Source organism: Streptomyces sp. KL109B (assembly GCF_030766935.1).
Taxonomy (GTDB): Bacteria; Actinomycetota; Actinomycetes; order Streptomycetales; family Streptomycetaceae; genus Streptomyces.
Genome location: NZ_JASERL010000006.1, coordinates 114,327 through 345,012 on the forward strand (window position 1 = coordinate 114,327; position 230,686 = coordinate 345,012).

180 protein-coding genes (2 of these 180 only partly in view) are annotated in these 230,686 nt (G+C 71.7%); 87 read left to right on the plus strand and 93 right to left on the minus strand.

The genetic code is table 11. The features are described 5' to 3' along the window. From RBJ65_RS21445 to RBJ65_RS21480, 8 genes are all read left to right on the plus strand, one after another. Nucleotides 1-205, plus strand: the 3' portion of a protein-coding gene (locus RBJ65_RS21445) for a GPW/gp25 family protein (RefSeq protein ID WP_306316875.1). 167 nt of this gene lie to the left of the window's left edge; the window shows 205 of its 372 coding nt (coding positions 168-372); the start codon falls outside the window, past its left edge; it ends in the stop codon at nucleotides 203-205. After that, the gene (locus RBJ65_RS21450; protein WP_306316874.1) at nucleotides 202-1,719 is read left to right on the plus strand and encodes a baseplate J/gp47 family protein; all 1,518 of its coding nucleotides are present in this window, start codon (nucleotides 202-204) and stop codon (nucleotides 1,717-1,719) included. The genes RBJ65_RS21445 and RBJ65_RS21450 overlap by 4 nt, the downstream gene beginning before the upstream one ends. Next, on the plus strand, nucleotides 1,716-4,802 hold the full coding sequence (locus RBJ65_RS21455) for a phage tail protein (protein ID WP_306316873.1): 3,087 nt from the start codon (nucleotides 1,716-1,718) through the stop codon (nucleotides 4,800-4,802). Before RBJ65_RS21450 ends, RBJ65_RS21455 begins: the two co-directional genes overlap by 4 nt. 20 nt (nucleotides 4,803-4,822) lie before the next feature. Next, complete coding sequence (locus RBJ65_RS21460) at nucleotides 4,823-5,395, plus strand: hypothetical protein (RefSeq protein ID WP_306316871.1); 573 nt, start codon at nucleotides 4,823-4,825, stop codon at nucleotides 5,393-5,395. An 18-nt stretch (nucleotides 5,396-5,413) separates the two neighbouring features. Further along, on the plus strand, nucleotides 5,414-7,321 hold the full coding sequence (locus RBJ65_RS21465; RefSeq protein ID WP_306316870.1) for a DUF6519 domain-containing protein: 1,908 nt from the start codon (nucleotides 5,414-5,416) through the stop codon (nucleotides 7,319-7,321). Between the two features lie 52 nt (nucleotides 7,322-7,373). Then, nucleotides 7,374-10,019 (plus strand): hypothetical protein, encoded by a 2,646-nt coding sequence (locus RBJ65_RS21470; RefSeq protein WP_306316869.1) that lies wholly within the window; start codon nucleotides 7,374-7,376, stop codon nucleotides 10,017-10,019. Nucleotides 10,020-10,054: 35 nt separating this feature from the next. Continuing rightward, nucleotides 10,055-10,492 carry a VOC family protein gene (locus RBJ65_RS21475; RefSeq protein WP_306316868.1) on the plus strand — a complete coding sequence of 146 codons (438 nt, stop codon included), beginning with the start codon at nucleotides 10,055-10,057 and terminating at the stop codon, nucleotides 10,490-10,492. 230 nt (nucleotides 10,493-10,722) lie between these two features. Then, nucleotides 10,723-11,793: an LCP family protein gene (locus tag RBJ65_RS21480; RefSeq protein WP_306316867.1), complete on the plus strand. Its 1,071-nt coding sequence runs from the start codon at nucleotides 10,723-10,725 to the stop codon at nucleotides 11,791-11,793. A gap of 25 nt (nucleotides 11,794-11,818) precedes the next feature. Here the strand turns inward: RBJ65_RS21480 and RBJ65_RS21485 are convergent, their stop codons facing one another. Continuing rightward, nucleotides 11,819-13,306 (minus strand): glycoside hydrolase family 43 protein, encoded by a 1,488-nt coding sequence (locus RBJ65_RS21485; protein ID WP_306316866.1) that lies wholly within the window; start codon nucleotides 13,304-13,306, stop codon nucleotides 11,819-11,821. A gap of 668 nt (nucleotides 13,307-13,974) precedes the next feature. Here RBJ65_RS21485 and RBJ65_RS21490 point away from each other — a divergent pair. Both RBJ65_RS21490 and RBJ65_RS21495 read left to right on the plus strand, forming a co-directional pair. Beyond that, nucleotides 13,975-14,211, plus strand: coding sequence for a DUF397 domain-containing protein (locus tag RBJ65_RS21490; RefSeq protein WP_306316865.1), 237 nt, complete (start codon nucleotides 13,975-13,977; stop codon nucleotides 14,209-14,211). Between the two features lie 85 nt (nucleotides 14,212-14,296). After that, nucleotides 14,297-15,211: a helix-turn-helix transcriptional regulator gene (locus RBJ65_RS21495; protein ID WP_306316864.1), complete on the plus strand. Its 915-nt coding sequence runs from the start codon at nucleotides 14,297-14,299 to the stop codon at nucleotides 15,209-15,211. Here RBJ65_RS21495 and RBJ65_RS21500 read toward each other — a convergent pair. The 4 genes from RBJ65_RS21500 to RBJ65_RS21515 all read right to left on the minus strand — a co-directional run bounded on the left by RBJ65_RS21500 (nucleotide 15,132) and on the right by RBJ65_RS21515 (nucleotide 18,786). Then, complete coding sequence (locus RBJ65_RS21500; RefSeq protein WP_306316863.1) at nucleotides 15,132-16,070, minus strand: SAM-dependent methyltransferase; 939 nt, start codon at nucleotides 16,068-16,070, stop codon at nucleotides 15,132-15,134. The genes RBJ65_RS21495 and RBJ65_RS21500 overlap by 80 nt on opposite strands. An 87-nt stretch (nucleotides 16,071-16,157) precedes the next feature. Then, on the minus strand, nucleotides 16,158-17,282 hold the full coding sequence (locus RBJ65_RS21505; RefSeq protein WP_306316862.1) for a helix-turn-helix domain-containing protein: 1,125 nt from the start codon (nucleotides 17,280-17,282) through the stop codon (nucleotides 16,158-16,160). Between the two features lie 79 nt (nucleotides 17,283-17,361). Beyond that, entirely contained in the window at nucleotides 17,362-17,535 is a 174-nt protein-coding gene (locus RBJ65_RS21510; protein WP_306316861.1) for a hypothetical protein, read from the minus strand. A 378-nt stretch (nucleotides 17,536-17,913) separates the two neighbouring features. Further along, a complete protein-coding gene (locus RBJ65_RS21515) occupies nucleotides 17,914-18,786 on the minus strand; it encodes a GntR family transcriptional regulator (protein WP_306316860.1) in 873 nt (290 codons plus the stop codon). 200 nt (nucleotides 18,787-18,986) lie between these two features. Here RBJ65_RS21515 and RBJ65_RS21520 point away from each other — a divergent pair, with 200 nt between their 5' ends. The 5 genes from RBJ65_RS21520 (at nucleotide 18,987) to RBJ65_RS21540 (ending at nucleotide 25,185) form a co-directional block, all read left to right on the plus strand. Then, complete coding sequence (locus RBJ65_RS21520; protein WP_306316859.1) at nucleotides 18,987-20,261, plus strand: extracellular solute-binding protein; 1,275 nt, start codon at nucleotides 18,987-18,989, stop codon at nucleotides 20,259-20,261. A 129-nt stretch (nucleotides 20,262-20,390) separates the two neighbouring features. Further along, entirely contained in the window at nucleotides 20,391-21,275 is an 885-nt protein-coding gene (locus RBJ65_RS21525; RefSeq protein ID WP_306317152.1) for a carbohydrate ABC transporter permease, read from the plus strand. Next, nucleotides 21,272-22,108 (plus strand): carbohydrate ABC transporter permease, encoded by an 837-nt coding sequence (locus tag RBJ65_RS21530; protein WP_306316858.1) that lies wholly within the window; start codon nucleotides 21,272-21,274, stop codon nucleotides 22,106-22,108. The genes RBJ65_RS21525 and RBJ65_RS21530 overlap by 4 nt, the downstream gene beginning before the upstream one ends. A gap of 51 nt (nucleotides 22,109-22,159) precedes the next feature. After that, nucleotides 22,160-23,734, plus strand: a complete 1,575-nt coding sequence (locus tag RBJ65_RS21535; protein WP_306316857.1) for a beta-N-acetylhexosaminidase — start codon at nucleotides 22,160-22,162, stop codon at nucleotides 23,732-23,734. A 77-nt stretch (nucleotides 23,735-23,811) separates the two neighbouring features. Then, nucleotides 23,812-25,185, plus strand: coding sequence for a cellulose binding domain-containing protein (locus RBJ65_RS21540; RefSeq protein WP_306317151.1), 1,374 nt, complete (start codon nucleotides 23,812-23,814; stop codon nucleotides 25,183-25,185). Nucleotides 25,186-25,236: 51 nt separating this feature from the next. Here RBJ65_RS21540 and RBJ65_RS21545 read toward each other — a convergent pair whose 3' ends face one another. Next, the gene (locus RBJ65_RS21545; RefSeq protein ID WP_372341196.1) at nucleotides 25,237-26,733 is read right to left on the minus strand and encodes a methyltransferase domain-containing protein; all 1,497 of its coding nucleotides are present in this window, start codon (nucleotides 26,731-26,733) and stop codon (nucleotides 25,237-25,239) included. 392 nt (nucleotides 26,734-27,125) lie between these two features. Here RBJ65_RS21545 and RBJ65_RS21550 point away from each other — a divergent pair, with 392 nt between their 5' ends. The 5 genes from RBJ65_RS21550 (at nucleotide 27,126) to RBJ65_RS21570 (ending at nucleotide 35,560) form a co-directional block, all read left to right on the plus strand. Further along, a complete protein-coding gene (locus tag RBJ65_RS21550) occupies nucleotides 27,126-31,406 on the plus strand; it encodes an FtsK/SpoIIIE domain-containing protein (protein ID WP_306316855.1) in 4,281 nt (1,426 codons plus the stop codon). Between the two features lie 123 nt (nucleotides 31,407-31,529). Further along, nucleotides 31,530-31,811, plus strand: coding sequence for a hypothetical protein (locus RBJ65_RS21555; RefSeq protein WP_306316854.1), 282 nt, complete (start codon nucleotides 31,530-31,532; stop codon nucleotides 31,809-31,811). Nucleotides 31,812-31,825: 14 nt separating this feature from the next. Further along, nucleotides 31,826-33,457: a hypothetical protein gene (locus RBJ65_RS21560; protein WP_306316853.1), complete on the plus strand. Its 1,632-nt coding sequence runs from the start codon at nucleotides 31,826-31,828 to the stop codon at nucleotides 33,455-33,457. A gap of 53 nt (nucleotides 33,458-33,510) precedes the next feature. After that, nucleotides 33,511-33,792 carry a hypothetical protein gene (locus RBJ65_RS21565; RefSeq protein ID WP_306316852.1) on the plus strand — a complete coding sequence of 94 codons (282 nt, stop codon included), beginning with the start codon at nucleotides 33,511-33,513 and terminating at the stop codon, nucleotides 33,790-33,792. 16 nt (nucleotides 33,793-33,808) lie between these two features. Next, nucleotides 33,809-35,560, plus strand: coding sequence for a serine/threonine-protein kinase (locus RBJ65_RS21570; protein WP_306316851.1), 1,752 nt, complete (start codon nucleotides 33,809-33,811; stop codon nucleotides 35,558-35,560). A gap of 22 nt (nucleotides 35,561-35,582) precedes the next feature. Here RBJ65_RS21570 and RBJ65_RS21575 read toward each other — a convergent pair whose 3' ends face one another. Further along, nucleotides 35,583-36,521: a helix-turn-helix domain-containing protein gene (locus tag RBJ65_RS21575; RefSeq protein ID WP_306316850.1), complete on the minus strand. Its 939-nt coding sequence runs from the start codon at nucleotides 36,519-36,521 to the stop codon at nucleotides 35,583-35,585. A 219-nt stretch (nucleotides 36,522-36,740) separates the two neighbouring features. Between RBJ65_RS21575 and RBJ65_RS21580 the strand changes: the two genes are divergently transcribed. The 8 genes from RBJ65_RS21580 to RBJ65_RS21615 all read left to right on the plus strand — a co-directional run bounded on the left by RBJ65_RS21580 (nucleotide 36,741) and on the right by RBJ65_RS21615 (nucleotide 48,038). After that, entirely contained in the window at nucleotides 36,741-37,943 is a 1,203-nt protein-coding gene (locus RBJ65_RS21580) for a cytochrome P450 (RefSeq protein WP_306316849.1), read from the plus strand. A gap of 59 nt (nucleotides 37,944-38,002) precedes the next feature. Next, entirely contained in the window at nucleotides 38,003-39,235 is a 1,233-nt protein-coding gene (locus RBJ65_RS21585) for a cytochrome P450 (RefSeq protein ID WP_306316848.1), read from the plus strand. Nucleotides 39,236-39,367: 132 nt separating this feature from the next. After that, a complete protein-coding gene (locus tag RBJ65_RS21590; protein ID WP_306316847.1) occupies nucleotides 39,368-40,717 on the plus strand; it encodes a hypothetical protein in 1,350 nt (449 codons plus the stop codon). A 23-nt stretch (nucleotides 40,718-40,740) separates the two neighbouring features. Then, nucleotides 40,741-44,130, plus strand: coding sequence for a protein kinase (locus RBJ65_RS21595; protein ID WP_306316846.1), 3,390 nt, complete (start codon nucleotides 40,741-40,743; stop codon nucleotides 44,128-44,130). A gap of 14 nt (nucleotides 44,131-44,144) precedes the next feature. Beyond that, nucleotides 44,145-45,335 (plus strand): hypothetical protein, encoded by a 1,191-nt coding sequence (locus tag RBJ65_RS21600; protein WP_306316845.1) that lies wholly within the window; start codon nucleotides 44,145-44,147, stop codon nucleotides 45,333-45,335. A gap of 196 nt (nucleotides 45,336-45,531) precedes the next feature. Next, a complete protein-coding gene (locus tag RBJ65_RS21605) occupies nucleotides 45,532-45,669 on the plus strand; it encodes a hypothetical protein (protein ID WP_306316844.1) in 138 nt (45 codons plus the stop codon). Further along, nucleotides 45,662-46,723 carry a glycosyltransferase family 2 protein gene (locus RBJ65_RS21610; protein WP_306316843.1) on the plus strand — a complete coding sequence of 354 codons (1,062 nt, stop codon included), beginning with the start codon at nucleotides 45,662-45,664 and terminating at the stop codon, nucleotides 46,721-46,723. Before RBJ65_RS21605 ends, RBJ65_RS21610 begins: the two co-directional genes overlap by 8 nt. A 49-nt stretch (nucleotides 46,724-46,772) precedes the next feature. Further along, the gene (locus RBJ65_RS21615) at nucleotides 46,773-48,038 is read left to right on the plus strand and encodes a cytochrome P450 (protein ID WP_306316842.1); all 1,266 of its coding nucleotides are present in this window, start codon (nucleotides 46,773-46,775) and stop codon (nucleotides 48,036-48,038) included. Between the two features lie 59 nt (nucleotides 48,039-48,097). On the opposite strand, the gene RBJ65_RS21620 is transcribed toward RBJ65_RS21615, so the two are convergent. Both RBJ65_RS21620 and RBJ65_RS21625 read right to left on the minus strand, forming a co-directional pair. After that, nucleotides 48,098-49,429: a M1 family metallopeptidase gene (locus tag RBJ65_RS21620; RefSeq protein WP_306316841.1), complete on the minus strand. Its 1,332-nt coding sequence runs from the start codon at nucleotides 49,427-49,429 to the stop codon at nucleotides 48,098-48,100. Nucleotides 49,430-49,464: 35 nt separating this feature from the next. Continuing rightward, nucleotides 49,465-53,448, minus strand: coding sequence for a Pls/PosA family non-ribosomal peptide synthetase (locus RBJ65_RS21625; protein ID WP_306316840.1), 3,984 nt, complete (start codon nucleotides 53,446-53,448; stop codon nucleotides 49,465-49,467). Nucleotides 53,449-53,668: 220 nt separating this feature from the next. On the opposite strand from RBJ65_RS21625, the gene RBJ65_RS21630 reads away from it, so the two are divergent. The 3 genes from RBJ65_RS21630 (at nucleotide 53,669) to RBJ65_RS21640 (ending at nucleotide 57,303) form a co-directional block, all read left to right on the plus strand. Beyond that, entirely contained in the window at nucleotides 53,669-54,613 is a 945-nt protein-coding gene (locus RBJ65_RS21630) for an alpha/beta hydrolase (RefSeq protein ID WP_306316839.1), read from the plus strand. Between the two features lie 3 nt (nucleotides 54,614-54,616). After that, nucleotides 54,617-56,209 (plus strand): NAD(P)/FAD-dependent oxidoreductase, encoded by a 1,593-nt coding sequence (locus RBJ65_RS21635; RefSeq protein WP_306316838.1) that lies wholly within the window; start codon nucleotides 54,617-54,619, stop codon nucleotides 56,207-56,209. Nucleotides 56,210-56,277: 68 nt separating this feature from the next. Continuing rightward, nucleotides 56,278-57,303: a LacI family DNA-binding transcriptional regulator gene (locus RBJ65_RS21640; protein WP_306316837.1), complete on the plus strand. Its 1,026-nt coding sequence runs from the start codon at nucleotides 56,278-56,280 to the stop codon at nucleotides 57,301-57,303. 46 nt (nucleotides 57,304-57,349) lie between these two features. On the opposite strand, the gene RBJ65_RS21645 is transcribed toward RBJ65_RS21640, so the two are convergent. From RBJ65_RS21645 to RBJ65_RS21655, 3 genes are all read right to left on the minus strand, one after another. Next, nucleotides 57,350-60,139 (minus strand): glycosyl hydrolase, encoded by a 2,790-nt coding sequence (locus tag RBJ65_RS21645; protein WP_372341185.1) that lies wholly within the window; start codon nucleotides 60,137-60,139, stop codon nucleotides 57,350-57,352. Between the two features lie 139 nt (nucleotides 60,140-60,278). Continuing rightward, complete coding sequence (locus tag RBJ65_RS21650) at nucleotides 60,279-61,193, minus strand: endonuclease/exonuclease/phosphatase family protein (RefSeq protein WP_306316836.1); 915 nt, start codon at nucleotides 61,191-61,193, stop codon at nucleotides 60,279-60,281. Nucleotides 61,194-61,230: 37 nt separating this feature from the next. Then, nucleotides 61,231-62,127 (minus strand): LLM class F420-dependent oxidoreductase, encoded by an 897-nt coding sequence (locus tag RBJ65_RS21655; protein WP_306316835.1) that lies wholly within the window; start codon nucleotides 62,125-62,127, stop codon nucleotides 61,231-61,233. Between the two features lie 330 nt (nucleotides 62,128-62,457). On the opposite strand from RBJ65_RS21655, the gene RBJ65_RS21660 reads away from it, so the two are divergent. Continuing rightward, nucleotides 62,458-63,921 (plus strand): sodium:alanine symporter family protein, encoded by a 1,464-nt coding sequence (locus RBJ65_RS21660; protein ID WP_306316834.1) that lies wholly within the window; start codon nucleotides 62,458-62,460, stop codon nucleotides 63,919-63,921. Here RBJ65_RS21660 and RBJ65_RS21665 read toward each other — a convergent pair. After that, nucleotides 63,890-64,570 carry a GntR family transcriptional regulator gene (locus tag RBJ65_RS21665; protein ID WP_306316833.1) on the minus strand — a complete coding sequence of 227 codons (681 nt, stop codon included), beginning with the start codon at nucleotides 64,568-64,570 and terminating at the stop codon, nucleotides 63,890-63,892. The two genes, RBJ65_RS21660 and RBJ65_RS21665, sit on opposite strands and share 32 nt — an antisense overlap. Nucleotides 64,571-64,749: 179 nt before the next feature. Between RBJ65_RS21665 and RBJ65_RS21670 the strand changes: the two genes are divergently transcribed. The 4 genes from RBJ65_RS21670 (at nucleotide 64,750) to RBJ65_RS21685 (ending at nucleotide 72,515) form a co-directional block, all read left to right on the plus strand. Further along, nucleotides 64,750-66,138 carry an FAD-dependent oxidoreductase gene (locus RBJ65_RS21670; protein WP_306316832.1) on the plus strand — a complete coding sequence of 463 codons (1,389 nt, stop codon included), beginning with the start codon at nucleotides 64,750-64,752 and terminating at the stop codon, nucleotides 66,136-66,138. 37 nt (nucleotides 66,139-66,175) lie between these two features. Further along, nucleotides 66,176-67,075, plus strand: coding sequence for a dihydrodipicolinate synthase family protein (locus RBJ65_RS21675; protein WP_306316831.1), 900 nt, complete (start codon nucleotides 66,176-66,178; stop codon nucleotides 67,073-67,075). 79 nt (nucleotides 67,076-67,154) lie between these two features. Continuing rightward, the gene (locus RBJ65_RS21680) at nucleotides 67,155-68,672 is read left to right on the plus strand and encodes an aldehyde dehydrogenase family protein (protein ID WP_306316830.1); all 1,518 of its coding nucleotides are present in this window, start codon (nucleotides 67,155-67,157) and stop codon (nucleotides 68,670-68,672) included. Nucleotides 68,673-68,840: 168 nt separating this feature from the next. Further along, nucleotides 68,841-72,515, plus strand: a complete 3,675-nt coding sequence (locus RBJ65_RS21685) for a S8 family serine peptidase (RefSeq protein ID WP_306316829.1) — start codon at nucleotides 68,841-68,843, stop codon at nucleotides 72,513-72,515. 24 nt (nucleotides 72,516-72,539) lie between these two features. Here the strand turns inward: RBJ65_RS21685 and RBJ65_RS21690 are convergent, their stop codons facing one another. After that, entirely contained in the window at nucleotides 72,540-73,313 is a 774-nt protein-coding gene (locus tag RBJ65_RS21690) for a DUF1963 domain-containing protein (protein ID WP_306316828.1), read from the minus strand. 58 nt (nucleotides 73,314-73,371) lie between these two features. Between RBJ65_RS21690 and RBJ65_RS21695 the strand changes: the two genes are divergently transcribed. After that, on the plus strand, nucleotides 73,372-74,589 hold the full coding sequence (locus tag RBJ65_RS21695; protein ID WP_306316827.1) for an alpha-hydroxy acid oxidase: 1,218 nt from the start codon (nucleotides 73,372-73,374) through the stop codon (nucleotides 74,587-74,589). 37 nt (nucleotides 74,590-74,626) lie between these two features. On the opposite strand, the gene RBJ65_RS21700 is transcribed toward RBJ65_RS21695, so the two are convergent. From RBJ65_RS21700 to RBJ65_RS21735, 8 genes are all read right to left on the minus strand, one after another. After that, nucleotides 74,627-76,150, minus strand: a complete 1,524-nt coding sequence (locus RBJ65_RS21700; RefSeq protein WP_306316826.1) for an FMN-binding glutamate synthase family protein — start codon at nucleotides 76,148-76,150, stop codon at nucleotides 74,627-74,629. An 87-nt stretch (nucleotides 76,151-76,237) separates the two neighbouring features. Further along, complete coding sequence (locus RBJ65_RS21705; RefSeq protein ID WP_306316825.1) at nucleotides 76,238-76,786, minus strand: DUF4232 domain-containing protein; 549 nt, start codon at nucleotides 76,784-76,786, stop codon at nucleotides 76,238-76,240. A 60-nt stretch (nucleotides 76,787-76,846) separates the two neighbouring features. Continuing rightward, the gene (locus RBJ65_RS21710; RefSeq protein ID WP_306316824.1) at nucleotides 76,847-78,067 is read right to left on the minus strand and encodes an FAD-dependent monooxygenase; all 1,221 of its coding nucleotides are present in this window, start codon (nucleotides 78,065-78,067) and stop codon (nucleotides 76,847-76,849) included. Between the two features lie 121 nt (nucleotides 78,068-78,188). Beyond that, complete coding sequence (locus RBJ65_RS21715; RefSeq protein WP_306316823.1) at nucleotides 78,189-79,304, minus strand: Gfo/Idh/MocA family protein; 1,116 nt, start codon at nucleotides 79,302-79,304, stop codon at nucleotides 78,189-78,191. After that, nucleotides 79,289-79,987, minus strand: coding sequence for a ThuA domain-containing protein (locus RBJ65_RS21720; RefSeq protein ID WP_306316822.1), 699 nt, complete (start codon nucleotides 79,985-79,987; stop codon nucleotides 79,289-79,291). Before RBJ65_RS21720 ends, RBJ65_RS21715 begins: the two co-directional genes overlap by 16 nt. 44 nt (nucleotides 79,988-80,031) lie before the next feature. After that, the gene (locus tag RBJ65_RS21725; protein ID WP_306316821.1) at nucleotides 80,032-80,931 is read right to left on the minus strand and encodes a carbohydrate ABC transporter permease; all 900 of its coding nucleotides are present in this window, start codon (nucleotides 80,929-80,931) and stop codon (nucleotides 80,032-80,034) included. Continuing rightward, a complete protein-coding gene (locus RBJ65_RS21730; protein WP_306316820.1) occupies nucleotides 80,931-81,833 on the minus strand; it encodes a carbohydrate ABC transporter permease in 903 nt (300 codons plus the stop codon). Before RBJ65_RS21730 ends, RBJ65_RS21725 begins: the two co-directional genes overlap by 1 nt. A 2-nt stretch (nucleotides 81,834-81,835) precedes the next feature. Next, nucleotides 81,836-83,191: an extracellular solute-binding protein gene (locus RBJ65_RS21735; protein ID WP_306316819.1), complete on the minus strand. Its 1,356-nt coding sequence runs from the start codon at nucleotides 83,189-83,191 to the stop codon at nucleotides 81,836-81,838. Between the two features lie 236 nt (nucleotides 83,192-83,427). On the opposite strand from RBJ65_RS21735, the gene RBJ65_RS21740 reads away from it, so the two are divergent. Together RBJ65_RS21740 and RBJ65_RS21745 are read left to right on the plus strand one after the other, a co-directional pair. Then, nucleotides 83,428-84,459, plus strand: a complete 1,032-nt coding sequence (locus RBJ65_RS21740; protein WP_306316818.1) for a LacI family DNA-binding transcriptional regulator — start codon at nucleotides 83,428-83,430, stop codon at nucleotides 84,457-84,459. Between the two features lie 346 nt (nucleotides 84,460-84,805). Continuing rightward, nucleotides 84,806-86,062 carry an MFS transporter gene (locus tag RBJ65_RS21745; RefSeq protein ID WP_306316817.1) on the plus strand — a complete coding sequence of 419 codons (1,257 nt, stop codon included), beginning with the start codon at nucleotides 84,806-84,808 and terminating at the stop codon, nucleotides 86,060-86,062. Here the strand turns inward: RBJ65_RS21745 and RBJ65_RS21750 are convergent. Beyond that, nucleotides 86,059-86,991, minus strand: a complete 933-nt coding sequence (locus tag RBJ65_RS21750) for a LysR family transcriptional regulator (RefSeq protein WP_306316816.1) — start codon at nucleotides 86,989-86,991, stop codon at nucleotides 86,059-86,061. The two genes, RBJ65_RS21745 and RBJ65_RS21750, sit on opposite strands and share 4 nt — an antisense overlap. Nucleotides 86,992-87,188: 197 nt before the next feature. On the opposite strand from RBJ65_RS21750, the gene phnA reads away from it, so the two are divergent. Then, nucleotides 87,189-88,469: a phosphonoacetate hydrolase gene (gene phnA / locus RBJ65_RS21755; protein ID WP_306316815.1), complete on the plus strand. Its 1,281-nt coding sequence runs from the start codon at nucleotides 87,189-87,191 to the stop codon at nucleotides 88,467-88,469. Nucleotides 88,470-88,606: 137 nt separating this feature from the next. Beyond that, nucleotides 88,607-89,956 (plus strand): MFS transporter, encoded by a 1,350-nt coding sequence (locus tag RBJ65_RS21760; protein WP_306316814.1) that lies wholly within the window; start codon nucleotides 88,607-88,609, stop codon nucleotides 89,954-89,956. Nucleotides 89,957-90,036: 80 nt separating this feature from the next. On the opposite strand, the gene RBJ65_RS21765 is transcribed toward RBJ65_RS21760, so the two are convergent. From RBJ65_RS21765 to RBJ65_RS21775, 3 genes are all read right to left on the minus strand, one after another. After that, the gene (locus RBJ65_RS21765; RefSeq protein ID WP_306316813.1) at nucleotides 90,037-91,506 is read right to left on the minus strand and encodes an aldehyde dehydrogenase; all 1,470 of its coding nucleotides are present in this window, start codon (nucleotides 91,504-91,506) and stop codon (nucleotides 90,037-90,039) included. Between the two features lie 156 nt (nucleotides 91,507-91,662). Continuing rightward, nucleotides 91,663-92,763 (minus strand): sulfite oxidase, encoded by a 1,101-nt coding sequence (locus RBJ65_RS21770; protein WP_306316812.1) that lies wholly within the window; start codon nucleotides 92,761-92,763, stop codon nucleotides 91,663-91,665. Nucleotides 92,764-92,855: 92 nt separating this feature from the next. Then, nucleotides 92,856-93,638 carry a GntR family transcriptional regulator gene (locus RBJ65_RS21775; protein ID WP_306316811.1) on the minus strand — a complete coding sequence of 261 codons (783 nt, stop codon included), beginning with the start codon at nucleotides 93,636-93,638 and terminating at the stop codon, nucleotides 92,856-92,858. 237 nt (nucleotides 93,639-93,875) lie between these two features. On the opposite strand from RBJ65_RS21775, the gene RBJ65_RS21780 reads away from it, so the two are divergent. The 7 genes from RBJ65_RS21780 to RBJ65_RS21810 all read left to right on the plus strand — a co-directional run bounded on the left by RBJ65_RS21780 (nucleotide 93,876) and on the right by RBJ65_RS21810 (nucleotide 104,138). Beyond that, nucleotides 93,876-94,874 carry a nucleoside hydrolase gene (locus tag RBJ65_RS21780; RefSeq protein ID WP_306316810.1) on the plus strand — a complete coding sequence of 333 codons (999 nt, stop codon included), beginning with the start codon at nucleotides 93,876-93,878 and terminating at the stop codon, nucleotides 94,872-94,874. Further along, nucleotides 94,871-96,280 carry an MFS transporter gene (locus RBJ65_RS21785; protein WP_306316809.1) on the plus strand — a complete coding sequence of 470 codons (1,410 nt, stop codon included), beginning with the start codon at nucleotides 94,871-94,873 and terminating at the stop codon, nucleotides 96,278-96,280. Before RBJ65_RS21780 ends, RBJ65_RS21785 begins: the two co-directional genes overlap by 4 nt. A gap of 8 nt (nucleotides 96,281-96,288) precedes the next feature. Further along, complete coding sequence (locus RBJ65_RS21790; RefSeq protein ID WP_306316808.1) at nucleotides 96,289-96,900, plus strand: bifunctional 2-polyprenyl-6-hydroxyphenol methylase/3-demethylubiquinol 3-O-methyltransferase UbiG; 612 nt, start codon at nucleotides 96,289-96,291, stop codon at nucleotides 96,898-96,900. Nucleotides 96,901-97,114: 214 nt separating this feature from the next. Next, nucleotides 97,115-100,381 (plus strand): NACHT domain-containing NTPase, encoded by a 3,267-nt coding sequence (locus tag RBJ65_RS21795; protein WP_306316807.1) that lies wholly within the window; start codon nucleotides 97,115-97,117, stop codon nucleotides 100,379-100,381. Between the two features lie 34 nt (nucleotides 100,382-100,415). Further along, nucleotides 100,416-101,726: a CHAT domain-containing protein gene (locus RBJ65_RS21800; RefSeq protein ID WP_306316806.1), complete on the plus strand. Its 1,311-nt coding sequence runs from the start codon at nucleotides 100,416-100,418 to the stop codon at nucleotides 101,724-101,726. Then, on the plus strand, nucleotides 101,723-103,039 hold the full coding sequence (locus tag RBJ65_RS21805; protein ID WP_306316805.1) for a hypothetical protein: 1,317 nt from the start codon (nucleotides 101,723-101,725) through the stop codon (nucleotides 103,037-103,039). The genes RBJ65_RS21800 and RBJ65_RS21805 overlap by 4 nt, the downstream gene beginning before the upstream one ends. A gap of 130 nt (nucleotides 103,040-103,169) precedes the next feature. After that, nucleotides 103,170-104,138, plus strand: coding sequence for a D-alanyl-D-alanine carboxypeptidase family protein (locus RBJ65_RS21810; RefSeq protein ID WP_306316804.1), 969 nt, complete (start codon nucleotides 103,170-103,172; stop codon nucleotides 104,136-104,138). A 25-nt stretch (nucleotides 104,139-104,163) separates the two neighbouring features. Here RBJ65_RS21810 and RBJ65_RS21815 read toward each other — a convergent pair whose 3' ends face one another. The 9 genes from RBJ65_RS21815 to RBJ65_RS21850 form a co-directional block, all read right to left on the minus strand. Then, entirely contained in the window at nucleotides 104,164-105,783 is a 1,620-nt protein-coding gene (locus RBJ65_RS21815; RefSeq protein WP_306316803.1) for a serine/threonine-protein kinase, read from the minus strand. Nucleotides 105,784-105,935: 152 nt separating this feature from the next. Beyond that, nucleotides 105,936-107,510 (minus strand): PTS ascorbate transporter subunit IIC, encoded by a 1,575-nt coding sequence (locus tag RBJ65_RS21820; protein ID WP_306316802.1) that lies wholly within the window; start codon nucleotides 107,508-107,510, stop codon nucleotides 105,936-105,938. Between the two features lie 46 nt (nucleotides 107,511-107,556). Then, entirely contained in the window at nucleotides 107,557-108,375 is an 819-nt protein-coding gene (locus RBJ65_RS21825) for a PTS sugar transporter subunit IIA (protein WP_306316801.1), read from the minus strand. A 93-nt stretch (nucleotides 108,376-108,468) separates the two neighbouring features. Then, nucleotides 108,469-109,389, minus strand: a complete 921-nt coding sequence (locus RBJ65_RS21830) for an ABC transporter permease (protein WP_306316800.1) — start codon at nucleotides 109,387-109,389, stop codon at nucleotides 108,469-108,471. Then, nucleotides 109,376-110,236, minus strand: a complete 861-nt coding sequence (locus tag RBJ65_RS21835) for an ABC transporter ATP-binding protein (RefSeq protein ID WP_372341195.1) — start codon at nucleotides 110,234-110,236, stop codon at nucleotides 109,376-109,378. The genes RBJ65_RS21830 and RBJ65_RS21835 overlap by 14 nt, the downstream gene beginning before the upstream one ends. Before the next feature lie 39 nt (nucleotides 110,237-110,275). Further along, entirely contained in the window at nucleotides 110,276-111,385 is a 1,110-nt protein-coding gene (locus RBJ65_RS21840) for an ABC transporter substrate-binding protein (protein ID WP_306316798.1), read from the minus strand. Next, nucleotides 111,334-111,564: a putative leader peptide gene (locus RBJ65_RS42145; protein WP_372341184.1), complete on the minus strand. Its 231-nt coding sequence runs from the start codon at nucleotides 111,562-111,564 to the stop codon at nucleotides 111,334-111,336. Before RBJ65_RS42145 ends, RBJ65_RS21840 begins: the two co-directional genes overlap by 52 nt. Nucleotides 111,565-111,686: 122 nt before the next feature. After that, nucleotides 111,687-112,961: an acyl-CoA dehydrogenase family protein gene (locus tag RBJ65_RS21845; RefSeq protein WP_306317149.1), complete on the minus strand. Its 1,275-nt coding sequence runs from the start codon at nucleotides 112,959-112,961 to the stop codon at nucleotides 111,687-111,689. Nucleotides 112,962-112,973: 12 nt separating this feature from the next. Further along, nucleotides 112,974-113,510: a winged helix-turn-helix domain-containing protein gene (locus tag RBJ65_RS21850; protein WP_306316797.1), complete on the minus strand. Its 537-nt coding sequence runs from the start codon at nucleotides 113,508-113,510 to the stop codon at nucleotides 112,974-112,976. A gap of 447 nt (nucleotides 113,511-113,957) precedes the next feature. On the opposite strand from RBJ65_RS21850, the gene RBJ65_RS21855 reads away from it, so the two are divergent. Next, a complete protein-coding gene (locus RBJ65_RS21855) occupies nucleotides 113,958-114,107 on the plus strand; it encodes a hypothetical protein (RefSeq protein ID WP_306316796.1) in 150 nt (49 codons plus the stop codon). 20 nt (nucleotides 114,108-114,127) lie between these two features. Beyond that, nucleotides 114,128-115,270, plus strand: a complete 1,143-nt coding sequence (locus tag RBJ65_RS21860) for an LLM class flavin-dependent oxidoreductase (RefSeq protein WP_306316795.1) — start codon at nucleotides 114,128-114,130, stop codon at nucleotides 115,268-115,270. 48 nt (nucleotides 115,271-115,318) lie between these two features. Here RBJ65_RS21860 and RBJ65_RS21865 read toward each other — a convergent pair whose 3' ends face one another. The 3 genes from RBJ65_RS21865 to RBJ65_RS21875 all read right to left on the minus strand — a co-directional run bounded on the left by RBJ65_RS21865 (nucleotide 115,319) and on the right by RBJ65_RS21875 (nucleotide 120,840). Then, complete coding sequence (locus RBJ65_RS21865; RefSeq protein ID WP_306316794.1) at nucleotides 115,319-118,099, minus strand: beta-N-acetylglucosaminidase domain-containing protein; 2,781 nt, start codon at nucleotides 118,097-118,099, stop codon at nucleotides 115,319-115,321. Nucleotides 118,100-118,174: 75 nt separating this feature from the next. Further along, complete coding sequence (locus RBJ65_RS21870; protein WP_306316793.1) at nucleotides 118,175-120,058, minus strand: glycosyltransferase; 1,884 nt, start codon at nucleotides 120,056-120,058, stop codon at nucleotides 118,175-118,177. A 44-nt stretch (nucleotides 120,059-120,102) separates the two neighbouring features. Further along, on the minus strand, nucleotides 120,103-120,840 hold the full coding sequence (locus RBJ65_RS21875) for a FadR/GntR family transcriptional regulator (protein WP_306316792.1): 738 nt from the start codon (nucleotides 120,838-120,840) through the stop codon (nucleotides 120,103-120,105). A gap of 241 nt (nucleotides 120,841-121,081) precedes the next feature. Between RBJ65_RS21875 and RBJ65_RS21880 the strand changes: the two genes are divergently transcribed. The 6 genes from RBJ65_RS21880 to RBJ65_RS21905 are packed head-to-tail and all read left to right on the plus strand — an operon-like array spanning nucleotide 121,082 to nucleotide 127,152. After that, a complete protein-coding gene (locus RBJ65_RS21880) occupies nucleotides 121,082-122,470 on the plus strand; it encodes an MFS transporter (protein WP_306316791.1) in 1,389 nt (462 codons plus the stop codon). After that, nucleotides 122,467-124,197: a dihydroxyacetone kinase family protein gene (locus tag RBJ65_RS21885; protein ID WP_306316790.1), complete on the plus strand. Its 1,731-nt coding sequence runs from the start codon at nucleotides 122,467-122,469 to the stop codon at nucleotides 124,195-124,197. The genes RBJ65_RS21880 and RBJ65_RS21885 overlap by 4 nt, the downstream gene beginning before the upstream one ends. Before the next feature lie 51 nt (nucleotides 124,198-124,248). Beyond that, the gene (locus RBJ65_RS21890; RefSeq protein WP_306316789.1) at nucleotides 124,249-124,710 is read left to right on the plus strand and encodes a ribose-5-phosphate isomerase; all 462 of its coding nucleotides are present in this window, start codon (nucleotides 124,249-124,251) and stop codon (nucleotides 124,708-124,710) included. Continuing rightward, nucleotides 124,710-125,471: a triose-phosphate isomerase family protein gene (locus RBJ65_RS21895; protein WP_306316788.1), complete on the plus strand. Its 762-nt coding sequence runs from the start codon at nucleotides 124,710-124,712 to the stop codon at nucleotides 125,469-125,471. The genes RBJ65_RS21890 and RBJ65_RS21895 overlap by 1 nt, the downstream gene beginning before the upstream one ends. Further along, nucleotides 125,471-126,289, plus strand: a complete 819-nt coding sequence (locus tag RBJ65_RS21900) for a sugar phosphate isomerase/epimerase (RefSeq protein ID WP_306316787.1) — start codon at nucleotides 125,471-125,473, stop codon at nucleotides 126,287-126,289. The genes RBJ65_RS21895 and RBJ65_RS21900 overlap by 1 nt, the downstream gene beginning before the upstream one ends. A 2-nt stretch (nucleotides 126,290-126,291) precedes the next feature. Beyond that, nucleotides 126,292-127,152, plus strand: a complete 861-nt coding sequence (locus RBJ65_RS21905; protein WP_306316786.1) for a phosphogluconate dehydrogenase C-terminal domain-containing protein — start codon at nucleotides 126,292-126,294, stop codon at nucleotides 127,150-127,152. A 77-nt stretch (nucleotides 127,153-127,229) separates the two neighbouring features. Here the strand turns inward: RBJ65_RS21905 and RBJ65_RS21910 are convergent, their stop codons facing one another. The 7 genes from RBJ65_RS21910 to RBJ65_RS21940 form a co-directional block, all read right to left on the minus strand. After that, nucleotides 127,230-128,228, minus strand: coding sequence for an ester cyclase (locus RBJ65_RS21910; RefSeq protein WP_306316785.1), 999 nt, complete (start codon nucleotides 128,226-128,228; stop codon nucleotides 127,230-127,232). Nucleotides 128,229-128,319: 91 nt separating this feature from the next. Beyond that, nucleotides 128,320-129,687 carry an MFS transporter gene (locus RBJ65_RS21915; protein ID WP_306316784.1) on the minus strand — a complete coding sequence of 456 codons (1,368 nt, stop codon included), beginning with the start codon at nucleotides 129,685-129,687 and terminating at the stop codon, nucleotides 128,320-128,322. A 100-nt stretch (nucleotides 129,688-129,787) separates the two neighbouring features. Continuing rightward, nucleotides 129,788-130,555: an HpcH/HpaI aldolase/citrate lyase family protein gene (locus RBJ65_RS21920; protein WP_306316783.1), complete on the minus strand. Its 768-nt coding sequence runs from the start codon at nucleotides 130,553-130,555 to the stop codon at nucleotides 129,788-129,790. After that, nucleotides 130,552-131,358 (minus strand): SDR family NAD(P)-dependent oxidoreductase, encoded by an 807-nt coding sequence (locus RBJ65_RS21925; protein WP_306316782.1) that lies wholly within the window; start codon nucleotides 131,356-131,358, stop codon nucleotides 130,552-130,554. The genes RBJ65_RS21920 and RBJ65_RS21925 overlap by 4 nt, the downstream gene beginning before the upstream one ends. After that, on the minus strand, nucleotides 131,355-132,665 hold the full coding sequence (hisD, locus tag RBJ65_RS21930; RefSeq protein ID WP_306316781.1) for a histidinol dehydrogenase: 1,311 nt from the start codon (nucleotides 132,663-132,665) through the stop codon (nucleotides 131,355-131,357). Before hisD (RBJ65_RS21930) ends, RBJ65_RS21925 begins: the two co-directional genes overlap by 4 nt. Nucleotides 132,666-132,746: 81 nt before the next feature. Further along, nucleotides 132,747-133,448, minus strand: a complete 702-nt coding sequence (locus RBJ65_RS21935; RefSeq protein WP_306316780.1) for an alpha/beta fold hydrolase — start codon at nucleotides 133,446-133,448, stop codon at nucleotides 132,747-132,749. Between the two features lie 5 nt (nucleotides 133,449-133,453). Beyond that, a complete protein-coding gene (locus tag RBJ65_RS21940; protein WP_306316779.1) occupies nucleotides 133,454-134,593 on the minus strand; it encodes a cupin domain-containing protein in 1,140 nt (379 codons plus the stop codon). Between the two features lie 160 nt (nucleotides 134,594-134,753). Here RBJ65_RS21940 and RBJ65_RS21945 point away from each other — a divergent pair, with 160 nt between their 5' ends. After that, the gene (locus RBJ65_RS21945) at nucleotides 134,754-135,752 is read left to right on the plus strand and encodes a LacI family DNA-binding transcriptional regulator (protein WP_306316778.1); all 999 of its coding nucleotides are present in this window, start codon (nucleotides 134,754-134,756) and stop codon (nucleotides 135,750-135,752) included. A gap of 97 nt (nucleotides 135,753-135,849) precedes the next feature. Here RBJ65_RS21945 and hisD (RBJ65_RS21950) read toward each other — a convergent pair whose 3' ends face one another. Beyond that, nucleotides 135,850-137,211: a histidinol dehydrogenase gene (gene hisD / locus RBJ65_RS21950; protein WP_306316777.1), complete on the minus strand. Its 1,362-nt coding sequence runs from the start codon at nucleotides 137,209-137,211 to the stop codon at nucleotides 135,850-135,852. Nucleotides 137,212-137,304: 93 nt separating this feature from the next. Beyond that, nucleotides 137,305-138,216: a LysR family transcriptional regulator gene (locus tag RBJ65_RS21955; RefSeq protein WP_306316776.1), complete on the minus strand. Its 912-nt coding sequence runs from the start codon at nucleotides 138,214-138,216 to the stop codon at nucleotides 137,305-137,307. Nucleotides 138,217-138,332: 116 nt separating this feature from the next. Here RBJ65_RS21955 and RBJ65_RS21960 point away from each other — a divergent pair, with 116 nt between their 5' ends. Continuing rightward, nucleotides 138,333-139,220 carry a carbon-nitrogen hydrolase family protein gene (locus RBJ65_RS21960; RefSeq protein ID WP_306316775.1) on the plus strand — a complete coding sequence of 296 codons (888 nt, stop codon included), beginning with the start codon at nucleotides 138,333-138,335 and terminating at the stop codon, nucleotides 139,218-139,220. On the opposite strand, the gene RBJ65_RS21965 is transcribed toward RBJ65_RS21960, so the two are convergent. From RBJ65_RS21965 to RBJ65_RS21980, 4 genes are read right to left on the minus strand one after another with little or no spacing between them, the layout of a single operon-like run. Beyond that, nucleotides 139,212-140,888 (minus strand): glycoside hydrolase family 13 protein, encoded by a 1,677-nt coding sequence (locus RBJ65_RS21965; protein WP_306316774.1) that lies wholly within the window; start codon nucleotides 140,886-140,888, stop codon nucleotides 139,212-139,214. The genes RBJ65_RS21960 and RBJ65_RS21965 overlap by 9 nt on opposite strands. 53 nt (nucleotides 140,889-140,941) lie before the next feature. Continuing rightward, nucleotides 140,942-141,790 (minus strand): carbohydrate ABC transporter permease, encoded by an 849-nt coding sequence (locus RBJ65_RS21970; protein ID WP_306316773.1) that lies wholly within the window; start codon nucleotides 141,788-141,790, stop codon nucleotides 140,942-140,944. Then, nucleotides 141,787-142,776 carry a carbohydrate ABC transporter permease gene (locus RBJ65_RS21975; protein ID WP_306316772.1) on the minus strand — a complete coding sequence of 330 codons (990 nt, stop codon included), beginning with the start codon at nucleotides 142,774-142,776 and terminating at the stop codon, nucleotides 141,787-141,789. The genes RBJ65_RS21970 and RBJ65_RS21975 overlap by 4 nt, the downstream gene beginning before the upstream one ends. After that, entirely contained in the window at nucleotides 142,773-144,101 is a 1,329-nt protein-coding gene (locus tag RBJ65_RS21980; RefSeq protein ID WP_306316771.1) for an extracellular solute-binding protein, read from the minus strand. Before RBJ65_RS21980 ends, RBJ65_RS21975 begins: the two co-directional genes overlap by 4 nt. A gap of 168 nt (nucleotides 144,102-144,269) precedes the next feature. On the opposite strand from RBJ65_RS21980, the gene RBJ65_RS21985 reads away from it, so the two are divergent. After that, a complete protein-coding gene (locus RBJ65_RS21985; protein WP_372341183.1) occupies nucleotides 144,270-145,295 on the plus strand; it encodes a LacI family DNA-binding transcriptional regulator in 1,026 nt (341 codons plus the stop codon). Nucleotides 145,296-145,319: 24 nt separating this feature from the next. Here the strand turns inward: RBJ65_RS21985 and RBJ65_RS21990 are convergent, their stop codons facing one another. Beyond that, entirely contained in the window at nucleotides 145,320-146,195 is an 876-nt protein-coding gene (locus tag RBJ65_RS21990) for an AraC family transcriptional regulator (protein ID WP_306316769.1), read from the minus strand. Nucleotides 146,196-146,278: 83 nt separating this feature from the next. On the opposite strand from RBJ65_RS21990, the gene RBJ65_RS21995 reads away from it, so the two are divergent. Genes RBJ65_RS21995 through RBJ65_RS22005 form a run of 3 tightly spaced genes read left to right on the plus strand, consistent with a single transcriptional unit; the run spans nucleotide 146,279 to nucleotide 148,655 of the window. Continuing rightward, the gene (locus RBJ65_RS21995; protein WP_306316768.1) at nucleotides 146,279-146,926 is read left to right on the plus strand and encodes a non-oxidative hydroxyarylic acid decarboxylases subunit B; all 648 of its coding nucleotides are present in this window, start codon (nucleotides 146,279-146,281) and stop codon (nucleotides 146,924-146,926) included. Next, entirely contained in the window at nucleotides 146,916-148,343 is a 1,428-nt protein-coding gene (gene vdcC, locus RBJ65_RS22000; RefSeq protein WP_306316767.1) for a non-oxidative vanillic acid decarboxylases subunit C, read from the plus strand. Before RBJ65_RS21995 ends, vdcC begins: the two co-directional genes overlap by 11 nt. Nucleotides 148,344-148,391: 48 nt before the next feature. Further along, entirely contained in the window at nucleotides 148,392-148,655 is a 264-nt protein-coding gene (locus RBJ65_RS22005) for a non-oxidative hydroxyarylic acid decarboxylases subunit D (RefSeq protein ID WP_306316766.1), read from the plus strand. Here RBJ65_RS22005 and RBJ65_RS22010 read toward each other — a convergent pair. Next, on the minus strand, nucleotides 148,642-149,256 hold the full coding sequence (locus tag RBJ65_RS22010) for a hypothetical protein (RefSeq protein WP_306316765.1): 615 nt from the start codon (nucleotides 149,254-149,256) through the stop codon (nucleotides 148,642-148,644). The two genes, RBJ65_RS22005 and RBJ65_RS22010, sit on opposite strands and share 14 nt — an antisense overlap. 269 nt (nucleotides 149,257-149,525) lie before the next feature. On the opposite strand from RBJ65_RS22010, the gene RBJ65_RS22015 reads away from it, so the two are divergent. Next, nucleotides 149,526-150,236: a HEAT repeat domain-containing protein gene (locus RBJ65_RS22015; RefSeq protein ID WP_372341194.1), complete on the plus strand. Its 711-nt coding sequence runs from the start codon at nucleotides 149,526-149,528 to the stop codon at nucleotides 150,234-150,236. Beyond that, a complete protein-coding gene (locus RBJ65_RS22020) occupies nucleotides 150,230-151,243 on the plus strand; it encodes a HEAT repeat domain-containing protein (protein WP_306316763.1) in 1,014 nt (337 codons plus the stop codon). The genes RBJ65_RS22015 and RBJ65_RS22020 overlap by 7 nt, the downstream gene beginning before the upstream one ends. Nucleotides 151,244-151,265: 22 nt before the next feature. On the opposite strand, the gene RBJ65_RS22025 is transcribed toward RBJ65_RS22020, so the two are convergent. The 3 genes from RBJ65_RS22025 to RBJ65_RS22035 are packed head-to-tail and all read right to left on the minus strand — an operon-like array spanning nucleotide 151,266 to nucleotide 154,328. Continuing rightward, on the minus strand, nucleotides 151,266-152,192 hold the full coding sequence (locus tag RBJ65_RS22025; protein ID WP_306316762.1) for a glycine betaine ABC transporter substrate-binding protein: 927 nt from the start codon (nucleotides 152,190-152,192) through the stop codon (nucleotides 151,266-151,268). A 17-nt stretch (nucleotides 152,193-152,209) separates the two neighbouring features. Next, entirely contained in the window at nucleotides 152,210-153,130 is a 921-nt protein-coding gene (locus RBJ65_RS22030) for a proline/glycine betaine ABC transporter permease (RefSeq protein WP_306316761.1), read from the minus strand. Then, nucleotides 153,114-154,328 (minus strand): glycine betaine/L-proline ABC transporter ATP-binding protein, encoded by a 1,215-nt coding sequence (locus tag RBJ65_RS22035; RefSeq protein ID WP_306316760.1) that lies wholly within the window; start codon nucleotides 154,326-154,328, stop codon nucleotides 153,114-153,116. The genes RBJ65_RS22030 and RBJ65_RS22035 overlap by 17 nt, the downstream gene beginning before the upstream one ends. A 203-nt stretch (nucleotides 154,329-154,531) precedes the next feature. Here RBJ65_RS22035 and RBJ65_RS22040 point away from each other — a divergent pair, with 203 nt between their 5' ends. From RBJ65_RS22040 to RBJ65_RS22060, 5 genes are all read left to right on the plus strand, one after another. Then, complete coding sequence (locus RBJ65_RS22040) at nucleotides 154,532-155,338, plus strand: IclR family transcriptional regulator (RefSeq protein ID WP_306332162.1); 807 nt, start codon at nucleotides 154,532-154,534, stop codon at nucleotides 155,336-155,338. Between the two features lie 46 nt (nucleotides 155,339-155,384). Continuing rightward, nucleotides 155,385-156,167, plus strand: a complete 783-nt coding sequence (locus tag RBJ65_RS22045) for an IclR family transcriptional regulator (RefSeq protein WP_306316758.1) — start codon at nucleotides 155,385-155,387, stop codon at nucleotides 156,165-156,167. Nucleotides 156,168-156,320: 153 nt separating this feature from the next. After that, entirely contained in the window at nucleotides 156,321-158,405 is a 2,085-nt protein-coding gene (locus RBJ65_RS22050) for an NADH:flavin oxidoreductase (RefSeq protein ID WP_306316757.1), read from the plus strand. Between the two features lie 26 nt (nucleotides 158,406-158,431). Next, a complete protein-coding gene (locus RBJ65_RS22055; RefSeq protein WP_306316756.1) occupies nucleotides 158,432-159,706 on the plus strand; it encodes an aromatic ring-hydroxylating dioxygenase subunit alpha in 1,275 nt (424 codons plus the stop codon). Continuing rightward, nucleotides 159,703-160,749: a hybrid-cluster NAD(P)-dependent oxidoreductase gene (locus RBJ65_RS22060; protein ID WP_306316755.1), complete on the plus strand. Its 1,047-nt coding sequence runs from the start codon at nucleotides 159,703-159,705 to the stop codon at nucleotides 160,747-160,749. Before RBJ65_RS22055 ends, RBJ65_RS22060 begins: the two co-directional genes overlap by 4 nt. A gap of 28 nt (nucleotides 160,750-160,777) precedes the next feature. Here the strand turns inward: RBJ65_RS22060 and RBJ65_RS22065 are convergent, their stop codons facing one another. Next, the gene (locus tag RBJ65_RS22065) at nucleotides 160,778-161,173 is read right to left on the minus strand and encodes a cupin domain-containing protein (protein ID WP_306316754.1); all 396 of its coding nucleotides are present in this window, start codon (nucleotides 161,171-161,173) and stop codon (nucleotides 160,778-160,780) included. Nucleotides 161,174-161,236: 63 nt separating this feature from the next. On the opposite strand from RBJ65_RS22065, the gene RBJ65_RS22070 reads away from it, so the two are divergent. After that, entirely contained in the window at nucleotides 161,237-161,710 is a 474-nt protein-coding gene (locus RBJ65_RS22070) for a MarR family winged helix-turn-helix transcriptional regulator (protein WP_306316753.1), read from the plus strand. A 13-nt stretch (nucleotides 161,711-161,723) separates the two neighbouring features. Here RBJ65_RS22070 and RBJ65_RS22075 read toward each other — a convergent pair whose 3' ends face one another. The 6 genes from RBJ65_RS22075 to RBJ65_RS22100 all read right to left on the minus strand — a co-directional run bounded on the left by RBJ65_RS22075 (nucleotide 161,724) and on the right by RBJ65_RS22100 (nucleotide 169,234). After that, nucleotides 161,724-163,055, minus strand: a complete 1,332-nt coding sequence (locus RBJ65_RS22075) for an MFS transporter (RefSeq protein WP_306316752.1) — start codon at nucleotides 163,053-163,055, stop codon at nucleotides 161,724-161,726. A 271-nt stretch (nucleotides 163,056-163,326) separates the two neighbouring features. After that, nucleotides 163,327-164,913 (minus strand): arylsulfatase, encoded by a 1,587-nt coding sequence (locus tag RBJ65_RS22080; RefSeq protein ID WP_306316751.1) that lies wholly within the window; start codon nucleotides 164,911-164,913, stop codon nucleotides 163,327-163,329. Nucleotides 164,914-164,929: 16 nt separating this feature from the next. Beyond that, nucleotides 164,930-165,757 (minus strand): carbohydrate ABC transporter permease, encoded by an 828-nt coding sequence (locus RBJ65_RS22085; RefSeq protein WP_306316750.1) that lies wholly within the window; start codon nucleotides 165,755-165,757, stop codon nucleotides 164,930-164,932. Further along, nucleotides 165,757-166,716: a carbohydrate ABC transporter permease gene (locus RBJ65_RS22090; RefSeq protein ID WP_306316749.1), complete on the minus strand. Its 960-nt coding sequence runs from the start codon at nucleotides 166,714-166,716 to the stop codon at nucleotides 165,757-165,759. The genes RBJ65_RS22085 and RBJ65_RS22090 overlap by 1 nt, the downstream gene beginning before the upstream one ends. Next, a complete protein-coding gene (locus RBJ65_RS22095; protein ID WP_306316748.1) occupies nucleotides 166,713-167,987 on the minus strand; it encodes an ABC transporter substrate-binding protein in 1,275 nt (424 codons plus the stop codon). Before RBJ65_RS22095 ends, RBJ65_RS22090 begins: the two co-directional genes overlap by 4 nt. A 206-nt stretch (nucleotides 167,988-168,193) precedes the next feature. Next, on the minus strand, nucleotides 168,194-169,234 hold the full coding sequence (locus RBJ65_RS22100; protein WP_306316747.1) for a LacI family DNA-binding transcriptional regulator: 1,041 nt from the start codon (nucleotides 169,232-169,234) through the stop codon (nucleotides 168,194-168,196). Nucleotides 169,235-169,378: 144 nt separating this feature from the next. Between RBJ65_RS22100 and RBJ65_RS22105 the strand changes: the two genes are divergently transcribed. Then, entirely contained in the window at nucleotides 169,379-170,887 is a 1,509-nt protein-coding gene (locus tag RBJ65_RS22105) for an alpha-N-arabinofuranosidase (RefSeq protein ID WP_306316746.1), read from the plus strand. Here RBJ65_RS22105 and RBJ65_RS22110 read toward each other — a convergent pair. Genes RBJ65_RS22110 through RBJ65_RS22125 form a run of 4 tightly spaced genes read right to left on the minus strand, consistent with a single transcriptional unit; the run spans nucleotide 170,884 to nucleotide 175,009 of the window. Further along, entirely contained in the window at nucleotides 170,884-172,344 is a 1,461-nt protein-coding gene (locus RBJ65_RS22110) for a sialate:H+ symport family MFS transporter (RefSeq protein ID WP_306316745.1), read from the minus strand. The genes RBJ65_RS22105 and RBJ65_RS22110 overlap by 4 nt on opposite strands. A gap of 35 nt (nucleotides 172,345-172,379) precedes the next feature. After that, nucleotides 172,380-173,060, minus strand: coding sequence for an N-acetylmannosamine-6-phosphate 2-epimerase (locus RBJ65_RS22115; RefSeq protein ID WP_306316744.1), 681 nt, complete (start codon nucleotides 173,058-173,060; stop codon nucleotides 172,380-172,382). Nucleotides 173,061-173,114: 54 nt separating this feature from the next. Beyond that, nucleotides 173,115-174,053: an ROK family protein gene (locus RBJ65_RS22120; RefSeq protein ID WP_306316743.1), complete on the minus strand. Its 939-nt coding sequence runs from the start codon at nucleotides 174,051-174,053 to the stop codon at nucleotides 173,115-173,117. Continuing rightward, nucleotides 174,050-175,009, minus strand: a complete 960-nt coding sequence (locus RBJ65_RS22125; protein WP_306316742.1) for a dihydrodipicolinate synthase family protein — start codon at nucleotides 175,007-175,009, stop codon at nucleotides 174,050-174,052. The genes RBJ65_RS22120 and RBJ65_RS22125 overlap by 4 nt, the downstream gene beginning before the upstream one ends. Before the next feature lie 180 nt (nucleotides 175,010-175,189). Between RBJ65_RS22125 and RBJ65_RS22130 the strand changes: the two genes are divergently transcribed. Next, nucleotides 175,190-175,894 carry a FadR/GntR family transcriptional regulator gene (locus RBJ65_RS22130; RefSeq protein ID WP_306316741.1) on the plus strand — a complete coding sequence of 235 codons (705 nt, stop codon included), beginning with the start codon at nucleotides 175,190-175,192 and terminating at the stop codon, nucleotides 175,892-175,894. A 117-nt stretch (nucleotides 175,895-176,011) separates the two neighbouring features. Next, complete coding sequence (locus tag RBJ65_RS22135; RefSeq protein ID WP_306316740.1) at nucleotides 176,012-176,623, plus strand: gamma carbonic anhydrase family protein; 612 nt, start codon at nucleotides 176,012-176,014, stop codon at nucleotides 176,621-176,623. Here the strand turns inward: RBJ65_RS22135 and RBJ65_RS22140 are convergent. The 11 genes from RBJ65_RS22140 to RBJ65_RS22190 all read right to left on the minus strand — a co-directional run bounded on the left by RBJ65_RS22140 (nucleotide 176,578) and on the right by RBJ65_RS22190 (nucleotide 194,744). Next, entirely contained in the window at nucleotides 176,578-177,132 is a 555-nt protein-coding gene (locus tag RBJ65_RS22140; RefSeq protein ID WP_306316739.1) for a MaoC family dehydratase, read from the minus strand. The two genes, RBJ65_RS22135 and RBJ65_RS22140, sit on opposite strands and share 46 nt — an antisense overlap. 55 nt (nucleotides 177,133-177,187) lie before the next feature. Beyond that, nucleotides 177,188-177,622 (minus strand): hypothetical protein, encoded by a 435-nt coding sequence (locus tag RBJ65_RS22145; protein ID WP_306316738.1) that lies wholly within the window; start codon nucleotides 177,620-177,622, stop codon nucleotides 177,188-177,190. Beyond that, a complete protein-coding gene (locus tag RBJ65_RS22150; protein WP_306332163.1) occupies nucleotides 177,619-179,913 on the minus strand; it encodes a hypothetical protein in 2,295 nt (764 codons plus the stop codon). Before RBJ65_RS22150 ends, RBJ65_RS22145 begins: the two co-directional genes overlap by 4 nt. A 145-nt stretch (nucleotides 179,914-180,058) precedes the next feature. Continuing rightward, nucleotides 180,059-180,640 (minus strand): TIGR00730 family Rossman fold protein, encoded by a 582-nt coding sequence (locus RBJ65_RS22155; protein ID WP_306323878.1) that lies wholly within the window; start codon nucleotides 180,638-180,640, stop codon nucleotides 180,059-180,061. A 58-nt stretch (nucleotides 180,641-180,698) separates the two neighbouring features. Further along, nucleotides 180,699-181,550 carry an arylamine N-acetyltransferase gene (locus RBJ65_RS22160; protein ID WP_306323879.1) on the minus strand — a complete coding sequence of 284 codons (852 nt, stop codon included), beginning with the start codon at nucleotides 181,548-181,550 and terminating at the stop codon, nucleotides 180,699-180,701. Nucleotides 181,551-181,579: 29 nt separating this feature from the next. After that, nucleotides 181,580-182,914, minus strand: coding sequence for a hypothetical protein (locus tag RBJ65_RS22165; RefSeq protein ID WP_306323880.1), 1,335 nt, complete (start codon nucleotides 182,912-182,914; stop codon nucleotides 181,580-181,582). After that, the gene (locus RBJ65_RS22170) at nucleotides 182,911-188,205 is read right to left on the minus strand and encodes a hypothetical protein (protein WP_306323881.1); all 5,295 of its coding nucleotides are present in this window, start codon (nucleotides 188,203-188,205) and stop codon (nucleotides 182,911-182,913) included. Before RBJ65_RS22170 ends, RBJ65_RS22165 begins: the two co-directional genes overlap by 4 nt. Beyond that, nucleotides 188,205-190,310, minus strand: a complete 2,106-nt coding sequence (locus RBJ65_RS22175) for a CHAT domain-containing protein (protein ID WP_306323882.1) — start codon at nucleotides 190,308-190,310, stop codon at nucleotides 188,205-188,207. The genes RBJ65_RS22170 and RBJ65_RS22175 overlap by 1 nt, the downstream gene beginning before the upstream one ends. 28 nt (nucleotides 190,311-190,338) lie before the next feature. Beyond that, on the minus strand, nucleotides 190,339-191,250 hold the full coding sequence (locus RBJ65_RS22180) for a hypothetical protein (RefSeq protein WP_306323883.1): 912 nt from the start codon (nucleotides 191,248-191,250) through the stop codon (nucleotides 190,339-190,341). Between the two features lie 265 nt (nucleotides 191,251-191,515). Beyond that, complete coding sequence (locus RBJ65_RS22185; protein WP_306323884.1) at nucleotides 191,516-193,255, minus strand: DapH/DapD/GlmU-related protein; 1,740 nt, start codon at nucleotides 193,253-193,255, stop codon at nucleotides 191,516-191,518. A 502-nt stretch (nucleotides 193,256-193,757) separates the two neighbouring features. Continuing rightward, nucleotides 193,758-194,744 carry a phosphotransferase family protein gene (locus RBJ65_RS22190; RefSeq protein ID WP_306323885.1) on the minus strand — a complete coding sequence of 329 codons (987 nt, stop codon included), beginning with the start codon at nucleotides 194,742-194,744 and terminating at the stop codon, nucleotides 193,758-193,760. A 230-nt stretch (nucleotides 194,745-194,974) separates the two neighbouring features. On the opposite strand from RBJ65_RS22190, the gene RBJ65_RS22195 reads away from it, so the two are divergent. Next, on the plus strand, nucleotides 194,975-195,196 hold the full coding sequence (locus tag RBJ65_RS22195) for a hypothetical protein (protein WP_306323910.1): 222 nt from the start codon (nucleotides 194,975-194,977) through the stop codon (nucleotides 195,194-195,196). Between the two features lie 58 nt (nucleotides 195,197-195,254). Here the strand turns inward: RBJ65_RS22195 and thpR are convergent, their stop codons facing one another. The 3 genes from thpR to RBJ65_RS22210 are packed head-to-tail and all read right to left on the minus strand — an operon-like array spanning nucleotide 195,255 to nucleotide 199,392. Next, the gene (gene thpR / locus RBJ65_RS22200; RefSeq protein ID WP_306323886.1) at nucleotides 195,255-195,881 is read right to left on the minus strand and encodes an RNA 2',3'-cyclic phosphodiesterase; all 627 of its coding nucleotides are present in this window, start codon (nucleotides 195,879-195,881) and stop codon (nucleotides 195,255-195,257) included. Further along, on the minus strand, nucleotides 195,878-198,460 hold the full coding sequence (rph, locus tag RBJ65_RS22205; RefSeq protein WP_306323887.1) for a rifamycin-inactivating phosphotransferase: 2,583 nt from the start codon (nucleotides 198,458-198,460) through the stop codon (nucleotides 195,878-195,880). The genes thpR and rph overlap by 4 nt, the downstream gene beginning before the upstream one ends. Before the next feature lie 38 nt (nucleotides 198,461-198,498). Beyond that, the gene (locus RBJ65_RS22210; protein WP_306323888.1) at nucleotides 198,499-199,392 is read right to left on the minus strand and encodes a LysR family transcriptional regulator; all 894 of its coding nucleotides are present in this window, start codon (nucleotides 199,390-199,392) and stop codon (nucleotides 198,499-198,501) included. A gap of 86 nt (nucleotides 199,393-199,478) precedes the next feature. Between RBJ65_RS22210 and RBJ65_RS22215 the strand changes: the two genes are divergently transcribed. Beyond that, entirely contained in the window at nucleotides 199,479-200,240 is a 762-nt protein-coding gene (locus tag RBJ65_RS22215) for a sulfite exporter TauE/SafE family protein (protein WP_306323911.1), read from the plus strand. 37 nt (nucleotides 200,241-200,277) lie between these two features. Here the strand turns inward: RBJ65_RS22215 and RBJ65_RS22220 are convergent, their stop codons facing one another. Next, entirely contained in the window at nucleotides 200,278-200,724 is a 447-nt protein-coding gene (locus RBJ65_RS22220) for a DUF1772 domain-containing protein (RefSeq protein WP_306323889.1), read from the minus strand. 94 nt (nucleotides 200,725-200,818) lie between these two features. Here RBJ65_RS22220 and RBJ65_RS22225 point away from each other — a divergent pair, with 94 nt between their 5' ends. Next, a complete protein-coding gene (locus RBJ65_RS22225; protein ID WP_306323890.1) occupies nucleotides 200,819-201,400 on the plus strand; it encodes a TetR/AcrR family transcriptional regulator in 582 nt (193 codons plus the stop codon). A 93-nt stretch (nucleotides 201,401-201,493) separates the two neighbouring features. Here the strand turns inward: RBJ65_RS22225 and RBJ65_RS22230 are convergent, their stop codons facing one another. Next, nucleotides 201,494-202,225: a hypothetical protein gene (locus RBJ65_RS22230; RefSeq protein WP_306323891.1), complete on the minus strand. Its 732-nt coding sequence runs from the start codon at nucleotides 202,223-202,225 to the stop codon at nucleotides 201,494-201,496. Between the two features lie 151 nt (nucleotides 202,226-202,376). Beyond that, on the minus strand, nucleotides 202,377-202,820 hold the full coding sequence (locus RBJ65_RS22235) for a hypothetical protein (protein WP_306323892.1): 444 nt from the start codon (nucleotides 202,818-202,820) through the stop codon (nucleotides 202,377-202,379). 313 nt (nucleotides 202,821-203,133) lie between these two features. Between RBJ65_RS22235 and gdhA the strand changes: the two genes are divergently transcribed. Further along, nucleotides 203,134-204,489: an NADP-specific glutamate dehydrogenase gene (gdhA, locus tag RBJ65_RS22240; protein WP_306323893.1), complete on the plus strand. Its 1,356-nt coding sequence runs from the start codon at nucleotides 203,134-203,136 to the stop codon at nucleotides 204,487-204,489. A gap of 34 nt (nucleotides 204,490-204,523) precedes the next feature. On the opposite strand, the gene RBJ65_RS22245 is transcribed toward gdhA, so the two are convergent. Beyond that, nucleotides 204,524-205,777 carry a CdaR family transcriptional regulator gene (locus RBJ65_RS22245; protein WP_306323894.1) on the minus strand — a complete coding sequence of 418 codons (1,254 nt, stop codon included), beginning with the start codon at nucleotides 205,775-205,777 and terminating at the stop codon, nucleotides 204,524-204,526. A 208-nt stretch (nucleotides 205,778-205,985) separates the two neighbouring features. Between RBJ65_RS22245 and RBJ65_RS22250 the strand changes: the two genes are divergently transcribed. Together RBJ65_RS22250 and RBJ65_RS22255 are read left to right on the plus strand one after the other, a co-directional pair. Continuing rightward, complete coding sequence (locus tag RBJ65_RS22250; protein WP_306323895.1) at nucleotides 205,986-206,966, plus strand: alpha/beta fold hydrolase; 981 nt, start codon at nucleotides 205,986-205,988, stop codon at nucleotides 206,964-206,966. A gap of 107 nt (nucleotides 206,967-207,073) precedes the next feature. Next, nucleotides 207,074-207,511 (plus strand): spore germination protein GerW family protein, encoded by a 438-nt coding sequence (locus tag RBJ65_RS22255; protein WP_306323896.1) that lies wholly within the window; start codon nucleotides 207,074-207,076, stop codon nucleotides 207,509-207,511. Here the strand turns inward: RBJ65_RS22255 and RBJ65_RS22260 are convergent. Continuing rightward, complete coding sequence (locus tag RBJ65_RS22260) at nucleotides 207,508-208,617, minus strand: epoxide hydrolase family protein (RefSeq protein WP_306323897.1); 1,110 nt, start codon at nucleotides 208,615-208,617, stop codon at nucleotides 207,508-207,510. The two genes, RBJ65_RS22255 and RBJ65_RS22260, sit on opposite strands and share 4 nt — an antisense overlap. Nucleotides 208,618-208,699: 82 nt before the next feature. Here RBJ65_RS22260 and RBJ65_RS22265 point away from each other — a divergent pair, with 82 nt between their 5' ends. Further along, nucleotides 208,700-209,167: a MarR family winged helix-turn-helix transcriptional regulator gene (locus RBJ65_RS22265; protein WP_306323898.1), complete on the plus strand. Its 468-nt coding sequence runs from the start codon at nucleotides 208,700-208,702 to the stop codon at nucleotides 209,165-209,167. A gap of 122 nt (nucleotides 209,168-209,289) precedes the next feature. Next, a complete protein-coding gene (locus RBJ65_RS22270; RefSeq protein ID WP_306323899.1) occupies nucleotides 209,290-211,602 on the plus strand; it encodes an MFS transporter in 2,313 nt (770 codons plus the stop codon). Nucleotides 211,603-211,663: 61 nt separating this feature from the next. Here the strand turns inward: RBJ65_RS22270 and RBJ65_RS22275 are convergent, their stop codons facing one another. The 7 genes from RBJ65_RS22275 to RBJ65_RS22305 all read right to left on the minus strand — a co-directional run bounded on the left by RBJ65_RS22275 (nucleotide 211,664) and on the right by RBJ65_RS22305 (nucleotide 219,917). Continuing rightward, complete coding sequence (locus RBJ65_RS22275; protein WP_306323900.1) at nucleotides 211,664-213,604, minus strand: hypothetical protein; 1,941 nt, start codon at nucleotides 213,602-213,604, stop codon at nucleotides 211,664-211,666. A gap of 204 nt (nucleotides 213,605-213,808) precedes the next feature. Further along, nucleotides 213,809-214,315 carry a DUF6624 domain-containing protein gene (locus RBJ65_RS22280; protein WP_306323901.1) on the minus strand — a complete coding sequence of 169 codons (507 nt, stop codon included), beginning with the start codon at nucleotides 214,313-214,315 and terminating at the stop codon, nucleotides 213,809-213,811. Nucleotides 214,316-214,395: 80 nt separating this feature from the next. After that, nucleotides 214,396-215,217, minus strand: a complete 822-nt coding sequence (locus RBJ65_RS22285) for a carbohydrate ABC transporter permease (protein ID WP_306323902.1) — start codon at nucleotides 215,215-215,217, stop codon at nucleotides 214,396-214,398. Beyond that, complete coding sequence (locus tag RBJ65_RS22290; RefSeq protein WP_306323903.1) at nucleotides 215,214-216,131, minus strand: carbohydrate ABC transporter permease; 918 nt, start codon at nucleotides 216,129-216,131, stop codon at nucleotides 215,214-215,216. Before RBJ65_RS22290 ends, RBJ65_RS22285 begins: the two co-directional genes overlap by 4 nt. Then, nucleotides 216,128-217,531, minus strand: coding sequence for an extracellular solute-binding protein (locus RBJ65_RS22295; RefSeq protein WP_306323904.1), 1,404 nt, complete (start codon nucleotides 217,529-217,531; stop codon nucleotides 216,128-216,130). The genes RBJ65_RS22290 and RBJ65_RS22295 overlap by 4 nt, the downstream gene beginning before the upstream one ends. A 9-nt stretch (nucleotides 217,532-217,540) precedes the next feature. Next, nucleotides 217,541-218,638 (minus strand): carbohydrate kinase family protein, encoded by a 1,098-nt coding sequence (locus tag RBJ65_RS22300; RefSeq protein ID WP_306323905.1) that lies wholly within the window; start codon nucleotides 218,636-218,638, stop codon nucleotides 217,541-217,543. Nucleotides 218,639-218,780: 142 nt separating this feature from the next. Then, a complete protein-coding gene (locus RBJ65_RS22305) occupies nucleotides 218,781-219,917 on the minus strand; it encodes an NADH:flavin oxidoreductase (RefSeq protein ID WP_306323906.1) in 1,137 nt (378 codons plus the stop codon). A 264-nt stretch (nucleotides 219,918-220,181) separates the two neighbouring features. Between RBJ65_RS22305 and RBJ65_RS22310 the strand changes: the two genes are divergently transcribed. From RBJ65_RS22310 to RBJ65_RS22335, 6 genes are all read left to right on the plus strand, one after another. Beyond that, a complete protein-coding gene (locus RBJ65_RS22310; protein ID WP_306323907.1) occupies nucleotides 220,182-221,354 on the plus strand; it encodes a 4-hydroxybenzoate 3-monooxygenase in 1,173 nt (390 codons plus the stop codon). A gap of 82 nt (nucleotides 221,355-221,436) precedes the next feature. After that, nucleotides 221,437-223,806 (plus strand): tetratricopeptide repeat protein, encoded by a 2,370-nt coding sequence (locus RBJ65_RS22315; RefSeq protein ID WP_306323908.1) that lies wholly within the window; start codon nucleotides 221,437-221,439, stop codon nucleotides 223,804-223,806. Nucleotides 223,807-224,067: 261 nt separating this feature from the next. Continuing rightward, on the plus strand, nucleotides 224,068-227,574 hold the full coding sequence (locus RBJ65_RS22320; RefSeq protein WP_306332164.1) for an ALF repeat-containing protein: 3,507 nt from the start codon (nucleotides 224,068-224,070) through the stop codon (nucleotides 227,572-227,574). After that, nucleotides 227,574-227,969 (plus strand): hypothetical protein, encoded by a 396-nt coding sequence (locus tag RBJ65_RS22325; protein WP_306324344.1) that lies wholly within the window; start codon nucleotides 227,574-227,576, stop codon nucleotides 227,967-227,969. Before RBJ65_RS22320 ends, RBJ65_RS22325 begins: the two co-directional genes overlap by 1 nt. 53 nt (nucleotides 227,970-228,022) lie before the next feature. Continuing rightward, a complete protein-coding gene (locus RBJ65_RS22330) occupies nucleotides 228,023-228,529 on the plus strand; it encodes a hypothetical protein (RefSeq protein WP_306324345.1) in 507 nt (168 codons plus the stop codon). 39 nt (nucleotides 228,530-228,568) lie between these two features. Beyond that, on the plus strand, nucleotides 228,569-230,686 hold the 5' portion of the coding sequence (locus tag RBJ65_RS22335) for a trypsin-like serine protease (RefSeq protein ID WP_306324346.1). Its footprint extends 93 nt past the window's final position; the window shows 2,118 of its 2,211 coding nt (coding positions 1-2,118); its start codon is at nucleotides 228,569-228,571; the stop codon falls past the right edge of the window.

Sequence of the window (230,686 nt, forward strand, 5' to 3'; positions counted from 1 at the left end):
CCAGCAACCCAACGACCACACCCTGCGCACCCTCGTCCGGCACGAGATCGAGCAGGCTCTGCGCGCCCACCTGCCGCTCGCCCGCCTGACGAGCCCCGTCCGGCTGACCCACGACGCGTCCGAACTCACCGTCACCTTCGACTACGTCATCGACTCCGAGGCCCTGGCGCAGCACGTGGCACTCACCCTGCCGAGGCCGACATGACCGAGGTGCGCGGACTCCCCATCGACTACACCAACCTCGGCTACGACGCGCTGCGCGAGTCGATGCTCGCCATCGCCCGCCAGACCCTGCCCGAGTGGACCGACCAGACCGAGAACGACCTCGGCGTGCTGCTCATCGAACTCTTCGCGTACGCCAGCGACATCACGCTCTACTACCAGTCCCGGATCGCCTCGCAGCTGTTCCCCGCCACCAGCGACGAACCCGAGTCCCTCGTCCAACTGCTGCGCCTGCTCGGCTACGAGCTGCGCCCCGCGCCGCCCGCCACGGTCGACCTCGCCGTCGCCGTGGACGCCGCGCAGGCGCTGCCGCTGACGATCCCGGCCGGCACGGTGTTCCTCGCCGAGACCGTCACCGCTACCGCCACCGCCACCGGCACCGACGACCGCGTACGGTTCGAGTCCGTCCGCGACACCACGCTCACCAGCGACGTCCTCGGCCCCACGATCGAGGAGAACCTGCGCTGGTTCCTGCCGGTCAGCGCCGTCGAGGGCAGCACCGTGACCAGCGAGTTGATCGGCACCTCCGACGGCGGCCCCCACCAGCTCCACCCCCTCGGACAGCACCCCGTCATCGCCGGCTCGATCACCACCACCGTCACAGGCCCCGGCGGCCCCACCCTCTGGCACGAGGTACGCACCCTCGCCACCGCAGGACCCGCCGAGCGGTGCTTCATGGTCCAGCGCGGCGCCGACGGAACCGTGACGCTGCTGTTCGGCGACGGCGTCAACGGCGCGATCCCGCCCAAGGGCAGCGGACTCGACCAGGTCGAGGTGCACGCCACCTACCGCGTCGGCGGCGGCCCGCAGGGCAACGTCCCGCCCGGCACCGCCTTCACCTCGTCGATCAGCGCCCTCCGCAAGATCACCGCACCCGCGGGCGGCAGCGGCGGAGCCGTCGGCGAGAGCGTCGTCGGCGCCCGCGACCTCGCGCCACGCCTCTACCGCGCCCAGAACCGCGCCGTCACCGCCGACGACTACGTCGAACTCGCGCTGCGCACACCGGGCGTCGGCAAGGCCCGCGCCGTCGCCCTCAACTGGAACGACGTCCTGCTGTACGTGGCACCGAGCGGGCGGGTCGAGCAGCCCTCGGAACTGCTGCGCCGCGACCTGCTGACCGCGTTCGAGTCCTCCCGGATGGCCGGCAGCGTGCTGCGCGTGCTCGGCCCCGAACCCGCGGACATCTTCCTCCAAGCCGTCATCCGCGCCGAGCCGTTCTACCTCCAGGACGACGTGCGGGCCGCCGTCACCGCGGCCACCGCCGGGCTCATCGCGTTCGACGCCATCGACTTCGGCCAGTCCCTCTTCCTCAGCCGCGTCTACGACGTGCTGCAGAGCCTGCCGCAGGTCGCGTCGCTGACCGTCACCCAGTTCAGCCGCACCGCCGACGGCGGCGTGGACGCCGACGGCGTCATCGAACTCGAACCCTTCGAACTGGCCAGGCCCGGTTACCCGGAGACGATCCGCCTGGTGATCCAGGGCGGTGTCGCCCGATGACCCCGGCCGCCGCCGAACCACGCGCGCCCACCGGCGCGCGAGCCGTGCCGAGCCTGCTCGGCCGGAGCGTGGAGCTGCGCTGGACCAATCCACCGGTCGCCGCGTTCGACGGCGGCTTCCTCGTCGGCGTCCGCGTGGTCAGGCGCGAGCGCACGTTCCCGCTCGACCCCGACGACGGCGACCTCGTACACGACGAGACCGCCCCCATCGTCCAAGCGCTCGTCGACACCGGCCTGACCCCCCAAACCCGCCTCTACTACACGGTGTTCACCTTCGACGGCACGGCGTTCCACACCGGCGAAGGCGCCCGCGCCAGCGCGCTCGCCACCGACGACTACGGACTCGTCGAACGCCTCTACCGCATGCTCCCCGCCGTCCACCAGCGCGACGACCGCCCACTGCGACCCGACGAGATACACGCCCTCGACCCGACCGTCCAGGACCGGCTGCGCGCGCTGCCCCCGGAGCTGCGCGGCGCCGGACAACTGCGCCGCTACCTGGCCGCCGCGGCCGCACCACTGGCCCTGACCCGCGGCACCGCCGAAGGCCTGCGGCAACTGCGCGACATCGACCGGACACCGCCCGATTACCTGGAACCGATGGCCGCCTTCCTCGACTGGCGCACTGACCACACCCTGCCCGTCTTCCTCCAACGCGGCGAGATCCGGGCCGCGCCCACCCTCTACCGGAGCGTCGGCACCGTCCCGAACCTCCGGTCCATCGTCACCCGGTACACGGGCTGGCAGGTGCGGGTCGCCGAGTACGCGCAGCACCTCGCCCGCTCCCACCACGCGCCCCAGCAGAACGTGTTCGCGCTGCGGGAGACGGGCGCCGGCTGGTCGGCCGCCCAGGACGCCGCCGACCTCCTCGGCCTCACCCCGCCGACCACCGCGTCCGCCGTGACCGGCACCGTCGCGGGCCCCTTCGCCCTCCGCCCCGGCATGGAACTCACCGTCAGCACGGACGCCACCGGCCCCGTCACCGCCCGGTTCGCCGCCACCGACCTCACCACGGCGAGCGCGGCCGAGGTCGCCGCCGCCCTCGACCGGCAGTTCCGCGACCTCACCGTGACGGCGCTCGCGAACGGCCGCCTCAGGCTCGAAGCCCACACCGGCACCCTCCGCGTAGAACCCGCCGAGTCCAGCCTCGTCACCCTCGACGGCGCCCCGCGCGGCCGCCTTTCCGTCGTCCCGACCGGTCCGGCCTCGTTCCACGTCTTCCACGCCGTCTGCGACCCCCTCGGCCCGCCCACCGACGCCGCCGCCCGCCGCGCCGTGTCCGGCCGGCCGTTCCCGCGGCCTCCGGTACCGGGCGAAGTGGGCCTGCCCGAAGGCGAGTTGGGAGCGTCCGGCGGCTCGCCCTCCCCGCCCGCCGCACCCGTGAGCCGCGTGCACGTCAAGGCGTACCGGGGCGGCCAGTGGGGCGACTCGGTGCCGCTGTTCACCGGCGGCGAGCCGGCCGCCGCCGCGCTGCCCGCGGCCGGGGCGGGGCAGCCGGGCCGGATGCTGCTGGCCTGGGTGGAACAACCCGGCACGCCCGAAGCGCAGGTGCGGTTCGCCGTCGGCACCACCGGCGAGCCAGGACCGGCCGTGCTCACCGGGGACCGGGGCACGCCGTTCGCCATCCCGCACGGTTCGTACCTCGTGCTGCGCGACGCCCAAGGCCGGTCCTACGGCGCCCAGTTCGCCCGCACCGACTTCGCCGACCCGGACGCCCCGGGCATCACCGACGTCCTGGCCGTGATCAACGCCCGGCTCGCCGCGGTCGTCACCGCCTCGGCGGCACCCGGCGGAGCGCTGCGCCTCAGCTCCCTCGGCAGCGGCGGCGACGCCCGGCTCACCGTGGACCTGCGCGCCTCGACGGCGGCGACCGCACTCGGCTTCGGCCCGGACAACTCCACGGCCACCGGCGACTGGGGCGACCACATCGACTGGGGGCCCGTCCAGCCCCTGACCGCGATCACCCCCGGCCGGATCGCCGACCTCGCCGCGACCGCCGACGCCGCCGCCGTCCAACTCGCGTACGCGCGCCACGACGGGCAGGCCTGGCAGATCCGCACCGTCCGCTTCGACGGCAGCGCCTGGTCCGGCGACGAGGCGCTCACCAGCGGCGTGCTCTCCAGCCGCGAACCGAGCCTCGGCCGGGAACCCGACGGCCGGATCCGCGCCGTGTGGGCCAGGCAGGGCTCCGTCGGCGGCGCCGCCTGGTCACTGCGCGGGCGCGACAAGCCGTCCGGCGGCGGATGGAGCGCCGAGGCCGAACTCACCCCCGTACCACCCGACTCCACCACCGGAGACCGCGAACCCGCGCTCACCGTACGACCCGGCCTGCCGCCCCGGGTGTTCTTCCGCTCCGACCGCGGCGGCGGCCCCCACCTGTGGGCGATCCCGGTCGGCGGCGCCGCCACCGAGATCACCACCGGTGCGCCCACCGAGACCTGGCCCGCGCCCGTCACCGTCGACGGCGTCCAGTGGCTGCTGTACCGAGGCGACCGCTCCGTCGGCCACGCGGGAGTCGGCTCCGGGCCCTTCCAGGACGCCGGAACCCTGCACCGCTACGCCGGGTCGACGACCGTCGTGCTCTCCCACCTCGACCGGCTGCGGCGGCTCGGCGCCTTCGACGACCTCGTCTCCTACACCCCGCACCGGCCGGCCGGCGAGACCGCCGCCGACCCGCTGCGCGACGACGAGGTCTACACCCGCACCACCGTCGGCCTCCACCTCACCCAGGCCGTCTCCGGCCTCCTCGACGAGAGCATGGCCGACCGGCTGCGCGCGGTGCTGCGCCGGTTCGTCCCGCTCAACGTCCGCACCGTCGTCCGCCTCGCGCCGCGCGCCGAGGTCGAGTTCGTGTACCCCGCCGCGGCCGACCTCGCCGACACCTACGCCGACGAGCACCCCGACATCGACCACCTCGGCGTACCGGGCGAGAGCACCGCCGTGCTGCTGCCCGGCTGGGGAGTCATCGGCAGCGCCCTCCTGTCCGCCCCGCCGCCCGCCGACCCGGAGGCCACCGGCACCACCGCCGACCCCACCGACCTCGGCAGCCTGCGCCGGCGCACCCACCAACCACCCCTGCAATGACGTGATGCGGAGCGAAGCCGATGACCACGAAGGACACGGGCGCCGGGCCCCGGAGCGAATACGCCACCGAAGGACTCCACGGCCAGTTCCACGACGTGCTGTACGCCGCCGACAACAGCCCCGTGTGGGACCGCGGTTGGGTGCGCAACACGATCGTCGCCGACTGCCGCCGGCTGCTCGCCGGGTTCGTCCGCGGCACACCCACCACGTCGGAGGCGACCATCGGCCTCGCGGTCGGCGCGGGCCTCGCCGCCTGGGACGGCAGCGGACCGCCGAACCCCGCACCGACGCAGACGGCGCTCGTCGACCCCCACCCGCACCTCGTGCCCCGCGCCCAGCTCCAGATGGACTTCATCAACCCGGCCAACGGCACCATCTCCGCGCAGCCGACCGGAACCCTGCAACTCAAGGCGACCCTCGGCCCCGGCGTCCCCGCCTGGCCCGACACCTTCCACGCCACCAGCACACTCCGCGAATTCGGCCTGATGGCCCGGCTCAACGGCACCGACGTCCTCATCAACTACCGCACCCACATCGCCATCGCCAAGGACCCCGCCAGCACCCTCGAACGCACCATCTGGCTGGTCTTCTGACCGCAAGGAGTCGACCCCATGGCCACCATCACGCCGAGCACCTTCGACCCGCTGCTCGCGCACGTCAACGTCCGGCTCCAGCAGGGTGTGCCCATCGTGGACGCGGACTGGAACCTGCTGGACGACATCCGCAAGTTCGAGCTGCGCGCCTTCCTGAAGTGGTACGTCGGCGACGGTGTCCCGGACGGCAACGACGGCTACCGGATCACCGGCGGCCTGGCCAACGACTTCACGGTCCGGGCCGGAACGCAGGGGCCGACGGGGACGCTCTCCAACGCCGAGACCGCGCTGCGCAAGGTCGGCCGCTTCCTCGTCGACGGCCTGGACGTCCTGCTCAAGGCGGACTTGACGTTCACCGCGCAACCGCTGCACCAGAGCCAGCCGGGCTCGGCGACGCTGGCCGCCAAGCTCGGCGTACCGGTGATCGCGCCGCTCACCACACCCGGCGCCGACCAGCAGGTGCTCGTCGAACTCGACGTGTGGGAACGCCTGTTGACCCCCGACGAGGAGCCCGCCCTGGTGCACGCCGGGCTCGGCGTCGAGACCTGCGCGCGCACCCGCCGCGAGTGGGTGGTCCGCGCCTACCCCGTGTCCGCGCCGGGCCCGCACCTCGCCGGACACTCGTACGCGACGCTGGCGCTGCTCAACCGCCCCGGCGGGCAGGCGGTCATCTCCGACACCCAGATCGTCGACCGGCGCCAGCGCCGCCTTCTGCTGCCACCGGCGAGCCTGATCACGGACGTCCTCGGCGTCGACCCGTACGAGTACCGGGCGGGCGTGGGACGGCCGCCGATCAGCGTGCGCGACGCCGTGAACGCCCTGCTGGCCGGGCAGTTGCCCACCACGGCCGACCTGCCGGTCTCGCCGGGGCCCGGCTCGGACACCATCCGGCGCGCGTTCGTGCTCGACTCCCTGAACGGCCTCGCCGCGTTCTGGTTCTCACCACGCGTGGGCAGCGTCAACCAGATCTTCGCCGCCCGCCTCGACCTCGCCGCGCCCGAGGCCGGATTCCAGACCGCGGTCGCCGTCACCAGCGGCTCGACCCACGTCGAACCGACGGTGGTGCCGCTGCCGGGCGGCGAGTTCGTGGTCGCCTATCAGAACGGCCTCCAGTTGAACGCCACCACCGACGTGGTCTTCAAACGCGCCACCCTCGCCGGACTGCCCGGCGCCCCGGAACAGACCCTGTCGGCGACCGCGGGCACCGCGGACGAGATCCCGTTCGGGGTCCTGACCGGAGACATCATCACGTTCTTCGTGCGGCAGGCGGCGGGCAACGGCTGGTTCTTCCGCCGCTACCGGCACACCGACAGCACGTTCGTGGACGCGACCCCGGTGGCCCTTCCGGCCCCCGCCGTGTCCGGCACCGGCGGTGGCCTGCACGCCGCGGCGGCCGGGGGAGTGGTGTGGTTCGCCTACGTCACCACCGCGGGCAACACCATGACGCTCGGCAGGCTGACCCCCACCGCGGCGGCGGGCTCGGCCGTCGACCACATCATTCCGACCCCGCTGGCCGGCGCCGAGCCCTTCGTGGTCGGCGTCAGCGCCACCGAGGCGATGGTGTTCTACAAGGACACCCAGCTGAAGGTCGTGAACGCCGCGAGCGGGAGCTGGCAGACCGGCTCGATCGGCACCGTCCCCGGCAGCGACACCGACATCCAGCCCGCCGCGGCCCGGGACGCCAACGGGACCGTGTACCTGCTGGCGGCCCGGAACGTCGTCGGAGCGGGCAACGAGATCTTCCTGCGCCGCCGCGATCCGGCCACCTCCGTGTGGGGCTCGGCCCAGCAGGTGATCTCCAACCCCGCGAACGACCAGAACCCGCACCCGGTGCTCGTGCCGGGCCAGGGGATCTGGGTCCTGTGGCGAAGCGACCGGAGCGGCGACTTCGACCTCTTCGCCAAGCGCATCGTCACCGCCATCTAGGCGCCCGCCAGACCCTGTCGCGCACCGTCCCGCACCCGCGAAGGAGCACACCGTGCCCGCCATCTCACCCAACACCCCGGCCGCCGACTCGTACACCATCTCGCTGTCGAAGGCGTTCGTCGTCAACTCCCAACTCGACTTCAACAACGTCCCGCGCGCCTTCACCCTCACCTACCCCGACCCGGCGCCGACCGGGCTCACCCTCCAACTCGTGCGGGTCACCGCGCCCGGCGGATCCGTGAACCTCGACGCCCTCGCCACCGCAGGGACCGTGGACAGCACCAGCGTCCCCGGCCGCGACGTCAGCGCCAGCCGCAGCACCAACGGCGGCGTCACCTCCCTCACCTGCAACATCCAGGACCCGTCCGAGACGGGTGTGCTCGACGAGCACTACGAGGTGCGGGCCTCGGCCGCCGCGCCCATCGGCTGGACGTACGGCGTCGACAACCACTTCAACTCCAACGTGATCATGGTGGTGTGCGACCCGGTGGCCGCGTACAACGGGCTGCCGACGACGCTCGTCGAGAAGCAGTTCCTGACGGTCACCGCGGCGGGCGCCGCGGGCGACGTGGCGACACCGACCGTCGTGCGCAACACGAATCCGGCGGACGGGCTCGTGCTCGCCGCGCCGGAGCCGCGCTACCAGTTCGGGCACCAGGGCTCGATCGCGATCCAGGGCCTGCCCTCGACGGCACAGACGAGCCAGACCTACCAACTGGTCGACGCGTTCGCCGCCCCCGTCCCGCTGCCGGGCGTCTACGGCGACACACCGGTCACGTTCACCGTCGACGTCGTGTATCCCGGCATCGGCGGCCCGGCGTTCCTGACCGGCCACGGCACCGCCGCCACGTCGATCAACTCCCGGCCACAGCGCGTACAGCTGATCCTCGACCGCTCCGGCAGCATGGGCGCCGAACACCGCTGGGACAACGCGAAGACCGCCGCCCGGATCTTCATCAACTTCTTCGGGGAGTTCCGGGCGGGCGTCAACGCCCTCGACCGGATCGGGGTGACCGTCTTCGAGGACCCCAACTGCCAGTTCCGCAGCTCGAATCCGGCGGGCCCGCCGTTCATCACCGACGTCATCCCGCTGGACACCCCGGACAACGTGGCGGGCGGGGATCTCGGACCCGCGGTCTTCGGCGTGCCCGGCAGCTGCACACCGATCGGCGACGGACTCTTCTTCGGCCTGCGCAAGCTCCAGGAGCAGGGCTTCCCGCCGAACGTCCGCTTCACCGCCGGGCTCGCCACCGACGGCGACGAGAACGCCGGAATGATCAAGATCGGTCCCGGTGCGGCCCCCGGCAACCCGATCACGTTCGAGCAGGCCAAGCTCGACCCGGCCATCAGCCAGATCACCGGACCGACGACCGACCTGAACCTGTTCACCATCGCCCTCGGCTCGGCGCCGAACTTCACGGTCCTCAACAACCTGGTCGCGGCCGGGCACTTCGTGGCAGCCCTCAACGTCGGCAACCTGATCAACGCGTACGCGACGATGTTCAACCTGTCGCAGGAGGCCAGCAAACTGCTGACCCGGTTCACGCAGGCGGTGGGCGGCACCCCGCCGCCGTCCCCGACGGAGGTCTTCTTCGACACCACCCAGGCCCAGCGGTTCGGCGTCGCGATCCTCAAGCTCCTCGACCCGCCGACGCCCGCAGACGCGATCGACCGGGTCGAGATCGCCCGGTTCGACGGCACGAAGTTCCAGGTCGAGACCATCGCGCCGAAGGAGTTCGAGGGGCACTTCTACCTCGGCGTACCGAACGCGGGCGCCTTCGGCGGCGGCACCGCGACCTGGCGGGTCCGGCGGTTCAGCGGCCCGACGGTCCGGCCGATCGCCCTGGAGGACGTCTTCGCCTTCGAGGACCTGCACATCAAGTCGACCCTGTCCCTCGACGAGAAGGACTACGTGACCGGCGACGAGATGCGCCTCGCCGTCGAGATCCGCCACGACTTCGATCCGGTGCGCGGCGCCACCGTACGAGCCGTCCTCGACGCCCCCGCCGAAGGCGCCGGGACCCTGACGGCGGCCCTCGACCCCGACGACATGCAGCGCCAGCAGCGCAGGAACCGCGACCGCAAGGACCAGCCGAAGGGCCGGGGCGTGCTGATCGACGCCGTCCTCGCCAAGTACGACTGGGACGGGCTGCCCCGCTGCAACCCCGACCCCGGCGGCCTCTTCGTCGACGGCACGGACCTGCTGCACGACGAGAACGGCGACGGGATCTACACCAACACCTTCGCCAAGGTGCACACCGAGGGCGTCTACAACTGGACCGTGTTCGTCAGCGGCACCGACTCCGACGGCAACCCGTTCAGCCACCGCCTCGACCAGTCGACCCTGGTGTCCATCGGCATCAGCCGCAGGGCCACCACGATCCGCAAGGAGATCCTCAAGGACCAGCCGCCCTCCTTCACCGCGGTCAAGGTGACGATCACCCCGCAGGACGACTTCAAGGGACTGCTCGGCCCCGGCTTCGACGACACCGTCATCTGGGCCATCAGCGGCGACGCCGTGTTCGACCACGTCCAGAAACACGAGCCGCCGCCGGTGAACACCGACGGCACGTACACCCGCACCGTCGTCTTCCGCCGCGGCCGCAAGCCGGAACTGAACGTGTCGGTCCTCGGCGTCCGCCTCCCGAAGATCGAACTGGCCGGCCCGCCCCACACGCTCTCGGACGACGGCTCGTAGGCCGGGCGCATGCCCGCCTCGGTAGCATGCGCCGCATGGCCATCAAGCTTGAGAACGTCGGCATCGCCGTCCGGGACATCGAAGCGGCTGTCTCCTTCTTCACCGACCTCGGCCTCACGGTCCTCGGCCGTGACACGGTCAGCGGTGAGTGGACCGACACCGCTGTCGGGCTCGATGGCAATCACGCCAGGATCGCCATGCTCCAGACCCCGGACGGCCACGGCCGGCTCGAGCTCTTCGAGTACATCCACCCGGACGCGATCGAGACGGAGCCCACCCGCCCCAACGAGATCGGCATGCACCGCGTCGCCTTCTCCGTCGACGACATCGACGACGCCCTGGAGAAGGCGGCACGGCACGGATGCCGCCCGCTGCGCGGGGTGGCGACGTACCAGGACATCTACAAGCTCGCCTACGTCCGCGGCCCGAGCGGCATCATCGTGATGCTCGCCGAGGAACTGAGGAAGAGCTGACGCAGCGCTCAAGCAGGGCTTACGGAGACCACAAGTGTGACCCCACCCATATGAGCCACGGCACATGCTAAGGACGGTAGTAACCCCGAGAGCCACTGGCGGGCCGGTCACAAGGCCCGGGCCGTCGGTCCTTCGTACCCGGGTAGTACGTCACTTCTTTGCGTCCCGCCACCGCACGCCGCTAACCCTGACTGAGTTCACGAGCCGAGAGAATTCAGGAAGGCCCCCACATGCCGCACGAGAGCCGCGCCAAGCACCGCAAGAAGGGGCGCGCCCTGCGTTGGATCGCGGGCGGCGCCCTCGGGCTGACCCTCATCGGGGGCGGCGGCGTCGCCTACGCCTGGCAGCACCTCAACGGCAACATCAAGGGCACCGACGTGAACGCCGCCCTCGGCAAGAACCGGCCGAGCGAGCAGCGCGACGGCGCGATGAACATCCTCCTGCTCGGCTCGGACTCCCGGGCCGGCACCCACGGCCAGTACGGCAGCGGCGTCATGGGCGCCCGCGCCGACACGGCGATGGTCCTGCACGTCGACAAGACCCACAAGAAGGCCTCCGTCGTCAGCATCCCGCGCGACACCGAGGTCGACCGCCCCACCTGCAAGACCTCCCACGGCGACGTACCGGCCGAGCACAACGCCGTGTTCAACTCCTCGTACGCGCAGGGCGGCCCCGCCTGCACCGTGAAGACGGTCGAGAAGATGTCGGGCGTCCGCATGGACCACTACCTGGAAGTCGACTTCAAGGGCTTCCAGAAGCTGATCGACGAGCTCGGCGGCGTGGACATCACCACCCGCACCGCGATCCACGACAGCAACAGCGGCCTGAACCTGGAGGCCGGAAAGCACCGCCTGAAGGGCAAGGACGCGCTGGCCCTCGTACGCACCCGGCACGGCGTCGGCGACGGCAGTGACCTGGGCCGCATCCAGCTCCAGCAGGCGTTCATCAAGGCCCTGATCCACCGGGCGAAGACGGTCGACCCGCTCGGCAGCCCGAGCAAGTCCTACGCGCTGGCGGACACGGCGACCAAGAGCATCAGCGCGGACTCCGAGCTGGCGTCCGCCGACAAACTCCTCGGCCTGGCCAAGGAGTTGAAGGACATCAGCCCCGACCGCACCACCATGGTCACGCTGCCCGTCACCTACGACGCGCAGGACCAGGGCCGCGTCCTGCCCCTCGAAAAGGCCTCGCAGCACGTGTGGCAGGCCCTGCGCCACGACAAGGCAGTACCGAAGAAGGCGACGCAGGGCTCGGTCGGCGACCGCACCGACTCGCCGGTGGTGTCCGGCTCGGGGTCCTGACGACCGACGGCCGGTCCGGTCGGCCTCAGTCCGTATAGACCTCGGCCCGGTCCACGCTCACGAACGCGCCCGAGGATCCGGCGCCCCGGTCCCCGGTCACCCGGACCCGCAGCGTGTGCGGACCGTTCGTGAGGCGCGGGCTGAGGTACTGGAGGGTCTCGCCGGTGCGGATCGCGCCGTAGAAGTCGACGCGCTTCTCGGGGCCGCCGTCGACGCTGATCGCGGCGATGCCGTTGCCGGTGTCCTTGACGGACAGCAGGGCGATGCGGGTGCCGGTGAAGGAGTACGTCGCCGTGTTCCCGGCCTTGTCGCTCCAGTGGTCGTCGCCCCAGAAGCACTGCGCCGCGCAGCCCGTGCCGGAGTTCCACGTGCCGGTGTACTTGACGGTTTCGGAGCCGGAGCCGCTGGTGCGGCCGTCGTCGTTGATCCAGTGGTTGCCGGAGCCCGGGTCGCCTGAGGGCAGGTTCTGGGTCGCGCCCAGGGCGAGCGGGGTGCCCAGGTTCGGGCTGCCGTCGGCGTTCCAGCCGATCTTCTGCGCGCGGGTCGTGCGGTTGCCGTAGGTGTTCACCGAGGTGGTCTTGGCGTGATAGATCAGCCAGTCCTCCTTCCCGTCCGGGGACGTGAAGAAGGCGTGGTGCCCGGGACCGAACACCCCCCGTTCATCCGCGCGCTTGAACACCGGCCCGTCGTGCTGCTTCCAGTTGCCGGGCACCAGCGGGTCGGCGCCGTCCGCGAGCGACATCATCCACACCTGGTAGTCGGGCTTGCCCGTGTCGCAGGTCGAATACGTCATCCACGTACGCCCGTTACGGTTCAGGAACTCCGGACCCTCACGGACCTCGGGGCAGCCACCGGCGCCGTCGATCGCGACCGCGTCGCCCGACACGGTGTACGGGTTCGACAGCGGCGCGATGTTGAGCCCGTTGTGCTGGTACTGGTTGCGCCCGCTGTACGCGAGATACAGCTTGCCGTCGTGCCTGAGGATCCCCGGGTCGATCGCGAAGTCGTTCGCGTGGTTCGGCGGCGCGAGCTTCGCCTTGAAGTGGTACGGGCCTGTGGGATCGTCGCCCGCCGACTCCAGGACGTAGAGCCGGTGGTGCTCGTCCGTGCCGTCGTCCGCCGTGTAGTACATGTACCAGCGCTCGCCGAACCGGTAGAACTCCGGCGCCCAGATGTGCTGATTGCGCGAGGCGTCGCCGTCCGTCCACACCGTCTTCGGATCGGCGTCGAACAGCGTGGCCAGGGACGGCGAGCTCCACATCTTGATGCTGTCGCCCTGCGTGGTGGTGAGGTGGTAGGCCCCGTTCGCGTAGGACAGGAACGGGTCCGGGCCCGTGTTCAGCGGATTGCGAAAGGTGCTCGACGCGGCGGCCGCGGTCGATACGTGCCGCTCCGCGTCGGCCGGCGCCGGCTTCTCCGCGGTGGCCTGCGAGGCACCGACGAGCCCCGCGGACAGGGCGAGCAACGCGGCGGACAGGGCGGCGACCGTAGCGCCACGGGGCCGTGCGCGCATGAGCGACTCCTTGCGTCGATGTGGGCCTCAAGGCCTCTGGACGCTATGGAAGGGGCACGGGGGTGTCAACGCGGCGCCAGGGGCGGCGAGTCGGCGGGCCGGGGCGGGGGACCGGGCTCCCGACGTCAGCAGGAGACCGTGGTCCAGGAGGTCCGGCCGGCCTCCGCTGGTTCGCATGGACGGAGTTCCGTCACTGCGCATATGACGGATCGATTTTTTCGAAGAAGCCCCAACCAGGTTTGCGATACGCTCTGTTGCCGTTCGGAGTTGACGCTTCCGGGAATTTCCGTCGCCGCGGTCAGAGTGTCGACCGCGCGCAGGACGGCGGCAGTGCGTTCGGGAAATCCCCATTCGTCCAGGGCATTTGCCACAAACCGCCGCAGATTCGCGGGGCGGCGCGATCCGGGTTCCAGAATGAGCGCGGCGAATCCGGATGTGGCGATTCCGAGGGATAGGCCCCAGTCATGAGCGTTTGGTGACGAGATGAGACCGTCCCATGCCGTTTTCTGTTCGACTTGTTCCGGTCCACCGCCGGGACGCCGGGCGTGACACGCTGTAGTCACTGCATGTGTCCGCAATGCCCCTCCCCCACACGGCGGCCGGCCGGCCGCACGGCACCGGCCCTGGTCCGCCCAGTATTCCGCCCGAGACATAGGAGGAAGGCCCGAATGGACTCTGCTTTCAACGGTGTTCCCGCCGCGTCACTGAAAGAGGCACGGTGGATGAAGAGCCGGCACAGCGCTGCCGTGGGCAACTGTGTGGAGATGGCGTTACTGGTGGACGGATCGGTGGCGGTGCGCAATTCCCGGGATCCGGAAGGCCCCGCTCTGATCTATACACGGGACGAGATGATCGCGTTCCTGGCGGGCGCGAAGGAAGGAGAGTTCGACGTACTGGTCGGGTAAGTCCCCGGGTAAATAGGGGATTTCGTCCCACAGTGGGCTCCTGAGTGGAATGCTCGTGCGCAAAAGCAGACCCACAGGAGTCCGCATGTCCGTCGCCCGTCCGCTCCACCTCCCGGACCTCGAGGTCTTTCGTGAGCCAGGCCGGCACAACCCCACCGTGCTCCGCAGGGTGCTCGGTGCGCTGCTGCGGCAGCGCCGCGAGGCGGCCGGCATGGAGGCGCAGCGGGCGGCGGGCATCCTCCAGTGCAGCCCGGCGACGATCAGCCGACTCGAGACGCAGGGCCTGGGGCTGACCGAGCGCAAGGTCGCCGCGCTGCTGAGCGCGTACGGAGAGAGCGAGAGCGACATCGCGGCGTGCGTCCTGCTGGTGCGTGACGCGGACAGGCCCGGGTGGTGGCAGCGCTACGACGACGTGCTGCCGAAATGGCTCGATGCGCTCATCGCGCTCCAGGACGCCTGCTCGGTGATCCGCACCTACGAGGTGCAACTCGTCCCCGGGCTCCTTCAGACCAAGGAGTACGCGACCTGTGTGACGCGCGGCCGGCCCTACCTGACGCCCGAACAAGTGGAGCGCCTCGTACGGCTGCGGATGGAGCGACAGGACCTGCTGTGGCGCTCGGACGCCCCGAACCTCTGGGTGCTGTTGCACGAGTGGGTGCTGGAGACGCCGGGCGGTGGGCCGCGTGTGATGCGCGAGCAGCTGGAGCACCTGATCAAGATGGCCGAACAGCCGCACATCACCCTGCAGTTGACGCAGGTCCGTGATCAGTACGGCCCGGTGGTCGCCAACCCGATCACCTATCTGCGCTTCGATCAACTGAGCCTGCCCGACACCGTCTATCTGGAGGACCTGGAGGACGCGCGGTTCCTGGACCGGCGCTCCGAGTGCGACCGGTACCGGTCGATGCTGGACACGCTCCTCAACTACGCGGCCAGTCCGGAGGACACGGTCCGGCTGCTGAAGGCGAAGGCCCGCTCGTTGCAGGCGCGCTCCCTGTAGCTCCTGTTGTCCCTGTAGCCCCTCGGTCGTGGGTCGTGGGCGGCCGGGGGACCTTGCCGATGCCGCCGTACTCGATCCACTCATGACTGGCCGCCCGCGGGCCGAGCGTGGTGCCGGTGGGCCAGGTCGAGATGTCGACAAGGCCCGGCTCCAGGAGCCTGAGATCGCGGAAGTAGTGCTGCACGTCCTGTCGTTGGCGCACCTTGCCCCACTGGCCGGGCAGTGTGTCGAGCATGAGGTCGGTGATGGTCTTGCGGACGGCGGCGTCGTCGCTGACCAGGTGGCTCACCACCAGCACACTGCCGGCGGGCAGTAGATTCGCCATGTCGTGCAGCACCCGGTCGGGATTGTCCGCGTCCGGGATGCAGTGCAGCACCGACACATAGAGCGCGGCCACGGGCTGGTCGAAGTCGATGAGGTCCACGACTCCCGGATGGTCGACGATGGAGCGCGGTGAGCGCACATCGGCCTGAATGACCGCGGTGCCCTCCGCCCCGGCGAGCAGGGCCCGGCCGTGCGCGAACACCATCGGGTCGATGTCCACGTAGACGACGCGGGCCCCGGAGTCGACGCTCTGGGCGATGTCGTGCACGTTGTTCCGGGCGGGCAACCCCGATCCGAGGTCGAGGAATTGCCGAATTCCGTGCTCGACGATGAGGTAGGGGACAAGGCGTTGCAGGAAGTGGCGATTGTTCACTGCCACGGTGGGGGTGCTCGGGGCGCAGGCGCGCAATTCCTCGCAGGCCCGGCGGTCGGCGGGATAGTTGTCCCTGCCGCCGAGATAGTAGTCGTGCATCCGGGCGAGATTGGGCCGGGTGATATCGATGGAGCGTACTGGCGACCCGTCGCTGATGTTCATCTCGCAACCCCCGAATACAGCGAACCGCCATAGTAGACAGAACACCGGGTTGTGAGCCAGAACTCCGCGGCGGCAACGCTTATTTGGCTACGATGAACGGTTGCGCCCGGTCCCGTCGCCGGGGCCGTCGTCCGGAAGGTTCAGCGGAAGCCGGGGCGCGCCCTCGGCGCCCTGCGGATCGAGGCGGACCAGGAAGCCGTACTCGACGGCCTCCCACAGCGGCCTCATGTCGGCGGGCATGCCGCCCAGCGCCTTGACGAGGGCCCCGGTCTGCGGCCACGTCGGCACCATGCGTCCTTGGAGGACCGCCGTCACGTCGTCCGGAGTGAGCGGGGTGCCGCCGGCCTCGCAGACGCGTTCGCTGGTGGGGCACGCGGCGGCCAAGTGCAGTCCGCGCAGCGCCGCGTGCAGCCGGTGCACGGCGTCGGGCAGGGGGTGGCGCACCGGCGGAGCCATGCCCTGAGCGTGTTCCCACAGCATGGTCACCTCGCGCGGGTCGCCCCCGCACACGGTGACCAGCGCCTCGGTCACGCGCCATGAGGGCAACCGCTCCCCGGACAGAATGCGCGACACATAGGGAGCCGACAGGCCGCGGCCGGTCTGCGCCGCCGCGTCCTTGACGGTCAGTCCGCTCCGGCGGTGCAGATAGGACAGGGCGGCCGCGAGCAGCATGCCCGCCCTGGCGGCGTCCGCGGCACGGGCCTGTTCGTCCCTCGGTGCCCCGTTCGCCGGCGGGATCGCGTCGTACTGCCGCGCCGCAGAGCGGTCCGTGGCCCGGCGCGAGAGCCGACGTTCGACCTTCTTGTGCGCCCACCGCTTGCGGGCCGTGGCCGTGCTGACCGCCGCCGCCGCGGCCACTTGTTCCCAACTCGCCCCCCGGGCGTGCGCCTCGTGCACCGTCGCCGAGAGGTAGTACTCCACCTCCCGGCTCACCTCGTCGGCCAGGCGCAGCCGGGCGGCCAGGTTCCACCCCTCGTACTCGGCGGACAGCAGCCGGGCGGCCAGGAGTTGGAGGTCCTCGGCGATGCTCTGCCCCAGCGGCAGGGTGCCGGCCGCGGCGGGCTGTGCCTGGCGGGCCAGCCCGCGCGCACGCTGGGCGCGGCGTCGGCACCGCTGGGAGCAGTACTCCTGTCGCCGGCCCACCGGGTTGCTCCGCTGGAACGGGCGCTTGCAGTGCAGGCAGTTGCCGTCTTGCGGCTCGCGGTTCGTCACGTCGACTCCCTGTGCGTGCAGAGACGTGGTGCGGACCTGTCGGCGCCGGCCCGGCCGGCGCCGACAGGCGGCGCCTCCGTCAGCTCTTGTGGATCCGCAGGTAGCGAACGAAGGAGTGTCGGGTCAGCGCGAACGCCGAGGCGAGGGCGCAGACGCCGACGGGTGCCTGCCATGCGCCGGTGATGAGCACGAGGGGCAGCACGACGAGCGCGACGAAGACACTCAGCTGCAGCGTGCCAGCCCAGGCACTCAATTCCTGGGTTTCACGACCATGAAGCCGCGGAAGAGTAGCTTCGTAACCCACTGGACGTCGAATTCGGCGGACAGCTGAAAAGGGATCTAACACGGAATTCCTTCCTCTGGGTAGGACTGCTTGTTGGATCAACTTGCCTGAGCGGCCCCGGTCTTGGTGTGCAGCCGGTCCGGGGCCGTCTCGGATTCTGCGTCATCGGACGCTACCGCTTCACCCTCCCGAGCCGCCACCATTCGGTTCAGTAAGGCAAATCTCGCGCGCGCAGGGTGAATATCGCCGAAACGCGCCCAAGGGGTGCGGTGTTGTCGAAATTGCAGCGTCGTCAAAAAAGGGCAAGTTATGGCATGGGCGATCGCCACGCGGTAAATTCCCGGACACTTACGGCGCCTGAACGTCCCCCCTCGTGGACGACAGCACCGTGTCGCGGTGGGCGAAGTCGCCCGGCGGGATGCCGGGGTGGTGGCCCGGGAGGGGGGCTGGTGCGGGGGCGGTCGGGTCGAGGGTGAGGCGGGAGACGATGCGGTAGCGGTCGCCGCGGTACAGGGAGTGGACGTACTCGACGGGGCGGCCGTCGGTGTCGGAGGTCAGGCGCTCGACCAGGAGGGCGGGGGAGAGTTCGGGCACGTCCAGGACCTCCGCCTCGGCCCGGGTCACCACCGTGGGCTCGATGGTCTGGATCGCCTCGCGGACGCGCACGTCGTGGTGCTCGCGAAGGTGCTCGTACAGGTCCCCGTTCTCCAGCTCCTGGGCGGACAGTTCGGGGGCGAGGTCGGCGCGGATGTGGAGGTGCTCGATGGCCATCGGGGCGCCGTCGACCAGGCGCAGCCGGGCCACGTAGATGATCCGGGCCGCGGGGGAGAGGCGCAGCTTGCGGCCGACGCGGGCGCCAGCCTGGATCGTCGTGAACTCCAGCAGCCGGCTGGACCAGGCGCCGCCCGCCCGCGGCACCTCAAGACCCTGTGCGGGCGAGACCAGCTCCTGGGTGATCTTCTCCGGGGCGACGAACATGCCGCGCCCGTGTTCGCGGACCAGAAGGCCCGCCGCGACCAGTTCGTCCACGGCCGCGCGCAGCGTGGGACGCGAGACACCGAGGTCCGCGCAGAGCGTGCGCTCGGAGGGGATCGGGTCGCCGGGGCGCTGTGACTCGATGAGTTGCAGGAGGTGGTCGCGGACCCGCTCCCGTTTCAGTACCGCTCCCGTCGTCCCGCCCGCGTTGTTCGCGTGGTGCGGGTTGTTCGCGCCGGTGGTCATGGTCCGCCCCCTCGTGTTCGTGCGACCAGCTCTCTGACCAGTTGACCACGGGAGTGTGGTGATCGACGAGGGGGGGTCCCCAACTAGGCAGCAATAACAAAGGGGTTGACGGTCGCAATGGTCTATGCCAGCTTACTTCCTCACTAGAGGTCACCTGACCAGTTGGATACTGGTTAGGTCCGGCACCCCAGAGGTGAACCGTGAAGCTCCGTTTGCTCGCCGGTGTGTCCGCGCTCGTCGCGCTCACCGGGCTCAGTGCGTGCAGTTCGTCGGATTCCGGTGACGCGAAGGCGGCCGGCGACGGGAAGACCGCGATCGATGTGTGGCTGATGCGGGACAGCGTCTCCGCCGCCTTCCAGAAGGACTTCGAGGCGGGGTTCGAGGCCGACCATCCGGAAATCGACGTACGCGTCCAGATCCAGGAGTGGGACGGCATCGGCGAGAAGGTCACCGCGGCGCTGGCCAGCAATGACGCGCCCGATGTCATCGAGACGGGGAACACGCAGGTCGCCCAGTTCGCGCAGAGCGGCGGCCTGAAGGACCTGAGCGACAAGGTCGACGAACTCGACGGTGACACCTGGCTCAAAGGGCTCGCCGAGCCGGGATCCTGGCGGGGCAGGCAGTACGGCATCCCGTACTACGCGGCCAACCGCGTCGTCATCTACCGCAAGGACCTCTTCGAGAAGGCCGGAGTCGACGCCGCGCGCATCAAGACCCGCGACCAGTGGATCACCGCGACGAAGAAGCTCAACAAGGGCGCACGGCAAGGAATTTACCTCCCCGGGCAGAACTGGTACGCCTACGCGGGCTTCGTCTGGGACGAAGGCGGAGACCTCGCCGTCGAGTCGGGCGGAACGTGGAAGGGCGCGATCGACAGCCAACCGGCCCTGCGCGCCCTGGCGTTCTACGAGAAGCTTCAGGCCCTCGGCAAGGGGCCGAAGGACTCCGACGAGGCACAGCCCCCGCAGGCCGAGATGATGGCCAAGGGGCAGGTGGCGCAGATCATCAGCACGCCGGGCGGCGCCAACGTCGTGACCCAGAACAACCCCGCACTCAAGGGCAAGTTGGGCTTCTTCCCGATCCCCGGGAAGACGGCCGACACCCCCGGCGCGGTCTTCACCGGCGGCTCCGACCTGGTGATTCCGACGGTGTCACAACACCACGACGCCGCGTTCACCTTCGTCAAAGAGCTGACCGGCGACACATGGCAGCGGAAGCTCGCCGTCGCGATGAGCTACGTACCGAACAGGACGAGCCTCGCCGGTGCGGTCGCCAAGGACCCGGGCGCCTCCGCGATGGCGGTCGGCGCCGCCGTCGGGCACGCGACACCGAACACACCCGGCTGGGCCGCCGTCGAGGCCAAGAACCCGATCAAGGACTGTCTGACGGCCGTCCTGACCGGTGGGGATCCGGCCCGCGAGACCGCGAAGGCCGCGGACGCGATCACGGCGGCGATGAAGTCCTCCGGCTCCTGACCCCGCCGCCCCGCCCCCTACGGAGAGGAGTGCGCCGTGACCATCGACGTCCGTGACCCCAAAGAGGCCCGAACGGTGTCCCGGCCGCCGACCCGGCGCACCCCGGGCGACACCACCCGCCGCGCCACCATGTCCGGAGTCTGGCCCTACCTGCTCGTGGCGCCCGCGGTGCTCGGCATGCTGTACCTGCTCCTCTACCCGCTGGCGCGCGCCGTACTGATCTCCTTCCAGGACTTCGGGCTGCGCCAACTCATCCTGGGAGACGCCCACTTCACCGGTATCGACAATTACACGAACCTGCTGTCCGACCCCAGGTTCTGGACGGTCGTGCGCCGCACCTTCCTCTTCATGGCCGTGAACGTCGCCCTCATCATGGTCCTCGCCACCCTGGTGGCGCTGATGGTGGAGCGGCTCGGACGGTTCGGCAGGGCGGCGGTGCTCAGCGCGCTCGTACTGACCTGGGCGATGCCCGTCGTCGCGGCCACCACGGTGTTCCAATGGCTGTTCCACTCCGAGTACGGGATCGTCAACCACGCCCTCACCGGCCTCGGCCTCAGCGGCTTCGAGGGATATCCGTGGCTGGCGCACGGCGGCGCCGCGTTCGCCATCCTCGTAGCGCTTGTGGTGTGGCAGTCCGTGCCGTTCGCCGCCATCACCCTCTACTCGGCGCTCACCACCGTGCCCGCCGAACTGTACGAGGCGGCACGCCTCGACGGCGCCTCCGGACCCCGGATCTTCCGCTCCATCACCCTGCCGATGGTGCGGCCGATCTTCATGCTCGTGCTCTCCCTCGAAGTCATCTGGACGTTCAAGGCGTTCGTACAGATCTGGGTGATGACCCGCGGCGGCCCCGGCGACGCCACCACGATCCTCCCCGTCTACGCCGTGCAGACCGCCCTGGCCCAGCAGCGCTACGACCTCGGCTCGGCCGCGTCGATGGTGACGGTGCTGCTCATGTCCGGAGTGCTCGTCGTCTACTTCCGCCAGATGTTCCGTCAGGAGAACGAGCTGTGACGACTCCGCGCGCGCTGCGCCGACTCCCGCTGCACACCGCCGCCACCGTGACGGTCGTCGGATGTCTCTTCCCCGTCTACTGGATGGTGACCACGGCCTTCACACCGAACCGGGACATCCAGTCCGAGCACCCCCGACTCCTCCCGCGGAGCTGGACGTTCGACCACTTCCGGCGGGCCGTCGAAGCGGACGGCTTCGGTCTCTTCTGGCGCAACAGTGTGCTGGTGACACTCGCCGCCGTCGCCCTCGCCCTGCTCGTCGCGCTCGGCGCCTCGTTCGCCGTGGCCCGGATGCGCTGGCGGGGCCGCCGACAGTTCATGCTCATGGTGTTCATCGCGCAGATGGCACCCTGGGAGTCACTGATCATCCCCGTGTACATCATCTCCCGGGACACCGGCATGCTCGACCGGCTGCCGACGCTGACCCTCGTCTACTTCATGATGACGCTGCCCTTCACCGTCGTCGTCCTGCGCGGGTTCATCGCGACGATCCCGGCGGAGCTGGAGGAGTCGGCGCAGGTCGACGGCTGCACGCGGCTCGGCGCCTTCCGGCACGTGGCGTTCCCGCTGCTGGCGCCCGGCCTGATGGCGACTTCGCTGTTCGGCTACATCACGGCGTGGAACGAGTTCGCCTACGCCAACTTCCTCATCATCAAGCAGCAGGACCACCGGACCCTGCCGGTGTGGCTGTCCTCGTTCCACAACACCTTCGGCACCGACTGGGGCGCCACCATGGCCGCCTCCACCCTGTTCGCGCTGCCCGCCCTGGCCGTCTTCCTGCTGTTGCGGCGACACGTGACATCGGGGTTCGCCGCCGGCGCGGTCAAGGGCTGAACCCCGCCGCGCCCGTCCCGTCCTCCCCACGGCCCGCACCGGAGGTCCGCCGTGCCCGCGTCCCGCCCCGCGCTCGTGCCCGCACCCACCCAACTCGCCCACCGACCAGGCCACTTCACCCTCACCCCGGACACCACGCTCCGGGTCGCCCCGGGCGCCGAAGCCGCCGCCGCCCTGCTGCGCACCCTCCTCGCACCCGCCACCGGCCTCCCGCTCCGCCCCGCCCCCGACGGGCCCTTCGTCCTCGCACTCGACCCCATGCTCGGAGGACTCGGCACGGAGGGCTACGGCCTGACGGTCTCGCCCGACGCCGTGCTGCTGCGCGCCGCCCACCTCACCGGCCTGCTGCGCGGCATCCAGACGATCCGTCAACTCCTGCCCGTAGAAGCGCTGTCGCACCGCCCACGGCCCGGCGTGCCCTGGACGCTCCCGTGCGTCGAGATCACCGACACACCACGGCGCGCCTGGCGCGGCTTCATGCTCGACGTGGCACGGCACTTCCAGCCCGTGTCGTTCCTGCGCCGCTACGTCGACCTGCTCGCCCTGCACAAACTGAACGTGCTGCACCTGCACCTCACCGACGACCAGGGCTGGCGGCTGCCGGTCGCCGAATATCCGCTGCTCACCGAGGTGGGCGGCCGGCGCGCACAGTCGATGGTCGGGCCCGCCGGATCCGGTGTCTTCGACGGGACACCGCACCACGGCGCGTACACGGACAGGGAACTCCGCGGGCTGGTCGCCCACGCCGCCGCCCGTGGTGTCACCGTCGTGCCCGAGGTGGAGATGCCCGGACACACCCGCGCCGCCCTCGCCGCCTACCCGGAGCTCGGCACCGTACCGGGCCGCCGTCTCGACGTGTGGACCCACTGGGGTGTGTGCGACACGGTGCTCGGTGTCCACGAACCCGTACTCGAGTTCTGCCGCACCGTCCTGGACACCGTCACCGACCTCTTCCCCTCCCGGCACGTGCACATCGGCGGCGACGAGTGCCCCACCACCGAGTGGGCCTCAAGTCCCCACGCGCGTCGGCGCGTCGAGGCCGAAGGGCTCGCGGGTCCGGGCGAACTCAGAGGCTGGTTCCTCGGCCGAATCGGCGCCCATCTCCTGGAGCGCGGCCGCACTCCGACCGTGTGGGCCGAGGGCCTGGAGAGCCTGCCGCCCGAGTTCACCGTCATGACCTGGCGCGACCCCGAGCACACCCGCATCGCCCTCAAGCGCGGCCACAACGTGGTCAGCAGCCACTACGGCGCCACGTACCTCGACTACGCCCAGTCCACCTCTCCGGCCGAACCGCCCGCCCAGCCCGGCGCCGTCGTCGATCTGCGGACCGTCCACGAGTACGACCCGCCCGACGACCCCGCCCTCCCCGGCGAACTCCTCGGCGTACAGGCCCAGTTGTGGACCGAGTTCGCGGCCACCGCCGAGCACGTCGACCATCTGGCCTTCCCCCGCCTCGCCGCGCTCGCCGACCGGGCGTGGCACGGCGCCTCCCCGTGGCCGCTCGCCCGCGCACGCCTGCTCGCGCACGGCTCGCGGCTCGAGGCGTGCGGGGTGCGGCACGGACCGATCGACCCGTACGTCCCCGACTCCCGCCCCTCCGTAAAGAATCGAGAGGAATCGAGATGAGCAGTCCCACGCGAGAGAAGACCGCGACCCGCCGCCGCGCGCTCACGAGAACGGCACGCTGCGCAGTCGTCGCCCTGATGGGCTGCGCGAGCCTCGCCGCGCTGCCCGCCACCGAGGCCGGCGCCGCGACGGACGCCCTGTCGGTGCAGTACCACACCGGCTCCACGGGGAGCGACCAGGCGGAACCGTGGCTGAAGGTGAAGAACACCGGCACCGGCTCCGTGGCACTCAGCGGCGTCAAGCTGCGCTACTACTTCAAGGCCGACTCGGCGAGCGCCACCTACCGTTTCGCCTGCTCATGGGCCGTGAAGGGGTGCGCCAACGTCACCGGGACCTTCGGCACCCTCGCCCACCCGACCGCCACCGCCGACCGCTACCTGGAGATCGGCTTCACGCCGGGCGCCGGCTCGCTCGCCGCCGGAGCCGACAGCGGCGACCTCCAGCTCCGCTTCCACCGCTCCGACTGGCAGCCGCTGAACCAGGCCGACGACTACTCCTTCGGCGCCTCGCAGACCACGTACGGGAACTGGACCAAGGTGACCGCCCAGCTGAACGGCACGACAACCTGGGGCACCGCCCCCGAGGGCAACGACCCGACCGACCCGACCGATCCCACCGACCCGACCGACCCGCCGGGCGACGGCGCGACCCTCTTCGACGACTTCAGCTACACGAAGTACGACGACCCGGCGATCTCGGCCCACGGCTGGAACGTACGCGCCAACTCCGGCGGCCCCGGCGTCCCGGGCGCGACCTGGGCGCCGCAGAACGTGACGTTCGCCGCCGGCGGCGGCGGCAACACGGTCATGAACCTGGAGACATCGACCTCCGGCACCGCCGGGAGCACGAAACAGACCGAAGTGCTCACCAAGGCCACGAAGTTCAGGAACGGGACGTACGCGGCCCGCGTGAAGTTCAGCGACGCGCCGAAGACCGGACCCGACGGAGACCACCTGGTGCAGACGTTCTTCACCATCAACGACCTCAAGGCACCAATGGCCGACGACTACGCCGAGTACGACTTCGAGTACCTGCCCAACGGCGGCTGGGGCGAGCCGTCGAACATCCTGTACACAACGTCCTGGGAGACCTACAACCCGGACCCCTGGCAGGCCGTCAACCAGCACACGGAGAGCCGGCAGAGCTACGCGGGCTGGCACGACCTCGTCGTCACGATCGACAACAGTGCCATTCGGTACTACGTCGACGGGCAGCCGTTCGGCACCCACGATGCCGCGTACCTGCCGGAACGGCCCATGTCGATCAACTTCAACCAGTGGCTGATCGACCTGGCGGGCCAGTCGAGCACCAGCCCGCGCGCGTACGACCAGCAGGTCGACTACGTGCTGCACGTGAAGGACCAGGTCCTCACACCCGCGCAGGTGGCGGCCAAGGTGGCCGCCTACCGCGGCGCGGGCACCGCGTTCGAGGACACCGTGCCCGCCGCGTGAACGGGACGGGCGGCCTCGGCGGACACGTACTCGCCTCGGCCGCCGCGTCGCTCAGGCCCCCGCGTCGAGCCTGAAGTGGAAGATGCCCCAGGTGAGTTGGTCCTCGCGGCCGCCGTTGATCCAGTGGCCGAGGCCCGTCTTCATCTGGCTGAGGTAGTCGTGGCTGATCCTTCTGGCCAGCCCTTCCGCCTCCAGGCGTTCGGTCTCTTCGAGGACCCGCGTGTAGTGGTTCACCAGCTGCTCGCGGTGCTCCTCGAAACCGCCGTCCACGGCGGTGAATCCGAGCCGGTCGAGCTCGCGCGCGTAGAAGCCGGGTGAGCCCATGTCGTCCAGGTGGATCCGGTCGAGGATCGGCTGGAGGGCCTCGGCGCGGGCGCCGTCCGTCGCCGCCATCGGATCGGTGAAGATCAGATGGCCGCCGGGGCGCAGCACCCGGGCGATCTCCTTGAGCACCTGGGGCCGGTTCCCGCTGTGCAGGAAGGCGTCCTGCGACCAGACGACATCGACCTGGTCGTCCGGGTACGGGATGTCCTCGAAGGACCCGTCCACGACCTCGATCCTGTCGGTGAGACCGCGCGCCGAGTTCAGCTGCTTGTGGCGCTGGTTCTCCACCTCGCTGAGGTTCAGGGCCAGCACCCGGCAGCCGTACGTCTCCGCCAGGTACCGCGCCGAACCGCCGAATCCGGAACCGAGGTCGAGGACCACGGAGTCCCCGGTCAGCTCCAGCTTCGACGCCATCTGCTCGACGGTCCGCCGACTGGCGTTCGCGATGGGCTCCACCGGGCTCTCGTACAGGCCGATGTGGATGTCCTCGCCGCCCCACACCGTGGCGTAGAAGGTGTCGGCGTCGGGGGAGTTGTAGTAGCTGCGGGCGGTGCTGACCGCGCCCTTGTACTGGTCCTCGCCCTCCGCGATGTACTCCTTCTCCGCCACATGCACGAAGAAGTCCGGCTGCTCGCCCCGGTACGTGTGCTGGAAGTCGCCGTAGGTCTGGATGCGCTGGAAGCCCACGTCGGACATCAGCCGCCGCGTGTAGTCCTTCCGCAGCGGGAACATGTTGAGGTAGTAGAGGGAGTCGTCCGGGAATTTGTACCGCATGCGGCACAGGCCCTCGTCGACGTACTCCGGCTCCACGATGACGTCCTCACCGCAGTAGTAGTAGCGGTGCTTGCTCGTGTACCCGTCATCCAGGACCGCGTCGTAATTGCGCTGGTCCAGGATGAGAATTCCGTCGTGCTTGAGCATCGCGTAGAACTCGGCCAGCGCCTTGCGCCGGTCGCGCTCCGAGAAGAGATGCGTGAACGAGTTGCCGAGACAGACGATGGCGTCGTACTCGCCGTGGACGTCCCTGTTGAGCCAGCGCCAGTCCGCCTGCACGACCCGCAGTATGTGCCCGCCCTGCTTCTGGCCGTTCTCGAAGGCCCTCGCCAGCATCTCCGCGCTGCCGTCCGCGCTGACGGTCTCGAAACCCGCCGACAGCAGTGCCACGGAGTGGAATCCCGTGCCCGTCGCGACGTCGAGCACGTTCCTCACCCCCCACTTCCGCAGCAGGTCGATGAAGAAATTGCCTTCGCTCGCCGCCCTCTTCTCCCAATCGATGAGGGAGTCCCACTTCTCGACAAAGCTGGGGACGTACTCCTCCGTGTAGTGCCCGGTTTCGCGTACTTCGACAGGGTTGTCGCCGAACTCTTGGGCCGGTTGCACGATGATGGGGAACCCTTCAGCTATGAGGAATCTTGCCTTGCTGGTCTGAGCGCATCGCTGTCCAAGACCGCGCTGTCCTATGCCTCCAAACGTCGTATACAGGTGCGCGGTTGGGTTCACGTGCGCTGCGTCCACGGTCAAAGGTCGTGCGCTCACCGTCAATGCCGCCTGCCGCCGTCCACGCCAGACTCGACGCATCGCGCGGCAGCGAGTGGCGAGCAGAGAGGCGGGACCCGGTGCGGATCGTGTACGGCCACGGCGAGTCCGAGCAGGAAGTTCAGTTGCGGGTCGGCAGGCCCGACGCCGATCTCGCCGACCTGGCGGGGGCGTTGGGCATCCCGGCGAACGCGCTGAGCGTCGACGGCAAGGTGGCCCCGCCCGACACCGGCCTGTACGAATCGGGGCTGGTGCACGGCGCCCGCGTGGCCCAGGCCGGGTGGGAGCCGGACGCGGCGCGGCACGGGCCGGGCCTCGTACTGCGGATCACCGGAGGGCTCGACGCGGGGCGCAGCGTGCCGTTGCTGGTGGGCCGCACCGTGCTCGGCCGCGGCGAGGAGGCGGACGTCCGCGTCGCCGCGTCGGGGGTGTCACGGCGGCACGCCGCCGTGGACGTCAGCGCCGACGGGCAGGCGCACCTCACCGACCTGGGGTCCGCCAACGGCACGGACGTCGGCCGCAAACGGATCTCCGGAGCCGTGCCCGTGCACCCCGACGACATCGTGTCGCTCGGCGGCGAGGTGCAGGTGCGGATCCTGCCGCAGGACCGCGTCGGCCGCGTGCAGCGCGTCAACGCGGTACGGGAGGCCGGGCCCGGCGGCACCCTCCCGTTCAACCGGTCACCGCGCGGCGGCCGCTCTGCCGAGGCGCCGAGCATCCGCGCTCCCGAACCGGTGCCGCGCGCCGACAAGCCGCCGTTCAGCATCTCCAGCATGCTCGGCCCGCTGGTCCTCGCCGGGGCGATCGTGGCGATGACGCACGACATCCGGTACGCGGCGATCGCCGCGCTCACCCCGCTGATGTTCGTCGGGAACTTCGTCGAGGACCGGATGCGGGGCCGCTTCAGTTTCCGCCGCGGCATGCGCGAACACACCGTCAAGGTCGCCGAGTTCGAGAAGGCCGTCGCCCAGCGGCACGCCGACGAGATCCGCGCCCGCCGGGCCGCGCACCCGGACCTCGCCGAGATGGTGCACCGGGCCGCCGCGCCCGGCGTGGCGCTGTGGGAGCGGCGGCCCGGCGCCCCCGACTTCCTCAAGGCCGTGGTGGGCAGCGCCGACCTGCCGTGGGCCCCGCCGCTGGAGACCGGCGGCAACGGGACCGCGCCCGAGGTGGCCGACGTGCTCGGCTCCCGCTCCGTACTCCCGCAGGCGCCCGTCGTCGTGGGCCTCGGCGCCGGTGAGGCCGTCGGCCTGGAGGGCAGCAGGCGCGCCTCGCTCGCCGTGGCCCGCTCGCTGCTGTGCCAGGCCGTCGTCGGCTCCGGCCCCGCGGACGTGACCGTGGCGGTGTTCACCGACGAGGACCGGCTGGCCGACTGGGACTGGACGAAGTGGCTGCCGCACGGCGCCGATCCGCAGTCCGGCTCCTCCCGGCTCGTCGCGGTGGGCGCCGAGCAGAGCGAGCAACTGGCCCGCGCTCTCCTCGCGTCGACGGCGCCCAGGCGCGGACGCGGCGGCGGAAACGGTGCCAACGGCGGCGACCCCGAGCACGACCTGGGACCCGTACTGCTCGTCGTCGTGGACGGCGCCACCCTCCTCGAAGGCCGCCCCTGCCCCCTGCGCGACCTGCTCGCCGGGGACACGGCGCGGTGCGCGGGCCTGGTGCTGACGGGCAGGCTGCCCGCGCTGTGCACCTCGGTCGTCTCCGTCACCCGGCAGGGCAAGGCGCAGGTGCGCGACGTGGCATCGGACGACGTCGTCCACGACGTGCTGCCGCACGGGATGAGCCGGCGCACGGCCAGGGACACGGCGCGGGCGCTCGCCCGGTTCGAGGACCCCGAACTGCGCGTGGAGGGCGCCGGGCTCCCGGACAAGATCTCGCTGCTGCCGCTCCTCGACCTGCCGAAGGTGTCCGGCGAGAGCGTCGCCGAACGCTGGCGCGACCGGGTCCCGGCGCTGCGCGTGGGCGCCGTGCTCGGCGTCAGCGAACGCGACCTGTTCACCGTCGACCTCGACGACGACGGGCCGCACGCCCTGATCGCGGGCACCACGGGCTCCGGCAAGAGCGAACTGCTGCGTACGCTCATCGCGAGCATGGCGGTGGACGCCGACCCGGAGCACCTCACCTTCGCCCTCGTCGACTACAAGGGCGGCGGCGCCCTCGACGAATGCGTCGAACTGCCGCACACCGTGGGCCTGGTCACCGACCTCGACGAGCAGCTCAGCGAGCGCGCCCTGCGCTGCCTGGACGCCGAACTCCGGCACCGTGAGCGGCTGTTGCGCGAGGTCGGCGTCGGACACATCCGCGACTACCAGCGGCTGCGCGACGGCGGCAGGACCGAGCTCGAACCCATGCCCCGGCTCGCCGTGGTGATCGACGAGTTCGCGACCCTCGTCAAGGCGCTGCCCGACTTCGTCGACTCGCTGGTGAGCATCGCGCAGCGCGGCCGCACCCTCGGCGTCCACCTGGTCATGGCCACCCAGCGCCCGGCGGGCTCCGTCAACGACGCCATCAAGAACAACGTCAAACTCCGCATCGCGCTGCGCCTGGAGAGCGCCGCCGACTCCGGCGACGTCATCGACAGCCCGGCCGCCGCCGGCATCGGCACCCGGCAGTGGGGGCGCGGCTACTACCGGCTCAGCGCCGCCGAGGTGCTCCCGGTGCAGACCGCGCTGTCCACCGGCGTCACCCCGGAGGCCGAGGTGACCGCGCCGGTCACCGTCGAGCCGTTCCTCCTCGGGGCGCCCGTCACGCACGGCACGACGACGGGCGCGGACGAGGGCGAGACCGACCTGCGGCGGCTCGTCGCGGCGGCGGGCAAGGCCGCCAGGATCGCCGGCTTCGCCGCGCCGCGCCGCCCCTGGCCCGACCCGCTGCCCACGACCGTGCGGAGCGCGGACCTGCCCGCCGTGGCCGAGCGCGGACTGCACAGCGACACCCCGGGCCTGCCCGCCTGGGCGCTCGCCGACGACCCCGACCGGCAGCGGCAGTACCCGGTCGGCTGGGACGCCGCCGCGGGAAACCTGCTGCTGTACGGGGGCGGCGGCAGCGGCACCTCCGCCGCCCTCGCCGCGCTCGCACTGGCCGCCGCCCGGGCCACCGCACCGGACCGGCTGCACCTGTTCGTCCTGGACATGGGCGCGGGCGACCTGGCCCCGCTGACCGGCCTCCCGCACACCGGCGCCCACATCGGCTCCGGCGAACGCGAGCGGCAGATCCGGCTGATCAAACTCCTGCGCAGGGAACTCGACGCCCGCAAGGCCCGCGGCGGCCCGCGCCCCGACGGCGTACCGGAGCAGCCGCCCGCGGAGTGGCTGGTGCTGCTCGACAACCTCGGCGCGCTCCTCGCCGACTTCGACAAGGACGTCGCCGGGATGAACCTCATCGACGAACTGGCCCGGGTGTACGCGGACGGCCCCGGCGTCGGCATCCGGTTCGCCGTCAGCGCCGACCGCAACGGCGCCGTGCCCTCCGCGTGGGCCGCGCTCACCCAGACCAAGGTCCTGATGCGGCTGTCCGATCCGGCCGAGTACGGCTACTTCGACGTACCCCGCACGTCGGTGCCCACCTACGTACCGGGCAGGGCCCTCGTCGCGCCCAACCAGCAGGTGATCCAGATCGGTTGGCCCGGCGAGGACCTGGCCGCCGCGGTCGAAGCCACCAGGGCGCACTGGCCGGACGCCGTGCGCGGCGCACCCGGCATCGGCCTGCTGCCGCGCGAGGTCTCCGTCGCCGACCTGGCCGACGCGGGAGCCGCCACGTCGGGCGACCCGTGGCTGCTGCCCATCGGCCTGGACGCGGACACCCTCGGCGTCACCGGACTGCGGCTGTACGAACACGAGCACGCGCTGATCGCGGGCCCGCAGCGCTCCGGCCGCAGCACCGCCCTGTGCACCCTCGCCCGGCAGGCCGCGGCGGCCCCCGGCGGCCCCTCGGTCATCGCCTTCGCGCCCCGCCGCTCGCCGCTGCGGGAGGTCGACGGACTCACCGCGGTGGTCACCGAGTACGGCGCGCTCGAAGCGGCCCTGTCGTCCGTGCCGTTCGGGAGCGCGCTGCTGCTCCTCGTCGACGACGCGGAGTCCGTCGAGGACGAACAGGGCGTACTCGCCCAGTGGCTGGCCGCGCCGGGCCCCACCGCCCATCTGGTCGCTGCGGCCCGCGGCGACACCCTGCGCCGCACCTACGGCCACTGGTCCCAGCCGGCCCGGGACAGCCGCTGCGGCGTCCTCCTCGTCCCCGACCACGACCTGGACGGCGACCTCCTCGGCACCGAACTCCCGCGCTACGACCGGGTGGCCCCGCTGCCGGGCCGCGGCTACCTGGTCGTGGACGGCGTGGCGAGCGGAGTGCAGCTGGCGTCGTAGCACCCCCCGGGGGGGGGCGGGGCTCAACTGCACGCACCATCAAGCACATTGCACCCACGATCAATGACGCGTGCGGGCCACCGGCCGGAGAATCCTCACGTACACCACAGGGGGACGCAGCAGATGACGGACTTCGACTTCCAGGCGGCCGACCACCTCAGCCGACAGCTGACCCAGCTCATCGAGAAGCTGGACTGGCTGCTGTGGCTGCGCTCGACACAGCGCAAGTCACTCCTGGGCGGCGAGGGCAGCGACAACTGGCAGGGTGCGAAGCGCCGTCACTTCGAGACCGACTTCGCCCGTGGCCAGAGCTCCCTCACCCGCCTCAAGGACCAGGCCCGCAGCCTCCAGACCGAGGTCGCCACCGCCACCCGCACCGCACGCGCCAAGTCCGACGGCGACTGAGGAGGAAGCGGCGTATGACTTCCCGCAAGGGCATGGTGTCCGCGGTCCCGGAGAATCTGCTGAAGTACGCCCAGGTGTGCACGCAGGGCGCCGAACAACTGCAGTCCTGGGTACGCACCGTGCTGACCCCGGCCATCAACGCGTACGAGGCGAGCGGCCACAAGTGCTACATCCTCGACGGGAACGTCGCCCAGCAGGTGGCCTCCGTCTACTACACCGACCGCGACGTGCGCACGGTCGGCCTCGCCTTCCAGAAGACCCAGGAAGGCAAGGTCACGGTCCGCGCCCAGGGCGCGCCGGTGTGGGCCAAGGACACCGATGTCACCGCCATCGCACGGCAGTTGCAGTTGCAGTGGGCGAACCAGGCGTCGTGGAACGCGGGGGCGGCGCTGGCGGCCAGATACCTCAAGGACCACCCGACCCTCCTCAAGGACAAGAAGGCGTTCGTCGACGAACTCAACCGGCACGTCAACGACCCCTATTTCTGCGCGAGTTTCTTCAGCAAACTCGACAGCGACCAGGTCGAGACGATGGTGGCGCTCGGGGGCACGCAGGCGCTCGTCAAGGCGTACGAGAGCGGGGCGCTCGGCAATCCGGGGGCGAAGGCGGTCGGCGACATGCTCGCAGGGCCGATCCGGCAGCCCACCCTCCCGCCGGTCAATCTGGACACCAACTACATCACGCAGGAACAGAAGAACGCGCTGCTGCGCACACTCGCCCAGAACCCGGTCGCGGCCGGGCACTTCGCACAATCCCTGAGCCCGGAACAGCTGTCGCGCATCTTCCATCTGGAAGGCGCACAGCATCCCGAATTGCGCCCACTGCTGCTCTCCACATTGACGGTGGCGGTCCAGCAGGTTCCCGAAGGCCAGGTGCGCCCCCTGATGAACAAGGTGACGCAAGGCCTCTTCGCCGGGGACGAGAAACTCTCCCGCAGCGAATGGCAGTCGCTCAGCAAGGCGTTCAAGCAGTTCTACGCCACGGCCCTGCCCCGCACCATCGGCTCGATGGGCTCGCCCGGCGAGACACCGAATCAACTCGGCGGCAGGATGGACCAGGTGGGCAAGCAGGTCGGCGCGGACCTGATGCCGTTCATCCGTGCCGCCTACGACGCGGACCCCGATCACAAGGTGCTGCGCGACATGCTGGCGGGCGCCCTTGGGAACGTCGAAGGCGGGCTCGTCCCCGGTGGCCCGCTCCCCAAGATCGCCGCCGATGCCGCCATCGGGGCCGCCCAGGCCTACCTCCAGGGCGCGGGCCTGGATCCCGCGAAGGGCCTGATCGGCCTCATCCCGATCCCCGAGGGAACACCCGTCGCGGCGCGGAACCTCAACGACCAAGTGGCGCTCTCCGCGTACTCCATGACGCTCAGCAGACTGCTGGAGAGCCACAACATCTATCCGGCCGGGGCCAAGCAAGGAGAAGAACAGCCGATCACCGTCGGGAACGACCCCGCGGCCAAGCAGAGCCGCATTCTCGACATGCTGCGGCACCCGGAGAAGTACCAAGTCGGCAAGGACGTTCCTGAAGGCGAAGGCAGAAACGGGGAATCGGCGCCCGATCTGCGTTCGTTCGGAGCGCGTTTCTGGAATCAGGAGCGAACGTCCGTCGAGGAGTTCCTCAACCAGGAAAAGAGCGACGGCTAACAAGAGCACGCCAACGACAAGAGCACGCCAACGACCGGACAGGGAGAACAACCATGGCAGGCACCGTAAAGGTCGACGAGGCAGCGCATGCCGCGAGCCGGAAGTTCCTCGGCATCATCGACGGCGGACTCCAGCAGTCCATCAGCCAACTGACCGCCGCCGGAAACGTATTGAGCGACCAGAGCCACTGGGACGGCAGGCACGCCGCCGAGTTCCGCCAGGCCTGGCACGGCGCCCAGGCCGACCTGAACAAGATCAGGCAGTCGCTCGAGGAGTTCCAGCGGAAGTTCGACACCGTGCTGAAGAACATCACCCAGGCCGGCGGCAACGGCTGACCACGAAGGACTCCCGATGCCCGAGACGGACCCGGCCCACCCCTGGACCGCCGAGCTGAGCGAGGCCGACCTCCAACGGCTCGGCGCCCAGCCGCTGCACCGCAACGACCCGGTGACCATCGGCCCGTACCGGGTGCTCGCCCGGCTCGGCGGCGGCGGAATGGGCCGGCAGTATCTCGGCCGCGACACGGACACGGATGCCGGTACGAGCGCCGGCACCCGGTTCACCGGCACCGCCCACTACGACACGAGCGCCCTCGTCGCCGTCAAGGTGATCCGGCCGGAGTACGCGGAGGACCCGCGCTTCCGCCGCCGTTTCGAACGCGAGGTCGCGGCGAGCCGCCGCGTGCACGGCCGCTACACCGCCGAGCTGCTCGGCTCGGGCTTCGACGAGGACGAGCACCTGTGGATGGCGACGGCCTACGTTCCCGGGCCCGCCCTCGACGACGCCGTGGACCGCTTCGGCCCGCTGCCCGCGCCGGTCGTGTGGCGGCTCGCCGGTGAGACGGCCCAGGCCCTCGCGACGATCGGGGCCACCGGCATCGTGCACCGCGACCTCAAACCGTCCAACATCCTGCTCGCCCCCGACGGCGTACGCCTCATCGACTTCGGTGTCGCCCGCACCACCGACGCCAGCGCCCTCACCATGACAGGACAGCAGGTCGGCACGCCCGCCTTCATGTCCCCCGAGCAGGCGGAGGGGCGGGAGGCGACGACCGCGTCCGACGTGTTCTCGCTCGGCTCCGTACTCGCCCATGTGGCCACCGGCAGGGCGCCGTTCGGCGAGGGCTCCACCGCCGACGTCATCCACCGCGTCGTCTACGAACCGCCGGACGCACGGGTGCTGGGACAGGCCGAGCACGGCGACCGCGAACTCGGCGAACTGATCCGCCGCTGCCTCGACAAGGAGCCGGGGCGACGCCCCGCGCCAGAGGAGATCGTCGAGGCGGCCCGGCAGCGCGGCGCCGCGCCGCAGTGGCCGCCAGGGCTCGCCGAACTCATCGCGGACCGGGCCGCGTTCCGGGGCAGCGCCGCCGCCGTCGCGCCGATGGCGCAGGAGACCGTGCTGCGCCGCGGCGCGCCCCAGCCCACCAGCGGCGGCACGGACACCAGGCAGCGCGGCGGCCGTCGGCGAACGGTCGCGGCGGTCGTCGCGGCGGTGGTGGCCGTCCTCGCGGTGGCGGGCGCGGCGTACGCGTTCCTCGCACCGGGCGGCACACAGGATCCGCAGAGCGGGCGGGTCCACCCGTCGTCCTCGTCCTCGCACCCACGCGACACCGCCTCGCCTTCGCGGCAGCCGGACAGCGAAAGCCCCGGGCCCCCGGACACCTCACCCGCTCCCGGAGGCGGCGACGACCCGGCCCAGCCGCCCGCGGAGGACGGCGGCGCCGAAGCCGACCCCGGCGGCGCCGCCACCCCGGGCGGCGACGATGACGACCAGGCCCAGCCGCCGCCCGACGACGACGCCCAGCCGCCGCCCCGACAGACCACCACCCGGGCCCCTGAGCCGCCGAGCACGCCCCAGAAGCCGTGGCGGAACTGCCGCTACTACTCGGGCACCGCGCTCACCGACTACGGCGACACCGGCAATCGGGTCCGCCAGGTGCAGTGCATCCTGAAGGCCCGCGGCTACAACATCGGCCCCGCCGGCGTCGACGGGCAGTTCGGCCAGGACACCGTCACCTGCGTCAGGCGCTTCCAGAGCGCACACGGCCTCCAGGTCGACGGGCAGGTCGGCACCAACACATGGGCGAAACTGCGCGGTTGACGCCGCCGAGGCCGGCCGGTCGTCACGCCGCGCTGATCCTGCGGTACTCGCCCGGCGTGACGCCGTACTGCTTCTTGAACGTCCGGCCGAACACCGCCGCGTCCCGGAACCCGCACCGCGCCCGGATGGCGTCCACGCTGTGGTCGGCGAGGCCCGGATCGCCGAGGTCGGTCCGGGAGCGCTCAAGGCGCCGGATGCGTACGAAGCCGCCGACCGTCCACTCCTCCTGCTGGAACAGGTGATGCAGATAGCGAACGGAGATGTGGTGCGCACGGGCGATCTCCCCGGGCGACAGGTCCGGATCGGTCAGATGCCGCTCTATGTACGCCATGACCCGCTGTGTCAGCTGCGCCTGCCGCGGCCTGGGCAGCTCGTCCCGCTGCGGGACGGGCCGGTCCCGCAGCGGGCCGCCCGCGACGAACGCGACCACCAGGTCCACCGCCGCCCGCCCCAGCCACACCCGCTGCGCGTACGTGTCGGTGGTGGGCCGGTGTGCGAACTCCTCCAGTAATCGGCGCAGCAGCGCCGCGGGCCCCGAGTCGGTGGGCACCGGCAGCGCGGCGAGCCGGCGCAGTGTCCGCCGGGGCACGGGCAACGTGGCCTCCGGCAGGCGCAGCAGGAGGACCGTGGCCCCCGCCGCCCCGTCGCGCGCGCCACTCGCCCCGCCCGTGCCGTGCCCGGCCGCAAGGACCGATGAACGCAGCGGCCAGGTCTCGTCCCACAGCATCACCTCGCCGGGCGCGATGCGGGTGGACCCGCTGTGCGTGGCCAGCGTCAGGGATCCTTCGGCGGCGAGCACCAGCAGCCACGACGGGGGAGCGGACTGCGGAGGGGGTGGCTGCCGCCCCGGTCGCCGACCGGAGCCGAGGAAACGCAGCGCGGATGTCCGCACCGGCCCCAACTCGGCGTCGTACACGACCTCTAAGCGGCAGACAGTGGTGTGCCCTGTCGGCTCGCGCACTTTGGTAGCCAAGGTCAGTGTCGCCTCCCCGTTTGCGACGTGCTGATCCCGGCCGTCAGGATGCACAGGCCACCGGCCCCAACGGGAACCGTTCACGCATCAACCCCACTATCACCACAAGTCGTTCGCGAATCCGGGGTGCCAGAGGGGCGGGGCGGGCGGCCGAGAACGCACCGCCGCCTATTGACTATCCGTCAGATATGGCCGCACCGTGATCCGATGAGCATCGTCCCGCCGCCCGCCCGATTCCACCCTCGCGGTGCCGAGTCCTGGCGCGACCCGTACGCGATGTACGCGGCCCTGCGCGACCACGATCCGCTGCACCACGTCGAGGACGGCGACTACTGGGTGCTCTCGCGCTACGACGACGTACTGGACGCGCTGCGCCGCCCCGGCGTCTTCTCGTCGCGGCAGGGGCTGACCGTGGTCCGCGACGACATGGCGGCGGCCGGTGTGGACGTCGCGCCGCCGCTGGTGATGCTCGACCCGCCGGAGCACACGGAGTTCCGCTCCCTGCTCACCAAGGGGTTCACGCCGCGCCGCGTGGAGTCCGTCGCCGACGCGGTGCGCGCCTTCGTGCGTGCCGGGCTCGACGCGATCGACGTACGCGCGGCGGCCGGCGAACCGGTCGACCTCGTCGCCGAACTGGCGCGGCCGCTGCCGTGCTTCGTCGTCGCCCACTATCTGGGGGTCGACGAGGCGGACCGGGAGCGATTCGCGGGCTGGACGCGGGCGATCGTGCAGGCGGGCGCAGAGGGCCAGGCACTCGACGCGCACGAGGCCGTCGGCGAACTCTTCGCGTACTTCGGCGACTTGATCGAGCGCCGCCGCGCGCACCCCGCCGACGACACGGTCTCCGACCTCGTACGCGTCATGGCCGACGACCCGCAGGCCGCGATCCGGATCCTCGGTTTCGCCTTCACGATGATCGCGGGCGGCAACGACACGACCATCGGGCTGCTCGGCACCGGTGCCGAACTCCTCACGCGGCGGCCGGAGTTGCGGGAGCGGATCGGGGCGGACCCGGCGTCGGCCGGCCCCTTCGTCGAGGAGGCGCTGCGCCTTGCGTCGCCGGTGCAGGGGCTCGCCCGCACGCTCACCGAGGACCTGACGCTGTACGGCAGGACGGCCCCGGCCGGGAGCAAGGTGCTGCTGCTCTACGGTTCCGCCAACCGCGACCCGCGCGCCTTCGGCCCCCGCGCCGACGAAGCGGACCTGGAACGCACGGCCCCGCAGCACCTGGCCTTCGGCTACGGCCCCCACCACTGCCTGGGCGCGGCGGCGGCCCGCCTCCAGGGGCGGATCGCGCTCACCGAACTCCTCGCCCGCTTCCCGCACTTCACGGTCGACGCCGCGCGTGGCACCTTCGCGGACGGCTGCTACGTACGGCGCTACGAGACGCTGCCGTTCGAAAACTCGTAAGGCTGTAAGGCTCGTAAGGCTCGAACGGTCAGAACGGTTCACAAGGGAGGAACCCTCCAGTGCCCGATGACACCCACGACGCCACGCATGACACCCACGACGCCACCTTCCCCTTCCCTCCCGGCCCCTACGGGAGCCCACCCGCCGCCTACGCCGCGCGCCGGGCCGCCGCCTGTCCGCTCGCTCCCGTGACCCTGCCGAGCGGCGACGAGGCGCTGCTGGCCACCGCCTACGACGACGTGCGCCAGGTCCTCACCGACCCCCGGTTCAGCCGCAACCTGCGCCACCCGGGCGCCCCGCGCATGCTGGCGGACGCCGACTTCTCCGACGACCCGAACGCCCTCGTCAACATGGACCCGCCCGACCACACGCGGCTGCGGCGCATCGTCCAGGCCACCTTCACCCCGCGCCGGGCGGAGAGCTGGCGGCCACGGATCCAGGCGGTCACGGACGAGCTGCTCGACGACCTGCGCGGCCGGGAGGGCCCTGTCGACCTGATGACGGCCTTCGCGTTCCCGCTGCCGATCGCCATCATCTGCGCCCTGCTCGGCGTCCCCGCGCAGCACAGCCCCCGCTTCCGCGCCTGGTCGGACGCCTTCCTGTCCACCAGCACGTCCTCCGCGCCGCAACGCGCGGCGGCCGCCACCGAGTTCTCCGCGTACGTCGACGAACTCATCGCGGCGCGCCGCGAGGCCCCGGGCGACGATCTGCTGGACGCCCTCATCGACGCCCACGACGAGGGCGACCGGCTCAGCGAGGTCGAGCTGGCGCGCATGGTCCGCGGGCTCATCATCGCCGGACACGAGACCACCGGGAACGTCATCGGGCGCGCCGTCGTCACCCTGCTGCGCCACCCCGACCAGCTGGCCGCCCTGCGCGCGGACCCGGAGTCGCTGCTGCCCGCCGCCGTCGAGGAGATCCTGCGCACGGAGGTCCCCGGGCACGGCGGCCTGCTCCGCCTCGCACGCGAACCGGTTTCGCTGCCCTCGGGAGCGGTCGTCGAACCGGGACAGGCGGTCCTCGCCCCTGTCGTGGCCGCGAATTACGACCCCGGCCACTTCCCGGAACCCGAGCGGCTCGACTTCCGGCGCCCCGCCAACAAGCACATCGCCTTCGGGCACGGCCCGCACCACTGCCTGGGCGCCAACCTCGCGCGCGTGGAACTCCAGGTGGCCATCGGCTCGTTGGTCACCGAATTCCCCACGCTCGCGCTCGCCTGCGCGGACCAGGACCTCTCGTGGACCACCGGCAGCCGGGTCTGCGGCCTCCGGAGCCTCCCCGTGACCTGGTGAATCCCGATTCCGTCCGGCGACCCGTCCCTGGCCCGCACCGAGTGTCAGTGGTGTCGGGCATGATGAAAGAGGCTGAACTCACTTCGAGGGACGGGGGGTTGATCGATGCGGGGGAACGGCGGCGGTCCGACCGTGGAAGCTTCGACGGTCGTCCTGGGCGAGATCGGCTGCGACGTGGCGACCCCGGCGATGCTGGAGGGCGCGGGCCTCACCGGGACGGCGCGTGAGGCGGCGCGCCATCTCGCGGTCACCGTCCCCGTCACCGTACGGCCCGCGCGGCCGAAGTCCGAGCTCGACCTGGTGGTCTCCGCGCGGCTGCACGCCCCGCGCGGCTGCCCCGCCCCGGTGGCCTGCGCGCCGACACCGTCGGTGGAGTACGTGGACACCCAGGCGGCGACCAGCGCCAATGTCTCGGTCACGCCGGGCATCGGCACGGTCGGCGGCGGCCTGAACCGGACCACGAACCGCAAGGAACTGGTCAGCAACGTCGTCGGGGTCGGCACGCGGCACGTGGAGTGGACGATCCCGGGCGGACGCGGCCCGGCCGCGGGCAGCCGGGAGTTCAGGTTCTTCGTCCGGCAGGACCAGGGCGAGCTCCGGCACTGCTGGCTGGAGGTCACAGCGTCGGTGCGGGTCCCCCGCGCCTTCGGCGGCGTCGCCTTCCTGCGGCGCACACCGTCGGAGTCCGCGCCGCAGCGCGCGTGGCTGCCACTGGTCGCGGAGAGCGCCCCACAGGCGGGCGCGACGCTCGTCCTCCTCGAAGAGCGCCGCGAGGACAGCGGTGACGGGGGCAGCGGTGACGAGGGCGGAGGTCGCGCGGACAGCGGTGACCAGGCGGCGCGGTTCTATCTCGGGCGCCCGCTGGACCTGCCGCTGGCCGTGACGGCGGACGGCGGACCGACCGTGCGAAGCCCGCGCGGCGAAGGCGCCGCAGTACCCGTCGCGGGCGCCTTCCGCTGGTACGACAGCGTCGACGGGCGGCCCGGCTTCCAGTGGGTCCAGAAGTCCTCGGAGCGCGTCGAGTTGGTCGACAACGAGACGGCGGGGGAGGGCGCGGTGCTCCGGCCCGGCGCCACCGTGTCCGTTCCGGACGGCAGCGTCCTGCGCTTCCCCGACGGCCGCTCGCTGCGCGTCCGGTACGAGGGCGGGCCGACCGCCGGCCGCCCCACCCTCAAGGACGCCCTCGACGTGTCGGTGGTCGTCGACGACGCCGTGCTGACCACACACCGCACCGAGTCGGGTTACGTGACGATCGGGCGCACCCTGAAGGACATCAGCATCAACCGGCCCGACATCAGCCGCACCCACGGAACCCTCGAACTCTCCGGTGACGGCTGGTCGTACACGCACCTCAGCGGCGTCGGCGACGCCGTGCTGCGGCGCGGCGAGGAGGCCGTCGACGTCCGCCGCGACACGACGGTCCGCGTCCAGAGACACGACACCGTCGTGCTCAACAAACACGTGTCCCTCTCCATCGGGTGAGCGCCGAAGGAGCGGGTGAGTCCGTGGGGCCCTGGAACACCGGCGATGTCATCGACGGGCTCTACCAGTTGACCCGCCTCGTCGGCCACGGCGGGATGGGCGTCGTGCACCGCGTACGGCACCTCGGCTGGGGCATCGACCTGGCCGTCAAGTCACCGCTGCCGAGGCACGTGGCCCACCCCGCCGACGCGGAACGCTTCGTGGCCGAGGCACAGACCTGGGTGTCCCTCGGCCTGCACCCGAACGTCTGCAGCTGCTACTACGTACGCGTCCTCGACGGTGTTCCGAGGCTGTTCGCGGAGTACGTGCGCGGCGGCAGCCTGCGCGAGTCCATCGACTCCGGCGCCCTGTACGCCGGGGATCCCGCGACGGTCGTCGCGCGCCTCGTCAGGATCGGCTGCCAGCTGGCGCGCGGACTCGAATTCGCCCACGACAGCGGCGTACTGCACCGCGACGTGAAACCGGCCAACGTACTGCTCGACAGCGGCGTCGACGGAGTCGCGAAGATCACCGACTTCGGGATCGCCCAGGCGCTGTCCACGGGCCCCGGCGGTCCGTCCGGAGGCGGACTGACCCCCGCGTACGCCTCGCCGGAGCAACTGCGCGGCAACGGCCCGCTGGGCCGGGCGTCCGACGTCTACAGCTTCGCGGTGTCCGTACGGGAGATGTTCGGCGCGGCGGCGTCGGCACGGTCCGCGACCACCGCCACCACCGTCGGCACGGTCGGAGCCGTGACCCGCGCGACGTACGACAGCCATCCGGCCACGGGACCCGTGGAGCCTTCGGAGGAACCGGCGCGGCGGTACATGCCGGAAGCCCTCGCACACCTCCTGGACCGCTGCCTCACCGAGGACCCGCGCTCCCGGCCCGATTCGATGGCCGACATCGCGGGCGAACTGGAGGACATCCACGCCCGGTTGGACCCCGCCGCCCCGCGCCTCGTGCCACCCACGCGGGCCGAACTGCGCGCGGCCGAGTACAACAACCGCGCCCTGTCCCTGCTCGACCTCGGGGAACAGGAACGGGCCGCCGACCTGCTGCGCAAGGCACTCGAAGCGGACCCCCAGCACCTCGACGCCACGTACAACGCGGGACTCATCGGGTGGCGGCGCGGCGAGACCACCGACGTCGCCCTGCTCTCCGCGCTGCGGGTGGCGGGCCGGCACGCCGGAGACCCGTGGCACGCGCGCGTGTTGACGGCGCAGGCGCACCTGGAGCGCGGCGCCGTGGACAGCGCCCGAGGACTCCTGGAACGGGTCGCGCACGAGCACGCCGACGAACCGGAGACACGCGCCGCGACCGAGGCCCTGGACTCCCCGCGCCTCGGCCACCTGTCGGCCACCTCGACGACGCGCCTGCCCTGGTACCCGGACCGGACCCTCCCGCCCTTCGGCCAGGTCGCGTTCACGCGTGACGGAACACATGTGATCAGCGGCGAATCGACCGGCACGACCCGCCTGTGGGACGCCGCCACCGGCCAGTGCCTGCGCGGCTGCGAGAACCCCGGGACCCGGTCCATCGACGTCAGCAGCGTCGACGGCACATTCGGTCTGACGCTCGCCCGCGGCGAGTGCGTCCGCCTGTGGAACTTCGAAACGGGGCGCTCGCTGCGCATGTACACCCCGGTCGGCGACGAGTCGGTGCAGGCCCTGCGCCTGTCTCCCGACCAGACGACGGCGTACGCGGTCACCCGGGACGGCGAACTGCTCGGCTGGAACCTCCAGCGGGGCACGGAGACGCCGCGCGGCGCGCTCGTGCTCCGTGAACGCTTCGACGAGCGCGCCGTCTTCGCCATGGCGGAGGTGAGCCCCGACGGTTCCACGCTCCTCGTCCACCGCGGAGACCCCGAAGGCCGGCTGCGTCTCGTGTGCCCCGGCTCCCCGGACCGCTCCCGCCTCCTCACCGACTCCTGCGCGCGCGTGTCGGCCATGGCGTGGAGCGCGGACGGCGCCCGCGTGGTCGTCGCGAGCGACGACGCGGCGATACGCGTGTGGAACGTACGCACCGGCGCTTGCGAGCGCAGCCTGACGACGGTCACCGGCATCACGTCCCTCGCCCTCGACGACGACACCCGGTGGGCGCTCACAGGGAACGAGGACGGCACCGTCTGCCTGTGGGACCTCGCCGAATCGCGCTGCGTTCGTACGCTGGAGGGGCACACGGCGGGGGTGTGCGACGTCTGGCTCTCCCCGGACGGCCGGCACGCCCGGTCCGTCGCCGCGGACGACACCGTGCGCTCCTGGGAGTTCCGCGTCCCCGTCGGATACGTCGCCGCGCTGCGGGTGAGCCGCCCCCACCCGGTGGTCGACCTCACGCACTTCGGCGACCGGGCGCGCGAACTGACGGTCCGGGCGGAGACGGCTGTCGCCGCCACCCGCTACCGCGCCGCGCACCAACTCCTTGTAGAGGCACGCGCGTTGCCCGGTTACGAGCGCGATGTGCGGCTGCTGCGGGCCTGGCGGGAACTCGCGGACCGGTTCCCCCGGACCGGGCTGCGCACGGCGTGGATCACGCGCACGATGTCCGTACCCGGGACGTCGCTGCGCAGGGTGCGGACCAGTGTCTGCGACGACGGGCGGTACGCGACGTGCGGGACGCTCCTCGGGGCGAACGTATGGGATCTGCGCGCCGGTGTGCCGCTGTTCGACCTCGACGACGGAGTGCTGGCGACGCGCCTCGACGCCGGAGGCGACCGGGTCGCCGCGGTGATGGTCTCGGGAACGATGCGCGTGTGGTCGACGTCGGAGCGGGCACCGCTCGCCACCGTCGTACCGGAAGAGCCGCGCATCCTCACGACGGCCGCCGTCTCCGCCGACCTCGGCCAGGCGCTCACCGCGGACACCGCACACGAACTCCGCCTCTGGGACCTCGCGGGAGCAGGGCCCCCGCGCACGCTCACCGGACACACCTCCAGCGTCAGCGCCGTCTCCCTCAGCGCCGACGGCCGCACCGCGGTCTCCGGCGCGGCCGACTCCCTGCGCCTCTGGGACCTGCCGAGCGGCCGCTGCCTGCTCGACATCCCGGCCGACGACACCTACGGCCCGCACGACGTACGGGTGTCGAAGGACCGCCGCACCGTCGTCGCCTGCGGGTTCGACGAGCCGTACCTGCGCATGTGGAACGGCGCGGGGGAGCGCCTGCACGCGTTCGCCGGACAGGCGGGCCTGCCGGACCGCGTGGTGTGTCTCGCCCTGAGCGCGGACGACCGGTTCGTCTTCGCGGGCGACATGGCGGGCACCGTCACGGTCTGGTCCGTGCGGACCGGGGACCTGGTGCACACCCTCGAAACGGGCCGGAGCGGGGTGCTCGATCTGCGGATGACACCGGACGGGCGACATCTGCTCGTCGGCGGGTTCGACGGCACGGCGAGCCTGTGGGAACTGGACTGGGAGTTCACCGTGCCGGACTCCTGAGAACGGGGAAGTTCATGCGCAACGAACTCAGGGTCGCCGACGACATCCGCGCGGCCCTCGGAGCCGCGACCGTGCGCAAGCTGCACGACCAGCTGGTGCCGGTGGACTGCCTGACCTGCGGTGAGGAGATCATCGACACGGACGCCCTCAACCTCGCGATCGACGACGTGAACGCCGGCCTCTTCGCCACCCTCCACCACGAGGAGTGCCGCCCGTCGGCATGGGCGCACCACACGCCCGAACAGGCCCAGCACCTCAAGGTCAATCTGACGTGGCGGGCCCGCGTACTGGAGTGGGAGGAGGTGACACCCGTGCTGATCGTGAACCCGTCGTGCGAGGCGGCGGTGCTGTTCCGGTCGGACCCGCCCATCAGGGCCTGGACCATCGGCACGCTGAACAGGTGCGCGGGCGCCGGATTCGTTCCGGCCCATGGACTCTCGCAGCGCCGAACCGTGGAAGGGCTCAGGGCGCGCCTCGAACCGACGCGGCTGACCGTGCTGGCCGAGAGCGGCCCACTGGAAGGCACGTCGTGGCACGCCGAGATCTCCGATGCCGGACTCTCCCGAGTACGGGCGGCAGGGAGCGTCGTCGTCGCCGTGACCACGGGACTCGACCCGAAGGGCGCCCCCGTCACGCCGGCGCTCCTGGCGGAACTGTCCAACAACGACGACGTGTTGTACTCAGTGGCCCCGATCGAACAGCCCACGCCGAAGCTCGACCCGGAGCGCCTGCTGCCGGTCATCGAACTGGTCCGCAGGGGCATGGGCTCCGTACCCAGCGACGAACACCTGGCCATGACGCTGCTGCTCTACCAGCACGGCACCACGCAGGGCGCCATGCCACGCCCGAAGGGCAACGACCTGCTGGTGGTGGTGTCCCTGCTGGCCGGGGTGTGTTACGGGAGCGACGGCGCGCTGCACGTGCTGACGGACGACCACCGCACGGCGCGCCGCGTACTGGACGCCTGCCGGAAGGTGTTCGGCAAGGGCGGGGCCGCCGTCAGCCGGTTCGGCGAGCCGAGTTTCACGTCGGAACGGCGCATCTCCGTCGGCACCTACGAGGAAGTCGCCGCGGCGCGACGACGCTTCGACAACGGCCGCCGCCCGTCCGCCGACCACCTGCCGGTCGCGCTGGCCGTCGACCCCGTGCCCGACAGCGAGCGTGCCGTGGTGCGCAGCCGCTACAGCCGACTCATCGAAATGTGACGGGAACCCCTGAGGGGCTCCTGGAGGACTCTTGGCGGAACTCCCCGATCGAGTGGGGAAGTTGTCCACAACGGCCGGTCCATCCGCAGATATGAGGCGGCCCGAGGCTCCGCGTCCGGCATCGGGCTAGCTTCGTTGGTGAGCGCGAAGGCGATGCGCCGAAGCGAAGCAGCGGATGACATGACGGGGGAGCGGTATGGGCAGTGGACTGCCGGTTGTCGGGGTGAGCGTGCTCGTGTACGCGACGGTGGGCGCCGCCGTACTGATCAAGGCCGGAGTGGCCGGAGCGCGGCGGCTCTGGCTCGTACGGGGACGGGGGCGGCGCCATGCGTGACGTGACGGTGATCGTGCCCGCGCACAATGAGGAGGCCGGGCTCCCGGCGACGCTGGAGTCGATCGCGGCGCAGACCGTGCCGCCGAGCCGGGTGATCGTGGTGGACGACGCCTCCGCCGACGCCACCGGCGAGGTCGCGAAGCGGTACGGCGCCGAGGTGCTGCGCCCGCCGGACAACCTCGGAAGCAAGGCGAAGGCGCAGAACTACGCGCTGCCGCACTGCACTTCGGAGCTCGTGCTCGCGGTGGACGCGGACACGGTGCTTGCGCCGGACTACATCGAGAAGGTCGCGCCGGTCTTCGCCGACCCGCGCGTGACGATCGCCGCGGGCAATGTGCAGACCAGGTTCGCCCGCACGGTGTGGGAGCGGGGCCGGTCGGTGGAGTATCTGCACGGATTCCACTGGCAGCGGCCGATCCAGGCGGGTGCGGGCAGCCCGATGGTGTGCTCGGGGTGCTGCTCGATGTTCCGCCGCGAGGCGCTCGGTGAGCACGGCTTCCCGGAGCGGACCATCGTGGAGGACATGGACTTCACGTGGTCCCAGCAGATCGCGGGGCGGCGCGCGGTGTACGTGGGGGACGCGGTGGCCAGGGCGGCCGACCCGGAGAGCCTGCTGTATCTGCGCAAGCAGGTGTGGCGGTGGATGGCGGGCTTCTGCCAGAACGTGCGGCTGCACACGGGGCAGTTGGCACTGCGCAAGCCGATGCTCGCGCTGTGGGTGACGCTCGCGCTGATGGAGATCCTGCTCGCGCCCCTGTGGTGGGGTGCGCCCTTCGTGCTCACGCTCGGGTACGGCCGCCCCGCCCTGGAGACGTTCGGCTGGTGGCTCGGCTCCGAACTCGCTTTGACGCTACCCCCGTTGGTCTACGCGGCGCGCAGACGACGGGTGCCACTGCGGCAAGTGCTCCTGAACCTGCCATGTGTCTACCCGACCAAACTCGTCAATGTCGTCTATGCCTGGAAGGCGGTGGTGGTGGAACTGGTCCTTGTGCCACTGGGCCGGTCGAAGGGCCTGGTGGTGTACGAGAAGGGCCGTGCGTCGATGATCGCGTGAGGTACGGTCCCACGGTCGCCGTACCGCACCCCAGTTCAGGAGCCCGAGAGTGACCGAGCGCGCGCCTTCGCCCCGTATAGCCATCGACCCGTTCGGCGCCGACCTGCCGGCCGAGGCCGCGCGACTGCGCGCGGCGGGATCCGTGGTCCCCGTCGAACTGCCCGGCGGAATACCGGCCTGGGCGCCCACCCGCTACGACACCCTCCGGGCGCTCATCCTCGACCCGCAGGTCAGCAAGGACCCGCGCAAGCACTGGTCGCTCTGGGCCGAGGTCGGCGAACACCCGGAGTGGGGCTGGGTATTGGGCTGGGTCGGCGTGGTCAACATGCTCTCCACGTACGGCCCGGACCACACCCGGCTGCGCAAGCTTGTCGCGCCCAGCTTCACGGCCCGCCGCACCGAGCTGATGCGCCCGCGCGTGGAGAAGATCACCGAGGAACTCCTCACGGCCCTCGACGAGCCGGCTGGCGGGAAGGCCGACGACGGGGTCGCGCCCGGCGCGGTCGTGGATCTGCGAGTCACCTACGCCAACCAGCTCCCGATGCAGCTGATCTGCGAACTCTTCGGCGTCCCCGACCACTTGCTCGGCCCGGTCGGCGACCTCGTCGCGGCCATCATGGACACCTCCGACCCCAGCCCCGAGCACGGCGCGTACGTGCAGCGGCAGATCGGCACAGTGCTGCCCGCGCTCATCGCGTACCGCGCCGAGCACCCCGGCGACGACATGACCACCGAACTGCTGCGGGTGCGCGCGGAGGACGGCGACCGGCTCAGCGAGGAGGAGTTGCTCTACACCCTGCTCCTGGTCATCGGCGCCGGCTTCGAGACGACCGTCAATCTGATCGGCAACGCGGTCGTCGCGCTGCTCACCCACCCCGAACAGCTCGCCGCCGTCCGCTCGGGCGAGCTGACCTGGGACGCCGTCATCGACGAGACGCTGCGTGTGCACCCGTCCATCGCCAGCCTGCCGCTGCGCTTCGCGGTCACCGACGTGACGGTCGACGGGGTGACGATCCCGGCGGGCGACGCCATCCTCACGACGTACGCCGCCTCCGGCTACGACCCCGAGCACTACGGGCCCACGGCCACCGAGTTCGACGCGACGCGCGGCGCCGACGACCACATGTCCTTCGGTATCGGAGTGCACCGCTGCATCGGCGCCCCGCTCGCCCGCCTGGAGGCCCGCACCGCCCTGCCCGCGCTCTTCGACCGCTACCCGGACCTGCGGCTCGCCGTCGACGAAGCGGACCTGCGCCAGGTGCCGTCGTTCATCGCGTACGGCTGGCAGAAGATCCCGGTCCGCCTGCACGGCTGAGTGCCTGCACGGCTGAGCGCCTGCACGGCTGAGTCGCGCTCCGGGACGCCGCGTACCGCCTACGAACCCGCCGCGGGGACCGGCAGCTCCGGTAGCGCCGTCCCGTGCACCCACGCGCGGAACACGTCGTCGACGGGGTGCCGGGCGAACCGTGCCACGTGGGCGGCGAACATGTCAGTCGTGACGACGCCGTGCCGGTGCGCGTCGGTCCAGGAGCGCAGCGCGGGGAAGAAGGCCGCGTCGCCGAGCGCGTGGCGCAGGGCGTGGACCGCGAGGGCACCGCGCTCGTAGAGGCGGTCGTCGAACATGCTCTTACGGCCGGGGTCGGCAAGGGACAGATTCTCGGGCAGCTCCGCGAGCAGCCGGTGGGCGGCGGCGGCCAGGTCCTGGGCGGTCCGGCCGCCGGAGCGCTCGCACCACAGCCACTCCGCGTACTTGGCGAGGCCCTCGTTGAGCCAGATGTGCCGCCAGTCGGCGACGCTGACGCTGTTGCCGAACCACTGGTGCGCCAGCTCGTGCGCGATCAGCCGCTCAGCGCCACGGGCGCCGTCCACATGGTTGGTGCCGAACAGCGACAGGCCCTGCGCCTCCACGGGCACGTCGAGTTCCTCGTCGGTGACCACGACCGCGTACTCGGCGAACGGGTAGGGGCCGAAGAGGTCCTGGAACAGGTCCATCATCCGCGGCTGCCGCGCGAAGTCGCGGGAGAACTCGGTGAGGAGGTGCGCCGGGAAGTGGCCGGTCTGCGGGACCCCGTCGAGGCCAGGGTCGCCGAGCAGCGCCGTCCGGAACCGGCCGATGGCCAGGCCGACCAAGTAGCTTGAGGTCGGGGCGGGTTGCTCGTACAGCCAGGTCGTGGTCGAGGCACCCGTGGTGCGCGTGAGGAGACGGCCGCCGATCACCACCTGGTACGCGGACGGGGTGGTGAGGGAGATCTGGTAGGCGGCCTTGTCGGCGGGCCGGTCGTTGCACGGATACCAGGAGGGGGCGCCGACGGGCTGGCTCGCGACGAGCGCGCCGTCCGTCAGCTCCTCCCAACCCAGGCCGCCCCAGGGGCTCTTGACCGGTCTCGGATTGCCGGAGTAGTGCACCTCGACGGTAAACGCGGCGCTCGCGACGAGCGGCTTCGCCGGCCGGACCCGCAGGCGCCCGCCGCGCAGCGTGTAGTGCGCGGGGCGGCCGTCGACGCGGATCCGGCCGATGCGGAAGTCCGACAGGTTGAGCTGGAACTCGTCGAGCTCGGCGGCGCCGACGATGGCGCTGAGGCGGGCCGTGCCGGACAGCCGGTTGGGGGCGGGCCGGTAGTCGAGGTCGAGTTCGTAGCGGTGCACGCGGTAGCGGGAGTCACCATTGGACGGGAAGTACGGGTCCACCTTGGGCTGACCGTTCACGACTCGTCCGCTCCCTCTCCCTCGGGTCCCTCGGATCACGGGTGCCAGGCCTCTATCGGGTTGCCGAGCCACCGGCTGCCCGGCGGCACCGACTCGCCGGCCATCACCAGGGACGCGGGCCCCAGCGTGCTGCGCGCACCGATCTCGCTGCCCGGCAGCACGATTCCGCCCGGGCCCAGGGTGGCGCCCTCGCGAAGGGTCACAGTATCCGTCCGCAAGATCCGGTCGTGGAAGAGGTGCGTCTGAACGACACAGCCCCGGTTCACGCTCGCCCCCGCCTCCAACGTGACCAGGTCGGTCTCCGGCAGCCAGTAGCTCTCGCACCACACGCCCGCCCCGACCCGCGCGCCGAGCCCGCGCAGCCACGCGGTCAGCACCGGAGTGCCGGGCACCGCGCCCGCCAGCCACGGCACCGCCACCATCTCCACGAACGTGTCCGCCAGTTCGCCCCGCCACACGAAACCGCACCACAGCGGGTGCTCGCCCGCGCGATGGCGGCCCACCAGCAGCCACTTCGCCACGATCGACACCCCGCACGCGATGCTCCCCGCCGCCAACAGCACGAGCCCGCTGCCGAGCGCCGCCACCCACAGGCCGTACGCCGCCGACACCGCCGCGAGCGCTCCGACGACGCCGACGACGAGTGCCGCAGAGCAGAACACCGGGACCAGACGGCCCAGTTCGACGGCGCCGCGCGCCCAGCGCAGCCGGAGCGACGGCGCGTACGTGCGGCCCGGATCGGCGCCGGCGGCCGGGCGCGGCAGCCGGACCGGCGGCAGACCCAGGTACGAACCGCCCCGCTCGGCCTTCTTCGGCGTCGCCGACAGGACGCCGACCAGACCGTCGTCCGGCACCGTGCGGCCGGGCGCCGTCATGCCCGAGTTGCCGAGGAACGCCCGGCGCCCGATCTCCGCACGCCCGATCCGCACCCACCCGCCCCCGAGTTCGTACGGAGCGGTCAACGTGTCGTCGGCGAGGAACGCGCCGTCGCCGACCGTGGTCAGCCCCGGCAGCGCGAGCACCGTCGACACCTCTGCGCCCCGGCCCACCCGCATTCCGAGCAGCCGCATCCACACGGGCGTCACAAGGCCCGCGTACAGCGGGAAAAGCGTCTGCCGCGACCGGTCCATCAGCTGGATGACGGTCCACGACTGCCAGCCCGCCCGGCTGTGCACGGGGAACGTCCCGGCGGCCAGGCCGCGTCCCGCGAGCCGGACACCGGCCAGGATCAGCAGCGCGTACGTGAGTCCGTACGCGAGGGCCGCGGGCGCGACGGCGAGCAGCCCGCCGCGCACGGCCGCGCCGAGCCCGACGCCCGGCGGCACGAAGGCGCGCGCCACGAGCAGCGCCGCGACGGCGGCCAGGAGCGGCAGGAGCAGCGTGAGGGCGAGGCCCGTCGCCCCGTACATCGCGCGCCAGCGGGCCGTGCGCGGCGGCCGTTGCTTCGGCCACTCCCGCTTGGCCTTGCCGAGCTTGACCGCGGGGGAGCCCGCCCACCGCTGACCGGTCGGCACATGGCCCCGGACGGCGGAGCCCGGCGCGATCTCGGCCCGCTTGCCCACGCGGGCACCCGGGAACAGCACGCTGCGGGTGCCCACGACGGCGCCCGCGCCGACCTTCACCGCGCCGATCACCAGACGGTCGCCGTCCAGCCAGTGCCCGCACAGGTCGACCTCGCTCTCCACGGCGCAGCCGCGCCCCAGCTTGAGCAGCCCGGTCACCGGGGGCAGCGAGTGCAGATCGACGTCGGCGCCGACCCTGGCGCCGAGCGCGCGGGCGTACCGCTGCAGCCACGCGCCGGTCAGCGAGGTCGCGCCGCTGAGCTCGGCGAGGCGTTCGGCGGTCCACAGCCGCAGGTGGACGCCGCCGCCGCGCGGATACGTGCCGGGGCCGACGCCGCGCAGCAGCAGCCGGGCGCCGCCCGCCGCCACGGCGAGCCGCCCCGGCGGGCTGAACAGGAGCAGCGCCACCGGAGCGATCAGCCACCAGGAGCCGGTCGGCGCCCACGTGTACCCGCCGCCGAACAGGTGCAGGACGTTGGCAAGCGCGGCGAGCGCGACCGTCCAGCGCAGCCCGGTGAGCGTGAACAGCGGCAACAGGAGCGCGAGTTGGGCGACCTGGGCGCGCCTCGGCACCGGCGTGATGACGCGCTCCGCGGCGTCCTCCCGGGCCGACTTCTCCAGGCGGCGCGCCAGCTTGCGCAGCACGGGCCGCTCGTAGACGTCGATGACGGCGGCGCTCGGGTAGCGGGTGCGCAGCCGCGTGGTGAGCCGGGCGGCGGCGAGGCTGCCACCCCCGATGGCGAAGAAGTCGTCGTGCGCGCCCGTGACGGGCACCCCGAGGATCGCGCTCCACTGTTCGGCGAGCCAGGCCTCCGCGCCTTCGAGCGGCTGCCCGGCCCCTGAGCCCGTGACGGCCGCCAGGTCGGGCAGCGGCCACGGCAGCGCGTCCCGGTCGACCTTGCCGGAGGTGCGGGTGGGCAGCTCGGCGACGGGCGCCAGCAACGGCACGAGCGCGGCCGGGAGTTGGGCCCGCAACTGCTCCACGGCCGCCGCGTGCCGCCAGCCCTCCTGGGTGACGAGATAGCCGACGAGCAGCTGATTGCCGCCGAGAGCGGTGCGCACGGCGCAGGCCGCGCCCGCGACACCCGGCAGCGCCTGCAGCGCGGCGTCGACCTCGCCGAGTTCGATGCGCCGCCCGCCGAGCTTGACCTGTTCGTCGCTCCGCCCGAGGAAGACCAGGCCCTCGGCGTCGGCCTTGACGAGGTCGCCGCTGCGGTAGGCGCGCTGCCAGCCGAGCGCGGGCAGCGGCGCGTACTTCTCGGCGTCCTTGACCGGGTCGAGATAGCGCGCCAACCCCGCGCCACCGATGACGAGTTGACCGCACTCGCCCATCGGGACGAGCCGCTCGTCCGCGTCGACGACGGCGAGCTCCCAGCCCGCCAGCGGCAGCCCGATCCGCACGGGCTCGGCGCCGGTCAGCAGCGAGGCGCAGGCGACGACGGTGGCCTCGGTGGGCCCGTACGTGTTCCACACCTCGCGGCCCTCGGTGACCAGCCGCCGCGCCAGCTCGGGCGGACACGCCTCGCCGCCGAAGATCAGCAGCCGTACGTCGTTGAGGTGCTCCGGCTCCCACAGCGCGGCCAGCGTCGGCACGGTGGACACCACGGTGATCTCCTGCTCGGCCAGCCAGGGCCCGAGGTCGGCGCCGCCGCGCACCCGCGAGCGCGGCACCGGCACCAGGCAGGCGCCGTGCCGCCACGCCAGCCACATCTCCTCGCAGGACGCGTCGAACGCCACGGAGAGGCCCGCCATGACCCGGTCGCCGGGACCGATCGGCTCGTCCGCGAGGAACAGCGCGGCCTCCGCGTCCACGAACGCCGCGGCACTGCGGTTGCTGACGGCGACCCCCTTCGGGCGCCCCGTCGAACCGGACGTGAAGATGACCCACGCGTCGTCCTCGGGCGCGGGCCGCCCGGCCGCAACGGGCGAGGGCCGCGACCGGTCGACGGTGAAGGCGTGCCCCGCCCCGATCACCGTCCGCACCCCCGCCTCCCCGAAGACGAGTTCGGCCCGCTCGTCCGGATCCTCGGCGTCCACCGGCACATAGGCGGCGCCCGCCGCGAGGACCGCGAGGATCGCCACGTACAAGTCGTTCGTGCCCGACGGCACCCGCACCCCGACCCGGTCGCCGCGCCCCACCCCCGCCCCGGCCAGACGGCGGCGCAGCCCGTCGACCTCGGCGTCCAGCGCGCGATACGTCAGACGGCGCACGCCGTCGTCGAGGGCCGGTTCGTCGGGGTGGGCCCGCACGGTCGCGGCCAGGACGTCGACCAGGGTCCGCGGCGCGGGCGCCGCCCCCGTGCGGAAGCGGGCCGGAGCTGCGGGCGGTGCGGCGGGCGGTGAACCGAGCCGTGCCTCAAGCCCTGAGCCGAGCGGGGCATCGAGCGGTGCGCCGAGCCGTTCGGTCAGCTCCGCTTCGAGCAGGCCGAGCCCGTCGTGTGCGCGCGTGGCATCCATCGAACCCCAACGTCGTAACGGCGGCGGCCCACGGGTGTGACACAAGTTCCCCCGGGCTGCCCGGAGTTGTCCGGCAGGGCCGGACAACCGGGACATGCTACGACGCAGCCGGTGCCTTCCGGGGGCTGGACCCCGTGAGGATCTCCGGCGAGCATGGCCCGTGCACCGTACGAGCATCACCTCCGAGGCGGCGGCAACACATCGACGAGGGGACGGCCGTATGCCACTGGAACCGGTCACGCAGGCGTTTTTGGCGGCCCTGGCCGAAACCGACGGACCCGCGATGCACGAGTCGACACCGGCGGTCGCCCGGCTGCACGGCCCGGTCCTGTCCGGCCTCAGCGGGCGCGGCCCGGAGGTCGGCGAGGTGCGGGACGTACGGATCGACGTAGGCGACGGCGAACGGCTGCGCACCCGCGTGCTGCGCCCCGCGGGCACCCCGCAGGCGGTCGTCGTGTACTTCCACGGCGGCGGCTGGGTGCTCGGGGACATCGACCTGCAGTACGACCACGTGGGACGCCGGCTCGCGAACGCGACGCAGTCGACGGTGGTGCTGGTCAACTACCGCAAGGCGCCCGAGCACCCGTTCCCGACGGCCGTCGAGGACAGCTGGGCCGGACTCGCCTGGGCCGCAGAGCACGCGGCCGAACTCGCCCCGGACGGCGCCCCGCTGCTCGTCGCGGGAGACAGCGCGGGCGGCAACATCGCGGCGGTCATGACCCGTTGGGCCCGCGACCGGGGCGGCCCGGACCTCGACGGACAGGTGCTGATCTACCCGGTCACCGACTGCGACCTGGAACGGCCCTCGTACCTCGCGCCCGAGAACCAGCTCCTCCTGGCCCGGGACACCATGGCCTGGTTCTGGAGCCACTATCTGCCCGACGAGCGGGCCCGCGCCCACCCGGACGCGTCTCCGCTGCGCGCCGACAGCCTCGCGGGACTGCCCCCGGCGCTCGTCTACGTCGCCGAGTACGACCCGCTGCACGACGAAGGCGTCGCCTACGCGGACGCCCTGCGCGACGCGGGCGTCCCGGTCACGCTGCAGGAAGCGGCGGGCCAGATGCACGCGTACTTCCAGATGGCGGGGATCCTGCCGGGCTTCGAGGACGGGCTGCGGCTCGTGGCGGAGCACATCAACAAGCTCGTCGCCGGAAGGACGGTGTGAGCCATGGCCGACCACGACGTGATCGTCATCGGCGCCGGGTTCGCGGGCCTCTACCAGTTGCACCGGTTGCGCGCGCTGGGCTTCGACACATGTGTGGTGGAGGCGGGCGCCGATGTGGGCGGCACCTGGTACTGGAACCGGTACCCCGGGGCCCGCTGTGACATCGAGTCGGTCGAGTACTCGTACTCCTTCGACACCGACCTGGAACAGGAGTGGGACTGGAGCGAGCGCTACGCCGCGCAGCCGGAGATCCTCGCCTACGCGCGGCACGTGACGGACCGCTACGATCTGCGCGCGCACATCGCCTTCAACACCCGCGTGGAGGCGATGCGTTGGTCCGAGGCGACGGAGCGCTGGACGGTGACGGCCTCCGACGGCGTGCCCCGCACCGCCCGGTACGTCATCGCCGCGACCGGCTGCCTGTCCGTGCCGTCCCGGCCCGAATTCGAGGGCCTCGCGGACTTCGCGGGCGAGGTGCTGTGGACGTCGAACTGGCCGCACGAGGGCGCCGACCTGGCGGGCAAGCGGGTCGCGGTGATCGGCACCGGCTCCTCCGGACTCCAGACCATCACCGCGATTGCCCCGCAGGTCGCCTCGCTCACCGTCTTCCAACGCACCCCGTCCTACGCGGTGCCGGCCCACAACGGCCCCATCGCGGACCGCCTCGCCGAGGCGCGGGCCCGCTACCCCGAACGCCGCGAGATCTCCCGCGCCTCCTTCAAGGGCTTCGACTGCGACGAGGACGACCAGGTGCTGCTCGTCGAGACCGAAGAGGACGAGATCGTACGGGAGTTGGACCGCCGCTGGGACGACGGCGGCCTGTGCTTCGGCAGCGGTTTCAGTGACCTGCTCAAGGATGCGGACGCCAACGAGGCCGTCGCCGAGTACGTCCGCGGCCGGATTCGCGAGAAGGTCAAGGACCCCGAGCTGGCCGAGCGGCTGACCCCGCGCACGTACCCGATCGCGAGCAAGCGGATGTGCGTCGACACCGGCTACTACGAGGTGTTCAACCAGGGCCACGTCACCCTCGTCGACCTCACCGAACACCCCATCGCCCGGATGACCGGGCGCGGCATCGTCACCCGGGACGGGACGGTGCACGACGCCGACGTCATCGTCATGGCGACCGGCTTCGACGCGATGACCGGCGCCCTCAACGCCATCGACATCCACGGCGCCAACGGCACTGCTCTGCGCGAGAAATGGGCACACGGACCGCGCACATACCTCGGTCTGATGTCGGCCGGATTCCCGAACCTGTTCACGGTGACCGGCCCGCAGAGCCCCTCCGTCCTGTCCAACATGATGACGTCGATCGAGCACCACGTGGACTGGATCACCCACGCCCTCGCCCACCTGCGCGAGAACGGCCTGCACCGCATGGAGCCCGACCCCGCCGCCGAGGACAACTGGGTGAACACGACCAACGACGTCGCCGACCTGACGCTGATGCCACAGGCCGCCTCCTGGTACATGGGCGCCAACATCCCAGGCAAACAACGGGTGTTCATGCCGTTCGTCGGCGGCGTCGGCCTCTACCGCGACCTCACCAACGGCATCGCGATCAGCAACTACCACGGCTTCGAGCTGAGCTGAGGCGCGGGATATCCTGCACGCCGAACACGTCGTCGACCCGGCTGCGTACCAGTCGAGGAGCGCCCGCCTTGCCCGAACCGACCACGGGGCCCCGCCCCACGCTGGAAGCCGTCGCCGCCCGAGCCGGTGTCTCCCGTGCCACGGTCTCCCGCGTGGTGAACGGCGCCGCGGGCGTGCGGGCCCCGCTCGTCGACAAGGTGCGCCGCGCGGTCGACGAGCTCGGCTACGTACCGAACCACGCTGCGCGCACCCTGGTGACCCGGCGCAACGGCGCGGTCGGCGTGGTCATCGCGGAGCCGGAGTTCCGGATCTTCACCGACCCGTTCTTCGAACGCCAACTGCGCGGTATCAGCCGTGAGCTGACGGCGTACGACACCCAGCTGGTGCTCCTGTGGGCGGAGGGGGCGGCCGAGTACGGCAGGATCGCGAGCTATCTCGCGGGCGGGCACGTCGACGGCGCGCTCGCGTTCTCCCTGCACAACGACGACGAGCTGCCCGCGATGATCGCGCGGGCCCGGATCCCGACCGTCTTCGGCGGCCGCCCCGCCGCAGGGCAGAACCTCACGGTGCCCTACGTCGACTGCGACAACCGCGGCGGCGCCCGGGAGGCCGTGCGGCATCTCGTCTCGCTCGGCCGCCGCCGCATCGGGCACATCGCGGGCCCCCGCGATCTGATGGCCGCGGTGGACCGCGCCGACGGCTACCGCGACGTACTCGCCGACGCCGACCCGGCGCTGACGGCCCAGGGCGACTTCACGCAGGACAGCGGCGCCCGCGCCATGGCCGAACTCCTCGACCGGCGCCCGGACCTGGACGCCGTGTTCGCCGCCAACGACCTGATGGCGGCGGGCGCCCTGCGGACCCTGCGCGAGCGCGGCGCGAAGGTGCCCGAGGACGTGGCCGTGGTCGGCTTCGACGACGTGCCGTCGGTGGCCGGGGCGACGGACCCGGCGCTGACCACCGTGCACCAGGACATCGAGGGCATGGGCCGGCTGATGGTGCGCCTGCTGACGCGGCTCCTCGAAGACGGTGACGGCCCCGCCCCCGAGCCGGTGATCACCCCCACGGAACTGGTGCGGCGGGCATCGGCCTGACCTCAGGCCGACACCCGCCGCGTGCCGAGCCCCCACGGAAGGGGGCTCAGCTGAAGGGGATCACAAGCACCGACTTGTCCGTCCCCGTCTGGAGCTTCGACGTCCCGTTGCCGATGGCGCTCCACACCTCCAGGCGGACGGTGCCCCCGGTCATCTTCCCGAGGCTGCCCGTCGCCGACTTCAGGCCGCGCGACTGCGCGTACTCCTCCCACCCGGCCACCGGGTCGGTCGCGAAGTACTGGTACGTCTCGACGCGGTCGAAGCTGCCGTCCCCGGTGAGGTCGTAGCTGACCCTGGCCTGCTGGCCGAGGCCGACCGTGGTGCCCGCGTCCACGGGCAGCCGGAACGCCGTGGCCGCACCGGAGTCGTAGCTGCCGCTGACGCCGCGCGCCTCGTAGACGAGCGGCTGGTACGGGGTGCCGTCGTGGTTGGTGCCACCGGCGGAGGCGATGGTGTCACTGCCCGCGGCGCCGTCGGTGGCCGTGGTCAGGGTGCCGCCGGAGCGCAGCCGGAAGGTGTTCCCGGTCGGCGGATCGGGGTCCGGATCGCCGCCGGAACCGGATCCCGTCGCGGTGGAACGGGCGGGCACGGTAAGGGTCTTGCCGTCCGAGAACGTCACGGTCCGTGCGGCGGAGCCGTAGTTGTGGGCGGCGTAGGTCCGGGTCGTCCCCTTGGTGAAGACGGCGGACGTGGGAATGTCACCGGTGACGCTCGCGTCGGGGGCGCCGAGCGCGTCGAGCGTATTGATCCAGTGGTAGGTGTGCGCCTTGGACTCTCCCGCCTCCGGCGTGTACGAGCCGTTCCCCGCGTCCCACTTCGACTTGGCGGCGGCCGGGTCGGCGAAGGACTGGAACTCCCACAGGATGTCCCGCCACTCCTGTGCCGGGCCGCCGTTCTCGCGTTCCATCTCGGCGAGGTTGCGCCGGATCGCGGCCTTCTCGCCGCCGAGGTGCAGCGAACCACCGGTCACGGGAAGGACGTTGATGCCGTGGATCTCCTCGGGGTTGGCGGTCCACCACGTGGAGTACGCGGCGCCGCTGCCCCACACCATGCCGGCCGTGTCATGGCCGAAGGAGGCGGGGAACACCTGCTCGTCGGCGTCGAACCAGTACTGGGCGATCGACTCCGACTCGGTGGTCAGCAGATAAGTGCCCAGGTCCCGCAGGGAGTTGTCGCCGGTCGCCGAGCCCCACAGCACGAGCGCCGCGCTGAGGTTGGTGGACTCCGAGGACGACTCCTGGTTGTTGCCCGCGGCGAACCCCTGGTGCCCGGAGGCCCAGCTGTGCCCGGCGTACACGTCGAAGCCGCGCAGGAACGGGAAGGAGCCGTCGCTCCGGCTCGGGTTGGCGGTGTCGCGCACCAGCGTCTTCACCATGCCGCCCCACGCCGAGTCCGCTGCCCAGGCCTGGTCGTACTGGGCGACAATGGCAGCGGCGTACACGTAGTACCCGTAGTGGAAGTGATGGTCGTTCAGCTCGGTGTCGCTGCCGTACGACGCCGGATACCCGGTGAGCGTCCTCCAGGCGGAGTCGTACGAGAACTCGCTCGCCCCACCCGCGGTGAACCACTCCTGGAGCCGCCCCTTGAGCAGCCCGATGAGCTTGTCGCGGGTCGCGGTCTCCCCGATCTGGTCGGCCAGCGGCACCAGTTGGGCGAGCTTGCCGAGCGCCTTGCCGGTCCAGTACGTGTCGGTGGCGCCGGAGAACGGGTCGGCGGAGTTCGCGACCTCGTTGAGGTACGTACGCAGCCGCGCGGTGTCGACCCCGGAAGACTTCGGCAGGCCGGGCAGCACGGCCGACGCCTTCTGCGAGGTGCTGAAGGAGGCCGACTCGCGGACCTTCATGGTGCCGCGCGGTGACACGTACGTGTAAGAGGTGAGGGGGTCGCTGGTGTGCAGCCACTGGTGCCGGTAGAGCGACTGGAGGGTGCCGCGCTCGGTGCCCTCCTTGGCCTCCGTGGTGAGCGTGTACGTGGCCCGCACCGTGCCGCCGCTGTAGCTCCAGTTCGTGGTGGAGCCGGTGACGAAGCTGTACGCGTACTTCCGGTACGTGGCGAGGGCGTCGGTGGAGGGGAGCACGGCGAGCGAGAAGTAGTCCTTGGAGCCGAGGCCCGCCGTGATCGTCGAACCGGAGACGTTCCAGTCGCTGCCGCTCGGCGCGAACAGCGCGTAGTGGTGCCCTGAGACCGTGATGCCGAGGACGTTGCCCTGGTCGGCGAAGACCGTGGGCGCGGCGGCCGTGCTGATCCGGGCGTCGCCGCCGGACCCCTTGGCGTACACGAAAGGCATGCCGTGGCCGATCGTCGTCCGCAGGGTGCGGGCGCCGTCGGACCAGTACGGCGTGACCGTCCAGTCGGACCACGCATCGGCCTTCGTGTCCGGGGAGTTGAGCCCGGTGAGGCCGAGGGTGAGATCGCGCTTGTGGGCGTACTCGTACTGGCGCCCGTCGCCGACGATCGCCGGCGAGGTCGGATAGCCGACCTCCAAGCCGCCGGACACGGCCTGATAGGTGAGCGGATGGCCGTACATCGGCGTCGAGTACGGGTTGTCGCCGTACCGCTGGAAGGCGAGCGACGACCACCAGTCGTTGGTGGGCACCGGCTTGCCCTTCGCTGCGTCGGTGACCTTCGGGGTGACCGGCGTCCCCGTGTTGGTGGTGGGGCCGGACGTCCCGGCGGGCCGGGAGTCCGAGTAACTCCCGGCGCCTACGGGCACGTTGGCGGCGGCGGCCGGTGACGCGGCCGGGACGATTCCCGCCGCGGCCAGGGCGGCGGCCAGGATCAGCACGGCGGCCGGTCGTCTTCGTCGGGATAAGGGCATGAGCCGGGGGAAGGGCATGGACGGCACCTCTCACGGTCGGCACGGTGTCGGAGCTGCTTGAGAGCGCTCTCAAGCGGCCGGAACGTATGGCCGTCCGAACGTGCCTGTCAAGAGAACGGGCGCGGATGGTGACGCTCGGCCGGGCGTCGGCCGGGCGTCAGCCCAGCGTCAGCCGCGCCTGCACCGGCAGATGGTCGCTGGGGAACTGGCCGTCCTTCTCGTACGTGTTGATGGCGGCGGAGTGCACGGTGACGCCCGGCGTGGCGAGGATCCAGTCGATGCGCTCGCCGTCCGGGACGAGCGGCTTGTAGCCGTGGAAGGTGGCGTACAGCTTGCTGCGCTGGGCGGCCGCGTCCCAGGTGTCCTTGAGGCCCGTGGCGAGGAGCTGGTCGTAGACCGGGTTGCCGTGTGCGGGCACGTTGAAGTCGCCGGTCATCAGCAGGGGCAGGGAGGCGTCAAGGGCCGCGACCCGCTTGGCGATCAGCTCCGCGGACTTCACGCGGGACACCTGGACCTGGTGGTCGAAGTGGGTGTTGAGAACGTAGAACTCCCGCCCGCCGTCGGCGAGATCGGCGAACCGCACCCATGTCGCCATCCGGATCACCGAGTTGCCCCACGTCTTCGAGCCGATCAGCTCCGGAGTGTCGGAGAGCCAGAAGTGGTCGTACTCGACGGGCCGCAGCCGCCGCGTGTCGTAGAAGAGCGTGGCGAACTCGTCCCGGCTGCCGCCCGCTCTGCCCGTGCCGATCCAGGCGTAGTGCGAACCCAAGTCGGCGTGGATGTCCTGAAGTTGTTGGTAGAGGCCCTCCTGGGTGCCGATGACGTGCGGGTGTTCCTCGCGGAGCAGTTCGCGCATCGCGGGGCGGCGCTCGGCCCAGGAGTTGGGCGAGGTGTCGGAGGCGTAGCGGAGGTTGAACGTCATGACGTGCAGGCGTCCGCCGCGCGGCGCCGTCGCGGCACCGGCGGGCGTGGCGGCCGTCGACGTCACCGCGGCCGCCACGGGGAGCGCCGCGGCGACGGAGAGCACGGCGCGCAGTCCGTGGCGGCGGCTGAGACGGAGGTGCTCGGTCATGGTGCCTCCAGGTCGGGTGAGGAAGACGGGTGCTCGGTCATCGGGACAGGCCAAGCGCCGCGGCGGCGCCGGTCAGCTCCTCCAGGAACATATCCACGGGCGCGCCCTGGGATGTCGCCTCCCGGGACCCGCCCAGGACAAGCCGCTCGGCGCCGAGCGACGCGGCCCACTCGGTGCGCTCGGCCGCCCCGTTCAGCGCCGCGCCGAGCGTCAGCTCCACGTCGCGCGGGTCACGGCCCGCTCCGTGCGCCGATTCGCGTACGAGGGTGAGGGCGGCGGTCAGTTCGTCGCCGGCCAGGCCCAGCGGCTGGAAGCCGTCGCCGAGCCGTCCCGCGCGGCGGGCCGCCGCCTTGGAGTGGCCGCCGATGTGCAGCGGCACGGCGCGGCCCTCGTGCGGCTTGGGGTAGGTGTGCGCGCCGGTGACCTCGTAGAACTCGCCCTTGAAGGCGAGGCCTTCGGGAGCCGTCGACGCCCACAGGTCGCGCATCAGACGGATCGCCTCGTCGGCGGCCCGGCCGCGCCGCTCGAAGTCGCCGCCGCACGCCTCGATCTCCTCCCGCATCCAGCCGAGCCCGGCGCAGACCCGCAGCCTGCCGCGGCTGAGCCGGTCCAGGGTGGCGAGGCGCTTGGCGAGGACGAACGGGTTGTGGTTGGGCAGGACCAGGACGCCGGTCGCGAGGCCGATCCGCTCGGTGGCCCCGGCCAGGAAGGCGAGCAGTTCCAGCGGGTCCGGGTAGGGGAGCGTGTCGGGCAGCGCGAGGCGGCCGTCGGGCGCGTACGGGTAACGGCTGTCGGTGTCGCTGATGACGACGGCGTGCTCGACCGCCATCACCGACTCGAAGCCGAGCGCCTCGGCGTGCCGGACGACCCGCAGCGCGGTGTCGGGTTCACCGAGGGTGCCGAGGCCGACGGGGAGGACGACGGAGTGCTTCATGACGGCTCCTGGGAATTCACGTGCGTCGGGCTGGGACGTCCGATCGCCATCGTGAGGCACACGCGTCGTTCCTGTCGCCCTCGCGGCCCGTCCTCGCACATTCCCGTTCGGGGTGGGGACCGTCCGTACCAGGCCGCCAGGGACGGGTGTCTACGGGTGGGTGTCGGTACTGAGCGTTCAGGCACGGCTCGGCGGCCCCGGTCGAACGGAACGACCGGAACAGTAATCTGTGATCACAGATCACACAAGGGTTTCCGTGGCCGGACTCGCCGCGTAGAGTGCCGCCGGTCGTCCAGGGACGGGTGTCGCCGAGCCACTGGAGACACCGCTATGGAAATGCTGTCCACGATCAGCGGGTGGATCTGGGATCCGCTGGCCTATGTCGCTCTGGCGATCGGCGTGCTGTTCACGCTGGTCACGAAGGGGGTCCAGTTCCGCCGTGTACCGGACATGATCCGGCAGTTGCGGGAGAGCGAGGCGGGCGAGGGCGGCCTGTCCTCGTTGCAGACGCTCGCGCTGTCCCTGTCCAGCCGGATCGGGGTCGGCTCCATCGCGGGCGTGGCCACGGCCGTCGCCTCCGGCGGCCCAGGCGCCCTGCTGTGGATGGTGGTCACCGCGCTGCTCGGGGCCACCGCCGCGTACGCCGAGGCCGTCCTCGCACAGGTCTACAAGCGCCGCAGTCACGGCGAGGACCTCGGCGGCATGTCGTACTACATCAAGTACGGGCTCAAGGCCCCGTGGCTCGCGTCGCTCGTGGCCCTGGCGACGATGGTCGCCTACGGCTTCGTACTGCCCGGCGTGCAGGCCAACAACATCGCCTCCAGCGCCCAGTTGGCCTTCGGCACGGAAGGCTGGCAGGTGGGTCTCGTGCTCGCCGCCGTCCTCGGTGTGGTCGTCGTCGGCGGCACCCGCAGGATCGTGAAGGTCGTCGAGTCCGTCGTCCCGTTCGTGGCCCTCGGGTACATCGTCAGCGCGTACGTCATCATCGCCCTGAACATCGAAAAGGTGCCCGCCGCCATCGGCCTGATCGTCTCCAGCGGCATGGGTGTCGACCAGGTCTTCGGCGGCATCATGGGCTTCGCCGTCGCGTGGGGTGTGCGCCGGGCCGTGTTCGCCTCCGCGCTCGGCCTCGGCGAGGGCACGTTCGCCGCGGCGGCCGCCACCGTCTCGCACCCCGGCAAGCAGGGCATCGTCCAGGCGTGCAGCATCTACATCGACGTCCTGCTGATCTGTACGGCGAGCGGACTGCTGCTCGTGGTCACGGGCGCGTACAACGTGACGGACCCGTCCGGCGGCTTCCTCGTGGAGAACGTGCCGGGCGCGGTCGCGGGCCCCAACTACATGCAGGAGGCGATCGATTCGAGCCTGCCCGGCTGGGGCGCGGGCTTCGTCGCGGTGGCCGTGGCGATGTTCGCCTTCGTCTCCATGGTGTTCTTCTTCTACGTCGCCCAGACCAACCTCGCCTTCCTGCTCGGCGAGCGCCGCAGCCGGACCCTGGACGCCCTGCTCAAGGTCGGCACGGTCGCCATCGCCTTCATCGGCACCGCCGTCACCGCCGACGCCATGTGGGCGGTGGGCGACATCGGCTACGGCATCCTCGGCTGGCTGAACATGGTGTGCGTCCTGCTCCTCACACCCGTCGTACGCAAGGTGATCCGGGACTACGACCGCCAGCGCCGCGAGGGCCTCGATCCGCGCTTCGACCCGGTGCCGCTCGGTATCGAGGGCGCCGACTACTGGCACAAGTCCCGGAAGGAGTCCGCTACTTCTTCTGTTCCCGCAACTGCTCCTTGATCCGGTCGATGGCGCTCGCCAGGGACTCGCGGGTGATCGCCGCGGCTCCCTCGGCGTCGCCCGACTCGACGGTCGCCACCAGGCGTTCCTGGTGGCGCCAGAGCGCGTCGTCCTCCGGCTTCTTGAGCGCGGAGCGGGCGCCGACCGTCTTGTAGGCGCGGCACTGCGCCCACAGGGAGCGCACCGTGTCGACCAGGACCGGGTTCCCCGACGCCTCGTACAGGACGCCGAGCACCGTCTCGTCGCGGTCGAGGTACTCCATCACCCCGCCCTCCGCTATCGCCTGACGCATGCTCAGCAGGCCCTCGCGCATCGCGGCGATGCCCGCCTTGCCGATGCGCGTGGCGCCGAGCCGCGTGGCCTCGACCTCGAGCAGCAGCCGTACGTCGTAGGCGTGCACCAGCTCCGCGAGGTCCAGGCCCTTCACCACGGAACCCCGGTGCGGCGCGCGCTCCGCGAAGCCGGCCTCTTCGAGGCGGCGGATGGCTTCGCGTACGGGCATCTCGCTCGTGCCGACCAGTGCCGCGAGGTCACGGATGCGCAGCCGGTAACCGACCGGGAACTCTCCGCTCATGATCGACTCGTGCAGCACCGCGTAGACGCGGTCGGCCATGGAGGTGGCCGGTTCCAGGCGTTTCGAGGTATCCACGTGCGCATCCTAAACAGCCGCGGGGAATTCCCCGCCGACCCATTGTGTGATCTGTGATCACATCCTAGTGTTGCCGTCAGATCGCCGCGCGGCCCAGGTGTCCGCGCGCGTCCCCACTCAGCATTCCCAACCCATCAGGCGGGCCCTTTCGGGCTGCCGTGAAGCAGGGGGCATCGCCCATGACATCCATCAAAGACGTCGTCATCGTCGGCGGTGGCATCGCCGGACTCTCCGCGGCCTGGCGGCTGCGGCACCTCGACTCCCTGGTCCTGGAGTCGGACCACCGGGTCGGCGGCCGCATCCGCTCCGAGAAGCGCGGCCGCTACTTCCTGAACTGGGGCGGCCATGTCTACGCGGGCGGTGACTCCGCCACCTCGTGGCTGCTCGACAGCACCGGCGTCGACGCCGTCCCCGTCCCGGGCTCCCTCTCCGGCCTGCACATGAACGGCAAGCTGCTGCTCAAGGGGCGCGTGGAGACGTACCCCTTCCGCGTCCCGATGTCGATGTCCGCCCGCGTCGGCATGCTCACCGCGGGCGCCAAGGTCTTCTCGAAGGTCGGCAGGTACGCCCGGATCGTCGGCCGCCGCAAGGGCGAGAGCGAAGGCCAACGCCAGCAGCGGGTCTACGACTTCATGAACGACATCAGCTTCAAGGAGTTCCTCGGCGACATCCCCGCCGACGCCCAGGCCCTCTTCGAACCGACCGTCACCCGCTCCGCCGGCGACATCGACCAGATCTCGGCCGGGGCCGGGGTTGGCTACTTCAGCCTCGTCTGGAACATCGGCGCGGGCCTCTCGAACTCCATCGTCGGCGGCCCCGCCACCCTCACCGAGTCCATCGCCGCCGCGCTCGGCGACAGCGTCCAACTCGGCGCCTCCGTAAGGGAAGTGGTGCAGAAGGCGAACTCCGTCGTCGTCCGCTACGAGCAGGACGGCGTCGCCTACGAGGTCGAGGCCCGCACCGCCGTGCTCGCCACCCCGGCCCCCATCACCCACCGCATCGCCCCCGACCTGGACGCGGACCTCCGCGACGCGCTCTCGAAGATCCAGTACGGGCCGTACGTCAGCGCCGCGTTCCTCACCAACGAGACCGGCCGCCGCCCCTGGGACGACGCCTACGGCATCGCCACCCCCAAGCGGTCCTTCAACGTCGTCCTCAACATGTCCAACATCCAGCACGGTTACAGCCGCGAACGGCACCCCGGCTCCTCGCTGATGACGTTCTCGCCGGGCACCCTCGCCCGCAACCTCATGGAGAAGGACGACGCGGACATCCGGAACACGTACCTCGAAGACCTCGACCAGGTACTGCCGGGTGTCGCCTCCGACGTCACCGAATCGCATGTGTGGCGGCTCCCGCTGGGCGCCCCGTACTGCTTCCCCGGCCGCGGCAAGCTCCAGCCCGTCCTCACCCGCCGCACCGGCCGAGTCCTCCTCGCCGGCGACTACATGGGCTCGCTCTACACCGAGACCGCCATCCAGTCGGGACTCAACGCCGCCACCGACGTGCGCGGACTGCTCGCCACCGACCGGCAGACCTCCCGCGCGGGCCTCGTCACCGCTTCCTGAAACACCGTCAACCCACCCTCGTCCTCGGAGAACCGACATGCCCCTGCCTCTGGAAAACGGCATCCTGACCGCCCTCGCCACCCCCTACGACGCGGCCGGTGACATCGACGAGAAGCTGCTGCGCGTCATCGTCGACCGCTCGGTCGACGGTGGTGTGTCCGGCGTCGTCGCGGGCGGCTCCACCGGCGAGTTCGCCACCATGAGCGGCGACGAGCGCCGCCTCCTCGTCGAGACCGTCGTCGACCAGGCCGCGGGCCGCGTCCCGGTCATCGCGCAGACCGGCGCCGTCGCCACCCGCGAGGCCGTCGCCCTCACCCGGCACGCCGAACAGGCGGGCGCCGACGTGGTGATGGTCGTCGCGCCGTACTACGAGACGCTGACGATGGACGAGACGCTGCGCTATCTGCGTACGGTCGCGGGGTCGGTGTCGATCCCCGTCATGCTCTACAACATCCCGGACGCGACCGGCGTGAACCTCGACCCGGACACCGTCGGCGCGCTCGCCCGCGAGGTCGAGAACATCAAGTACATCAAGGACACCAGCGCCGACATGGCGCAGGCGGGCCAGCTCATCCACCGCCACGGCGATGTCATCGACACGTTCCTCGGCTGGGACAGCCTGCTGCTGGCCTCCGTGGCGGAGGGCGCGGCGGGTGTCATGGCGGGCTCGGCCAACGTGATGGCCGCCGACCTCGTCGCCGTCCACCAGGCGCTCCACGCAGGCGAGTTGGAGCTTGCCCGCGAGCGCTGGGCGCGCGTCTTCCCGCTCATGGACACCCTCATGACCGGCGGCCCCTTCATCCAGGGTGTGCGCGCCGCGATGGAGGAGATCGGGCTGCCCGTCGGCCCGCCGCGCGAGCCGCTGCTGCCGGTCGAGGCCGCGCACCGCGAGCGCATCCGCGCCGCGCTCGCCGAGTTGCCGCACCTCAACGTCTGAGACCGCGACGACCATCACGACCGCGACGACCATCACGACCGCGACGACCATGACGACCGCGACCCGAGGGATGTCCGCCATGACCTTCTCCGTACGCCGCCCCGAGCCCGGCACCGCACCGCTGATCAGCGCGGCCGAGCTGCCGCCGCTCGGCCACTTCATCGACGGCAAGTTCACCGAAACCGAGCCCGAATTCGGTACCGGCACCGAGACCACCGACGTCCTCGACCCGGCCACCGAGGAACTCCTCGCCCGCGTCCCGCTCGGCACCGTAGAGGACACCGACCGGGCCGTGGCCGCCGCCCGCGCCGCGCACCCGGCCTGGGCCCGCATCACCCCCAAGGAGCGCGCCGACGTCCTCCTGGCGATCGCCGACCGCGTCGACGCCAACGCGGACCTCGTCGTACGCCTCGAATCGGCCGACACCGGAAAGCCGTTCGCGGTCTCCCGCGACGACGTCGGCATGACGGCCGACGGCTTCCGCTTCATGGCGGGCGCGCTGCGCGCGCAGGCCGGCGGGATGGCGGCGGGGGAGTACGTCGAGGACCACACGTCTCTCGTCCTGCGCGAGCCGCTCGGTGTCATCGGCGCGGTCACGCCGTGGAACTACCCGCTCCTGATGGGCGCTTGGAAGATCGCGCCGATCCTGGCGGCGGGCAACTGCCTGGTCCTCAAGCCGTCCGAGCAGACGCCGCTGTCCACGCTGAAGTTCGCCGAGCTGGTCGCCGACCTGCTGCCCGCCGGTGTCCTCAACGTCGTCACGGGCCGCGGCCCGGTCGTCGGCGACCGGCTCGCGCGCCACCCCGACATCGCCATGATCGCGCTGACCGGTTCGACGGGGAGCGGACGGGCCGTGGCCCGCGCCGCCGCCGACACCGTCAAGCGCGCGCACCTGGAGCTGGGCGGCAAGGCCCCGTTCGTGGTGTTCGAGGACGCCGACCTCAAGGCGGCGGCGGAGGGCCTGCGTACGGCGGGGTTCTGGAACTCGGGCCAGGAGTGCGGCGCCGCCTGCCGCGTCCTCGTACACGCCTCCGTGGCCGAGGAGTTCACGGCACACCTCGTGGGCGAGATCTCACAGATCACCGTCGGCGACCCACGCACCGGCGACGCCGTCGAACTCGGCCCCCTGGTCTCCAAGCCGCACTACGACCGCGTGCGCGGCTACATCGGCCGGGCCATCGCCCAGGGTGCCCGCCCGGTCGTCGGCGGCACGCCCCTCGAAGAGGACGCCCCCGGCTACTTCGTCGCGCCGACGGTCCTGGTCGACGTCGCCGAGGGCGCCGAGATCGCCCGCGAGGAGGTCTTCGGGCCCGTCGTCAGCGTCGAGACCTTCACCGACGAGGACGAGGCGATCCGCCGCGCCAACGCCAACGACGTCGGCCTCGGCGCCTCCGTCTGGACCGAGAACGCCCGCCGCAGCCACGCCGTCGCCGCCCGCATCGACGCCGGCACGGTCTGGGTCAACTCCCACCTGGTCCTCGCCAACGAACTCCCGTGGGGCGGCTTCAAGGGCTCCGGCTACGGCCGCGACCTCTCGGTCCACGCCCTGGAGGACTACTCCCGCACCAAGCACGTGATGCACCACCACGGCCGCTGAAGGGCCATCGGGCTCTCGGCCGTACGCGGCGCCGCTGGCGGATAGCTGCCGTGGCGCCAACCCGCCACCGCACGACAAGTACCCCTCCGCACACAGTAGTTGACACTCCTCCCAGGGCCTCGGTTCGCACCCCCCTCGCCCCCGACGGCCCCAGGAGGAGAGGCAACGATGACAAGAGGTATCGCGCGACGCGGCGCGGCCCTGCTGTCGGCCGGGATGGCGTTCGCGCTGCTGCCGGCCGGCGGTGCGCACGGCGCCGCGTCGGACGACGTGAGACCCCAGGCCACGAAGACCGCCCGTGCCGCTCACACGGTGACGCTCGTGACCGGGGACAAGGTGACCGTCACGGACATCGGCGGCGGGCAGCGGACCGTCGAGGTGAAACGGCCGGAGGGTGCAGGCGGGCTGGTGCGTACGCAGGTCACCGACGGGGACGTACGGGTCGTACCGGACGAGGCCGTCCCCTTCCTCGCCTCGGGGAAGCTGGACGCCCGGCTGTTCGACGTGAGCGGGCTGATCCGGCAGGGCCTCGCCGACACGAAGGCCGACGCGACGCCGCTGATCGTCACCTATGGGAGCAAGGGCGCACGCAGCGCCGCTGCCACGCCCAAGGGCGCCGAGCGCTCCCGCACGCTCGGCAGCATCGGCGGCGCGGCGCTCGACGCCGACAAGGGGCGTACGTTCTGGAACGCCCTGACCAGCAAGGACGAGTACGCCGACGGTATCGGCAAGGTGTGGCTCGACGGTCGTGTCGAAGGGGACATGGAGCAGTCCAACGCCCAGATCGGCAGCCCGAAGGCGTGGGAGGCCGGGCTCACCGGCAAGGGGGTGAAGGTCGCCGTCCTCGACACCGGCTACGACCCCGCCCACCCCGATCTCGCCTCCCGCGTGACCGAGTCGAAGTCGTTCATCGAGGGGCAGCAGGTCGCCGACCGCAACGGCCATGGCACACACGTCAGTTCCACCGTCGGCGGCTCCGGAGCCGCCTCCGACGGCAAGGAGAAGGGTGTCGCCCCCGACGCCACGCTCGCCGTCGGCAAGGTGCTCGGCGACGACGGCTACGGCAGCGAGTCCCAGATCATCGCCGGCATGGAGTGGGCCGCCAAGGACATCAAGGCCAAGGTCGTCTCCATGAGCCTCGGCTCCGACACCGGCAGCGACGGCACCGACCCGATGGCGCAGGCCGTCGACTCCCTCTCCGCCGAGACCGGCGCCCTCTTCGTCGTCGCCGCGGGCAACGCCTACAGCCCCGGCACCATCGGCTCACCCGGCGCCGCCGACGCCGCGCTCACCATCGGCGCCGTCGACGCGAGCGACAAGCGGGCCTCCTTCTCCAGCCAGGGCCCGCGCCTCGGCGACGACGCCCTCAAGCCAGACCTCTCCGCCCCCGGCGTCGACATCCTCGCGGCCCGCTCCTCACTCGTGGACGGCACCGGCAGCTACACCACCATGAGCGGTACGTCGATGGCGACACCGCACGTCGCCGGAGTCGCCGCCCTCCTCGCGCAGGCCCACCCCGACTGGACGGGGGAGCGGCTCAAGAGCGCGCTGATGTCGTCGTCGAAGCAGCTGACCGCCTCCGCGTACGCCATCGGGGCCGGCCGGGTCTCCGTGCCCGACGCGATCGCCGCGAAGGTCACCGCGACCGGCAGCGCCGACCTCGGCGCGTACCGCTGGCCGTACGACAGCAACAAGCCGGTCACCAAGACCCTCACGTACACCAACTCATCTGACTCTTCCGTGGAGTTGGAACTCGCCGTGCAGGGCGGCGCCGCCGCCGGAGTCGCCACGCTCGCCGACTCCAAGCTGACCGTGCCCGCGCACGGCGCCGCCTCCACCACCGTCACCGGCGACGGTTCCAAGGCCGCCGTCGGCGCCAACAGCGGGCAGATCGTGGCCAGTTCGGGCGGCACGCCCGTCGCGCACACCGCCTTCGGCCTCGTCAAGGAGGACGAGCGGTACACGCTCACCGTCCATGTGAAGGACCGCGACGGCAAGCCGGCCGGCGCCAACCTCATGTACCAGCAACTCGCCAAGAACACCCTGCCGCAGGCGGCGACCGCCGACGCCTCGACCGGCACCGTCAAGCTCCGCCTGAAGCCAGGGACGTACTACGTCGACTCGTTCCTTGCCGTACGCGGGTCGCACGGCAAGGACTCCCTCGGCACCGCGTATCTCGCCGACCCCGAGGTGAAGCTCGACCGGGACCGCGAGATCACCCTCGACGGCACCAAGCTGCGCGAGGTCGCCACCCGTGTCCCGAAGGACACCGAACCGCACCAGACGCTCGTCCAGTACGACCGCAAGGCGGGCGGCACCGACGTGTTCGGCATGGCGCTGCTCCCCATCAAGTACGACTCGCTGTACGCCCTGCCCACCGACCCGGTGACCGACGGCAGTTACGCGTACCGGACCACCTGGCGCGCCGCCCAGCCGCACATCACCGTCGACGGTGTCGACGAGGTGTGGCAGCAGCCCGGATCCACCCTCGTCGAGGGCGACACCAGGCTCCCGCTGGTGAACGCGGGCGCGGGCGCACCCGCCGACTACGAGGGTGAGAACGCCACCGGCAAGGGCGTCCTCGTGCACCTCGACGGCACCCGCACCCCGGCACAGATCGCGCAGGCCGCCCAGGACGCGGGCGCCAAGGCACTGTTCCTCACGGACGACACCCATGGCCGCCTCAACACCCTTTTCTACAACGACGACAACACGGACCGGCCGCTCCAGATCGGCAGCGTCACGAACGCCGACTTCGACCGCCTCCTCGCCAAGCAGCGGCGCGGTGAGCGCGTCGAGATGACGGGCGTCGCCAACTCCACGTACTCCTACGACCTGTCGAAGGGCTACAAGGGCGCCATCCCCGACCGCAGCCTGCTGTTCGCCCCGGACCCCGGCCAACTCGCCACCGTCGACACCACCTTCTACGGCGCGAAGAAGACCGAGGGCAGCGAGTTCCGCTACTCCGTCGACCCGTCCTTCCAGTTCGCCGGCGGCTTCCAGGAACGGTACGACTTCCCGGGGCACCGCACCGACTACGTGTCCGTCGAGCCCGACCAGAAGTGGCACGAGTCCGTCAACCTCGGCCCCCTGGAGGAGCGCAGCGGCCTCGTCGCCTACCGGCCCGGCAATCGCACCGAGCTGAACTGGTTCAAGCCCGTCTGGCACCCCTACGGCGGCAGCGGTCTCGGCTGGGGCCAGGAGCGCGCGGGCAACATGCTGCGCTTCAACCTCCCCGGCTGGGGCGACTCGGGCCCCGACCACACCGGATTCGGCGACCCGTACAGCGACGAATCCGGCATGACGCAGTACACCGAGGCCTTCGTGAACGGGGTGAGCGCGGGCCGACGCACCGGCAGCGCCGCCCAGTTCAGCGTCAGCGACGGCTCGGAGCAGCCGTTCAAGGTCGTCACCGACACTGCACTTGACCCGGAGCTGTGGGGCATCGGCACCACCTCGCACAGTGAGTGGACGTTCCGCTCGGCCGCCACGCCGACCGACCGCTACACCTTCCTCCCCCTGATCAACCTCAACTACGACCTCGACACCGACCTCGCCGGAAAGGTCCGCGCGGGCTCACGGCTCCCGGTCGGCCTGTCCGCCGAGTACGTCAAGGACGCGGCCGGCACCGGAACCCTGGGTGGCGGCACCCTGCACGTGTCGTACGACGACGGCAAGACCTGGAAGCCCGTGCCCCTCACCGGCACCGGATCGGGTCCCTCCTGGACGGGCACCCTGAACGTGCCGCGCGACGCCACCTCGCTCTCGCTGCGGGCGACCGCGAAGGACGACAAGGGCGGCTCGGTGACACAAGAGGTCATCCGGGCGGTGGCCGTGAAGTAACCCGCACGGAGGGAGCGGGAGCTGTCAGAGCTCGACCTCGAAGTCGAGCTCGTCGTACCGGCGTTCCGCGATCAGATCCCGCTTTCCCGCGATGAGGGTGAGGTGTGCGTCCCCTTCGCACACCGCACCCTCGGGTATGCGGATGAACAAGACGTCCCCGCGGTCCTCTACCGGGTTCTGCCAGGCGCGCGAGTGGCCGCCGAGCTGGATGTCGTCCGACCACCGGCCGTAGAGAATCTTGTCGATCTCTCCTACGAGCCGGTCCACGCGACGCGTCCGCTCGGCGTCCCCTCCCGCGTACTCCACCGCTTCGGTGACGCCCGACCAGCTGTACAGGTCGGGCATCGTGCTGCCCGGTACCGCGTAGAGCGGAAACGGCTCGTGGAGCTCCGGGTCGTGAGAGTCCTCGGCGTCCCGCGCATCGTCCTCGACGGTCTCGACTCCGGCCGGCACGTGGACGACGGCACCTTCCCCCGGGTAGTCGCTGATCTCGGCGAACACCACCAGATGTCCGTCGGAGGGGAAGTCGATGTCGAGGGAGCCGACGGGCAGGGCGGCGCAGTCGACGGTCAGCACGTGGGGCAGGTCCGCGGGCGCGGTCATGTCCCGGGGCAGCCGGGGAGCCCCCGCGACCCGGCCGACTGGCCGGGCGTCCGCCCTCAACTCCTCTGGCAGCATGTCGAAGGGGCACAAGTGGACACAGGGGCGCAGCAGTTGGAGGAAGGCCCCGACCACCGACTCGGGCACATCGAGCACCCGCCCCGCGTCGAGAACGGCGTCACGCACGGTCGTCTTCATGGCTGCCAGACTGCCATGCGCCACTGACAACGCAGGCGGCCAAGGTAACTTTCGGATCATGAAACGCCAATTGCCCCAGCTCTCCGAGCTGCGCCCCCTCCTGAAGTTCGACGGCTTCAACCCCGACCGCCGCGCCGCCCGCCTCGCCAAGGCCGCCGACGTATGGGACCTGCGCACGCTCGCCAGGCGCCGCACACCCCGCCCCGCCTTCGACTACGTGGACGGCGCCGCGCAGCGCGAGTTGACGGTACGGAGAGCACGCAGGGCGTTCGACGACGTCGTGCTGCTGCCGCGCATCCTGCACGGAACCGAGAAGGTCGACCTCGGCACCGAGATAGCGGGCGCGCGCGCCGAGCTGCCGTTCGGGATCGCGCCCACCGGGTTCACACGCTTCATGCACGCCGAGGGCGAGGACGCCGGAGCCGGTGCGGCGGCCGCGGCGGGCATCCCGTTCTCGCTGTCCACGATGGGGACCCGCTCGCTCGAACACGTCGCCGCCGCGGCGCCGGACGGGCGCCGCTGGTTCCAGCTGTACCTGTGGAAGGACCGGCAGCGCTCCCTCGAACTCCTCCAGCGGGCCACGGCGAGCGGCTTCGACACCCTCCTCGTCACCGTGGACACCCCGGTCGCCGGACAGCGGCTGCGCGATGCCCGCAACGGCATGGTGATCCCGCCGAGGCTCACCCTCAAGACCGTGCTCGACGCCTCGTACCGGCCCCAGTGGTGGTTCAACTTCCTCACCACGGACCCGCTCAGCTTCGCCTCGCTGTCCGGCACCAGCCAGGACCTGCCGACGCTCATCAACTCGATGTTCGACCCGACCCTGTCCATCGAGGACCTGGAGTGGATCCGCTCCCAGTGGCCGGGCAAGCTCTTCGTCAAGGGCGTGCTGACGGCCGAGGACACGCGCCGCGCGCTGGGCGCCGGGGCGGACGGGCTCGTCGTGTCCAACCACGGCGGACGCCAACTCGACCGCGCGCCCGTCTCGTTCCACGCGCTGCCCGAGGTACGGGCCGAGGCCGGGGACGACGTGGAGATCATCCTCGACTCCGGCATCATGTCCGGCGCCGACATCGTCGCCGCCCTGTGCGCCGGAGCGGACTTCACCCTCATCGGCCGCGCCTACCTGTACGGGCTGATGGCCGGCGGCCGCGAGGGTGTCGCGCGCGCCATCGACCTCCTCGCGAAGGAGATCGAGGTGACGATGCAGCTCATCGGCGCCGCGTCGATCGCCGACCTGGGACCGCACCTCCTGCGCACCCGCCCCACGGCCTGAGGCCGTGGGGCGCGGGCCGGCCGCCTTCACCTCGGTCTCAGGCGGCCGGCCCCGTGAGGAGTTCGGTGATCTCGTCGGCGAGGCCCGAACCCAACTCGCCCCAGCCGTCCTTGTACCCGTAGACACTCGCCAGGCTGCGCGCGTCGTAGTCGCCGTTCATGATGTCGATGTCGTCGGGCGTGATGAGCGAGGGGTGCGCGACGCCGACCGCGCCCGACACCTTCAGCAACTCCTTGCGCAGCGTACGCAGATACATCGCGGCCCGCGTCGCCTTCGACGGCGCGTCCACGCCGCGCACCAGCCACGGCGCCTGGGTGGCGATGCCGGTGGGGCACTTGTCGGTGTGGCACTTCTGCGCCTGGATGCAGCCGATGGACAGCATCGCCTCGCGCGCTACGTTGATCATGTCGACGCCGAGCGCGAAGGCGACGGCGGCGTTCTCCGGCAGCCCCAGCTTGCCGGAGCCGATGAAGGTGATGTCATCGGTCAGCCCCCGCTCGGCGAAGACGCTGTAGACCCGCGAGAAGCCCATCCGGAACGGAAGCGACACCGAGTCGCTGAAGATCAGCGGGGCCGCGCCGGTGCCGCCCTCGCCGCCGTCGATGGTCACGAAGTCGACGCCGCGGTGGCCGCGCGCCATCAACGTCGCCAGCTCCTCCCAGAAGCCCATCTCACCGACGGCGCTCTTGATGCCGACCGGAAGCCCGGTCTCGGCGGCGAGCAGCTCGACGAAGTCCAGCATCGAGTCGACGTCGTGGAACGCGGTGTGCCGCGAAGGCGAAGCGCAGTCCTTGCCCGCCGGAATGCCACGTATCCCGGCGATCTCCTCGGTCACCTTGGCGCCCGGCAGCATCCCGCCGAGCCCCGGCTTGGCGCCCTGCGACAGCTTGATCTCCAGCGCCTTGACGGGGGCGCTCGCGACGACGGCCTTCAGCTTGTCGAGGTTGAACGTGCCGTCGTCGTTGCGGCAGCCGAAGTACGAGGTGCCGATCTGGAGGACGAGGTCACCGCCGCCGCGATGGTACGGGGAGAGGCCGCCCTCGCCCGTGTTGTGCATCGTCCCGGCCAGCTCCGCGCCCTTGTTGAGGGCGGTGACCGCCGCGCCGGACAGCGAACCGAAGCTCATCGCCGAGATGTTCACGACGCTCGCGGGCCGGAACGCCTTGGCGCGCCCGCGCGGACCGCCGAGCACCTTCGCCGAGGGCAACGGGGCCTGCGGGTCGTGCAGATCGGGCAGCGGCCCGGCGAACGTGCGCTGCTTGACGTACGCGTGGCCCTGCACATGCTCCACGTCGTTGTCCGTGCCGAACCCGAAGTAGTTGTTCTCCTCCTTCGCCGACGCGTAGATCCAGCTGCGCTGGTCCCGGCTGAAGGGGCGCTCCTCGTCGTTGGAGGTGACGACGTACTGGCGCAGCTCGGGCCCGATCGTCTCCAGCAGGTACCGGGCGTGCCCGATGACGGGGAAGTTCCTCAGCAGTGCGTGCTTCTTCTGTATGAGGTCGCGGGCGGCCACCACTGCTACTGCTGTCGCGGCGGCCGCACCGATGTTCCTGGCACGCATGACGTTCCTCTCCTCGGCTGCTCCATACCCGGCGCCACCGCTGCCGCGGCGAACGCCCCCTGATGGTAGAGGCCGAGGGGTGGAGCGTCAGGCGCCGGGCATGACCGGCCCGACGACGGTGCCCTCGGCGACCCGCAGCGGCCCCGTGGCACCGGACTCACCCGGGATCTGGCCGCCCGGTGCGGAGAGGGTGAAGGTGGCCTCGTCGGCGGGAACGCCGGGCAGATAGTTGGGCACCTGGATGTCGAAGTGCACCGGGTGGCCGGGGCCGAACACCACCGGTGTGTCCTGCGGACCGTACGCGCCTACGGCAATCCCGTTCGGCTCCCCGTCCTCGGAGAACTCCACGTCGACGGGGGACCCGGCGAGCACGCACGGCTCGTAACCGGGGGCGGCGGTGAGGGTGACGCGGTAGTGGCTGTGCCCGGCGGAGGAGTCGTCCGGGGTGATGCGGGCGAGGTGGTTCGCGGGGCGGCAGGAGGAGGGCGCCGAGGCACGCTCCGATGCCGCGCCCGAGCCCGTGCCGGTGCCCGTGCCTGAGCCGGGGGAGGCGGCCTGAGCGATGCCGCCTCCGAGGGTGGCTGCCAGCACGGTCGCGGTGGCGGTGGCAGCGGTCTTCCAGGTGGTCGTACGCACGCGGGTGTCTCCGTCTCTGGTTCCGCTTCTTGTCGGAACCTCGGCCTCCACCACCATGGCTCAGCCCCGGAGCCGTCGCCCGCCGAAGGAGCCCGAGCCGTCCGACCGCTGCCACCACGCCTCCAGCCCCGCCTGGTCGAACTCCCGCCAGTCCGGGGTCTCCTGGACCAGGCCCCGGCCGAGACGCCGCCCCAGGTCGACCATCACCCGGCCGGCGGGGGTGCGGCCGGTGTCGTAGGCGGCCAGCGCCTCGGGCCACGTGGTGGTCGAGGTGAGGGCCGACTGGAGGGTCGTGGCGTCCTGGAGTGCCTTGACGGCGCCCGCGCCGGTGTGCGGGCGGGCGACCGTGGCCGCGTCGCCCACGAGCAGCGCCCGGTCCACCGCGTAGCGGGGCGCCGTGAAGTCGTAGAGCGGCTGCAGGAACAGCTCGTCGTATGTCGTCCCGCGCACCAGGTCGCCCCAGTAGGCGGGCAGCAACTTCTCGGCCACGTACGCGAGATGGGCGCGCAGACCGTCGCCCGCCGTGCCGGGGTGCAGCGTCGTGGGTGTCTCCATGCCCCGGTCGAGTCCGGGCGGCGGAGCCGTGTAGAGGACCCAGTTGACGCGGTGGCCGCCCGTCGTCACGTCCGGGATGCGGTACACGATGAGGTGGCCGCCGGGGAAGACGACGTACGCGCACTCGTCCTCGGGCCACAGGTCGGGGTCGCGCAGGCGGTCCGATGGGTAGGCGCCGCGCCAGGCGAGGTATCCGGCGTACTCCGGCTGTACGTCGGGGTGCACCGCCGCGCGGACCGCCGAGCGGTAGCCGTCGGCGCCGATCACGGCGTCGTAGCGCTCGGTGCGCCCACCGTCCGTGTGCACCTCGGCGCCCTCCGGTGTCACCTCGACCGCCTCGACCGCCGAGCCGTGCCGGAAGTCCGCCGACTCGGGCACCCGGCGCCGCAACTCCTGCCACAGCGGGCCCCAGTTGTACGTCCGGAACGGGAACGGCATCACCGCGAGTTCGCGGCCCAGCGGCCCGGCTCCCGCCGCCTCGTCCCGCACCCACCAGCGCCGGCGGCGGATCTGCAGCCACGGCATCGCGGCGTCCAGGTACCCGGCCGACTCCAGTTCCGCGTAACGGTCGTTGTGCACGGCGAGACCCACCCCGCGGTCGGCGAGGCGGCCCGAGGCCCGCTCGTGGACGGTGATGTCCTCGACGCCTCCGCGTCGCAGCGCCAGCGCCGACGCGCATCCGCCGATGCTTCCGCCCACGACCGCGACTTTGCTGCCGTTGCGCATTCGATCCCCCGTGGCCTGTCCGCCGTCTACTTGTCCGCTGGTCCGCGTACGTCGCGTTGGTCATGCGCGCCGTACCGGGTTCATCATGCCAGCGCGCGGACGGCCATGGGGGATGCGCCGGTCACCGTGACAGATCGGTGAGCGGCACCGCCGAAGGACGGTCCGCGCGGCTCGCGACCGCCACGGACTCGCCGGATCCCGCCGAGGCCAGCAGCGACTCCATGACGTCCAGGACGTGGTACGCGAGGGTGCCCGAGGCGCGGGGCTCCGCCGACGCGGGTGTCCTGGCGAGGTCGGCGATGCCGTAGCCGCGCCCGGAGCCGAGGTATCCGGCCGAGACGGGGAGGGTCTCCCAGGACGGCGCGCCGAGGCGGAACAGGCGGGTGTCGCCGTCGAAGTGGTTCGGGTCGGGAACGGCCAACGTCCCCTGGGGGCCGTGGACTTCGATGTGCGCGGAGTGCGTCGCGACCGCGTCGAACGACACCACGAGCGTCGACAGCGCGCCGGACTCGTGCACGAGCACCCCCGTGACATGGGTGTCGACGGCCACCGGCACCCGCTCGCCCGCCCGTGGCCCGCTGCCGATCTCCCGCTCGGGGCGGGGGCGGCTCGCCGCTCCGATCACCGAGGTGACGGGGCCGAGGAGGGTGACGAGGGCGGTGACGTAGTACGGGCCCATGTCGAGGAGCGGCCCGCCGCCGGGGGCGTAGTAGAAGTCGGGGTCGGGGTGCCAGCGTTCGTGGCCGGGGGTGACCATCGTGGCGGTGGCCGCGACGGGGGCGCCGATGAGCCCGTCGTCGATGGCCCTGCGCGCCGTCTGGACGCCCGTGCCGAGCACGGTGTCCGGCGCGCAGCCGACGACGACGCCCGCCTGCCGGGCGGCGTCGAGCACCGCGCGGGCCTCGGCCGACGTCGCGGCGAGCGGCTTCTCTCCGTAGACGTGCTTGCCTGCCGCGATCGCCTTCAGGGCTATCTCGCTGTGGGCGGCGGGCACGGTGAGGTTGAGGACGAGGTCCACGTCGTCCGAGGCGAGCAACTCGGCGACGGTGACCGCCCGTACGCCCCCGCCCTCCCACTCCTTCGCCACCGCGCGCGCCCGATCGGCGTCCAGGTCGGCCACGGCCACCAGCGCGACACCAGCGAGCCTGCGCAGACTGGCCAGGTACTGGCCCACGATCGTCCCGCATCCGACGATGCCGACGTTCAGTGTCTTGTCCGGGTTCAACGGCTCGCCCACAGCAGGCCCCTTTCGACGACGGTGCGTACGCTCGGGTGTTCCAGGTCCGTCACATGGTGGCCGGGTGTGCACACGAAGATGCGGCCCTTGCCCCACTGGCGGGTCCAGATGGCCGGTGAGGTGACTTCGCGGTGCCACGGGTCCCAGGCGCGGATCTTCTGCGTGGTGGTGGCGAGGACGTCGATGTAGTCGTCGGCGAGCACCCAGTACTGCTCGGTGACGAGGTCGAAGTCCTCGATGCCCCGGGTGATGGGGTGTTCGGCCGCGACCGGGAGCATGTTCACGGTGTACGGGACGTAGTTGTCGGACTGTTCGCCGATCCGCTCGTCGGGGTGCTTGCCGGGGTGGCAGGCGAACTGGCCGCCGATCAGGTGCAGATAGTCCGCCGTGTTCCGGTAGGAGTCGGCGATGCCGCCGTGCCATCCGGCGAGCCCGGTGCCGTTCTCCACGGCCGTGCGCAGGCCCGCGAACTCCTCCCGTTTGATGGTGGACATGGTCATGCACTGCATCACGAGGTCGACGCCGTTCATGTACGTGGCGTCGGCGTACACCTTGGGCGAGTCCTCGACGCGTACGTCGTAGCCGTGGCTCTTGAGGTGCGGGATGAACAGGTCGGTGGCCTCGACGGGTTGGTGCCCGTCCCAGCCGCCGCGTACGACGAGTGCCTTCTTGGCGGTGGTCACAGAACTCCTCAACAGGGCGTGTGTGTACGGGGGTTCCACGGTGGTCACTTGCCGAATCCGGCGGTGAGCCCGCGAACGAGCTGGCGCCGCGCGATGACGTAGACGACGAGGAGCGGCAGCGTCGCGAGGACGACCGACGCGAGGACGGCGGGGACGTTGATGGTGAACTCGCCCTGGAAGGTCCACAGGGACAGGGGCAGCACCCGGATCTCCGGGCTCTGCGTGAGGATCAGCGGGAACAGGAAGCCGTTCCAGACGGTGAGCGCGTCGTAGATGCCCACGGTGACGACGGCCGGGCGTACGAGCGGGAGCGCGAGGCGCCACATCATGGTCCACTCGCCGCAGCCGTCGAGGCGCATCGACTCGAAGAGTTCGCGGGGCACGTCTCGTAGGAACGTGGACAGGATGAGTACGGAGATGGGGATGGCGAACGCGATCGACGGCAGGATCAGCGCGGCGAGTGTGTCGTACAGATGCGCCTTGGTGATCATCCAGTAGATCGGGATGATCGTCGCGTGCAGCGGGATCGCGAGCCCGAGCAGGAACAGGCGGTGGGTCAGGGTGAGGAACCTGCTCCGGCCGCGGACGATCGTGTAGGCCGCCATGAAGGAGACGAGGAGCGTCGACAGGACGCTGCCGGCCGTGACGGCGAGGCTGTTGGCGAAGTAGCGGGCGAAGTCGTTCTCCAGGACGAGCCCGTAGTTGGAGAGGGTGGGGGAGGCGGGTGGCAGGAGCGGGTTGGAGGAGAAGTACGTTCCCTGGTCCTTGAGGCTGGTGACCACCACGTAGTACACGGGCACGACGGTCACGGCCAGCCACAGCCAACCGCCGATCCCCGCGAGGAAGTTGGGGCGGTTCCTGGCGCGGCGGGCGGAGCGTGCCGGGTCCCGGTGCGCGCGGTGGGCGGGGGTGGTCCGGGGCGGGACCTGTGTCGTGGCGGCCATCAGATGCCCTCCGTTTGGCTGGCCGAACGGTCCTTGCCGCCCAGGCGTTGCAGCAGCAGCGCCACCGCGAGTCCGATGGCGACGAGCATGACACCCAGGGCGCTGGCCGCACCCATGTCACTGGCCTGGAACCCGGTCAGGTACATGTGCAGCGGCAGCAGCCGGGTGGCCTCGCCGGGGCCGCCCGCGGTCAGGACGAAGACGAGGTCGAAGTACGCGAGCGAGCCCACGGCCATCAGCGTCGACGACGTGATGATCGTGTACTTGAGCTGCGGCAGCGTGATGGTGAGGAACTGCCGCACCCGCCCGGCGCCGTCGATCTGCGCGGCCTCGTACAGGGAGGCGGGGATCTGCCGGACGCCGCCCTGGTAGATGAGTGTGTGGAAGGGCACGAACTGCCAGGCGATGACGGCGACGACGACGAACAGGGCGAGATTTGGGTCGCCCAGCCAGTTCTTGGCGAGCGCGGGCATGCCGACCCCCGCGCTGAATCCGAAGCTCGGGTCCAACAGGGCCTTGAAGGCGATCGCGATGGCGGCCGACGACAGCAGCAGCGGCAGGAAGTACAGGACGGCGAGCACGGCCCGGTACCGCTGGCGTCCCGCCGTGAACACGCCGAGCAGCAGGCTGAGCGGGGTCTGCACGACGTACGAGAACACCATGACCTTGGCCGTCACCCAGAGCGCGTTGCCGGTCGCCGGGGTGGACAGGGCGCGCCGCCAACTGGCGAGGCCGTCGAAGGAGATGGCGCCGAGGCCGTCCCAGCGGGTGAAGCTGAGGGCGACGACGGCGGCGAGCGGGACCAGGGCGAAGGCCAGGAACATCACGAGGGCCGGGGCCGCGAGCCAGCCGGAGGGTCCTGGCTCGCCGGGGCGTCGCGGGGCAGCGCTGGGTCGGGCCATGGCTACTCCTCGATCGTGGTGTTGATCGTGGCGTTCATCTTGTCGACGAACTGGCCGGGGGTGAGTTTCTTGAGGAAGATCTGGTCGAGGTTGACCAGGAGCGCTTCGGCCTGGGCCGGACTGAGGGCCTGGTCCCAGGAGAGCGTGAAGTTCCGTGTGTTCTTGGTGAGTTCGTAGACGAAGGTCAGGAAGTCCTTGTCCTCGGCCGCCTCAAGGCGCTTCTTGATGCCCTTGACGACGGGCACCGTGCCGGAGTCGATGAGTTCCTGGGTGTGGCGCTCGCTGAACATGCCGTTCTTGAGGTAGGCGAGCGCGGCCTTCTTCTGGGACGCGGTGGCCTTGGCGGAGAGCGACCAGTAGTTGGTCGGGTTGCCGACGAGGTTCGCCGGGCTGCCCTTGCCGCCCGCGACCGTGGGGAAGGTGGTCCAGCCGATGGTGCGGTCCTCGATGGCCTCCGGGAGGTTTGCCTTGATGGTCTGGTACAGCCAGCCGCCGTGCAGCAGCATGGCGGCCTTGCCCGTGTGGAGGAGGGCCAGGTCGGAGCCGTTGTCCGCGGCGCTCGATGTGAAGCTGTCGGCGAAGCCGCCCGCGTCGACCAGCTGCTGGATCTTGGTGAGTGCCTCGGTGACGGCGGGGTGGGACCAGGCGCCCGGCTTGTTCGCGGCGATGTCGGCGAAGACCTCGGGGCCGCCGATCCGGTCGACGAGGTATTCGAGCCACATGAGGTCGGGCCACTTCGACTGGCCGCCGAGGGCGAACGGCGCGATGCCCGCCTTCTTGAACTTCGGTACGAGGTCCATGAGTTGGGCCCACGTCTCGGGCGGCTCGGCCCCGACCTTCGCGAGGGCGTCCCTGTTGAAGTAGAGCAGGATGGGCTGGGAGCGGCCGTTCGGGAGCGCGTACGTCTTCCCGTCGACGACGCCGTTGTCCAGGACCGAGGGCAGATAGCGGTCCCGGACCTCGGGGTGTCTGTCCAGGTACGAGGAGAGGTCGACGACCTGGCCGGCGTCCACGTACGACTTGAGGACGCCGCCGCCCCACCCGTAGATGAACGTCGGCCCCTTGCCCGCGCCGACGGCCGTGCGGACCTTCGTCTTGTAGGCGTCGTTGGCGAAGAAGTCGAGCCGGATGTCCTCTCCGGGGTGCGCCTTGTTCCAGGTGTCGACGGAGTCCTCGAGCACGGCCTGGTCACCGCCGTTGAGCCCCCACATGGTGGCCGATCCGGTACCGGCGCCGGGCCCCGCGGAGCCGCAGGCGGTGAGGGAGAGGGACAGGGCGAGGGCGGTGGCGCAGAGCGCGGCGGCGGCTGTGCGGGGTGTGCGGCGTGTATGGGGTGTGCGGGGTCCGCGAGGGGCCATGGAGTCTCCGTTCCTCAACTCTGAGAGACGGGCGGGGCTCGAAACATGACGGGCGGGGCTCGAAATATTTCGACGGATGATCGAGACGTCGGAACCGTAGAAGTGCCGAGTGGGACGGTCAAGTGGCCGCGCAGCGAAAAGATTTGGCGGACAGGGTTGACGCGGCCTGCGCCGCATCTCAAGCTGCCGACACCGAAAAAGTTTCGAAGTCCGAGACCTCGACCCCAGGAAGTCACATGCCGCTCCCGTCCCCCTCGGCCAGGCCGACGCTGGCCGCCATCGCACGTGGCACCGGGGTCTCCACGGCCACCGTGTCCAAGGTCGTCAACGGCCGCGCGGACGTCGCCGACGAGACCCGCGCGAAGGTGCTGGCCGCACTGGAGGAGGCCGGCTACCGCTCGCCGTCGCAGCGCCGCACACCCTCCGGCCCGGACGTCGTCGAGGTCGCCTTCGACTCGATCGAATCCGCCTACCCCTCGGCCCTGTTGGGCGGCATCCTCGACCACGCCGCGCGGACCGGGGTCGAGGTCGTCGTCAGTACGACGGGCGGGCAGCGGGCCGCCGGGCTCGACCTCGGCCGCAAGGCGCAGCGGATGATCAGCGAAGGGCGGGCCGGAGCGATCGTCGTGACCTCGGCCTTCGGGGAGGCGGGGCTCAACGCCTTTGTCCGGCGCCGCGTCCCCGTCGTCGTCATCGACTCCTTCAACCCGCCACCGGCCGACGTCGTCAGCGTCGGCGCCGCCAACTGGGCGGGCGGCAGGGCCGCCACCGAACACCTCCTGGACCTCGGCCACCGCCGCATCGCCTACCTCGGCGGACCGGAGGCGATCGAGTGCAACCAGGCCCGCCTGCACGGGCAGCTGTCCGCGCTCACCTCGCGCGGCATCGAGCCCGACCCCGGACTCGTCCTGCACGGCAACTTCCGCGCCGAGCACGGCATCGAGGGCCTGACGGCGCTCCTGTCCCGGGAGCGCCCGCCGACCGCGATCTTCGCGGGCAACGACGCCATCGCCGTCGGCGTGCTGCGCGAGGCCCGGCGCCGCGGCATCCGGGTCCCCGAGGACCTGAGCCTCGTCGGCTTCGACGGCACGGTCCTCGCCCAGGACTCCGTCCCCGCGCTGACCTCCGTCGCCCAGCCCTTGCGGGAGATGGGCCGCGCGGCCCTGCGCGCCGTCCTGCGCCAGGCCCGCGGCGAACAACCCGACACACACCGCGTGGAACTCGCCACGCAACTCGTCGTACGGGAGTCGACGGCGGCGGTGGGATGAGCGGGCCGGTGCGCGGCGCGGTGGGGTGAACGGGTGCGGCGGCGGGGCACGGCACCAGCACGGCCCACGCCTGGTGGGGGCACCGGTGCCCCCCCCGGCCCGTTGTCCCCTACAGTCACGAGGACGGCCCGGTCGTCGCCCCGGAACAACCTCGAGCCGACCACCCGAAGTTGTGGCACGAGGAGGTCATCGGCGCACCGTCCGGCCGTCCACCCGATGTCTACGTCAGCCCACCCGGGCGGCGCAGAAAGCTCGACTGCCGATGACTCCACTGCCCATGAACCGACGATCCAGGAAGCGACGGTCCACGAACCCCACGGGAACCTCCGTCCTCACCGCCCCCGGCATGCCCCACCTGCTCCTCCTGGTGTCCTTCTGCCTCGCCGGCTTCGCCCTCCTGCTGCCCGTATCCCCGGAGTGGGCCATGCGCGGCGGAGCCGACGAGCTCGGTGCCGGGCTCGTCACCGCCACGCTGATGGGCTTCACGGTGCTGGCCCAGCTGCTCGTCAAGACGGTGCTGCGCAGGCTCGGCTGGAGCCGCACGCTCGCGCTTGGCGCCCTGCTGCTGGGGCTGCCCGCGCCGGTGCAGGCGCTCAGCGACAGCCTGTGGGTGGTGCTGACGACGACCGCGTTGCGCGGGCTCGGTTTCGGCATCATCACCGTGTGCGGTTCCACCGCGACCGCGACCCTGGCGCCCGCCGGTCGGCAGGGAGCGGCCATCGGCCTGTACGGTCTCGCGCTCTCCGTGCCGCAGATGGTGCTCACCCCGGCCGCCCCCGCCCTGGCCGCCGCGCTGCCCCTGCCCGTACTCATCGCCTGCGGTGTGCTGCCCGTGCTCGGCCTGCCGTTCGCCCCGCGCCTGGGGAGCGAGGTCGAGGCCCGGACGCCGCGGCTCGCACCGGAACAGACGGCGGCGGCAGGCGTCCGCGCCAATCTCACGGTGCTGCGCCGCATGCTCCTGCCCCTGGTGACGCTGCTGCTCGTGACGGCGGCGGGAGGCGCGGTCCTGACGTTCGCGCCGCAGTTCGCCGGTGGCGCGGCCGTCGCGGCGACGGCGCTGTTCCTCTTCGCCGCCACCGCCGCGCTCGCCCGCTGGGGCTGCGGAGTCCTCGCCGACCGCTTCTCCCCGCGCCCGCTGACCTTCGCCCTCCTGGTCGTCGGCTGCGCCGGACTCGCGCTGATAGCGCTCGCCGTCCGCACCGGGCAGCCCCCGCTCGCCGTGCTCCTGACGGGCGTCGTGCTGCTGGGGGCGACGTACGGAGGGCTGCAGAGCATCACCCTCGTGCAGGCGCTCGACCGGGCAGGAGTCGCGAACCGGCAGACCACGTCGGTCTTCTGGAACATCGGCTACGACTCCGGGACCGGCCTCGGCTCCCTGGTACTCGGACTCGCCGCGCAGGTGGCGACGTTCACGGCCGGGTTCACCGCGCTGTCCGCGGGGATGGCACTCGTCGCGATCGTGGTCGCGGTGGCGGGTGGCGGGGGCCGGGCGAGCCACCAATCCACCGGGGCCGCGGCCGGGACGGGCGGCGGCGCACGGGACACCGCCCCGCCGGAATCGACACACCACGACGACGCACGACGGTCACGCCCCAGCTGCTAGGCCGGCTCCCCCAGCTCCCGCGGCCAACTCCCGTCCGGCGAACGCAGCAACTGCACGAACGCCCGCTCGGCCGGGGACAGGAGGCGGTCGCGGCGGCGGGCCAGGGAGACCGGGCGGGGGCTCGGTTCGGGGGAGACGGGGAGGATGGTGAGGGCGCCGGAGCGTTCCACGTCGTCGACGATCGCGTGCTCCGAGATGAGCGCGACGCCGAGCCCCGCCCCGACACACTGCTTGACCGCCTCCGGCCCCCACACGTCGGACCGGGACACGGTCTCCGTGATGCCCCACGACTCCAGGACCCGCTCCTGCTCGCTGCGGGTGTGCGAGCCCGGCTCCCGCATCAGGAAGCACTCACCCGCGAGCAGCTGAGGCTCAAGGGGCCCGGTGTGCGCGGCGAGCGGATGGCCGGTGCGGGCGACGAGCACGAGACGCTCCTCCAGCACCGGCTCGACGAGAAGCCCGGACGTCGGAGCCGGTCCGCCCGCCACCACCGCGATGCCGATGTCACCGGCCGAGAGCCGCTCGGCCACCTCCTTGTTGTTGCCGACGAACACATCGCACTCCACGCCCGGATACCGCGCGCGGAACCGGGCGAGCAGGGCAGGCAGGAGGTACGTACCGACCGTCGTCGAGCCACCCACCATCAGCCGCCCGTGCTCCAGCGAGGACACCTGCTGCACCGCGGCCACCGCCTCGTCCGCCAGCAGGAAGACCCGCTTCGCGTACGAGGCGAGCACCTCGCCCTCGGCCGTCGGCCTGGCCCGCGCGCCCGAACGGTCCACGAGTGTCACCTTCAGTGTCTGCTCAAGGCGCCGTACCTGGTTGGAGACCGAGGGCTGACTCATGTACAGCTCGTGCGCGGCGGCGGAGAAACCCTGGTGTTCCACGACCTTCAGGAAGATCCACAGGCGGTGCAGATTGAGCTCCATAGGGCTGGGAGCGTAGCCCACTACTGATCGGCCGGACAGGGCGCGGGAACACCCGTGCCGACCGGCCCCCGGACTCGTACGGCTATGGCGGCCATAGCGAACTTCGTGGTTCTGCACCCCGGAACGCCGGTGGTACCCATGGAAATCGAGGGACGCCCCACGGCTCCCGCACCTACGACCCACAGGGGTGGACGTACATGAATCCTGTCGCCGGCACCGCATCGCAGACCCCCGCCGACGGCCGGCTCACCGTGAACGGGCGGAGCTACCCGCGCCCCGGCCGTCCGGTCGTGGTCGTCTGCATCGACGGCAGCGAGGACGCCTACCACGAGCGGGCGATCGCGGACGGCCTGATGCCGTTCACCGAGTCCATGCTGGCGCGCGGCAGCGATCTGCGCGGCGCCTGCACGATGCCCTCCTTCACCAACCCCAACAACCTCTCCATCGCCACCGGAGTGCCGCCCGCCGTCCACGGCATCTGCGGCAACTACTTCTACGACACCGAGTCCGGCGAAGAAGTCATGATGAACGCGCCCGAACTGCTGCGGGCGCCCACCCTGTTCGCGACCTTCTCGCAGTCCGGTGCCAAGGTCGCCGTCATCACCGCCAAGGACAAGCTGCGCCGCCTGCTGGGCAGCGGGCTCGCCGAGGGCGGCATCTGCTTCTCCGCCGAGAAGGCCGACCAGGTCACCCTCGCCGACAACGGCATCGAGAAGGTCCTGGAGTCGACCGGCTTCGAGCTGCCCTCCGTGTACAGCGCCGAGTTGAGCGAGCTGGTCATGGCCGCGGGCTGCGACGTCCTGCAGCGCGACAGGCCCGACCTCATGTACCTGTCCCTCACCGACTACATCCAGCACAAGCACGCCCCCGGCTCCCCGGTCGCCAACCGCTTCTACGCCATGCTCGACCGGTACTTCGAGCGGATCGACGCGCTCGGCGCCGTCCTCGTCGTCACCGCCGACCACGGCATGAACGCCAAGTCCGACATCGAGGGCGAGGCCCAAGTTGTCTTCCTGTCCGACTGGTTCGACGCCGAGACCGGTGAGGGCGCCAGTCGCGTCATCCTGCCGATCACCGACCCGTACACCGTCCACCACGGAGCCCTCGGTTCCTACGCGACCGTGCACCTGCCGGACGGCGCGGACCGCGACACCCTGCGCGAGCGGCTCGCGGCGGTCGACGGCGTCGACACCGTGCTCACGCGTGAACAGGCGTGTGCGCGCTTCGAGTTGCCCGGGGACCGGATCGGCGACCTCGTCGTCATCGCCGAGCGCAACACCGTGCTCGGCACCACCGCCGCCCGCCACGACATCTCCGGCTTCAAGGAGCCGCTGCGCTCGCACGGCGGCCTGACCGAACAGCGCGTGCCCGTCCTGGTCAACCGGCCCGTCGAGGTACCGGCCGGACACCACCTGCGCAATTTCGACGCCTACTGGATCGGCTGCCACGCGGCGGCGGGGGAGGCGCTCGGCGCCTGACCAGTAAGGGGCAGTCGGTACGTCAACTCCGGCCCCGGCGCGCCGCCGAGGTGCGCGCCGGGGCCGTGCCATATCCGGATCCGCCGAGGATTGGACTCCCCATGGCCGAAACCGACCCACCTGTGACCGACCCACCTGTGACCGACACACCAGCCACCGACACACCATCCACCGACCCACCTGTCACCACGCGTGAGGCCCAACGCACCGTCCACCCGCATCTGGTGAGCCCCCGGCTGCGCTGGCAGATCTTCGCGGTCACCTGGATCGCGTACGCGGGCTTCTACTTCGTCCGGCAGGCGTTCTCCGTCGCCAAGCTGGGCATCCTGGACGACCCCGTCCTCTCCCACACCCTCTCCGAACGCGTCCTCGGTGTCATCGACGCGGTCTACCTCGCCGCCTACGCCGTCGGCCAGTTCGTCTGGGGAGCGTGGTCCGACCGCTTCGGTCCGCGCGTCGTCGTCATCACCGGCATGGTCGGCGCGATCGGCGCCGGGCTGTTGATGGGTGCCTCCAGCGCGCTGCTCGTGTTCGGCGGCGCCATGGTGATCCAGGGCCTGGCGCAGTCGGCGGGCTGGGCGCCGCTGTGCAAGAACATGGGCGCGTTCTTCCCGGTCGCCGAGCGCGGCCGGGTGCTGGGATTCTGGTCCACCAACTACGCGTTCGGCGGCCTCGCGGCGCCCCCGTTCCTCGGCTGGCTCGCGTACTCCGTCTTCGACAGCTGGCACGCGGCGTTCTTCTGCGGCTCCGCGACGCTCGCGGTCGTCCTCGTGCTCTTCGTCGTCTTCCAGTGCAACGCGCCCGAGGGGGAGGGGAGTTCGGAGCAGGTCGGCGACACCAAGCAGCGCGGCAGCAGTCTCGCCCTGTACCGCAAGACCCTGCGCGACCCCATGGTGCTCACCCTCGGCGCCGCCTACTTCCTGCTCAAACCGGCCCGTTACGCGATCCTGCTGTGGGGTCCGGTGCTGGTCAGCCAACGGCTGCCGAACGTCGACAAGGTGGCGGCCACGGTCATCCCGGTCGCGTTCGGCGCCGCGGGCGTGGTCGCGCCGATCGCCGTGGGCTGGGTCTCGGACAAGCTCTTCCAGTCCCGCCGCGTGCCCGCCTGCGTGCTGTCCCTCGCCCTGCTGACCGTCGTGTTGGCCCTGTTCATTCCGCTCACCGCGACCGACAGCGTCGGTGTCATGGTCGTCCTGCTCGCCGTGATCGGCCTTTCCGTGTACGCCGCCGACTCGATGATCTCGTGTGTCGCGGCGGTGGACTTCGGGGCCGAGGAGGGCGCGGGCACGGCCGCCGGCATGGTCAACGGCTGTGGTTCGGTCGGCGCGATCCTCGGCGGCCTGCTGCCCGGATTCCTCTCCGGCTCCGCCCTGTTCCTGCTCTTCTCCGTCGCCGCCGCGCTGGCCGGCGCGGTCATGATCCCGCACTGGAACCGCCGCCCGCGCACGGCCTTCGGCCCGGCCGAGGAGACACTGGCGACGCGCTGACGCACGTACGCGCCACGTACTGAATAGGGCCGGTTCCCCTCGGAGGGGAACCGGCCCTATTCAGTGGTGCTGGCGGGCGCTCAGTACGTGATGCAGGCCGAGTGCCACGACGTATAGAAGTCGAAGACCTCCGGCGAGCACTCCGGCGGGCCGTACTGGCTGGCCTTGTCGCCGATGTGCGGCAGGTGCGCGTACGCGCCGACACCGGGCCGGTTGACGTGCAGCATGCCCGCCTCGAAGCGGTCGAGGGCCTCGAACGCGCGGGTCTGCGAGGCGGTGAACACCGTCCCGGACATGCCGTACTTCACCGAGTTCGCGATCCGCAGCGCGTCGTCGAAGTCCTCGGCGTCCACCACCGCGAGTACCGGGCCGAACACCTCCTCCTGCGCCAACTCTGCGTCCCACGGCACGTCCCGGATCACCGTCGGCTGGACGTAGCAGCCCTCCGCGAGATCGGGGCGCTCCTCGCGGCCCCCGCCGCACACCACCTTTCCGCCGTCGCGCTGCGCGCCCGCGATCGCGGCGAGCGCCGCGTCGAGCCGTACGGGGTCCACCACCGGGCACAGCTCGGACGCCTCGTCGAAGCCGGGCCCCACCCGCAGATGCGCGACCCGGGCCACGAGCCGCTCAAGGAACTCCTCGCGCACCCGTACGTCGACGACGGCCCGGCTGGTCGCCGAACACCGCTGCCCCGCCTGCCCGAACGCCCCGTGCACGACGGCGTCCACCGCCTTGTCGAGGTCGGCGTCGTCGCACACCACGACCGCGTTCTTGCCGCCGAGTTCCAGCTGCGTACGCAGCAGCCGCCCGGCGCCGCCCGTATGGATCGCGGTGCCGACGGGCAGCGAACCGGTGAAGCTGATGCCGGCCACGCCCGGGTTCGCGACGAGCGCCTCACCGGCCGCCGCGTCGCCCTGCACCAGATTGAGCACGCCGTCCGGAAGCCCCGCCTCGTGGAAGACGTCGACCAGCAGCGCCGAGGTGAGCGGCGTCAGCGGCGAGGGCTTGAGGATCGCGGTGCAGCCCGCGAGCAGCGCGGGCGCCACCTTCCACATCGGGATGGCGAGCGGGAAGTTCCACGGCGATATCAGCCCCACCACACCGATCGGCTTGCGGAAGGTGTACGCGAACGTGCGCTCCTCCTCCGCCGGAGCGGTGACCCCGCCCAGCAGCCGGGCCTGACCGGCCGTGAACTCCAGGACCGCCATGGCCCGTTGGACCTCGCCCGTGGCCTCCTTCAGGAGCTTGCCCTGCTCGCGCGTGATCGCGTACGCCAGTTCCCGTTCGCGGCGCCCCAGGATGTGCAGCGCCTTCGTCAGATACGCCGCCCGTTTGATGGGTCCGATGCCGCGCCAGTGGTCGAGCGCCCGCCGGGCCTCCTCGACCGCGAGGTCCACGTCGGCGCCGCCGGACTCCGCGAACTCGCCCAGAACATCGGAGAAGTCGGCCGGGTTCACATCGGGGCGGCGCTGCCCCGACTGGGCCGAGACCCACTGTCCGCCGATATGGTTCTCCGTCAGATACCCCGCCACTTCGAACCGCACAGCCATGCCCCTGCTCCTTCGCAGCCGGTGGGATCGTCCTCGCCACCTTCACCCGCTGGGCAGCGGGCGAACAACGGGTGATCCGCCAATACCGGGTATAGGGGCTGGCTATCGCGGGTCCGGTGCCTCGTCGAGCGGCCCGCGCGACGCGTCGGCCGCCGGTCAGCTCGCGGGCTTCGCCGTGACGCGCACGGGATGGTCGAGGATCTGGTTGTTCAGATACCCGAGCCGGTTCCACGGGACGTGGGCCGGCTGGGTGCGGCCCGTGTCGTCGGTGGCGCGCACGGAGATGGTGTGTTCGCCCGGCTCGGGGTGCCAGGAGAAGTCCCAGCGGGTCCAGGCCCCCGCCTCCCCGGAGTCGGTGAGCCGGGCCTCCCGCCAGGGGCCCCGGTCGATGCTGTACGCCACCGACGCGATGCGCTGCTCCCCGGCGAAGGACCGTCCGCGGACGAGTTGGGGACGCGGTTCCAGGCGGGCGGGCCAGTCGAGTTCCACCAGGCTGGTCACCGGCAGCGCGTTGATGGGTGTGCCAAGGACGGGCCCGTGCGCCGGGTGTTCGGGGCCGATGAGCACGTAGTCCTCGGTGTTCCACGGCACTTGGATCGGCGCCCGTGACACCTCGATCGCGCCGACCCACTTGATGCTGGCCGCGCCCAGCCACCCCGACACCACGACCCGCGCCGGGTAGCCGTGGTCGGGCGGCAGCGGCTCGCCGTTCATGGCCAGCGCGAGGAGTGTGTCGTCGGCCAGCGCCTTGTCCAGGGACATCGGCCGCCGGGCCCGGCACTCGTCGAGCGCCACCGGCATCACATCGTGCGCGTCCGGTCGCACGCCCGCCGCCTCCAGCAGGTCCCGCAGCCGTACGCCGGTCCACTCGGCGGTGCTGACGGCGCCACGCCCCCACGGCGTACCGGCGATGCGCCGACCGTGCTCCCGGCCGAACAGCACCCGCCGATTGCCCGCGCACTCGATCGTGCGCGTGACGGAGACAAGCGGGAACGCCCGCCACAGATCGTCGTAGCCGAAGGTGACGGGCGCCTCGACACCGTCGCCCCCGATCCGCAGGGACCACCGGTCGGCGTCGATGCGGGGTGTGGGGGAGTGGCTGCGGACGAAGAAGTGGTCGTTGGAGGTGAGACGGCCCGGCATCCGGTCCGCCCTGGTACCGAAGTCGAGTCCGGTACCGGTGTCCTCCATGAACTCGTCCGAGATCGGCTTGACCACTCCGGGCACCGTGCTGACTGCTGCGTCGCTTGTCGCCATGGCTCCACGGTGGGCGCGCACGGCGCGGGCTGCTAGCCATTGGTCCCCTATGGGGGCATAACCGCGGTCTATGTCCTACGCGAGCGTGGCGGTCACCGGCGCTGGCGGACGTGCAGCAGCGGGGCGCCCGCCGGGTACAGGTACTTCGCGGCGAACACCGGCTGGCTGCCCCAGGACACGACCTGCGTGACGAGCGTCGCCGGGGTCTGCGCGGGCCGCCCCATCGCCGTGCCGCGCTCCTCGCCGAGCACGGTCGCCCCGACGGTGCTGCGGCCGGTGAGCGGGGCGTCGGTGGCGGCGAGGAGGACGGCGCTCATGCTGCGGTCGCCGGCCTCGACGCCGCTCGCCCCGGCCGCGCCGTCGAGCAGCTCGGGTCCTTCGGGGACGACCTCGGCGAGCATGGTGTCATCGACGGCCCACTCGTGCGCGAAGCACGCGGGCACGCCGTCGGCCGACAGCAGGGTCTCCCAGAACCAGGTGCTGTCACTGCCGGACAGCCGCAGGTGGTGCGCGGAGAAGTCGGTGGGCATGTCCCGGCTGGCGGCGAGCCGACGGCCGTGCACGTGCTGGGTGTCGAGCAGGGCCTCGACAGGGGAGAGGCGTTCGAGGCCGCGCGGCGGCAGCTGGTGACTGACCCGGCTCCCCACCCCGTGCTTGCGGGTGATCACGCCGTCCTCCTGGAGCAGGATCAGCACCTCGCGCAGGGCGGGGCGGCTCACCCCCAGCTCCCCGGCGAGCGCAGGCTCCGACGGCAGTACGGAACCGGGCGGGAAGGTGCCGTCGTGGATCGCGGCGACGATCCGCTCGTACAGCTCGACGCGGGGCGGTCGGCGGTGAGGTGCACGTGCGGTCATGGAGCGGGGCCTCTCGGTCATGTCATCCATTGTCCGACGGGAGGTTGTCAGACGTGTCTCGGGTGCGGTGGATGCCGGGATCGGCATGCACCTCGCGCGATACGCCGGTCAACGTCACAAATCAACCTCTTGTCAGCCCTGCGGATCGGTGCTTACGCTCCCACCCGAATCCAGTTGTCAGACAACTGAGACTCGAAGTCGCTCAAGCCGCTCAAGTCGCTCGAGCCGCTCAGAGTTCGTGACACCGAAAGGCCCCCGATGAACGCCCCCCTGCCCCTGCTCATGGACTGCGACACCGGCGTCGACGACGCCCTCGCCCTCCTCTACCTCGCCGGCACCCCCGGAGCGGACCTCCGTGGTGTCACCACCGTCGCGGGCAACACCAGCGCCGCACAGGCCGCGACCAACACCCTCCAGGTGCTCGAACTCGCCGGCCGCACCGACATCCCCGTAGCCGCCGGAGCCGCCACCCCGCTCACCGGAGCCGAGCCCGAGTACGCCACCCACGTGCACGGCGACAACGGCATCGGCAACATCCAACTCCCGCCGCCCACCGCCGAGATCGACCGCCGCGACGCCGTACAGCTCATCATCGACACCGCGTACGAGGCCGGGGGCGACCTGCACATCCTGGCCACCGCACCCCTCACCAACCTCGCCCACGCCCTGGAGCGCGAGCCGCGCCTGCCCGAACTCGTCCGCCACGTCACGGTGATGGGCGGCGCCGTCCACCACCCCGGCAACGTAGGCCCCCGCGCCGAGGCCAACATCGGCAACGACCCCGAGGCGGCCGAGCGGGTCATCGCCGCCGGCTGGGAGGTGACGATCGTCCCCCTCGACGTGACCATGCGCGAGCGCCTCACCCCCGCCCACCAGGACCGGCTGCGCGCCCACGGCACCCCGCTCAGCCGCTTCGCCGCCGACGCCCTCGACGTCTACTTCGACTTCCACGAGCGGATCGTGTTCCCGTTCCGCGCCTCCGCCTGCCACGACCCGCTGGCCGCCGCCATGGCCGTCGGCGAGCTCACCCCCGTGCTCGCCCCACAGCTGCACGTCACCGTCGACACCACACAAGGGCCCGCGCGCGGCGAACTCGTCGCCGATACCCGCGGCATGTACCGCGGCTACCCGCGCACCGCCGAGGCCAACGCCCGCGTCCTCCTGGAGACCGACGGCACGTTCCCCGACCGGCTCGTGGAGCGCCTCACCACCATGGCCACCGCCGGGACCGCGCCGTCTTCCGGGGCCCGGTCATGAGCGGCGCCGCGCCCGCCGCGTCCGCCAAGAAGGCGGTTCTCGGCGGGAGTTCGCACGGCCTGCTGCTCACGGCGCTCATCGTCGCCGTGGTCGCGTTCCAGCTCGGCGCCTCCATGGTCACACCCGCGCTCCCCGAGATCGCCCGCGAGCTGAACGTCGCCGCCTCCGACGTCTCGGGCGCGCAGGACCTCTTCTTCCTCGTCGGCGGAGTCGCCGGTGTCGTCCTCGGGCGGCTCAGCGACCGGGTGGGCCGCCGCCGCATCCTGCTCGCCTCGATGGTCACCATGTGCCTCGGCGCGCTGATCGCCGCGGTCGCACCCAACGTCCCGGTCCTCATCGCCGGACGCATCCTCCAGGGCGCCTCCGGAGCCACCTTCCCCGTCACGTACATGCTGCTGCGCGACACCATGAGCCCGGCGCGCTTCGGCCCGGCCCTCGGCGTCGTCACCGCCATCAACGGCGGCGTCGGCGGGCTCGACGGCCTGATCGGCGGCGTCGTCGCGGACACCGTCGGCTTCCGCTGGATCTTCGGCGCCATCCTCGTCGTCGGCCTGGCCGCGATCGCCCTGCTGCTGCGCTTCCTGCCCGAGGTCGCGCCCAAGTCCGGGCGCCCGATGGACTGGTGGGGCGCCACCGCCCTGTCCGCCGCGCTCGTCTGCGTCAACCTCGCGCTCAGCAAGGGCTCCGAACACGGCTGGTCGGCGCCGCTGCCGCTCGCCCTCCTGGCAGGCGCGCTCGTCCTCCTGCTCGTCTTCTGGCAGACGGAGAAGCGCCGCACGGCCCCGCTCATCGCCGTACAGCACCTGCGCTCCCGCCAGGTGTGGCCGCTGCTAGCGACGACCCTGCTGACCCTGATCGGCGTCTTCTCCGCGATCAACTTCACGTTCGTCCTGCTCAGCCAGGACGGGGAGTTCGGCTTCGGCATGAGCGCGACCCTCTCCTCGCTGCTCTACCTCACGCCGCCCGCCGCCATCGGCCTGCTCTCCGCACCGCTGACCGGCTGGCTGGCACCCCGCACGGGCTGGCTCGTCCTGCTGCGCACGGGCCTCGGACTCAGCATTCTCGTCCTCCTCGTCACGGCCCTCCTCCCGGACAACCGATGGCTGCTGTTCGGTGCCGCCTGCGCCCTCGGCGTCGCCTACAACGGCCTCGCCATGACCCCGCTCAACGCGCTCGGCGTCGTCGTCTCCCCGAAGGACACGCCCGGCGCGGTCCCCGGCATCAACGCCGCCTGCTTCGGCATCGGCGCGTCCGTCGGCATCGCGCTCGTCGCCCCGGCGGTCGGCACCGGCACGCTCGGCGGCGTACAGGAGGCGCTGTGGATCTCCGTCGGCTTCACGTGCCTCGCGCTGCTCACGGCGTGCTGCCTGCGTCTTCCGAAGGAGGACACCGGAGCCGACCTATAGTCGATCTCATGAGTCGATGGCAGGAACTGACCGGTGGCACGTCCGGAAACGAGTACGCGGAGCGCTTCGAGGCACTGGCCCGCAGCGGAAAGGACGTACACGGAGAGGCGTCGTTCTGCGCGGCCCTCGTCCCCGAAGGGGCCCGCGTGCTGGACGCCGGCTGCGGCACCGGACGCGTCATGATCCGCCTCGCGGAACTCGGATACGACTGCGTGGGCATCGACCTGGACGCCTCGATGCTGGAGGTGGCGCGGGAGCGGGCCCCTCAACTGCCCTGGTTCCAGGTCGACCTCACCGAGTTCGACCCCGCCGCGCTCGGCATCACCGCGGACTTCGAACTCGTCGTCGCCGCCGGAAACGTCCTCCCGCTCCTCACCCCCGGCACCGAGGCCACCGTGGTCAAGCGCCTCGCCGCCGCCCTGCGCCCCGGCGGCCTCCTCGTCACGGGCTTCGGCCTCGACGCCGCCCACCTCCCGGTGCCACCCACCATCACGCTGCCGGAGTACGACGCGTACTGCGCTTCGGCGGGCCTGTCGCTGGTCGACCGGTTCTCGACGTGGGGTGCGGAGCCGTACGAGGGGGGCGGGTACGCGGTGAGCGTGCATCGGATGGATGACTGACGTTCGCCGCTGACGTGAGTTGTCCACAGGCGCTCCCACGGCCGCGTCCCGCGACTTAGGATTTCTTGGACGGATTGCGGCGAGCGTGACGTTCGGGGGAGGCGCGATGGAGCCGTTGCTGCGTGCTTCCGCGGCGGGAATGGTGCACCCGCTGGTCAAAAGGCTGCTTGTGCCCGGCGTGCAGGGCTCGGTACCGGAAGCTGGACGGGTTCTGGTGGCGGAGCTCCTACGGCCCACCGCCGAGCCCGGACTCGAGCGGCTGGCCCATTACTTGGTGGACCTCGCCACCTCGGACGACGTGCCCGACCTCGACCGCGGCCCCACGGACGCGGCCGGGGGAGAGCGGTGCGAGGCCCGGGTCACGCTGCTCGACGACTTCCCCGAGGCCGGTGCCCCCGCCCGGGTCCGATTCGACCTCGCGGTGCCGCCCACCCACCCGTTGCGCGCGGAGTCGGCCGACGGCCCGCGCCTGCTCGTCATCGCCACCCCCTCCGACACGGACTCCGTGTCCCCGGCCTCGCGGCTGTACTCCGTGGGGGGCACGGACGCCGATGACGCGGTCTTCGCCTTCACGCCCGGAGCGAACGGCCTGCGCCGACTGCGATTCACGGTCTACGACCGGGCGTTCGCGATCCCGCTGCAGGAGGTCGAGGCGGCGGTTCAGGTGGGGCAGGACAGGGGGCGCGTCGTGGCGGCCCTGGGGCAGTCGCTGCGGCGGCTCGGCGAGCTGGACTTGACAGTGCAGGAGGCGGCGGGGCTCACGCCGAGCGCGTTCGCCACCCGGCTGAGGACCGGGACGGCGGACCTCTCCGATGCCGAACTGGCGGTGTTTGAGCGGGCGTTGATGCTCGCGTGCCGATATGTCCAGCGTGAGCTCTCGCCGGACGTCACGCGTGAACCCCTCCTGGACGACGGGGGGCCCGCGCGTCCGGCCGAACGCCGCGTCATCTCGCTGCTCCAGACGGTGCTGGAAGTTTCGGCACGGCGGTCCGACCCGCTGGACCGGCCCGTTCCGGTGCGGCGGCTCCTCAGCTTCAGCGGTGGGCGCGGCACCATGACTCCTGCGGACCTCCATCGACTCACCAGGGAGATGGTGCGTCGCGCTGAACGCGTGTCGCCGCAGCCGCTTCCCGTGGAGGAGCACCCGGCGGTCGCCCAGGCACTCGCCCGGAGCTTCACCGCGATGGGCGAGGTCACGATGAGCGATGCCGAAGCCGTCGCCATGGGGCCGACCGGGTTCACGGAACACCTAAGGTCCCGGTCACGGGATGCCGCGCGGGACCTGAGCGCCGACGCGGCCGCGACGTACGGTGCGCTGTTGACGGTCTCGGTGACCCAGTTCCTGCGCCTTCTCGAGCAGCGACCGGGCTTCGCCGCCCGCGTGCACGACGAGCAGCACCGACACCTCGCGGAACATGCCGCCCGAGTCGACCAGTTGCTGTCCCGGTTCCCTGAAAGGGACGACGCCGACGCCGCCTTCGAAGAGCGCTTCGGCGAGGACACCGCCACCCAGTACAACCAGCTCACCATCCACGGCATCGACCTGCCCCACACTCCCGGCTCCTGGTCCCTGCACTCCGCCTACCTGGACCTGCACTGCGAGCCCGACCCGGCCGATGCCCTCCGGGCTCCGAACCCCGCCCCAGTGCCGGTGACCCAGGCCCTCTCGGGAAAGACGCGCGTCCTGATGCGCGGCGACGCGGGCTCCGGCAAGACCACGCTCATGCAGTGGCTGGCCGTGACCACGCTCATGGACGAACTACCGGACTGGCTGGCTCACATGCGCCACCGGGTGCCCTTCCTGGTGTCCGTGCGACGCCTGCCGCCGGACGGCTTCCCGCCGCCGTCGGACCTCCTCGTCGCCATCGGCTATCCGGGGGCCGACGCGCAGCCTGCGGGCTGGGCGGAGCGGGTGCTGGCAAGCGGCCGCGGTCTGCTGCTCGTCGACGGTGCGGACGAGATCCCGGAGGCCGAGCGTGAGCGGCTCCGTCACCGCCTGCGCGAATGGATCGGCCTCTTCCCGGACAACGTCTGGCTGGTCACCACCAGGCCGTCTGCCGTACCCGACGACTGGCTTGCGGCCGAGGGCTTCAGCGAGTTGCGGCTCGCCCCGATGAACCGCCACGAGGTGACGAGGTTCGTCCGGAGCTGGTACCGCGCCACACGCGCGACCGCACCCGTGGGGGAGGCGGGTCGGCTCGACCACCTTGAGGAGAACTTCCTGCTGTCCATTCGGCTCTCGGGTGAGCTGCAACGACTCGTCGCGAGCCCGCTGCTGTGCGGGGTGCTCTGCGCCCTGCACCGGGACCGCGGTGGAGTGCCCCGTGGGCGCCAGGAGTTGTATGAGGCGGCCCTGTGGATGCTCCTCGAACGCCGGGACCGGGCACGGCACATCGCGGGAACGGCGCACGTGGAGATCCCGCTGGGGCCCAAACGGCAGCTGCTGCAGATCCTGGCCTACTGGATGCTGCGCAACGACCGCCCTCAGATGGATGGCGCCGAGGCGTTCGAGGCCATCCAGCGAAGCCTCGACATGTTTCCCGAGGCCGACGCGTGGGGCGGCGCCGAAGGCGTCTACCGGTACCTCCTGGAGCGCACCGGACTGCTCCACGAACCCGCGCCCGACAAGGTCGAGTTCAGCCACGACGTGTTCCGCGACTATCTGGCGGCGAGCGAACTGGTGCGGCGGCACGAATTCGACCTGCTCCTCAACAACGCTCATCGCCCCGAGTGGGCGGATGTCGTACGGATGGCCGTGGCCCAGGCCCGCCCCGACGAACAGGCCGAACTGCTTCGGGGGTTGATCGCTCCGCACAGCGGTGCGCACCGTGTCGACGCCTACCGGCGCAAGCTCCTCGCCGTGGCCAGTCTGGACGAGGCCGACAACATCGACCCGGCCATCCACGCCCGCGTGCTGCGGTTCACCAAGGCGCTCACGCACCCCACCACCCCCGCCGCCGCCCGCGCCCTCGGCTGGGCCGGTGCCGTCGCCCTGGACGTGCTCCCGGACCCGACGGTCGTCCCCGACGACGAGGCCCACCTCCTCGCCATCACCGCGACCTACGTGGGTGACGACCGGGCCATCGACTACCTCACCCTCCTGCGCGACCGCGACCACCTGGAGATCCGGTCCCAACTGGCGGGCGCCTGGCGCAACTTCGACACCGACCGCTACGCCGAGGAGATCATCGCCCACCTCGACGAGACCGACCTCTGGTTCCCCGTGTCCGACCTCAAGGAGCTCCAGACCCTGGCCGCACTCGGCGGACGCCCCCGGGTACGTGTCACGGGCCCGCTCACCCCGGACCAGCTGACCGCCCACCTGCCGCCCGACCGGCTGACCCACCTGTGGTTCAGCCACGCATTCGATCCGCACATGGAGTGGCTGCGGGCCTTCCCCCGGCTGCGGACCGTCCACGCCGACACCCGTCTGCACCGGGCCTCCGGCGTCCCCGACGGCGTCGAACTCGTTCAGCCCTGACAGCCCCGCACACCAGGAAGGAGTAGCCCCGGCCGTGCCGACCCGCCTAGCCGTCCGCACCGTTGACACCACCGGCGACGGTTTCGCCAACCTGCCCGAGGAGCCCACCCACCGGCCGCGCGACCTCACCGTGCGCATCGACCGCTGTGGATCCGGCTTCCGTGTGCTGCTCTTCGGCAGGGCCGTGGAGACCACCCCGTACGGCACCCACGAAGCCGTACTCGAGAAGAGCCAGGCCCAGGTGGAGCAGCTCGCCGACGACATGCGGCGCGTGTGGTTCGAGCGGTTCATCGGCTACGAGAGCGCCCCGGACCGCTTCCCGTACTCCGACGGCGTCAACCTCACCGACGTGGAGGTGGACGAGGGCGAACTCGCCCGCGCCATAGGGGCGTTGCACGCCGTCGGGTACAAGTGTCTGATGGGCCTCCTCGAAGGGGCGGCTCCGTCGATGGTCCGGCTGCGTGGCCAACTCGTGGACGTGTTGCGCAAGGACGGCCTGCTCATCCGGTTCGAATCCCGGGACGTGTACTTTCCCTGGCCGATGCTGTGCCTGCCGCCCCGGCCGGAGGAGCCGCCGGTGGACGGCGGCCGCCCGCCCTTCGACAGGTTCCTCGGCTACCGCCACCAGATCGAGCAGACCAGCTGCCTCGAACCCCCGCCGGGCCCACCGCCGGGCCCGTCGCCGGTGACCCCCGTTCCGGAGGCGTCGGACCGGGTGCGCGCGAGCCTGCACACCGATGGCCTCGACGATCTGCTCAGCGCGCCCACGGCCGCAGCGGAGGTGGCGCGGCTGCTGTCCGACGTCACCCGGCTCACCGTCCGCAGCAGCAGCGAGGACCTCTTCGCCGACATGGTGTCGCCGGAGTTCGCGGACGAGTTGATGTACTTCTGGTGCCACGGCCAGTTCGGGTCGCCGGGCCCGGACGGCACCCCGCCCGCCATGACCATCAAGCTCACCGACGAGCACCTCATCGACGCGCAGGACATCGGCAGCCGGATGACACTGGCGCGCGAGGGCGGGCCCTTCGCCAGCGCGCCGTTCGTCTTCCTCAACGCCTGCCACCTGGGGCAGTTGTCCTCCGGGCAGGTTCATCACATCGGCATGGCGCTGCTGCGGCACGGCGCTACGGGAGTGCTCGGCCCGCAGGCCCCCGTACCCGTGGCGTTCGCCGCGGAGTACGCGCTGCGGTTCCTCAAGACGTACCTCGACGGGGCGCGGGCGGGCGACGTCATGCAGGAGCTGACACGGGCGTTCGCCGACACCTACAGCAATCCGCTCGGCCTGCTCTACTCACTGCACTCCGGCCTCGACAGCAAACTCACCCGCCCGGAGCGCGCCCTGTGACAACCCCCGCCACCCGGCCCCACACCACCCCCTTCGCCACCGTCGACCTCGACGAACTCGGGCGCCTCGTCGGACCCGGCGGCCATCCCGTGCCCAGCGCCAAGGTCCGGGCCCGACTCGCGCGCACGCTGCGGGTGCCCGACTGGGCCACCGACATCTACGTCTACGTACACGGCTGGCAGACCGGGCCCGCCGCCGCGCTGCGCCGGGCCGAGGAACTCTTCGCGCTCGTCCACGCCCAGCACGCGCGCCACGGAGAGCACTATCCGCGGCTACAGGCGTTCCGGCCCTGGGGCGTCGTCGTACGGTGGCCGTCGTCCAGCCTGCCCACGCTCGCGGGCTACCGGAGGATCCGGGACCGCGCCCACGCCATGAGCGCGAACGACACGGGCCACGCGCCGCACGTACTGGCCCATCTGCTCGGCTACTTGGACGGCGAGCGCAGCAAACCGGGCCCCGACCTGCTGAAGACCCGCCGCGGCCAGTTCCTGCACCTCGTCGGGCACTCCTTCGGCGGCCGCTTTCTGTGCGAGGCCGTGAGCCGGGCGGCCAGGCCGCGTGGACCCGCGGTGGCCGGCTGGGGTGCGCCGGGCCCGGCCCGGCACCCCTTCACCGTGGACAGCATGGTCATCTTCCAGATGGCCGCGCCACGGGACTGCTTCACCGACCTCTTCCCCGACCTGCTCCCGGCGCCCGCCGACGCCTTCGGCCCGCCCGAACCCGCCGACGCGCGTCCAGACGCCCCCTCCGACGCACCCCCGGACGCCCCCTCCGACGCACCCCCGGACACCCCCACCGGCGCACCCGGGCACGGCCCCTCCGGCGCACCCCCGGACACCCCCACCGGCGCACCCGGGCACGGCCCCTCCGGCGCACCCCCGGACACCCCCTCCGGCGCACCCGGGCACGGCCCCTCCGGCGCACCACTGCACGCCCCCAGCGGAGCGCCCATGCACGGCGCTCCCAGCGGAGCGCCCAGGCACGACGCTCCCAGCGGAGCGCCCATGCACGGCCCCATCGTCCTCACCTACTCCCGCTTCGACCGGGCCACCGGCTTCTGGCACCTCCGGGCGGAGCGCGCCGCGGGCATCGGGCACTCCGGGGTCGGCGTGGCCCCCGTGCCGGTCTCCTCCCTCCGGCTGCTCCCCGTCGACACCCCCTACCGCGCCGCCATGCTCGACCACCGCTTGGTGAGCGTCGATTCGAGCTGGCGCTACAACAGCGGGCGCCTCAGCCCGGCCCGCGCCCACTCCGACTTCGCGCACCCCGAGACGGCACACCTCCTCCTCAATCTCGCCGACCTCTCACGCTGAGGCGTCTGTTACCCGGTTATGACGTGGCGATCTTGACGCGCACACCCAAAGGGCAAGTAGGTTCGGTATGCACTGATTTACCGCGACGATCCGGCGACGGCCGTTCCCGCGCCGGGACAGGGGGCGTCCCATGGGCTCTCATGCCCGACCCAACCGTCTGCACCGCACCGGAGCCCGCGTGGCGACGGTCGCGCTTATCGGGGCCGTCGTGCCGATCACCGTCGGCGGCATCGCAGAGGCGGCCACTCCCGGTGTCACGCACTCCGCCGCCGGCCAGGACGAGGGGGAGCAGGCGGCCAAGGCCCAGGACGCCCCCGACATCACGGCCGACGCCGACCACGCCTACCTCCTCGACGCCCGCGACGGCAGCCAGGAACGGGAGTTGTGGGCCGGGCCCAAGGCCGACGAGAGCGTGTCGATGGCCAGCACGACGAAGATCATGACCGCGATGGTCGTGCTCCGGCACCCCGAGTGGCTCGACCGGCAGATCACGGTGAAGCAGGAGTACCGGGACTACGTCGCCAAGAACGGCGCCAGCACCGCCGACCTCCAGACCGGCGACAAGCTGACGGCCCGCCAGCTCCTGCACGCCATGCTGATCCCCTCCGGCGGAGACGCCGCGATGGCCCTCGCCGACAACTACGGCGTCGGCGCCACCATGGACGCCCGGATCGCCGACTTCGAGAACCAGATGAACCTCGCGGCAGCCCAGTTGGGCATGACCGGCACCCACTTCGACTCCTTCGACGGCATCTCGCACGGCGACAACCGCAGCACCGCCCGCGACCTGGCGAAGCTCGGCCAACGCGCCATGCTGCAGCCCGTGTTCGCCGACATCGTCAAGAACAAGAAGTACGAGACCGAGGCCCCGGCCGCCAACGGCCGCACCCGCTACTACACCTGGGAAACCACCAACGACCTGCTGAGCAGCTACGACGGCGCCCTCGGCATCAAGACCGGCAGCGGCGACGAAGCCGGCTACTCCCTCGTCTTCGCCGCACAGCGCGACCACCGCACTCTGGTCGGCGCCATCGTCGGCGCCGACCAGGAGGTCTTCGACGACGCCGCGAAGATGCTCGACTGGGGCTTCGCGCACTGACGAACGGTCGCGAGGTCGGGCCGGTTCAGGGGCTGGGCAACGCGCCCGGCTGGACCCGGCGGGTCCTGACGTCCCGCGCAGCGAAGAGCACCAGGGTGAGTACGCCGATGGGGATGGCTATCCCCATCGTGAAACGCGAGCCCGCGGTGAGGGTGAAGACCACCGCGACCGCGTATCCCACGCCGCGCATCACGCCGCCGGAGCGGGGCGTGAGGGCCGCCCCCAGGGTCAGGGCGACGATCAGCAGGACGGTGTCGACGACCGGCCAGATGACCTCGTTCGGCTGCAGGGGGCCGTAGTGGATGTCCCGGGCGAGCGTGAAACCGGCGTTCGCGGCGAAGGGGATGAACAGGATCGGTGGCAGGGCGAAGCGCACCAGCGCCGTCAGGGCGCTGTCCAGTTGGTTGGGTGGTTCGCCGTCCCGTGTGCGGTTGGCCCTGCGCATGACCAGCCCGACGTACGTGGCGAGCCCGATGGTGGCGAGGGTGACGACGCCGACCGCGGTGTACGTGTCCAACTCGTCCGATACGCCATTGTTGTTGACGATGGCCAGGACGACGGCGAGCACGGTGATCAGGAGCCAGCCCACGGCCGCGCCCCACGCTCTGCGTACGGCCGATTGTCTGGTGAGCCCGCTGTCGCCCGCCGGTTGTCCGGTCGTGGCGCGCAGCGTCGGGGGAACGGTCGCCGCCCGGGTTCTGGTCGGCGTCGGCGTCGACGCGGGCTCGGGAACCCGGGCGAGCCGCCGCAGCGCGCGGGAGACGTCGCCGGCGGTGCCGTACCGCTCGGCGGGGTCCTTGCGCAGCAGCGTCAGCACGACGTCGTCCCAGGCGCCGGGTATCTCCGTGCCGACGGAGCTGGGGGCGGGCGGCTCCTGGGTGAGATGCGCCGAGAGATAGCCGACCGTGTCGGGGGCCCGGAACGGCAGCCGTCCGGTGAGCAGTTCGAAGAGCACGCACCCCAGCGCGTACAGATCGCTGCGCGTCTCCGGATGGCCGCGGGCCTGCTCGGGAGCCATGTACGGGGGTGTGCCCACGATGAAGCCGGTCTGCGTGAGACGGTCCGAGGTCGCGTACGGATCGGCGGCGCGCGCCACACCGAAGTCGAGGACCTTCACCGTCCCGGAGGGCGTGATGAGGATGTTGGAGGGCTTGATGTCCCGGTGCATGATGTTCGCCGCGTGCGCGTCGGCGAGCGCGTCACAGATCTGGCCGCCCCAGCGCGCCGCGTCGGCCATGGTGACCGCGCCCCGGCGCAGCTTGCTGTCCAGGCCCTCGCCACGCACCAGCTCCATCACCAGGAACGGCACCTTGCTGCCATTGGCCCCGGACCCGGCCCCGGACCCGCCCCCGGACCCGATCCCGCCCCCAGCCGCAGCCCCGCCCCTGCCCCCGGTCTCGGCCTCGCCGAGGTCGTGGATGGTCACGATGTGCGGGTGCTGCAACCGGGCGGTGATCCGCGCCTCGCGCAGGAACCGGGCACGCGCCTCTTCCCCCCGGCTCCCGCCGCCCGCGAGCAAGGAGATCACCTTGACCGCGACCCGGCGGTCCAGCGTCTCGTCCTGGGCCTCCCACACCTCGCCCATCCCGCCCTCACCGAGCCGGCGCACCAACCGGTAACGGCCGCCGAGTAGTTGATCCCGCACCGCCAGACCTCCCCCGTCTCGTCCGTACGTCCGTTCCTACCCGCCCAAGGGTGAACCGGCACCCCAGGATCATCGCGCGTACGCCACCACGGCGCGCGCGATCCACAGAACCTTCCCAGGGCGCCGGTTCCCGGCCGCGCCGGTCCGGAGGGTCAGTCCTCCGGCGGAGGCGGCGGCACCGGCGCACCCGCCGGCGGCGCGATCTTCGCGTACGTACGGGAGACGGGGGTCTCGCCGCCCGCCGACTCGTCGTGCTGCTCGGGCCGGTCCTCCGGCGGCAGCAGCGCCGCGCGCTTGGCGCCCGGGTCCCAACCGGTGTCCACGACCCGCTTCTGCCAGGTGATGGCCCCGGCGAGGATCACCAGGCCGACCACCAGCATGAGGACGACACCCGCCACGTCACCCACCTTCGCCACGTTGCCGAGGATCAGACCCAGCCACCCGAAGTCGGCGTCGCCGAACGTGGTGTTGGCCGAGCCGAACGAACCGAGGACGCCGAGGAGGAACGCGGGCAGGAACGTGATCAGCACACCGTTGAGGAACGAACCGAGGGCCGCGCCGCGCCGCCCGCCCGTCGCGTTGCCGAAGACGCCCGCCGCGCCACCGGTGAAGAAGTGCGGGACGAGCCCCGGCAGGACGAGCGCCGTGCCGAACGCCGGCTTGAAGACACCGACGAGGAGCCCGAGGCTGACCAGGCCGCCGACGAACGAGCAGATGAAGCCGACGAGCACGGCGTTCTGCGCGTACGGGAAGACGATCGGCGCGTCCAGGGCCGGGATGGCGCCCGGCACCACCTTCTGCGCGATGCCCTGGAAGGCGGGCACCAGTTCGCCGAGGATCGTACGGACACCGAACAGGATGACGGCGACGGCGATGCCGAATTGGAGGCCCTGATTGACCGACGACATCAGGTAGTTGCCGATGCCCGTGGAGGGCGAGCCGCCGCCCGTCGCGAACGCCTTGAACGCCTCCGTCCTCCCGACCTTCGCGAGGAAGACGATCGCCATGATCATGTAGATGAGCAGCATCGAGAGCGCCGTGGCGACCATCGAGTCACGCAGGAAGCGAAGCCCCTCCGGCAGGTTCATCTCCTCCGTCGAGCGGCTCTTCTTGCCGACGGCCTGCCCGGTGGCGCCGGAGACGATGTACCCGGCGGTCCCGAAGTGCCCGACCGCGACGGTGTTGTTGCCGGTGACCCGCTTCGTCCACGGGTGCGCGAAGGCGGGCATCGCGACGAGCATGATGCCCAGCAGCACCGCGCCCGCGACGACCACGACCCACGAGGTGACCCCGGCCGTGGCCATCACCATCGTCAACAGCGTGGCCATGAACAGCATGTGATGGCCGGTCAGGAAGACGTACGAGAGCGGGGTGAAGCGGGCGAGCAGCAGGCTGACGAGGAAGCCGAGGATCATCAGCCAGGCCACCCGCGAGCCGTACTCGGCCTGCGCGATGCCGACGATCGCCTCGTTGGTGGGGATGACGCCGTGCGAACCGGTGGCACCTGTGATCATCGTGCCGAGCGGCGCGAGCGAGTTGGTGACCAGCGTCGCGCCCGCGCCGATCAGGAGGAAGCCGAGGGTCGCCTTGATGGCGCCGCCGATGATCTGGCCTGTGGACTTCTTGAGGGCGATGAGACCGACGGCCGTGATGATGCCGATCAGATACGCGGGGACGCTGAGGATCTCGTTGACGATGAACTTCGCGATGTCCACGAGAGTGTTCATGGGGAACTCCTGGGGAGGGAGCGGCAGTTGGCGGAGGGAAGGTGGGTCAGACGTCGTACAGGTCGCGCATCGCCGCGTCGACCTCCTTGGTGCTGGTGAAGTCCTCGATCACCCGCACCGGCACCCCGACGTCCCCCAGGGTCCGCGCGATCTCCCGCGAGGTCATGATGGCCACCGCCTCGGACGCCTTGCCCTTCGCGGAGATGGTGTCGGTGGCCTCGGTGGTGATGTACCGGCCCCACTTCCAGCGGTCGAGCACCTTGTCAAGGGTCGACTTGAGGAACAGGCTCGTGCCGACGCCGTTGCCGCACACGGTCAGGATCTTGTGCATGCCATGACCGGAGCCCTTGGCGGCGGCGTCCCGCTGGGGTGTGTCGGCTCCCTGCCGAGGTGTGCCGGAGGACACCTCAGTGTCCCCGTCCCCTACGAGGATCTGGCGCAGCGCCTGAGGTGTCGGAGCGCGGTCGAGCGCGGCGGAGGTGTCCGCGTCGGCGAGCAGCCGCGCGAGGGCGCCCATCGCCTGGGTGTGTGCCCCGGCGTCCTCGGCGGCGAGGGCGACGACGAGGTGCACAGGGTCGTTCGTCTCGTGCCCGAAGTTCACGGGTGTCGAAAGCCGCACCCATGACATGCCCGTGCGCAGCACGGCGGGCGACGGCCGCGCGTGCGCGAAGGCGAAACCGGGCGCGATGACGATGTACGGCCCGTTCTCCTCGACGTTGCGGAGCATCTCCTGGGTGTACGTGTCCGTGCTGACGTCGGTGGAGACCAGCAGGTCACCGGCCGTGCGGACGGCGGCCTGCCAGTCGGGGGCGGCCACGTCGAGGCGGATGGCCTCGACGGGGATCAGATCGCTGAGTTCACTCATACGAGCAGTGGTTCCGAGCGAAGAGCCCATGTCACCACGACACGCCGGAGGGAGGCACCTTCGTTATCGGTTCCTTCGTTGTTTCACCCGTGCTCAGCGGGTGACCAGCAGCCCCCGCCCGCGCAGCACCCTCCGCTCCAGCGGGCTGAAGATCAGCAGGTCGATGGCGATGCCGACGACGAGGATCAGGAGGATGGCCAGGAACACCTGGGACATGCTGCTGTTGTTGCGGCCGTTCTCCAGCAACTGGCCGAGGCCCACACCGAGATCGGGCGACGACGCGATGATCTCGGCGGCCATCAGCGAACGCCAGGAGAACGCCCAGCCCTGCTTCAGACCCGCGAGATACCCCGGCAACGCCCCCGGCAGCACGATGTGCCACGCCCCCCGGAGCCCGGTCGCGCCCAGCGTCCGCCCGGCGCGCAGGAACAGCGGCGGGATCTGGTCGATGCCCGCGACGAGCCCGTTGGCGATGGAGGGGACCGCGCCGAGCAGGATCACGGCGTACATCATCGAGTCGTTGAGGCCCAGCCAGATCACGGCCGGCGGCACCCACGCCACCGAAGGCAGCGCCTGGAGCCCGGACAGGATGGGCCCGATGGCCGCCCGTACGAACCGCACGCGAGCCACCAGGAGTCCGAGTGGTGTGCCGATGGCGAGGGCGAGGAGGAAGCCGAACAGGCCGCGCGAGACGGACGTCCAGATGGAGTCGAGGAGCGTGCCCTGCAGCCAGGCCGCGCGCACCTCGCCCCACACCTCGGACGGCGAGGCCAGCTTGTACGCGGGGACGACCTCCGCCCACACCAGCAGCTGCCAGACCACCAGCACCACGGCGATCGCGGTGACGGGCGGCAGCACCTTGCGGGTGAGTGTCTCGCGCAGCGGCGTGCGGACGACCCGCACCGAGTCGAGCGCGTCGAGCCCGGCCTCGACGCCCGCCAAGTCGCTTGTGCGCGGCGGCTGTTCGGCCTTCTCGGTGTCGGCGGGCGCTACGGCGTTGTCAGTCACGGCCATGGCGGCGGATCTCCCCACGCAGTTCTTCGGTGATCTCGGCGGACAGCTCGGCGACCGCGCCGTCCTCTAGGTGGCGCGGCTGCGGGATGTCGACCGTCCACTCCCGGGCGACGCGGCCGGGCCGGGACGACAGCAGGACGACACGCTGGGCGAGCCGGACCGCCTCGCGGACGTTGTGCGTCACGAACAGCACCGACACCCCCGTCTCCCGCCAGATACGGGTCAGTTCGTCGTGCAGTACGTCGCGGGTGATGGCGTCGAGCGCGGCGAACGGCTCGTCCATCAGCAGCAGCCGGCTGTCCTGGGCGAGCGCGCGGGCGAGCGCGACGCGCTGCCGCATGCCGCCCGACAGCTCGTGCACCCGCTTGCCGTGCGCGTCCGGCAGCCGTACGAGTTCCAGCAGGCGCCGCGCTTCGGCGCGCCGCTCCCGCGCCCCGACGCCGCGCAGCTTGAGTGCCAGCTCGATGTTCCTGCCCGCGGTCAGCCACGGGAAAAGGGCGTGCTCCTGGAACATCAGGGCGGGCCCGCCGTCCGTGGCGATGGATCCGGCGGACGGCAGGTCGAGGCCCGCGACGAGGTTGAGCAGGGTGGACTTTCCGCAGCCGGAGGCACCCAGGAGGGTGACGAACTCGCCGGGTGCGACATCGAGTGTGATGTCGTCCAGGACGAGTTGCTGCCCGCCGGGTGTGCCCGGCGCGGGAAAGGACTTCGAGACGTGCTCGATACGGGCGGCGTGCGCCACCGCCCCGGTCTCGGCCGGTGCCCCGGTCGCTCCGGTCGCCTCGTTGGCCTTGGCGGCCTTGGTGGCCTTGGTCGCTTCGGTGAACGTGGTGGCCATGGGTGTCACCTCCTGGGTGGTCGTCAACTCGTGTGCTGCGGACCGGAGTTACTTCGCTCCGAGGCCCGCGTCGTCGACCTGCTTCGCGCCCTCGGCCTTGAGGACCTTATTGAGGGGGCGCAGGTCGTAGATGCCCTTGAGGTCGGGCTTTTCCAGGAGGCCGGACTTCACGGCGTGCTTCGCCTCGGTGTCGAGGGTCGAGGCCAGCGGGTCGTCGAGGAAGTCGATGGACTTCCAGGCCGGGTCGATGACATTGTCCGGCAGCGCCTTGCCGGACAGCTTCTTGAGCGCCGCGTTGGCGGAGGCCTTGGCCTTCTCCGGGTTGGCGTTGATCCATTTGTTGGTCTTCACGGAGCCGCGCAGCACGGCCTCGACGACGTCCGGGTGCTCCTTGAGGAACTTCTGCGACACGATCATGTTCGTGATCACGAACTTCTTGTCCGGCCACAGGTCCGACTCGTCGAGCAGTTCCTTCGCACCCTCGGAGGCGAGCTTCGACGCGGTCGGCTCCGGCACCCAGGCGCCGTCGATGGAACCCGACTTGTAGGCGTCCGGCGTGATCTTGTTGTCCGTACGGACGACGGAGACATCGCCCTTGCCGCTCTGCGCGTCGACCTTCCAGCCCTTCTCCGCGATCCAGTTGAGGAACGCGACGTCCTGCGTATTGCCGAACTGGGGTGTGGCGATCTTCTTGCCCTTGAGGTCGTCCAGGGTCTTGATCTTCTTCGGGTCGACGACCAGCTTGACGCCGCCCGAGGCCGAACCGCCGATGATGCGCAGGGAGTCGCCCTGCGACTTGGTGTAGCCGTTGATGGCGGGGGAGGGGCCGATCCAGCCGATGTCGATGGACCCGGCGTTGAGGGCCTCGATCTCGGAGGGGCCCGCGTTGAAGGTCGACGGCTTGATCCGGGTGCCGCCCAACTCCTTCTGCAACAGGCCCTGTTGCACGCCGACCAAAGCCGTGCCGTGCGTGAGGTTGGGGAAGTATCCGATCTTCACCGTGTCGACGGAGAGCTTCTTGCCGCCCGCGGCGGCCTTGGCCTGGGCGCCGTCGTCGGCCGACTGGGAGCCGTAGCCGCACGCGCTCAGCAGGAGCGGCAGCGCGGCTATGGCGGCGAGATTGCGCAGGGTGGTGGTGCGAGGGCGTGCGGCAGACACGGAGATGACCTCTCGGGAAAGGGAGGGGGCGGTGCGGCGGTGATGGACGCGCGGAGCGACGAACGGACTCGGATGGCGCGACAGATGGCGCTCGACGTGCGGCCGAGGTCGATGTGGCGGCGCGAGGTCAGCAGGAGGCGCGACAGGTGCGCGCGGCTCGGCGTTCGCGTCGTGCGCATGGCTGACCTCCCCGACTTCCCCAGTTTCCCTACCGGATAGATAGGGATACTGGCAGACGGCGGCGCCCTTCCCAAGAGGGTGTCCAGGTATTGGACGGATGCGTCTCGGAATGCGGGAGTGGTCAGCTGGGGAGGGCGAACGGAGGGTGCGCGCCGTTGAGGAAGTAGTCGCCGATGTCGCGGAGTTGGTGCCCGACCGGCTCGTACAGGGTGTGGGTTCGTGCGTTGCGCCAGAAGCGGTCGAAGCCGAGGCGCGCGGAGGCGGCGCGCGGGCCGACGATGTCCAGGGCCCGCGCGGTCGACTCCTGCGCGGCCCGGGACGCTGCGGCCTCCGCCATGGTCACGAGGGCGGAGACCTCCGCGTACGCGTCGTAGCCGAGGTCGTCGCCGAGCGCCAGCGCGCCCTGTACGGCGTCCAGCGCCTGCCCCGCGAGCGCGGACGCGGCGCGGATGAGCACCGTCAGCTCCCCGTACGCGGTGAGGACCTGCGGGTCGTGGGGGCTGCCGACCGGCCAGGACGGGTGCGGCGGCGCCTGCCCGGCCCTGCTGTACTCGCGGGCCTCGGCGAGCGTTCCCTCGGCGGTGCCGAGCAGGATCTGGACGGCGACGAGGTGGGCGACAGGGGAGGCCATGGCGGCCCGCGGCGGCAGCAGTTCCTCGTCGGCGGAGAGCGGGCCGAGCACCTCGTCGGCGGCCACCGCCACCTCGTCGAACTCCACGCTGCCACCGGCCGCGAGCCGCCGCCCGAAGGTGTCGGCCGCGCCGTCGACCGTGACACCACGACGCGCCGTGTCCACGACGACGGCGAGCGGCGTGCCCGTGTCCGCGCGCGTGGCCCGCACGGCGAGCCGGTCGGCGACGAGCACCCCGGTCGTGTAGTCCTGCCGCCCATTGAGCACCAGGCCGCCCGGCGTGCCGGCGAGGGTGAGCGCGGGTTCCTGGCGGGCGAACCCGCCGCCCCAGCACCACCGCCCGGCCGCCGACCGCTCCTCGATGCGCGCGGCGAGCGCGGGCCCGGCGAAGAACCGGGCGCTGCCCGACAAGAAGTAGTGACAGCCGAGGAGTTGGGCGATCGCACCGTCGGCCGCGGCGATCTCACGCACGACGGCGAACGCCGCGGCCCAGCCCCGCCCGGCCCCCTCGCCCTCGCCGTCGGCCCCGTCGTCGGCCTCGGACTCGGCTTCGGCCCCGGCCGGCACCGGAGGTGTCAGCAACCCCGCCTCGCGCAGCCGTGACACCTCGTCGACCGGCGCCTTGCCCGCCTGCTCGCGGGCGACCGCGTCCGTCGCGAGATCGTCCGCCGCCTCCCGGGCCACGCGCAGCCAGTACGGACGGTCGGGCCCGGTCGTCCGGTCGTACGTCGATGCGGGGTGGAGCGACGCGGCGGCGGGGCCCATCACGGGGTCTCCTCAGGGTCGGTGGTAGGGGGTGGAGTCCGGGGCGGTCGGCACGTACTTGTAGCCCACGCGCCGTACGGTGACGATCCGCTGCCGGTGCGCCTTGCCGAGCTTGCGGCGCAGCCGGGCGATGTGCACGTCCACGGTGCGGCCGTCGCCGACGTGGTCGTAGCCCCAGACGCTGCTCACGAGCAGCTCGCGGGTCAGCACGTGGTGGGGGCGCTGGACGAGGTGCGCGAGGAGCTCGAACTCCAGGTAGGTGAGGTCGAGTTCACGCCCGTCCAGCTCGGCCACGTGCCGCGCGGAGTCGATCCGGATGGCGTCGTCCGTGGCGGTCACCGGTCGGATCTCCGGCCGCGGCCGGTCGTCGGCGAAGAGTTCGGCGGGGTCGGTGCCCTCGGGCACGAGCAGCAGGTATCCGACCATCGGTACGGAGGTGTGCTGCCCGGTGCCGCCGGGGGCCTCGCGCACCAGGCTGAGGTGGCGGGTGTCGGACGGCGGCGCGGTGGCGTCGGGGGTGGTGGTCCGGATCTGGGGTGCCGTGGTCATGGCTGATGTCCCTTGGTGGTGTGGTGTGTCGGACGCGTGTCTTACGCGTGACAGCACGCGGCGCTGACGACGTGACCAAAGTCGACGTGCCGACGACGAACGAGTCGTTGCTGCGTACGGGACATGTGCATCATCTTGTGCGCCCGCGGCGGGCCCGGTCAAGTATTTCCTAGTAATTCAGTAGGGAAAGTGGTGGGCCGGAGCCGCGGTTGTGTCAACTGTGCCTGGAAACGGCCGAGTCGGGGCGTCCCGGCGGGCGGGCACCGGACGGGTTCCGCTTGACGTGCGGCGCGCTGTCCTGCTCAATGGTCCGCATGACTGCCCAGCAGCACTTGGTCTCGCGTGACCACATCGACTTCGGTCGGGTGTGGTCCGCGGCTTGTTGCGCCTGACACGGCAGCGGGCCCGCTGACCGGCCCTTCCCTCCTTCGGTGACTCCGTGACTCCGTGACTCCGTCGCCGCACTGCTGCCCGCTCTCCAGGGCGGCCAAGGTGCTCGGCCTCCAACTCCGGCGCCAGGGCTTCTCGGTCAAGACGGGAGACACCTCCGCCTCGGCGATCGAGACATCACGCGTCAACCCGCCCGAACACACCTGAGACCAGCGAACGGAGCCCCCATGCCCACACCTACACCCACACCCCTCACCTTCCACTGGTTCCTGCCCACCAACGGCGACAGTCGGCACGTCGTCGGCGGCGGCCACGGCACCCCGGCCACCGCCTTCGGCCGCGACCGCCCGCCGACGGTCGCGTACCTGAGCCAGATCGCCCGTGCCGCCGAGGACCTCGGGTTCGTGGGCGCGCTCACCCCGACCGGGGCCTGGTGCGAGGACGCGTGGCTGACGACCGCGATGGTCGGCCAGCACACCGAGCGGCTCAAGTTCCTCGTCGCCTTCCGCCCCGGCTTCGTGTCGCCGACGCTCGCCGCGCAGATGGCGTCGACCTTCCAGCGGCGGACCGGCGGACGGCTCCTGCTCAACGTCGTCACCGGCGGCGAGAGTCACGAGCAGCGGGCGTACGGAGACTTCCTCGGCAAGGACGACCGCTATCGACGGACCGGCGAATTCCTGGGCATCGTAAGAGAGTTGTGGGAGGGCAAGCCCGTCGACTTCGACGGCGAGCACCTCCGGGTGGCGGACGCGCGGCTCGCCCGCGTGCCCGACCCGGTGCCCGACGTGTACTTCGGTGGGTCGTCGCCGTTGGCGGGGGAGGTCGCCGCCCGGCACGCGGATGTGTACCTGACCTGGGGTGAGCCGCCCGCGCAGGTGGCGGAGAAGATCGCCTGGGTGCGGGGGCTCGCGGCGCGTCAGGGGCGCACCCCGCGCTTCGGCATCCGGCTGCATGTCATCACGCGCGACACCTCCGCACAGGCGTGGGCGGAGGCCGACCGCATCCTGGACGGCTTCGACGAGGCGAGCATCAAGGCAGTGCAGGCGGGCCTCGCGCGCAGTGAGTCCGTCGGACAGCAGCGGATGCTCGCCCTGCACGGCGGCGGGAGCCGCGAGTCACTGGAGATCCACCCGAACCTGTGGGCGGGCATCGGCCTGGTGCGGGGAGGAGCCGGCACGGCGCTCGTCGGCAGCCACGAGGAGGTCGCCGAGCGGATCAAGGAGTACGCGGCCCTGGGCATCGACGAGTTCGTGCTGTCCGGCTATCCGCATCTGGAAGAGGCGTACTGGTTCGGCGAGAACGTGCTGCCACGCCTCCAGGCGCAGGGCCTGTGGCGGCACCCCTTCGCCGCGGGTGCGGGAGACCTCTGAACGTCTCCCGCACCCGCGACGCTCACGTCAACGACGCCACCCTCTCGGCTACTTGGCGATCACCTCGTTCACCGCCGGAGCCGCCGCCCCTTCGCTCCATGCCAGCCGCACCGCGTCCGCGTCCGCCCCGGCGGGCGCGGGCAGCGTGGTGGCGGGGCCTTCGAGCGCGCCGATGGTCCGCCACGCGCCGTCGACGCGCACCTGCACCCGCGCCTTCGCGGTGGCCGCGTCGTCCGGGCGCAGCACCGTCACCGAGGACACGGCTCGCGGCGCCGGGTACGTCACCGTGAGCGCGTCGCCCGCCGCCGGGGCGGAGGCGGCGCGGTAGGCGTTCTCGGGGACGCCGTCCGCCGCCGAGGCCAGGCTGCTGCCTTCGGTCGGGGCCGGGCCGCCGCTCACCGTCGGGCGGTCCGTTCGCGCCACCGTGAACTCGCGGACGACCAGCCAGTTCGACTGGTCGGCCGTCGCGCGGGCACGCACGTACCGGGCGGTGGTGCCGCTCGGCGCGTCCGCCGACCACGTCGCCTGCCCGCTGAACCCTTCGCCAAGGGCGTGCCAGGTGCTGCCGTCCGACGAATACTCCAGGACACCCTTGTGGAGGTAGTCCTCGGTGCTGCCCGACTTACCCATCGTCAACTTCACCGATCCGAGGGGCTGTTGGCCGCCCAGGTCGACGCCGACGCTCTCGCCCGACTTCGGCGCCCGGCTGCTCCAGAAGTACGTGGAGTCGTCGCCGTCCGTCATACGGTCGGCCGTGTTGCCGTTGTAGACCGGCAGCCCGGTCGTGCCGGTCGGCTGCGGCGGCAGGCCGAGCCGTTCGTTGGACGCGTCCCGCGCCTTCGCGAAGAACGGTTCGAGCACACCCTCACCGACGATCACCGGCACCTTGTTCCCGTTCAGGTCGGTGTACCGGTACGACTTCGCCTCGGCGATCAGCTCGGGCAGTTGCTGGCGGAGCGCCCAGGCCGCGGCGGTGTGCCCGGCCCGCTGCTCCTCGACCATCCGCACCGCCGTGACCCCGGCGGCGCCCCACGCCCGCGCCGCGTCCAGCCACGGACCGGAGTCCCGGGCGAAGCCCTTCTCGACGGGGCCGTCGTCCGCCGCGTCGCGGATCGTCGCGGGCGCGTCCCGCAGCGCCGCGAACGCCGCCGTCAGCCGGGACGCCGGAACGGAACCCGCCCAGTACCCCTTCATCAGCTTCGACAGCTCGGGCGCCTCCACGGCGTCCATCCGCGAACTGTGGTTGACGTCCGTGAACGCCCGCATGGCGCGCGCCACTTCGGTGTTCCCACCGGCGGCCTCCGCGACGGCGCCGCGGTACGAGGCGTCGGGATCGTACGCCTCGTCGTTCCACGTGTAGTCGGCGACGGAGTGCAGCGCGAGCTTCGACGCGTACGGCTGGATCATCGGGTTCGCGGTGATCCCGGCGAGCTGCTCGGCGAGCCCCTTCTCGCGTCCGGTGAACGGCCCGAGGAAAAGGCGTCCCGTGGCGAAGTCGTTGACGGGATAGTTGTCCCACGTCAGGATCTCGTGCCCGAACACGGCCTTGGCGCGCTGCGCCTGAGCCACCGTCATCGTCGGCGCGACGACACCCTCGCCCGTCCACTCGACGAGTACGTCCTTGTCGAGTTGGCCGGAGAGCGCCGCCTTGTACGGGGTCGAGGTGGTGTTGTAGTACTCCGTCGGCACCATCTGCAGCGGCAGCGCGCCGTCATGGGTCTTGATGAACCGCTCGTTGACCCGGTTGAGCAGATACGCCTGCGCCTGTCCTGCCGCGCCGCCGCCCGTGCCCCATTTCGCCTTGTCCGCTTCGCAGTTCCAGTCGGTGTAGCTGATGTCGTCCAGCGGCACCGCGAACTGCCGCACCCCGATGTCCCACAGTGTCTGGAACTTGTCGGTGAGCGCCTTGAGGTCGTCGTCGGAGCTGTAGCAGACGCTCAGGCCGGGGGAGAGGGCGTAGGTGAACTCGACGTGCTTCGCGCGCGCCCGGTCCACCAACTCCTTGATGTCGGCGAGCTGTTCGGCCGGATAAGGGTCGCGCCACTTGGCGCGCAGATACGGGTCGTCCTTCGGCGAATACACGTAGATGTTCATCTTGTGCTCGCCGTAGTAGTCGAGTTGGTCCAGGCGCGCCTGGTGCGACCACGGTGTGCCGTAGAAGCCCTCGATGACGCCGCGCGTCGGCGTCGCGGGCCAGTCGCGCACGGCGAGTCCGCGCACCGTCGCGCCGGGAGCCGTGCGGTGCGGCAGCACTTGGCGCAGTGACTGCGCGGCGTAGTACGTACCGGTCGGGTCGGTGCCGGACAGGACGACGCGGCCCGCGCCCTCGCCGCCCATGGCGAGGACGTACCCCTCGGCGGCGAGCCCGGAGGGCCCGTCGACGTTCAGTGCCTCCAACGCGCCCGCCGACGCCGGGTTCTCGGCAGGACCGCCGACGTAGACCGCCAGCGAACCGGACCCGGCGGGGGCCTTCGTGGCGGTGCTGACATCCCGCGCGCCGGCCGCCTTCAGCGCGGCGGTGGTGACATCCACGGCGGCCGGGTCGGACTTCGCGCCGGTGACGAGGGTGACGTCGGGGGTGACGGTGATCCGGTCGGCGCGCTGCCGCGCGCTGTGCGGGGTGGGAGTGATGGCGGGCGCCCCCGCCCCCTCCCCGGCCTCGGCCTGTGGCCCGGTTCCGGTATCAGTCCCGGTCCCGGCGGTGGCCGGGCCGGGGTCGAGGGTGAGGGGAGCGGCGGCCAGGGCCGCCACCGCGAGGACGGATATGAGAGGCGTCCTACGAGATCTACTACGAGATCTACTACGAGATCTGTGCTTCGGGCGGAACATACGTGTACCTCCACGGTTGGCACATGCGGCATGCTCTCGTGCTCTAGCGGACTAGACCACCGTGGTGATGCACTGTCAATGTTGCGTGCTTGCACGAGACTTCGAGCAGTTTCGCGCAACCGGAAGGGAGGGGGCCGACTGCGCGGCCGCCGACAGGGCCCGGTCCGCGCGAATCGCCAGCAGCGGCGCCGACCAGGCCAGGCACGCGTACCAGCCCAGCAGGACACAGACGCCGAACGTGGCTGGTCCGGCCGGGGCCAGAACTCCCGTGGCGGTGGCGGCGATCGCCCACAGCGCCCCGAGGGCGACTTCGGGCCACACCGGCCACAGTGCCGCGAGCCCCTTCGGCAGCGCGGGAAACTTGTCGGTCCGCCGCCACGGCCGGTGCATGGTCCACCACGAAGGCAGCACGGCGGCCCACGTGATGTGGTGCAGCGCCGTCTGCGCCCAGACCGCGCGCGCCGCCTGCCGCGCCGGGGCGCCGAGCACCCGGCGCAGCAGACACCAGCGCAGCGCGAGCCCGTCAAGGGCGAGCAGCACGGCCACCGCGGGCAGCGCCGGATCCCACGGCACCTCGCCGCCGGCCATCAGGACGCCGCCGAGGACGGCCGCGCACCCCATGCCGACCGCCGTGCAGGCCGCGCGGGTCATCTCCCGGGCGCCGTGGTGGGCGTGCAGCAGTTTGTGCCATCCGGTCATCCTGGACGTGGGCGCCCAGCGCCCGGGCAGTATCAGCCGCCAGTGCCTGCGCAGTTCCTGCGCGGGCCCGAAGACCCAGCGGGCGCGCTGGCGGCGGTAGCCGCCGAACGTCTCCGGGACCAGACCGTGCCCGAAGCCCTCGTCGAAGTAGTGCGAGCGGTACCCCGCCGCGTGCAGCCGCAGGGACAGCTCTGAGTCCTCGGAGCTGCACCACTGCGCCCAGCCGCCGACCTCGCGCAGCGCCGAGGCCCGGATCAGACACATGGTGCCCGCCACGATCGCGGCCCCGCGCTCGGCGCGCGCCACCAGGTACGTCCCGTACATCTGCCGGTATTCCCAGTAACAGCCGCTCAGATAGGGGCTGTTCCGCCAGTCCCGGTAGTCGTGGCGGGTCTGTACGAAGCCGGTCCCGGGGTCGTCGAAGAGCGGCACGAGCCGGGACAGGAAGTCGGGGCGCGCCTGGTAGTCGGCGTCCAGGACGGCCACCACGCGCGCCTGCGAACTGGCGTGCTCCATCGCATAGTTGAGCGCCCCGGCCTTGGCGCCGGCCAGGCCCTCCACATGATGGAACCGGAAGCGCTCCCCGAGCCGCGCGCAGTGCTCGCGCACCGGCTGCCACAGCGCCGGGTCGGCGGTGTTGTTGTCGACGACCAGCACCTCGTAGTCCGCGTACCGCTGCGCGGCCAGCGCGTCGAGCGTCGCGACGACCACCTCGGGCGGCTCGGCGTGACAGGGCACCTGCACGCTCACGAAGGGGCCGGTGAACCGCTCGCGCGCCGGCGGCTCGTGCGGAGCGCGCCAGGTGTCACGCAACAGCCGCTCCTGGTTGAGGTACGTGTCGAGCAGGAGCAGCAGCATCCGGGGCACACCCGCCACCAGCCACACCGTCAGGGCCACGCGCGCCGCCCACGCGCCTTCCCGCGTGGTCACGGCGGAGGCGCACCAGGCGAGCAGGGCCAGGTGCGCCGCCACGGACACCGGCACCGCGATGCGCCCCGCCGGACGCAACGCCCCGGTCAGCGGCCGCGCCGCGAGCCACAGCACCGGCACGAGGGCCACCAGGAGCAGCACCTCACCCGACAGCACCCGCCCGTGGGCGACCGTCGCCGCCGCGCCCGCGAGCGCAAGCACAAGGGCCCACTCGCCCACAACTCGCGCCGCACGGCGCGACGTTCGCCGGCCCACCAGCACGGTCGCCCCGGTGTGCGCAGCCGCCAGCGTCACCGCCACGCTGCCCGTAAACGACATGCCTGTCGTCACGCCACTCCTAGGTGTCACATGTCCAGCCCCCCCCGGGGGGTGAACTACACCGTCCGCTGGAGCCGTTCGTTCGCCTTGTGCATGTGGTCCGCCATCGCGCGGTCCGCGCCGTCGGGGTCGTGGGAGCGGATGGCGTCGACGACCGCGCCGTGTTCGCAGAGGGTGCCGCTGATGGTGCCCTCAAGGTCGTTGACGCGCTCCATCCAGACCTGGAGCAGGGCGCGGATGGAGTGGAGTATGTCGCTGAGCACGGAATTGCCCGCGATATGGGCGATCTCCAGGTGGAAGGCGATGTCCGCCTCGACGAACGCCTCCGTGCCGCCGTCCGCACCGGCCCGGCGCAGCGCCGCGTGCAGCTCGTCGAGGCGCTCGATGTCCTCGGGGCGGGCGCGCTCGGCGGCGAGCCGGGCCGAGACACCTTCCATGTAGCGGCGCACCTCGACCAGGTCCTGGGTGCGGCGCTGACCCAGCATCAGGCCCCAGTTGATGGCCTGCGGGAGGAAGTCCGACGTGCCCTCGCGGACGTAGGAGCCGGAGCCGGGCCGGATCTCGATGATGCCCAGCACGTCGAGCGCCGAGAGGGCGCCGCGCACGCTGGAGCGGGCGACGTTCAGCGCCTCGGCGAGGTTGCGTTCGGCGGGCAGCCGGGTGCCGGGCTTGATGTTGCCCGCGGCGAGGTGGTCGAGCAGCCGCTTGGCGACCTCGGTCACGGTCGACTCGCGCACCACGGGGCGCAGAAGTCGGGACAGGTCGGCGGGGTCGTCCTGAGGCGTACTGGTCACCGCGTAAGTACATCAAACACAGCGGCGGCACATGCAAGCACCTGCGCGGTACGCGGCGGTGCGCACGGCCGCGCGCGGGTGCGGGCGCGTATGACATCAGCCGCGAAAGTGCAGGTCAAGGGGTTCATGCGGCCGGAAATCTGTGAGTCTCGACACGGCGGTAAATTGGTTACCAATTAACCGGTCGGGACTAACGTGAGCGGTGCCGGACAGAGCAGTCCGGAGCGAGTGAGGAGTCGCCATGGGTGCCCTGCCTTCCCTGGAGGCCGGCCAGTCGGCCGTCGAGAAATCGGCGATCAGGAAATTCACCGTCCGGATCGTGCCCTTTGTGGCGCTGATGTTCTTCGTGAACTATCTGGACCGCACCGCGGTCTCGTTCGCGGAGTCGAACGGCATGAGCCAGGACCTGGGGCTCACGGCCGCTCAGTACGGATTCGCCTCGGGTGTCTTCTTCATCGGCTACATCGTTCTGGAAGTCCCCAGCAACATGGCGCTGCACCGCTTCGGCGCGCGCCGCTGGCTCGCCCGGATCATGGTGACCTGGGGCATCGTCTCGCTCCTGTTCACCTGGGTGCAGTCGACGGAGCAGCTGTACTGGCTGCGCTTCGTCCTCGGTGTCGCGGAGGCCGGATTCTTCCCCGGCGCGATCCTCTTCCTCTCCCAGTGGGTGCCGCAGCGGCACCGCACCAAGGTGCTCGGCCTCTTCTACCTGGCCCAGCCGCTCACCACCGTCTTCGGCGCCCCGCTCGCCGGCTGGCTGATCAGCCACCACGGCCTCTTCGGCCTGGAGGGCTGGCGCGTGATGTTCCTGTTCGTGTCGCTGCCCGCGATCGTCCTCGGCCTGGTCGGCTGGTTCTACCTCAAGGACAGGCCCGCCGACGCCGGCTGGCTGACCGCGGAGGAGGCGAACTGGCTGACCAGCGAGCTGGAAGCGGAGAACGCGGAGAAGACCGGCCACGGAGACGAGCAGGGCAAGAAGGGGAGCGGGCACGGCAAGGCCGATCTCCTCGCCGCCTTCACCAACGGCCGCGTCTGGATCCTCTCCGTCGTCTACTTCGGCTTCGTCTACGGCCTGTACGCGCTCGCCTTCTTCCTGCCCACCATCATCAGCGGCTTCGAGGACCAGTTCGGCACCTCGTTCTCCGTGATGGACAAGGCGTGGATCACCGCGATCCCGTATCTGCCGGCCGCGATAGTCCTCTACTTCTGGTCCCGCGACGCCACCCGGCGCGGCACCAAAACCTGGCACGTGGCAGCCCCGGCGATCGTCGGTGGTGTCTCCATCCCCGTCGCGCTCTACATGAACTCGCCGTCCGCCACGGTCGCCGTCATCACCGTGACCGCCTGCGCGATCTTCGCCGCGCTCCCGGTGTTCTGGGCCGTGCCCTCCCGGTTCCTGACCGGCGCCGCCGCCGCGGCCGGTATCGCCCTCATCAACACGATGGGCAACGTCGCCGGATTCGCGGCCAGTTACGTCACCGGCTGGCTGCACGACTGGACCGGCGCCTACTACGTACCCCTGTTCCTCGTCGGCGCGCTGATGCTCGTCTCGGCCGCCCTGATGATCGCGCTCGCCTCCCGTGGCCGCCGCACCGGCACGGACGCCGAGTACGCGGAGGTCTCGAAGTGACCCGCATAGCCAACGACCCCGCCGACTTCGCCCACGAAGCGCTCGACGGCTTCGTCGCCGCCCACCGCCGCTGGGTCCGCTCCGTCCCCGGTGGCGTGGTCAGGGCGGGCGGCACCGCCCCCGGCCAGGTCGCCCTCGTCATCGGCGGCGGCTCGGGCCACTACCCGGCCTTCTCCGGCCTCGTCGGCCAGGGCCTCGCGCACGGCGCCGCCGTCGGCAACGTCTTCGCCTCGCCGTCGGCCCGGCAGATCCACGACGTGGCCGCCGAGGCGGACAACGGCGCGGGTGTCCTCCTCGCCTTCGGCAACTACGCGGGCGACGTCCTGCACTTCGGGCAGGCCGCCCAGCGCCTGACCGCCGACGGCATCCCCGCCCGCACCCTCGCCGTCACCGACGACATCTCCTCGGCCACCGCCGACGAGCACCACAAGCGCCGGGGCATCGCCGGGGACCTCCCCGTCTTCAAACTCGCCGCCGCTGCCGCCGAACGCGGCGCCACCCTCGACGAGGTGCACGCCACGGCCGCCCGTGCCAACGAACGCACCCGCTCCTTCGGCGTCGCCTTCACCGGCTGCACCCTGCCCGGCGCCGAACAGCCCCTGTTCACGGTCCCCGAGGGGCGGATGGCCGTCGGCCTCGGCATCCACGGCGAACCGGGCATCGGCGAGCAGGACGTCCCCGACGCCAAGACCCTCGCCGCCCTCCTCGTGGACAGCCTCCTCGCCGAACTGCCGCAGGTGCGCGGCGGCCGGGCGGCCGTGCTCCTCAACGGCCTCGGCTCCGTCAAGTACGAGGAGCTGTTCGTGCTGTACGGGGAGGTGGACCGGCTCCTCGCGGCGGCAGGCGTGACCGCCGTCGACCCCGAGGTCGGCGAGCTGTGCACCAGCTTCGACATGGCCGGTGTGTCGCTCACCCTGACCTGGCTCGACGACGAGCTCGCCGAGCTGTGGCAGGCACCCGCCGACGCCCCCGCCTTCCGCAAGGGAGCCGTCACCCCGACTCCCGCGCACGAGAAGACCACCACCCGGCAGCCGGTCACCGCCGACACACCACCGCCTGCCGACGCCGACTCCCGAGCCACCGCCACCCGCGTCCTCGCCGCGCTCGCCGCCACCCGCACCACCGTCGACACCCACGCCGACGACCTCGGCCGCATCGACGCCGTCGCCGGAGACGGTGACCACGGCATCGGCATGCGGCGCGGCTCGCACGCCGCCCACGCCGAGGCGGAGCGCGCGGTCGCCGCGGGCGCAGGGGCCGGAACCACGCTGCGGCTCGCCGGAGACGCCTGGGCCGACGAGGCGGGTGGCACATCGGGCGCGCTGTGGGGTGCGATGCTCCGCGCCCTCGGCGACACCCTCGGTGACACCGGGCGGCCCACCCCGGCCCGGGTCGCCGAAGGTGTCTCGGCCGCCGACCGCGCCGTACGCGAACTCGGCGGCGCGCAGGTCGGCGACAAGACGATGGTCGACGCCCTCGTCCCGTTCGCCGCGGCCCTGAACGACGCCGTCGACGACTCCGACGACTCCCTCGGCGACCGGCTCGCCCCCGCCTGGGCCACCGCCGCCTCCGCCGCGGAGGACGCCGCCCGCGCCACCGCCGACCTGCTGCCCCGCATGGGCCGCGCCCGCCCGCACGCCGAGAAGGCACTCGGCACCCCCGACGCGGGCGCCCACTCATTCGCCCTGATCACGAGGGCCGTCGCGGGCGTCCTCGCGGCCACCTGAACCACGTACCGAACACCCCGGAACCAGCAAACACTGTCAAGGAAGTTGGTCATGACCGACAAGCTCCGCATCGTCATCGGCTGCGACGACGCAGGACACCAGTACAAGGAGGCCCTGAAGCGGGACCTCCAGGCCAGCGAGCTGGTCGCCTCCGTCGCCGACGTCGGCGTGGACGCCGAAGGGCACACCGCGTACCCGACCATCGCCATCGAGGCCGCCGAGCGCGTCGCCCGTGGCGAGGCCGACCGGGCGCTGCTGATCTGCGGCACCGGGCTCGGCGTCGCCATCGCCGCCAACAAGGTCAAGGGCATCCGGGCCGTCACCGCCCACGACTCCTTCTCCGTCGAGCGCGCCATCCTCTCCAACAACGCCCAGGTCCTCACCTTCGGCCAGCGCGTCGTCGGCCTCGAACTGGCCCGCCGCCTCGCCGCCGAGTGGCTCACCTACCGCTTCGACGAGCAGTCCGCATCGGCCGCCAAGGTCCAGCTGATGAGCGACTACGAGGCCGCCTGATGGATGCCCCCGTGCTGCTCGGCGTGAGCCTGAAGATGTACTTCGGCCACCACGAGACCCTCAACTGGTCCCGCCGCATCGTGCAGTTGGCGGACCGGCACCCGGCCGTCACCAGCGGCAGTGCGCGCCTGTTCGTGCTGCCCTCCTTCCCGGCGATCGTGCCGGTGGCCGGGATCCTCGCGCGCAGCGGCGTCGACGTCGGCGCGCAGGACCTCGCCACGGAGGACGCGGGCGCCTACACGGGCGAGGTGTCGGGTCCTTACCTCAAGGAGATCGGCTGCCGCTACGCCGAGGTCGGACACGCCGAGCGCCGCCGCCTGTACGGGGAGGGGGACACGGTCGTCGCCGCGAAGACCGCCGCCGCGCTGCGCAGCGGCCTCACCCCGGTCCTGTGCGTCGGCGAACTCGACCCCGTGGACCCGGCGGAGGCCGCGCGCCGCACCGTCGCCGAGGCCGCCCGACTCCTCTACGGCCTGGACGGCCCCGTCGTCCTCGCCTACGAACCGCAATGGGCCATCGGCGCCCCCGAACCGGCTTCGCCCGAACACATCACCACGGTGTGCGCGGCACTGGGGGAGTGGCTCAACTCCCGTGCCCAGCACGCCGGTTCGACCGTGATCTACGGCGGCAGCGCGGGCCCCGGCCTGCTCACCCGCATCGGCGGCGCCGTCGACGGCCTCTTCCTGGGCCGCTTCGCCCACGACCCGGACGCTGTCGCCCGCATCCTCGACGAGGTCGACGCACGGGAGGCGGTGGCGTAATGGCGTACGGCATCAGCACCTACGCGTACTTCTGGCGCATCTCGTCGCGCGCGCCCGAGCCCATGACCGCCCTGGACATGCTCCGGGACATCCACCAACTAGGCGGCCAGGTCTTCCAGATCTGCGACTACGCGCCCATCGAGACGTACGACGACGCCCGGCTCGCCGAGTTGAGGACGGCCGCAGCCGACCTCGGTGTCACCCTCGAACTCGGCACCCGCGGCATCGCCCCGGACCATCTGGAGCGCTACCTCCGCATCGCGGAGCGGCTCGGAGTCACCTTCGTACGCTCCATGCTGCACACCACCGACCACAAGCCCGGCGTCGAAGAGTCGACCGCCCTGCTGAAACAGGTCATCGGCCGGTACGAGGAGCAGGGCGTCACGCTCGGCCTGGAGACGTACGAGCAGGTGGCCACCGCCGACCTCGTCGACGTCGTCCGCGCCGTCGACAGCCCCCGCCTCGGCATCGTCCTCGACCCCGGCAACTGCGTGGCCCGCCTGGAACTCCCGTCCCAGGTGGTCGAGTTGGCGGCGCCGTACGTGGTGAACGTGCACGTCAAGGACTTCGCGTTCAGCCGCAGGGACGGCTGGGTGGGCTTCACCTACGCAGGAGCCCCGCTCGGCACCGGCCTCCTCGACTACCAGTCGATGATCGCCGCCGTCCGCGCGCACGCCCCCGACCCCGCGTCGGTCAACCAGATCGTGGAGCACTGGCTCCCGTGGCAGGACGGCGGCTTCGACGCCACCGCCGAGCTCGAACACCAGTGGACACACCACAGCATCAGCACACTCCTGAACCTCCCGAAAGGCGAATGAACATGGCCGCCGAGAACAACAAGACCGTTGCCGTCATCGGGGCCGCCGGCAAGATGGGCCAGCGTGTCTCCAACAACCTGGTCGAGAGCGACTTCACCGTCCTCTTCTCCGAGAACTCGCCCAAGGGGCAGGAGCTGATCCGCTCCCTCGGTCGTGAGCTGACGGACTCCGAGGCCGCAGCCCAGCGGGCCGACGTGCTGATCCTGGCTGTGCCGGACATCGTCCTCGGCACCGTCTCCGAGCAGCTCGTCCCGCTCCTGAAGCCGGGCGCCGTCGTCCTCACCCTCGACCCGGCGGCCGCGTACGCGGGCCTGCTGCACGCGCGCGGCGACGTCCACTACGTGTGCGCCCACCCCTGCCACCCCTCCGTCTTCCTGCAGCGCAGGACGCAGGCCGAACTCGACGACACCTTCGGTGGCATCGCGGCCCCGCAGGAGGTCGTCGCCGCCTACGAGGGTGGCGACGCGGAGAAGCAGGCGCTCGCCGAGTCCGTGATCCGCGTGATGTACGCGCCGGTCGTCGACGTCCACTGGGTCACCGTCAAGCAGCTCGCCGTCCTGGAGCCGACCCTCGTCGAGACCATCGCCTGCATGGTCGGCGCGCTCCTCAACGAGGCGCTGCACGAGACCGTGCACACCGTCGGCGTCCCGGAGAAGGCCGCCCGCGCCATGCTCCTCGGCCACACCCAGGTCGCCCTCGCCAACACCCTCAAGGGCGACAACCCGTTCTCCGACGCCTGCCTGATCGCCATGGACTACGGCCGCGACTCCATCGTCAAGGACGACTGGAAGAAGGTCTTCGACGACGGCGAACTCGACAAGGTCATCACGAAGATGCTGAAGATCAAGGAAATCAAGCGCTGAACCGAAGCGTGACGCACATGTGCCGGCCGCGGCGGAATTCTCCGCCGCGGCCGGCACACTGCGTATCCGCTCCCGGATCAGTAGATGTTCGCAGCCACGTCCGCGCCGTCCTCGCGGCCCGCGTTGATCTGGGCCCGCAGCGAGATCTCGTCGTACACGCGGACCTCCTTCACGATGCGGCCGTCCTGGATCAGGAACTGCGAGACACCCATGACCGTCACCGGCTTGCCCGTGAGGGGGCCGAAGGTGGGGGTGCCCCGGTACGTGCCGTTCATGGTCCACGTCACGGCGATCCGCAGGCCCGCGTACCGCTCGGCGTGGTGGGCCTGGACGTCCAGGACGGAGAACCGGGCGTCGGGGAAGGGCCCGACCATCTCCAGGAGGTCCGCCTGGTAGCGCTCGGGGCGGATGACGGTGCGGTCGCCGATGGTGTGCAGGAACAGGTCGCGGGACATGAAGTCGTTGACCTTGTTGAGCTGGCGCTGCGACCACACCTGCTCGATGAAGTCGAGAACCATCTCGCACTCGGGACGGAAGTCGTCGGGGCGCGGCCCGCTGACACCCTCCAGGAGCACGTCCTTCGGCGGCGCCTCCGTCATCGACCCGGTGTAGCCCTGGAACTGCCGCTCGCGCGCGGCCTCGTCCGGGTCGATGCCCAGCTGCAGGCAGTCCGCCAGATCGTCGCGCACCACCCACTCCTCGACCATGCGGCCGCGCCGGTACAGGCAGTTGGCGATGGTGCGCTTGCGGACCCGGATGTTCCGGCCGTCGTGCAGGTGCTCGTCGGCGGAGAAGACGAGGTGCGAGCTGAGGAAGGCGTCGTCGCCGCGGGCCTCCCACACGACGTCCTCGGCCTGCCCGATGTGCCCCGGCACGGCGGCCATGCGCATCGTGCTGCCCTCGATGACACCGTCACGGCCGACGACCGTGCCGAGGCTGGCGTGCACGATCGAGTCGGGCTCGTAGTTCTCGACGATGTGGTCGATGTCGCGCGCGACCCAGATGCGGTCGGTCACCTCGCGGATGAATTCGTCCGGGTCGTTGTACGGCTGGTAGGCGACGGGGTCGAGGGCCATGGTGGTTCTTCTTCCGTTCCAGTGCGGTGTGAATGCGTATGTAGCGTGACTGATGTGAGGGGTGCCGGGCAAGGGGTGCCAGGACACGGGTTCAGCTGGTCTTCGGTGTCTCGCGACGGGGGAACTTGTCGGCTCCCAACTGGCTTCGGTACGTCTCCGTCATGAAGGTGCTGACGACGACGAGGGCCAGGACGGCCCCGGCTGCCAGATAGGCCCACACGGCGTAGATGGTGCCGAAGGTGTCGACGAGCAGCGTCGCCACGAACGGGGTGATCCCCATGAAGACCGAGAACGAGCTGTTGTAGGCGATGGCGCTCGCGCTGAACCGGGTGCGGGTGGAGAAGAGCTCCGCCGCGCAGACCGTGATGATGCCGGTGAGGAAGAACTCCGGTACCAGGTAGATGATTTGGCTGGCGATCGCCGCGCCGAAGGTGGCCTCCTCGCCGACCCGGAAGGCCAGTGGCACCAGCACGATGCAGGCCACGGCGCCCGTGATGAGCATCGGCTTGCGGCCGATGCGGTCCGAGAGCTTTCCGGCCAGCGGCAGCAGCGGGATGAGGACGGCGATCGAGATCGCGTTGGAGGCCAGACCCATCCAGCGCGGCAGACCGAGGGTGTCCGTGAGGTACTGCGGATAGAACGTGACCCAGGTGTAGGACAGGATCGCGCACATGATGGAGATGCCGCAGTAGACCAGGATCGGCCGCCACTGCGAGCGAAGCGCCTCGCGCACAGGGGACTTCACCACATTGGCGCCGTCGTCGGTGGCCCGCACGAACTCCGGGCTCTCCGAGATGCGCCGCCGCATCCACAGGCCGACCAGGCTGAGCGGGACCGCCAGCAGGAAGGGGATCCGCCAGCCCCACGAGTCGAGGGCGGGACCCTCGAACACCCAGCTGGTCAGGGCGGCGACGCCGGCGCCCGCGAGGGTACCGACGAAGCAGCTGTTGGAGGCGTACGAGGTGTAGTAGGCGCGGCGGTTGGGCTCCGCCCACTCGACGATGAACGCCACCGCGCCGACGTACTCGCCGCCGGAGACGACGCCCTGGACCACGCGGAGCGCGAGCAGCAGGAGCGGCGCCAGGATGCCGACCTGGTGGTAGGTGGGAAGGACGGCCACCAGAGCGGTGGAGACGCCCATGGCCATCAGGGTCCACAACAGTGTCTTCCTGCGGCCCACCCGGTCGCCCCAGCGGCCCAGGACGGTCCCGCCGAGCGGACGGACCAGACAGGCGATCGCGATGATCGCGTAAGTGCCCAGCACGGCCACGGTCTTGTCGCTCTCGGGGAAGAACGCCGGGGCCATGATCGGCGCCATGTAGCCGTACAGGCCGTAGTCGAACTGCTCGACGAAGTTACCGACACTGCCCGCGCCGATGGCGCGGCGAATCGCGCTCCGCCGCTCCGCCTCGTCGGGGGCGTCTTGTGGGGCGGTGCGGGGTGGCGCTGCAGAGGACATGGCTGCTCCGATCGCGCGGCGGATGAGGGGTGTGCATGCCGAAGTGCATACGTATGAATCGGGGGTTAGTGGTGAACCGTAGGGTTCGGTGGGTGGGGCGTCAAGAGGTGCGGACGGGGCGGGCCAGCGCGCTCATGGTGTCCATCAGCACGTGCGCCATGTTGAAGACGGTCAGCCGGGCACCCGACTCCTCGGCGGCCCGCGCCGACGGCAGGTCCGGCACGATGGACATCACCGTACGCCCGTGCTCGTACGCCGCCCGGTGAGCCTGCTGGAGCAGCTCCTGCACGACCGTCGGCTCCGGGAAGCCGCAGTCCGCCGCGAGGTCGGCGGGGCCCACCAGGACCGCGTCCACGCCCTCGGTGCCGGCGATCGCGTCGGCGGCGGCGCAGGCGCGCTCCGTCTCCACCATCGCCACGACCAACGTCTCGCGGGACGCGGCCACGTGCTCGGCCGCTGTGACCGTGCCGAACCGCCCCGACCTGCTGTACGTGGCGAAGCCCCGCTCGCCCCACGGTGGATAGTGGCTCGCGGCCACCGCCCGGCGGGCGTCGTCGGCGCTGTCCACGTGCGGGTGGACGAGCCCGGCGGCCCCCAGGTCGAGAGCCCGCAGCGCCAGGGCGGGCTCGGCGGTGCCGACCCGTACCAGCACGTCGATGCCGTGCGCCTCGGCGGCCATGATGTGCTGCTGGAGCAGCGCGGCGTCCGCGGGGCCGTGCTCGCAGTCGATGAGTACGTAGTCGAGACCGGCGACGCCCGCCATCTCCACCAGCGTCTCCGACGGCAGCCGCAGCAGTGCGCCGCGCAGCGAATCGCCGTCCTTCAGGCGCTGCTTGAGGCTGCGGCGCGGGGTGCGGTGGGCCGTCATCGTGCCACCATCCCCGCCGACAGGTCGACATCGGCGCCGCACATGCCACGCATCCGCAGCATCGCGGTCACCGCCTCGCCGACCTCCTCCTCGGTCACCATCCGGCCGAGCGCCGCACGGGACACGAACGCCTCCTCGGCCTCGGCGTAACTGCTGCCCGTCCGCTCGGCCTCCAGGCGGAAGTTCCGCTCCATGCGCGGACCCGAAACCGGGCCGGGCGACAGGGAGTTGACCGTGACGCCCTTCGGGCCGACCTCGCCCGCCAGGGTCGTCGTAAGGCCGATGACCGCCATCTTCGACGCGCAGTACGGGGTGCGGCGCAGCAGCGGACGCTTGCCCGACACCGAGGCCACGTTGATGACATCACCCGAGCCGCGCCGCGTCATGGCCGGCAGGAACGCCCGGCACATCAGGAACACACCTCGTACGTTGATGTCGAAGACCTCGTCCCACTCCTCGGGCGAGATGTCCGTCAGCGGTGCCACCGGGCCCGCGACGCCCGCGTTGTTGACCAGGATCGAGATCTCCTCGTCCGCGAGGGCCGAGGCGAGCGCGTCGACCTCGGCGGGCCGCGACACATCACACACCTGAGGCACCACGTTCGGGCCGAGGTCGTCGGCGGTGCGCTTCAGGGTGTCCACGTCCCGCCCCGTGATCACCACGCGGGCGCCGTCGGCAAGCAGGGAACGGGTGATGGCCCGGCCCAGGCCGCTGCCGCCGCCGGTGACGAGCGCCGTCCGTCCGGACAGCGGAGCCGTGCGCCCGGCCGTCGTGCGGTCGCTTGCCATGCGCTCGCTCGTCATGCGCCCGCCTCCTCGTTCCACTCCAGCACCCTGTCGCCGTACTTCGCGGCCCGTACGTCGCCGGAGCGCGCGTGCCCCTCGAAGAGCTCGACGCGCGCGGCGCGCCCGCACACCTCGCCGAGCAGCGCCGACGAGGCGGTGTCGGTGACCTCCTGGTGGGTGACCGTCTTGAGGTACTTGCCGACCCACAGGCCGCCGGTGTAGCGGGCGGCGCCGCGCGTGGGCAGCACATGGTTGGTGCCGATGACCTTGTCGCCGTAACTGACACACGTACCTTCGCCGAGGAACAGCGCGCCGTAGTCACGCATCTTGTCCAGCGCCTGGCGCGGGTTCTCGGTCAGCACCTCGACGTGCTCGCTCGCGTACGAGTCGGCGACCTCGAAGGCCTCGTCGAGGGTGTCGGTGACGACGATCTCGCCGTGGTCGCGCCAGGCGGGACCGGCGAAGTCCTTCGTCGGCATGCCCGGCAGCAGCCGCTCGATGTGCCGCTCGACCTCGCGCCCCAGCTCCTCGGACGTGGTGACGAGGACGGCGGGGGAGTCCGGGCCGTGCTCGGCCTGGGAGAGCAGGTCGACGGCGACCACGAAGGGGTCCGCGTGCTCGTCCGCGACCACCAGGATCTCCGTGGGCCCGGCGAACAGGTCGATGCCCACCTCGCCGAACAACTGGCGCTTCGCCTCGGCCACATACGCGTTGCCGGGGCCCGCCAGCATCGGCACGCTGCCGATGGTCTCGGTGCCCACGGCGAGCGCCGCGACGGCCTGCACGCCGCCCAGCAGATAGATCTCGTCGGCGCCCGCAAGGTGCATCGCCGCCACCGTCGCGGCGGGGATCTCGCCGCGGATGGGCGGCGTGCAGGCGGCGACCCGGGGCACGCCCGCGACCTTGGCGGTCACGATCGTCATGTGCGCCGATGCGGTCAGCGGGTAGCGGCCGCCCGGCACATAGGCGCCGGCGCCGGAGACGGGGACGTGCCGGTGGCCGAGGCGGACGCCGGGCAGCGTCTCGATGTCCACGTCGAGCATGGAGTCGCGCTGCGCCTGCGCGAAGGTGCGCACCTGCTTCTGCACGAACCGGATGTCGTCGAGGACGGTGTCCGGGACGTCGGCGACGATGCGCTCGATCTCCCCGGGCGAGAGCCGGAAGGACTCCGGGCTCCAGTTGTCGAACTTCTCCGAGTACTGGCGCACCGCGTCGTCGCCGCGCTCGCGGACGTCGTCGAGGATGGCGCGCACCCGGTCGGCGACATCCGCGCGGGCGGCGCTCACCTGGGCGGCGGGGACGGGGGACTTGAGGTGTCGGGGCATGACGACTCTCTTCAACTGGGTGGAACTGTCAGAGGGTTGGGACTGCGGCGGGGTGTATCCGTGGATCTCTGGGCGGATCCGTCAGGGGGTGGGGACTGCGGCGCGCCCGGCCACGTCCCGAAGTGCCGCGCTCACGGCGTCCGGGCGCTGCCACGGCAGCAGGTGTCCGGCGTCGGGCAGTTCGCGCATACGGGCGTCGGGCAGCGACTCGTTGATGGCGTGGTGGAAGGCGGGCGGGCAGAGCGCGTCCCGGGTGCCGGAGAGGACGACGGCCGGGCAGCGCGCGGTGCGCAGCGTGGCGAACGCGTCCTGGCGGGTGGCCTGCGCGGCGAGCTGGGCGCGTGCCGCGTCGGGCCCGACGGCCGCCGCCATCCGGCGGTAGCGGCCCGCGCCCTCGGGCGTCGGACGCCCGTCGGGGAACATCCCCGGCAGCGTACGCTCGACCACGTCCGCGAACCGGCCGTCGGCGACGAGCGCGTCCAACTCCCGCCAGGAAGCGTACTGTTCGGGGCTTGGGGCCGCCGCGTTGGTCGCCATGACGCACATTCCGGCGATCCGCTCCGGCGCCCTGCGCAGCGCCTCGAATCCGACGATGGCCCCCAGGCTCAGCCCGACGAGCACGAACGGCCCCTCCACGGCGGCCAGTACGTCCTCGGCGAGCGCGCCGATGCCCGGCCGCCGCAGCTCGACGTGGCGCACGGGGTGGCCCTCGGGAAACGTCACGTCCGACCACAGGCTCGCGTCGCAGAGCATGCCGGGCACCACGACCAGGGGCAGCGGCACGCCGGTCACCAGCGGCGCGCGGAGCGCGGGAGCAGGGCGTACGGGGCGACGTAACCGTTGTGGTCGAGGCCCAGGCCCGCGTCGGCGGCGCACTTGTGGACCTCCTCGTCCCACTCCAACCGCACCCTGCCGTCACCGGAGTTGACCACCAGCAGGTCGCCCTCCTCCTCGCCGACGTTGCGCAGCGTGCGCCAGGCGTCCTGCGGCACCGACACCATGTCGCGCGGGCCGAGCCGCACCGTGACGGGGTCCGTGCGGTTGAGGGTGATCTCCCACTCGCCGTCCTTGACGATCAGAGTCTGCGTCTCGTGCTGACGGTGCAGCGAGACACCCTGCCCCGGTTCGGCGCGCAGCCAGGCCACGTTGTGGCCGTGCGGGTTGAACACCCGCGGCTCCTGGTGGAGGTCCTCGGTCATGCCGTACCCGATGACGCAGCTCAGGCGGGCGCCGCCGCCGGGCAGGGTGCTGTCCAGGAACGGGCGCTGCGACCACACGAGTTCGTCGGCCGCGGCGACCCGGCGCTTCATGTCGTCGGCGCTGTAGTGCCGCAGCCGGTCGATGTACTCCTGCGCCATGGGCGTGACCCGCTCGGACTCCGGCGGAAGGGTGTCCCCGGCGACCGTGTCGATGAGCTGGTTGTCGGCGCTGAGGTACAGGCCGTGCTCCGCCGCCTCGCGCAGCACGGAGGGGCCCCAGATGATGCCACCGGTGTGGTCCATGCCGAGCACCGTGAACAGCCAGCCGTCGTCAGGACCCGTGTTGGTGAAGCCGCGGAAGATCCAGGTGGGCACGGACACGATGTCCCCGGCCTTCATGGGGAGCTCGCCCTCCTCGCCGTCGGCGCCCCAGCGCAGCAGGTACTCGCCCGCGGTGCAGACGAACACCTCGGCGGTGTAGTGCAGATGCAGATTGTTGGTGATGCCGTGCGGCATGGCGGCGGCGCCGATGTTGTAGCCGTGCGGCAGCCGGAGGTTCACATGCTGGCCCGCGGCCTGCGAGACGCCCGGCCCGATCATGGCGTAGTTCTCCTTCCGGTCCGAGCCGGGCGTACGGCAGTCGATGAAGGCCTGGTTGCAGGAGACGAAGTCGCTGCGGCGCACGGTACGGCGCTCGAGCTCGGAGGTGGACACGGTGACATCGGGCATGGCGGAACTCCATCGCTGGGCATCATGGAATACGTATGTATAGCCATGACAGAGGTATGTGGTGTGTCGTGTCAAGAGGGTGTGGCGCATCTTCTGTCCGGCCGACCCGGCAACGGCATACGTATACTGGTACGGCTGCCGGTACCGAGGAGAGGGAGTCATGGGGATCACGAGTCACGACGTCGCGAGACTCGCAGGTGTCTCGCAGCCCACGGTGTCCCGCGCCCTGCGTGACGACCCCCGCGTGTCCCTTGCCACGCGCGAGAAGGTCAAACGGGCCGCCCAGGCGCTCAACTACGTACCCAGCGAGGCGGGCCGCACCCTGTCGACCCGGGCGACCCGCCGCGTGGGCGTCATCGTGACCGACATGACCAACCCGTTCTACCCGCACGTCGTCGCCCCGCTCCATGACGAGCTGCGGCAGCTCGGCTACCGGATGATGCTGCTCACCGAGCGCTCCGACGAAGCGGTCGCCGAGGAGAAGCTGCTCGACCAGTCGCTCGACGGTGTCGTCCTCGCGACGGCCACCACCGACTCCCGGCTGCCCGCCCTCCTGGAGCGGCGCGGCATGCCGTACGTGTTCCTCAACCGGGACACCGGCCGGCCCGGCGACTTCGCCTCCGTCGTCGACAACGAGGGCGGCGGACGCCTCGTCGCGCGGCAGCTCGTCGGGCTCGGCCACCGGCGCATCGCCGGCATCTTCGGCGCGGCCAACACCACGACCGGCCGCGACCGCGAACTGGGCTTCCGGCTCGCCCTCGCCGACGCCGGCATCGGGCTGCCGGAGGACCGCGTGGTGCGCGGCGCCTTCGAGTACGAGACCGGTTACGCGGCGCTGCCCGCGCTCCTGGAAGCGGCCGAACCGCCCACCGCCGTGTTCTGCGGCAACGACGTGGTGGCCATCGGTGTCCTCAACGCCGCGCTCGCGGCGGGCGTCAAGGTCCCCGACGACCTCACCGTCATCGGCTTCGACGATCTGCCGATGGCCGACTGGGAGGTGTTCCGGCTGACCACGGTCCGCCACGACCTCGGTGAACTCGCGTGCCAGGCGGCCCGGTTGCTGGCCCGCCGGATCAGCGGCGAGGTCGACCCGGCGGGCGAGCGCCTCGTCCTGCCGACCGAGTTCGTGCCCCGGGCCACCCACGCCGAGCTCCGCTGATCCGGCGCGCCGGGACCCGCGACGGGCCCCGGCCCGGGCGTGGCCGGCCTGGACGTGGCCGGCCTGGACGTGACCGGCCTGGGCGTGACCGGCGCGGTCAGAGCCGCTTGCGCAGCGCGTCCGGGATCGCGTCGAAGGCGCCGGAGTCGCGGCCGATCCGGTCGATGCGCAGGGTGGCGGTCTCGCCGTGGGCGGCGAGGCCCTCGAACGCCGAGATCCGTTCGACGGCCGGGGCGAGCGCCGCCGTGCCCTCCTTCGCGGCCCGCTGGTACGTCAGCGGCTTCAGGAACCGGGACACCGACAGGCCCGCGTTGTAGCGCGCGGTCTTGCCCGTCGGCAGCACGTGGTTGGTGCCCGCGATGCCCTTGTCGGAGTACGCGACCGTGGACCACTGGCCGATGAAGAGGGAGCCGTAGTTGGTGAGGTTCTCCAGGTAGAAGTCGTCGTCCTCGGTGTGCACCTCAAGGTGCTCGGGGGCGATGACATCGGCGACGGCGACGGCGGCGTCCCGGTCCTCGACCACGATGACGGAGCCGAAGTCGCGCCACGCCGGTCCCGCGATCTCGCGGGTGGCGAGGGAGGCGAGCTGTCGCTCCATCTCCGCGACGACGGCCCGGCCGGTCTTCTCCGACGTGGTGATCAGCGCGGCGGGGGAGTTCGGGCCGTGCTCGGCCTGCCCCAGCAGGTCGGCCGCGACCCACACCGGGTCGGCGCTGTCGTCGGCGATGACGGCGACCTCGGAGGGGCCTGCCAGCAGGTCGATGCCGACCTGGCCGAACAGCTGCCGCTTGGCCTCGGTGACGAACGCGTTGCCCGCGCCGACCAGCATGTCGACCGGCGCCTCGCCCAGCAGCCCGAAGGCCATCGCGCCGAGCGCCTGGACGCCGCCGAGGGCGAACACCCGGTCCGCGCGGGACAGGTAGGCGCCGTACAGGACCGCAGGGTGGGCGCCGTGCTCACCGGAGGGCGGCGTGCAGGCCACCACCGTGGGGACACCCGCCGTCTTCGCGACGTTGACCGTCATGAACGCGCTGGCGAGCAGCGGGAACCGGCCGGCCGGGAGGTAGGCGCCGACGCGGGAGACCGGCACGTACCGCTGGCCGCCCTTCACGCCGGGGGCGAGTTCGACCTCGAAGTCGGTCAGGTGCTCGCGCTGCGCGGCGGCGAACCGGTGGGTGCGCTCGTAGCCCATCTCCAGGGCGGTGCGGACGTCGGCGGGCAGGGCGTCCCCCGACTTCTTCAACTCGGCCTCGGAGATCTCCAGTTCACCGGACCAGCCGTCGAGTTCCTGGGCGTAGCCGCGGACCGCGTCCATGCCCTTGTGCTCGATGTCCTTGAGCATCGCGGAGACGCGCTCGACCACCTTCGGGTCGCGCTGGGCGGGCGGTCCGTCGACGGACGGCTTCTTGAGCCACGTGAGGGGAGGGAGGGCCTGGGCTTCGTCGTGCGTGATCTGCATGGCGAGGACGCTAGACGGGTCGGAGCCACAGGACTAGAGGGGCGATTCCTGTCCAATCCACAGGGTTTACCTGTGCTGGGGGATGCGGGCCGCTCAGAGGCTGCGCTCGGCGCGTATCTCGCGGAGGGTGTCCTCGGCTATGCGGACGAGTTCGCGGGTGGCGCGGGACAGGGGGTGTCCCCGGCGGCGTACCAGCGCGATGGTGTCGTAGAGGGGGTCGGCGAAGCGGGCCGTGCGCAGTCCTGCGGGGAAGGCCGGGCTGTCGACGACGGCGCGGCTCGCGATGGTGTCGCCGACGCCTGTGGCCACCAACTTAAGTGCGGCCTCGATGTGTTCGAGCTCGATGAGCGGGTCGACGCGGACGCCCGCGTACTGCGCGCGTTCCGCGAGCTGCCGCCGGGTCGGGTCCTGCCAGCCGTAGTGGGCGTCGTACAGGACGAGCGGGGCCCGCGCGAAGTCCTCGATGGTGACCGGTGCGCCGGTGCGCTCCTCGCTCGCGCTGACGTAGTACACCTCGTCGCGCAGCAGCGGCGTGACCTGGAGTTCCTCGTCGTCGATGGGGAGGACGACCAGGCCGGCCTCGATGCGGCCCGCCGCGACCGCCGCCGCCGTCTCCGCCGAGTTCTGCCCGACGAGCCGCACCCGTACGTCCGGGTAGCGGGCGTGGAACAGCTGGACCAGGTTGGACAGCAGGTAGTAGTCGGCGTTGCGCAGCACACCGAAGGTGGCGGTGCCACCGCCGAGCGAGCCGAGGGAGTGCACGGCGCGGGTGCCACCGTCGGCGGCGGCCACGGACTGCTGGGCGTACGGCAGGAGTTCCTGCCCGGCGGAGGTGAGGGCGAGGGTCCGGCTGCCGCGCACGAACAGCTCGGCGTCCAGCTCCGCCTCAAGGCGGCGCACCAGTTCGGAGGCGGATGCCTGGGCCATGTCGAGGGCCCGCGCGGCGGCGGTGAACGAGCCGAGCCGCTCCGCCTCCACGAAGGCCCGCAGTTGGGTGAGTGTCATGCGGCCACAGGCTAGCCCTGTGGTTCGCGCAGGGAACACGGGGGTTGTCCGATGGCGGGTGGGCTGGTTGGCTCGTGCGGGCCCCCACACACCTTGCCCGGAGGTCCCTCCCGCCGATGTCCAGTCCCCTGTCGCTCTGCCTCGTCCAGTCGGCCGCACACCATCACGCCGCCGAGGACACCCTGGACGCGTTCGCGGCGGACGTACGCCGTGTCACCCGCGCCCACCCCGGCGCCCGGCTGCTGGTCTACCCGGAGCTGCACGTGTGCGGCCACCGGCCCGACGAGGACCCGGAAGCGGTCATGACGGCGGCGGCCGAGCCACTGGACGGCCCGCGCGGCGCCCGCCTCGCCGACCTCGCGCGCGAGGTGGGTGTGTGGCTCGTGCCCGGCAGCGTCTACGAGCGCGGGGCCGACGGCCTGATCTACAACACGGCGCCCGTGTACTCGCCGCGGGGCGAACGGGTGGCGGCGTACCGGAAGGTCTTCCCCTGGCGGCCCTACGAAACCACCGCGTCCGGCGGGGAGTTCGTCGTCTTCGACATGGGCGAGTACGGGCGCGTGGGCCTGTCCATCTGTTACGACGCATGGTTCCCCGAGGTCACCCGCCACCTCGCCTGGCAGGGTGCCGACCTCGTCCTCAACCTGGTCCGCACACCGACCGTCGACCGCGCACAGGAACTCGTCCTGGCCCGCGCCAACGCGATCGTCAACCAGGTGGCCATGGCCAGCGTCAACGCCGCCCAGCCCGACGGCGTCGGCCGCAGCGTCGTCGTCGACCCCGAGGGCCGGGTGCGCGCCGAGGCCGGGACCGCCACGGACCAGATCGTCACGGACGTCCTCGACCTCGGCGAGGCCCGCAGGGTGCGCACGCACGGAACGGCGGGCCTCACGCGGGTGTGGGACCCGTTCGCGGAGGGGCAGGCGCCGCTCGAACTGCCCCTGTACGAAGGCCGGATCGACCCCGCGCGGTGGCGGGCGGCCACGCGCGACCCGTCAGCGTAGCCACACCGTGGTCCACGCGGGCAGCTCTCCCTCCGCCAGCGGGCCCGACGCGAGCAGCACCGTGCCGTCCTCCGGCAAGGGGCGTGGTGTGTCGGAGAGGTTGGCGAGGGTGTGCCAGGTGCCGCCGTTGCGGGTGAAGTGGACCAGGCCCGGCGTCGCGTCGGCCCACTCCAGTGTCTCGTCCGCGACCAGCTCCCTGCGCAGGCGCAGCGCCGCGCGGTACAGCTCCAGGACGGAGCCCTTTTCGCCGGTCTGGGTGTCGGCGGCGTACGCGCCCCAGTCGGCGGGCTGCGGCAGCCACGAACCTCCGCTGCCGAAGCCGCAGTTGGCGCCTTCGCGGGTCCACGGCAGTGGCACGCGGCAGCCGTCCCGGCCCTTGACACGGCCGCCGCTGCGCACCCAGATCGGATCCTGGAGGTCATCGGCGCGCAGGTCGCAGACCTCAGGCAGGCCCAACTCCTCGCCCTGGTAGAGGTAGGCGGAGCCCGGCAGGGCCAGCATCAGCAGGGTCGCGGCACGCGCCTTGCGCAGGCCCAACTCCCAGTCGGGGGACGGGTGCTGTCCGTCCGTCATGAGCCAGGCCGCCACGTCCGCCTTGGAGGCGCCGGCCGGCAGTGCGTACCGGGAAGGGTGGCGCACCACGTCGTGGTTGGAGAGCACCCACGTACTGGTGGCGCCGCAAACGCGGGCGTCGGCGAGCGCGCGATCGATGGTGGCCCGCATCGCGTCCGCGTCCAGAGGTGTGTCGAGGAAGTCGAAGTTGAACGCCTGCCCGAGTTCGTCGGCGGAGGCGTACGGGGCGCGCCGCGACGAGCGCACCCAGGCCTCGGCCACCGCGAAGCGCGGCGGCTCGTACGCGTCGAACACCCGCCGCCAGCCACGGTAGATGTCATGGACCGCGTCCCGGTCCCACAGCGGGTGGCTGCCGTCGTCGGGCAGCGCGCCGGGCTGGTAGCTGAGGGCGTCGCCCAGATCGCGCAGCGGCTCGCGCAGATCCTTCGCGAGGCCGTGCGCGACATCGACGCGGAAGCCCGCGACGCCCCGGTCCGACCAGAACCGCAGCGTGGTGTGGAAGTCCTCGCGGACCTCGGGGTTGTCCCAATTGAAGTCCGGCTGCTCGGGAGCGTAGAGATGCAGGTACCACTGGCCGTCTGCGACGCGCGTCCAGGCGGGGCCGCCGAAGCTGGACGGCCAGTCGGTGGGCGGGAGCTCGCCGTGCTCGCCGCGGCCGTCACGGAACACATAGCGCTCGCGGGCGGCCGAACCGGGCCCGGACGCCAGGGCCTCCTGGAACCAGACGTGCTGGTCCGATGAGTGGTTGGGGACGATGTCCACCATGACCTTCAGGCCGAGGCGCTCCGCCTCGGCGACCATCGCGTCGAAGTCGTCGAGGGTGCCGAGCCGCGGATCCACGTCCCGGTAGTCCGCGACGTCGTACCCGCCGTCGGCCAGCTCCGAGGGATAGAAGGGGCTCAGCCACACCGCGTCCACCCCGAGGTCCGCGAGGTGCGGCAGCCGGGAGGTGACACCTCGGATGTCGCCGATGCCGTCACCGTCGGCGTCGGCGAAGCTGCGCGGATAGACCTGGTAGACGACGGCCTGCCGCCACCAGTCGGCGTCGACGCAGGTGCCGGCGGAGGTGCCGACGGGGTGGGGACGCTGGGGCATGTGAGGGCCTTTCGGGGTGGGGTTTTTCAAGGTGGCGGGTACGGGGAGCGCGGTCAGCCCTTGACCGCGCCCGTGGTCATGCCGGAGACGACCGACCGGCGGAAGATCAGGACCAGCAGGGCGATCGGCACCGTGGCCACCATCGCCCCGGCGAAGATGACTCCGTACGGGACCTGGTACTGGCTGGTGAACAGGGCGATGCCCACGGACACGGTGCGCCGGTCGTCGACGCCGTTGAAGGTGAGCGCCAGCAGGAACTCGGACCAGGTGGCGGTGAAGGAGAACACCCCGGCGGTGAAGAGGCCCGGCCGGGCCAGCGGCAGGATCACCGTCAGCGCGGTGCGCAGGGCGCCCGCGCCGTCGACGGTCGCCGCCTCCTCCAGTTCGCGCGGGATCCTGCTCAGATAGTTGCGCATGATCCAGATCGCGAACGGCAGGTTCAGCGCCACGTACGGGACGACGAGTCCGGGATAGCTGTTGAGCAGCCCCGCTTGACGTTCCATCAGGAACAGCGGGACCAGCAGGGCGATCGGCGGGAACACCGACAGCATGAGGAGTGCCGTCATGACGGCTCCCCGGCCGCGCAGCGAGAACCGGGCGAGGGCGTATCCGGCGAGGAAGGCGAGGGACAGGATCAGCGTGGTCGAGACGCAGGCCACGACGACACTGTTGAGCAAGTAGCCGCCGATGCCGTTGCGGACGAACGCGGTCCGGTAGTTGTCGAGTGTCGGCGCCCCGGGCAGCAGCGACGGCGGGCTCGCGCTGATCTCGGCGGGGCCCTTGAACGAGGCCGAGGCCATCCACAGCAGCGGAAGGGTGGCGCAGACGGCGATCAGCAGCCCGCCCACGTTGACGACATTGACGTACCGGCGGACACCGGAACGCGGGGTGTGGCGGCTCATCCTCGGGACTCCTCATCGGCCTGGGAGCGCAGCACGCGCAGGAACAGCAGGCAGCAGGCCATGACGACGGCCGCCGTGGACACGGCGACGGCGGCGCCACCGCCGAAGTCGAGATCCTGGAAGAGGATCCGGTAGCCGAGCATCGCCACGGACTGGGTGGCCGTGCCGGGACCGCCCTGCGTCAGCACGAACGGCAGGTCGAAGATGCCGAAGGCCTGAAGGATGCGGAACAGCACCGCGATGGCCACGATCGGCTTCAGCTGCGGCAGCGTGACCCGCCAGAACGTGGCCCACGTCCCGGCGCCGTCGATCTCCGCGGCCTCGTACACCTCCTGCGGGATCAGCATCAGCCCGGCGAGCACGACGATCGCCACGAACGGTGTCGTCTTCCAGACGTCGACGGCGACCATCGCCGCCATCGCGGGCACCGGTCGGCCCAGAATGTCCGGCTGCCCGCCCAGGACCTGCTCGCACAGCCAACTCACCGCCCCGTACGTGCCGTTGAAGAGGTACGACCACAACTGGGCGGCGACGACATTGATCAGCGCCCACGGCAGCAGAAGCAGCGCGATCAGCCAGCCGCGGGCCGCGCCGAGCCGCTCCAGGACGAGGGCCACGAGCGTGCCCAGGACCAGTTCGAGCAGCACGGAGACGACCGTGAAGCCCAGGGTGAACGCCAGCGCGTGGTACCACTCCGGATCGCCGAACAGGGCCTCGTAGTGCGCGAGCGTCGGGGAACCGAGCCGCAACCCGCCGTAGTCCAGGCGCACTTCGGAGAACGACAGCGCCAGCGAGAAGACCACCGGGAACACCGTCACCAGCGTCACGACCAGCAGCGCGGGCGAGGCGAACAGCCACCCGGTGCGGGCGCGGCGGCGCGCTGCCGACCCGGGCGGGGCGGCAGGCCGCTCCAGGGGCCCGCCCGGACGCGCGGGACCCCCGCCCTTCGCCGTCGCCGGTGCCTTCGACTGCAGCGCGGAACTCACAGCGCCTTCCCTTCCAGAGCCGTACGGAGACCGTCCTGTGCGGCCCGCACTCCGGCCGCGGGGGAGAGGTCGCCGCCGACGACCGCGTTGGCCGGTGTGTAGAGCGCCTTGCTGACCTGCGGGTAGTGCGGGGTCTGCACGGGGCGGGCGACGAGGCGCAGATCGGCGGCGCGCAACACGGTCGGATCGCCGGCCGCGCGCGCCTCGCGGCCCCGGAGCACCGAGGTCATTGCCGGGACGACACCGGCCTCCCGGGCGAGCAGCCGCTGCACCTCCTCGCCCGCACAGAACCGGGCGAACTCCATGGCCGCGCCCAGCTGTCGGGAGCCGGGGTTGACGAAGTTGCTCCAGCCGCCCGCGCAGGAGACACCACCGTGACCGATGCCCTCGAAGCCGGGCCGTGGCACGACACCCACCTTGCCCGCGACGCGCGAGACCTTCGGGTCGGACGAGTTGACCCACGCGTAGGACCAGTTGCGCAGGAACAGGCCGCGGCCGCTTGCGAACGCGTCCTGGGAGTCCGCCTCCTGATAGGTCGTCACCGTACGTGGTGTGACCCCGCTCCTGGTGAACTCCGCCATCAGCGAGAACGCGCGCTCCGCCGCCGCCCCGCTCAAGGAGGCCCTGCCCCGCGCGTCGAGTACGGTGCCGCCCGCGTCGGCGACGAACTCGGTGACGTTCGCCGTCAGTGCCTCGGTCACCGCCGCCTGCCACAAGAACCCGGCCTCGGTGTCCCCGGCGCGCTGCACGGTCCGCGACGTGTGCAGCAACTCCTCCCAGCTGCGCGGAACCCGCAGCCCGTGCTTCGCCAACAGGTCCTTGCGGTAGTAGAGATACGTGGCGTCCAGGAAGAACGGCACCGCGTACGCCGCGCCCTCGTACGTCGAACTGCGCCGCAGCGCGGCCGGATAGGCGTCCCAGAAGCCCTTGGGCAGCAGCTCGTCCACGGGCAGCGCGAGCGCCGCGTCGCCGAACTGGGGCGGCCACGTGGTGTCGCCGAGGTAGACGTCCGGCTGGGGCGAGCCGCCCGCGAGCTGCGTGGTGAGGGCGCTGCGGTTGCCGTCCGACGTGGACAGCGCGTTGACCTTCGAGATCCGCACCTGGGGATGGCGGCGCTCGAAGGCCCGGATTATCAGGTCCGCGACGACGGCGCCCCGCCGCGAGGGAATCTCGGAGACCCACCAGGCGATCCGGGCGGGCTTGTTGGGTACGGCGGCGGCCCGCGCGAGCAGATCGTCGAGTTCGCGTCCTCCGCAACCGGACAACAGGCCCGCCGCGGCGGCGCTCCCGGCGCCCGCCAGCAGGCTTCTGCGATGCAGGGCCATGGCTTGCTCCTCGCTCTTGACGCTGCCTCATGACAGCGCTGGCACAGTAGGGAGCGCCGCGATTCAGTGTCAATGGTCACGTACCAAGAGACGTAAGGGGAAGGGTGAATGACAGCGATGCCATGACAGGTCTCGGCAGTGCGCGAGCGCTGTGTTAGCGTCCCGCTCATGACAGCTGAACGGGGCGCCACGTTGGCGGATGTCGCACAGCGGGCCGGAGTGTCTCCCTCGACCGTCTCGCGCACCCTGCGCGGCCTGTCCACGGTGTCACCACAGACCCGCGAACGCGTCGAACAGGCCGCCCGCGAGCTGTCGTTCGCGATATCGCGCAGTGCATCCAGCCTCGTCACCGGACGCACCGGCAGGATCGCCGTGCTCGTGCCCAACATGGAATCGTGGTTCCTGGGCGCCGTGCTCGCAGGCCTCGGGCCCGAACTCAACGCGGCGGGCCTGGACATGCTCGTCTACAGCGTCACCACCGCCGAGCAGCGCGCCCAGTTCTTCGACCGGCTGCCCGCGCGGCGCAACGCGGACGCGCTCCTCGTCGTCAGCTTCGCGCTCTCCCCCGAGGAGCGGGAGCGCCTCGACGGCCTCGGCATGCCCCTGGTCTTCGTCAGCCAGCACGAGAAGGGCCGGGCCAGCGTGTACGTCGACGACGCGGAGGCCGCGGTGCGCGGCACCCGGCACCTGCTCAACCTCGGCCACCGCCGCATCGCCTATATCGAGCCGGCCGACGCGTCCGGCTTCGCGTGGAGCAGCCGGGACCGCCTTCAGGGCTACCGCGCCGCCCTCGCCGAGGCGGCCGTCGAGCACGACGAGGACCTGGTCAGGCAGGTCGCGCACTGGCAGGGGCCGAGCCTGGACGCGGCGGTCGGCCGCCTCCTCTCCCTCCCCGAGCCACCCACGGCGATCTTCGCGGAGACGGACGACATCGCCTTCAGGCTGCTGACCGTGCTGCGCGGGGCGAACGTGCCGGTGCCGCACGGCATGTCGGTCCTCGGCTTCGACGACCACGCGATGGCGGCGGCCTGGGACCTGTCCACCATGGCCCAGCCGGTACGTGAACTGGGCGTACGGGCAGCCGAGTTGATCCGCTCCGTGATCCACGAACCCGAGGGGAATCCGGACCGCCATGTGGTCCTGCCGGTGGAGCTCGTGCCGCGGGGGAGTACGGGGCCTGTCGCGCGGGCGTAGTGCCTCGATGGGAGCGCCGGGGGTTCAGTGGGTCGCCCGGAACGCCCCCGGTGTCACCCCGGTGCGCAGCCGGAAGAACTTCGTGAAGTCGCTGGGGTCGTCGAAGCCGAGGCGGTCGGCGACCTCCTTCGCGGGCAGCCCGCTGTGCCACAGCAGCCGCTTCGCCTCCAGGAGGACCCGGTCGTCGACGTACTGCTTCGCGGTGCGGCCCGTCGCGGCGAGGGTGGCGCGGGTCAGGGTGCGGGGGCTGTAGCCGAGGGCCGCCGCGTAGTCCTCGACACGGCGGGTCACCGCGTGGTCGCGCTCCACGGCCGCGTGGAAGCGGTGGTAGGTGGAGCGGGGCGGGGACGGCGCAGGATCCCGGACCGCCGCGAGCCGCATCACCAGCACCGAGAGCAGCGCGCGCAACACCTCGACGTGGGTCCCCAGCGGGAGCGAGGCCATCGCCCCGTACTCGTACGCGAGGTGTTCCAGGGCCCGCCGCACCGACTCCGCGTCCGCTCCGCGCGGCGTCAGCGGGTGCTGCTCGTACGGCGGGTCCATGTGCGCCGCCGAGACGATCGCCGGTGGCAGGAACCCGGCCTTGAACAGCACGATCACACCGTCCGCCGACGCCAGGCCGGGGCCGAAGCGCTGCACCTGACCCGGGCGGATCCACAGCCACGACCCCGGGCGCAGCTCGTACTCGACGAAGTCCACGGCCACCCGCAGCGGGCGCTCGCGCGCGCCGACCAGCTGGTGGAACGCGGGCCGCAGCGGTGCGTACGGGTCGTTGCCGTGGCGCAGCGAGCGGTCGTGCAGGCCGGCCAGCTCCTCGACCTCGACACCGGTCGGGGCGCCCACCGTCGGCGTGTACGCGAGATCCCGCACCTCGGGGCGTACGTGTCTGATTTTCCCCATCGTGAGTCCCGAGCGTACCGCTGCCGCCCTCCGGCCGCCGCCTAGCGTGAAAGCACAGGTCAGCGACGTGTGAGGAGAGTCCTGTGCGATTGGTCGTGGGGATGACCGGGGCGACGGGGGCTCCGTTCGGTGTCCGGCTCCTGGAGTGTCTGCGGGAGCTGCCGGACGTGGAGACACATCTCGTGTTGTCGCGCTGGGCGCGCACCACGATCGAGCTGGAGACCGGCCGGTCCGCGGCCGAGGTCTCGGCGCTCGCCGATGTCACCCACCACCCGGACGACCAGGGAGCCACCATCTCCTCCGGGTCCTTCCGCACCGACGGCATGGTCATCGTGCCGTGCTCCATGAAGACGCTCGCGGGGATCAGCGCCGGGTACGCCGAAGGGCTCGTGGCGCGCGCCGCGGACGTCGTCCTCAAGGAGCAGCGCAAGCTCGTCCTCGTCCCGCGCGAGACACCACTGAGCGAGATCCATCTGCGGAACATGCTCGAACTCGCCCGCATGGGCGTCCAGTTGGTGCCGCCCATGCCCGCCTTCTACAACAACCCGCGCACCGTCGACGACATCGTCGACCACATCGTCGCCCGGGTCCTCGACCAGTTCGACCTGCCCGCCCCGGCCGCCGAACGCTGGGCCGGCATGCGCGCCGCCCGCGCCACCCGTGCCGCCCGAGACGCCGACGGGGCCACAACGTCCGTACCGTACGAAGGAGTTCACCACCATGCCGTATGACGATCTGCGGAGCTTCCTCGGCACCCTGGAGAAGGAGGGGCAGCTGCTCCGGATCGCCGACGAGGTGCTGCCCGAACCCGACCTCGCGGCCGCCGCCAACGCCACGGGCCGCATCGGCGAGAACGCACCCGCCCTCTACTTCGACAACGTCAAGGGCTTCACCGACGCCCGTATCGCCCTGAACGTGCACGGCTCCTGGGCCAACCACGCGCTCGCCCTCGGCCTGCCGAAGAACACCCCCGTGAAGGACCAGGTCGAGGAGTTCGCGCGACGCTGGGACGCCTTCCCCGTCGCCCCCGAACGCCGCGAGGACGCGCCGTGGCGCGAGAACACGCAGGAGGGCGAGGGCGTCGACCTCTTCTCCGTCCTCCCCCTCTTCCGCCTCAACGACGGTGACGGCGGCTTCTACCTCGACAAGGCCGCCGTCGTCTCCCGCGACCCGGATGACCCGGACGACTTCGGCAAGCAGAACGTCGGCACGTACCGCATCGAGGTCATCGGCGCGAACCGGCTCGCCTTCCAGCCCGTCCCGATGCACGACGTCGCCCAGCACCTCCGCAAGGCCGAGGAGGTCGGCGAGGACCTGCCCATCGCCATCACCCTCGGCAACGACCCGGTGATGGCGATCGTCGCCGGGATGCCGATGGCGTACGACCAGAGCGAGTACGAGATGGCCGGCGCGCTGCGCGGGGCGCCCGCCCCGATCGCGACCGCGCCGCTCACGGGCTTCGACGTGCCGTGGGGCAGCGAGGTCGTCATCGAAGGTGTCATCGAGTCGCGCAAGCGCCAAATAGAGGGCCCCTTCGGGGAGTTCACCGGGCACTACTCCGGTGGCCGCCGGATGCCCGTCATCCGCGTCGACCGCGTCTCGTACCGTACGAACCCCGTCTTCGAGTCCCTCTACCTCGGCATGCCGTGGACCGAGTGCGACTACCTCGTGGGCCCCAACACATGTGTCCCGCTGCTCAAGCAGCTCCGCGCGGAGTTCCCCGAGGTGCAGGCCGTCAACGCCATGTACACCCACGGCCTGATGGTCGTCATCTCAACGAAGAAGCGGTACGGCGGGTTCGCCAAGGCCGTGGGCATGCGCGCCATGACGACACCGCACGGCCTCGGGTACGTCGCCCAGGTGATCGTCGTCGACGAGGACGTGGACCCGTTCAACCTGCCGCAGGTCATGTGGGCGATGTCGGCCAAGGTCAACCCGAAGGACGACGTCGTCGTCATCCCGAACCTGTCGGTCCTCGAACTCGCGCCCGCCGCCCAGCCCGCCGGCATCACCAGCAAGATGATCATCGACGCGACAACCCCGGTGGCCCCGGACGTCCGCGGCAACTTCTCCACGCCCGCGAAGGACCTGCCGGAGACCGCCGAGTGGGCGCGCCGCCTCCAGGACATGATCGCCGCCCGCCACTGACGCCCGTCGTCCTCTCCCTCCCCTCTCGAAAGGAAGGCCCCAACTCCCATGCACAGCAACCCGATCGACGGCGCCGAGTGCCCCCGCTGCCCCGCCGACACGATCACCCGCCTCGCCACGTCCCCCGTCCCCGGGGTGTGGGACGTCCTCCAGTGCACCCGCTGCCTCTACACCTGGCGCACCACCGAACCGGCCCGCCGCACCCGCCGCGACGCCTACCCCGAGGCCTTCAAGCTGACGGACGCCGACATCGAGAACGCCATCGAGGTCCCGGCGGTGCCACCGCTGCGGGCCGGGCTCAGCCGAAGCTGAGGCTCTTCTTGGTCACGCGCAGGGTGACCTTGAGGTTCTTCGCGTCCTGCGTGCCGGCGGCGGTGACATCGGCCTCGGTCGGCCACGTCGTACTCGGGAACACATTGGACGCCTTCACCGGCACCGTCACGTCGGCGTCCGAACGACCGCCTGTGACGCGGACGTTGATGGTGTAGGCGACGCGGCCGGACCCCGGATTGTGGATCGTGAGCGGCACGATCAGTCGTCCGCCGGTCACCCGTGGAATGTAGGCGACGACCTCACCGTCCTGCGCCGTCGCCGCTGCCGCGCCGAAGCCGTACTCGTCCGGGGCGGGGATGTGGGTGTCCTTCGGGGCGACCGGGTCGCCGCTCGGCGCGCTCCTCGCCCGTTCCCGCGACTCCTGATCGACGAGGGTCTCGTTCACCTCCAGGGTGGCGCCCGTGTCCGGCTCCGCCGAAGGGGACTCCTCGGCGGTCACCTCGGGGGTCTCCTTCGCCACGGTGGAAGCCTCCGGGCGGGGCGGCGTGGCGGCCGCGCGCGGCGTCGACTGCGTGCCGCATCCCGCCACCGCCGCCGCGGTCAGGGCGACAACGCCGAGGAGGACTCGGGAGGACGGCACGGCGCGGCCCCTTCCAGGTGGGTGGGCGATGATCGGTTCTCGGAACGGGGGCACTGTAAGGCGCGGTCTGGACCACCTTCCGGCGGCCGCGGCGCGAAGTCGCCCCTCGCTGGAATCCCCGCACATCGCGGGGACGGGCGCGTACGAGAGGAAGCGGAAGCGGGAACGCACGGCTCCGGTCCGGCCGGAATGGCCGGATCGGCTCAGTGGGCCGGGTTGACCTTGACACGGTGACAAGGTCTTCACTGCTTGCCGAGGAGGTGATCGCGATGGTGATCACGGGAGACGCGACAACGGGTGACGTGACAGGCGTGTCGGACGCGGACGTCGAGCGCGCGCTGCGCGGACTCGCGGACAGCCGGGCGTCCGTGCGGCTGCGGGCCGCGATGGCGGTCGGCAGCGCGCCCGACCCACGGTTCGTGGGGCCGATCGTCGAGCGGTGCGCGGTCGAGCCGGAGTTCTTCGTCCGCGACATGTTGACCTGGGCGCTCACCCGGCACCCCGGCGGCATGACGCTGCCCGCGCTGGTACGCGAGGTGGGTTCCGGGCGGGCGCAGGCGCGCAGTCAGGCGTTGCACTCGCTGTCCAAGCTCGGGGACCGGAGTGCCTGGCCTGCCATTACGCAGGAGGTGCTGACCGACGCCGACGACGACGTGGCGCGCGCCGCCTGGCGGGCGGCCGTCGTGCTGGTGCCCGACGACGAGCGGAATGCCCTGGTGGACGTACTGGTGACACAACTCGGACGCGGTGGGCGCGACACACAGCTCAGTCTGAGCCGCGCCCTGGTCGACCTCGGGGATGTGACCCTGCCCGCGCTGCACACCGCGGCGGAGGACACCGACCCCGGCGTACGGGCACACGCGCTCGCCACCCAGCGAGTGCTGCGCGACCCGGACACCGGTCTGGGGTTCGCGATCGAGGAGGCCAAGCGCGTCGTGGCGCTCGACGGGGCGCCGGGGATGGACGATGAAGTGTGTTGATCGGTGAGGTGGCGCGACGGTCCGGGGTGAGTGCCCGCATGCTCCGGCACTACGAGACGCTGGGCCTGGTGCGGCCCTCGGAACGTACGGGCTCCGGATACCGGGAGTACTCCGGTGACGACATCCGGCGGATCTTCCACATCGAGAGCCTGCGCTCGCTCGGCCTGTCGCTGCGCGAGATCGGCCGAGCGCTCGACGAACCGGGCTTCGCGCCCACCGCCCTCGTCGGCGACCTGATCCGGCAGACCCGCGAACGCATCGCGGCGGAGACCGAGTTGCTCACGCGGCTGAACCGGATCGACGCCGCCGACCCGGCCGGCTGGGAGGATGTGCTTCAGGTCGTCGCGCTGCTTCAGGCGCTCGGTTCGAAGAGCGCCGACGCCCGGCAGCGCGCCGCCCTGTCCTCCGCCGACCAGGGATCGATGCCCGTGGACGCCCTGGTCGAGGCGGTGCTGAGCGAGTCGGACGCGAACGTGGCCGGGGCGCTGCGCTGGGCGCTGATGCGTTCGGGCGGCGCCGAGGAGAGCCTGCCCCTGCTGACGGAGGCGCTGGCCTCGCCGACCCCCGCCGTACGGGAACGGGCCGCCCAGTGCCTCGCCGAACTCCCGGGCCCCGAGCCCGCCGCACACCTCCGGCGGGCCCTCGCGCACCCCGACGCCGCGGTCCGCGCACGCGCCGCCGTGGCGCTCGGGAACCGCGGCGAGGCCGAGGCGGTACCCGAACTCCTCGGCATGGTCGTGGCGGGCCGGAACGACACCGACGCGGCGGACGCGCTGAGCGTCCTGGCGGGCGACACGGAGTCCGCCGAGCGGATCGCGGCCGGGATCGCCGAACGCCTCGACCGGGCCGCCGCCGAGGCTTCCGCCCGCGGCCGGCTCACGCAGGCGCTGGCGGGCATCCCCGGCACGACCGCGACGCGCGTCCTCGTCGAGCTGTCGCAGGACGAGGACCGCGCCGTGGCGCTGACGGCGACGTACCTCCTGGGGCTGCGCGCCGACACACCATGAGGGCCGCTCCTGAAGCCGGCTACTACTTCAGCCAGCTGTCCACCAACTGCTTGTTGTCCGCCATCCACTCCTTCGCGGCGGCCTGCTCGTTGCCCGTGCCCTTCTTCTGCAGGAGGAGTTCCAGGCTGCCCAACTGCTTGCTGTTCATACGGAAGTTCTTCAGCCAGCCGGCCACCTTGGGGTTGGCCGATGAGTAGCCCTTGGAGGCGACGATCTGGACCTTGTCGGGCTTGCCGTAGGACTTCTTGGTGTCCTTGAGGACCTTCAGCGGCATCTTGGTGTACGCCCAGTGCGGCCGCCAGAGCGTGACGAGTACCGGCTTCTTGGCGTTGATCCCCTTCTGGAGGGCGGAGAGCATCGCGGACGTGCTGGACTCGGTGAGTTCGTACTCGCTCTTGAGGCCGTAGTCCGGCAGCACATTGGACCGGGTCAGACGCATCAGACCCGAGCCCGCCTCGATGCCGACGATCTTTCCGCCGAACTCCGAGGACTTGCCCTTGAGGTCGTCGATGGTGTTGACGTCCTTGACGTACTTGGGGACGGTCAGGTTGAGGTCGGCCGGCTCGTACCAGGTGCCGACCTTCTCCATCTTGGGGCCGAGCTTCTTCCAGTAGGTCTCGTGCGTGACCGGCAGCCAGGCGTCCATGTAGACATCGACCTGCTTGTTGGCGATGCCCGCGTAGGTGCTGGCGATGTCCAGGTCGCGGACCTCGACCTTGTAGCCCTTGTCCTCAAGGATCTGCTTCCAGAGGAAGGTCGCGGAGACGCCCTCGTCCCAGCCCGCGACGTAGGCCAGCTTGACAGTCTTGGAACCGCCACCGCTGTCGTCGTCCGAGCCCCCTTCGACCTTCGAGGTCTCCCCGCTGCATGCGGCGGTGGTGATCAGGGCGAGCGCGGCGGCGGTACAGCCGAGGAGGTGGGTGATGCGGCGGCGACGGTTTCGGATCATGGCTGGTGCTCCTGTCTTCACGCGGAAACGGGAGTGGTGGACGAGGCGTCGGACGTTTTCTCCACCTCGTCCGCCGGGGTCGTGCCGGCGCGCCCGCGACCCGGACGGCGGCGGATGCGGGGGGTGGCGAGGGCACTGGTGACGCGGTCGAGGAAGATCGCGAGGAAGACGACGGCGAGGCCGCCCTGGAAGCCGATCCCGACCTCCAGCTGGCTGATGCCGCGCACCACGATGCTGCCCAGACCGGGGGCGCCCACCATGCCGGCGATGACGACCATGGACAGCGCCAGCATGATGACCTGGTTGATGCCGGCCATGATCGAGGGCAGGGCCAGCGGGAGTTGGACGTCGCGGAGGATCTGGCCGCGCCGGGCACCGAAGGCGTGCGCGGCCTCCACGACCTCCGGGTCCACCTGCCGGATGCCCAGTTCGGTGAGGCGTACGGAGGGTGCGACGGCGAAGGCGATGGTGGCGACGACACCGGGGGCGAGCCCGATGCCGAAGAAGAAGACGGCCGGGATGAGATACACGAAGACCGGCAGTGTCTGGAGGAAGTCCAGAACGGGCCGGACCAGGGCGCTGGCCAGCTGACTGCGGGCCGCCCAGATACCGATCGGCACCCCGATGGCCACCGCGAACACCGCGGCGACCACGACGACGGCGAGCGACTGCATCGCCGCGGTCCACAGGCCCATGCCCTGAATGAGGAGGAAGGCGCCCACCGTGTAGAGGGCGAAGATCCAGCCGCGGGCGAAGTACGCGAGGACGGTGAACACCACGATGATGACCACCATGTGCGGTGCGGTCAGCACGTGCAGCACCGCGTTGACCAGTGACGTCACCACGGAGGTGACGGCGTCGAAGAATCCGCCGAGGTGCTCGGTCAGCCAGTCGACCGCCTTGCTGACCGGGGTGCCGAGGTCAACGCTGAACAGCATCGGCCGCCTCCTCCTGGGTACCGCCTGGGGTGTCGGAACTACCGCCGCCTGTGGGGGAGTTGGCGTCTTCGGGCGCCTCCGGGACGGAGAGCGCGGTGAGCAGGGCCGCGCGCGGTACGACGCCGAGCAGCCGCCCGTCGTCGTCCGTCACGGCCAGTGGTACGGAGTGCTGTCCCGCCGTCGAGAACAGGTCCACGAGCAGGGTGTCCGGGCCGACCCGCCCGTACGCGTCGCTCAGGCACCCCGGGGACTCGCGCAGCGAGGCGCGCCCCTCGTCCACCGCCCGCGCGAGCTGCTCGTCGTGGGCGACGCCCGCGATGCGCCCGTCGGCGTCGAGGACGTAGACGGCGCCGGTGTGGCTGTCCGCCAACGACCGCAGTACGTCACGGGGGTTGTCGTCGACGCCCGCCGTGGTCAGCGGGTCGCGCAGCACGGATCCCGCGGTCAGGACGCGGGAGCGGTCGACGTCGGACACGAAGTCGCGTACGTAGGCGTCGGCGGGGGAGTCGAGGATGTCGGTCGCGGTGCCGAGCTGGACCACGCCGCCGTCCCGCATCACCATGATCCGGTCACCGAGCCGCATCGCCTCGTTGAGGTCGTGGGTGACGAAGACGATGGTGCGGCGCAGATCGCGTTGCAGGCCGAGCAGCAGATCCTGCATGTCGCGGCGGATCAGCGGGTCGAGGGCGCTGAACGGCTCGTCCATCAGCATGATCTCGGCATCCGTGGCCAACGCCCTTGCCAGGCCCACGCGTTGGCGCATGCCGCCGGAGAGTTCGCTGGGGTAGGCGTCGGCCCACTGCGCGAGGCCGACGGTGCGCAGTGCCCAGTCGGAGCGCTCCTGCCGCTCGGCCGCCGCGGCGCCGCGCAGCCGCATCCCGTACGCGGCGTTCTCGCGGACCGTGCGGTGCGGGAACAGCGCGAAGTGCTGAAAGATCATGTTGACCTTGCGGTTGCGCATCTCGCGCAGATCCGCCTCGTTCATGGCCAGCAAGTCCCGGCCGTCCACGCTGAGTTCACCCGAGGTGGGCTCGACGAGGCGGTTGAGCATCCGCAGCAGGGTCGACTTCCCGGACCCGGACAGGCCCATCACGACGAAGAGTTCGCCGGGCGCTACGGTGAAGGACACGTCGCGGACCGCGTGGGTCTTGTTGTCTCCGGTCTCGAAGACCTTGTTGAGCCGTGCTGCTTCTATCACCGTGCCCCACCTCCGGGGAACCGCGCGAGGCGGTTGGAACGCATGTCCGAGCTGGTGTTTCGCATTGCGCAACAAATGTGCAGTACGGTGTGACGATGCCGTTGATCGTGATGGCGCGTCAAGGCTCTTGCATACGGGCAACCGCGAATTAACGTCTACCTTCGGCGAGTTGGGCCGTCGGAGCGGGGCGGGAGGGTGCTGTGGTGACAAGCGGCAGCCAGGGGCGAGCGCGTGACCGTGCGGTCCAGTCCGTCGATCGCGCGGTGTCCGTCCTGCAGATTCTCGCCGTCCGCGGCTCGTGCGGTGTCACCGAGATCGCCGCGGAACTCGGCGTCCACAAGACGACCGTGTTCCGCTTGCTCGCGACCCTGGAGGCGCGCGGCCTCGTCGAGCAGGGGGCGGGGCGCGGCCGCTACCGCATCGGGCATCCGCTCACCGAACTGGCCGCCGCGGCCGTCGCGAAGACCACCGACCTGTTCCTCGTCAGCCGCTCCGTCTGCCAGGAGCTCGCGCGGAGCGCGGGCGACACCGTGAACGTCTCCGTCCGCGAGGGCCGCGACGTGGTCACCGTAGGACAGGTCGCCGGGGAGGCGGCGATCGCCAGCGTCGACTGGGTCGGCAGGCGCTGCCCGCTGCACGCCACCGCCGCCGGCAAGATCTTCCTCGCCCACCCCGCCCCTGACCGGCACGGCCGGCTGCCGGGAGAGCTGTCCAACGGGGAGGGCCTGGAGCGCTACACCCCGCACACCATCACCGGCCAGGAGCACCTCGCGGCGGATCTCGCCGCCGTACGCGAACGGGGTTACGCCGTCTCCTTCGAGGAGCACGAGATCGGCCTCGTGTCCCTCGCCGCACCGGTCCACGCCCTCGACGACACGGTGGTCGCCGCCGTGACGCTCTCCGGCCCCGCCTTCCGCATCCACAAGGACACCGTCCCCGCGCTGGCCGGGCAATTGCTCGCGGCGGCGAAACGGATCTCCTGGCGGCGCGGGCAGGTCAAGCGGGGCTGAGGCCCGACCCCGGTGTGCGCTGGCGCTTCCTGGATAGGCTGCCTTCATGAGCAGTCAAGGTCGAGCCCGGGACACCTCGGTCCAGTCCGTGGACCGGGCGGTGTCGATACTCCAAGTGCTGGCCGTGCAGGGGCCGTCCGGCGTCACGGAGATCGGCGATGCCCTCGGCATCCACAAGTCGACCGTGTACCGGCTGCTCGCCACGCTGGAGGCGCGCGGCCTCGTCGAGCAGGACAGCGAGCGCGGCAGCTACCGCATCGGCTACACCGTCGTCGAACTCGCGGGCGGCGCCACCAAGGGCAACGACCTCTCGCTGCTCAGCCGCCCGGTCTGCCAGGAACTCGCCGCCGCCGTCGGCGAGACGGTGAACGTCGCGGTCTACGACGGCGAGACCGTCATCAGCATCGACCAGGTCCTCGGCAACGCGGCCATCACCAGCATCGACTGGGTCGGCAAGCGCACACCCCTGCACGCCACGTCCGCGGGCAAGGTCTTCCTGGCGCACATGCCGCAGCCGGAGGCCGCCGAGATACTCGAGCGGCCGCTGGAGGAATTCACGCCGCACACCATCACGGACTCGGCCCTCCTCAAGGAGCAGCTGCAGAGCGTCCGTGAGCTCGGATACGGCGTCATCAGCGAGGAGTTGGAGATCGGACTCGCCTCGCTCTCGGCCCCCATCAGGTCGCTGAACGGCGAGGTCATCGCCACCGTGACCGTGTCAGGGCCGACGTTCCGGATCAACGACCACACGATCTCCGCGCTGGCGGAGCAACTGGTCGCCGCGGGCGAGAAGATCTCCTGGCGCAAGGGCTTCATCCGGCGCGGCTGATTACGCAACGGTAGGGGTTGACGACGGAGTCGTGCGCGCCGCACATTTGTCTCGCATCGCGTTGATGTTTCGTATCGCGAAACGCAGTGATGTTGTCGCCACGCACACCCTCATGTCCCGCCCGGGAGCTTCCCCGCGTCCTTTGGAGCCGTCGTGCGCGCATCGGCCATCGCATCGACCACGAACCCGGACCCCCTGCTCAAGCCCTTCCAGCTGAAACACCTCACCCTTCGCAACCGCGTGGTCAGCACCTCCCACGAGCCCGCGTTCGGTGAGGACGGACTGCCCAAGGACCGTTACCGCGCCTACCACTTGGAGAAGGCGCGCGGCGGAGTCGGCCTCACGATGATCGGCGGCTCCGCCGTCGTCTCCCCGGACAGCCCGCCCTCCTTCGGCAACCTGCTCCTCTACCGCGACGAGATCGTGCCCTGGCTGCGCCGCCTCACCGACGACGTGCACGAGGCCGGCGCGGCCGTCATGTGCCAGGTCACCCACCTCGGCCGCCGCACCAGCAACTACACCGGCGACTGGCTCCCGGTCGTCGCCGCGTCCCCGCTGCGCGAGCCCGCGCACCGCGCGTTCCCCAAGGCCGCCGAGGACTGGGACCTGGACCGCATCGTCGCCGACTACGCCGCCGCGGCCGTGCGCTGCAAGGAAGGCGGCCTGGACGGCATCGAGTTGCAGTCGTACGGCCACTTCCTCGACGGCTTCCTCTCCCCGGCCACCAACCACCGCGACGACGCGTACGGCGGCGACCTGGAACACCGGATGGCCTTCCCGCGCCGGGTGATCCGCGCCGTGCGCGAAGCGGTGGGACCGGACTTCGTCGTCGGCATCCGCATGGCCCTCGACGAGGACCGGCCGGACGGCCTCACCTTCCCCGAAGGGCTCGCCGCGGCAGGGCAGTTCAGCGTCGACGGCATCGACTTCATTAGCGCGATCCGCGGCACCATCGACCGCGACGCGACCCTCGCGCGCACCATCCCGTCCATGGGCACCCCGCTCGGCCCGTTCCTCGACTTCACCGGCGAGATACGCCGCCGCCTCGACATCCCCGTCATGCACGCCGCCCGCATCGCCGACCCCGCCACCGCCCGGCACGCCCTGCGCGAAGGGCTGCTCGACCTCGTCGGCATGACCCGCGCGCAGATCGCCGACCCGCACCTCGTCGCGAAGCTCCGCTCCGGCGAAGAGGACCGCATCAGGCCGTGCGTCGGGGCGAGTTACTGCCTCGACGCGATCTACGACTCCGGGGACACGAAGTGCGTCCACAACCCGGCCGTCGGCCGTGAACTCCAGATCCCGCACACCATTCCGGCGTCAACGGGGCCACGGCGCAAGGCGGTTGTCGTCGGCGGCGGACCCGCCGGGCTCGAAGCCGCCCGCGTCCTCGCCGAACGCGGCCACCACGTCGTGCTGTTCGAGGCGGGCGACCAGCCCGGCGGGCAGCTCCGGCTCGCCGCCCAGAACCCCCGCCGCCAGGACCTCGTCGGCATCGTCGACTGGCGGGTCTCCGAGTGCAAACACCTCGGCGTGGACCTGCGGTTCGGGGTGTACGCGGAGCGCGCGGACGTCCTCGCCGAACATCCCGACCTCGTCCTCGTCGCCACCGGCGGCCTGCCCAACCGCACCTTCCTCGCCGAGGGGGAGGCGCTGGTGTCCGACACCTGGGACGTGATGTCGGGATCGCTGCGCCCACGCCCGGACAGCCGGGTCCTGCTCTACGACGACCACGGCGGATACCCGGCCATGGACGCCGCGGAGCTCCTCGCCACGCACGGCGCCCGCCTCGAATTCGTGACACCGGAACGCACCCTCGCGCCCGACGTCGGCAGCATGAACTCCCCGGCGTATCTACGGGCGTTCACCGAACACGACGTGACGGTGACCCTCGCCAGGCGGCTGCGCTCGGTGCGCCGCACGGAGGGTGCGGGCGGTGACGGTCGGCTCGTGGCGACGCTGTTCAGCGAGTACACCGGAACCGAGACCGAACGCGTCGTCGACCACGTCGTCGTCGAGCACGGCACCCTCCCCAACGACGAGCTGTACACCGAGCTGCTGCCCGGCTCCCGAAACCTCGGCGAGGTCGACCACCGGGCCCTGCTCGCCCGCGAGGCCCAGACCGTCGTCCGCGACGAGGCGGGCCGCTACCAACTGTTCCGCATCGGCGACGCCGTCACGAGCCGCAACATCCACGCGGCCGTGTACGACGCCCTGCGCCTGTGCCTCCCGATCTGACGACGCGAGCCACCGGAGTCGACGCCATGACCGCACCCGCCACCGCCGGCACACCCATCGCCGCCGAAAGCCCCGCCGAGCTCGTCGCCCGCCGCCCGGTCGGCCACAGCCTCGAAGCCCCCTTCTACACCAGCGACGCGTTCTTCGCCCTCGACGTCGAAGCCGTCTTCGCCCGCAGCTGGATCTTCGTGGCCGCCGAGGCCGAACTCCCGGAACCCGGCGACTACATCACGGTCGCCCTCGGCCCGTACTCCGTCATCCTCGTCCGCGACGACGACGAAGAGGTCCGCGCCTTCCACAACGTGTGCCGCCACCGCGGCGCCCGCATCCTCAACGACGAGCGCGGCAGCGTCGGCAACATCGTCTGCGGCTACCACCACTGGACGTACGGCGTCGACGGCACCCTGCTGCACGCCGAGTCGCAGCCGGCCGACTTCGACCGTACGTGCTTCGGCCTGCGGACCGTCCACGTACGCACGGTGGCCGGGCTCGTGTTCCTGAGCATGGCCGCCCAACCACCCGCCGACTTCGACGAGTTCGCCTCCCGCGTCGAGCCCTACCTCGCCCCGCACGCCCTGGCGCGCGCGAAGGTGGCCGCGCAGACCGACCTCGTCGAGCACGGCAACTGGAAGCTCACCATGGAGAACAACCGGGAGTGCTACCACTGCGCGGGCCACCCCGAACTGCAGCGCTGCTACTTCCCGCTCTACAACTTCACCGAGGACGAGGTGCCGCCGGGCATGCGGGCCACGTACGAGCGCTTCAAGAAGGCGGATGCCGAGGCGCGCGCCACGTTCGAGTCACTGGGCCTGCCCTACGCCCCCGTCGAGGAACTCGACACCCGCCCCACCGGCTTCCGTATCGAGCGCGAGCCCCTCGACCTCGCGGGGGAGTCCTTCACACCCGACGGCAAGGCCGCGGTGCGCCGCCTGTTCGCCGACTTCCCCACGGCCCGCCTCGGCCACCTCGGCCTGCATCTGCAACCCAACGCCTGGTTCCACTTCTCGGCCGACCACGCGGTGCTGTTCTCCGTCGTCCCGCTCGCGGCCGACCGCACGCTGGTGCGCACCACGTGGCTCGTGCACGCCGACGCCGAGGAGGGCGTCGACTACGACCTCGACACACTCACCGGGGTCTGGGCCGCCACGAACGAACAGGACGCGGTCTTCGTCTCCCGCGCCCAACGGGGCGTGAGCAGCCCCGCGTACGCACCCGGCCCGTACAGCCCGACCGAGTCCCAGGTCGAGTCCTTCGTCACCTGGTACATCACCCGGCTCCGCGCACACCTGGAGGGACCATGACGACCGCGACACTGACGGCGGCGGGCCTGCCGCCCGCCTGGTCCGACGGGCTGCTGGTGTGCAAACAGGTCCTGGACCTCACCGCGGACGTCAAGACCTTTGTCCTCACCCCCTCCGAACCCGGCCTGTTCCGGCACGACCCCGGCCAGTACCTCACGCTCTGCCTGGACATCGACGGCGAGCCGGTCGAACGCTGCTACACCATCTCCTCCGCCCCGACCCGCCCCGATCTCCTCACGCTCACGGTCAAGCGGGTCCCGGGCGGCCTCGTCTCGAACCACCTCCACGACCACCTGGCGCCAGGCGGCGCCGTCTGGGCCCGCGGCCCCCTCGGCCGGTTCACGATCAACCTCCACCCGGCCCCGAAGTACCTCTTCCTCTCGGCGGGCAGCGGCGTGACACCCCTGATGTCGATGACCCGCACGCTCTACGACCTGTCCCACCCGGTGGACGTCGTGTTCGCGCACAGCGCCCGCACGTACGAGGACATCATCTTCCGCCAGGAGCTCGACTTCATCGCGGCCACGACCCCGCACATCCGGGTCCGCCACTTCCTCGACGACCGCGCCGACCAGCTGACCGCGGCCCAACTACGTACGCTCGCCCCGGACCTGTCGGAACGCGAGGTGTTCACCTGCGGCCCCGCCGGCTACATGACGGCCGTACGCGACATGCTCGCCACCGAGGGCTTCGACCTGGCCCACTACCACGAGGAGAGCTTCACCTTCGCCCCACTGCCCGTGACGGCACCGGAGTCCGGCCCCGCCCCCGCCACGGGCACGGGCTACAAGGTCCAACTGGCCCGCACCGGCCGCACCATCGAGTGCGACGCCGAGACCCCCGTCCTGACCGCGGCCGCCCGCGAAGGCGTCACCCTCCCCGCCTCATGCGCCCAGGGCCTGTGCGGCACCTGCAAGACCACCCTCCTCTCGGGCTCGGTCGACATGCGCCACGCGGGCGGCATCCGCCCCCGCGAGATCGCCAACAACAAGATCCTGCTGTGCTGTTCGACGCCGCGGGAGGACCTGGTCATCGACGTGTGACGGGTGGGGGAGTGGTGCGTGGGCCGGGTCACTCGGCCCACGGCAGCGGGATCCTGTCCTCGCTGCCGGGCATCATCGCCTTCCCGCCGACGGCCATCGCGACCAGCGCCTGCGCCGGACCCCCCACCGCCTTCAATTGCCGCACGACCCCGCCGGGCAGGACGATGGCCTCCCCGGCCTTGGCCCGGTCGACCTTGCCCTCCGCCTCGATCTCGAACTCGCCCGACAACGGCATCCAGACCTGTTCCCGGTCGATGATGTGCACCGGCGTCGCCGCGTCGGTGTCCAACTCCACGCGCCACGTGCTGAGTTCGTCGCTGCCCTGGCTGGGGGCCGCCAGGCCGTACGCCGAACTGACGGGGGTTCTGGTCGTCCGCTGCGCACTCTCACTGACCACGTTCATGACGCCTCCTGCGACACTCATGTGTAAAGCTCCTTGACTCGCCATGAGTAAAGAAGCTTTACATGTGTGTGTCAAGATAGGGCGATGGAGAATCGTGACCCGCTCGAACGCGCCGAGCTCACCTTCCTGCTCGGGATGGCCTTCCAGTTGGTGCTCACCGAGTTCGTGAGCCGCGTGGACGCCGCCGGATACTCCGACCTGCGCCCCGTGCACGGCCTCGTCTTTCAGGTGCTCCAGGGGGCCGGCGCCACCAGTAGTGAGCTCGCCGAGAAGCTCGGTGTCACCAAGCAGGCCGCCGGGCAGATCATCGACGACCTGGAGAAGCGGGGGTACGTGGAACGTCGACCGCACCCCTCCGGCGGTCGACGCAAGCTCGTGGTGCTCACCGGCAAGGCGCGGGAACACCTCGCCGTGGCCGGACGGATCCTGCACGAACTGGAGGACGAGCTCGCCAAGCGGCTGCGCGAAGGCGGCCGGGAACTGCCGCGAGCCGAACTCGCGGCAGTCGTCCGCACGTTGGCCGGCGACGCCATTCCGCCGCTGCGACCGGTGTGGTGAGGCGCCCGCCCGGCTACTCCGCCGCCACCACCGGCACCGGAAGCCGCCCCGCGACCACCCCGGCCACCGCGAGCCCCGCGACCGCGAGGACGCTGCTCACCAGGAACGGGTCGAAGCCGTCCAGGGCCGGGGCGAAGCCGATGCCGACGTAGAGCGTGACACCGGTGGAACCGCCGAGCTGGTCGGCGGCGCGCTGGACGCCGGAGGCGATACCCGCGTCGTCCTCGGTCACGCCGGTCACCGCGACGTACTGCAGTCCGACGATCCCGAAGCCCATGCCGGCCGCGACGAGCGCCATGGCCGGAACGAGTGCCCACCCGCTGACTTCGAGGGAGGCCGCCAGGGCGATCGCCGCCATGGCCAGCGCGGTGAAGCCGACCCCGGCGAGGACGCACAGCCGGGCGCCCCACCGTCCGAGCAGCCGAGGCACCAGCACCGAGGCCCCGATCAGGGACACCGCCAGCGGCAGCATCGTCACCCCGGCCTGGAGCGGCCCGGCGCCCAACCGGTCCTGCAAGTAGTACGTGAACAGCAGGAAGGAGGTGGACAGCGCGGCGCTCAGGAGGGCGGTGGCGGTGTTCGCCAGGACGCGTGGACGGTGGCGGAAGAGGCGCAGCGGGACCAGCGGGTTCCGCGAGCGGCGTTCGACCCGGACGAAGAGGAGCACGGCCCCGGCCGCGCCCGCCAGTGCCACCGGCGGCAGCCACGGACGCGTACCGTCCGCCTCGCCCGCCTCCACGACACCGAGCGTGAAGAGAAGTGGAGCCGCGACGAGTAGCAGTGCGCCGGGAAGGTCCAACGGCGCCCGCCCGGTGGGGCGTTCACCCGGAACGAGGAGGACCGTCGCGGTGAGTACGAGCGCGACGAACGGGACGGAGACGAGGAAGATCCACCGCCAGCCGAGCAGTTCCGTGACGACGCCCGAGACCACGAACCCGAGGACGAGCCCACAGCTCGCCACGGCCGCCCACACCCCCAACGCCCGCGACCTGCGCGGCCCCTCCGGGAACAGCAGCACGATCACCGCCATCGCCGCCGGAAGCGCGACCGCCTCACCGGCGCCCTGCAACAGCCGGGCCACCACCAGCACGGCGAACGACGGCGCGAGCCCGGCCAGCAGGGACCCGGCGCCGAAGAGGGCGGTGCCGAGCAGAAGGACGCGCCGCCTGCCGACCACGTCGGCGAGTCGGCCGCCGAGCATCAGCAGGCCGCCACCCGTGATCGTGTAACCGACCACCACCCACGTCAGCGCGTGCCCGTCGACACCGAACTCGGCGCCGATCGAGGGCAGCGCGACATTGACCACGGTCACGTCGACCGCGATGAAGAACTGCAGCGTGGCCATGCTGCACAGCACCAGCCACGAAGAGGATCTGCCGGAAAACCCTGACAGCCCTGACAGCCTTGAAAACCCTGTAAGCACAGAGTGCTCCGTTTGCTCAGAAGAGGTTCCGAGCAGCACGAACGTGCCGCTCCGGTTCGGCCACGGAGCGACGGAAGGTTCGACAGATGTGAGAAGAACGCCCCGCCGCTAGCGGAGCGTCCTCGTCACCGCGGCGCAGGCGGCCGCGCACGAAGCACCAGACATGTGTCGGATGGTACCCGACCCACGGACGTCACCCAGCCGCGGCCTCCTGGTCCCGGCGCCGGTAGAACGCCTCGATCCGCTCCCGGGGGATGACACCCACCTCGTCCGCCCAGCGCTCGTACCGCGCGGCGATGTCACCTACCAGGTCCGGGCGGGTGGCGGCCAGGTCACGGGTCTCGGTGCGGTCGGTGGTCATGTCGTACAGCTCCCAGTCCTGGCCGTACTTGCGGACCAGCTTCCAGCGGTCCCGGCGAACCCCGGCGTTCCCCTCGTGTTCCCAGAACAGGGTGCGCGGGGTGAGGTCCGATGCCCCGCGCAGGAGGGGGAGGAGGCTCGTGCCGGGAAGCGGGGGCGCCGCGTCGGGGTAGTGCGCTTCGGCGACGTCGAGGAGGGTGGGGAGGATGTCGACCAGCTGGCGGGGCATGGTGCGCAGGGCGCCCGGGGAGCCGAGACCCGCGGGCCAGTGGACGATGAAGGGGGTGGCGATGCCGCCTTCGTGGACCCAGTGCTTGTACTCCCGGAACGGCGCGTTGGACAGGTTGGCCCAGCTGCGGCCGTAGCTGGCGAAGGTGTCTTCCGGTCCGGGTACGACGCCGGGGTCGTTTCCGTAGCGGACGGGGGCTCCGGCACTGGTGTGTTCGGGCATGGTGGGGTGGCGGTCGATCTGGCCAGGCGCGGTGCCGAACTCCTCGGCGCAGCCGCCGTTGTCGGAGAGGAAGAGGACGAGGGTGTTGTCCAGGCGGCCGAGTCGTTCCAGGGTGTCGAGCACGCGGCCGATGCCGGTGTCCATGCGGGTGATCTGGGCGGCGTAGGTCTCCATGCGCCGCGTCTCCCAGTCGTGGTGGCCGGTGTCGTCCCAGGCCGGTACCTCGGGGTCGCGGTCGGTGAGGTCGCAGGACGGGTCGATGACGCCTTCCGCGACGAGCCGTTCGAGGCGTTGCTCGCGCAGCCGGTCCCAGCCGGCGTCGAACCGGCCGTGGTAGCGGGCGATGTCCTCCTCGGACGCGTGCAGCGGCCAGTGCGGTGCCGTGTACGAGAGGTACAGGAACAGCGGGTCGTCGTGGCGGTCGCGGTCGTGATCGGTGACGAACCGGACCGCGTTGTCGGTGATGGCATCGGTGTAGAAGAAGCCCGGTCCGGGCTCGGCGCTCTCCTCGCCGGAGGTGAGCGTGGTGGGTGTGTAGTAGCTGCCCGCCCCGTCGATGGTGCCGTAGAAGCGGTCGAAGCCGCGGCGGGTGGGCCAGGTCCCATTGGGCTTGTCCATAACCGCGGCCAGATGCCACTTTCCGCTCATGTACGTGCCGTAGCCTGCGGAGCGCAGTGCCTCGGGTGCGGTCACGCAGTCGTCGGAGAGGTTCCCCGGATAGCCGTCGGGGCGCTCGTCGCCGGTGAGGATGCCGACGCCGACCCGGTGCGGGTGCTGGCCGGTGAGGAGTGAGGCCCGGGAGGGGCTGCACCGCGGGGAGTTGTAGAACTGGGTGAAGCGGGTGCCTGTGCGGCCCAGGCGGTCCAGATTGGGTGTGTCGATCTCGCTGCCGTAGCAGCCGATGTCGGAGAAGCCGAGATCGTCGGCGAGAACGACGAGGATGTCGGGGCGGGTGGTGGCGCGAGTCATGTGAGGGTCCCCCTCTTCATTTCATGCCCGTCGTGGCGACGCCCTCGACGAACTGGCGCTGGAACAGCAGGAATACGAGCACGAGCGGCACCGTCGCGATCAGCGATCCGGCCATCATCACCCCGTACGGCGCGGTGCCCGACGCCCCGGTCAGCAGGGAGAGGCCGGACACCACCGTGGTGGCGTCGGCCTTGGTCGTGAACACCAGCGGCCACAGCATGTCGTTCCAGTTGTTCACGAAGGAGAACAGCGCGAGCGTGACAAGCGCGGGCTTCGCGTTGGGCAGCACCACCGACCAGAACACCCGGAACTCGCCCGCGCCGTCGATGCGCGCCGCGTTGTCCAGGTCGCGCGGCAGCGCGATGAAGAACTGGCGCAGCAGGTAGATGCCGAACACGCTGGTGGCTCGCGGGATGATGAGTCCCTTGAAGGTGTTCACCCAGCCGAGGTCGATGATGAGTTGGTAGACCGGCACCAGGGTCGCCTGGAAGGGCACCATCAGCGTCGCGATCAGGGTGAGCAGCAGCACGCGGCGGCCACGGAAGTCGATGCGGGCGAGGGCGTACGCGGCCAGCGAGTCGAAGATCAGGGTGAGGACCGTGACGCCGCCCGCGAACAAGAGGCTGTTGCCGAACATCCGGCCGAACGGCAACTCGCCGAAGATTTCCCGGAAGTTGTCGAGGGTGAGCGAGTGCGGAAACAGCGAGGGCGGCCACTGGCTGATCTGCGACTGCGGGGTGAACGCGGTCAGCAGCATCACGACCGGGGGAAGGACCATGAAGAGGGCCGCGGCCGCCATGACCGCCAGGAGTGCCACACGTCGAGTCGTCGTCGTGGTGAGCATCAGGCCGCCTCCCCTTCGCGCCGGCCGAACCAGCGGTACTGCACCGCGCTGAGCGCGAACGTCACCAGCATGAGCACGATCGCCAGGGCCGACGCGAAGCCCAGCTTGAGGTTGGCGAAGCCCTCCGTGAAGATCGACATCACCAGGGTCTCGGTACTCCGGTACGGGCCTCCGCTGGTCATGATGTAGATCTGGTCGAACGCCTGGAACGCGGCGATCACCGCGAAGATCAGCACGAAGGCCAGCTTGTCGGTGAGCCCCGGGAGCGTGACCGTGGTGAACCGGCGCAGCGGACCCGCGCCGTCCACCGCCGCCGCCTCGTACAGGTGCCGGGGGATGTCCTGAAGCCCCGCGAGGAAGACGACCATGTAGAACCCGGCCATCTTCCACACCGCCACGAACACCACGACGGGCATCGCCCAGGTCGGTGACTGCAGCGGGTTGCCGAGGTCGAGGCCGACCTGGCGCAACCAGTAATTCACCAGACCCACATTGGGGTCGAGGAGGTACTGCCAGGCCAGCGCGGCCACCGCGAAGGACATCACGAACGGCAGGAAGAACAGAGTGCGGCTGACCGTGCGCAGCGGCAGCCGCTGATTGAGCAGCAGGGCGCCCAGCAGCGCCACACACACCACGGCCGGGGTGAACAGCACCGCGTACAGGCCGGTGTTGAGGAAGGCGCGGCCGACATCCGGGTCCTGGAAGATGCGCAGATAGTTGTCCAGGCCGACCCAGTGACCCGAGGTGAACCCGGTCGCGTCCGTGAACGACAGCCGGAACGCCTGGAGGATCGGCCAGAACACGAACACGGCGAGGACGGTGAGCCCCGGAGCGAGGAACGCGGCGGCGTGCGCGCCCTGTCGGCCGCGCGGCGAGGGGCGGGCGCGGACCCGGCCGCCGAGCGGGCGAGGCGCGCGGTAGGGCGGCTTCGCGGCCGACTTCACAGGAGTCGATGTCATGAGAGGTCCAGCTTCCGCTGCATCCGGCTCTGCGCCTGCGCCAGGACGGATGCGACGTCCTGACCGCTGATGGTCTTCTGGGTGACCGTGTCGAGTTCGGTCGCCAACTCCGTGTAGTTCTCCACCCCTTCGAAGTCCGTGACCGCGTGCGGTCCGCAGCGCGCGATGGCGGCCACGTCCGGGTTGCCGCGGATCGCGGACGGCGGGATGTCCGTACGGTTCGGCGGCCAGCCCGAGGCCCGCGACCACACCAACTGCTGTTGTTTGCTGTTGAAAAAGGTGAAGAACTCGTGGATCGCGGCCGTCTTGCGCCGGTCCGCCTGCGACGTCAGATACATCGCCAGCACATTGGCCCCGGCCGCCGCCGACGCGGGACCGGCAGGCACCGCGGAGATCCCGTAGTCGATCCCGGCGCGCTTCGCGATCAGCGTGAGGAAGGGGCCGCCGACGACCATCGCCGCCTTCTGCGCGGTGAACAGGTCGAGCGAGGCCGCGTCGCCGAGGTCCTTCGGGCTGACACGATGCCGGGCGACGGCGTCCTGCCAGTACCCGAGGGTGCGCCGGTTGGCCCGGCTGTCGATCGTCATCCGACCGTCGTGGACGGCCCGGCCGCCGCCCGCGTGCAGCATCCCGGTCCACAGGGTGTTCGCGGACGGGCCGTGGCTGGACAGCGAGAGCCCATACTGGCGGGGCGTGCCGTCGCCGACCGTAAGGCGTCGCGCGACGCGGACCCACGCGTCCCAGGTGTCCGGCGGCCCGTCGATGCCGTGCCGGGCGAACAGCTTCTTGTTGTAGAAGAGAGTGTTTGCAGCAAACGCCAACGGCGCGCCGTAGCGGCGCCCTTCGACGGTCGAGGCACGCACCGCGTTCGGCAGGTACCTGCGGGCGTCGGCGCGGCGGTAGAAGTCGTCGAGCGGGCGGAACGCGCCGACCTTGATGTACTTCGCGGCGGACGTGGTCGGCTGGGCCACGATGTCCGGGCCCGCCTTCGCGGCGACCGCGGGCAGCAGCTTGCTGGTGATGACATCCCAGGGGTTGACCTGGACGTCGATGCGGATGTGCGGGTGGGAGGCGTTGAACTCGCGGACGATCGCGGCGATCGTCTTGCCGTCCGCCTCGGTGAACCCGTGCCAGAAGGTCAGCACGAGCCTGCCGTCCCCGCTCGCGGTGGTGTCACCGCCGCAGCCGGCGGCGCCGAGCAGAGCGGCACCGGTGGCTGCGGTGCAGAAGGTTCGCCGGGTGAGCTGCTTCCCTCCCATCAATCTGGGCATGCCAAGACTCCTGTCACTGGTGTCCGGGGTAGGGCAACGGTCCCCGGAGCGGCCGTGAACGGCTTCGGGGCACGCGAGGATTGTTAGCGCTCACAATCGAGGGCGTCAACACTTGATTTCCGGCACGTGAACTCGCGGCCGGTCCGCGAGGTGTGTCGCGCCACCCCACAACATGCCTGGTCGGAGCGGAAGTTCAGGGCTCGGTCTCAGGCCCTTTTCGGCAGCGTGCTTTCCCGTGCGGCGAGTTCGTGACGGCACACGATGTCCCGGTGTCCGACGGGCCCGTCCGTGTCGATCCGCTCGATCAGGGCCGTGATGGCGCGCGTCGCCATGTCGGCGAAGTCGGGCACGACCGTGGTCAGCGTCGGGATGGTGAAGCGGCCCTCCTCGATGCCGTCGAACCCGGCGAGGCCCAGGTCGTCCGGCACCCGCAGGCCCCGTTCGTGGGCCGCGCGCAGGGCGCCGACGGCGAGCACATCGGCGAAGCAGTACAGCGCGTCGGGGGGCGGACCCCCATCGAGGAGCGCGCCCGCGGACTCCATGCCGGCCGACTTGCCGTAACCGGCGGGCGAGGCGGGCAGCGCCGGGGCGAGTCGGGGATCCTGCGGCAGGCCCGCCGCCGCGAGCGCCTCGCGGTGCCCGGCCAGCCGCCGCTCCGCCACGGCCGCGGCCTGCACCGGTCCCTCCTGCCGGCCGACGACCGCGATGCGCCGGTAGCCACGGGCGATGAGGTGGCCGGTCATCTCCCGGGAGGCCGTGAGGTTGTCGAAGGTGACGTGGTCGCAGTCGCCGTCCCCGTCGTGCTCGCCGAGCAGCACCAGCGGCACCGGCCGCGCACGCCCGGCCAGCCGCTCCGGGTCGACCGTGAGCGGGGCGAGTACGACGCCCGAGATCATCGGGTCACCGAGTCCCTCGGCCGCGTGCAGCTCGACCTCCGGATCGCCGCCCGTCTCCTCGATGAGCAGGGTGTGTCCGACGGCGCGGGCCGCCCGGATCATCGCCGTGGCGACCTCGGAGAAATAGGGATTACGCAGGTCGGGGACGGCGAGGGAGAGCACACCCGACTTGCCCGTACGCAGCCTGCGGGCCGAGAGGTTGGGGCGGTAGCCGAGCTCCGCGATGGCCTGGTGCACGCGCTCCGCGGTCGCTGTCGAGACCTTGCCGCGCACACCGCGCAGCACGTTCGACACGGTCTTGATCGATACGCCGGCGCGCGCCGCCACGTCGTGCAGGGTGGGGTCGCCCACGTGTTCCTCCCGAAGTTCGTCGCAGCGAGGGTAGTTGACGGTTCCGCGCGACCGGAGGTACAACGATGGAACCTTCCTTCGGAACCCACGCCTCCCACGCCCTCCCCGCGCCCCCACGTCACCCGCTCGACAGAACGGCTCTTCGTGAACCACCGGCAGCAAGCACAGCTCACCGTCCACCCGCACTTCGAGGTCGGTGACATCGACCCACGTGTCTTCGGCAGCTTCGTCGAGCACATGGGCCGGTGCGTGTACACCGGGATCCACGAGCCGGACCACCCGACGGCCGACCGGCACGGATTCCGCGCCGACGTCGCCGAGTTGGTGACCGAACTCGGTGTCACCGCCGTCCGCTATCCCGGCGGGAACTTCGTCTCCGGCTACGACTGGCGCGACGGCATCGGCCCCGTCGCCGACCGGCCCACCCGCCTCGACCTCGCCTGGCGCTCCGTCGAGCCCAACACGGTGGGCCCCGACGAGTTCCTGCCGTGGGCCCGTCGCCTCGGCATGGACCCGGTGATGGCCGTCAACCTCGGCACGGCGGGTGTGCGGGAGGCCGCCGAACTCGTCGAATACACCAACCTCGCCGAAGGCACCTCGCTCACCCGCGAACGCGCCGCCAACGGACACCCCGAACCCCACCGCGTACGCACTTGGTGTCTCGGCAACGAGATGGACGGCCCCTGGCAGCTCGGACACACCACCGCCACCGCGTACGGACAGCTCGCAGCCGAGGCCGGCAAAGCGATGCGCCTCGTCGACCCGGACATCGAACTCGTCGCCTGCGGCTCGTCGTTCCGCACCATGAAGACCTTCGGGACGTGGGAGGACACCGTCGCGGAGGCGACGACCGGCGTGGCCGACCTCATCTCCATGCACGCCTACTACGACGGCACCCAGGACCGCCGCGACTACCTCGCCTCCGGGCGCCTCCTGGAGACCTTCATCGACGACGTCGCCGCGACGATCGACGCCGTCGCCGCCCGCCTGAACGCGCCGCGCCGCATGAACATCTCGCTCGACGAGTGGAACGTGTGGTCGTCCCTCGCCAAGGCGTCACCCGTCGGCCGTCAGGCACCCATCGCCACCACACCACGCATCACCGAAGACCCCTACCAGGCCCTCGACGGCGTCGTCCTCGGCGACCTGATCATCGGCATCCTCAACCACGTCGACCGCGTCCGGATCGGCTGCCTGTCGCTGCTCGTCAACGTCAGCGCCCCGATCCACGCCGAGCCGGGCGGCGCCGCGTACAAACAGGCCATCTTCCATCCGTTCGCCGCCGCGGCGCGTCGTGCGCGGGGCCGGTCCCTCGACTGCCGCCTGGTGGCACCGGAGTTCGTGACCCCCACGCACGGCACCGTCCCCCAGGTCGCCGCCGCCGTCACCCACGACACGGGGACGGGCGCGGCGGCCCTCTTCCTCTCCAACCGGGGCGACGAACCTGTGGAGTTGACGGTCGACCACGGGGCCTTCGCCGCCTTCGACATCAAGCAGGCGTGGACGATGACGGCCGCCGACCGGCGCCCCGCGCGCGAGTTGAACCTCGTGGCACTCACGCAGGCGGAGGCCGGGGCCCGGCGCTCAACGGTGGTGCTGCCACCGGAGTCGTGGACCGTCGCGGACGCGGTGGCGTCGAACGACAGGACCTAACGCTTGGACGCCGCCGGTTCCTCCCGCTCCGGCAGGTCCGCCGCCAGGTGGTCGCGCGGCGCGGCCGGGTCCGTCAGGCGGTTCAGGCGGGCCGGGACGTCGAGGCCCACCAGCAGCACCACGATGATCGTGCCCGCGAAGGTGAGCACCGCGAGGGCGCGGCCCAGTGGCATCCCGGAGGCCAGATGCGCGCCGAGCACCGGGGCCACGGCGCCGCCGAGCGCACCCACGTTGTACGTGAAGCCGAGCGCGGCCGCCCGGTTCTCGGTGGGGAAGTGGCCGCCGATGTAGCGGGGGAGGAGCCCCGAGATGCCGAAGCTCAGGGCCTGGAGGACGAAGAGGAGGCCGCCGAGCAGGAGCAGGTTGTCCTGGACCGCGAACACCGGGAACACGAAGATCATCGAGGCGATGAGCGTGCACGCGTACGCCTTCTTCGTGCCGATCCAGTCACCCACGAACCCGGCGAGCCAGCAGCCCGCCATCGTGCCGAAGCCCGCGAAGAACATCGCGTTGCTGACCTCGCCGGGGGAGTAGCCGAGGTCGGTCTTCAGGTAGGTCGGAAGCAGCGCCTGGATCGGCCAGGTGTAGAGGAACGCGAAGAACACCGTCACCGTCATCGCCACGTACAGCGCCCAGCCGCGCCGCCCGCCGAGCTGCGCCGCGAGCGCGATGAGCGTGACACCCGCGACGACCGAGAGGACCGGCACGTACCCCGCTCCGACAGGTGTGAACACGGCGAACAGGGAAACGGTCGCGGCGACGGTGAGGACGACGTTCGTCGTCGCGCGGGCCGTGGTCGCGAAGAGCGGGCGGAACGGGTTGGGCTTCTCGGCCCGCCGCTCCACCGTCTCGCTCCACTCCGCGGCCTCCGGCAGCGCGCGCCGCAGCCACAGCGCGACGACGATCGGGACGATCCCGATGTAGAACATCCACCGCCAACCGAGCGCGGGCACCACCCACTTGTACGCCTCGGCCGCCAGCACGGAGCCGACCGAGAAGCCGGAGATCAGGAAGCCGCTCGCCCGGTTGCGCAGCCGGGCCGGCCAGCTCTCCATCGCGTACGTCGCGCTGGCGCTGTACTCACCCGCCATCCCCATGCCGATCGCGAGCCGGGCCACGAACAGGCTGGTGTAGTCCCAGGCGAAACCGCAGGCGAAGGTGCCGAGGGAGTAAAGCAGGATGCTCACGACCATCGACAGCTTGCGGCCGTAGAGGTCGCCGAGTGCGCCGAGCACGGCGCCGCCGATCCACCGGGTGATGAACGCGGCGGACACCAGGCTCGCGCCCTCCACCGTGCTCAGCCCGAAGTCGTCGCTGATCTCCGTGAGGACGAGGGTGATCAGGACGAAGTCGAAGCCGTCCAGGACATAGCCGACCCAGGCGGCGAAGAACGACTTCCACTGGGTACCGGTCACCTCGCGGTACCAGGGACGTGTGTCGTGGGATGTGTTGCGCACGGTGTCTCCAGAATGTCGGAAGGCCGTCCCGCGCGTCAGCGCTGGGCGAGTCCCGTGACGAATTGGCTGGTCAGGGCGGTTGGAGCGGTGATGGCCGTGCCGACTACGACACTGTGGGCGCCACGTTCAAGCGCCTGCGCGGCCTCCCGCGGGGTACGGATGCGGCCCTCGGCGACCACGGGGACGTCGAGGGCGGCGGCGAGTGCCGCCACGAGATCGAGGTCGGGGCCGGACTGCTTCGGGGAGCCGGGGGCGTAGCCGGAGAGCGTGGTGGAGACGAGGTCGGCGCCCTCGGCGGCCGCGGTGACACCTTCGTCGTACGCCGACACATCGGCCATCACCAGGGCGCCCGCCGCGTGCACGGCGGCGGCCGCCGCGGCGAAGGTGCTGCCGTCGGGCCGCGCCCTGGCGGTGGCGTCGATCGCGACGACGTCGGCTCCGGCCTCGGCGACCGCGACGGCGTGCCGGACGCTCGGCGTGATGTACACGCCGGTGTCACCGTCCTTCCACAGCCCGATGAGCGGCAGGTCGACGGCGGCGCGGATCGCGGCGACCACCTCCGGTTCGTTGGCGCGGATCCCGGCGGCGCCACCGGCGGCGGCCGAGCGGGCGAGCCGGACGAGGGTGCCGGTGTCCCGCATCGGGTCACCGGGCGGGGCCTGGCAGGACACGATCAGGCGTCCGGAGAGGGCGGGGAAGAGGGTGGGGGTGTTCATCAACGGCTTCCGTGTTCAAGGGAGTTGGTTGGTTGGTTGGCTGTGGAGGTCGTGCTACGGCGTGTGCAGTGTCGTCGTACGGACGAGGGAGGCGGCGCCCAACACGGCGGCGTCGGAACCGAACCGCGGACCGACGGGCCGCAAGTCGCGCAGTGGCGCCATGAGTTCACCGGCGAAGGCGAGGGTGAGGGCGTCCCAGTACAGGGGGCCGATCCGGGGCACGCCGCCCGCGACCACGACGCGGTCGGGACCGAGCGCGTTGGCGAGCCCGCCGAGCAACCGCCCGGTCGCCCGCGCCCCGACGGCGATCGCCTCCGCGGCCTCCCGGTCCCCGGCCGCCGCCCGCTCGGCCACGGTCTGCAAGCGGTCGGCACGGCTCCCGCCCAACCGCTCGTACAGGGCCGTGATGCCGGTCCCGGAGGCGACGGCTTCGAGGTGCCCCGTGGCGCCGCAGGAGCACGGCAGGCCCGCGGCCTCGGGGCTCGGCAGGTGCCCGAGGTGCCCGGCGATCCCCGCGACCCCGTGCACCATCCGCCCACCGGCGGCGATCGCGCCCCCGACACCCGTGCCGACGGCGACGAACAGCAGGGTGGCGTCGTCCCCGAGTGCGGCGAGTTCGGGCGCGGCCGTGGCCCGTACGTCGTTGTCGCAGGCGACCGGAAGCCCGGTGCGCTGCGCGAGCCCGGCGCCGAGCGCGGTGCCGGCCCACCCGGGAATGATGTCGGTCGCGGCCGTCACCGTCCCCGTGCGCGGGTCGACGACACCGGCGGCGGCGACACCGACGGCCCACGCCCCGCGGTCGACGGCCCGCGCGGCGTCGGCGAGCGCGTCGAGCACGGCAATGGGCCCTTCGGTGGCGGGAGTTGGCCGGGTGTGCCGATCGAGTACGGTCCCGTCCGCAGCGACGAGCGCGGCGTCGATCTTCGTCCCGCCGAGGTCGAGTCCGACGACCGGGGCGGAGGGGGTGGGTGACTCGGCGTCCGTCGCCCTCACCGGACCGGCCCGAGCCCCGCCGCCCGCAGCCGCTCGGCGACGGCCTCGACGGCCGGCTCGCCCAGCGGGATCTGCGGAAACGCGGTGGTGCCGTCGTCGATGACACCCAGCAGCCGCAGCGCGGCCTTGAACGAACCGAGCGCGGACGAGCTGCGCCCCATGTCGGCCTCGGGCCCCGCGTCGACCATGCCGAACAGCTCGACCAGCCGCTCCTGCTCCTTCGCCGCGAGGTCCCAGTCGCCCGCGCGGGCGGCATCGTAGAGCCGTACGTACGCGGCCGGGTCGACGTTCCCGATGCCGGGGACGACACCGTCCACACCCGCCAACAGGGCGGCGTCCACGGTCAGTTCGGACCCGGTGAGGACGCTGAAGCGGGGCGCGGGGCCCGACTCGCGACCGCCCCGGCCACCCAGCGCCACGACGAGACGCCGGAGCCCGCCCTCGTCCCCGCTGCTGTCCTTGACGCCCGCCAGAGTGCTGTCCCGCGCCAGCTCCATCAGCAGCTCCGCCGACAGCTTGCTGTGCACCGACACCGGCAGGTCGTACGCGAACAACGGGAGGTCAATCGCCTCGCGGACGCGGCGGAAGTGCCGGGCGATCTCCAGCGGGTGGGTGCGGGTGTAGAAGGGCGCGGTGGCCACGAGCCCGTCGGCGCCGAGATTCGCGGCGCGCCTCGCGTGCTCGACGACGCGCGGCGTCGTGGTGTCGATGACGCCGGCCAGCACCGGCACCCGGCCCGCCGCGGCGCGCACCACCGTCTCCAGGACCGTGTCGCGCTGCGCGTCGGTGAGGTAGGCGACCTCGCTGGTCGACCCCAGGGCGAACAGGCCGTGCACCCCGCCGTCGACGAGGTGGCCGACGAGCCGGGTCAGCGAGGCGGTGTCGACGTCGCCGTGCGCGTCGAGCGGGGTGCAGACGGGCGGGACGACCCCGCGCAGAGGGGCGGTGAGAGGCATGACGGATGCTCCAGAGGTGGTGCAGAGGTGATGCGGAGGTGGTGCAGAGATAAGACGTAAGATGTCTTACGTCAGTCGTCACCATAGACTCAGCGAGGCGCCACAGGTCAAGAGCGTCGTGAGTCACATCCGGGAGCGCGGACGGCGTGCGCGCCCGGACCGAACGGAAGGGAGTCGCCGGTGGCCCGCTCCACGCTCACCGCTGACGTGCAGGAACGCATCAGGCAGCTGATCCTGGACCGCGGTCTGACGCCGGGCAGCCCGCTGCCGCCCGAGGGCGAGCTGGCGGAGCTCTTCGACGTCAGCCGGGTCTCGCTGCGCGAGGCGCTCAAGGCGCTCCAGGCGCTGCACGTCATCGAGATCCGGCGCGGCTCCGGCACCGTCGTGGGCTCGCTCTCCCTCGACCCCTTCGTCAAGGGCCTCGCCTTCCGCGCGGCGGTGCGGCACCGCAACGGGGAGTCGAGCCTGTACGAACTCATGCGGGTGCGCGAGGTGTTGGAAGCGGGGCTCGTCGAAAGCGTCGCGGCGTCCCTGCCAGAGGACGACCTTGAGGCGCTGCGCGACATCGTCGCGGACATGGAGAAGGAGGCCGGGTCCGAGTCGGGGCGCGTCGAGCGGGCCACGGACCGCGCCTTCCACATGGCGCTCTACCGCTCCCTCGACAACTACCTGCTCAGCGAGGTACTCGACGCGTTCTGGGCCGCGATGGACCAGGTCCGCTACGACATCGGCGACGCCCACCAACAGGGCGCCGTCACGGCCGCCCACCACAAGGCGATCGTCGACGCGCTGGCCGCGGGCGACGGCCCCGCCGCGGCCCAGGCGATGCGTACCCACTTCGACGGCATCCGGGAGCGCCTGGCACCGGGCGGCGCCAACTCCTAGCGGACGGTTTCGGTCCTCGGCCCGAACGTCGGCTGACACTGGTCGGACGTCGGCTGACACCCGGTCGGACGCCGGCTGACACCCGGTCAGAAGGCCGCTGCCCTACGCTTGGTGGGCATGTTGATCGAACATCGTGGGCAGCGGCCCATGGTCCCCGAGTCCGCGTACGTGGCTCCGTCGGCCGTGCTGTGCGGCGCGGTGGTCCTGGGGGAGCGGGCGCGCGTCCTGCACGGCGCCGTACTCACCGCAGAGGACGGCGAGGTACGGACCGGCCGGGACGTCGTCGTCATGGAGAACGCCCTGGTCCGTGGCCGGGCGCGGCATCCCGCCGTGCTCGGGGACGCGGTCCTTGTCGGGCCGCACGCGCACATCAACGGGGCGCGTGTCGAGGACGAGGTCTTCGTCGCCACCGGGGTGTCGATGTTCCCCGGGGCCGTGGCCGGGACGCGTTCGGAGCTGCGGATCAACAGCGTGCTGCACGTGAACTCCCGGCTGGGGCCCGACACCGTGGTGCCCATCGGCTGGATCGCCGCCGGGGACCCGGCCAAGCTGTTCTCCCCGGACCAGCACGCCGAGTTGTGGGCGGAGCAGGAGCCCCTGGACTTCCCCGGCACCGTCTACGGCGTGCCGCGCGGCACCCCCATGCGTACGGTCATGGAGCGCCAAGTCGACTTCTACGGAGCTCACTCGGACGACCGGCGGCTGTCGGACCCGCCGGATTCACCCTGATCGGTGGTGGCGGGGTCGCGGCGCAGCAGCAGGTTCATCGCCTTGAGGGTGAGCACCTGTTCGCCGTGCTGGTCGAGGACCTCGACGTCGGTGTGGACGAGGCCGCGGTCCGGCTTGGTGCGGGAGGGGCGCGCCGAGCGGACCGTGGTGCGGATCGAGAGGCTGTCGCCGGGGCGTACCGGGCGCAGCCAGCGCAGTTCGTCGATGCCGGGTGAGGCGAGGCTCGCGACCTTGCTGATGTAGTGGTCCGCGTACAGCCGCATCATCACCGAGGCGGTGTGCCAGCCACTGGCGATGAGTCCCCCGAACGGGCCGGAGGCGGCGGCCTCGGGGTCGGTGTGGATGTCCTGCGGGTCGAACTCGCCGGCGAAGCGGAGGACGGCCTGCTCGGTGACGGTGATGCTGCCGTAGGCGTACGTCGATCCGGGGACGTAGTCCTCGAAGTACCGCTTCTCGATGGGGGTGTTGAAGTCCGGGCCGATGGCGTACGTGGTGGGGGCGGTCGTCATTCTTCGCACGTTAGCGGATGCGGAGGGGCGGTCACGAGGGCGGTCGTGCGGGCGGTCATGTGGTGCTCGCGTCGCCGAAGCGTCGGCGGAATTCCTCCGTGAGGGTGCCGCCCGCCGCCGCGACCAGTTGTCCGACGACCGGGTGGACGACGAGGCTGGTGACGGCGCCCGCGAGGGCGGGGAGGTGGCGGGCGAACCACCGGCGTACGTACTCCATCGTCGACAGGTCGGGTTCCGGCGCGGTCGTCGACTCCTCCAGTTCGTCGAGGAGTTCACCGGCGCGGTCCGGGGCGTCGTCGGGGAGGAGCGCGCGGACGCGGGCGAACTCGGCGCGCAGCTCGGCCAGTTGTTGTTCGGTGACGGCGGTGGGGGTGGCCGGTCCCTCCACACGGGACACGGTGTTGTGGTGACCGACGACGAGCTGGCCGGAGACACCACCCTCGGTGCGGATGTCGTAGCGGTCGCCCGGGGTGCTCGCGGGGTGGGTCATGGGATCTCCTCCTGGGAGGGGGTGGTCGGCGACGGGCCGGTCGGCTCCGTGGGGCCCGTCGGGGAGGGCGGAGTGGTCGGGGCGGTGGGTGTCGTGGGGAGGGCGCCACCGGTGCCCGTCACCCGCATCGACACGTCCTGGTGCCCCTCGTCGTCGGGCATGGTGACAAGTGCCTTGAAGGCGCCGGTCTTCTTCGGTGCGAAGGTGACCGTGAAGACGCAGTCGTGCGAGCCGGCCGGGGGCGGGCACGAGGCGAGGGCGGTCTTCCAGTCGGCCGGGTCGTCGGACTTCAGGGCCTGCTCGTTGTCGCACTTGAGCCATGAGGTGAAGTGGACGGTCTCGGTCTTCGTCTCGCCGACCTGGACGGTGCCGAAGTCCCGGGTTGCCAGGGCGACGGGCGGGCACGGGTCCGAACCCGGTGCCGGGTTGGTGGCACGCGGGCCGGTGGGTGCGGTGGGTGCTGTGGTCGCGGGTGAGGTCCGGTCCGTGCTGCTCGGGGCGGTGGGTGGGCCGTTGGGGCTCGTGGCGGCGGATTCCGTCAGGGACGAGGTGAGGCTCGACGTGCCGGCCACCACCGGTTGGGCGCCGCCCCCGGTGAGGTTCGCGGCCCCGAACGCCATGCCCGCCGCGGCGAGTACGCCTCCGGCGCCGACCGCGACCGGGTGCGAGGCGACGAGGTGCCGCACGGAGTGCCGCGGCCGGTGCGGCCCCCACCGGGGGTGGGCGGGCTCCGCGGCGTTTCCCATCGGGCCGCCCACGCCGGACTGGCCGCTCGGAACGGCCGCGCCGCCCTGCCCCGGGTCCGGCACGCCCGGGCCGCCGTGGCCGCCGCCGGCGTGCGCCGCCGCGTAGCCGACACCCCCGCCCCCGCCCGCGAGCCCGGACCCTGCCGTGGTCAGGGCGACGACCCGGACGTGCACCTCGTGGGCGAAGTACGTCTCGTCCGCGGCCGCGCCCAGGAACTGGGCCGCCGCCCGGCCGTAGCGAAGCACCTGCCCCCACACACCCCAGTGCAGCGAGAGCGCGAGGAGCGGCGCCGCGGCCCGCGCGAGATCCCGCACGCCCCGGTGGTCCTCCACCATGGCCAGATTCCCCAGCACCCGCCGGATCACCGCCGCCTCGGCGCGCGCCTCGCCCCGGGTGGCGCGGGTCCGCAACCAGTGCGTGAGCGCGGGCGCGAGCTGCGCGGCACCGGGCAGCGCGCCCGCCTGCTGGGCGACCAGCGCGGCGAAGCGGCCGCACGAACCGATCCGGTCACCGTCGACCTCGACCAGCCGCAATCCGGTCAACTCGGCGAGCGCCGCCGCGTCTTGGCGCACCCCGAGCGCGTACAGCAGGTTCGGCGACGCGGGCAACGGCGCGAGGGCACACAGCGGACGCAACAGCGCGATCGCCCTCTCGGACAACCGGGCCGCGGTGCCGACGGCGAGGGCGGCGTCATCGACCGGGAAGAACTCCGGCCGCCAGGCCGGACCCGGTGCGGCGCCGGATCCGCCGATGGCGTCCTCGCCCCGCCGCCGCGCGGCGTTGAACGCGGCTGCCGCCTGAAGGATCGTCAGGGGATGGCCCCGTACGGTCGTGAGCAGGTGGCGGGCCGCGGCGGCCGTGGGGCCGGACGGGTAGTGGCCCAGTTCGCGGGCCAGTAGTCGCCACGCGGCCTGTTCGTCGAGTCCGTCGAGTCGTAAGGGTCGCGCCTCCGGTCGCTCGACGCGGTCCACGGCCGACATCAGCAGCCCGCACCCGGGCGTCGCCTCGAAGAGTGCGCCCAGGTCGTCGGGGGAGACCTGGAGGTCGTCGACGACGAGCAGGACGCGCAAGGAGCCCAACAGTTGCCGCAGGGTGGCCGGTTCGGGTTTGTAGCCCTCGCAGGGGCGGCCGTCGGACAGCTCGTAGCAGGACTGGAGGATCTCCTGGAACAGGTCCTCCATCGCCTTGCCTGCGGCGTGCAGATGGAGGACGGGGCGGCCCAGCGCGAGCTGCTCGGCGGCGCAGCGACGCAGCAGCGCGCTCTTCCCGATGCCGGGCGGCCCGAAGACCTGGACCCGCCTCCCCGCCTCCAACCACCGCCCGATCGCCGCGAGTTCACCGTCCCGGCCGAGCAGCACCTCGCCCTGCCCGCGCAATACGGACCCGCCCGGATACGGCCGGACCCGGAGCCTCAACTCGGGCGGACCCTCCGGACGGTAGGCGACGTACGCGCCCCGCTCGGCGTTGATGACGACGTTGTTCCGGCCGACGACGACCTGTCCGTTCACTTCCCCGCGTACGTCGACCCTGCCCGCTTCTCCCATGGCCTCGCCCTTCCCCCGTTAGGCCATGCCAGCGTTGTACGCCCACCGGGCGCCCTGTTCAACCCGGTTGGGGGAAGCGGGGGTGCCTGAGGGAAGTGGGAAGGAATGGGAAGGAAGTGGGATAGAAGTGGGGCCCGTAGGGGGGCTACCGCAGGCTCTCTCCGTGCGCCGGCTCCGATCCGTTCCGCAGGCGCTCCTCCAGCGCCTCCAGCAGTCCGGGCAGGTCGGGGGCGACCGCGAGGTCGTCCAGGGTGGACGCGGCGAGGAGGCCGGAGTCGGCGATGCCGTGCAGAGCGCCGAGCAGCGGCGTCCAGAAGCCGCCCGCGTCGAGAAAGCCAACCGGCTTGGTGTGGAAGCCGAGTTGACGCCACGACCACACCTCGAAGATCTCCTCCAGGGTGCCGAGCCCGCCGGGCAGGGCCACGAACGCGTCCGACTCCTCGGCCATGATCGCCTTGCGCTCGTGCATCGAGTCGCACATGACGAGCCGCGTCACACCCTCGTGCGCCCACTCCCGCTCCACCATGCTGCGCGGCATCACACCGATGACCTCGCCGCCCGCCTTCAGCGCGCTCTGTGCCAGTACGCCCATCAGGCCGCGTCGGCCCCCGCCGTAGACCAGCCCGATGCCCCGGCGGGCCAGCTCCGTGCCCACGTGGTCGGCGAGTGCGGCGTGGGCCGGGTCGTGTCCTTCGGACGAGGCGAGGAAGACGGCGAGGCGGCGCATGGAGGTCTCCGGGGGAGTACGGGGAGTACGGGGCGTGGGGCGGGCTCGATTCCCTTGTCTAGGTTGCCAGTTCCGTCAGGCGCGTCACCAGCAGGGCCGCCTCCTGAGGGTCCACGTGGATGTCGAAGACGTCGTCGAGGAGCTTGGGGACCTCGTGCGGGCGGACGGTCTGCGTCACCGGGTCCCGGCCGGGGCGGTCCGTCGTCCAGAGCAGGGCGTCGAGGGTGTCGTGGCGGTCGGCGCGCAGACGCTGGATGAAGGGGCGGATGACGAACGGCGAGCGGTCGTTCGAGGCCACGAAGTGGTTGGCGACCGCGAAGTCGACGGGGTACTGGGGGTTCTCGGTGAAGACCTGCCGGACCGTCCAGCCCTCCGGTCCCTCCGGGCCGTCCCCCAGTTGGTGCACCGCCCAGCCCGGCGAACCGTGCGTGATGACCTGCCGGCGCAGCAGATACGGCCACGGCCCGCCTTCGCTGCGGGCGCCGTCGACCAGCTCGATGGGCTCCAGCGGACTCGCGCCGAAGCCGATGTCCGTCAGCCAGCGCGTGCCGTCCAGGTCCACGATCAGCATCGCGTGCGTCGCAGGGCGGGGCGAGGCGGAGTCCGCGCCGAGCTGCACCCGGCCGGAGACGGCGGTGAACCGGAACCCGAGCCGCTCCAGCGCGGCTGCGAACAGCAGGGCGTGCTCCTGGCAGTAGCCGCCCCGGCCCCCACGTACCAACTTGTCCTGGATCGACGGCAGATCGAGGCGCACCTCGCGGTACAGGAAACTGTCGATGGTGTCCCACCGGATGGTCAGCACATGCGCGCGTTGCAGGGCGCGCAGCGTGGCAAGGGTGGGTGTGCGCTCGCCCTCGTACCCGAGGCGGGTGAGATAGGCGTCCAGGTCGAGTTGCTCGCTGCTCCACATGTGAGCGACAACCTCGGCGGCCGCGGTGCCTATTCCGGGCGGTCCCTATCCCGATATCCCGGTCGTTCCCGCAGTGCGCGCAGCAACTGGTTCCCCGCGTCCGTGTCCCGGGCCGTGCCGGCGTCGCCGGTCCCCACGCTGCCCCTGGCCCGCGGCCCCTCCGGGCGCAGCGTGAGCGCCTCGTTGATGGCGCGGGAGCCGACGCGGCGGGCCCGGTACTCGGCAGGGTCCGCCAGGAAGGCGAGCGCCGCCGCCGAGAAGACACCGGCGGGCCTGGCGAGGCCGGACGTCAGCCCCGCGAGGAGCCGGTCGGCGTGCACCTGCTGCGCCGGTGGCGAGGAGAGCAGGTCCGGCAGGCGCCGACCGGACAGGCTCGGGTAGCCGTCGCCGAGGAGCGCCGCCGCCACCTCGGACGCGTCGTGGGAGCGGTCCGGACGGTCTTCCGGGAGGGCCTCGGCGATCGGGGCGGGTCGGGTCGTCGGCCGCGGGTGACCGGCCGCGTCGAGGACGGCGAGGCACACCCGGAGGCGTACGTCGAGCGGTGGGTGGGGCGACAACTCCCGCTCCGGGGCCGCCGGTTCGGTGCCCGCGTCCGGGTTCAGCATGGCGATGACATCGGCGAGGACCGCCGGATACGCCACCCCGCACGCCAGGCTCGCGCACACGTCGGCGAACACCTCACCGGCCCAGGCCCCCGGCAGCGCCGTACCCGCGAGCCGCGCACCGATCTCCGCCGTCAGGTCGAAGTCGTCCTCGATGTGATGGCCGACCTCGTGCGCCACGGTCAGCACGGCGGGCAGGTGGGAACCGTAGAACCAGGGCACGTCGATCACGGGGAACGGCAGGCTGCGCACCAGCTCGACACCGGTGCGCGAGTGGATGCCGCCGCGCGGCAACAGGTCGCGGTACTGGCCGCCGCGCCGGTGGGCGCGCGGTGTCAGATCGCGGCTGAAGGACACCAGAGGCGGCTCCTTGGTCGTGGCGGTACCGGCGTCGAGCGCCGCGGTCAGCGGCCCCCGATAGCAGGCCCAGGCGAGTTCGTCGGCGGCGTCGAGATAGCCGCGGTACTCGGGCAGCCTGCGCAGCGCGAACTTCGAGCGGAAGTAGTCCCATACGTGGTGCAGGTCCAGGATCAGGACGGGCAGGTCCGCGCCGCCGCCGGTGGCGAGCTGCGCGCGGGCCGCGGCGAGGCTCTCCGTCACCATCGCCGCCACGGACCGGATCTGGCTCCGGTGCTTCTCCAGCGGCGCCTGGTGCACCGCCGTGAGCTCGCACCACGAGGCCATCTCCGCGCCGAGCCCGTCCACCAGATGCTCCAGGCCCACCACCCGGCGTCCGGGGCCGGCCTCGGCGGCCGAGGTCACGACTGCCCCATCGGCCGCCGCAGCAGCGTCGAGGACGCCGCGTACAACGCCGTCGCCCGCAGCGCGTCGTCGTCCGTCTCGAAGGTCGTGCCCCGGTCCACGCCCGCGGTGTCGACGGCGCGCATGCGGTGCACCGCGTACGCCAGCGGTGCCTCGTCGGACAGGGACTGATAGAAGCCGATCACATGGTCGAGGCCGCTCTCCGGGAAGAGGCCCGTGCACACGACCGCCGGGCAGTCGCCGAGCCGGAACAGCTGCGCCGCGAAGAGGTTGCGCAGCGCCAGCTGGACGTGGATGTCCACCTCGGAACCGGGGCACGGCGGATCGAGCACGACCACCGGCGTCAGACCGGGCTCGAACTCGGCGAGCCAGCGGGAGAGTTGGCTCGGGAACAGGTCGGAGCCCCGGGACTTGCTCTCGAGGCGCCGGGCGTGGCCGGGCGGCGCGAAGTCCAGATACGGCATGCCGTCGCGCTGGCGCAGCGGGGCCGCGAGGTGCAGGACGTCGGTGGCCTTCGGCGGCGCGGCCAGCCGGTCCGCGAGATCCGTGAACGAGTCCACCACGGCGAGGCCCACCGGGAACCGCCGCTGGTGCGGGAGGCGCCCGCGCTGCCAGTACGAAAGCGGCACCAGGCGCTCGTCCTGCTTCGTGCCGAACACGAGGACGTTGCGCGGCCCCGGCTCGCGGGTGTCGCGGCGTTCCAGTTCCGCCCTGGTCCGCGGGGTGACCAGCGACCAGCGGGCCGCGGGGTCCCCGTCCTGGACACGGTCGAGTGCCTCGCGGGTGCGGGGGCCAACGAGCCCGTCCACGTCGAGCTTCAGGCCGAACCGCCGGTTCAGATTGAGCTGCGCCCAGCGGACGTCGACGCGGCGGGCCGCGGCGGGCAGCGAGCGGTGGACCAGCGGACGCCGGTCGCCGCCCGCCGCGTCAAGCGCGTGCCCCAACGTCATCTCCCACGGCAGCGCGTGCGCCGTCGGGTCGTCGGACGCGAGCCGGGCGTAGCGCAGCGGGCGCATCGCGGGCCTGCTCAACTCGGCGAGCAGCGGGCGGTCCTTGGCATGCCAGTCCGCGAGCCGCGCCGGTTCGGGCGAGTCCTCGTCGTCCACCGGGTCGATGTCCGGGTGCCGGCTCAGCTCCAGCGTCCGTTCGCCCGGCCGGTCCTGGAAGAGGCGCAGATCGTGCTGGGACTCCGTCTCGCGCAGCGTGGGCCAGCTCATGCTGAGCAGCAACTCGTCGACGCGCTCCGGGACCCCGTCGACCTGGACGCGGCGGGCGCACTCGGTCAGCGTCCCCGGGAGGCTCCCCTGGATCATGCCACCGTGCGCGGCCAGCGCCACGCCCCGGTTGAACGCCGCAAGCGCCGCCTCGTGGTCCGGCTCGATCCCGGCGAGCAGCATCAGCGCGGCGAGCGCGAGCCGGGCGTGCGGGACGCGCGGCGCGCCGCTCGGCACCCGCCGCGGCTCCTCCCACGGCACCCGGAGCAGCAGCTCGACCGCCAGTTCCCGGTGGCCGATGCGGGCGGCGATGCGCGCGCACCGCCACACGATGAGCCGGTTGTCACCCGCGCTCTTGACGAGGCCGTCCACCGCGCGCCGCAGCCACTGCGCGCCGCCGTCACCGCCGTCGTCACCGTCACCGCCGTCGTCACCGCCGTCGCCGCCGACCTGGGCGATCAGCAGCCGGGCCAGCGCCTCGTCGGGATCGCGGCAGGCGTCCGCCAGGTCGTAGAAGGGCCGCAACACGGGCCACGGCACCCGGTGTTCGAGGGCCGGGTTGTCGACGATGTCGCGCAGCGTCGCGAGCCGCGCCTGGGCCGGCCGCACCTCGGCGAGCGCCCGCTCCAGCCGCCGCAACTGCTCCTCGACGGCCCGGACATCGGCGGCCTGCCCATCAGCCTGCCCATCAGCCTGCCCATCGGGCTGCGAACGGTCGTCTGCGGCCTGCCCGTCCGGCAGCGCCGCTATGTGGCACAGCACCTGCAACGGGCGGACGAGCGCGGGCAGTTCACCGTACGGAGCGGGCATGCCACCGACGGACGTCACGCCGTGCGTGCGCTTCGCCCACTCGCGGGCCAGGAGACGCAGCCGAAGCGCGAACTCCGGTTCCTGGCCAGGGGACTCCTTGGGTTCGAGGAGGCGGTACGCGGAGGTGAAGTCCATGCTGTCGCGCAGCAGGAAGCGGGCGAACAGGTAGTGGCACTCGGGCTCGCCCGTCAGATAGCCGAGTTCGGACCACAGGCCGGTCGCGCTGTTGAAGGAGTCGTTGGCGTCGGCGATCTCCTGGAGCTCGCCGAGGGCGACGCCGCGCAGTTGGGCGTTCTGCGCGAGATGCCGATAGCGCTCGGCTCCGAGGAGTTCGCCGGCGGCGGTGTCGGCGCGGCCGATCGCGGTCAGCGCCGGCTCCTCGCGGCCGAGCAGCAGATGCGCCTTCGCCCGCAGCCGCTCCTGGTCCGCCCGCTCCTCGGGGGTGGCCACCCGCGCCCCGTCGAGCACGGCGAGCGCGACCAGCGGACGGCGGCAGCGCAGCAGCAGACCGGCCTGCTGGGCGATGTCCGGGAACGTGGGCTGCCCGGCCTCCGCGCACAGTTCGGCGGCCCGCGCGTACAGCTCGATGGCCCGGCCCACGTCACCCATCAGCCGACGCTGCGCCGCCTCCTCCGCCGCCGCGCTCGCCGCTACCCCGGACTCGCCGATGGTGTGCGCGAACACGAGGACCTGGTGGTAGGCGGCGGCCGTGTTCGGGGAGCGCTGCAGGCGCAGTTGGGCCGCGCGGATGCTCAGCGCCCACAGCCGTTCCAGGGAGGGCAGCTCCGTGCGGGACAGCACATGCTGGTCGAGCAGGCGCACCGCGTCCGCCGCGTTCCCGCCGAGGCCCAGCATCGCGGCCCGTACGACGTCCTCGCGCACCCAGTGCGGCCGGTCCCGCGGACCGATGTCGCCCTCCGCGTACAGCTCGTCGGCGCGTGTGAGGTGCAGTTCGATCTCGGCCCACATGTGGTCGTGGGCGTCGGAGGGGGTGCCTTCCGCCATGGCCTCGCGGAACTGGGCGTAGGCGATGTTCAGATGGGCCTCGGCCAGCAGCGAGAACGAGATGATCGTGCCACCGCGCACCCGGCGCGGGACCTCGCGGTCCACGTACTCGTCCCCGAGGATCTCCTCGGCGAGCCCGCGCAGCTGATCGGTGTTCCCGGCCGCCCACGCGCGCTCCATCGCGTTGCGCCAGCGCAGTTGGGCCCGCGGGTCCCGCATCTGGAAGCGGTGGTAGAGGGACTCGCGCAGATACCAGGCCCAGTTCTCCGGGTCGGACTCGCCGAGCGACTCGGCCTTCTCCTCGAAGCGCTCGGCGAAGTCCCGGTGCAGCTCGGTGAAGACGCTCTTGTCGGAGATGAGGTCGCGCATGGGGCCGAGGACCACGCTGTGGAAGACGACGGACTCGTCGTCGCCCGGCACCTCACTGATCCAGGAGGAGCTCCCGGCGTACTGCAGCAGCTTCTCCCAGGCCTTGTCGAGGCGTTCCCGGCTCGGTTCGGGAACGGGGGGAAAGACCTCGTCCTGGCCGTGCAGTTGATGCGCGTCGGTCCGCGGATCGTCCGCCCGCGTCTGCGCCGCGTCCTCCACCTGCTTCTCCAGATGGGACCGGAGGATGTCGTGGACGTGCTCGCGGCGCAGCCGCCGGGGAATCACCCCGTACCGCACCAGCCACAGCACCAGCGGGTCGTCGATGCGGCGCAGCACGCGCTGGACCAGGTAGCGGATCAACGGGTCGCGCAGGTTCTCCAGTTCCTTCACGGTGATGTCGGGGCTCTGGTCGGTGACATCGGCGAACAGCGCGAGATGGAACGGCATCCCGGCGCTGCGGCGCACGATGATCTCTTGCAGCTCGGGGTGCTCGACACCGCGGATTTCGCGCAGATACTGGTCCGCCTCGTCGGGGGTGAACCCCGCCACCTGTACGTTCTCGTAGTCGCCGAACGAGGCGAGGGCCTGGCCGTGCCGGATGCTCAGGTCCTGGCGGCCCGAGAGGATCAGGCGCAGCGCGGGGCAGGCGCGCACGGTCTCGCCGAGCAGCCGCAGCAGGCCGTCCGTACGGGAGGCGGTGCGCAGCACGACCTCCTCCAGCGTGTCCACCACCAGGAGGACGGGCTTGGCCGCTTCCGTGCCGAAGCTCTTGTTGAACCGGGCGGTGAACGCCTCGACGACCTCGCGGCGGATCCGCTGCTCGTCCTGGGAACGGATGCCGCGCGCGGCCTCCGCGGCGGACTTCGAGGTGGGGCGGCGCAGCAGCGAGCGGTAGGCGGCGTATTTGTCGAGGCCGGTGAACACCCGCTGCGGCAGCCGCTGTTCGAGCTGCTCGGCCGCCTCCAGGAGCAGCAGCCAGGGCCAGTGCGCGGCGTTGAGCGGGTCGACGACGTCGAAGTCGATGCGGGCGCAGTTGATGTCCGCCTCGGCGGTGACCGCCTTGCGGGACACCAGCCAGCGCAACTGCATGGTCTTGCCGGTGCCGCCGGTGCCGTGCATCTGCCAGACGCGCGGTCCCTGCGCGGACAGCAGCCGCCTGGCCCGCTCCCACAGCCCGTCCGGTTCCAGGAACTGCGCGCAGCGCGCGTAGTCGCCCGCCCAGTACGTGCGGGCCCGCAGATAACCGGCCCGGTCCTCCGCCAATTTGAGGAGCCCCCGCAGGGCCGCCGTCGCCCGGTCCGGGTCCTCCAGTACGTCGGTGAGGTCCTGGCAGCGGGCGAAGTCGCGCTTGGCGTCACTGGCGAAGAACAGCTCGTCGAAGAGCGTCGCGGCGGCGTCGGGGTCGGCGAGCATCAGATGCCGCAGCTGCTCGGTCGGCCTGCCCCTGGCCCGCCAGTGCTCGCTCAACTCCCGTTCCAGGTCGATGAGTCGCTTGGGGTAGGGGGCGCCGTCCTCCAGCCAGGGGAGCAGATACGCGGGCCGGTACGCGTCCGGGACCTGGTAGCACGGTCGCTGGCGCTGACCGGCCGGCTTCTCGTCGGCGCCGCGCCGCAGCAGGTCCTCGACGGCGCCGCGCCGCAGCAGGTCGGTGAGGCTGGGCGGGGCGCCGCCCACGAAGCGCCGGATGACCGAGTTGTACGTCTCCTCGTCGAAGAGCCGCGCGACGGCCGCGGCCCTGAGGGTGTCCGTCCAGCCGTCGGGCAGCAGGGTGCGCCGGATGTCGTCCGGGGCCTCGCCCCGGCCGAGGCGGTCGACGAGTTCGGCGAGCGCGTCCGCGAGCCGCGCTTCGGGATCGGCGAGCGCGTCCGTGGGGCGCGCTTCGGGATCGGACATCAGCCCGCCTCCTCCATGCCGTCGACGTCGGCCTTGTCCAGCCACATGTCCAGGATCTGCTGGTACACCCCGACGGGGAACGACGGCGGTGTGCCCTTCAACTTGTTGATGCCGTCGAGGAGTACCTCGAAGTCCTGGAACTTCTGGCGCCGCAGGACCTTGTTCGCGCGCCGCTGACGCTCCCAGAATTCCCTGGCCAGCCGCTTGTAGTGGGGCTGTTGGAACTCTGTCAGGACCACCGGGGAGCCCGCCATGAACTTCTGCAGATGTCGGTAACCGGGCCAGTTCTGCGGTGCGACGACCAGAATGCGCACGGGATAGTCGCCCTTGAAGTCCTGCACCGGGGCGAGCAGCAACGGCAGCAGGGCGTCGACGAACTCGGGCTCGCTGATCCGCTGGACGCTGTCGATGGCCAGCAGGTGGGGGCGGCGTCGGGCCACCGCCCGGTTGCGCAGGGTGCTCAGGAACGCCTGGAAGATCTCGGCCCTGCGGGCCTCGGCATGCCGGTCGGTGTCCACCTCGAAGGAGTGGCCGAGGTCGAACACGGGCGACGGCATCCCCTCGGACCACCGGCGGCCGCCCTGCGAGGCGAGGTTGAGGACCTGGTTGAACCGGGCGAACTCCGTGACATGCAGGGCGTCGGGCTGCCGCTTGTCGTCGGTGCACGCCTCGCGCAGCGCCCGCAGCACGGCGAGCCAGTCCAGGGTCAGGGGCGCGTCGCCGTCGCCCTGGCCGGTGTAGTCGGCGAGGTCGGCATACGTGACGTCCTCGCCGCGCAGCATGCAGGTCAGCAGGCACCACTTGGCGAGCCAGGTCTTGCCGGACTTCTCCCGCGCGGAGGTGATGGCGAGGAGCCGGTCCGGCGGGGCGGTCGGCTCGGGCGGCTCCCACCAGCCGGTACGGCGTTCCTTGGCCCGCCCAAGGAACATCGCGAGCTCGGCGAACTGCCGGCTCCGGTTCAGCCGGGTCAGCACGGGATCCTTGTGGCCGAACTCCACCCGCACCACGTCGCGCGGGTTCTCCACGCCGCACTGGAGGACCGGCAGCGCCCACGCGGGGCCGTCCGAGTCCTCGATGTGCAGATGGTTGCGGGCCGCGGTGATGGCCTCGTCGATCGACCGGGTCTGCGCCAGATCCTGGTACAGGGCGTAGGAGAACTCGGCGGCGGCGGGGGAGTCGATGTCGGCCTGCATGGCCACCACCGCCAGGGAACCCCGCTCCAGACATGTCTCGATCAGGTCCGCGAACTCGGCTGCCGGGGCGCCCGCCTGCCGGCAGGCGTTGAGCACCACGAGCCGCGGCTTCCACACGTCGTAGAGGTGGTACATCTGATCGGGGCCGAGCGTCCAGCTGTCCCTCTCCGGGGCAGGGGCCGGGGCGTCGGCGTCGGGCTGCGCGGCGTTGAAGTGCAGTCCGCCCGGATCGCCGGCGACGGCGCGCATGCCGTGCCCGATGAAGTGCAGTACGTGCGGGCGGACATGGCCCACTTCGGTGATCAGCTCCCGCAGGCTGGGGCCGTCCACGACCTCGGTGTGCACCCGGCCCGGCAGCTCGGTGAGCGCCGCGCCGATCATCGCCAACTCCTGGTCGGCGAGGAGGCGCAGGTCGCTCGGATTGCACACCACGAGCAGTACGCGCAGGGGACCCTTCTCCTGAGGGGCGTTGGCGGGGCCGCCGACGCGCCGACCCCGGCGCAGCAGGACACGGCTGTTGCGCCACCACGCGAGGCGCCTGTCCCGCATCAACTCCCAGGGCAGTTGGGCGAGCGCGGCACACTCGATGTCCACCCGGACGCGCAGCGGCTCCTCCTCGTCCGCCTCGTCCTGCAGCTCCGCCCACAGGCCGGCGGGCGCCGCGTCGAACACCGCCCGGTACAACCGCAGGCCGATCTCGGCCCGCTGCTGCGAGGACGTCCGGATCTCGAGCGCCGCGGTGAACTCCGCGGCCTGCTCGCCGGCCGGACCCTGCGCGACCGCCGCCAGCTCATCGCCCAGCGCCCACGTGAACTCACCGGTGCCGGTGTCCAGATGGACCCGGTCCTCAGTGATGCGAAGAACTACGTCGGTCATGCCGGCCCCCACCGTGAAGTCGTGCTGTGCTGTCACGCGGCGCGCCGCGCCGCGTGCTCCCCCGTCAGGCCGGTCCCCCCGGCTCCACCTTGTCCCCGCGCTCCTCGCGCTCTTCGTGTTCCCCGCGCTCTTCGCGCACCCCGCGCACCCCGCGCTCCTCGCGCTCCTCGTGCTCCCCGCGCGCCGTCTGTTCCACGTGCTCGATCACGGCTGCGGCCTCGTCACGCGCCTCCTCCAGCAGGACCGGCGGCGCGGGGCCCGGCGCGAGACCACGGCCGGGCTGCGGAGTGCCGTACTCCTCCTTGACGCGGTTCAGCCAGGTCCGCCGCACGCGGACGACCCGGTAGCAGGGCGTGAGGTCGGTGCCCGTCCAGTTCAGGCCGAGCCTGCTCGACGCGCTGAACCCGGCCCGCCCCGCGAGGTCGACGAGCCGCAGCGGCTCGGGCCCCACCGCCCCCTCGATCCGCAACTCGGCGCTCGCGCCCGCGTGTTCGGCGATGAGTACGGTGCCCGCGCGGGCGCTGACGACGTCGGACACGACGAGCAGCGCCGGGTCCCAGCCGCCGCTCCACACCCGCGCCACCAGGGCGCCGGCCAGCTGCGCGAGGTCCTGGAACCCCGACTGTTCGAGACCGGTGTAGACGATCAGGGCGCTGCGCTCGTCCCGGAACTCCACCAGCGCGCCCGCCTCGGTGAGCGGTACCGAGGTGAACCCCTGCGCGGCGACCCCGGCGGCCTTGAAGCGGACGGCGACGGTGCCCCCGGCGTCGTAGGTGATGTCCCCCGGAGCTCCGGCGGGGCCCGCCTTGGCCTCCATGCCGTGGCCCGCGAGGGTGCCCGCGGTGACCGAGCCGCCGCGGTACAGCGCGCGTACGTCGCCGACCCGGACGCGCTCCGTCAGCGGCCAGGCGAACCACCAGCCGCGGTAGACGTCGCTGAGCGCCTTCCGGTACGCCTCGAATGAGCCTTTGGCCATAGCCGCTCCTCCTCTGCCCCCGTGAGAACGCGGCACTTTTCAGGAGGCTAGCAGCGGTTCCGGCCCTCGGCGCCGGGCCGGACGGCCCTTGCTGCGCGGCGTTCCGGATCCCGTACGAGCGGCCCTGATCGCCCCGAACAAGGGCTCGCATCAGGGGTGTCGCGGCGTCACACGGGACCCGTGAATGGTGGCTCGTACGCAGACGGCGGTACGGGGGTGCGGCGGGCGGGCGTAGTCGTCTTCAGGGCCGGACTCAGGGCCGGACTCAGGGCCGGACGTCGGGGTGCGGTTCGGGGCGGTGGACGCCGCGCGGACGGTGGCCGAGGGCGTCCGCGAGGCCGGCGAGGTCGGCCAGGTACCAGATGATCGCCAGCCACATCTCGGTTCCCTGGAGCCCCGGAACGGTCGCCGGGAGCCCGGCGGTCGTGGGGTGCGGCGCCTGGAAGCCGAAGCCCTGGTGCGGTGTCCAGTGCCCGAGCGCGTCGCCCAGCAGCCGGCGGGCGAGCGCGGTCACCTCCTCGGCGCGGTGGCCGCTCTGCCGGGTGAGCCACAACGGGTGGGCGATGTCGAGGATGTTGCAGGCGTTCTGGCGGCTCGGCGACGTGTACCGGAGGTCGCGCGCGTGCTCGAGGACGGTGTCGACGACCCGTTCCGGGTAGGGGAGCGGCAGGCCGAACTGGGCGAAGGTGCCGCGTGACGCGCGGTAGAAGCCGTTGACGACCTGGAGCTGTCCGTCGAGCGCGCGGGGCGTTCCCCATACGCCGGTGCGCGGGTCGGCGTGGGTCAGCAGCCAGCCGAACAGGGCGTCGGTGGCGCCGGGTTGGCCGTCCGCCCCGGCCCGCCGGTTCCACAGGTGTGCGGTGGCGACGATGTCGACCCAGTCCCCGGCCGCCCAGGCGTGGTCCGACCAGGGCCTGCTCTCCAGGGCGGTGCAGGTGTCCGCCGCCGACATCTCCGCCACCGCCCGGACCGGGTGCGGGAGCCGGCTGCCGAGGATGTCGAGCGCGTAGCCGACGCTGAGGACGTGGTAACCGGTCACGCCCTCCAACAGGTCCGGCTTCGGCTCCTGTTGGCCGCCGTCCGGCAGCAGGTCGCCGACCATGCCGCTCGCCGGATCCTGCCAGTCGCGCAGCCGTTGGACCTGCTCGGCGGCGGGGATCTGGTCGGGGGCGCGGCCGAGGAGCAGATCGGCGATCTCGATCGCGTCGCACTGGGCGCGGACGGTGGGATCGGCGCCGGGGCGGTCGGTGAACAGCCCGCGACCGCCGTCGCCCTCGGGCACGAGGTACCGGGCCAGTACGTCCCCGGCCTGGGCGCGCGCGGTGTCCGCGAACGCGGCGACGCAGGCGGCGAGTTGATCGGCCTGAGCGGCGGCGCGGGTCCGGGGCTCGGGCGCCGCCTCCTCCGGTATGCGGCGACGCAGCACCTTGGCCGGGTTGCCGCCGACGACCGTGCCGGGCGGCACGTCCTTCGTGACGACGCTGCCGGCGGCGAGCACGGAGCGGTCGCCGACCGTGACACCGTCCAGGACCACGACGTGCGAACCGATCCAGACGTCGTTCCCGATCACGATGCCGCGCGAGGTGATCGGCTGCCGGAACACCTCGGTGTCGGGGTCCGACATGGTGTGATTGAAGGCGAGCAGCGAGGTGTGCGCGCCGATCCGGACGGCGTCGCCGAGCTCGATTGCGCCGCGTACGACGGTGTACGGGTTGATGGTGCAGTCCCGCCCCGTGCGCAGCGAGCCGGTCAGGTACGCGCCGGCCGCGACGTACGAGCGGGGGCCCAGGCACAGTGTCTCGTTGTCGATGGAGGCGAGCTCGGAGACGAAGCAGTCGTCGCCGAAGGTGTGCTCGGGGCGGGTCGCGCTCAGCCCGCGCTGGAGCCTCGACTGCCGTGCCCGGTCGGCCTCTTCCGCCTCGGCCCAGAACAGCCAGGGCGAGTAGTCGAAGCGGTGCCGGCTGACCGGCAGTGGCTCCCCGAGTGATTCCTTGGCGTGGGTCACGTCTCCCTCTCGCAGCTCTCGGACATGCCTCCGGGGTGACGGAGGCGGATGAGGAGAAAGCGCTTTCTAGGGGGAACCGTAGGCGGCCGACCGGGGCGGGCGCAAGGGTGTCGGCGGGGCCGGTGATCTTCTCCGCGCACCGACAGGATCCCCGCCGGCACGATCAGCGCGACGGCCACCAACTGCCGCCCCGACAACTCCTCATGGAGCAACGCGAACCCGACCCCCGCCGCCACCGCAGGACTCAGCGCGAGCAGCACACCAAAGGTGCGCGCGTCGATGCGCCGCAACACCGTCATGACCCCGCAGCCGGGGCCGGACCAGCAGCCACAGGATCACGGCGGATGGGACAGCGCGGCGGCGACCGGGTTGCCGGTGTCCGGGGTGTCGGCGCGGTGCGGGGCGTGCGGCTCAGGAGTTCTTCGCGCGGTGACACGGCCGAAGCGCCCGTCAGGCCGTCATGCCGTCAGGGGGCAGGGGGCAGGGGGCAGGGGGCAGGTGGTCAGGCCGTGGCGTCCCCGTCCATGAGCCCGGTGACGTACGCGTCGAGCCGCTCCGCCACCAGGCGCGTCGTCAGCTCCGTCCGCCCGGCCTCCTGCCACGGCCGTGCCACCACCGCCACCTCCTCCGAGAACGCCAGCGCGTCCCGCACCCGCCAGTACCGGCGTTCGTCCGCCGCCCCGGCCAGCACCCCGCCGGCCTTCTCGTAGGCGGCGGCGAACCGCGCACCCCACTGCGGGCCGTGCAGCAGCGCGAGGTTGGTGCAGCAGTGGGCCACATCGAGGTCCGTGGGTCCCCAGGAGGCCCCGGCCCAGTCGACGACGCCGGTGATCCTCGCTCGCGTGGGCGCGGTGGGCGGCACGTCGAACAGTACGTTGCCGGGCTGGAAGTCCCGGTGCAGGAAGCGGCCTTCGTAGGGCGGCGCGGGGTGTCGGATCAGGCCGATCGCGGCGGCCCACGCCGCGGCGTCGCCACCCGGCGGAACGACGACGGTGTCGGCCGTCGTCAACGCTTCGTACGTCGGGGGCCGTTCGAGGGGACGCACCGCGTGGATCGCGACGAGCTGGGCGGCCAGCAGCGCGACACGTGTCTCCAGAGCGCCGCCTTCGTCGCCGTTGCCATCGCCGCCTTCGTCTTGGTCCTCGTCTTGGTCCGCGTCTTGGTCCTCGTCTTCGTCGAGGACTGTCCGGCCCGGCCGATGTGTCATCAGCAGCGACGGATACTCGCACTGCTCGGCGCCCGGATCGACGCCGACCAGCTCCGGCGCCGGTACCCCGGTCCCCGCGAGCAGCCGCAGCGCACCGGCCTCCCGGCCCAGCGAGTCCGCGGCGCGCTCCACGAAGAACGGCTTGACATAGCTGCGCAGTACCAGCTCCCGGGTGCCGCAGCCCGGGGTCTCGACGGTCAGCCTCCGCACCTCGGCGGTGATGCCACCGTGCAACGCCTCGGCCCCGACGACTCGTTCGCCCGCCTCCAGGTGTCGACACACCCAGGTAAGCGTCTGAGGGCGGACGGCCGCCACGTCATCGTGATGGATCACGGTGTCAGCGCATCACCCGGGCGATGTCCGGCACAAGCGGTTTTTCGGGGGCCGCACCGCCACCACCACCCTTCCGGGAACGTGACTTCGACCCCGCCGTCCTCGTCCACCGCGGTCGCGGTGGAGTAGGCGAGCTGGGCGCCGCGACCCACGGTACCGACTTCTAGACTGGCCCGGTGATGGACAACAACTGCACGCACTGTGGCACCGGCGGCCTGGAGGACGGATTCATCGAGGACGCGGGTGAGCACTCGCGCGGATACGCCCGCTGGGTCGAAGGCGCCCTGGAACGGGGGATCTTCGGCGGAGCCAAGCGCCTCGGCCGCCCCCGGCGCCGGATCCAGGCACTGCGCTGCCCCAAGTGCGGCCACCTCGAACTGTTCGCCGTCGAGAAGGCGTAGCGACCGGGGCAGGTCGGGCCAGTCCCCCGACCCCAGCCCACCCCAGCCCACCCCGTCCTCACCCGCCCCGCAGGCCCGCCGACCCGTACTCCGGCGCACCCGCGAGGGTCCACGCCGCGATGTCCTGGTAGCGCCTCGGGGCGGGGCCGTTCCCGAGGGTGCTGCCGACCAGGTGGAGGCGCGGCGGGCGCCAGCGGCGTCCGGCGAAACCGTCGAGGACGGTGGCCGCCTCCGGCACCGACCCGGTGTCGTGGCGGCGGGCGCGGGCCAGCGTCAGATGCGGGCGGAACTGCCGCTCGGGGAAGGCGACTCCGCCGGCCCTGACCCGCGTACGCACATCCGTGGCCAGCAGGTGCAGCGCGTCGAGGTCGCCGTCCAGGCCGCTCCACAGCACCCGCTCGTCGAAGTGCCCGCCGCCGCGCAACGCCAGTTCGGGGGAGTGCCGGGCGGCCGCCAGTTCGGCGAGCGGCGTCCGCAGCCGCTGGATGTCGCCCAACGACACCTCCCCGAGGAACGCCAGCGTGATGTGCCAGTCCTCGATCCGGTTCCAGCGCAGGCCGGGATGGGCGGCGTACGCGGGGCGCAGCGCGTCGGCGAGTTCCTCCTTCGCGTCGTCGGGCGGGGCGAGGGCGACGAACGCGCGCAGCGTGGCGGGCCCGCGCGTCCCGGCCGGAGGCCGGGTCACGGCAGGATCTCGACGTAGCCGTCGGTCCCGTGCACGCGGATCAGCTGCCCGTCCTGGATCAGCCGGGTGGCCCGGTCGACGCCCACGACGGCCGGCAGACCGTACTCCCTGGCGATGACGGCGCCGTGCGTCATGAGGCCGCCGACCTCCGTGACAAGCCCCGCGATCGCGACGAACAGCGGCGACCAGCTGGGGTCGGTGTGCGCCGTGACGAGGATGTCGCCCGCCTCCAGATCGGCGTCGGCCATGTCGAGGACGACCCGCGCCCGCCCCTCGACGGTCCCCGCCGACACCGGCAGCCCGACCAGCGCGCCGTCCGGCACGTCCGCGCGCCGGTACGACCCGGAGACACCCTCGCCGTCCGAGGTGAGCACGCGCGGCGGGGTGAGTGCCTCGTACGCGCGGAAGGTGTCCTTGCGCTCCTGGACGAGCCGCAGGACCCCGTCGTCGGCCCGGTTCGCGCGGACGAGGTCGTGGAGCTCGTGGAACGTGAGGTGGAAGATGTCCTCCCGCCCGGACAGCACCCCCTGCCCCACCAGGCGGTCGGCCTCCGCGAGGAGGGCCTTCTTGTAGACGAAGTAGCGGCTGATGAGGGCGTACTTGGGGTACTCCCGGTAGCCGATGAAGGTGCGGAGCCGTTCGATCGTCCGCCGGGTCTCTTCCGCCTTCTCGTCCCCGTCCGGCAGGTCCCGCAGGCGCGACAGGATGTCCTGTTCCTTCTGCAGGGCCCGCTGCCGCCCGTCCTCGAACCGGCGCGCGGCGGCGCCCGGTTCGAAGTTCCGTACGTTGTCGAGGAGCACGGGCACGAGCGTGGTGGGGCGTTCGCGCCAGCGCGGCCGCGAGATGTCGATCTCGCCGACGCAGCGCATGCCGTACCGGTCCAGATAGCCCTCGATGGCCTCGCGCGCCTCGGGGCCGCCCGCGCGCTTCGCCAACTCGTCGAGGAAGGTGTCGGCAAAGGTGTCGTCATCGGACCGCTCGGCGGCGCCGCGCAGGAAATCCACCACCTCCGGATGCGGGCGCACCGCGTCCGCGACGTCGAGCAGCGCGAGACCCATCTCCGACGTGATGTTCCCGGGCGCGGAGAGGCTGAGGGTGTCGGCGGCGTTCTTCTCGCCCAGCCACTCGTGCAGTTGGTCGTTGAGCCACCATGTGGCCTGCATGCCGGCCATGATCGCCTGCATGCTGAGCGGGTCGCCGAGGGCCCGCTTGTGGTCCTCGAATGCCGTGTCGAGGAGATAGTCGAAGAGCGCGGGGCCGGACTTCGAGCGGACGGCGTCCTCGAGGGCGCGGACGGACTCCCGGCTGCGCTCGATGAGCCCGGTGACGAGGTCGGGGTCGGTCTCGATCGGGGGAGGCGGGGCGGCGGCGGTCTCCGTGGCCGGTACCGGTTCCGGGTCCGGGAGCGTAGGAACGAAGTCGCCGCGGTCGACGACGGTTTCGAGGGCGTCCCTGAACAGCGGGTCGCCCCGCCCCACGAGATCCAGGAGCGCGGCGCGGCTCGCCGGGCGGGCGAGCCGCGGGGTGGCGTCGACGAACAGCCGCCCGCCCGCCTCGTGCATCGGCGCCATGGCCGTCAACTGCCAGACCGAGATGCCGAGGGGCTTCATGGCGTCGGTCATCATCTGCTGGTGGCCGACGGAGAGGTAGACGTGATTCTCCTGGTCCGTGCGCTCGGGCACGGGGAACAGCGTCGTGATCGGGCGGCTCTGCACGAACTGGAACTCGTCGTCGGCCAGGCACCATTCGATGTCCTGCGGCCGCCCGAAGTGCGCTTCGATGCGTCGGCCGAGCCGCACCAGACGCAGCACCTGAGCATCCGTCAGCGCCGGCCGCTCGTGGTGTTCGGCGGCGAGGGTCCGGCCGACGACCTCGCCCTCGCGCACCCGGAACACGTCGGGGTTCACACGGCCGGAGACCAGCGCCTCGCCCAGGCCGAAACCCGCGTCGACGGTCGCCGTTCTACGGTCCCCGCTGACCGGGTCGGCCGTGAACAGGACGCCCGCCGAGTCCGGGCGGACCATGCGCTGGACGACCACGGCCATGTCGACCGTACGGTGATCGAGGCCCGCGCGCTGCCGGTAGGCCACGGCCCGCTCGGAGAACAGCGAGGCCCAGCACCGGCTGATGTGCAGGAGGACGTCCTCCGGGCCGATGACGTTCAGGTACGTGTCCTGCTGCCCGGCGAAGGAGGCCGTCGGCAGGTCCTCCGCCGTCGCGCTGGAGCGGACGGCGCAGGCGGTGCGCTCGCCGAGCTGCGCGGCGAGCGCACCGGTGATCGCCGCCGCGAGCTCGTCCGAGACGGCGAACTCCTCGATGCCGTGGCGGATCTCCGCGCTGAGCGCACGGACCGCCTCCCGGTCGTCGGCACCCGTACCCGCGAGCCGGTCGAGCCGCTCGGCGTGGCCGGGCACTCGCGCCATGACCCGCCGGAAGGCCTCCGTCGTCACGCAGAAACCGGTCGGTACCCGGATGCCCTCGATCCGCGAAAGGCCGCCCAGGTGCGCGCCCTTGCCGCCGACGTCGGCGAGCCGCGTCTCGTCGACTTCGTGAAGACCCACCACGTACTGCTCACTCACTGCGCTGCCTCCCCGGGCGGCCGTCTGCGGACTATGGATTATGACTCCGTCGCCGCCCGCCGCAGGTGTTCGGCGAGCGCCTCGGCCGCCTCCGGCGTGGCGCCGTCCTTGACGCCCCAGGCCAGAAGGTGGCGACGGCGGGCCCACGCGTCCTGCAGTTCGCACACGTCGAGCGGCCGGCGCGGGTCGATGGCGCGGCGCGGCACCACGGCGAGCCCGGCGCCCGCGGCGGCGAGGGAGACGAGGACGTTCAGGTCGGCGACGGTGGTGCGGTGGCGGACCACCGGGGCGTGCGGCCCGAGCCGCTTCTCCATCCAGCGGCGCAGCGAGGAGTCGGCGTCGAGCCCGACGAGCGGGTGTTCCGCGACCTCGCTGTACGTCATCGTGGTCCGCCCCGCGAGGACGCCCCCGGACTGACCGATCACGACGAGGGAGTCGTCGCCGAGCGGCTCCATGCGCAGCCCGCTGTCGCCCGCCTCGTCGTCGATGACGACCCCCAGGTCCGCCTCGCCGTCGGCGAGCCTGCGCACCGTGCGCGGCGTGCGGCTCTCGCACACCGTGACGTCGGTGTCCGGATGGGCGCGCAGGAACGAGACGAGGGCCTGCGGCACGAGCCGGTGCATCGCGGATCCGCCGCCCAGCAGGGTCAGTCGGGCGTTCGGGGAGCGGGTGTAGCTGGCGACGGCGCTTTCGAGGCGAGCCGTCCGGTCGAGTACGTCGCGTGCGTGGCGGGCCAGCGTCGTCCCCGCCGGAGTGGGCCGCACGCCCCGGCGGCCGCGGGTCAACAGGGCCACACCGGCGTGGTGTTCGAGCGACCGGACCCGCGCGCTGGCCGAGGGAAGGCTCAGATGCATGTGCCGGGCGCCCGCCGTGATGGATCCCTCCGTGACGATGTGGAGGAAGAGCCGCAGGTCGTCCAGGTCGTAGCGCACCGGCTCAGCCTACGGCACAGCCTTAGGCTGAGGACGTCGATTCCGCATTGTGGAGCCGTTCGGCCGCGCGCGATGCTCGGCCGGTGATGATCGATTCCCTTCTTGCCCTGCTGGCCGGTGTCGCGGCCGGCGCCCTGAACGCCATCGGGGGCGGCGGCACCTTCGTCGCGCTGCCCGCGCTCGTGGCCCTCGGCCTGCCGCCGGTGGCGGCGAACGCCGTGTCCCGGGTCGCGCTCGTGCCGGGCGCGGTCGCCAGCGCGTGGGTGTACCGACGCGAACTCGCCCCCGTGGGGCCCGCGTCCACGAAGGCGCTCACGGCGGTCAGCGTGCTGGGCGGCGCGGTCGGCGCGGGCCTGCTGCTGGTGCTGCCCGCGTCGTCCTTCGACGCCGCCGCGCCGTGGCTGCTCGCTTTCGCCACGCTGGTCCTCGCCTTCGGCCGGCACCTCTCCCGTGCGCTGACGCGGGCGCTGGGCCGCCCGGTCGGGATGGGCGCGCGGGCCGTTCTGGCCGGGCAGTTCTTCCTCGCCGTGTACGGCGGATACTTCGGCGGAGCCGTAGGCATCCTGATGCTGGCCCTGTGGGGCATCGGCCTCGGCCTCGACGCGGCCGTCGGCAACCCGATGCGCGTCACCCAGCTCGCGGCCATCTACCTCAGCGCCTCCGCCCTCTTCCTCTTCGCCTCCGACGCGCTGAGCGCCCCGCTCCTCCTGACCGCCATGCTGGTCGGCGCCGTCGCCGGAGGCATCGCAGGCGCCCACCTGGCCCGCCGCCTCCCGGCCCGGCTGCTGCGGGGCGTCCTGTTGGCGACGGCGGTGACCACGACCGTCCTGTACTTCGTACGCGGCTGATCCCCGGCCGGGCCGCCGGGCCGCGGGTCGCCAGGGCTCAGGCCACGGCCGCGGCGAGCGCGGCGAACGAGGCGACGAGGACGGCGACGCGAACGTAGTGGAGACGGTCCCAGCGGCCCAGCTGCTGCTTCCAGTCGGCGGGCCGGTTCTCGGGGGTCCACGTCTTGACCCGGTTGTTGATCGGGACGAGCAGCAGCACCGACATGAGCACGGTGACGATCAGCAGCGCGGCGGAGGCGACGAGGAGACCGGTGCCCTCGTCCTGCCAGCCGGCGGCTGCCCGGACCACGATGAGGACGAGCGCGGTGATGTACCAGAACGGCATCACGGCGCCGCCCACTCGGGCGCCGTGGGTGCGGGCGAGCAGAGTGTTGTCGCCGGGCAGGCTGTTGGCCATCGGGTTCATGAAGAAGGGGACGGAGAACTCCACCCCCACCATCACGCCGAGGACCACGGTGGTGACGACCTCAAGTGCGTTGATCATGGTGACCCCTCCTGGGTTTTTCTAGCATCGCTAGATGATGTGGCAACGCTAACGCTAACTGTGCTCGCTTGTCTAGCAGTGCTAGCATCGACTTATGTCGGTACAGGAACGCAAGCAGCGTGAAAGGGCGAGCCGAGAGCGCCTCATCGTGGCCACGGCCCGCGAACTCGCCGAGCGGCAGGGCTGGGACGCGGTCACCACGCGTCGCCTCGCCGAGCGCATCGAGTACAGCCAGCCCGTCCTCTACAGCCACTTCCGCGGCAAGCGCGAGATCATCGGCGCGGTCGCCCTCGACGGCGCCGCCGAACTGGCGGTCGCGCTGCGGTCCGCGGTCTCCGCCGCCGACGGCGGCCCGCGCGCCCGGGTCACCTCTCTCGCCCGCGCCTACCTGGACTTCGCCGAACACAACCCGGCGGTCTACGACGCCATGTTCGAGCTCGACGGGGGCCTGGCGTTCGCCCAGGAGGACACCCCGGAACCGCTGAAGGACGGCTTCGCCGCGCTGATGGAGACCCTCGGCGAGGTCGCGGGGGACGGCGTGCACCCGGGAGTGTTCACCGAGGTGTTCTGGGCGTCCCTGCACGGCCTCGCGACCCTGACCCGGGCGGGACGGCTGCCGGCGGAGTACGCCGAGCGCCGCCTGGAACTGCTGGTGGACCGGCTCGCGGTGGTCTGACCTCGCGAGGCGCGGGCCCCGTGACGCGCCGGTGCCCGGCCCCGCGCGATGTGCGGGACCGGGCGACCGGGAGGGGAGACGTGCGCGGAGGAGCTACAGGCCGACGCCGACTCCCAGGCCGAGACCGAGGCCGAGGTTCAGGCCGAGCGCGGCGAGCAGTCCGTGGTGGACGTGGCCGTGCTTCGCGACGGCGACGTCCGCGCCGAGGCGGGCGTCCACGTCGACGCCCGTGCCCACGTCGGCGAAGACGGTGGTGCCCAGGCCGGCGTCGACGTCGGCGAGGACGCCCGCGTTCAGGCGGATGCCGTCGCCGAGGTGCACCCGCGCCGTGGACGAACCGTCCCTGACGGTGGCGTGGACGGTGGGCCGGGCCACCGAGCCGATCACGACGTGCGCGCGGGCGCCGACGTCCGCGGTGACGGCGCCGGACCGCAGGTTGACGGACACGTTGGTGATGTTGACGCGCTTGTTGCCCTTGGAGAGCTGGATGCCGCCGACGAGCCTGACCTGTCCGCCGGTGACCCGCTTGTCGACGTACGTGATCTTGCTGCCCTTGTCGACCCTCAGGCTGACCCGGCCGTCGACGTCGGCCGCGCCGTTGATTCCGGCGGCGGCGATGCCGTGGGCGTGCAGACCGAGGCCGGCGCCCAGGTCGAGGGAGAGCCCGGCGCCGACGAGCGGGGCGTCGTCGGGGCTCGGGGCCGCGGTGGTCGCCGAGGGCTGCTCGGGGGCGGCGGCGAGCGCGGTGGGAGCGGCGACGCCGGAGACGAGGAGTGCGGCCACGGCGACGGTGGCGGAGCGGCGGTAGGCGGTCATGCGTGTCACGAACCCTCCAGAAGAGAAAGTGTGAAGTTCACACGGGGACCTCTTCCGTGCGACGGGCCGCTCGCACCGGCCCGGACGCCGGTACCACCCGTACGGCCGTGTGTCGGAGTTGACACCCCGTCGCGTTTCGGACCCTGTGGGGGTCGCCTGGTCAGGGTGCGTACGGGCCGTCGGTCAGTGCGGAACGTGGCGCGGGGGCCGAGGTGATGGTGCGGTAGGCGGCGCGGGCGTGGGTGACGCGGGCCGTCAGGGTGCCGACGAGGGTGGCGGTCAGGAGGCAGCTGAGCCAGATCGTGTCGCGGTGGCTGATCCAGTCGAGGGTGCCCGCGGGCGGTATCGCGAAGCCGTTGAGGAAGAGCCAGCACAAGGCGGCCGTGCCGGGGGCCGCGGTGAAGCGGGCGCAGAAGCCGAGCGCCGTGGCGAGCAGGGCGAGGGCGGTGAGCGCGAGCCAGGGGCGGCCGGGGCCGAGGAGTGCGTTGACGAGTGCCACCAGCAGCAGCGCGGTGCCGCCCGCCGCCGCCCATACCAGCGGTGTGGCCACGGGCCGGGGGACGGGACGCGGTCCGGCGCTGCGGAGGGCCACCCACTTGATCACGCGCACGCTTCCTTCCGGGACCGGGTCCTTCTGGGTTCGGACACCAGGGCCGCATTCTCCCACCGCCCCTCGACGCCCCGAGCCCGCACCCCACCCGCCGGGCACCGCAACGGCCCCGGCCCGTCAACCGGCCGAAGTGTGAGACCCCTCAACCGGCCGAAATGCGAGACCCCCCTGGCCAAGCGGTTTACATGCGCGTAACACTTGCCTAGCCCCCGCGCACGGCAATGGCGCCGCGCGCCCACTGAACGACCGGACCCGAGCGAGCCGCACCCGCAGGGACATGGCGACTGCCGAGCCCGAAAGGCTTTCTGTGACGACGCGATCCAATACGCAGGACAATCTCGGCACCCTCCTTGCCGAGATCGAACAGCGCAACCCCGCCCAGCCCGAGTTCCATCAGGCCGTGCACGAGGTCCTCGAAACCCTCGCGCCGGTGCTCGAGGCGCGCCCCGAGTACGCCGAGGCCGCGCTCGTGGAGCGGCTCGTCGAGCCCGAGCGACAGATCATGTTCCGGGTGCCGTGGACCGACGACCGCGGCCGGGTGCACGTCAACCGCGGCTTCCGCGTCGAGTTCAACAGCGCGCTCGGCCCGTACAAGGGCGGCCTGCGCTTCCACTCCTCGGTCAACCTCGGTGTCATCAAGTTCCTCGGCTTCGAGCAGATCTTCAAGAACGCCCTGACCGGCCTCGGCATCGGCGGCGGCAAGGGCGGCAGCGACTTCGACCCGCACGGCCGCAGCGACGCCGAAGTCATGCGCTTCTGCCAGTCGTTCATGACGGAGCTGCAGCGGCACATCGGTGAGCACACCGACGTCCCCGCCGGTGACATCGGCGTCGGCGGCCGCGAGATCGGCTACCTCTTCGGCCAGTACCGGCGCATCACCAACCGCTGGGAGTCCGTCCTCACAGGAAAGGGCGAGGGCTGGGGCGGCTCGCTGATCCGCCCGGAGGCCACCGGCTACGGCAACGTCCTGTTCGCCGAGGCCATGCTGCGCGAGCGCGGCGAGGACCTGGAGGGCCAGACGGCCGTCGTGTCCGGCTCCGGCAACGTGGCGATCTACAGCATCGAGAAGCTGCAGGCCCTCGGCGCCAACCCGGTCACGTGCTCGGACTCCTCCGGGTACGTCGTCGACGACAAGGGCATCGACCTCGAACTGCTCAAGCAGATCAAGGAAGTCGAGCGCGGCCGCGTCGACGCCTACGCCGAACGCCGCGGCGCCTCCGCCCGGTTCGTGCCCGGCGGGCGCGTGTGGGAGGTCCCCGGCGACGTGGCGCTGCCGTCGGCCACCCAGAACGAGCTGACCGAGAGCGACGCCGCCGCGCTGATCGGCAACGGTGTGAAGGCGGTCTCCGAGGGCGCCAACATGCCGACCACGCCCGAGGCCGTGCACCTGCTCCAGAAGGCGGGCGTCGCCTTCGGCCCCGGCAAGGCGGCCAACGCGGGCGGCGTCGCCGTCAGCGCCCTTGAGATGGCCCAGAACCACGCCCGTACGTCGTGGTCCGCGACGCGCGTCGAGGACGAACTGGCGCACATCATGAAGGACATCCACGCCACCTGCCACGAGACCGCCGAGCGCTACGGCGCCCCCGGCGACTACGTGACGGGCGCGAACATCGCCGGCTTCGAGCGCGTCGCCGACGCGATGCTGGCGCAGGGCGTCATCTGACGCGGCCGGGCGGTCAGTTGAGGCCGCCCGGCGGTCAGTCGGCCTCCATCGCGTCGAGGGCGCTGATCGCGGCCCGGACCCGCAGCGCGTCCGGGCCGGCCGTGACGTCGAGCCCCGTGATCGCGGCGGCTCGGCGCAGCCGGTAGTCGACCGTGTTGGGGTGCACGCACAGTTCCTGCGCGGTGCGGCGGCGGCTCAGCCCGCAGCGCAGGTACGTCCGCACCGTGCCGAGGAGTTCGGGGCGGTCCGTCAACGGCCGTACGAGGAGCGCCAGTTCGTCCCGCGCCGGACCCGGGCGCATGAGCTGGTACTCCAACAGCACGTCGGGCAGCCGGTAGAGGCCAGGGGGCCGCTCGGCCGCCCTCGCCACCCGGCGGACCTCCCTCGCCAGCGTCACCGCGGCGGGGATGTCCGCCGGCGCGGCACACGCCGCGCCCGCCATGATGTCGACCCCGGCGACCCGGCACATGTGGGAGACGGTGTCGGCGAGGTGTCTCCAGTCCCGGTCCGTGACGAGGTCGGGCGCGGCCTTGCACGGGACCAGCGCGAGGCCGCCGTCGCCGGACAGCGCGGACAGCACGGCGCCGTCGACATGGCGGTCGAGCTCGATGCGCAGCCGGCGCAGCTTGCGCTTGCCCGCGATGACCGGGCTCACCCCGTCGAGCGCCTCGTCGGGGTGGGCGCCGACCGCGAGGTCGAGGACCAGGTAGCAGGGCGCCACGTCGAGACCCCAGCGGGCCGCCGCGCCCCGCACGTCCGCGCCTTCGGCGAGCGCCCTCAACAGGTCCTGGCGCGCCGACTGTTCCTCGCCCAGGACCGCCTGCCGCTCGGCGGAGTACCCCGCGACCACGGTCACCGTCATCCGCTCCAGGAATTCGAGGACCAGCTCCGTCGCGGTCCGTACGTGATCCAGATCGTCCGCCGTGGCGTGGCCGAGCATCTGCCGCAGACACTCCTGCGCCCCGACGTGGTACGCCCGCAGCACCGCCTCGACGGGCACCCCCTCCTCGGCCCGCTTGGCCGCCGACTGACGCAGCGCCAGAAACCGTCCCTCGTCCGGGAGTCGGCCGGTGCGCAGCATGGTGGCGAAGGAGACGATGCACTGCTGGACGACGCGCTGGATCTCGCCGCGGAGCTGTTCGCGGGGCATGGTGTCGTACACCGGCACCTGATCGACGAGGCGGTCGAGGACGCGGCCGGTCAGCTGGGGGAGGGAGTCGTTCAGTCGCTGGTGGACGAGGACACCGTCGAAGGTCAGCGGCAGCGGTGACCCGCCATCGCCGATCATGCCGCCTCCTTCGGACGCCCGAGGTTACCTGCGCGTAACACCAGCAAAGATCGTCGCCCGCGGACGGGGTGTCAAGAGCGTGTCCGGGGTGTGGGCCACGCCGTTTGTGACGGCTCACAAACGGCGCGGTTGATGTCTGGACGACAGCCGGGGTCCAAGTGGCAGCGGCTGCACCAGTGTTGGCCGCCCCTCACCCCAGGAGAGCCGCATGAGCCGTATGAGTCACATGAGCCGCATGAACCACGGCAAGCGCCGCAAGGGCCTGGCCGCCGCGGCCGCCTGCGCCGCCACCCTCCTCGCGCTCTCGGCCGCTGCGCCGGCGCAGGCGGCCGACGCGGACGAACAACTCCCCGAAGGGGGCGTGGCGCAGGCCCTGGCGAACTACGTGGGTTCCCCGGGAGCCGTGCCCGGTGCCAACGACTGGTCGTGCAGGCCCAGCGCCGAACACCCGGACCCGGTCGTCCTGTTGCCGGGCACGTTCTTCAACATAGGCGCCAACTTCGTCAAGGCGGCGCCCCGCCTGAAGAACGCGGGCTACTGCGTCTACGCCATGAACTACGGCTTCACATCGGCGTCCTTCGACCGCGTCGGCGGGCTCGGCCCGAACCGCGATTCGGCGGCCCAACTGGACGCGTTCGTCGACAGGACGCTCGCCTCGACGGGCGCGAAGAAGGTGGACATCATCGGCCACTCCCTCGGCGGCAGTGTCCCGATGTGGTGGATGAAGAAGATGGGCGGCGCCGAGAAGGTCGACAAGTACGTGGGCTGGGCGCCGAGTTCGCACGGCACGAACCTCAACGGCATCGTCGACCTCGGCAACGCGCTGAATGTGATGGGCTTCGTGACCGGCCTGTCGAACGTCGCCCAGTTCCCCGGTGTCATCGAGCAGACGAACACCTCCGACTACACCCGCGAGATGTGGTCGGACGGCGACACCGTTCCGGACGGCCCGCACTACACGGTGGTCATGACGAAGTACGACACCGTGGTCACGCCGTACGCCACGCAGGCGCTCAAGGGCAAGGACGTCGACAACGTGCTGCTCCAGGACGCCTGCCCGAACGACCGGGCCGGGCACATGGGGCTCTTCAACGACGATCCCACGCTCCAGATCACCATGAACGCCCTCGCCGACGGGCCCGCGGACTTCAAGCCCACGTGCCGCGGATACGGGCTCCAACTCCTGTGAGGCGGGCTCCTCCTCCGGAGTGATGGCGGAGCCGAATCCTCCGGCCTAGCGTGTCCGGCCCAGGGCGCAGTGCCATCCGCCGAGCGCCCGCACCGGGGAGGTCCCGTATGACCCACCAAGACGCACTGGCCGCGCCCGCCTCGAACGCCGAATTCACCCCCGCCCGCGCCTCCGTGACTCTCCTGGAGCGGCTTGCCGAGAAGCTCGGGGGCCGGGCGTCCGTCGCCGCGGTCTTCGGCGAGCCGGTCTTCCGGGAGGGCATCACTGTCGTCCCGGTCGCCCGGGTCGGCTTCGGCTTCGGCGGCGGCGCCGGCCGCGAGAAGGCGGGGGAGAAGGACGGGGAGGGCGGCGGAGGCGGCGGCGGTGCGGGCGCGAAACCGCTCGGCTTCATCGAGATCAAGGACGGCGCCGCCACCTACAAACCGATCCGCGACCCGTGGGTCGACGTGGCCCTGCCGCTCGCCACGCTGCTGATCAGCACCCTCGGGGCCAAGGCCGTCCGCGCGGCGGTCGCGGCGCGGCCCCGGCGGCGTACCGCCGGTTAACCGGCGCTCGCTGCCGCCGCCTTGACGGACGTAAGGAAGAAGTCCCTGACGTCCCCGGCCAGCGGCTCCGGCACCTCCATCGCCGCGAAGTGGCCGCCGCGCTCGAACTCCGACCAGTGCCGGACGTCGTAGAGGCGCTCGGCCAGCGGGCGCACCGACCGGGTGATGTCGTGGGCGAACACCGCGACGCCGAGCGGCACTTGGCACGGCGGAAGCGCCCCGCGCGGGGCGTCGTGGTGCAGGCGGGCGGAGGACGCCGCCGTGGCCGTCAGCCAGTACAGCGATACGTCGGTGAGGAGGCGCTCGTCGTCGACCGGTGTCGCGGGGTCGGTCCAGTGGGCGAAGCGCTCGGCGATCCAGGCCAGTTGGCCGACCGGCGAGTCCGTCAGGGCGTAGCCGATGGTCTGCGGGGTGAGCGCCTGGAGGGCCTGGTAGGGCGGGCGGTTCGCCAGCAGCTCGCGGACCTTGTCGAGGCGGGCCTCGTCCGCCGCGGACAGGGTGACGCCGGCGTCCGGGGCGGGCGGCCGGGTCGGCAGGTAGTTGACGTGCACGCCGACGACGTGCTCGGTCGCCACCGCGCCCAGCGCGATCGAGATGCCCGCGCCGAAGTCGCCGCCCTGCGCGCCGTACCGCTCGTACCCGAGGCGCCGCATCAGCTCGGCCCAGGCCCGCGCGATCCGGGTGGCGTCCCAGCCGCGCTCGTGCGTCGGACCCGAGAAGCCGTAGCCGGGGATGGACGGGATCACCAGGTGGAAGTCGCGCGACAGCGGCTCGATCACGTCGAGGAACTCCAGGAACGAACCCGGCCAGCCGTGCGTGAGGACCAGCGCGAGCGCGTCCGGCCGCGGGGAGCGGACGTGCACGAAGTGGATGTTCTGGCCGTCGATCTCCGTGGTGAAGTGCGGCAGTTCGTTGAGCTCGGCCTCGTGCGCGCGCCAGTCGTAGCCGGTGCGCCAGTGCTCGGCCAGCTCCTTGAGCCGCGCCAGCGGGAAGCCGTAGTCCCACCCGGCGCCCTCGACCTCGTTCGGCCAGCGGGTGCGGGAGAGGCGGTCGGTCAGGTCGTCGAGGTCGGCCTGGGGTATGGCGATGCGAAACGGCTTGATCATGGTCTGTACCCCCCTAGTGTTAGTGGCACTAACAAACGTAGATTGTTAGTGTCACTAACGCAAGAGCTTTGGAGGACCGCCCATGAGTCAGCCCCGCGAACCCGCTCCGGACCGGCTGCGCGCAATCCCCAGCCGGCTGCTCGCCGGCGCCGCCGTCGTCGCCGACCGGATCGTCGGCGAGCGGCTGGCCGCCGAAGGCGCGCGCAAATGGCACTTCGCCGTGCTCCTCGCGCTCGACGAGGCGGGCCCGGCGAGCCAGGCGGAACTCGGCCGCCGCACCGGGATCTACCGCAGCGACATGGTCGCCGTGCTCAACGAACTCGCCGGGGCCGAGTACGTCCGCCGTGCCCCGGACCCCGCCGACGGCCGCCGCAACGTCATCACCCTCACCGCGGCGGGACGCCGCCGCCTGGAACGCCTGGACGCCCTCATCGCCGCCGCCCAGCGCGAACTCCTCGCCCCGCTCGCCCCCGATGAGCAGGACGAACTCGCCCGCCTCCTCGCCGTCCTCACCGAGCACCACCGGCCCGCGCACCCCGGCCCTGGGTGATTGTTGACGTATGCCGGTAAAGTTCCTTTAGGGACTTTAGGTCCTTACTTAGGTCATACGTGATCCGTGACGCTTGTCCCTGGAGGACTGTGCACACGGGGGGTCCACCAGGGAGGTCATTCATGCTCGGCACCGGTGCGTCCGGCGACGGCACGAGAGGGTCGACGCGCGTGGTCGGGCTGCTGCTCGCCGCCGTGGCCGCCCTGTATGTGGTGGCGCCCGCCGTGCACTCGGCCGCCGTCCCGCTGGTCCACGCCGAACTCGGCCTCGGCACGGGACACGAGGTGGTCGCCCGGGTGGTCGGGTCCTCCCTGGCGCTGTGCACGCTGGTCGTCGCGGGGCGGGCCGGCGACCTGCGGGGGCGGCGCTCCGTGCTGATCGTGTCCCTCGCGGGCCTGGCCGCCGGGTGCGCGCTGCTCGCGGTCGCCTTCGACGGCTGGTCGTACGTGCTCGGGCGGATCGTCGTCGCCGTGGCCCTCGCCGCCGTCTTCGTCAGCTGCCTCGCCTTCCTGCCGACCGTGTTCCTGCCCGGCAGGCTGCGCAAGGTCATCGGCGGCTGGCTCGCCGCGATGTCCGTGGGCTTCGTGATCGCCGTGAACCTGGCGCCGCGCGCGGCCTCCCCGACCGGCTGGCGGATCGCGATGGCCGCCATGACCGTCGCCGCGATCGCCGCCCTGTTACTGGTCCACCGCTACGTTCCCGAACCCGCCGCCACGACCCGACAGCCGTTCCCCAACCGGCCGCGGGCCTGCTGCCTCATCGCGTTCGGCGTGCTCGCGCCCGCGGCGCTGCAGCTCGCCCCCGTGTGGGGATGGTCGGACATACGCGTCGGCCTGCTGCTGCTCACCGCCACGGCCGCGCTCGTCGTCGCGCGTCTTCGCTGCCCCGTCCTGGCGCCGGCCTCCCGCGCGCGCCCCGCGCAGATGCCGGGCGCGGTGCGGGCGGGCACTCTCGTGGCGGGCCTCGCCCTCGGCTTCACACAGGTCGTACTCGCCATGGCGCTGCCCTCGCTCGCCGCCGAGAAGGGCGGCAGCCCCGAGTCCGCCGCGCTCGTCCTGTCGGGCTTCGGACTCGGCGGCGCGGCGAGCTGCCTGCTGGTGCTGCGCCGCGCCATCGCCCCCGTCACCGGATCCACGCTCGGCCTGCCGCTCGCCGCGCTCGGCCTGGTCCTGCTGCACTCGGGCCTCGGCAACCACGCCTACCCGGTGGCGGGCGACCTCGCCGTCGTGGCGCTGATCGGGTTCGGCATCATGCTCGCCGCCGCGCCGCAGATGGCGCGCTACCTCGCCGTGATCCCGCGCACCCACCTCGGCGTCAACGCGGCCCTGCTGCCCGGCTCCATCCTCCTGGGCACCGCCGCCGCGCAGGCCATGCCGTACACCTCGGCCATCGACAGCGCCCCGGTCCCCGCCGAGGCCCGCCAGCTACTGCGGATCGGCACGGTCGTGCTCGCCGTCGCCGCGCTGCTGCTCGGCCGGGTCGCCGTCTCCGTGGCGGTGGCCTGCGCCGCCGGGCTCCAGTACCTCCTCGCCCGCACCGGCATCGGCGACTCCGGCACGGTGATCGTCGCGCTCGCCTTCGGCGCCGCGGCCGGCGCCGTCGTCTGGTCGCGCCGCGAACAGGCCGACCGCCTCGCCCGCATCAGCCGCACCGCGAGCACCCTCCAGCACGCCGTGCTGCACCCCATACCCAAGGACCTCGGCCGCCTGCGCCTGGCCAGCCTGTACCGGCCCGCGACCGTCGACACCGGCATCGGCGGCGACTTCATCGAGGCCCTGCACACCCCGTACGGCACCCGTATCCTCATCGGCGACGTGCGCGGAAAGGGCCTTCAGGCGGTGCAGACCGTCACCGACCTGCTGGGCTGTTTCCGCAGCCAGGCGTACGAGACGGAGGAGCTCGGGGAACTCGCCGCGCGCCTGGACCGGCAGGTGCTGCGGGTCGCGGCGGCTCGCGGGGACGAGGAGCTGTTCGCGACGGCGCTGCTGCTCCAGCACGACGGCCCCGACCATGAACTGCGCGTCGTCAACTGCGGCCATCTGACGCCCCTGGAGGTCACCCCCAGAGGCGTCACGGAGCTCGACGTCCCGACCCTGCTGCCCCTCGGCTTCGGCACGCTCGGCGCCCCCGGCGCCCCGCTCACCCCGCACACCGTCCGCCTCGGCGCGGACTCGACCCTGGTCGCCCACACCGACGGCCTGAGCGAGGCCCGGAACTCCACCGGCGAGTTCTACCCGCTCACCGACCGCCTGACCGGGACGCCCTACGGCACCCCCGACCACCTCGTCGGCCACCTCGACGACGGCGTACGCGACTGGACCCACCACCTCGCCGACGACATAGCGATCATCGCCCTGCGCCCCGCGGAGGCCCCGGTCGCCGCCGCCGAACTGCACGCCCAGCGGGACGGAAAGGTGCTGGACGGCTGCGGGTGACGCCGCTGTCGTACGAGGGGGGGCCGCCCTTCTCGTACGAGTTACGAGGGGTGCCGCCGCGTCACGCCGAGAGCCCGGGGACCCGTGGGTCCGGGGCCGGCCCGCCGGTGCGCAAAGCCGTGAGGAGCGTGCCCAGCGCGGCGTGGGCCTGCGGGGCGCAGGCGGCGGACTCGGCGTCGGCCGTCGCACGGTGGGCGCGGCTCCAGGCCCGGGCGGCGTGGCCGTTGGCGTGGTCGACGAGCGCCTGGGCGTAGCGGGCGCGTACGCGCGACCACACGTCGTCGCGCAGGCCGGGTTGGGCGAGGGCGGCGACGGCGGCGCGGTGTGCGGCGCCCGGCGCGGTGTCCCGCCGGGCGAGGGCGAGGGCGGCGAGGTAGACGGCGCGGCCCGGTCCGCCGGTGGCGTGGTCGGGCGTGAGCAGGCAGGCCTGTTCGAAGAGGCCGGCGGCCTGGGCGGCGTCGCCGGCGGCGAGGGCGACGAGGCCGTGGACGTGCGCGATACGGGCCAGCAGGGCGTCGTCGCCGTCGAGGACGGCCCCCGGCCAGATCCGGTCGAGCAGGATGCGTGCCGTCCCGGGGTCGGTGCGTGCGCACAGCCAGGCGGCGAGCCAGGACGCCGGAGCCGCCGCGGGATGGCCGTCCGGGCAGCGGGCGAGGAGCTGGAGCAGAAAGCGCAGCCCGGTCGTGGGGTGCCCGGTGACCCACCAGAACCAGAGCTGGGCGGCGGTCTCCAGGGCGGCGCCCGCGGCGTCCGGGGCGGGGTCGGTCAGCGCGTGCCGAAGCATCGCCACGAGGTTGTGGTGCTCGTCGGCCAGCAGCCGCATCGCCTGTGTCTGGTGGCCGTTTTCCCACAGGTGTTCCGCGATGTGGGCGACGCGTTGGCAGTGACCTGCCCGGCGTTCGACGGCGATGTGCAGCTCGCCCGCCTCGGTGAGCCGACGCGCGCCGAACTCCCGTACCGCAGGGGGCATCCGGTAGCGGGGCTCGGCGGGGCCGTGCGGGTCGTTCTCGTGCCGGAGCAGCCCGCAGGCGGCGAGCTGGGTCAGCAGCCCCGGCACCTGGTGCTCCGCGACCTCGCCGCCGGTGCACACCAGGACGGCGGACCCCTCCCCGAACGACCCGGCCAGAATGCTCGCGCGGCTCCACACCATCCGCATCCACGGGGTGCACAGCGTGTGCACGGCGCCGATGGCCGCGTCGATGGACCGGTGCCGCCTGCGGCGCGGCCGGGGACTGCTCAGCCACGTCTGCCCGTGCTCGACGAGTTCGGCCACGTCGTGCAGGGAGTACGAGTCGAGTTGCGCGGCGGCGAGCTCGACCGCCAGGGGCAGTCCCTCCAATGTCCGGCAGACGGCCTGGACGAGTCGGAGCGTGTCCGGGTCCCGACTCCGCAGCGCGCCACCGGCCTTGGCCAGGAACAGGCGCACGGCGGGGGAGAGCCCCTCTTCGCCGTCGGCCTCGGCCTCGTCCTCGTCCTCGGCCTCCGTCGCGAGCGGGCCGAGCCGCAGCACTGCCTCGTCCCCGAGTCCAAGGGGCCGCCGAGCGGTGACCAGGACCCGCAGCGATGGATGGTCGAGCAGCAGCCGCTGGACCACGCCGACGCACTCGTCGTGGACGGGGTCGACGTCGTCCAGAAACAGCAGCACCCGAGGAGCGGGCCGCTGAGGCCCCTCGGCCGAACCGGCCCGCCCGAGCGGAGTGCCGAGCAGCGCCTGCCGCAGGGCGTCCCGGAAGGCCCCCGGCCGACCGGTGGCCTCCGGCCAGGACACCCGCACCACCTGCCGCCGCGACAGCCGGGCCCGCCGCACCGCGACCTCGCTCAGCAGGCTCTTGCCGACACCGGCGGGGCCGGTCACGGTGACCAACCGGTGCCCGGTCAACAGGGCCTGCAAGCAGAGCAGTTGAGGCTCGCGCCCGATCAGTGGGTCATCGGGTCTGCCGGCCGCTCTGCTGTCCGCGACCAGCCTGAGCAGCGTGTCGACCTCGCCGACTTGCTTGCGCACCTTGTGTCCTTGCCGCATCGACGAATGGGATGAGGGAAGCCCCGCAGGTCCCGTAGGTTCCGCAGGTCCCGTAGGTTCCGCAGATCCCGCAGAATCGTTACTTTCGGGGCTTCCGGCATCTTCAACGCCGGTGCCGCGCGCCGGTAGTGCGCGCGGGCGCAGCGGCACCCGCATGAGTGAACAGGTGCCCTGCCGCCCGTCACGTCAGGCCAGGGGGAACTTGGCCACGTACGTGTCGAAGGGCTCGATGCCGACCTCCGCGCGCAGCTCGTCCATCCGGTCGGGCTCCGCGCACGGCCACGGAATCGGTGCCCCGTCCCGCACGCCCGCGATCTGTGTGCCGTAGATCTGCTCACGGCCCTCATTGACGAGCGTGCGGTCCCGCAGGAAGGCGAGTTCGCGCGGCGTCGCCGAGCCCGCGGCCACCGCCTCCGCCAGCAGCCCCAGCGCCCGCCGCTGCACGTCGAGCTGCCGGTCGGCGTGCTGGGCGATCAGCCATGCCGCGCGGGCGGCCTCCTCGCCGACCAGGTCCGCGGTCGGCCAGCCGTGCGCGTCCATGATCTCGCCGAGCCGGTCGCCGTGCCGGGTGGTGACGCGCCGCCAGGCCAGCTGCTGGGCGGGGTCGTCGCTGTTCGCGTCTGCCGTGGAGCGGTGGTCGGCGGCGGCCATCTCCGTGAGTTCTGTCGCCAGCGCGGCGAGGTCCTGCGCCACGTCAACTCCCTCGTCCGATCGGTGCCGTGGGTCCGCCCGCCAGACTAGGGGAGGCGTGGCCGCAGGCCGCGCGGGGAGCGCTACTCCTTGACCGCCCCGGTCAGCATCCCCTCGATGAACCGCCGTTGCAGTGCCACGTACACCACCACGACCGGCAGCGCGATCAGCACGGACGCCGCCGCGAGCAGGGTCGTGTCCGCGCTCTGCTGGCCCTGGAAGAAGGCCAGGCCCAGCGGCACCGTGCGCAGTGCCTCGTCGCTGATCATCACCAGGGCCATCAGGAACTCGTTCCACGTCCACATGAACGTGATGACGACGAGCGTGGTGATGGCCGGGCGGCCCATCGGGACGAGGATCCGCCACAGCGTGGTCCAGGAGTTCGCGCCGTCGACGCGCGCCGCCTCGATGACGGAACGCGTACTGCCCATGAAGTACGTCCGCATCCAGAACACGCCGAACGCGAGGGACTGGGCGGTCTGAGGCAGGATCAGCGCCCAGTAGGTGTCGGTGAGTTGGAAGTGCCGGAGGTCGAAGTACAGCGGGACGACGAGCGCTTCCTGGGGGAGGGTGAGGCCCAGGACGAAGAGGTAGAACAGGGGTGTCGAGCCGCGGAAGCGCATCGTGCCGAAGGCGTACGCGGCGAGCACGGACAGGACTGTGGACGCCGTCACCACGGCCGCCGTGACGAGTATCGAGTTGCCGAGGTAGGTGCCGAAGTGGCCGCGCTGCCATGCCTGTTGGAAGTTGGACCAGTGGACGGCGTCCGGGAGTGCGAAGCCGCCGCCGAGCGCGTCGGGGGAGGAGAAGGCGGTCGAGAGGATGCCGACGACCGGAGTCAGGGCCAGCACCGCGAAGAGGGCCAGGATCGTGTACGTGGCCGTGCGTTCGAGGCGGGATGTCATGCGCGGCGCCCTTCGACGAGACGGGAGACCGTGACGGTCAGGGCGAAGATGAGCACGGTGAGCGCGACACCGATGGCGGCGGCCGAGCCGACCTGGTTCAGCTCGAAGGCGCGGTGGTAGACCTCGTACGCCGGTACGGAGGTGGCGTTGCCGGGGCCGCCGCCCGTGGTGATGTAGACGAGGTCGAAATTGCGCAGGCCCGCGATGATCGTGAGGGTCAGGGCGACCGCGATCTCGCCGCGAAGCCCGGGGAGGGTCACGGCGAAGAACTCCCGTACCGCGCCCGCCCCGTCGAGCCGCGCAGCCTCGTACAGCTCGCGTGGGATGCGCTGCGTACCGGCCAGGAAGAGGACCATGCACAGGCCGGTCATGACCCACGTGCCGACCACGCCCACGGCCGGCAGCGCCCAGGTGTCGTCGCCCAGCCAGGGGCGGGCCAGGCCGTCGAGGCCGACGCCGCGCAGCACGTCGTTGAGCAGGCCGTCCGGGGCCAGGATGGAGCGCCAGGCGACACCCACGACGACCATCGCAAGGACCTGCGGCAGGAACAGCACCGTACGGAAGAAGGTCAGTCCGCGGACCCGGATGCGGGACATCGTCGCCGCGAGCAGCAGCCCGATGGCGACCGGGAGCGCCGCGTAGAACAGCAGCAGCACCAGCGCGTGGACGAACGGGGCGCGCAGGCTCGGGTCCGTGAAGAGGGAGGTGTAGTTGTCCAGGCCCGCGGACGTGGCGCGGGTCAGGCCGTCCCAGTGCAGGAAGGACAGGCCGACCGCCTGGCCGAAGGGGTAGAGGAGGAACAGGCCGTAGACCGCGAGTGCGGGCAGCACGTAGAGGTAGCCGATGGAGCGGGGCTCGCCGGGGGCCCGGCGCGGCGGCTGAAGGCGTTGGGGGTGTTTGAGGTGTTTGGTCACGAGGTCGGCGCCCCCGAACTGCCCGCGCCGCGCTGCTTGTTCATGAACGCGCCGTAATCCGCCTGCAGCTTGCGCGCGAAGCCTCGCGAGGACGTCTTGCCCGCGATGAGGTCCTGGAGCGCCGCCGACGTCGTGTCGTAGAACGTGGGTGTGGCGTAGTCGAGGTACGGGACCAGTCCGTCGGCCGAGGTCAACTGGCGCCAGGCGGCGACCATTCGGCCGTCCGGGGAGTCCGGGTCGAGCGCGTTCGCGGCCTTGCCGGGGACGGCCGGGAGCACGCCGTTCTCCGTCATCACGTCGGCCGCGTGCTCGTTGGTGAGGAAGTCGAGGTAGGCGGCGGCGACTTCGGGGTGCGCGGAGCGTGAGGTGATCGACCACGCGAGGCCCTGGCCGCCCGTCGTGGTGGGCTTGCCGTTCCTGGTGGCCGGTGGCGGCGGCATGACACCGAGGTCGTCGCCGAGCCGCTTGCGGAGATCGGTCTGCATCCAGGTGCCGGTGATCGTGTACGCGCCCTGGCCCGCCATGAACTTCTTGTTGGCGTCGTCGTAGCCGAGGCCGTTCGCGTCCTTGGGCAGGTAGCCGCGGTCCATCCACTCGGTGAGTGTGTCGGCCGCCTTCGTCGTACGGGAGGTGGCGAAGCCGTCGCCGTCGCCGAGCACCGTGTCTCGGGCCTGCTCGGTGCCGTGCTGGTCCTGGAGCATGCCGAAGGTGTGGATCGCGGGCCACTTGTCGAGGTTGCCGAACTGGACGGGCAGCTCGCCGGCCTTCTTCAGCTCCGCGAGGCTGTCGGTGAACTCGGCCCAGGTGCGCGGGGGTTGGACACCCGCCTTCTTCAGCACCGCCTTGTTGTAGTAGAGGCCCACGAACTCGCCCGTCTGGGATATCCCGTACAGGCGGCCGGTGCCGAAGCGGCGGGACGCGCCGCGCGCCGTGACCCGGTTGAGGTTGAGGAGCGTGGCCGGGTAGCGGGTGTTCCACTCGTAGATGCCCGCGTAGTTGTCCAGCGGGGTCAGCAGCCCCGCCTCGACGAAGGCCACCATGTCCGGGTAGCCCTGGTTGGCCTGGACGACATCGGGCGGGTTGTTGCCGGAGAGGGCCAGCTTGAGGGTGGTCTTGAGGTCGTCGAAGCTGCGCGAGACACGTTTGATCGTGACGTTCGGGTACCGGTGCTGGAACTCCTTGTTCAGCTGCTCGATCTCGGCGTTGGTGCCGCCGCGCGTCTCCTGGTCCCACACATGGAGTGTCACGTTCCCGGCCTTCGCCGGGTCGGGTACGCCGCCGCTGCCGGGGGCGGTGTCCCCGGACGTGGCGCCGGAGCCGTCCGTGCCCGGGGTGCAGCTCGCGGCGCCGACGGCGAGGGTGGCGGCGAGGACCGATCTCCGGGTGACTCTTGATGTCATGGTGCCCTCCTACGCGGCCCGGAAGCCGAGGGTCGGTGTGGCACGGTGGCGGGCCACCTCGTGCAGGCGGGCGGGGACGACATCGGTCAGGAAGCCGTAGCGGCGCGCGAGTTCCCTGGTGGCGGCGTCGCCGGATCCGGCGCGCGCCGTCAACTCGCCCCACCATGCGGCCACTTCGACCCAGCCCGGCGCGGACAGCGAACCGCCGAAGTGCTGCACGGACAGGGCGGCCGTCAGGTTGGCGAAGGCCAGGCGGTCGGCGAGCGGCCAGCCGGCGAGGGTGCCGGTCACGAAGCCGGCCATGAACACATCCCCCGCGCCGGTCGGATCGAGCGCCTCCACGCGCAGACCGGGCACGTCGGCGTGCTCACCGGTGACCGAGTCGATCGCGACGGCGCCCGCCGGGCCCTTCGTGACGACGGCGATAGGGACGAGCTCGGCGAGCGCTGCCACCGCGTCCTCAGGTGTGTCGGTGCGCGTGTAGTGCAGCGCCTCCGTGGCGTTGGGAAGGAAGGCGTGCGCGTACGGGAGTCCGGTCAGCGTCGCGGTGTCCCAGCGGCCCGACTCGTCCCAGCCGACGTCGGCGAAGATGCGGGTGCCCTGGGCGTGGGCCTGCCGCAGCCACCCGTCCTCGCGGTCGGGTTCGAGGGAGGCGACGCCGGCGCGGGCGCGCGGCACGGCGTGGTCGAGCGGGGGCGCCGGGTGCTCGTGCGTCACCATCGTGCGCTCGCCGTCGTACGCCATCGAGACCGTCACCGGCGAGTGCCAGCCGGGCAGCCGCTGGGAGTGGGTGAGGTTGACGCGTTCGACGTCGGCGAGCGACTCCCAGCAGTAGTCGCCGTACAGGTCCGTGCCGAAGGAGGCCGCGAGGGTGGTGCGCAGGCCGAGGCGGGCGAGCGCGGTGGCCATGTTGGCGATCCCGCCGGGGCTCGAACCCATGCCGCGGGCCCAGTTCTCGGTGCCGACCCGCGGGGCGCCGTCGAGCCCGGTGAAGACCAGGTCCATGAAGACGGTGCCCGTCAGGAACACATCGTGCGCGGGGTCGCCGGCGGCGCGCACCGCCGCCAGCGGATCGACGCACTCGCACCTCGACCTGCTCGGACTCACCCTGGTCCCCTCCCTGTTCGGCCGCGTCGCCCGGGTGTGGCACAACGCTGACCGATACCTTGCACCGCAGGTCAGGTGTGTGCAAGAAGTTGATCGGGTTCGGGTACGGGGTCGAGTCCGAGCAGGGGAACGTACCCGGGGCTCAGCTCAGGGTCTTGAGCGCCGCGGCGTCGTACGGCTTCAGCTCGTCGAAGCGGCCGCCGAGCACCTTCGCCGCCCACTGCGGGTCCTGGAGCAGCGCGCGACCGACCGCGACCATGTCGAACTCGTCGCGCTCCAGGCTGTCGAGGAGGTCGTCGATGCCCTTGAGGGCGGAGTCCTGACCAAGGAAGGCGCCGATGAAGTCGCCGTCGAGACCGACCGAGCCGACCGTGATGGTGGGCTTGCCGGTGAGCTTCTTGGTCCAGCCCGCGAGGTTCAGGTCCGAACCGTCGAACTCCGGGAGCCAGTAACGGCGCGTCGAGGCGTGGAAGACATCGACGCCGGCCGCCGTGAGCGGGGCGAGGATCGCCTCCAGGTCCTCCGGGCTCTCGGCGAGCCGCGCGTCGTACGCCTCCTGCTTCCACTGCGAGTAGCGGAAGATCACCGGGAACTCGGGGGAGACGCGCTCGCGGATCGCGGCCACGATCTCGGCGGCGAACTTCGTACGGGCCACGGGGTCGCCGCCGTACGCGTCGCCGCGCCGGTTCGTGCGCTCCCACAGGAACTGGTCGAGGAGGTAGCCGTGCGCGCCGTGCACCTCGACGCCGTCGAAGCCGATGCGCTCGGCGTCCTCGGCGGCCTGCGCGAACGCGCCGATGACGTCGTCCAGGTCGGCCCGCGTCATCGCACGGCCCGCGTCCTCGGTGCCGTCCACGCGGATGCCGGATGGGCCGACGACCGGGGCCTCGGCGACGGGCGCGGCGCCCGGCTTGCGCACCATGCCGATGTGCCACAGCTGCGGAACGATCGTGCCGCCCGCCGCGTGCACGTCCTCGGCGACCCTCGCCCACCCGGCCAGCTGCTCCGCGCCGTGGAAGCGCGGCACCCGGTCGCTGTCGCCCGCCGAGTCGTGACCCACGTAGGTGCCCTCGGTGACGATCAGGCCCACGCCCGCGGCGGCGCGCCGCGCGTAGTACGAGCGCACGTCGTCGCCCGGGACGCCGCCCGGCGAGAACATGCGGGTCATCGGGGCCATCGCGATGCGGTTCGGCACGGTCAGGCCGTTCAGCGTGACGGGCCGGGAGAGTATGTCGGCGGCGCGGGAGGCGGAAGGCGTCGGGGGCACGGTGTCGGTCACGGGGTGCTCCTTGGTGGGGCTGGTCGGCAGTGCGAACGGTGATCTCGCGGGTGCCAACCGCGATGTCGCCCCAGGGCATTCCGTGCGGCGCGGGTGCGGTGCTGTGATCCCGGCCACGGAGGTGCCGGGGACCTGCCGCACACACGTGTTGATCACTCCCGTAACGTGCCTCGACGGGACCGGTCTTCCCCCCCCCGCCCGGCCTCGTACAGGGAGTGATGTCTGGTGTGTGCCGCGGCCGACACGAACGTGATGGACACGAGCGTGATCGACACGAGTGTGGTCATCGTCGGAGCCGGCCCCGCCGGTCTGACGCTCGGTGTGCTGCTGCGGCGGCGCGGGGTCGACTGCGTCGTGGTCGACAAGTTCACCCGCGAGCAACTCCTTGCGCGCTCCCGCGCCGGATTCCTGGAGCGCCGCACCGTCCAACTCCTCGACCGGCACGGCCTGTCCGCCCGGCTGCGCGCGGAGGGCCTCGCGCACACGCGCTGCGAGATACATGCCGAGGGCGAGCGGGTGACCGTGGACTACGAGCAGTGGTGCGGCGACGCGCCCAGCTACGTCTACCCCCAACAGGACGTCGTGGCCGACCTGTTGGACGCCTACGTCGCCGAGGGCGGGGCCGCACTGCTCGGCACACCTGTCACCGAGGTCGTACCCGACGAGGCGCGCGTGGTGTGCGCCGACGGCACGGCGATCCGCGGCGAGGTCGTCGCCGGGGCCGACGGCTGGCACGGGCCGACGCGCGCGGCGCTGCCGGACACGGCGTTCACCCGGTACGACGTGTCCCATGACGCCCGCCTCCTGGGCGCACTCGTCGAGGCACCACCGTCGGCCGGACACACCGTCTACGCGCAGCACCCCGACGGCTTCGCCGGACACATGCTGCGCTCGCGCGACGTCACCCGCATGTACCTCCAGATACCGGCCGGTGACACCGTCGAGCAGTGGCCGGACGACCGGATCTGGAAGGAACTCCACAACCGGCTCGACCTGCCGGACTGGAAACTCGCCGAGGGCCCGGTCCTGGACCGCGCCGTCGTCGACATGCACACCAAGGTCGTGGAACCCATGCACCACGGACGCGTGGTGCTGCTCGGCGACGCCGCGCACATCGTGCCGCCCTCCGGAGGCAAGGGCATGAACCTCGCGGTGGCCGACGCCGCCGACCTCGCCGGGACACTCCCGCGCCACATCGCGGGCACGGAACCCCTCGACGCGGCGCTCGCCGGCTACTCCCGGCGACGCCTCGCCGACGTGTGGCAGGTCCAGGAGTTCAGCCACACCATGCTGGAACTCCTGCACGCCGACGAGCCCGGCACCCCGCACGCCGCCTACCGGGAACGCCTGCGCCGCGCCCGGTGGCAACGCCTGCGCGACGACCCGGCGTACGTGCGCTCCTTCGCCGAGCAGTACATGGGTCCGTCGTTCGGCTGAACGCGTTGCGGGCGGTGGGGGCTGCTGGCAGTCTGAGCCGGGTCGAAGGTAGGCGCGTCCGTACGAGCCGGGGGACAGGTCGATGCGACCGCGAAACAGCGCTCTGCTGGGGTCCGTTGCCGTCGGAGCGGGGGCCGCGGCGAGCATCGCGCTGGGGCCCGTCACCAACTACGCCAGCGAGACCGTCCCGGGGTGGGCCCGCGACCCCGGTGTCGTCTGGGGCGTGTTCGCGGCGCTCGGCCTGCTGAGTGTGGGGCTCGCCCTGCTGAGCCGGCGCCTCGACCAAGAGGCGGGCGCGGCCGGGACGGTGGGCGCGGCCGGGGCGACGGGCGCCGCGGGCGGTCCGGCGCTCCACTCGGTGCGGGTCACCTCGCTGCGGCCGCCGCACGTCGAACACGCGCGGGTACGCGGGCGCACCGCCGAGATCGAGCGTCTCTCGGCCCTGCTGGCCCGGCCCCCGGACGGCTTCGCGGTGGTGTGCGGTGCCGGCGGTTTCGGCAAGACGACGCTCGCGGCGGCCCTCGCCGAGCAGGCGGAGCGGGACGGGTACACCGTCTTCTGGATCCGCTGGCAGGACCGGGACTCCTTCGTCCTCCAGATGACGCAGACCGCCATCGCCTGCGGACTGACCGAGGCCGAACTGCGGGACGCCCGCACCGAATTGGTTCCGCTGCCCGATGTCGTCTGGCGCCGCCTGAGCACCGTACGCAAATGGCTCCTGGTCGTCGACAACGCGGACCAGCCCGAACAACTCGGCGCCGACCAGGGCGCCATCGCCGACTACCGGGGATGGGTGCGGCCCGGAGGCGGCGGCCTGCTGCTGCTCACGAGCCGGGACACCAGCCGCGAGACATGGGGGCCGCGCGCGAGCATCGTCGAACTGGCCACGCTGGACGACCGGTCGGGGGCCCAGGTGCTGTGCGACGCGGCGCCACAGGCGGGTTCGCCCGAGGACGCGGAGAAGGTGTCGCAGCGGCTCGGCGGGCTTCCGCTCGCGCTGCGCTCCGCCGGCGCCTATCTGTCCAGGCCCGGCAGCCGCCACCGGACGTTCAACGACTACCGCGGCGCCCTCGACCACGAGCTGCCCACCCTGATGGGGGCCACAGGTCCGGTACGGGGCAGCCTCGACGCACGTCAAGTCGTCCGCCACACCTGGGAGTTGTCGCTCGACCAGCTGGAGAGCGCGGGGAACCCGGTGGCCCGCCCCCTGCTGCGCATGCTCGCCCTCGCGGCGGACGCGCCCATCCCCCGCGAGTGGGTCACGGTCGGCATGCTCAAGTCGGTCACCGGCCTGCCGCTGCGGGGCCGAGATGTGGAGTCCGCGCTTTCCGGCCTGCACCAGTACGGGCTGATCTCGTTCAGCGACGGGACGCGGCGGGCGCGGGCCGGGTCCGTGCAACTCCACGCCCTCGTACGGGAGATCAACGCGTTCCTCCTCGACTCGACGCCAGGGGTGGACGCCACGCTGTGGCGGCGCGTGGCGCTGGCGCGCACCACGGAGCTGGCCGAGCGCGTCACGGCGGACAGCGCGGACTGGGTGCTGGCGCGCACCCTCGCGCCGCACGTGGAGGCGTTGTTCCGGCCGGGGGCTCCGGCGCCCGCGAACCGGCTCGACAACGTCCGGAGCCGGACCCTCAAGGCCCTCTTCGCGGCGGGGGAGTTCGCGCTCGCGGCCTCCCTGGCGAGGGCGGCGTACGAAGCCGACGTCGCGGCGTACGGAGCGGACCACATCCGTGCCGACAAGCGGCGGCACGCCCTCGCCTCCGCGCTCAGCAACCTCGGGCTGAACTCCGAAGCGGCGGCACTCCTGCGTCAGACCCTCGCGCACCGGTGCCGCGCGCTGGGGGAGACGCACTACTTCACCCTCCAGACCAAGATCAGCCTGGGGATGGCGCTCAGCCACCTCGGACAGCACGAAGAGGCGCTCGCCCTGCTGCGCGGGACGGTCGAGGAACGCGTGCGGATCCTGGGCGAGTACCACCGGCTGACCCTCGTCAGCCGCTCCAACCTGGCCAACGCCCTGAGCGGCGCCGGGCGTTACGAGGAGGCCGCGCGGATCCACCGCGAGACGCTGGAGGTGCGGCTCGCCGCCCTCGGCCCCGACGACGTCGTGGTCCTGCAGAGCAAGAACAACCTGGCCGGTGCCCTCGACGGGATGCGGCGGCACGACGAGGCGGCGGCCCTGTTCCGCGAGACGTTGCGGCAGCGCGAGAGCGCCCTCGGCCCCGACCATCCACGCACCCTCGACACCCGCCAGAACCTCGCCCGCGCCCTCTTCCACCTCGGCGAGCGCACCGAACCCGCCGCGCTGCTGCGCCGGACCCTGGAAGGCCGCGAACGCTCCTTCGGCCCCGACCACACGGCCACGTCCGAGACGCGCGAACTCCTCGCGACGGTCGAGTCGAGGCCCGCGCTTCGAAATCGTCGTCGGGCTTTCCGCACCAACCGATAGGCGCCGGGCGCTGGGTGAGAAAAGAATCCGCACCGGAACGGATTCTTTATCGGCAGCACTACAACCCTTTTCAAGTGTGACGCACGTCACCAGGCGTGGCCTTGGGTTGCCTGGTTATGCCCCAATTCGGAATTGGGCGTTTCGGCGGAACCTCGGCTTCAATGCGGAATTCGAAACGCAGGGGACGACGCGTTTCGCATCGGGGGAGATACACAAGTGGATCAGGAGGGGGTCGTGATGCCGCAGCACTCAAGAGGTGCTTTGAGCAGACGTCAGGTGCTGGCCATTTTCACCGGGGTGGCAGCCGGTTGCGCCCTGCCCATCAGCACATTGGGGACGCGTACCGCGTACGCGGCCGACGGATCCGGCACCGACGCGGCGTCCGAGGAGACCGGTCTCCCTGACACCGATCGCGGCAAGGTGGTCCTGGCGTACAGGTCGGGCGGCCGGGCCGTGCGCACCGCGGCGGGCGCGGCGCTCGTGGGCAGCGCCGCGGACGTGAAGACGTTCCTCGACGAGAAACTGCCCGTGGCGCGCGCCGAGGACAACCGGTTCACGCTCACGAAGTCCCTGGTGACGGCGGGCAAGGCGACGCGCGAGGGAATCGGTGGAGCGCTGTCCGGTGGGGACGTCGCAGTCGAGACCTTCCTCAAGGGCGGCTTCCAGGACGCGGTGCACGAGGACTTGGAGGTCGCCGTCACCACGGTGCTCGCCCACGGCGGTCGTGGTGTGCGACGCGAGGCGTCCGAAGCACTGGACGCCGGCACGGACTTCGCGATGCGCGCCTTCCTCAGCGGCGGCCAGTTCGCCGCTCAGGAGGAGGACGAGCGGGTCCAGGTGACGACCATCCTCACCACCGCCTCGCCCCAGGTGCGGGAGTACGCCGAGCGGGCACTGGACGACGGCTCGCCGCGCGCGATCCGGTGGTTCCTGGAGACGGGACAGTTCATCGCGCGGGCGCGTGACGAGGAAGCGGCGACCATCAAGCAGCTGGTCCAGGTCGTGGAGACGGAGGGGGCCCGCGCGGGACGCAAGACCGACGAGGCCGTCGAACTGTCCGAGCAGGCCGTGGCCGCCGCCGAGAAGGCGAAGGCCGCCGCCCTGGAGGCCAAGGCCGAGGCGCAGGCCGCCGAGCAGGATGTACAGCGCTCGGCCCGCGCGGCGAACAAGGCGGCACAGGCGGCCAGGGGCGCGGCCGCCGCCGCGTCCACCGCGGTGTCCGCCTCGCGCACGGCGCAGGTCGCCGCGCAGCGTTCGGTGTCGGCCGCGCACGCGGCCGCGGCCGCGGCGGCATCGGCGGGCCGCGCCGCGGCACGCGCGTACTACGCCGCGATCGCCGCCTCCCACGACCGATTGAAGGCAGGCGCGGCCAGGGATGCCGCAGAGGCCGCGAAGAAGATGGTGATCTACGTCCGCTCGGTGGCCGCGAAGGCCAACCTCGCGGCGCTGGCCGCCGACGCGGCCGACTCCGCGGGCGCGGCCGCCGCCGGCGCCGCGGTCAACGCGGCGCACGCCGCCCGCGCCTCGGCCGACGCGGCCGTGGCCTCGGGCGCCGCGCAGTCCGAGGCCGCCACGGCGCAGCGCGAAGCCGCCGTCGCGGAGGCCGCGGCGACCAGGGCGACGCAGGCCGCGAGCCGCTCGCGGAGCCTCGCCGGACAGGCGGCCGCCGCCGCCCGTACGGCCCGGGACGCCGCCAACAGCGCCGCCGACCACGCCGAGAAGGCGGCCGCCGCCGCCGAGGAAGCCGCCCTCCACGCAGGTGAGGCGGTGGACTACGCCAACCGTTCCACGGCCGCGGCCAACGCCGCCGTCGAAGCGGCCGACAAGGCGGCCAAAGCGGTCGATGAGGCCCGGGACGCCGAGGCGGCGGCCCGCGAGGCCGAGGAAGCCACGCTCGCCGAGGAGACCGAAGAGGCGATCGAGGAGGCGCGTCTCGCGTCGGACGCCGAGAAGGACGAGCTCGAACGGTTCAACCGGGAGCGGACGCAGGAGGAACGCCTCTCCGCGGAACTCCAGACCCTCATCGCCGCCGCCGAGTCGGCGCTGCGCGACGGCAGGAACGAGGAGGCCGTCACGAAGGGTCGGCAGGCGGCCGTACAACTCCTCGACCGCTCGGGCACCTGGACCCGGGAGGCCGCCGAGTTCGCGCTGGCCGGCTCCGACGACGACGTGCTGCGCTGGGTCGAGACCGACCGCGTCATCGCGCTGGGGCAGGACAATGTGGAGAACGTGGCGGCGACCGCGGCCATCTCCACGAAGAACGTGGCCACGGCCGCCGCCGAGGCGCTGAAGACCGAGGACGCCGCCAAGATCAGGACGTTCCTGGAGAGCGGCGCGATCGCGGCGGCCAAGGACGACAACGAGGTCGAGACCTTCTCGCTCCTCGCCGACGACAGCACCGGTACAGCGGTGCGCCGCGCCGCCGAAGCCGCGCTGGAGAAGGGGACCGCCGAGGCCCTGCACACCTTCCTGCACGTCGAGCGGGACGCGGCCGTCCGGGAGGACGACCGGGTCGCGGCCACCACCCTCCTCGAGAAGGGCGGCCCCTACGTGAAGGCGGCCGCCCGGATCGCGCTCGAGGGCGACACGCACATGCTGCGCCAGTTCATCGGGACCACGCAGTACGACTTCGCCCGGATCGACCAGGACCGCGCCACGCACATCAGCGCGATCCGCGCGGCGATCGCGCACGCCGCGAACGTCGCCGCCGAAGCGCAGGAGGACGCGGCCCGCGCCTCCGAAGCGGCGGCCGTCGCCCGCGATGCCGCGAAGGACGCGACGTTGTGGGCCGACCGCGCCAAGGGGTACGCGGACGACGCCGCAGCGGCGGCGCAGGAAGCCAAGGTGAACGCCGAGGCCGCCCAGACGTCCGCGGACGAGGCCGCCAAGTCCGCCGAGACCGCGACCACGGCCGCCGCCGCGGCGAACCGGGCGAGCAGGGTGGCACGCCAGGCGGCGACACGGGCCGTACGGTCCGCCGAGGTCGCCGCGTCGTACGCCGCGGACGCCCAGGTGTCGGCGACGGCCGCCCGCAGGTCGAAGCTGGAAGCGGGAGCGGACGCCAACGCCGCCGCCAAGGCCGCGTCCGAGGCACGGTCCCTGTACATCCGGGCCGCGATCCGTGAGGCGATCGAGAACGCCCTGAAGAACGCGACCACTCCCATCAACCCCGCCGAGAACGGTCTCCCGGCCGGCGCCGAGAGCTGCCTCACGCCGTTCGGCAGGCCCGTGCCGTCCGGCAACGACACCAACCCGTGGGAGCTGGGCTGGAGTTGGCTCACAGGCGACGGCCCCAACTCTCAGTGCTTCGGCCCGAACGACCCGTTCACCGGTCTCTACCGGGACCACGCGTTCACCAAGGAGGCCATCGCCTTCTTCGCCGCCCGCACGAAGGCCGGGAACTACGAGCTGGGCCACACCTATCTGTACGACTACCAGCTCAGTGGCTTCGATGGCGCCGGGAAGTACCTCACGGACTACGGAACGCTCTCCACGGCCGGACTCACCGGAAACCTCGCCTACACCTTCCTGGGCTCGCACCAGGTGCGGATGACCCCGACCCGCAAGAACGCGGACGGCTCCGTGGTCTGGCGGTACACCGCGTACAACGAGTCCGACATCGAGTCCGCGACCCACCCGCCGGTCATCGGATACACGGAGTGGTGGAGCAACTCGGTGGGCTCGTTCATCGACAAGGTCGTCGGCGACTCCGGGCCGATGTCGCCCAAGACGCAGGTCATCGAGTTCGATGTGACGTTGGGGCCGTGATGCGCAAGAAGACGAACAGGCGGTGGCTGGCTCCCGCCGTGATCGCCGCCGCGGCGCTCACCTCGGGGTGCGTGGGATCGGTGGACGCCGACGAACTGCCCGGCGTGTACCGCGACTCCAAGACCGGCGCCGAGCTCCGGCTCGACGCCGACGGTATGTTCGCCGCCACGGACGTGTCGGCGAACGGGCTGTCCGACCCCGCCGACTTCAGCGGCCGATGGGAGTTCCACGACTCCCAGGCGTCCAGCGACTTCATCTACCTGTCGGTCGATGCCGGCGAACTCGACAAGGTCGGCGGTATCCAGCTCTACCCGAAGGGCTCGGACTCGGTGTATTTCCAAGCCGATGTGGACGGACCGCCGACCCTGGTGCTCACCAAGGCGACCGCATCGTAAGAACCGGGCCCCGGTTCTCCTCTCGCTCAAAATCTCTACTTCCTAGGACAGTGATGAAGCCACGCAGCGCTTTGGCGCGCCTTCTCGGCGCCGCAACGGCCGCCGGTGCCCTCGCATGGGCCCTGCTGGCCGGCGGCCAGCAGGCCGCCACCACGGGACCCGGCCACGCCCCCGTCGCGGACGCGGCCCCCGGGTACGCCGTGGAGGACTACAACTACCCGCAGGCCGACAAGATCCAGGCCGAGCGCGGCATCGTACTCAAGCGCGGCGACGGGCACATCGTGCTCACCGACTGCGCGAGCGGAGAGAACCTCCTGAGGATCCTCGCCCGCGACAGCGCGGACGTCTGCTTCAAGGTCATCGGCGACGAAGGGTTCCTGACCCTGGAGATCAACTCGGTGCACGGTGTGCAGACGAACGACTCCAGCAACACCCACCTCGAGATGACCGCCGAGGACGACCACGTCGAGTACGACATCCCCGCCGACACCTGGAAGGGAGTCGGCGAGTCCGAAGACGGCCGGGAGCACATGCTCATCGAGATCCGCACCACCAAGTAGCCCGCTCCCGCTTCCCGTTGTGACCGAGGTATCCACACCATGCATTCCTTGCGTTCCTCCAGACGTCTCCGCCCGGCCGCGCTCGTCGTGGCCTCGGCGGCCGGGTCGCTCGCGCTGAGCGCGCTGCCCGCCGCCGCCCTGACCGGTACGCCGGTCAGTGACGCGGACACCACCTACGCGTACACCGCCCAGGTCATCGTGGGCGATCACGACCGCGGCTGCTCCGCCGCGCTTGTGGACGCCGAATGGCTGCTGACGGCGGCCAGTTGCTTCGCCGCCGACCCGGCCGCGAGCCTGGACGTGCCGGCTGGCGCGCCGAAGAAGCCGACCACGGCCGTGATCGGCCGCGCCGACCTGTCCGGCAGCCAGGGCGCCGAGCGCCGCGTCGTCGAACTCGTGCCGCGCACCGACCGCGACGTGGTGCTCGCCCGCCTGAACCGGCCCGTCACCAACGTGACACCCATCGCCCTCGCGACCTCCGCGGCCGCGGCGGGCGCGGAGCTGACCTTCACCGGCTACGGCCGTACGAAGACCGAGTGGGCGCCGCTGAAGCTGCACACCGGCACCTACACCGTCAACTCCACCGCCACCACGTCGGCGGACGTGACGGGCAAGGACGCGGCCGCCTGCATGGGCGACGCGGGCGGCCCGGTCGTCGCCGCGGGCAAGCTCGTCGGCCTGGGCTCCCGTTCCTCGCAGGGTGGTTGCTACGGCATCGACGAGACGCAGACCAGCACCGCCGGAGTGATCTCCCGCGTGGACGGCCTGGCCTCCTGGGTGAAGTCCGAGACGGACGCCACCGCCATCACCGACTTCAACGGCGACGGCGTCGAGGACATCGCGATCGCCGACGCCAAGGCGAGCGTCGCCGGTGGCGCGGGCGCGGGCCTGGTCCGCCTGGTGTATGGCGGCGGCAAGGGCACCGCGCAGATCGACCAGGAACTGGACTGGGTGGCCGGTGGCGCCGAGGCCGGTGACGGCTTCGGGTCGGCGATCGACACCGTCGACCACAACGAGGACGGCTACACCGACCTCGTCGTCGGCACCCCGGGCGAGGACCTGGACGGCAAGGCGGACACCGGCATGGTCGACGTCCTGTACGGCGCGGCCGGCGGCCTGGGCACCGGCTCGGTGAAGGCCGAGCACTTCGAGCAGGGCACGGGCACGGGCGCGATCAAGGAGGCCGTGGGGGAGGCCGGGGACCGCATGGGACAGGCGCTGGCGGCGGGCACGACGCGCGCCGGACGGCCGTGGCTCGTGATCGGTTCCCCGGGCGAGGACGTCGGTGACGCCAAGGACGCCGGTTCGGCCTTCTATGTGTACGACAACACCAGCAAGGCGCTGCACCAGGACCTGCCCACCGATGTGCCCGGCGTGGCCGAGACCGACGACCGGTTCGGCTCCGCCATCAGCGGCGACCGCAACTACTTCGCCATCGGCGCCCCGGGCGAGACGGTCGGCTCCGCCGCCGACTCCGGCACGGTGGCGCTGTTCAGCCACACCCTGGACGCCGACGGCCGTCCGGACTCCATCGGTGGCATGGACCAGAGCAACGACGCGGTGACCGGCGCCGCCGAGGCGGACGACGAGTTCGGCGCCGCGCTGGCCATGACCGCCTACCGGACCTCCAGCACGGCCACCGCCGACGCCTCGATGCTGGCCATCGGATCTCCCGGCGAGACATCGGATGTGGACGGCAGCGACCGTGTCGGGGCGGGCCGTGTGGTCCTCGTCCAGATCGACGCCAAGGGCGCCTGGTCCTACGTGCGTGAGCTGCGCCAGGGCGACGGCACGGACACCGTGGTGGGCACCTCGGAGACCGGCGACCGCATGGGCGAATCCCTGACCGCGATCAACACCGCCCCGCGCCAGGTCGCCACCGCCGCCACCCTGAAGGTCGCCGTCGGCACCCCCGGCGAGGCCGTCGGCAGCGCCACCAAGGCCGGCGCGATCCACACGTTCTCGCTGCTCGGCGCCGCCGGTGACAACGACCTGTGGATCGAGGCCGGTGACGGCGACGGCATCCCCGGCACCCCGACCGCGAACCACCGCCTGGGCCAGTCCATCCACTACACCGGCACCAAGCTCTACGCCGGTCTGCCCTACGGCCCCGTCGCCACCGGCGTCCTGTACGCCCTGCCGATCGGGAACACCTAC

Excerpts from the sequence above, each read along its gene's own strand:
- RBJ65_RS22250 (WP_306323895.1), top strand. The coding sequence starts at position 205,986 with ATGAGCCGTATGAGTCACATGAGCCGCATGAACCACGGCAAGCGCCGC.
- RBJ65_RS21655 (WP_306316835.1), bottom strand. The coding sequence starts at position 62,127 with ATGAAGCACTCCGTCGTCCTCCCCGTCGGCCTCGGCACCCTCGGTGAA.
- RBJ65_RS22330 (WP_306324345.1), top strand. The coding sequence starts at position 228,023 with ATGAAGCCACGCAGCGCTTTGGCGCGCCTTCTCGGCGCCGCAACGGCC.
- RBJ65_RS21625 (WP_306316840.1), bottom strand. The coding sequence starts at position 53,448 with ATGGATGCCACGCGCGCACACGACGGGCTCGGCCTGCTCGAAGCGGAG.
- RBJ65_RS21565 (WP_306316852.1), top strand. The coding sequence starts at position 33,511 with ATGGCAGGCACCGTAAAGGTCGACGAGGCAGCGCATGCCGCGAGCCGG.
- RBJ65_RS21495 (WP_306316864.1), top strand. The coding sequence starts at position 14,297 with ATGTCCGTCGCCCGTCCGCTCCACCTCCCGGACCTCGAGGTCTTTCGT.
- RBJ65_RS21940 (WP_306316779.1), bottom strand. The coding sequence starts at position 134,593 with ATGCCCGATGTCACCGTGTCCACCTCCGAGCTCGAGCGCCGTACCGTG.
- RBJ65_RS21560 (WP_306316853.1), top strand. The coding sequence starts at position 31,826 with ATGACTTCCCGCAAGGGCATGGTGTCCGCGGTCCCGGAGAATCTGCTG.
- RBJ65_RS21515 (WP_306316860.1), bottom strand. The coding sequence starts at position 18,786 with ATGACCACCGGCGCGAACAACCCGCACCACGCGAACAACGCGGGCGGG.
- RBJ65_RS22245 (WP_306323894.1), bottom strand. The coding sequence starts at position 205,777 with ATGATCGGCGATGGCGGGTCACCGCTGCCGCTGACCTTCGACGGTGTC.
- RBJ65_RS21540 (WP_306317151.1), top strand. The coding sequence starts at position 23,812 with ATGGGCTGCGCGAGCCTCGCCGCGCTGCCCGCCACCGAGGCCGGCGCC.
- RBJ65_RS21675 (WP_306316831.1), top strand. The coding sequence starts at position 66,176 with ATGCCCCTGCCTCTGGAAAACGGCATCCTGACCGCCCTCGCCACCCCC.
- RBJ65_RS21475 (WP_306316868.1), top strand. The coding sequence starts at position 10,055 with ATGGCCATCAAGCTTGAGAACGTCGGCATCGCCGTCCGGGACATCGAA.
- RBJ65_RS21480 (WP_306316867.1), top strand. The coding sequence starts at position 10,723 with ATGCCGCACGAGAGCCGCGCCAAGCACCGCAAGAAGGGGCGCGCCCTG.
- RBJ65_RS21970 (WP_306316773.1), bottom strand. The coding sequence starts at position 141,790 with ATGAGCCGCCACACCCCGCGTTCCGGTGTCCGCCGGTACGTCAATGTC.
- RBJ65_RS21700 (WP_306316826.1), bottom strand. The coding sequence starts at position 76,150 with ATGCGTGCCAGGAACATCGGTGCGGCCGCCGCGACAGCAGTAGCAGTG.
- RBJ65_RS21580 (WP_306316849.1), top strand. The coding sequence starts at position 36,741 with ATGAGCATCGTCCCGCCGCCCGCCCGATTCCACCCTCGCGGTGCCGAG.
- RBJ65_RS21865 (WP_306316794.1), bottom strand. The coding sequence starts at position 118,099 with ATGTTCCGCCCGAAGCACAGATCTCGTAGTAGATCTCGTAGTAGATCT.
- RBJ65_RS21605 (WP_306316844.1), top strand. The coding sequence starts at position 45,532 with ATGGGCAGTGGACTGCCGGTTGTCGGGGTGAGCGTGCTCGTGTACGCG.
- RBJ65_RS22295 (WP_306323904.1), bottom strand. The coding sequence starts at position 217,531 with ATGACATCAAGAGTCACCCGGAGATCGGTCCTCGCCGCCACCCTCGCC.
- RBJ65_RS22055 (WP_306316756.1), top strand. The coding sequence starts at position 158,432 with ATGACCGCACCCGCCACCGCCGGCACACCCATCGCCGCCGAAAGCCCC.
- RBJ65_RS21460 (WP_306316871.1), top strand. The coding sequence starts at position 4,823 with ATGACCACGAAGGACACGGGCGCCGGGCCCCGGAGCGAATACGCCACC.
- RBJ65_RS22090 (WP_306316749.1), bottom strand. The coding sequence starts at position 166,716 with ATGACATCGACTCCTGTGAAGTCGGCCGCGAAGCCGCCCTACCGCGCG.
- RBJ65_RS22285 (WP_306323902.1), bottom strand. The coding sequence starts at position 215,217 with ATGACATCCCGCCTCGAACGCACGGCCACGTACACGATCCTGGCCCTC.
- RBJ65_RS21610 (WP_306316843.1), top strand. The coding sequence starts at position 45,662 with ATGCGTGACGTGACGGTGATCGTGCCCGCGCACAATGAGGAGGCCGGG.
- RBJ65_RS21905 (WP_306316786.1), top strand. The coding sequence starts at position 126,292 with ATGGCCGCCGAGAACAACAAGACCGTTGCCGTCATCGGGGCCGCCGGC.
- RBJ65_RS21650 (WP_306316836.1), bottom strand. The coding sequence starts at position 61,193 with ATGACCGAGCACCTCCGTCTCAGCCGCCGCCACGGACTGCGCGCCGTG.
- RBJ65_RS22220 (WP_306323889.1), bottom strand. The coding sequence starts at position 200,724 with ATGATCAACGCACTTGAGGTCGTCACCACCGTGGTCCTCGGCGTGATG.
- RBJ65_RS21750 (WP_306316816.1), bottom strand. The coding sequence starts at position 86,991 with ATGGAGCTCAATCTGCACCGCCTGTGGATCTTCCTGAAGGTCGTGGAA.
- RBJ65_RS21500 (WP_306316863.1), bottom strand. The coding sequence starts at position 16,070 with ATGAACATCAGCGACGGGTCGCCAGTACGCTCCATCGATATCACCCGG.
- RBJ65_RS22265 (WP_306323898.1), top strand. The coding sequence starts at position 208,700 with ATGAGTCAGCCCCGCGAACCCGCTCCGGACCGGCTGCGCGCAATCCCC.
- RBJ65_RS21845 (WP_306317149.1), bottom strand. The coding sequence starts at position 112,961 with ATGGGCCCCGCCGCCGCGTCGCTCCACCCCGCATCGACGTACGACCGG.
- RBJ65_RS22270 (WP_306323899.1), top strand. The coding sequence starts at position 209,290 with ATGCTCGGCACCGGTGCGTCCGGCGACGGCACGAGAGGGTCGACGCGC.
- RBJ65_RS21920 (WP_306316783.1), bottom strand. The coding sequence starts at position 130,555 with ATGACGGCCCACCGCACCCCGCGCCGCAGCCTCAAGCAGCGCCTGAAG.
- RBJ65_RS21735 (WP_306316819.1), bottom strand. The coding sequence starts at position 83,191 with ATGGCCCCTCGCGGACCCCGCACACCCCATACACGCCGCACACCCCGC.
- RBJ65_RS22045 (WP_306316758.1), top strand. The coding sequence starts at position 155,385 with ATGAGCAGTCAAGGTCGAGCCCGGGACACCTCGGTCCAGTCCGTGGAC.
- RBJ65_RS21740 (WP_306316818.1), top strand. The coding sequence starts at position 83,428 with ATGCCGCTCCCGTCCCCCTCGGCCAGGCCGACGCTGGCCGCCATCGCA.
- RBJ65_RS21790 (WP_306316808.1), top strand. The coding sequence starts at position 96,289 with ATGAGTCGATGGCAGGAACTGACCGGTGGCACGTCCGGAAACGAGTAC.
- RBJ65_RS22145 (WP_306316738.1), bottom strand. The coding sequence starts at position 177,622 with ATGACCCACCCCGCGAGCACCCCGGGCGACCGCTACGACATCCGCACC.
- RBJ65_RS21685 (WP_306316829.1), top strand. The coding sequence starts at position 68,841 with ATGACAAGAGGTATCGCGCGACGCGGCGCGGCCCTGCTGTCGGCCGGG.
- RBJ65_RS21775 (WP_306316811.1), bottom strand. The coding sequence starts at position 93,638 with ATGACCGAGAGGCCCCGCTCCATGACCGCACGTGCACCTCACCGCCGA.
- RBJ65_RS21645 (WP_372341185.1), bottom strand. The coding sequence starts at position 60,139 with ATGCCCTTCCCCCGGCTCATGCCCTTATCCCGACGAAGACGACCGGCC.
- RBJ65_RS22150 (WP_306332163.1), bottom strand. The coding sequence starts at position 179,913 with ATGGGAGAAGCGGGCAGGGTCGACGTACGCGGGGAAGTGAACGGACAG.
- RBJ65_RS21825 (WP_306316801.1), bottom strand. The coding sequence starts at position 108,375 with ATGAGTGAACTCAGCGATCTGATCCCCGTCGAGGCCATCCGCCTCGAC.
- RBJ65_RS22025 (WP_306316762.1), bottom strand. The coding sequence starts at position 152,192 with ATGATCCGAAACCGTCGCCGCCGCATCACCCACCTCCTCGGCTGTACC.
- RBJ65_RS22140 (WP_306316739.1), bottom strand. The coding sequence starts at position 177,132 with ATGACGACCGCCCCCACCACGTACGCCATCGGCCCGGACTTCAACACC.
- RBJ65_RS21820 (WP_306316802.1), bottom strand. The coding sequence starts at position 107,510 with ATGAACACTCTCGTGGACATCGCGAAGTTCATCGTCAACGAGATCCTC.
- RBJ65_RS42145 (WP_372341184.1), bottom strand. The coding sequence starts at position 111,564 with ATGCGCACGACGCGAACGCCGAGCCGCGCGCACCTGTCGCGCCTCCTG.
- RBJ65_RS21670 (WP_306316832.1), top strand. The coding sequence starts at position 64,750 with ATGACATCCATCAAAGACGTCGTCATCGTCGGCGGTGGCATCGCCGGA.
- RBJ65_RS21990 (WP_306316769.1), bottom strand. The coding sequence starts at position 146,195 with ATGGGGAAAATCAGACACGTACGCCCCGAGGTGCGGGATCTCGCGTAC.
- RBJ65_RS22030 (WP_306316761.1), bottom strand. The coding sequence starts at position 153,130 with ATGCTGTTCAGCGTTGACCTCGGCACCCCGGTCAGCAAGGCGGTCGAC.
- RBJ65_RS22015 (WP_372341194.1), top strand. The coding sequence starts at position 149,526 with ATGGTGATCACGGGAGACGCGACAACGGGTGACGTGACAGGCGTGTCG.
- RBJ65_RS21630 (WP_306316839.1), top strand. The coding sequence starts at position 53,669 with ATGCCACTGGAACCGGTCACGCAGGCGTTTTTGGCGGCCCTGGCCGAA.
- RBJ65_RS21880 (WP_306316791.1), top strand. The coding sequence starts at position 121,082 with ATGGGTGCCCTGCCTTCCCTGGAGGCCGGCCAGTCGGCCGTCGAGAAA.
- RBJ65_RS21860 (WP_306316795.1), top strand. The coding sequence starts at position 114,128 with ATGCCCACACCTACACCCACACCCCTCACCTTCCACTGGTTCCTGCCC.
- RBJ65_RS21710 (WP_306316824.1), bottom strand. The coding sequence starts at position 78,067 with ATGCGCAACGGCAGCAAAGTCGCGGTCGTGGGCGGAAGCATCGGCGGA.
- RBJ65_RS22080 (WP_306316751.1), bottom strand. The coding sequence starts at position 164,913 with ATGACTCGCGCCACCACCCGCCCCGACATCCTCGTCGTTCTCGCCGAC.
- RBJ65_RS22180 (WP_306323883.1), bottom strand. The coding sequence starts at position 191,250 with ATGGCCAAAGGCTCATTCGAGGCGTACCGGAAGGCGCTCAGCGACGTC.
- RBJ65_RS21555 (WP_306316854.1), top strand. The coding sequence starts at position 31,530 with ATGACGGACTTCGACTTCCAGGCGGCCGACCACCTCAGCCGACAGCTG.
- RBJ65_RS21915 (WP_306316784.1), bottom strand. The coding sequence starts at position 129,687 with ATGTCCTCTGCAGCGCCACCCCGCACCGCCCCACAAGACGCCCCCGAC.
- RBJ65_RS22215 (WP_306323911.1), top strand. The coding sequence starts at position 199,479 with ATGATCGATTCCCTTCTTGCCCTGCTGGCCGGTGTCGCGGCCGGCGCC.
- RBJ65_RS22075 (WP_306316752.1), bottom strand. The coding sequence starts at position 163,055 with ATGGCCACGCTGCAGTTCTTCATCGCGGTCGACGTGACCGTGGTCAAT.
- RBJ65_RS22255 (WP_306323896.1), top strand. The coding sequence starts at position 207,074 with ATGACCCACCAAGACGCACTGGCCGCGCCCGCCTCGAACGCCGAATTC.
- RBJ65_RS21770 (WP_306316812.1), bottom strand. The coding sequence starts at position 92,763 with ATGGCGACAAGCGACGCAGCAGTCAGCACGGTGCCCGGAGTGGTCAAG.
- RBJ65_RS22070 (WP_306316753.1), top strand. The coding sequence starts at position 161,237 with ATGGAGAATCGTGACCCGCTCGAACGCGCCGAGCTCACCTTCCTGCTC.
- RBJ65_RS21765 (WP_306316813.1), bottom strand. The coding sequence starts at position 91,506 with ATGGCTGTGCGGTTCGAAGTGGCGGGGTATCTGACGGAGAACCATATC.
- RBJ65_RS21600 (WP_306316845.1), top strand. The coding sequence starts at position 44,145 with ATGCGCAACGAACTCAGGGTCGCCGACGACATCCGCGCGGCCCTCGGA.
- RBJ65_RS21925 (WP_306316782.1), bottom strand. The coding sequence starts at position 131,358 with ATGACGAGCGAGCGCATGGCAAGCGACCGCACGACGGCCGGGCGCACG.
- RBJ65_RS21635 (WP_306316838.1), top strand. The coding sequence starts at position 54,617 with ATGGCCGACCACGACGTGATCGTCATCGGCGCCGGGTTCGCGGGCCTC.
- RBJ65_RS22155 (WP_306323878.1), bottom strand. The coding sequence starts at position 180,640 with ATGCGCCGCCTCGCCGTCTTCCTCGCCTCGTCCGAAGGACACGACCCG.
- RBJ65_RS21785 (WP_306316809.1), top strand. The coding sequence starts at position 94,871 with ATGAGCGGCGCCGCGCCCGCCGCGTCCGCCAAGAAGGCGGTTCTCGGC.
- RBJ65_RS22115 (WP_306316744.1), bottom strand. The coding sequence starts at position 173,060 with ATGAACACCCCCACCCTCTTCCCCGCCCTCTCCGGACGCCTGATCGTG.
- RBJ65_RS21960 (WP_306316775.1), top strand. The coding sequence starts at position 138,333 with ATGTCCAGTCCCCTGTCGCTCTGCCTCGTCCAGTCGGCCGCACACCAT.
- RBJ65_RS21910 (WP_306316785.1), bottom strand. The coding sequence starts at position 128,228 with ATGGCCCTCGACCCCGTCGCCTACCAGCCGTACAACGACCCGGACGAA.
- RBJ65_RS21725 (WP_306316821.1), bottom strand. The coding sequence starts at position 80,931 with ATGGCCGCCACGACACAGGTCCCGCCCCGGACCACCCCCGCCCACCGC.
- RBJ65_RS21730 (WP_306316820.1), bottom strand. The coding sequence starts at position 81,833 with ATGGCCCGACCCAGCGCTGCCCCGCGACGCCCCGGCGAGCCAGGACCC.
- RBJ65_RS22160 (WP_306323879.1), bottom strand. The coding sequence starts at position 181,550 with ATGTGGAGCAGCGAGCAACTCGACCTGGACGCCTATCTCACCCGCCTC.
- phnA (WP_306316815.1), top strand. The coding sequence starts at position 87,189 with ATGAATCCTGTCGCCGGCACCGCATCGCAGACCCCCGCCGACGGCCGG.
- hisD (WP_306316777.1), bottom strand. The coding sequence starts at position 137,211 with ATGCAGATCACGCACGACGAAGCCCAGGCCCTCCCTCCCCTCACGTGG.
- RBJ65_RS21660 (WP_306316834.1), top strand. The coding sequence starts at position 62,458 with ATGGAAATGCTGTCCACGATCAGCGGGTGGATCTGGGATCCGCTGGCC.
- RBJ65_RS21890 (WP_306316789.1), top strand. The coding sequence starts at position 124,249 with ATGACCGACAAGCTCCGCATCGTCATCGGCTGCGACGACGCAGGACAC.
- RBJ65_RS22060 (WP_306316755.1), top strand. The coding sequence starts at position 159,703 with ATGACGACCGCGACACTGACGGCGGCGGGCCTGCCGCCCGCCTGGTCC.
- RBJ65_RS21895 (WP_306316788.1), top strand. The coding sequence starts at position 124,710 with ATGGATGCCCCCGTGCTGCTCGGCGTGAGCCTGAAGATGTACTTCGGC.
- RBJ65_RS22315 (WP_306323908.1), top strand. The coding sequence starts at position 221,437 with ATGCGACCGCGAAACAGCGCTCTGCTGGGGTCCGTTGCCGTCGGAGCG.
- RBJ65_RS21695 (WP_306316827.1), top strand. The coding sequence starts at position 73,372 with ATGAAACGCCAATTGCCCCAGCTCTCCGAGCTGCGCCCCCTCCTGAAG.
- RBJ65_RS21455 (WP_306316873.1), top strand. The coding sequence starts at position 1,716 with ATGACCCCGGCCGCCGCCGAACCACGCGCGCCCACCGGCGCGCGAGCC.
- RBJ65_RS21690 (WP_306316828.1), bottom strand. The coding sequence starts at position 73,313 with ATGAAGACGACCGTGCGTGACGCCGTTCTCGACGCGGGGCGGGTGCTC.
- RBJ65_RS21745 (WP_306316817.1), top strand. The coding sequence starts at position 84,806 with ATGCCCCACCTGCTCCTCCTGGTGTCCTTCTGCCTCGCCGGCTTCGCC.
- RBJ65_RS21945 (WP_306316778.1), top strand. The coding sequence starts at position 134,754 with ATGGGGATCACGAGTCACGACGTCGCGAGACTCGCAGGTGTCTCGCAG.
- RBJ65_RS21490 (WP_306316865.1), top strand. The coding sequence starts at position 13,975 with ATGGACTCTGCTTTCAACGGTGTTCCCGCCGCGTCACTGAAAGAGGCA.
- RBJ65_RS22170 (WP_306323881.1), bottom strand. The coding sequence starts at position 188,205 with ATGTCCGATCCCGAAGCGCGCCCCACGGACGCGCTCGCCGATCCCGAA.
- hisD (WP_306316781.1), bottom strand. The coding sequence starts at position 132,665 with ATGCCCCGACACCTCAAGTCCCCCGTCCCCGCCGCCCAGGTGAGCGCC.
- RBJ65_RS22065 (WP_306316754.1), bottom strand. The coding sequence starts at position 161,173 with ATGAGTGTCGCAGGAGGCGTCATGAACGTGGTCAGTGAGAGTGCGCAG.
- RBJ65_RS21525 (WP_306317152.1), top strand. The coding sequence starts at position 20,391 with ATGTCCGGAGTCTGGCCCTACCTGCTCGTGGCGCCCGCGGTGCTCGGC.
- RBJ65_RS22085 (WP_306316750.1), bottom strand. The coding sequence starts at position 165,757 with ATGCTCACCACGACGACGACTCGACGTGTGGCACTCCTGGCGGTCATG.
- RBJ65_RS21980 (WP_306316771.1), bottom strand. The coding sequence starts at position 144,101 with ATGGCCCTGCATCGCAGAAGCCTGCTGGCGGGCGCCGGGAGCGCCGCC.
- RBJ65_RS22005 (WP_306316766.1), top strand. The coding sequence starts at position 148,392 with ATGCACAGCAACCCGATCGACGGCGCCGAGTGCCCCCGCTGCCCCGCC.
- RBJ65_RS21850 (WP_306316797.1), bottom strand. The coding sequence starts at position 113,510 with ATGACCACGGCACCCCAGATCCGGACCACCACCCCCGACGCCACCGCG.
- RBJ65_RS21900 (WP_306316787.1), top strand. The coding sequence starts at position 125,471 with ATGGCGTACGGCATCAGCACCTACGCGTACTTCTGGCGCATCTCGTCG.
- RBJ65_RS22225 (WP_306323890.1), top strand. The coding sequence starts at position 200,819 with ATGTCGGTACAGGAACGCAAGCAGCGTGAAAGGGCGAGCCGAGAGCGC.
- RBJ65_RS21570 (WP_306316851.1), top strand. The coding sequence starts at position 33,809 with ATGCCCGAGACGGACCCGGCCCACCCCTGGACCGCCGAGCTGAGCGAG.
- RBJ65_RS21830 (WP_306316800.1), bottom strand. The coding sequence starts at position 109,389 with ATGGCCGTGACTGACAACGCCGTAGCGCCCGCCGACACCGAGAAGGCC.
- RBJ65_RS22095 (WP_306316748.1), bottom strand. The coding sequence starts at position 167,987 with ATGCCCAGATTGATGGGAGGGAAGCAGCTCACCCGGCGAACCTTCTGC.
- RBJ65_RS22260 (WP_306323897.1), bottom strand. The coding sequence starts at position 208,617 with ATGATCAAGCCGTTTCGCATCGCCATACCCCAGGCCGACCTCGACGAC.
- RBJ65_RS21965 (WP_306316774.1), bottom strand. The coding sequence starts at position 140,888 with ATGCCCCAGCGTCCCCACCCCGTCGGCACCTCCGCCGGCACCTGCGTC.
- RBJ65_RS21680 (WP_306316830.1), top strand. The coding sequence starts at position 67,155 with ATGACCTTCTCCGTACGCCGCCCCGAGCCCGGCACCGCACCGCTGATC.
- RBJ65_RS21780 (WP_306316810.1), top strand. The coding sequence starts at position 93,876 with ATGAACGCCCCCCTGCCCCTGCTCATGGACTGCGACACCGGCGTCGAC.
- RBJ65_RS21810 (WP_306316804.1), top strand. The coding sequence starts at position 103,170 with ATGGGCTCTCATGCCCGACCCAACCGTCTGCACCGCACCGGAGCCCGC.
- RBJ65_RS21485 (WP_306316866.1), bottom strand. The coding sequence starts at position 13,306 with ATGCGCGCACGGCCCCGTGGCGCTACGGTCGCCGCCCTGTCCGCCGCG.
- RBJ65_RS22325 (WP_306324344.1), top strand. The coding sequence starts at position 227,574 with ATGCGCAAGAAGACGAACAGGCGGTGGCTGGCTCCCGCCGTGATCGCC.
- vdcC (WP_306316767.1), top strand. The coding sequence starts at position 146,916 with ATGCCGTATGACGATCTGCGGAGCTTCCTCGGCACCCTGGAGAAGGAG.
- RBJ65_RS21985 (WP_372341183.1), top strand. The coding sequence starts at position 144,270 with ATGACAGCTGAACGGGGCGCCACGTTGGCGGATGTCGCACAGCGGGCC.
- RBJ65_RS22195 (WP_306323910.1), top strand. The coding sequence starts at position 194,975 with ATGGACAACAACTGCACGCACTGTGGCACCGGCGGCCTGGAGGACGGA.
- RBJ65_RS22135 (WP_306316740.1), top strand. The coding sequence starts at position 176,012 with ATGTTGATCGAACATCGTGGGCAGCGGCCCATGGTCCCCGAGTCCGCG.
- RBJ65_RS21465 (WP_306316870.1), top strand. The coding sequence starts at position 5,414 with ATGGCCACCATCACGCCGAGCACCTTCGACCCGCTGCTCGCGCACGTC.
- RBJ65_RS21450 (WP_306316874.1), top strand. The coding sequence starts at position 202 with ATGACCGAGGTGCGCGGACTCCCCATCGACTACACCAACCTCGGCTAC.
- RBJ65_RS21955 (WP_306316776.1), bottom strand. The coding sequence starts at position 138,216 with ATGACACTCACCCAACTGCGGGCCTTCGTGGAGGCGGAGCGGCTCGGC.
- RBJ65_RS22125 (WP_306316742.1), bottom strand. The coding sequence starts at position 175,009 with ATGCCTCTCACCGCCCCTCTGCGCGGGGTCGTCCCGCCCGTCTGCACC.